At 50.3% G+C, this 230,686-nt stretch carries 195 protein-coding genes and 1 other RNA gene (2 of these 196 cut by a window edge); 108 read left to right on the top strand and 88 right to left on the bottom strand.

Annotated elements, in window-relative coordinates:
* A protein-coding gene (locus GJJ30_RS17405; protein ID WP_154176429.1) for an ABC transporter ATP-binding protein crosses the window boundary here: on the top strand, nt 1–648 show its 3' portion. Its footprint begins 18 nt before the window's first position; 648 of the gene's 666 nt are visible here — the last part of the coding sequence; the start codon falls outside the window, past its left edge; the stop codon is at nt 646–648.
* Between the two features lie 298 nt (nt 649–946).
* Here the strand turns inward: GJJ30_RS17405 and GJJ30_RS17400 are convergent, their stop codons facing one another.
* Complete coding sequence (locus GJJ30_RS17400) at nt 947–1,645, bottom strand: hypothetical protein (RefSeq protein ID WP_154176428.1); 699 nt, start codon at nt 1,643–1,645, stop codon at nt 947–949.
* 176 nt (nt 1,646–1,821) lie between these two features.
* Here GJJ30_RS17400 and GJJ30_RS17395 point away from each other — a divergent pair, with 176 nt between their 5' ends.
* Nucleotides 1,822–2,883, top strand: a complete 1,062-nt coding sequence (locus tag GJJ30_RS17395; protein WP_154176427.1) for a PA0069 family radical SAM protein — start codon at nt 1,822–1,824, stop codon at nt 2,881–2,883.
* A gap of 212 nt (nt 2,884–3,095) precedes the next feature.
* On the top strand, nt 3,096–3,953 hold the full coding sequence (locus tag GJJ30_RS17390) for an alpha/beta fold hydrolase (RefSeq protein WP_154176426.1): 858 nt from the start codon (nt 3,096–3,098) through the stop codon (nt 3,951–3,953).
* A gap of 79 nt (nt 3,954–4,032) precedes the next feature.
* Here GJJ30_RS17390 and GJJ30_RS17385 read toward each other — a convergent pair whose 3' ends face one another.
* Together GJJ30_RS17385 and GJJ30_RS17380 are read right to left on the bottom strand one after the other, a co-directional pair.
* On the bottom strand, nt 4,033–5,370 hold the full coding sequence (locus tag GJJ30_RS17385; protein ID WP_154176425.1) for a sigma-54-dependent transcriptional regulator: 1,338 nt from the start codon (nt 5,368–5,370) through the stop codon (nt 4,033–4,035).
* A gap of 33 nt (nt 5,371–5,403) precedes the next feature.
* Nucleotides 5,404–6,276, bottom strand: coding sequence for an AraC family transcriptional regulator (locus GJJ30_RS17380; protein ID WP_154176424.1), 873 nt, complete (start codon nt 6,274–6,276; stop codon nt 5,404–5,406).
* Nucleotides 6,277–6,571: 295 nt separating this feature from the next.
* Between GJJ30_RS17380 and GJJ30_RS17375 the strand changes: the two genes are divergently transcribed.
* Together GJJ30_RS17375 and GJJ30_RS17370 are read left to right on the top strand one after the other, a co-directional pair.
* Complete coding sequence (locus tag GJJ30_RS17375; RefSeq protein WP_154176423.1) at nt 6,572–7,690, top strand: Gfo/Idh/MocA family protein; 1,119 nt, start codon at nt 6,572–6,574, stop codon at nt 7,688–7,690.
* Nucleotides 7,691–7,723: 33 nt separating this feature from the next.
* Nucleotides 7,724–11,509: a PVC-type heme-binding CxxCH protein gene (locus GJJ30_RS17370; protein WP_154176422.1), complete on the top strand. Its 3,786-nt coding sequence runs from the start codon at nt 7,724–7,726 to the stop codon at nt 11,507–11,509.
* Between the two features lie 78 nt (nt 11,510–11,587).
* Here GJJ30_RS17370 and GJJ30_RS17365 read toward each other — a convergent pair whose 3' ends face one another.
* The 4 genes from GJJ30_RS17365 to GJJ30_RS17350 form a co-directional block, all read right to left on the bottom strand.
* Nucleotides 11,588–12,874 (bottom strand): sensor histidine kinase, encoded by a 1,287-nt coding sequence (locus tag GJJ30_RS17365; RefSeq protein ID WP_170299215.1) that lies wholly within the window; start codon nt 12,872–12,874, stop codon nt 11,588–11,590.
* A 455-nt stretch (nt 12,875–13,329) separates the two neighbouring features.
* Nucleotides 13,330–13,785 carry a hypothetical protein gene (locus GJJ30_RS17360; protein ID WP_154176420.1) on the bottom strand — a complete coding sequence of 152 codons (456 nt, stop codon included), beginning with the start codon at nt 13,783–13,785 and terminating at the stop codon, nt 13,330–13,332.
* Nucleotides 13,786–13,863: 78 nt separating this feature from the next.
* Nucleotides 13,864–14,409, bottom strand: coding sequence for an RNA methyltransferase (locus GJJ30_RS17355; RefSeq protein ID WP_154176419.1), 546 nt, complete (start codon nt 14,407–14,409; stop codon nt 13,864–13,866).
* 30 nt (nt 14,410–14,439) lie between these two features.
* On the bottom strand, nt 14,440–15,390 hold the full coding sequence (locus GJJ30_RS17350) for a hypothetical protein (protein WP_205880575.1): 951 nt from the start codon (nt 15,388–15,390) through the stop codon (nt 14,440–14,442).
* A gap of 233 nt (nt 15,391–15,623) precedes the next feature.
* Here GJJ30_RS17350 and mutS point away from each other — a divergent pair, with 233 nt between their 5' ends.
* Entirely contained in the window at nt 15,624–18,308 is a 2,685-nt protein-coding gene (gene mutS / locus GJJ30_RS17345) for a DNA mismatch repair protein MutS (protein ID WP_310588322.1), read from the top strand.
* A gap of 44 nt (nt 18,309–18,352) precedes the next feature.
* Here the strand turns inward: mutS and GJJ30_RS17340 are convergent, their stop codons facing one another.
* On the bottom strand, nt 18,353–19,477 hold the full coding sequence (locus GJJ30_RS17340) for a hypothetical protein (RefSeq protein WP_229313185.1): 1,125 nt from the start codon (nt 19,475–19,477) through the stop codon (nt 18,353–18,355).
* A gap of 198 nt (nt 19,478–19,675) precedes the next feature.
* Here GJJ30_RS17340 and GJJ30_RS17335 point away from each other — a divergent pair, with 198 nt between their 5' ends.
* The 4 genes from GJJ30_RS17335 (at nt 19,676) to GJJ30_RS17320 (ending at nt 24,548) form a co-directional block, all read left to right on the top strand.
* On the top strand, nt 19,676–20,896 hold the full coding sequence (locus tag GJJ30_RS17335) for a nucleoside permease (RefSeq protein ID WP_154176417.1): 1,221 nt from the start codon (nt 19,676–19,678) through the stop codon (nt 20,894–20,896).
* Between the two features lie 85 nt (nt 20,897–20,981).
* On the top strand, nt 20,982–21,179 hold the full coding sequence (locus GJJ30_RS17330; RefSeq protein ID WP_154176416.1) for a hypothetical protein: 198 nt from the start codon (nt 20,982–20,984) through the stop codon (nt 21,177–21,179).
* On the top strand, nt 21,170–21,913 hold the full coding sequence (locus tag GJJ30_RS17325; protein ID WP_154176415.1) for a class I SAM-dependent methyltransferase: 744 nt from the start codon (nt 21,170–21,172) through the stop codon (nt 21,911–21,913). Before GJJ30_RS17330 ends, GJJ30_RS17325 begins: the two co-directional genes overlap by 10 nt.
* A 322-nt stretch (nt 21,914–22,235) precedes the next feature.
* Nucleotides 22,236–24,548: a DUF7133 domain-containing protein gene (locus GJJ30_RS17320; RefSeq protein ID WP_154176414.1), complete on the top strand. Its 2,313-nt coding sequence runs from the start codon at nt 22,236–22,238 to the stop codon at nt 24,546–24,548.
* Between the two features lie 88 nt (nt 24,549–24,636).
* On the opposite strand, the gene GJJ30_RS17315 is transcribed toward GJJ30_RS17320, so the two are convergent.
* Nucleotides 24,637–25,026 carry an iron chaperone gene (locus GJJ30_RS17315; RefSeq protein WP_154176413.1) on the bottom strand — a complete coding sequence of 130 codons (390 nt, stop codon included), beginning with the start codon at nt 25,024–25,026 and terminating at the stop codon, nt 24,637–24,639.
* 366 nt (nt 25,027–25,392) lie between these two features.
* Between GJJ30_RS17315 and GJJ30_RS17310 the strand changes: the two genes are divergently transcribed.
* Nucleotides 25,393–26,175, top strand: coding sequence for a DUF2490 domain-containing protein (locus GJJ30_RS17310; protein ID WP_154176412.1), 783 nt, complete (start codon nt 25,393–25,395; stop codon nt 26,173–26,175).
* Nucleotides 26,176–26,292: 117 nt separating this feature from the next.
* On the top strand, nt 26,293–26,919 hold the full coding sequence (locus tag GJJ30_RS17305; RefSeq protein ID WP_154176411.1) for a hypothetical protein: 627 nt from the start codon (nt 26,293–26,295) through the stop codon (nt 26,917–26,919).
* On the opposite strand, the gene GJJ30_RS17300 is transcribed toward GJJ30_RS17305, so the two are convergent.
* The 8 genes from GJJ30_RS17300 to GJJ30_RS17265 form a co-directional block, all read right to left on the bottom strand.
* Nucleotides 26,916–28,358 (bottom strand): DUF1501 domain-containing protein, encoded by a 1,443-nt coding sequence (locus GJJ30_RS17300; protein ID WP_154176410.1) that lies wholly within the window; start codon nt 28,356–28,358, stop codon nt 26,916–26,918. The genes GJJ30_RS17305 and GJJ30_RS17300 overlap by 4 nt on opposite strands.
* A gap of 109 nt (nt 28,359–28,467) precedes the next feature.
* Complete coding sequence (locus GJJ30_RS17295; RefSeq protein ID WP_154176409.1) at nt 28,468–31,812, bottom strand: DUF1553 domain-containing protein; 3,345 nt, start codon at nt 31,810–31,812, stop codon at nt 28,468–28,470.
* A gap of 284 nt (nt 31,813–32,096) precedes the next feature.
* The gene (locus GJJ30_RS17290; RefSeq protein WP_154176408.1) at nt 32,097–33,725 is read right to left on the bottom strand and encodes a RagB/SusD family nutrient uptake outer membrane protein; all 1,629 of its coding nucleotides are present in this window, start codon (nt 33,723–33,725) and stop codon (nt 32,097–32,099) included.
* A gap of 11 nt (nt 33,726–33,736) precedes the next feature.
* The gene (locus GJJ30_RS17285; protein ID WP_170299212.1) at nt 33,737–37,087 is read right to left on the bottom strand and encodes a SusC/RagA family TonB-linked outer membrane protein; all 3,351 of its coding nucleotides are present in this window, start codon (nt 37,085–37,087) and stop codon (nt 33,737–33,739) included.
* 43 nt (nt 37,088–37,130) lie between these two features.
* Nucleotides 37,131–38,156, bottom strand: coding sequence for a FecR family protein (locus tag GJJ30_RS17280; RefSeq protein WP_170299211.1), 1,026 nt, complete (start codon nt 38,154–38,156; stop codon nt 37,131–37,133).
* Between the two features lie 225 nt (nt 38,157–38,381).
* Nucleotides 38,382–38,993, bottom strand: coding sequence for an RNA polymerase sigma factor (locus GJJ30_RS17275; RefSeq protein WP_154176405.1), 612 nt, complete (start codon nt 38,991–38,993; stop codon nt 38,382–38,384).
* A 183-nt stretch (nt 38,994–39,176) separates the two neighbouring features.
* Nucleotides 39,177–42,035, bottom strand: coding sequence for an outer membrane beta-barrel protein (locus tag GJJ30_RS17270; protein WP_154176404.1), 2,859 nt, complete (start codon nt 42,033–42,035; stop codon nt 39,177–39,179).
* Nucleotides 42,036–42,190: 155 nt separating this feature from the next.
* Complete coding sequence (locus GJJ30_RS17265) at nt 42,191–43,060, bottom strand: GLPGLI family protein (RefSeq protein WP_154176403.1); 870 nt, start codon at nt 43,058–43,060, stop codon at nt 42,191–42,193.
* Nucleotides 43,061–43,198: 138 nt separating this feature from the next.
* Here GJJ30_RS17265 and GJJ30_RS17260 point away from each other — a divergent pair, with 138 nt between their 5' ends.
* Nucleotides 43,199–44,671, top strand: a complete 1,473-nt coding sequence (locus GJJ30_RS17260) for a sensor histidine kinase (RefSeq protein WP_154176402.1) — start codon at nt 43,199–43,201, stop codon at nt 44,669–44,671.
* A gap of 113 nt (nt 44,672–44,784) precedes the next feature.
* Complete coding sequence (locus GJJ30_RS17255) at nt 44,785–45,462, top strand: response regulator transcription factor (RefSeq protein WP_154176401.1); 678 nt, start codon at nt 44,785–44,787, stop codon at nt 45,460–45,462.
* 114 nt (nt 45,463–45,576) lie between these two features.
* Here the strand turns inward: GJJ30_RS17255 and GJJ30_RS17250 are convergent, their stop codons facing one another.
* From GJJ30_RS17250 to GJJ30_RS17240, 3 genes are all read right to left on the bottom strand, one after another.
* Nucleotides 45,577–45,864 (bottom strand): PIN domain-containing protein, encoded by a 288-nt coding sequence (locus tag GJJ30_RS17250; RefSeq protein WP_154176400.1) that lies wholly within the window; start codon nt 45,862–45,864, stop codon nt 45,577–45,579.
* Nucleotides 45,846–46,067 (bottom strand): hypothetical protein, encoded by a 222-nt coding sequence (locus GJJ30_RS17245; RefSeq protein WP_154176399.1) that lies wholly within the window; start codon nt 46,065–46,067, stop codon nt 45,846–45,848. The genes GJJ30_RS17250 and GJJ30_RS17245 overlap by 19 nt, the downstream gene beginning before the upstream one ends.
* A gap of 94 nt (nt 46,068–46,161) precedes the next feature.
* Nucleotides 46,162–46,935, bottom strand: a complete 774-nt coding sequence (locus GJJ30_RS17240; RefSeq protein ID WP_154176398.1) for a recombination directionality factor — start codon at nt 46,933–46,935, stop codon at nt 46,162–46,164.
* Between the two features lie 258 nt (nt 46,936–47,193).
* Between GJJ30_RS17240 and GJJ30_RS17235 the strand changes: the two genes are divergently transcribed.
* The 3 genes from GJJ30_RS17235 to GJJ30_RS17225 all read left to right on the top strand — a co-directional run bounded on the left by GJJ30_RS17235 (nt 47,194) and on the right by GJJ30_RS17225 (nt 51,630).
* On the top strand, nt 47,194–49,251 hold the full coding sequence (locus GJJ30_RS17235; protein WP_170299210.1) for a caspase family protein: 2,058 nt from the start codon (nt 47,194–47,196) through the stop codon (nt 49,249–49,251).
* A 168-nt stretch (nt 49,252–49,419) separates the two neighbouring features.
* Complete coding sequence (locus tag GJJ30_RS17230; RefSeq protein WP_170299209.1) at nt 49,420–50,331, top strand: helix-turn-helix domain-containing protein; 912 nt, start codon at nt 49,420–49,422, stop codon at nt 50,329–50,331.
* 180 nt (nt 50,332–50,511) lie between these two features.
* Nucleotides 50,512–51,630, top strand: a complete 1,119-nt coding sequence (locus GJJ30_RS17225; RefSeq protein WP_154176395.1) for an epoxide hydrolase family protein — start codon at nt 50,512–50,514, stop codon at nt 51,628–51,630.
* Between the two features lie 7 nt (nt 51,631–51,637).
* Here the strand turns inward: GJJ30_RS17225 and GJJ30_RS17220 are convergent, their stop codons facing one another.
* On the bottom strand, nt 51,638–51,907 hold the full coding sequence (locus GJJ30_RS17220; RefSeq protein ID WP_154176394.1) for a hypothetical protein: 270 nt from the start codon (nt 51,905–51,907) through the stop codon (nt 51,638–51,640).
* 85 nt (nt 51,908–51,992) lie between these two features.
* On the opposite strand from GJJ30_RS17220, the gene GJJ30_RS32700 reads away from it, so the two are divergent.
* The 7 genes from GJJ30_RS32700 to GJJ30_RS17185 all read left to right on the top strand — a co-directional run bounded on the left by GJJ30_RS32700 (nt 51,993) and on the right by GJJ30_RS17185 (nt 57,415).
* Entirely contained in the window at nt 51,993–52,196 is a 204-nt protein-coding gene (locus tag GJJ30_RS32700; RefSeq protein ID WP_154176393.1) for a DUF6597 domain-containing transcriptional factor, read from the top strand.
* Nucleotides 52,197–52,426: 230 nt separating this feature from the next.
* Nucleotides 52,427–52,570: an AraC family transcriptional regulator gene (locus GJJ30_RS32670; RefSeq protein WP_369008983.1), complete on the top strand. Its 144-nt coding sequence runs from the start codon at nt 52,427–52,429 to the stop codon at nt 52,568–52,570.
* Nucleotides 52,571–52,695: 125 nt separating this feature from the next.
* A complete protein-coding gene (locus GJJ30_RS17205; RefSeq protein WP_154176392.1) occupies nt 52,696–53,490 on the top strand; it encodes an SDR family NAD(P)-dependent oxidoreductase in 795 nt (264 codons plus the stop codon).
* Between the two features lie 11 nt (nt 53,491–53,501).
* Nucleotides 53,502–54,416 (top strand): helix-turn-helix domain-containing protein, encoded by a 915-nt coding sequence (locus tag GJJ30_RS17200; protein WP_154176391.1) that lies wholly within the window; start codon nt 53,502–53,504, stop codon nt 54,414–54,416.
* Nucleotides 54,417–54,574: 158 nt separating this feature from the next.
* A complete protein-coding gene (locus GJJ30_RS17195; protein ID WP_154176390.1) occupies nt 54,575–55,255 on the top strand; it encodes an OmpA family protein in 681 nt (226 codons plus the stop codon).
* A 128-nt stretch (nt 55,256–55,383) separates the two neighbouring features.
* Nucleotides 55,384–56,640 carry a putative DNA modification/repair radical SAM protein gene (locus GJJ30_RS17190; protein WP_310588325.1) on the top strand — a complete coding sequence of 419 codons (1,257 nt, stop codon included), beginning with the start codon at nt 55,384–55,386 and terminating at the stop codon, nt 56,638–56,640.
* A 4-nt stretch (nt 56,641–56,644) separates the two neighbouring features.
* Entirely contained in the window at nt 56,645–57,415 is a 771-nt protein-coding gene (locus GJJ30_RS17185) for a TIGR03915 family putative DNA repair protein (RefSeq protein WP_154176388.1), read from the top strand.
* Between the two features lie 214 nt (nt 57,416–57,629).
* Here the strand turns inward: GJJ30_RS17185 and GJJ30_RS17180 are convergent, their stop codons facing one another.
* Nucleotides 57,630–58,460, bottom strand: a complete 831-nt coding sequence (locus GJJ30_RS17180; RefSeq protein WP_154176387.1) for an NAD-dependent epimerase/dehydratase family protein — start codon at nt 58,458–58,460, stop codon at nt 57,630–57,632.
* Between the two features lie 72 nt (nt 58,461–58,532).
* The gene (locus GJJ30_RS17175) at nt 58,533–59,387 is read right to left on the bottom strand and encodes an AraC family transcriptional regulator (RefSeq protein WP_154176386.1); all 855 of its coding nucleotides are present in this window, start codon (nt 59,385–59,387) and stop codon (nt 58,533–58,535) included.
* Between the two features lie 757 nt (nt 59,388–60,144).
* On the opposite strand from GJJ30_RS17175, the gene GJJ30_RS17170 reads away from it, so the two are divergent.
* Nucleotides 60,145–60,408, top strand: coding sequence for a hypothetical protein (locus GJJ30_RS17170; RefSeq protein ID WP_154176385.1), 264 nt, complete (start codon nt 60,145–60,147; stop codon nt 60,406–60,408).
* Nucleotides 60,409–60,751: 343 nt separating this feature from the next.
* On the opposite strand, the gene GJJ30_RS17165 is transcribed toward GJJ30_RS17170, so the two are convergent.
* The 4 genes from GJJ30_RS17165 to GJJ30_RS17150 all read right to left on the bottom strand — a co-directional run bounded on the left by GJJ30_RS17165 (nt 60,752) and on the right by GJJ30_RS17150 (nt 67,027).
* Nucleotides 60,752–60,895, bottom strand: coding sequence for a hypothetical protein (locus tag GJJ30_RS17165; RefSeq protein ID WP_154176384.1), 144 nt, complete (start codon nt 60,893–60,895; stop codon nt 60,752–60,754).
* 114 nt (nt 60,896–61,009) lie between these two features.
* A complete protein-coding gene (locus GJJ30_RS17160) occupies nt 61,010–62,539 on the bottom strand; it encodes a RagB/SusD family nutrient uptake outer membrane protein (RefSeq protein ID WP_154176383.1) in 1,530 nt (509 codons plus the stop codon).
* 42 nt (nt 62,540–62,581) lie between these two features.
* Nucleotides 62,582–65,602, bottom strand: a complete 3,021-nt coding sequence (locus GJJ30_RS17155; RefSeq protein ID WP_229313181.1) for a SusC/RagA family TonB-linked outer membrane protein — start codon at nt 65,600–65,602, stop codon at nt 62,582–62,584.
* A gap of 990 nt (nt 65,603–66,592) precedes the next feature.
* Nucleotides 66,593–67,027 (bottom strand): winged helix-turn-helix transcriptional regulator, encoded by a 435-nt coding sequence (locus GJJ30_RS17150; protein ID WP_154176381.1) that lies wholly within the window; start codon nt 67,025–67,027, stop codon nt 66,593–66,595.
* Nucleotides 67,028–67,126: 99 nt separating this feature from the next.
* Here GJJ30_RS17150 and GJJ30_RS17145 point away from each other — a divergent pair, with 99 nt between their 5' ends.
* Nucleotides 67,127–67,990, top strand: a complete 864-nt coding sequence (locus GJJ30_RS17145; protein ID WP_154176380.1) for an SDR family oxidoreductase — start codon at nt 67,127–67,129, stop codon at nt 67,988–67,990.
* Nucleotides 67,991–68,384: 394 nt separating this feature from the next.
* Here GJJ30_RS17145 and GJJ30_RS17140 read toward each other — a convergent pair whose 3' ends face one another.
* Entirely contained in the window at nt 68,385–71,087 is a 2,703-nt protein-coding gene (locus tag GJJ30_RS17140) for a glucosidase family protein (protein WP_205880574.1), read from the bottom strand.
* Nucleotides 71,088–71,493: 406 nt separating this feature from the next.
* Between GJJ30_RS17140 and GJJ30_RS17135 the strand changes: the two genes are divergently transcribed.
* Genes GJJ30_RS17135 through GJJ30_RS17110 form a run of 6 tightly spaced genes read left to right on the top strand, consistent with a single transcriptional unit; the run spans nt 71,494 to nt 80,973 of the window.
* Nucleotides 71,494–74,778: a family 78 glycoside hydrolase catalytic domain gene (locus GJJ30_RS17135; protein ID WP_154176379.1), complete on the top strand. Its 3,285-nt coding sequence runs from the start codon at nt 71,494–71,496 to the stop codon at nt 74,776–74,778.
* 13 nt (nt 74,779–74,791) lie between these two features.
* Complete coding sequence (locus tag GJJ30_RS17130) at nt 74,792–77,521, top strand: family 78 glycoside hydrolase catalytic domain (protein WP_154176378.1); 2,730 nt, start codon at nt 74,792–74,794, stop codon at nt 77,519–77,521.
* A 30-nt stretch (nt 77,522–77,551) separates the two neighbouring features.
* The gene (locus GJJ30_RS17125) at nt 77,552–78,298 is read left to right on the top strand and encodes an SDR family NAD(P)-dependent oxidoreductase (protein ID WP_154176377.1); all 747 of its coding nucleotides are present in this window, start codon (nt 77,552–77,554) and stop codon (nt 78,296–78,298) included.
* Nucleotides 78,299–78,302: 4 nt separating this feature from the next.
* Entirely contained in the window at nt 78,303–78,926 is a 624-nt protein-coding gene (locus GJJ30_RS17120; RefSeq protein ID WP_154176376.1) for a cyclase family protein, read from the top strand.
* Between the two features lie 13 nt (nt 78,927–78,939).
* On the top strand, nt 78,940–79,956 hold the full coding sequence (locus GJJ30_RS17115; RefSeq protein ID WP_154176375.1) for a zinc-dependent alcohol dehydrogenase: 1,017 nt from the start codon (nt 78,940–78,942) through the stop codon (nt 79,954–79,956).
* A 54-nt stretch (nt 79,957–80,010) separates the two neighbouring features.
* Nucleotides 80,011–80,973, top strand: coding sequence for a C-terminal binding protein (locus tag GJJ30_RS17110; protein ID WP_154176374.1), 963 nt, complete (start codon nt 80,011–80,013; stop codon nt 80,971–80,973).
* A 79-nt stretch (nt 80,974–81,052) separates the two neighbouring features.
* Here GJJ30_RS17110 and GJJ30_RS17105 read toward each other — a convergent pair whose 3' ends face one another.
* On the bottom strand, nt 81,053–81,976 hold the full coding sequence (locus tag GJJ30_RS17105) for an AraC family transcriptional regulator (RefSeq protein WP_154176373.1): 924 nt from the start codon (nt 81,974–81,976) through the stop codon (nt 81,053–81,055).
* 257 nt (nt 81,977–82,233) lie between these two features.
* On the opposite strand from GJJ30_RS17105, the gene GJJ30_RS17100 reads away from it, so the two are divergent.
* A complete protein-coding gene (locus GJJ30_RS17100) occupies nt 82,234–85,764 on the top strand; it encodes a SusC/RagA family TonB-linked outer membrane protein (protein ID WP_154176372.1) in 3,531 nt (1,176 codons plus the stop codon).
* Nucleotides 85,765–85,777: 13 nt separating this feature from the next.
* On the top strand, nt 85,778–87,397 hold the full coding sequence (locus GJJ30_RS17095) for a RagB/SusD family nutrient uptake outer membrane protein (RefSeq protein WP_154176371.1): 1,620 nt from the start codon (nt 85,778–85,780) through the stop codon (nt 87,395–87,397).
* Nucleotides 87,398–87,606: 209 nt separating this feature from the next.
* Here GJJ30_RS17095 and GJJ30_RS17090 read toward each other — a convergent pair whose 3' ends face one another.
* Nucleotides 87,607–89,187: an alpha-L-rhamnosidase-related protein gene (locus GJJ30_RS17090; RefSeq protein ID WP_154176370.1), complete on the bottom strand. Its 1,581-nt coding sequence runs from the start codon at nt 89,185–89,187 to the stop codon at nt 87,607–87,609.
* 445 nt (nt 89,188–89,632) lie between these two features.
* On the opposite strand from GJJ30_RS17090, the gene GJJ30_RS17085 reads away from it, so the two are divergent.
* The gene (locus tag GJJ30_RS17085; RefSeq protein WP_154176369.1) at nt 89,633–90,997 is read left to right on the top strand and encodes a M14 family metallopeptidase; all 1,365 of its coding nucleotides are present in this window, start codon (nt 89,633–89,635) and stop codon (nt 90,995–90,997) included.
* Nucleotides 90,998–91,028: 31 nt separating this feature from the next.
* Here GJJ30_RS17085 and GJJ30_RS17080 read toward each other — a convergent pair whose 3' ends face one another.
* Entirely contained in the window at nt 91,029–92,801 is a 1,773-nt protein-coding gene (locus GJJ30_RS17080; protein ID WP_154176368.1) for an FAD/NAD(P)-binding protein, read from the bottom strand.
* A 187-nt stretch (nt 92,802–92,988) separates the two neighbouring features.
* The gene (locus GJJ30_RS17075) at nt 92,989–94,809 is read right to left on the bottom strand and encodes an alpha-amylase family glycosyl hydrolase (protein ID WP_154176367.1); all 1,821 of its coding nucleotides are present in this window, start codon (nt 94,807–94,809) and stop codon (nt 92,989–92,991) included.
* A gap of 331 nt (nt 94,810–95,140) precedes the next feature.
* Between GJJ30_RS17075 and GJJ30_RS17070 the strand changes: the two genes are divergently transcribed.
* On the top strand, nt 95,141–95,905 hold the full coding sequence (locus GJJ30_RS17070) for an ABC transporter substrate-binding protein (protein ID WP_310588321.1): 765 nt from the start codon (nt 95,141–95,143) through the stop codon (nt 95,903–95,905).
* Here GJJ30_RS17070 and GJJ30_RS17065 read toward each other — a convergent pair.
* A complete protein-coding gene (locus tag GJJ30_RS17065; protein WP_154176366.1) occupies nt 95,897–97,165 on the bottom strand; it encodes a hypothetical protein in 1,269 nt (422 codons plus the stop codon). The genes GJJ30_RS17070 and GJJ30_RS17065 overlap by 9 nt on opposite strands.
* Before the next feature lie 120 nt (nt 97,166–97,285).
* Here GJJ30_RS17065 and GJJ30_RS17060 point away from each other — a divergent pair, with 120 nt between their 5' ends.
* Nucleotides 97,286–97,801 (top strand): DUF2911 domain-containing protein, encoded by a 516-nt coding sequence (locus tag GJJ30_RS17060; RefSeq protein WP_154176365.1) that lies wholly within the window; start codon nt 97,286–97,288, stop codon nt 97,799–97,801.
* 176 nt (nt 97,802–97,977) lie between these two features.
* Here GJJ30_RS17060 and GJJ30_RS17055 read toward each other — a convergent pair whose 3' ends face one another.
* Nucleotides 97,978–98,157, bottom strand: a complete 180-nt coding sequence (locus GJJ30_RS17055) for a hypothetical protein (protein ID WP_154176364.1) — start codon at nt 98,155–98,157, stop codon at nt 97,978–97,980.
* Nucleotides 98,158–98,265: 108 nt separating this feature from the next.
* Here GJJ30_RS17055 and GJJ30_RS17050 point away from each other — a divergent pair, with 108 nt between their 5' ends.
* On the top strand, nt 98,266–98,946 hold the full coding sequence (locus GJJ30_RS17050; RefSeq protein WP_154176363.1) for a 3-keto-alpha-glucoside-1,2-lyase-like domain-containing protein: 681 nt from the start codon (nt 98,266–98,268) through the stop codon (nt 98,944–98,946).
* Between the two features lie 30 nt (nt 98,947–98,976).
* A complete protein-coding gene (locus GJJ30_RS17045; protein WP_154176362.1) occupies nt 98,977–100,005 on the top strand; it encodes an AraC family transcriptional regulator in 1,029 nt (342 codons plus the stop codon).
* Here the strand turns inward: GJJ30_RS17045 and GJJ30_RS17040 are convergent.
* The 11 genes from GJJ30_RS17040 to GJJ30_RS16990 form a co-directional block, all read right to left on the bottom strand.
* Nucleotides 99,938–100,357 (bottom strand): DUF4260 domain-containing protein, encoded by a 420-nt coding sequence (locus tag GJJ30_RS17040; protein WP_154176361.1) that lies wholly within the window; start codon nt 100,355–100,357, stop codon nt 99,938–99,940. The genes GJJ30_RS17045 and GJJ30_RS17040 overlap by 68 nt on opposite strands.
* Nucleotides 100,358–100,489: 132 nt before the next feature.
* On the bottom strand, nt 100,490–100,888 hold the full coding sequence (locus tag GJJ30_RS17035) for an OsmC family protein (protein ID WP_154176360.1): 399 nt from the start codon (nt 100,886–100,888) through the stop codon (nt 100,490–100,492).
* Nucleotides 100,885–101,607, bottom strand: coding sequence for a carbon-nitrogen hydrolase family protein (locus GJJ30_RS17030; RefSeq protein ID WP_154176359.1), 723 nt, complete (start codon nt 101,605–101,607; stop codon nt 100,885–100,887). Before GJJ30_RS17030 ends, GJJ30_RS17035 begins: the two co-directional genes overlap by 4 nt.
* Before the next feature lie 7 nt (nt 101,608–101,614).
* Nucleotides 101,615–102,031 carry a DUF6157 family protein gene (locus tag GJJ30_RS17025; RefSeq protein WP_154176358.1) on the bottom strand — a complete coding sequence of 139 codons (417 nt, stop codon included), beginning with the start codon at nt 102,029–102,031 and terminating at the stop codon, nt 101,615–101,617.
* Nucleotides 102,032–102,099: 68 nt separating this feature from the next.
* A complete protein-coding gene (locus tag GJJ30_RS17020) occupies nt 102,100–103,020 on the bottom strand; it encodes an NAD-dependent epimerase/dehydratase family protein (RefSeq protein WP_154176357.1) in 921 nt (306 codons plus the stop codon).
* A gap of 113 nt (nt 103,021–103,133) precedes the next feature.
* The gene (locus tag GJJ30_RS17015) at nt 103,134–103,655 is read right to left on the bottom strand and encodes a hypothetical protein (protein ID WP_154176356.1); all 522 of its coding nucleotides are present in this window, start codon (nt 103,653–103,655) and stop codon (nt 103,134–103,136) included.
* 38 nt (nt 103,656–103,693) lie between these two features.
* Nucleotides 103,694–105,259, bottom strand: a complete 1,566-nt coding sequence (locus GJJ30_RS17010) for an FMN-binding glutamate synthase family protein (protein ID WP_154176355.1) — start codon at nt 105,257–105,259, stop codon at nt 103,694–103,696.
* Between the two features lie 104 nt (nt 105,260–105,363).
* Nucleotides 105,364–106,602: a 3-phosphoshikimate 1-carboxyvinyltransferase gene (locus GJJ30_RS17005; protein WP_154176354.1), complete on the bottom strand. Its 1,239-nt coding sequence runs from the start codon at nt 106,600–106,602 to the stop codon at nt 105,364–105,366.
* A 184-nt stretch (nt 106,603–106,786) separates the two neighbouring features.
* The gene (locus tag GJJ30_RS17000; RefSeq protein ID WP_154176353.1) at nt 106,787–107,380 is read right to left on the bottom strand and encodes a hypothetical protein; all 594 of its coding nucleotides are present in this window, start codon (nt 107,378–107,380) and stop codon (nt 106,787–106,789) included.
* A 267-nt stretch (nt 107,381–107,647) separates the two neighbouring features.
* Nucleotides 107,648–108,361, bottom strand: coding sequence for a DUF4139 domain-containing protein (locus tag GJJ30_RS16995; RefSeq protein WP_154176352.1), 714 nt, complete (start codon nt 108,359–108,361; stop codon nt 107,648–107,650).
* Nucleotides 108,282–108,818 carry a DUF4140 domain-containing protein gene (locus tag GJJ30_RS16990; RefSeq protein WP_154176351.1) on the bottom strand — a complete coding sequence of 179 codons (537 nt, stop codon included), beginning with the start codon at nt 108,816–108,818 and terminating at the stop codon, nt 108,282–108,284. The genes GJJ30_RS16995 and GJJ30_RS16990 overlap by 80 nt, the downstream gene beginning before the upstream one ends.
* Before the next feature lie 175 nt (nt 108,819–108,993).
* Between GJJ30_RS16990 and GJJ30_RS16985 the strand changes: the two genes are divergently transcribed.
* The 8 genes from GJJ30_RS16985 to GJJ30_RS16950 all read left to right on the top strand — a co-directional run bounded on the left by GJJ30_RS16985 (nt 108,994) and on the right by GJJ30_RS16950 (nt 116,976).
* Nucleotides 108,994–110,064, top strand: a complete 1,071-nt coding sequence (locus GJJ30_RS16985; protein ID WP_154176350.1) for an Ldh family oxidoreductase — start codon at nt 108,994–108,996, stop codon at nt 110,062–110,064.
* A gap of 19 nt (nt 110,065–110,083) precedes the next feature.
* A complete protein-coding gene (locus GJJ30_RS16980; RefSeq protein WP_154176349.1) occupies nt 110,084–111,025 on the top strand; it encodes an EamA family transporter in 942 nt (313 codons plus the stop codon).
* Nucleotides 111,026–111,139: 114 nt separating this feature from the next.
* Nucleotides 111,140–112,177 (top strand): endolytic transglycosylase MltG, encoded by a 1,038-nt coding sequence (gene mltG, locus GJJ30_RS16975; protein ID WP_154176348.1) that lies wholly within the window; start codon nt 111,140–111,142, stop codon nt 112,175–112,177.
* 92 nt (nt 112,178–112,269) lie between these two features.
* Nucleotides 112,270–112,689 (top strand): acyl-CoA thioesterase, encoded by a 420-nt coding sequence (locus tag GJJ30_RS16970; protein WP_154176347.1) that lies wholly within the window; start codon nt 112,270–112,272, stop codon nt 112,687–112,689.
* Between the two features lie 27 nt (nt 112,690–112,716).
* Nucleotides 112,717–113,646: a YihY/virulence factor BrkB family protein gene (locus tag GJJ30_RS16965; protein ID WP_154176346.1), complete on the top strand. Its 930-nt coding sequence runs from the start codon at nt 112,717–112,719 to the stop codon at nt 113,644–113,646.
* 284 nt (nt 113,647–113,930) lie between these two features.
* A complete protein-coding gene (locus GJJ30_RS16960) occupies nt 113,931–114,977 on the top strand; it encodes a glycosyltransferase family 2 protein (RefSeq protein WP_154176345.1) in 1,047 nt (348 codons plus the stop codon).
* Nucleotides 114,978–115,089: 112 nt separating this feature from the next.
* The gene (locus tag GJJ30_RS16955) at nt 115,090–115,713 is read left to right on the top strand and encodes an L-threonylcarbamoyladenylate synthase (protein WP_154176344.1); all 624 of its coding nucleotides are present in this window, start codon (nt 115,090–115,092) and stop codon (nt 115,711–115,713) included.
* 273 nt (nt 115,714–115,986) lie between these two features.
* Nucleotides 115,987–116,976, top strand: a complete 990-nt coding sequence (locus tag GJJ30_RS16950) for a hypothetical protein (RefSeq protein WP_229313179.1) — start codon at nt 115,987–115,989, stop codon at nt 116,974–116,976.
* A gap of 112 nt (nt 116,977–117,088) precedes the next feature.
* Here GJJ30_RS16950 and GJJ30_RS16945 read toward each other — a convergent pair whose 3' ends face one another.
* A complete protein-coding gene (locus GJJ30_RS16945; RefSeq protein WP_154176343.1) occupies nt 117,089–117,964 on the bottom strand; it encodes a lysophospholipid acyltransferase family protein in 876 nt (291 codons plus the stop codon).
* Here GJJ30_RS16945 and GJJ30_RS16940 point away from each other — a divergent pair.
* The 3 genes from GJJ30_RS16940 (at nt 117,906) to GJJ30_RS16930 (ending at nt 122,624) form a co-directional block, all read left to right on the top strand.
* Nucleotides 117,906–118,733, top strand: a complete 828-nt coding sequence (locus GJJ30_RS16940) for a WbqC family protein (protein WP_154176342.1) — start codon at nt 117,906–117,908, stop codon at nt 118,731–118,733. The two genes, GJJ30_RS16945 and GJJ30_RS16940, sit on opposite strands and share 59 nt — an antisense overlap.
* Before the next feature lie 60 nt (nt 118,734–118,793).
* Entirely contained in the window at nt 118,794–121,322 is a 2,529-nt protein-coding gene (locus GJJ30_RS16935; protein WP_154176341.1) for an ATP-dependent Clp protease ATP-binding subunit, read from the top strand.
* Nucleotides 121,323–121,475: 153 nt separating this feature from the next.
* Nucleotides 121,476–122,624, top strand: coding sequence for a hypothetical protein (locus GJJ30_RS16930; RefSeq protein WP_154176340.1), 1,149 nt, complete (start codon nt 121,476–121,478; stop codon nt 122,622–122,624).
* Here GJJ30_RS16930 and GJJ30_RS16925 read toward each other — a convergent pair.
* The 3 genes from GJJ30_RS16925 to GJJ30_RS16915 all read right to left on the bottom strand — a co-directional run bounded on the left by GJJ30_RS16925 (nt 122,621) and on the right by GJJ30_RS16915 (nt 125,180).
* On the bottom strand, nt 122,621–124,024 hold the full coding sequence (locus tag GJJ30_RS16925) for a glycoside hydrolase family 140 protein (protein ID WP_154176339.1): 1,404 nt from the start codon (nt 124,022–124,024) through the stop codon (nt 122,621–122,623). The genes GJJ30_RS16930 and GJJ30_RS16925 overlap by 4 nt on opposite strands.
* A gap of 73 nt (nt 124,025–124,097) precedes the next feature.
* Complete coding sequence (locus GJJ30_RS16920; RefSeq protein ID WP_154176338.1) at nt 124,098–124,538, bottom strand: SRPBCC family protein; 441 nt, start codon at nt 124,536–124,538, stop codon at nt 124,098–124,100.
* A 273-nt stretch (nt 124,539–124,811) separates the two neighbouring features.
* Nucleotides 124,812–125,180: a winged helix-turn-helix transcriptional regulator gene (locus GJJ30_RS16915; RefSeq protein ID WP_154176337.1), complete on the bottom strand. Its 369-nt coding sequence runs from the start codon at nt 125,178–125,180 to the stop codon at nt 124,812–124,814.
* Between the two features lie 92 nt (nt 125,181–125,272).
* On the opposite strand from GJJ30_RS16915, the gene GJJ30_RS16910 reads away from it, so the two are divergent.
* Complete coding sequence (locus tag GJJ30_RS16910; protein WP_154176336.1) at nt 125,273–125,842, top strand: hypothetical protein; 570 nt, start codon at nt 125,273–125,275, stop codon at nt 125,840–125,842.
* Between the two features lie 199 nt (nt 125,843–126,041).
* On the opposite strand, the gene GJJ30_RS16905 is transcribed toward GJJ30_RS16910, so the two are convergent.
* Entirely contained in the window at nt 126,042–126,959 is a 918-nt protein-coding gene (locus GJJ30_RS16905; RefSeq protein ID WP_205880573.1) for a haloalkane dehalogenase, read from the bottom strand.
* A gap of 76 nt (nt 126,960–127,035) precedes the next feature.
* Complete coding sequence (locus GJJ30_RS16900) at nt 127,036–127,806, bottom strand: helix-turn-helix domain-containing protein (protein WP_154176335.1); 771 nt, start codon at nt 127,804–127,806, stop codon at nt 127,036–127,038.
* A 125-nt stretch (nt 127,807–127,931) separates the two neighbouring features.
* Between GJJ30_RS16900 and GJJ30_RS16895 the strand changes: the two genes are divergently transcribed.
* The 10 genes from GJJ30_RS16895 (at nt 127,932) to GJJ30_RS16850 (ending at nt 138,481) form a co-directional block, all read left to right on the top strand.
* Nucleotides 127,932–128,369, top strand: a complete 438-nt coding sequence (locus GJJ30_RS16895) for an EVE domain-containing protein (protein WP_154176334.1) — start codon at nt 127,932–127,934, stop codon at nt 128,367–128,369.
* A gap of 13 nt (nt 128,370–128,382) precedes the next feature.
* Nucleotides 128,383–129,249 (top strand): alpha/beta hydrolase, encoded by an 867-nt coding sequence (locus GJJ30_RS16890; RefSeq protein WP_170299208.1) that lies wholly within the window; start codon nt 128,383–128,385, stop codon nt 129,247–129,249.
* Between the two features lie 404 nt (nt 129,250–129,653).
* Nucleotides 129,654–130,412 (top strand): FHA domain-containing protein, encoded by a 759-nt coding sequence (locus GJJ30_RS16885; protein WP_310588320.1) that lies wholly within the window; start codon nt 129,654–129,656, stop codon nt 130,410–130,412.
* A 78-nt stretch (nt 130,413–130,490) separates the two neighbouring features.
* A complete protein-coding gene (locus GJJ30_RS16880; protein WP_154176332.1) occupies nt 130,491–131,441 on the top strand; it encodes a hypothetical protein in 951 nt (316 codons plus the stop codon).
* A 5-nt stretch (nt 131,442–131,446) separates the two neighbouring features.
* Nucleotides 131,447–132,049 carry an FHA domain-containing protein gene (locus GJJ30_RS16875; protein ID WP_154176331.1) on the top strand — a complete coding sequence of 201 codons (603 nt, stop codon included), beginning with the start codon at nt 131,447–131,449 and terminating at the stop codon, nt 132,047–132,049.
* Between the two features lie 3 nt (nt 132,050–132,052).
* Nucleotides 132,053–132,862, top strand: coding sequence for a PP2C family protein-serine/threonine phosphatase (locus GJJ30_RS16870; RefSeq protein WP_154176330.1), 810 nt, complete (start codon nt 132,053–132,055; stop codon nt 132,860–132,862).
* Entirely contained in the window at nt 132,856–133,635 is a 780-nt protein-coding gene (locus GJJ30_RS16865; protein WP_154176329.1) for a caspase family protein, read from the top strand. Before GJJ30_RS16870 ends, GJJ30_RS16865 begins: the two co-directional genes overlap by 7 nt.
* A gap of 49 nt (nt 133,636–133,684) precedes the next feature.
* Nucleotides 133,685–135,862 (top strand): serine/threonine-protein kinase, encoded by a 2,178-nt coding sequence (locus GJJ30_RS16860; RefSeq protein ID WP_154176328.1) that lies wholly within the window; start codon nt 133,685–133,687, stop codon nt 135,860–135,862.
* A gap of 12 nt (nt 135,863–135,874) precedes the next feature.
* Nucleotides 135,875–136,786, top strand: a complete 912-nt coding sequence (locus GJJ30_RS16855) for a hypothetical protein (RefSeq protein WP_154176327.1) — start codon at nt 135,875–135,877, stop codon at nt 136,784–136,786.
* Between the two features lie 66 nt (nt 136,787–136,852).
* On the top strand, nt 136,853–138,481 hold the full coding sequence (locus GJJ30_RS16850; protein ID WP_229313177.1) for a LamG-like jellyroll fold domain-containing protein: 1,629 nt from the start codon (nt 136,853–136,855) through the stop codon (nt 138,479–138,481).
* Nucleotides 138,482–138,489: 8 nt separating this feature from the next.
* On the opposite strand, the gene GJJ30_RS16845 is transcribed toward GJJ30_RS16850, so the two are convergent.
* Nucleotides 138,490–139,281: a tetratricopeptide repeat protein gene (locus GJJ30_RS16845; RefSeq protein ID WP_154176326.1), complete on the bottom strand. Its 792-nt coding sequence runs from the start codon at nt 139,279–139,281 to the stop codon at nt 138,490–138,492.
* Nucleotides 139,278–139,865, bottom strand: a complete 588-nt coding sequence (locus GJJ30_RS16840) for an RNA polymerase sigma factor (protein ID WP_154176325.1) — start codon at nt 139,863–139,865, stop codon at nt 139,278–139,280. Before GJJ30_RS16840 ends, GJJ30_RS16845 begins: the two co-directional genes overlap by 4 nt.
* A gap of 267 nt (nt 139,866–140,132) precedes the next feature.
* On the opposite strand from GJJ30_RS16840, the gene GJJ30_RS16835 reads away from it, so the two are divergent.
* Nucleotides 140,133–141,041, top strand: a complete 909-nt coding sequence (locus tag GJJ30_RS16835; RefSeq protein ID WP_154176324.1) for a class I SAM-dependent methyltransferase — start codon at nt 140,133–140,135, stop codon at nt 141,039–141,041.
* A gap of 119 nt (nt 141,042–141,160) precedes the next feature.
* Here GJJ30_RS16835 and GJJ30_RS16830 read toward each other — a convergent pair whose 3' ends face one another.
* Nucleotides 141,161–142,084 (bottom strand): alpha/beta fold hydrolase, encoded by a 924-nt coding sequence (locus tag GJJ30_RS16830; RefSeq protein WP_154176323.1) that lies wholly within the window; start codon nt 142,082–142,084, stop codon nt 141,161–141,163.
* A gap of 208 nt (nt 142,085–142,292) precedes the next feature.
* Here GJJ30_RS16830 and GJJ30_RS16825 point away from each other — a divergent pair, with 208 nt between their 5' ends.
* Nucleotides 142,293–142,778 (top strand): hypothetical protein, encoded by a 486-nt coding sequence (locus GJJ30_RS16825; RefSeq protein WP_154176322.1) that lies wholly within the window; start codon nt 142,293–142,295, stop codon nt 142,776–142,778.
* A gap of 416 nt (nt 142,779–143,194) precedes the next feature.
* Nucleotides 143,195–143,431 (top strand): hypothetical protein, encoded by a 237-nt coding sequence (locus GJJ30_RS16820; protein ID WP_154176321.1) that lies wholly within the window; start codon nt 143,195–143,197, stop codon nt 143,429–143,431.
* Nucleotides 143,432–143,570: 139 nt separating this feature from the next.
* On the opposite strand, the gene GJJ30_RS16815 is transcribed toward GJJ30_RS16820, so the two are convergent.
* Nucleotides 143,571–144,344, bottom strand: coding sequence for a phosphatidylinositol-specific phospholipase C/glycerophosphodiester phosphodiesterase family protein (locus tag GJJ30_RS16815; RefSeq protein ID WP_154176320.1), 774 nt, complete (start codon nt 144,342–144,344; stop codon nt 143,571–143,573).
* 134 nt (nt 144,345–144,478) lie between these two features.
* Between GJJ30_RS16815 and fabG the strand changes: the two genes are divergently transcribed.
* The 10 genes from fabG to trmD all read left to right on the top strand — a co-directional run bounded on the left by fabG (nt 144,479) and on the right by trmD (nt 155,332).
* Nucleotides 144,479–145,225, top strand: coding sequence for a 3-oxoacyl-[acyl-carrier-protein] reductase (gene fabG, locus GJJ30_RS16810; protein WP_154176319.1), 747 nt, complete (start codon nt 144,479–144,481; stop codon nt 145,223–145,225).
* Between the two features lie 97 nt (nt 145,226–145,322).
* Entirely contained in the window at nt 145,323–147,407 is a 2,085-nt protein-coding gene (locus tag GJJ30_RS16805; RefSeq protein ID WP_154176318.1) for a vWA domain-containing protein, read from the top strand.
* 169 nt (nt 147,408–147,576) lie between these two features.
* Nucleotides 147,577–148,338, top strand: a complete 762-nt coding sequence (locus GJJ30_RS16800; protein WP_310588319.1) for a DUF2279 domain-containing protein — start codon at nt 147,577–147,579, stop codon at nt 148,336–148,338.
* A gap of 114 nt (nt 148,339–148,452) precedes the next feature.
* Nucleotides 148,453–149,457: a Smr/MutS family protein gene (locus tag GJJ30_RS16795; protein WP_154176316.1), complete on the top strand. Its 1,005-nt coding sequence runs from the start codon at nt 148,453–148,455 to the stop codon at nt 149,455–149,457.
* A gap of 16 nt (nt 149,458–149,473) precedes the next feature.
* Nucleotides 149,474–150,874, top strand: coding sequence for a DUF4403 family protein (locus GJJ30_RS16790; RefSeq protein ID WP_229313176.1), 1,401 nt, complete (start codon nt 149,474–149,476; stop codon nt 150,872–150,874).
* A gap of 125 nt (nt 150,875–150,999) precedes the next feature.
* Nucleotides 151,000–151,454: RNase P RNA component class A (rnpB, locus tag GJJ30_RS16785), an RNA gene on the top strand.
* A gap of 108 nt (nt 151,455–151,562) precedes the next feature.
* Entirely contained in the window at nt 151,563–153,110 is a 1,548-nt protein-coding gene (locus GJJ30_RS16780) for an OmpA family protein (protein WP_229313174.1), read from the top strand.
* Nucleotides 153,111–153,371: 261 nt separating this feature from the next.
* Nucleotides 153,372–153,929, top strand: coding sequence for a 30S ribosomal protein S16 (locus tag GJJ30_RS16775; RefSeq protein WP_154176314.1), 558 nt, complete (start codon nt 153,372–153,374; stop codon nt 153,927–153,929).
* 148 nt (nt 153,930–154,077) lie between these two features.
* Nucleotides 154,078–154,668, top strand: coding sequence for a ribosome maturation factor RimM (gene rimM / locus GJJ30_RS16770; protein WP_310588318.1), 591 nt, complete (start codon nt 154,078–154,080; stop codon nt 154,666–154,668).
* Nucleotides 154,658–155,332: a tRNA (guanosine(37)-N1)-methyltransferase TrmD gene (gene trmD, locus GJJ30_RS16765; protein ID WP_154176313.1), complete on the top strand. Its 675-nt coding sequence runs from the start codon at nt 154,658–154,660 to the stop codon at nt 155,330–155,332. The genes rimM and trmD overlap by 11 nt, the downstream gene beginning before the upstream one ends.
* 135 nt (nt 155,333–155,467) lie before the next feature.
* Here the strand turns inward: trmD and GJJ30_RS16760 are convergent, their stop codons facing one another.
* The 3 genes from GJJ30_RS16760 to GJJ30_RS16750 all read right to left on the bottom strand — a co-directional run bounded on the left by GJJ30_RS16760 (nt 155,468) and on the right by GJJ30_RS16750 (nt 159,503).
* The gene (locus tag GJJ30_RS16760) at nt 155,468–157,651 is read right to left on the bottom strand and encodes a transglycosylase domain-containing protein (protein WP_154176312.1); all 2,184 of its coding nucleotides are present in this window, start codon (nt 157,649–157,651) and stop codon (nt 155,468–155,470) included.
* A gap of 65 nt (nt 157,652–157,716) precedes the next feature.
* Nucleotides 157,717–158,166, bottom strand: a complete 450-nt coding sequence (locus GJJ30_RS16755; RefSeq protein ID WP_154176311.1) for a GNAT family N-acetyltransferase — start codon at nt 158,164–158,166, stop codon at nt 157,717–157,719.
* Between the two features lie 278 nt (nt 158,167–158,444).
* Nucleotides 158,445–159,503 (bottom strand): RluA family pseudouridine synthase, encoded by a 1,059-nt coding sequence (locus tag GJJ30_RS16750; protein ID WP_438821601.1) that lies wholly within the window; start codon nt 159,501–159,503, stop codon nt 158,445–158,447.
* Between the two features lie 110 nt (nt 159,504–159,613).
* On the opposite strand from GJJ30_RS16750, the gene GJJ30_RS16745 reads away from it, so the two are divergent.
* Together GJJ30_RS16745 and GJJ30_RS16740 are read left to right on the top strand one after the other, a co-directional pair.
* A complete protein-coding gene (locus tag GJJ30_RS16745; RefSeq protein ID WP_154176310.1) occupies nt 159,614–160,066 on the top strand; it encodes a hypothetical protein in 453 nt (150 codons plus the stop codon).
* A 15-nt stretch (nt 160,067–160,081) separates the two neighbouring features.
* Complete coding sequence (locus GJJ30_RS16740; protein WP_154176309.1) at nt 160,082–160,954, top strand: 1-aminocyclopropane-1-carboxylate deaminase/D-cysteine desulfhydrase; 873 nt, start codon at nt 160,082–160,084, stop codon at nt 160,952–160,954.
* A gap of 218 nt (nt 160,955–161,172) precedes the next feature.
* Here GJJ30_RS16740 and GJJ30_RS16735 read toward each other — a convergent pair whose 3' ends face one another.
* From GJJ30_RS16735 to GJJ30_RS16720, 4 genes are all read right to left on the bottom strand, one after another.
* Complete coding sequence (locus GJJ30_RS16735) at nt 161,173–161,724, bottom strand: cupin domain-containing protein (protein WP_154176308.1); 552 nt, start codon at nt 161,722–161,724, stop codon at nt 161,173–161,175.
* 82 nt (nt 161,725–161,806) lie between these two features.
* Nucleotides 161,807–162,634: a ThuA domain-containing protein gene (locus GJJ30_RS16730; RefSeq protein WP_154176307.1), complete on the bottom strand. Its 828-nt coding sequence runs from the start codon at nt 162,632–162,634 to the stop codon at nt 161,807–161,809.
* 106 nt (nt 162,635–162,740) lie between these two features.
* The gene (locus GJJ30_RS16725) at nt 162,741–164,918 is read right to left on the bottom strand and encodes a PAS domain-containing protein (RefSeq protein WP_154176306.1); all 2,178 of its coding nucleotides are present in this window, start codon (nt 164,916–164,918) and stop codon (nt 162,741–162,743) included.
* Between the two features lie 238 nt (nt 164,919–165,156).
* The gene (locus GJJ30_RS16720) at nt 165,157–166,725 is read right to left on the bottom strand and encodes a serine hydrolase domain-containing protein (RefSeq protein ID WP_154176305.1); all 1,569 of its coding nucleotides are present in this window, start codon (nt 166,723–166,725) and stop codon (nt 165,157–165,159) included.
* A gap of 98 nt (nt 166,726–166,823) precedes the next feature.
* Between GJJ30_RS16720 and GJJ30_RS16715 the strand changes: the two genes are divergently transcribed.
* The 4 genes from GJJ30_RS16715 to GJJ30_RS16700 all read left to right on the top strand — a co-directional run bounded on the left by GJJ30_RS16715 (nt 166,824) and on the right by GJJ30_RS16700 (nt 171,558).
* Complete coding sequence (locus GJJ30_RS16715; protein ID WP_154176304.1) at nt 166,824–169,022, top strand: B12-binding domain-containing radical SAM protein; 2,199 nt, start codon at nt 166,824–166,826, stop codon at nt 169,020–169,022.
* Between the two features lie 333 nt (nt 169,023–169,355).
* Nucleotides 169,356–169,577, top strand: coding sequence for a VF530 family protein (locus tag GJJ30_RS16710; RefSeq protein WP_154176303.1), 222 nt, complete (start codon nt 169,356–169,358; stop codon nt 169,575–169,577).
* 23 nt (nt 169,578–169,600) lie between these two features.
* Nucleotides 169,601–170,524: a glycoside hydrolase family protein gene (locus GJJ30_RS16705; RefSeq protein ID WP_154176302.1), complete on the top strand. Its 924-nt coding sequence runs from the start codon at nt 169,601–169,603 to the stop codon at nt 170,522–170,524.
* An 80-nt stretch (nt 170,525–170,604) separates the two neighbouring features.
* Nucleotides 170,605–171,558: a glycoside hydrolase family 43 protein gene (locus GJJ30_RS16700; RefSeq protein WP_229313195.1), complete on the top strand. Its 954-nt coding sequence runs from the start codon at nt 170,605–170,607 to the stop codon at nt 171,556–171,558.
* Nucleotides 171,559–171,560: 2 nt separating this feature from the next.
* Here the strand turns inward: GJJ30_RS16700 and GJJ30_RS16695 are convergent, their stop codons facing one another.
* The 4 genes from GJJ30_RS16695 to GJJ30_RS32525 all read right to left on the bottom strand — a co-directional run bounded on the left by GJJ30_RS16695 (nt 171,561) and on the right by GJJ30_RS32525 (nt 174,220).
* Nucleotides 171,561–172,727, bottom strand: a complete 1,167-nt coding sequence (locus GJJ30_RS16695; RefSeq protein ID WP_154176300.1) for an MFS transporter — start codon at nt 172,725–172,727, stop codon at nt 171,561–171,563.
* Nucleotides 172,728–172,840: 113 nt separating this feature from the next.
* Nucleotides 172,841–173,227, bottom strand: coding sequence for a hypothetical protein (locus tag GJJ30_RS16690; RefSeq protein WP_154176299.1), 387 nt, complete (start codon nt 173,225–173,227; stop codon nt 172,841–172,843).
* A 20-nt stretch (nt 173,228–173,247) separates the two neighbouring features.
* Entirely contained in the window at nt 173,248–173,955 is a 708-nt protein-coding gene (locus GJJ30_RS16685) for a DsbA family oxidoreductase (protein ID WP_154176298.1), read from the bottom strand.
* A gap of 130 nt (nt 173,956–174,085) precedes the next feature.
* Entirely contained in the window at nt 174,086–174,220 is a 135-nt protein-coding gene (locus GJJ30_RS32525) for a hypothetical protein (protein ID WP_262885376.1), read from the bottom strand.
* Between the two features lie 108 nt (nt 174,221–174,328).
* Between GJJ30_RS32525 and GJJ30_RS16680 the strand changes: the two genes are divergently transcribed.
* The 6 genes from GJJ30_RS16680 to GJJ30_RS16655 all read left to right on the top strand — a co-directional run bounded on the left by GJJ30_RS16680 (nt 174,329) and on the right by GJJ30_RS16655 (nt 178,873).
* Nucleotides 174,329–175,687 (top strand): sensor histidine kinase, encoded by a 1,359-nt coding sequence (locus GJJ30_RS16680; protein ID WP_154176297.1) that lies wholly within the window; start codon nt 174,329–174,331, stop codon nt 175,685–175,687.
* Nucleotides 175,674–176,273 carry a Crp/Fnr family transcriptional regulator gene (locus GJJ30_RS16675; RefSeq protein WP_154176296.1) on the top strand — a complete coding sequence of 200 codons (600 nt, stop codon included), beginning with the start codon at nt 175,674–175,676 and terminating at the stop codon, nt 176,271–176,273. Before GJJ30_RS16680 ends, GJJ30_RS16675 begins: the two co-directional genes overlap by 14 nt.
* 79 nt (nt 176,274–176,352) lie before the next feature.
* The gene (locus tag GJJ30_RS16670) at nt 176,353–176,955 is read left to right on the top strand and encodes a DinB family protein (protein WP_154176295.1); all 603 of its coding nucleotides are present in this window, start codon (nt 176,353–176,355) and stop codon (nt 176,953–176,955) included.
* 18 nt (nt 176,956–176,973) lie between these two features.
* Nucleotides 176,974–178,290, top strand: coding sequence for a gluconate:H+ symporter (locus GJJ30_RS16665; RefSeq protein ID WP_154176294.1), 1,317 nt, complete (start codon nt 176,974–176,976; stop codon nt 178,288–178,290).
* 62 nt (nt 178,291–178,352) lie between these two features.
* Nucleotides 178,353–178,673 carry a DUF4258 domain-containing protein gene (locus GJJ30_RS16660; protein WP_154176293.1) on the top strand — a complete coding sequence of 107 codons (321 nt, stop codon included), beginning with the start codon at nt 178,353–178,355 and terminating at the stop codon, nt 178,671–178,673.
* A complete protein-coding gene (locus GJJ30_RS16655; protein ID WP_154176292.1) occupies nt 178,661–178,873 on the top strand; it encodes a DUF2283 domain-containing protein in 213 nt (70 codons plus the stop codon). The genes GJJ30_RS16660 and GJJ30_RS16655 overlap by 13 nt, the downstream gene beginning before the upstream one ends.
* Before the next feature lie 41 nt (nt 178,874–178,914).
* Here the strand turns inward: GJJ30_RS16655 and GJJ30_RS16650 are convergent, their stop codons facing one another.
* Nucleotides 178,915–179,352 carry a GNAT family N-acetyltransferase gene (locus tag GJJ30_RS16650; RefSeq protein WP_154176291.1) on the bottom strand — a complete coding sequence of 146 codons (438 nt, stop codon included), beginning with the start codon at nt 179,350–179,352 and terminating at the stop codon, nt 178,915–178,917.
* 123 nt (nt 179,353–179,475) lie between these two features.
* Here GJJ30_RS16650 and GJJ30_RS16645 point away from each other — a divergent pair, with 123 nt between their 5' ends.
* The 8 genes from GJJ30_RS16645 to GJJ30_RS16610 all read left to right on the top strand — a co-directional run bounded on the left by GJJ30_RS16645 (nt 179,476) and on the right by GJJ30_RS16610 (nt 191,190).
* Nucleotides 179,476–181,521 carry an alpha-amylase family protein gene (locus tag GJJ30_RS16645; RefSeq protein ID WP_205880572.1) on the top strand — a complete coding sequence of 682 codons (2,046 nt, stop codon included), beginning with the start codon at nt 179,476–179,478 and terminating at the stop codon, nt 181,519–181,521.
* Nucleotides 181,522–182,070: 549 nt separating this feature from the next.
* A complete protein-coding gene (locus GJJ30_RS16640) occupies nt 182,071–182,502 on the top strand; it encodes a MarR family winged helix-turn-helix transcriptional regulator (RefSeq protein WP_154176290.1) in 432 nt (143 codons plus the stop codon).
* A gap of 1 nt (nt 182,503) precedes the next feature.
* The gene (locus GJJ30_RS16635; RefSeq protein WP_154176289.1) at nt 182,504–183,838 is read left to right on the top strand and encodes a TolC family protein; all 1,335 of its coding nucleotides are present in this window, start codon (nt 182,504–182,506) and stop codon (nt 183,836–183,838) included.
* Between the two features lie 20 nt (nt 183,839–183,858).
* On the top strand, nt 183,859–184,971 hold the full coding sequence (locus GJJ30_RS16630) for an HlyD family secretion protein (protein ID WP_154176288.1): 1,113 nt from the start codon (nt 183,859–183,861) through the stop codon (nt 184,969–184,971).
* Between the two features lie 13 nt (nt 184,972–184,984).
* Nucleotides 184,985–186,541, top strand: coding sequence for a DHA2 family efflux MFS transporter permease subunit (locus GJJ30_RS16625; protein WP_154176287.1), 1,557 nt, complete (start codon nt 184,985–184,987; stop codon nt 186,539–186,541).
* A 211-nt stretch (nt 186,542–186,752) separates the two neighbouring features.
* Nucleotides 186,753–188,177, top strand: coding sequence for a tetratricopeptide repeat protein (locus GJJ30_RS16620; RefSeq protein ID WP_154176286.1), 1,425 nt, complete (start codon nt 186,753–186,755; stop codon nt 188,175–188,177).
* Nucleotides 188,178–188,280: 103 nt separating this feature from the next.
* Nucleotides 188,281–189,741, top strand: coding sequence for a Gfo/Idh/MocA family protein (locus GJJ30_RS16615; RefSeq protein WP_154176285.1), 1,461 nt, complete (start codon nt 188,281–188,283; stop codon nt 189,739–189,741).
* 162 nt (nt 189,742–189,903) lie between these two features.
* The gene (locus tag GJJ30_RS16610; protein ID WP_154176284.1) at nt 189,904–191,190 is read left to right on the top strand and encodes a Na+/H+ antiporter; all 1,287 of its coding nucleotides are present in this window, start codon (nt 189,904–189,906) and stop codon (nt 191,188–191,190) included.
* A 9-nt stretch (nt 191,191–191,199) separates the two neighbouring features.
* On the opposite strand, the gene GJJ30_RS16605 is transcribed toward GJJ30_RS16610, so the two are convergent.
* Nucleotides 191,200–192,429 (bottom strand): DUF2264 domain-containing protein, encoded by a 1,230-nt coding sequence (locus tag GJJ30_RS16605; protein WP_154176283.1) that lies wholly within the window; start codon nt 192,427–192,429, stop codon nt 191,200–191,202.
* A gap of 362 nt (nt 192,430–192,791) precedes the next feature.
* A complete protein-coding gene (locus GJJ30_RS16600) occupies nt 192,792–195,362 on the bottom strand; it encodes a phosphocholine-specific phospholipase C (RefSeq protein ID WP_154176282.1) in 2,571 nt (856 codons plus the stop codon).
* Nucleotides 195,363–195,629: 267 nt separating this feature from the next.
* Here GJJ30_RS16600 and GJJ30_RS16595 point away from each other — a divergent pair, with 267 nt between their 5' ends.
* From GJJ30_RS16595 to GJJ30_RS16585, 3 genes are all read left to right on the top strand, one after another.
* A complete protein-coding gene (locus GJJ30_RS16595) occupies nt 195,630–199,715 on the top strand; it encodes a hybrid sensor histidine kinase/response regulator transcription factor (protein WP_154176281.1) in 4,086 nt (1,361 codons plus the stop codon).
* 245 nt (nt 199,716–199,960) lie between these two features.
* Nucleotides 199,961–200,290 (top strand): hypothetical protein, encoded by a 330-nt coding sequence (locus GJJ30_RS16590; protein WP_154176280.1) that lies wholly within the window; start codon nt 199,961–199,963, stop codon nt 200,288–200,290.
* Nucleotides 200,291–200,525: 235 nt separating this feature from the next.
* Nucleotides 200,526–201,281, top strand: a complete 756-nt coding sequence (locus GJJ30_RS16585; RefSeq protein WP_154176279.1) for a DUF5602 domain-containing protein — start codon at nt 200,526–200,528, stop codon at nt 201,279–201,281.
* A gap of 90 nt (nt 201,282–201,371) precedes the next feature.
* Here the strand turns inward: GJJ30_RS16585 and GJJ30_RS16580 are convergent, their stop codons facing one another.
* Nucleotides 201,372–201,764 carry a hypothetical protein gene (locus GJJ30_RS16580; RefSeq protein WP_154176278.1) on the bottom strand — a complete coding sequence of 131 codons (393 nt, stop codon included), beginning with the start codon at nt 201,762–201,764 and terminating at the stop codon, nt 201,372–201,374.
* Between the two features lie 99 nt (nt 201,765–201,863).
* Nucleotides 201,864–202,181 carry a hypothetical protein gene (locus tag GJJ30_RS16575; protein ID WP_154176277.1) on the bottom strand — a complete coding sequence of 106 codons (318 nt, stop codon included), beginning with the start codon at nt 202,179–202,181 and terminating at the stop codon, nt 201,864–201,866.
* Between the two features lie 239 nt (nt 202,182–202,420).
* On the opposite strand from GJJ30_RS16575, the gene GJJ30_RS16570 reads away from it, so the two are divergent.
* From GJJ30_RS16570 to GJJ30_RS16555, 4 genes are all read left to right on the top strand, one after another.
* Nucleotides 202,421–202,630 (top strand): hypervirulence associated TUDOR domain-containing protein, encoded by a 210-nt coding sequence (locus GJJ30_RS16570; protein ID WP_154176276.1) that lies wholly within the window; start codon nt 202,421–202,423, stop codon nt 202,628–202,630.
* 13 nt (nt 202,631–202,643) lie between these two features.
* The gene (locus GJJ30_RS16565; protein WP_154176275.1) at nt 202,644–202,973 is read left to right on the top strand and encodes a DUF3140 domain-containing protein; all 330 of its coding nucleotides are present in this window, start codon (nt 202,644–202,646) and stop codon (nt 202,971–202,973) included.
* 69 nt (nt 202,974–203,042) lie between these two features.
* The gene (locus tag GJJ30_RS16560) at nt 203,043–204,188 is read left to right on the top strand and encodes a glycoside hydrolase family 5 protein (RefSeq protein WP_154176274.1); all 1,146 of its coding nucleotides are present in this window, start codon (nt 203,043–203,045) and stop codon (nt 204,186–204,188) included.
* Nucleotides 204,188–204,937 carry a pseudouridine synthase gene (locus tag GJJ30_RS16555; RefSeq protein WP_154176273.1) on the top strand — a complete coding sequence of 250 codons (750 nt, stop codon included), beginning with the start codon at nt 204,188–204,190 and terminating at the stop codon, nt 204,935–204,937. The genes GJJ30_RS16560 and GJJ30_RS16555 overlap by 1 nt, the downstream gene beginning before the upstream one ends.
* Here GJJ30_RS16555 and GJJ30_RS16550 read toward each other — a convergent pair.
* The 5 genes from GJJ30_RS16550 to GJJ30_RS16530 form a co-directional block, all read right to left on the bottom strand.
* On the bottom strand, nt 204,921–206,210 hold the full coding sequence (locus GJJ30_RS16550; RefSeq protein ID WP_154176272.1) for an acetyl-CoA hydrolase/transferase family protein: 1,290 nt from the start codon (nt 206,208–206,210) through the stop codon (nt 204,921–204,923). The two genes, GJJ30_RS16555 and GJJ30_RS16550, sit on opposite strands and share 17 nt — an antisense overlap.
* A 162-nt stretch (nt 206,211–206,372) precedes the next feature.
* On the bottom strand, nt 206,373–206,963 hold the full coding sequence (locus tag GJJ30_RS16545; protein WP_154176271.1) for a hypothetical protein: 591 nt from the start codon (nt 206,961–206,963) through the stop codon (nt 206,373–206,375).
* Nucleotides 206,964–207,131: 168 nt separating this feature from the next.
* Nucleotides 207,132–207,530: a type II toxin-antitoxin system VapC family toxin gene (locus GJJ30_RS16540; protein ID WP_154176270.1), complete on the bottom strand. Its 399-nt coding sequence runs from the start codon at nt 207,528–207,530 to the stop codon at nt 207,132–207,134.
* Nucleotides 207,520–207,744: a hypothetical protein gene (locus GJJ30_RS16535; RefSeq protein WP_154176269.1), complete on the bottom strand. Its 225-nt coding sequence runs from the start codon at nt 207,742–207,744 to the stop codon at nt 207,520–207,522. The genes GJJ30_RS16540 and GJJ30_RS16535 overlap by 11 nt, the downstream gene beginning before the upstream one ends.
* A 98-nt stretch (nt 207,745–207,842) precedes the next feature.
* Nucleotides 207,843–210,221, bottom strand: coding sequence for a TonB-dependent receptor (locus GJJ30_RS16530; protein ID WP_154176268.1), 2,379 nt, complete (start codon nt 210,219–210,221; stop codon nt 207,843–207,845).
* A gap of 95 nt (nt 210,222–210,316) precedes the next feature.
* Here GJJ30_RS16530 and GJJ30_RS16525 point away from each other — a divergent pair, with 95 nt between their 5' ends.
* The 6 genes from GJJ30_RS16525 to GJJ30_RS16500 all read left to right on the top strand — a co-directional run bounded on the left by GJJ30_RS16525 (nt 210,317) and on the right by GJJ30_RS16500 (nt 220,760).
* Entirely contained in the window at nt 210,317–210,994 is a 678-nt protein-coding gene (locus GJJ30_RS16525; protein WP_154176267.1) for an endonuclease III domain-containing protein, read from the top strand.
* Nucleotides 210,995–211,049: 55 nt separating this feature from the next.
* Nucleotides 211,050–212,123: an endonuclease/exonuclease/phosphatase family protein gene (locus GJJ30_RS16520; RefSeq protein WP_154176266.1), complete on the top strand. Its 1,074-nt coding sequence runs from the start codon at nt 211,050–211,052 to the stop codon at nt 212,121–212,123.
* Nucleotides 212,124–212,219: 96 nt separating this feature from the next.
* A complete protein-coding gene (locus GJJ30_RS16515) occupies nt 212,220–213,248 on the top strand; it encodes a sensor histidine kinase (RefSeq protein WP_154176265.1) in 1,029 nt (342 codons plus the stop codon).
* Entirely contained in the window at nt 213,248–214,015 is a 768-nt protein-coding gene (locus GJJ30_RS16510; RefSeq protein WP_154176264.1) for a LytR/AlgR family response regulator transcription factor, read from the top strand. Before GJJ30_RS16515 ends, GJJ30_RS16510 begins: the two co-directional genes overlap by 1 nt.
* Before the next feature lie 133 nt (nt 214,016–214,148).
* Entirely contained in the window at nt 214,149–214,526 is a 378-nt protein-coding gene (locus GJJ30_RS16505) for a DUF4890 domain-containing protein (protein WP_154176263.1), read from the top strand.
* Between the two features lie 249 nt (nt 214,527–214,775).
* Complete coding sequence (locus GJJ30_RS16500; RefSeq protein ID WP_154176262.1) at nt 214,776–220,760, top strand: non-ribosomal peptide synthetase; 5,985 nt, start codon at nt 214,776–214,778, stop codon at nt 220,758–220,760.
* A gap of 256 nt (nt 220,761–221,016) precedes the next feature.
* On the opposite strand, the gene GJJ30_RS16495 is transcribed toward GJJ30_RS16500, so the two are convergent.
* Nucleotides 221,017–221,826, bottom strand: a complete 810-nt coding sequence (locus GJJ30_RS16495) for a peptidase associated/transthyretin-like domain-containing protein (protein WP_154176261.1) — start codon at nt 221,824–221,826, stop codon at nt 221,017–221,019.
* 252 nt (nt 221,827–222,078) lie between these two features.
* Here GJJ30_RS16495 and GJJ30_RS16490 point away from each other — a divergent pair, with 252 nt between their 5' ends.
* Complete coding sequence (locus GJJ30_RS16490; RefSeq protein WP_154176260.1) at nt 222,079–223,308, top strand: DUF4374 domain-containing protein; 1,230 nt, start codon at nt 222,079–222,081, stop codon at nt 223,306–223,308.
* Between the two features lie 121 nt (nt 223,309–223,429).
* Here the strand turns inward: GJJ30_RS16490 and GJJ30_RS16485 are convergent, their stop codons facing one another.
* From GJJ30_RS16485 to GJJ30_RS16435, 11 genes are all read right to left on the bottom strand, one after another.
* Entirely contained in the window at nt 223,430–224,221 is a 792-nt protein-coding gene (locus tag GJJ30_RS16485) for a hypothetical protein (RefSeq protein WP_154176259.1), read from the bottom strand.
* Nucleotides 224,222–224,236: 15 nt separating this feature from the next.
* Complete coding sequence (locus GJJ30_RS16480; protein WP_154176258.1) at nt 224,237–224,752, bottom strand: hypothetical protein; 516 nt, start codon at nt 224,750–224,752, stop codon at nt 224,237–224,239.
* Entirely contained in the window at nt 224,739–226,136 is a 1,398-nt protein-coding gene (locus tag GJJ30_RS16475) for a hypothetical protein (RefSeq protein ID WP_154176257.1), read from the bottom strand. The genes GJJ30_RS16480 and GJJ30_RS16475 overlap by 14 nt, the downstream gene beginning before the upstream one ends.
* A gap of 77 nt (nt 226,137–226,213) precedes the next feature.
* A complete protein-coding gene (locus GJJ30_RS16470) occupies nt 226,214–226,720 on the bottom strand; it encodes a thioredoxin family protein (protein ID WP_154176256.1) in 507 nt (168 codons plus the stop codon).
* Between the two features lie 56 nt (nt 226,721–226,776).
* Nucleotides 226,777–227,859 carry a Gfo/Idh/MocA family protein gene (locus GJJ30_RS16465; protein ID WP_154176255.1) on the bottom strand — a complete coding sequence of 361 codons (1,083 nt, stop codon included), beginning with the start codon at nt 227,857–227,859 and terminating at the stop codon, nt 226,777–226,779.
* Nucleotides 227,860–227,923: 64 nt separating this feature from the next.
* On the bottom strand, nt 227,924–228,343 hold the full coding sequence (vapC, locus tag GJJ30_RS16460; protein ID WP_154176254.1) for a type II toxin-antitoxin system VapC family toxin: 420 nt from the start codon (nt 228,341–228,343) through the stop codon (nt 227,924–227,926).
* Nucleotides 228,336–228,536 carry a type II toxin-antitoxin system VapB family antitoxin gene (locus GJJ30_RS16455; RefSeq protein WP_154176253.1) on the bottom strand — a complete coding sequence of 67 codons (201 nt, stop codon included), beginning with the start codon at nt 228,534–228,536 and terminating at the stop codon, nt 228,336–228,338. Before GJJ30_RS16455 ends, vapC begins: the two co-directional genes overlap by 8 nt.
* A gap of 60 nt (nt 228,537–228,596) precedes the next feature.
* On the bottom strand, nt 228,597–229,253 hold the full coding sequence (locus tag GJJ30_RS16450; protein ID WP_154176252.1) for a DUF3575 domain-containing protein: 657 nt from the start codon (nt 229,251–229,253) through the stop codon (nt 228,597–228,599).
* 9 nt (nt 229,254–229,262) lie between these two features.
* The gene (locus GJJ30_RS16445; RefSeq protein WP_154176251.1) at nt 229,263–229,592 is read right to left on the bottom strand and encodes a DUF4377 domain-containing protein; all 330 of its coding nucleotides are present in this window, start codon (nt 229,590–229,592) and stop codon (nt 229,263–229,265) included.
* Between the two features lie 154 nt (nt 229,593–229,746).
* Nucleotides 229,747–230,466 (bottom strand): LytR/AlgR family response regulator transcription factor, encoded by a 720-nt coding sequence (locus tag GJJ30_RS16440; protein ID WP_154176250.1) that lies wholly within the window; start codon nt 230,464–230,466, stop codon nt 229,747–229,749.
* Nucleotides 230,444–230,686, bottom strand: the end of a protein-coding gene (locus GJJ30_RS16435; protein WP_154176249.1) for a sensor histidine kinase. It continues 810 nt past the right edge of the window; the window shows 243 of its 1,053 coding nt (coding positions 811–1,053); the start codon falls outside the window, past its right edge; it ends in the stop codon at nt 230,444–230,446. Before GJJ30_RS16435 ends, GJJ30_RS16440 begins: the two co-directional genes overlap by 23 nt.

Below are 230,686 nucleotides of genomic sequence, written 5' to 3'. Positions count from 1 at the left end.
GCAGTTGACCTGATCCGTTCGCACGGCGATCTGCCCGTTTTGAAGGGAATTAATTTAAGTATACAAGCCGGCGAAATCGTTTCGATCGTTGGTGCTTCCGGCGCCGGAAAAAGTACACTTTTGCACATTCTGGGCACGCTCGACCGGCCCGATTCCGGCCAGGTGACACTGGCTGGGCAAAATGTTTTCGGTTTGAACGAAAAGGAACTGGCCCGGTTTCGAAACGAACGGATCGGCTTTGTGTTCCAGTTTCACAACCTGCTCGCCGAATTTACGGCCCTCGAAAATGTTTGTTTGCCGGGCTATATTGCTGGAAATGAGGACCGGAAGGTGCAAGCCAGAGCAGAAGAATTATTAAATATTTTAGGATTAAGTGACCGAAAGGACCATTTACCGTCTCAATTATCAGGAGGGGAGCAACAACGAACCGCCGTTGCCAGGGCACTGATTAACTCGCCGGCCATTATTTTTGCCGATGAACCCAGTGGAAACCTGGATTCGCACAATGCCGAAGAATTGCATCAGCTTTTCTTCCGGTTGCGGGACGAATTCAAGCAAACATTCGTTATCGTAACCCATAACGATTTGTTAGCGAACATGGCAGATCGCAGACTGACAATTCGGGATGGAGCGATATTGGATGAGTAATACTAAGTAATAGTACTTACTTTGTTGCTTAGTTGTCGGATTTAGTAACTTGTGTAATTAGTTGATAGTGAGTGTCTAAGAAGGTAAATATTGATCGTGTAAAATTTTTTTGACCTTTTTGGATTTTATATCTTAACTAATATTATATATTTGCATCGAAAAGAAAAGTTTTTCATAACGTTGAGTAAATCAGAAAGCCATGAGGGAAATCCCGCATGGCTTTTTTGTTTTAGCAGAGTAAAACCACTTACTACTTAGGTGCGCCCATGGCGAGCATATAATCGATCTGGGATCACGATTAACGATTATACTCTTTCAGGCTTTGTAAAATCGCGTAGGTTAATTCGTATTCGGAGGCTTGCAGAATAAACATGTCTTCGAAGCGGCAAAATTCTTTGAATTTGGTCAGGTTATCACCCGTCAGATCGGTAGCTCGGCTGGCCACTAGGTCAAACCGGTAAGATGCCAGCTTGTGGCGACGGTCTTCCTGCATCAAAACCAGGGCTTTACGGTCCGATTTGGCCCGTTTGCTAAATGCTTCGTAGAGTAACGTGATCACGGAACCCGAAGCCGCCCGATCCAGCACCTGCTCGCCCGTTAGTCCGCGTTTGGCTTCCGGTTCGCTGAGCAGTTGTTCCAATTCCCGTTTGAGTTCTGCTTCCTGTTTCCCCCGAACCGTTACTTCATCCAGTTGGATTACATTATCCGCCAGTTGCCGCTTCATTCGCATGACGGGTTGCTGGGTAGTGCCATCCCACAAAAACGCATAACGGCCGTGCGTAGGACTGGTTACCACTACCGAATCGCCCGGTTTTACCTGTAAGTAATAATTACCGATCTGATTGGTGCGCCCGACCGCCAGCGTGCGTTTGTTGATGACACTGGCGTTACCGACTCCCCGGCCCGTTTCCTGATCCAGCACTTTGCCAATAATATATTTCGGCGTTTGCGCCAGTGACGCGAAAGAAACAAATAATAAAAGGAATAGAAGCTTCATAATCGACGGCAAGTTCGATATAAACAAAAAGGTTGGCAAAGTACGGCGGTTATTTAAGAAAATTTAACAGGTAAAGGCGGACTGATTCACCATCTAATAGAAAAGATTGTGATTTAGTTGTGTGTTATATATTTTTCTTATATTATTATGTATCAACACCTGAATCGCTTTTTGTTATGACAAACGATTATCTGAAGGGGCGCGGGGCTCAATTCAATGTACCGAATCGATTCCAGGCCCTTCGAATAGAACCGGATTCGGAGCAGGATGTTCCGGATGATGATTTTCCGGAACCCGCCGTAAAAACGCAGTTTTATGAGGACAATCCGAAGCAGATTGTCAGTCGACCGAATAGCCCGGATATCGGTTTTGTCGCTTCAGTAAATCCGTATATGGGTTGCGAACATGGGTGCATATACTGCTACGCCCGGAATTCGCACGAGTATTGGGGCTTTTCGGCCGGACTCGATTTCGAGAGTAAAATTATGGTTAAGAAAAATGCCCCGGCTTTATTGGAAAAAGAGTTTCTGTCGAAAAATTACCAGCCTGAAGTCATACATTTATCGGGGAACACCGATTGTTACCAGCCTGCCGAACGGAGGTTTAAGTTAACCCGCCAACTGCTGGAACGATGCCTGATGTATCGAAATCCGGTTAGCATCCTCACCAAAAATGCCCTGGTTCTGCGCGATAAAGACATTTTGCAGCAACTGGCCGCTCAGAATCTCGTGATGGTTTTGATTTCTATAACCACTCTGGACGACAGACTGCGGCAGGCGATGGAACCGCGCACGGTAACGGCTCAGCGTCGTTTGCAGGTTATGGCTGAATTGACAAAAGCTGGTATTCCCGTAGGCGTGATGACCGCGCCGATCATTCCGGGCTTGAACGATCAGGAAATTCCGAAACTGATTGAAGCGGCCGGGAAACACGGGGCTCGCTGGGCGGGTTACACCATTGTACGATTAAATGGTGCAATCGAACCATTGTTTGAAGACTGGATTCGGAAAAATTACCCCGACCGGGCCGACAAGGTGCTGAGCCAGATTCGGGAATGCCACGGTGGACAGCTTCACGACTCACGGTTTGGGACCCGCATGTCGGGAGAAGGACGATTCGCCGAACAAATCCGGCAGCTTCATCACCTTGCGCTCAAAAAATACATTCCGGACCACGCGTTACCCAAACTGGACACCAGCCGTTTTCTCCGTAAACGGCAGTTTAATCTGTTTGATTAAGACGCAGTTTGAAATAACAGAATGGCCGGTTTCTAAGCAGAATAAAAAGCGCATCAGGTTGTATTTCAAACGGACGAGAAACGAGTATCTCATGAACCGAACGACAGCAAGTAGTGAACTACCAAATCGGAATCGAATGAAAATAATAACATAACTGCCAGCGGATTAGTTAGAATTACGATGCACGTGATGTATCTGACTTAATCAACGTTATGAGTTACATTCAAGCTGGAACCGGTCGCAACGGCGAGCCGGTCAATCTGTTCTATCAGGATTGGGGTACGGGAAATCCCGTCGTATTGATTCACGGCTGGCCGTTGAGTCATGAAATGTGGGAATATCAATTAACGGAGCTGCCAAAACACGGTTTGCGTTGCATTGCCTACGATCGTCGGGGCTTTGGTAAATCGTCGAAACCGTGGGATGGCTACGATTATGATACATTGGCGGATGATTTGAAAGCCATTCTGGATGAACTGGATTTGAGAGATGTTACGCTGGTTGGTTTCTCGATGGGTGGGGGAGAAGTGGTTCGGTATCTGAGCCGTCACGGTTCGGAGCGCGTATCGAAGATTGTTCTGGTAAGTGCGGTAACGCCCTATTTACTAAAAACCGATGATAATCCGGATGGCGTTGATCAGTCCGTATTTGACGAAATGCTGGAAAAAATACAGGCCGACCGCGCCGATTTTCTGGCATCATTTGGCAAGCAATTTTATGGTGTGAATATGCTTAACCATCCCGTCAGCGATTCGCATTTGAAATGGGACCAAACGCTGGCATTGCTGGGTTCACCCCGGGCAACAATCGAATGTGCGAAAGCCTTCTCCAGCACCGATTTCCGGGCCGATGTGGCGGCAATTACGGTTCCAACCCTGATTATTCATGGTGATGCCGATCAAACCGTACCTTTTGAATCGTCCGGACAAAAAACGCACGAGCTGATTCCGCAGTCGCAACTGCTTGTTTATGAAGGAGAACCACACGGTTTATTCTTCACGCAAAAAGATGAATTAAACGAAGACCTGTTGACGTTCATTTCATCAAACGTACCGATAAACGCTTATTGAGGTAAGAGTCCGGGAATTATGAGTTAAGAGTTGGCTGACGCAAGCTGAAAAACTCTTAACTCATAACTCTAAACTTCAACTAAATCCGGTATTCGGTAATTTTTCGGTATAAGGTGGTCAGGCCGATGTTGAGGAGACGGGCGGCTTCGGCTTTGTTGCCATTGGTGTGTTTCAGAACCTGGCGAATGTGGTTTTCTTCCACCTGTGCCAGATCAAAAACCGGTCCGGTCGGTGTTGGTTTACCCGCATATAAAAGATCATAGGGGAGCAGATCCGGTTCCAGTTTGGGGCCATCGGCCAGAATAACCGCCCGTTCGATTACGTTTTTAAGCTCGCGAATGTTGCCTTTCCAGTCGTGCTGACGCAGCTTCTGCTGGAATTCTTCACTCAATTGGACATCCCGTTTGCCAATTTTCAACGCACTCTGCCGGGCGAACTGCAAAGCCAGATCCGGAATATCATCCCGCCGATCACGGAGGGAAGGGAGTTCGATTCGAAAAACCGATAACCGATAATATAGATCCAGTCGGAAATTTCCAGCCGCCGATTCCCGTTCGAGATCGCGGTTGGTTGCGGCCACGACCCGAACATCCACTTTCGTCGGTTTCGTGTCACCAACCCGGATGAATTCGTGCATTTCCAGTACCCGAAGCAATTTTGCCTGCAGATCAAGCGCCATTTCGCCGATTTCATCCAGAAACAGCGTCCCTTTATTCGCTTCTTCAAAAAGCCCCTTTTTATCACGGGCGGCTCCGGTAAACGCTCCCGCGCGGTGCCCGAACAGTTCACTTTCCAGAATTTCTTTGCCCAACGCACTGCAGTTCACGGCCACAAAGGCGCCGGTTCGCCGGGGGCTGGCCTGGTGAATGGCCTGTGCAAACACTTCTTTCCCCGTACCGGTTTCGCCGGTCAGAAGCACGGTGGTATCGGTGACGGCGACTTTTCGGGCGAGATCAACGGCTTTTTTGATGGCTTTCGATTCGCCGTTAATGCTCTCAAAACCAAAACGTTTACTGACTTTGTCTTCCAGTTGCCGGATGCGGAATTGCAGTTGGGCTTTTTCAATCGCCCGACTGACGAGCGGAATGATGCGGTCGTTGTCGTCGCCCTTCGTGATGTAGTCAAAGGCGCCGTTCTTGATGGCCGCAACACCGTCGGAAATGGTGCCAAAAGCCGTCAGTACAATGATTTCGGTGTTTGGGTGCTGCTGTTTGATCAGAGCCGACAGTTCAATGCCATTTTTGTCAGGCAGTTTAACGTCGCTGATAACCAGTTGAATATCTTCCTGTTCCAGAATCCGCAAACCGTTGCGGGCGTTGTTTGCCTCCAGAACCTGGTACCCTTCAAGGCTTAAAAGTCGCGCTAAAAGCTGGCGAAGCCGGTCTTCGTCGTCGATAATGAGGATGGTGCCTTGCATGAACGCAAAGATAGCAAAACAAGGCAGTTGGCGTCATACCGCCCGTACGGTTTTGACGTATTCCGACGGGGTTTGTCCGGTAATTCCCTTAAACTGGCGGTTGAAGTTGGAAAGAGTTCGGTAACCGCTCTCGTAGCTTACCTGCGTAACGCTCAACTTTCCTTCCATCAGGAGTTTGCAGGAGTGCCCGATCCGGATTTCCGACACAAATTCCGAAAAAGTTTTGTTGGCCCGCGCCTTAAAATAGCGGCAAAAAGCCGGGGGTGTCATGCCCGCCAGATCGGCGACGGAATCCAGGCTAATATCGTCGTGGAAATGCCCCAATACGTAATTATGAACCTGTTGCATTCGGTCGGTTTCCGACGGTTTGACGGTATTGGTGTAGCCCAGACTGGTAATGAAACGGTAATCGGTGGCGTGGGAGAGGTCGTCGAGCAGGCTCAGGAGCGTCATTAACCGGTTGAAACTCACCGGTTGGGCAGCTAGTTTCTGCAAAGCCTTGTGGACAATTTTCTGCGTTGGCCCGGTCCATTCCAGCCCGCGTCGGGCGTGTTCGAGTAATTGCTGCATGAGATTCATTTCCGGTTTATCAAAGAAATGATCGCCCAGAAAATCCTCCGAAAAATACACGACGATGCCTTTGGTGATTCGCCCCGAATCCCGCTGAAAAAAGGCCTGATCGCTGCGCCAGAGGTGGGGCAGGTTGGGACCTAAAAAGACGAGGTCGCCCTCGGCAAACGGCTTAATCGAGTCACCGATAAACCGGGTTCCCGTACCCTCCTCCACCAGAAATAACTGGTAGTGTGGGTGGAAATGCCAGTTGGCGTCGAAATGAGGTTCGACGAGTTCTTTCACAATGAACGAAGAAGCAACGGGTTCCAGGTCTTTTCGAAGGGCATTTCGCATGACTTTTGCTTTCTTTTGCTGTCTTTGACAAATTTATCAAACTTTTTTAGTTAAAATACAACCGGTATTTGACAAGAAAAGCCGAGAAGAATCCTGATTTCTTCGTTACTTTTGTAGTAATAGATTGAGAATAAATAGGAATAAGTCGGAATGAGTCATTTTCTCACCGAAATCTTACGTTGAATTAGCTGGTATTTTTTAATCTATTTTATCACCCCACGCCTATCACGCTTCAGAGAAGCAATAGTCGGCCTTACATTCAAAAAGAGACGGGTTAACAGCCCGATCGGTCAGTATGAAAATCAATATTGCCATCGTTGGACTTGGCTTCGGTGCCGAGTTTATTCCCATTTATCAGCGCCATCCGCATACGAACATGTATGCGATCTGCCAGCGGAATACCGAAAAACTGAATGAAATCGGTGATGCGTTTGGTATCGAAAAGCGGTACAACAACATCGACGACCTGCTGGCTGATCCCAACGTCGACGCGGTGCACATCAATTCGCCCATTCACAACCATGCCGAACAAACCCTGAAAGCGCTGCGGGCGGGCAAGCATGTGGCCTGCACGGTTCCAATGGCGACCTCGGTGGAAGAATGCATGGAAATCGTGAAGGCGTGTCAGGAATCCGGTAAGAAGTATATGATGATGGAAACCGTGGTGTATAGCCGCGAGTTCCTGTTTGTCAAGGAGTTATACGAGAAAGGTGAGCTGGGGAAAATCCAGTTTCTGAAAGCCAGCCACCAACAGGATATGGACGGATGGCCCGGCTACTGGCCCGGTTTGCCTCCCATGCACTACGCGACCCACTGCGTTGGTCCGGTGGCCGGTTTGCTGAAACTGGAAGCCGAATATGTGTCGTGTTTCGGTTCGGGAACGATTCGGGAAGAACTGATTCCGCACTACAATTCTCCCTTTGCCATTGAGTCGGCGCATATCAAATTCAAAGACAGTGATTTATCGGCTTATGTGTACCGATCGCTGTTCGATACGGCCCGGCAGTACCGCGAAAGTTTTGAGGTCTATGGTTCGTTAAAGTCATTCGAGTGGCCATTGATTGAAGGCGAAGACCCGGTGATTCACACGGCTAAAAAACCGGAACCGGAGATTCCGGAAAAAGTGAAAGTGCCGGATTATGCGCATTATTTGCCCGCCGAAATTCAATCATTTACGACGCACGGCGTTTATAATGAGGAAGATAACGCACACTTATCCTTCATTCAGGGCAGCGGTCACGGCGGCTCGCACCCGCACATGGTGCACGAATTTGTTTCGGCCATCGTGGAAGATCGCGATCCATTCCCCAACGCGGTGCAGTCGGCCAACTGGACGAGTGTCGGGATTCTGGCGCACGACTCGGCGATGGAAGGTGGGAAACTGAAAAATCTGCCGGATTTTGGGAGTTTGTAATCGTAAGAGTGCTACCTGCTTAAACCAATCCCTATGAAAAAACTGAACCTTTTTTTAACCCTTGGCCTGCTGGTTCTGCTCACCGATTGTGCTCGTCAGCAATCGGGCAGTAGTTCGCGCGAATCGGGTGGGCGGTCGACGGTTTCGGCGGCTAATTCCGAAAAACCGCGTCGGACCGAAATCCTGTTTCTAGGTGACAACGGACACCACCGACCCGCCGAACGCGTTCCGGAGTTGATGGCTGCGCTGGGTGATAAAGGCATTAACCTGACGTACACGGATCGGCTGACCGATTTGAATGCCGAAAATCTGGCGAAATACGACGGGTTGTTGATCTACGCCAACTGGGACAGTATCGCTCCGCAGCAGGAAAAAGCACTGCTCGATTTTGTCGCGGGTGGAAAAGGGTTGATTCCCGTTCACTGTGCTTCGTATTGCTTCCGGAATTCGCCGGAATACGTGAAAATGGTGGGCGGGCAGTTCTGGCGGCACCGGATGGACACCATTCAGACGCAGACGGTCCAGCCGAACCATCCGGCTATCATGGGCTTGAAACCGTTCAAAGCGTACGATGAGACCTATCTGCACGAAAAATTGCAGCCCGACAACAATGTGCTGGCTATTCGGGACATCAAAGCGGATCAGGAAAAGGACAAGCCCGGTCAGAAAACCGAACCGTATACCTGGACGCGCTCGTACGGTAAAGGCCGCGTTTTCTACACGGCGTACGGCCACGATCAGCGCACCTGGAATGTACCCGGTTTTCAGGCTTTACTGGAACAGGGCATTCTCTGGGCCGTTGGCGACAAGGTGAAAAAGCTGCACGATGATCTGAAACCGCAGCCGTTTCAGTACGTAGAGGCTGACCTGCCCAACTACGAAAAACGCTCAGGACCGCAGCTGCGGCAGTTGCCGCTGTCGCCCGAAGAATCCATGAAGCACATTCAGGTGCCGGTGGACTTTACGCTGGAACAGTTTGCACACGAACCGGACGTCATGCACCCCATTGCGATGTCGTGGGATGAGCGCGGACGGCTTTTTGTGCTGATCACCCGTGATTACCCAAACGAGCGCAAGGATTCGGGCGGAACCGATTACATCCTGATTTGCGAGGATACCAACAAAGATGGCAAGGCCGACAAGTTTACCAAATTTGCCGACGGCCTGAGCATTCCGACCGGTTTAACCTTCTATAACGGTGGCGTTATTGTGTCGCAGGCTCCGCACATGCTTTTCCTGAAAGATACCAATGGTGACGATAAGGCGGACGAGAAGAAGATTCTGTTCACCGGTTTTGGAACGGGCGATACCCACGCCGGGCCGTCCAATCTGCATGTTGGTTTCGACAACTGGATTTGGGGCTGCCTCGGCTATTCCGGTTTTGCCGGGAAAGTCGGCGCCGACAGCCTGAAATTTGGGCAGGGCTTTTTCCGGTTCAAACCCGATGGTTCGAAGCTGGAATACGTGACCAGTACGTCCAACAACACCTGGGGCTTGTCGTTCAACGAAACCGGCGATGTTTTTGGCTCGACCGCAAACAACTCCCACGGTTGGTACCTGGCCATTCCGCACCGGTATTTTCCGGGAAACAACGGAAGTGGTAGCCGGAGCACGGACACCCACAAGGACATGAAACCGATTACCGGAAAGGTCCGGCAGGTCGATGTGTTCGGCGGTTTTACGGCGGCAGCCGGGCATAATTTCTACACCGCCCGCGCTTTCCCGAAAAGCTACTGGAACAAAGTGGCGTTTGTCTCGGAACCCACCGGGCATATTCTCCACCAGAATATCATGGTGAAAAATGGTACCGACTTTGAAGATACCGAGGGTTTGGGTTTCAACCTGCTGGCGGGTGCCGACGAATGGGTGGCACCGGTTTTTGCGGAAGTTGGTCCCGACGGAGCAGTTTGGGTAGTGGATTGGTACAGCTACATCATTCAGCACAACCCAACGCCAAAAGGAGCGCAAAACGGTCCCGGAAACGCCTATCAGACCAGTTTGCGGGATTTCACCCACGGCCGGATTTACCGGATTGCCTACAAAAAGGCTCCGGCCTACACGCCCTTGTCGTTGAGTAAAGATCGTCCGCAGGAACTGGTGGCAGCTTTGAAAAATAACAATATGTTCTGGCGCCAAACCGCTCAGCGCCTGCTGGTTGAGCGGAACCAGAAAGATGTGGTGCCGCAATTACTGGAACTGGTGAAAGATCAGAGTCTGGACGAAATCGGGATTAATCCCGCTGCGATTCATGCGCTCTGGACCCTGAAGGGGCTGGGTGTGCTTGAAGGCTCGGATGCAACTGCCTTGCAGGTGGCAACGGCGGCTCTGAAACATGCGTGTCCGGGCGTTCGTAAAACCGCGGTTCAGGTTTTACCGCGAAACGAAGCTTCGGCCAGTGCGCTGCTGCAGGCTAATTCGTTGAATGACAAAGAACCGCTGGTTACTTTAAACACCTTGCTGGCGCTGTCGGAAATGCCGACCAGCCCGACGGTCGAAACCGCTATTCTGACGCGGTTGAACGATGCCAAAGAAGTGAACGACCGCTGGTTGCCGGATGCCTTTGCCTGCGCACTGACGAGCCACGATGGTAAACTGATGCAAACGTTTTTAAAGCAGCTGGTGCAGAATAGCAAATCCGCTCCCAAAATGCAGGAGTCGATGAGTGGCCACCACGATCACGCGGCTATGGCGGCACAAACCACGGCCCAGTCAGGCCAGGAATCCGCATCGTCGGGTAGTCAACCCGATCTGGTGGTTACGAAAATCCGTACGGAACCCGCTTCTCCGTTCGTTCGTGAATCGGCCCGCATTTTTGTCGAAGTGACCAACAAAGGCGGAACTGCTATCCCGGAAGGAACGCCGATTCCGCTGGCGATTCGGGTGGAAGGCCAGGGACGGAAGGTGGAATACGTCAGCCAGAAACATACCGCAGGAATAAAACCGGGTGAAACCGTAACGATTCAGGAAGGGAACAATGGCCCCTGGAATACTACGTTTAACGTGTCGTTCGAGAAAGCGGGTGACTATTCGGTGATTGCGACGGTCGATGCCAATAATGTGCTGGCCGAAGGAAACGAGCGGAACAATGCGTTAACGTACAAACTAACCTATCGTCCACCGCAAAACATGAGCGCGTTTGTGCTGGAACGGACCATTCGGAACTATGCTGCGGCCGCTCCGGCCGACTCGGTGATTGCTTTGTTGCGGCTTTCCCAGCAGTTGGACCAAACCGGTAGTGCAGCCATTGTAAAAGGAATTTCTGAGGGCTGGAACGCTCGCCGGAAAGCTACCTTGAATGACGCTGACAAATCGTTTGTTGCGAGTCTGGTCAATACCATTCCGTCCGACAGCCGGGATCGACTGGGCCGGGTTTTACAAGCCTGGGGTGTTTCGACTGAACAGGCTGCCGATCCGAATGTCGAAACCGTTCGCATCAAGCCGATCAAGGAAGCGTTGCAGTTTGACAAGAAGGAGTTTACCGTAACGGCGGGCAAACAGGTCGAGATCGTTTTCGAGAATGTCGATGCCATGCAGCACAACATTGTGGTGGGTAAACCGAAGTCGCTGGAGATTATCGGGGCGGCTGCGGATAAGCTGATCACGGCCAAAGATGGCGCCGAACGGAATTACGTACCTTCTATTCCGCAGGTTGTTGCTTCGTCACCGCTGGTCAATCCCGATCAAACGTACCGATTGAAATTCACCGCTCCAAGTCAGCCGGGTGACTATCCCTTCGTTTGTACGTTCCCGGGCCACTGGCGGATTATGAACGGAATTATGCGGGTAAAAACCGCTGCAGTCGAGAAAGCGGCAAAATAAAATGATGGATGATGAATGATGAACGATGAATCGGCTAACGCAGCACAAAACCATTCATCGTTCATCATTCATCATCCATTACAACTCCTCACTTTTGAGTGATCGTTTGCGGATGGGTTCCACAATGGGTTGCGGAATCCGGATGCTAAAGACGCTGCCCCGACCGGGTGCACTGCTGACCGAAAGTTTCCAGCGGTGCGCTTTGGCAATCTTCTGAACGTAGCTCAATCCGAGTCCGAAGCCTTTGACGCTGTGTGCATTGGCGCCCGGTGCGCGGTAATAGGCATTAAAAATATGCGGTTGGTGTTCCGGGGCAATACCGATGCCGTTATCCTGCACCACAATAACCAGCTGACCGTTTTCATTTCGGGTCATCAATTGGATAATCGGATTCACCGGTGTGTATTTCACCGCATTGTCAACCAGGTTCCCCAGCACGTTTACGAGATGGAGCCGGTCGGCCTGAACTACCGAGTAATGGGCTTCCAGATCCAGGTGAAGGTAATCTCCATGCCGCTCGGCAAGGTGGAATAACAATTCGTGCAAATCGATTGCTACCGAATGAATTTTGAAAGCTCCTTTGTTTTCCGAGCGCGCTACCGTTAAAACCGTTTCGACCTGCTGCTGCAACCGCAGGGTTTCCTCCTGTACCATCCGAACGTATTTAAGCATCCGCTCGGGCTGTTCCATTATTTTGGGCGACGACAGAACGTCGGCCGCTATTTTGATGGATGAAATGGGCGTTTGCAACTCGTGGGTCATGTTGTTGATGAATTCACGCTGATCTTCATTCCGGTTTTTCTGCGTAAGCATCCGGTAAAAAAGGTAGATGAAGAAGCAGGTCAGCAACAGCACAATTAATGAAGCCAGAATCCAGTTGTCCAGTTGTTGCGTCAGGTAGTGAACCTGATTGGGAAACCGAACGACGAAATAATACGGCGAAGAAAAGGAGGAGAGGGCTGCGCCATCGGACGCTGGCGTTTCAATGCGCTGCCGGGACGAATTCTCGTAGATGATCTGACCGGCGGTGTTGTCATACACGCCGTATTCAAATGTGGTCAGGATCTGATGAATTTCCAGTTCAACGCCCAGGTAAAATTCCAGCTTACGCGGATCGATCGGCGCATCCAGATTTACCAGATAGTAAGCCGGTGATAAAGTTACAACCTGTACGCCCACAGGGACGCCGGTTTCGGGCCGGGCCACGCGCCGGGCCACTTCAGAAAGTGCTTTGGTAACTGTTTGGAGAAACTGCCTTTCACGCAATTCATACGCTTTCCTGACCCAGTATACCTGAGTTGACACAACGCCAACAATCGCCAGGGTCGAAAGCACAATAAGGACACGGGTAGTCAGTCGTGACATATGCAATGCCATAATAAAGTGGACTTGATAGACTTACTCCGTTTAGACGGACGAATCTTTTGAAAGTCAGCTATTCAAGAATATTTTAAATAAAAAAGTAACAAAAGGTAACAATGAGATTCTGCGTCAAGCGGTGTGGAACGCTTAGGCTGGAGGAATTTGTAAGAAGGATAGAGAACTTAACTTTAAGTATTTATCAGACGTTATGTTCGTTACGGCAACTTTGCTAAGTAATTGGTTAATAAGCAATAATTCAAATATTGTGCCATAAAAAAATGCAATTAATGCGCAGGGAAAAGTGATTTAACGAACATAATGAGTTAATAGATTGTGTAACTGCCAGATTAGGAGGAGTTTATGAAAAAAATAAAAAATGCGTAGAGCGATTGCTCTACGCATAAATATTTTCCAATTATGTATAAGTAGAATAGCGCAGTCAACTCAAAAACCGCCTGTCAGGATTCCGACGGGGTAGCTTCCGGTTCCGGTTTGGGGGCCGGGGCTTTCCGGGTTGCGGCTGGCTTGGGAGTAGCCGCTGGTTTGGCGGCAGCGGCTGGCTTTGCGGCCGGTGCTGACTTTGGTTTGGGGGCGGGTGTGGCTTTGGCCTGCGGAACTTCTTTCTCCACTTTAGCAACGGTAGCCTGCCCGTTTTCCCCCGCTTTCACGGCGGTTTTTTTGACTTTTTTGGCCGCTTTTTTACTTTTCACATCAGCTTTCTTCTTGGCTTTAGCCAATTGCTTTTTCTTCTTTTCTTCCTCTTTCTTGAACAGCTTGCTAATTCGGTCGGCCAGCTTCGTTGCGGATTTTTCGATGGCCTTTTTTACTTTTTTGGACTGATCGCCGATCTCAGTTAATTTGGTTTCAATGGAACTGGCAATGTCAGTTGCCAGCGATTTCTTTTTAGCTTTCATATGGAACTTTTGTTAAGGTGTACTTCATAAAGAGAAAAAAATCTACAAACAACTACGAAAGAAATAGGAAAAACAAAATCACTCTGTTAAGTTTTTGTTAAGTTTTGTCAGAAAATCCCAGCAAACGATTCCGGCACTGACGGCGATGTTGAGTGAATGTTTGGTGCCATACTGCGGAATTTCCAGAATAAGATCGGCTTTTTCGACCACTGTATTATTGACGCCAGCAACCTCATTACCAAACACAAATGCGGTTTTTTTGTTGGAATCCGGCTGAAAATCCTGCAAGCCAAGGCTCCCCTCCGCCTGCTCAACGGCCGCAACGATCCAACCCGCCAGCTTCAACTCCTCGATCAAACCCACGACATCGGCCCTATACTCCCAGTCGACCGACTCCGTTGCGCCGAGGGCGGTTTTGGTAATATCGCGGTGGGGGGGAGTGCCGGTAATGCCACACAGATAGATTTTTTCGGCCCGGAATGCATCAGCTGTTCGAAAAACCGAACCGACGTTGTTCAGGCTGCGGACATTATCTAAAATCAGAATGTAGGGGTACTTATCAGCAGTTTTAAAATCTTCAACGGAGAGCCGATTGAGTTCATCGAGACTTACTTTTCTGGGCATTTTTGTACTCATCAAATCGAAAAATGGAAATTACTGAAGCGTTAAGGAAAAGAGTTTTTGAGTACTGGCGATAAGCAGATCTCCCTGCTTATTGGTAAAAACTGTACTGGCAAATAGTGTGTTTTCGAGGGAATCAAATTGAGGTATAAACCACTTGCCAGCTTGCGTATAGATGTAATTAATGCCGTCAATTTGTACCCACAGATTACCGCCTTTATCGAGATTGTAGTGAGAAACCGAGCGATTTGAGTCGAAACTTCCCACCGGAATGGTCGATAGTTTCTTTAGCGTTTTACCGTCAAATTTGAACAGAATGCCATCCCAAAGCGCGTCTTTTACAACAAACCACAAATGCCGGTTTTGGTCTTCAAAGGCACCCCAGATGTCATTGGAAATTCCTTTTTGAACAGATACATAGGTCGGTACTGAAAACCGCTGAACTGGAGTTTCCAAGGCCTGATTTTGGTAGATGAGTAGTTCGTTATTTGCCGATTCAATGGAAAAATTTTCTGTAAAAACCCGCGAGAGATTTATACCAATTATCTTACTGATCTTTTTTTGTTTAATGTCCCAAATGGTAATACCCTTATTGGTGGTGAACCAGATTTCCTGTTCAGTAGCCCGAATCGTCTGGTAATAATTCATTTCCGCAATGGCTCCTGCTTCTATCCAACTACCATTCACTAGTTGTTGGAGGGAAAAACCGCTGGGTTGCGACTTGACTCCCCAAACCGCTCCGGTTTCTGTTGTGAAAAGTTTGATGAGATTATTTTTCGGCAGCTCTACTACATTTGGTAGATTGACCAAGGCCAGCCGACCAGCGGCTTCGTTATAACCCTGAAACGTCAGGAATTGATTGAATTGACTTGTGCCGCCGTAGAAGGGAAAATGGACCAATTCGGATAAGTGAAACGGTTTGGTTTCCAGTGTTTTGGCCGAAGGACCTTTGAGTCCGGAGCGATCGTTGGGCGGATAATCCATCGTACCAATTACTGTGAATTGGCAACTTTGGATCAGGCAGATCAGGGCCAGAATTAAGATGGATGGCGGTTGATGGAAGCGAGTGTTCATGGGGTGGATCGTAAGATGGACGAAATTTAAAGTCTTTTCAGGAAAGGGCAAACAAATGGGCATTTATCGGCAACTAGAAGGCTGAAAAGACCACTCTGTCCTTAAAATTTCGTATTTTTGTTTAAATTAAGCATACAGAATTTGTGAAAGTTACTAACACCAAGACTGTCAAGAAAACGTCCGAAACTCCCCTAAACCGGCAATACAATCAGATCAAACTAAAATACCCCGGAGCCATTCTACTCTTTCGTGTGGGGGATTTTTACGAAACGTTCGGCGAAGACGCCGTAAAAGCCAGCCGGATTCTTGGTATCACGCTGACCAAACGGAACAACGGCGGAGCCAATGAAGACCTGGCCGGTTTTCCGCACCATTCCCTCGATACGTATTTACCCAAACTGGTTCGGGCGGGCGAGCGCGTGGCCATTTGCGATCAGCTGGAAGATCCGGCGATGGCCAAAGGAATTGTCAAGCGGGGTGTAACCGAGCTCGTTACGCCCGGCGTTTCGTTCAACGACAATGTTCTGGATACCCGCCGGAACAATTATCTGGCTGCGGTTCATTTTGCGAAAAACGCGGGTCCGGAAGGCCAGTTTGGCGTTGCGTTTTTGGATATCTCAACGGGCGAGTTTTTAACGGCGCAGGGCAATGCGGCCTACGCCGATAAGTTGCTGCAAAGCTTCAATCCGTCGGAAATTCTGTTTTGCAAGCGGTTTCGGAAGGATTTTGTCGAACTGTTTGGCGATAAATTCAACACCTACACGCTCGAAGACTGGGCGTTTACCTACGATTTTGCCTATCCGCTTCTGACCCAGCATTTTCATACGTCGTCGCTGAAAGGCTTCGGAGTTGAGGGACTGACCGACGGAATTGTGGCGGCTGGCGTCATTCTGCATTACCTGAACGAAACCGAGCACAAGGATATGGGTCACATTGTGCGGCTGACCCGACTGGAGGAAGACAAATACGTCTGGCTCGACCGGTTTACGATTCGGAATCTGGAGCTGGTCATGGCGCAACAGGATGGCGGTATTCCGTTGATTCAGATTCTGGATCAGACCGTTACGCCGATGGGTGCGCGGCTTTTGCGGAAATGGCTGTTGCTGCCGTTGAAAGATAAGCCGCTGATCGAGGAACGACTCAACACCGTTGAACTGCTCAAAAATGGAAACCCGGACGAGGCCGGTTCGGACCAGCCGAGTCTGCGCGAATCGCTGGGAACGCACCTGAAACAAATCGGGGATCTGGAACGGCTGATTTCGAAGGTGGCCGTCCGCCGGATTTCGCCCCGCGAAATGGTGCAGCTGAAGCGTTCATTGTCGCACATTTTACCAATCAAGGAACTGCTGATCACGGCGCTGGCGAATCAGCCCATGACGTCGTCGATTAAAAAATACGCCGACCAGCTCAACGCCTGTACGTTTCTGGTCGATAAAATCGAAGCGGAACTCCGGGACGAAGCGCCGGTGGTGAGCAATCAGGGCGGCATGATCAAAAGTGGCGTCAATGCTGACCTGGACGGTTTGCACGCCATTGCTTTTTCCGGGAAAGATTACCTGGTGCAACTGCAAAACCGGGAGGTCCAGCGAACCGGTATTTCGTCGCTGAAAGTAGCTTATAATAAGGTTTTTGGTTATTACCTGGAGGTGTCGAATGCGCACAAATCCCGGGTGCCGGACGACTGGATTCGGAAGCAGACCCTGGTGAATGCGGAACGGTATATTACACCGGAACTCAAGGAATACGAAGACAAAATCCTGAATGCGGAAGACCAGATTTTCAGCATCGAGCAGCGGATGTTCAACGATCTGGTGCTGGCGGCCGGGGAATATGTAAGCCACATCCAGCAAAATGCCCGGGTGATTTCGGTGCTTGACGTACTGGCGTCATTTGCCCGTGTCGCTGAGAAAAACCGCTACGTCAAACCGACGATTACGAACGACAAAGCCTTGCAGATCAAGGACGGGCGGCATCCGGTGATTGAGCAGCAACTACCGCCCGGCGAACCGTACGTTCCGAATGATTTGTATCTCGACGACGAAACCCAGCAGATTATCATCATCACCGGGCCGAACATGGCCGGAAAATCGGCTTTGCTCCGGCAAACCGCGCTGATTGTGTTGATGGCGCAAACCGGCAGTTTTGTGCCGGCCTCCGAAGCAGAGATTGGCATTATCGATAAGATTTTCACGCGCGTCGGAGCGTCCGACAACCTGTCGCGGGGCGAATCGACGTTCATGGTCGAAATGACCGAAACCGCCAGCATTCTGAACAACCTGAGTGAGCGGAGTCTGGTGATCATGGATGAAATCGGGCGCGGAACCAGCACCTACGACGGGGTTTCAATTGCCTGGTCCATTGCCGAATACCTGCACAACCACCCGACTTACCGCGCCAAAACGCTGTTTGCCACGCACTACCACGAGCTGAACGAGCTGGCGACGAATTTGCCGCGCATCCGGAATTTCAATGTTTCCGTGAAGGAAATGGGCAATAAAGTGATCTTTCTGAGGAAATTGAAGGAGGGAGGGAGTGAGCACAGTTTCGGGATTCACGTGGCGCAAATGGCCGGTATGCCGACGAAGATTGTCAGCCGGGCCGGTGAAATTCTGCAACAGCTGGAAAGCCAGCGCGAAGGTTCCAGCGACGGGCAGCGCGTCGCCTTGCGGGAACTGCCACAACCCAACGACATTACGCTCAAAATTTTCGAAGCCGGTGATCCGAAAGCCGAAGCAGTGAAAGAAAAATTGCGGAAACTCGACATCAATACCCTGACGCCGATCGAAGCCCTGCTGAAACTAAATGAGTTGTTGAAAATGATTGAATAACGGACCCACGAACTGGGCCATGGAGGCTTTAGTCTGTAAGTACGTTACTGAACGTGCCGCGATTCCATGTTGTGTTTGGCTAGCATGGTCTTCAATTCTTCCGCCCAACCAACATACCGTTCGCCATCTTTCGTATCGTACCCATTCTTGATCAGGCCGTCGGCTTCGGCAATGGCCTGGTCAGGCCGGTCGAGTAAGTAGTTCAGAACCATCAGGTTGTAATACGCCGAATACCGCATTTTCTGATTCCGCTTGTCGGAACCGGGATATTTATTTTTCAATTCCTGAAAATAGTCCAGAACCGGCTGGAGATCGCGGGCTAACTGGGTGATCGGCTGGGTGGCCGTCATGCGTTTCGATAACTCCTTGACGGCTTTAATGGCTTCCTGCTGAATCGGAAATTCGGGGTGGCTTTTTGAATCCAGAATCCAGAGAAATTCCCGAGTTTGGGTCGGCACGTACCCGTACCAGCGGTTGGCATCTTCGTTTACCCGCGCAATGGCGTCCGTAACGTATTTGGTAATCAGGTCCGTACGGATCGTTTGCTGGTTTTGCTCGATGTACCGCCGGGCATCCGCCAGATTCCGGTATTCAATAGTTGTATAGGACAGTTCATACGGAAAAGAACCGCTCGTCGTCACGCTTTTGACCGGATCGGACTGCGAGGCCGATTGCAGAAACCGGTTGTTCTGCAAATCCTTTGCCTTTTCTTTTTCCTTCCGGCTCAGCGATTTTTCATCGGTTCGGGTACCAAGCACTTTATAATTTCCGCTGAAACTGTAGCGGACAATCATGGAGTAATAGGTAATCTGCTCGGTCACCTTGCCGTCTTTATCCTTCTTTTCTTCGGTCCGGGTTTTGGTTTCGCTTCGCTCAAACCGCACGTTGCCAAATTCGACCGTAATGCCAACCGCCGGGTTGTTTTCAACCCGTTGAAAGCCCGACAAACCGATCTTTTCGTAAATCGACGACTCCGGATACGCCGATGCGACCGAAGGGGAGCAAAGCACCCGCACTCCGAACGTGCGGTTGTCGGCCGGCGTGTATTCTTTGGGCAGAATCAGGTAACCGGCGTCGAAATAGAAGCGGTCGAGGTCGACTTTCTGGGCGTTTCCCCGCGAACCGACCACCACCAGTGCGGTCGTTAAAAGAGCGTAGATCAGTTTCATAGAACAAAGTTATCGAATGAAACACCAGATTAAAGCGAACTTTTTACCAAGTGGAAGAGAAGGCGTTTGAACTGTAAAAAATCGGGATTTGATTGAAACTTCTCTCCGTGCGGTTTGACGCTTGACGCATTTCGGTTATCTTCAAACCCGCAATCGCGCTCCATTTTGTGCGAACCCATCAAATCCAGCGATAACCCAATGAACCTCAAAACCCGCATTCAACTCTCTGTCATGATGTTTCTCCTGTTTTCGACATGGGGAGCCTGGTACGGACAGATGAGCAAGTATCTTTTTACCCAATTAAACGCCACTGGCGATCAGGTCGGTAATGCGTATACGGCTTTTTCACTGGCAATGCTGGTGGCGCCATTTTTTATCGGTTTGATTGCCGACCGGTATTTTGCGGCCCAGAAGGTGCTGGGCGTTCTGAATCTGCTGGGTGCGGCCATTCTGTTTTTTCTGATTCGCGAAAATGATCCGGACGCGTTTTTCTGGCAGATTTTGGCCTATTGCCTCACGTTTGCCCCGGCCATGTCGCTGACCAGCTCCATTGCCCTGCAGCACATGAAGAATCCGGAGAAGGAATTTCCGGGCATTCGCGTGTTGGGAACCGTCGCCTGGATTGTGATTACCAATATTGTCGGATATTATAAAGTGGGCGATCAGGTGACAATTTTTCAGATTGCTATGTACGTTGCCCTGTTTTTTGGAGTGTTTTCCTTCACTCTTCCGAACACCCCGCCCAAAGCGAATGCCTCCGCCACAGTGGCTCAGATTTTGGGCGTCGATGCGTTTAAATTGCTGAAGGATCGCTCGTTTGCCATTTTCTTTCTTTCTTCCATTCTGATCTGCATTCCGCTGTCTTTTTATTACGCGATGGCGAACCCGGCTCTGACGGATTCGGGCATGACCAACGTGGAAAATAAAATGTCGCTGGGCCAAGCGTCCGAGTTTTTCTTTATGCTGCTGATTCCGCTGGCATTCGCCCGTCTGGGTGTCAAATACATGCTCGTCGTTGGGCTGGTGGCCTGGATTGCCCGCTTTCTGTTGTTCGGTTATGGCGACGCGGGTTCGGGCGAGTGGATGTTTTACATTGCCATCGTGCTGCACGGCGTTTGTTACGATTTCTTCTTCGTGACGGGGCAGATTTATACCGACAACAAAGCCGGAGAGCGCATCAAATCCTCGGCGCAGGGCTTGATTACCCTGGCGACTTACGGAATCGGAATGGGGATCGGCTCCAAATTATCCGGTATCGTAGCCGATATGTACACGACCAACGGGAAAGTAGACTGGACCTCCGTGTGGCTGGTTCCGGCGGGAATTGCTGCCGTCGTGCTGGTGCTTTTCGTCCTGATGTTCAACGACCGGAAGAAAACCGTACCGGCTGAAGATGAACTGGTAACCGGGCCGCTGTAAACCGGTTAAGCTAAAAATTTTCGGAAGGACGTCAGGTAATTGGCGTCCTTTTTGCGTTTTAGAGGAAATTGATGTTGTTTGGATTATGGAAAAGAAAAAGCGGATTACGGTTTATAATGATTTGAACGATCCTCATTTGGAGCAGGTACAAAAGTATGCCCGAATGACTCCGGAAGAAAGATGGGAAGAGTATTTGAAAATGCGAAAATTGTTTTTTGAATTGGGAGGAACTCCGCAAAAAGTAACACCACGGATTAGTGTAATCAGACCCTCATGGATGTAGAGAATAGTGATTTTCTTCAATTTGTTATTACTGCTGAAAACTCTTCAAACTCAGCTAGGTTGCAGATGTTGCATCTATTTTTATTTGTCTGTTTTGTATTGATTCGCCAACCGTCCAAGGCTCAATTTGATGTTAATGGATGTTTGGACAAGCATTTTACAAAACGCGATAATATTGAATGGTTACTAACTGGTTATAAGCGAATCTACGACTTTCACAAACAGGAGAAATTAGCCAGTGTCGGGGCGGGCTCAGGTGTAAGGGAGATTATTTATTCAATGATGGATGATAGTATCAGCTTTTATCTACAGGACATCAATCCGGTTTGTCTTCAACCGGAAGATTTGGCTCTAACAATCCGGCAAGTGTATCAAATTGCAGGTCGAGTAAGTACCGCCACTTTTATCCCAATTCGCGGAAAAGAAAAAGAAACCCGATTACCGGAGCGGTTTTTTGACAAAATAATTATTGAAAATAGTTTGCATGAATTTACATATCCGAATGAAATGCTGACTAGTATTCGGGGTAACTTGAAAAAAGAGGGGTATCTGTTTATCTGGGAACTCATCGCCCGACGACCGGGACAGAAACACAAGGGATGCCGAAAGCCGCTATTTACTGAAGAAAGTTTGCTTAAATTGTTAGATGAAAACGGGTTTAGTCTGACGGAAAAAACCGTAGTAGATCCTCATTATCAGGCTGATCGGGTATATAAGTTCGCTTTAAAATACTGATTTTTATAAACCGGTTTGCAGATCATCTCTCCGGCCCCGGTTTCGGAAATACCTGGCGCGTCGTTGCCCATTGCCGCCACATACAATCCAGCTCGCGCACTTTGTCAGGAAATTGGCCCGCTACATCCTGGGTTTCGCTTTTATCGGTTGCCAAGGTAATTTCTCATCAATTTCGCGCCTAGTGAATGGTTAGAAGATCGAAACAGTTGCCTTATGCCAATGTTTTTAAACGTGAATCCGCTTGTGGATCGTTATAGGATTAAACATTAAATTTGTCTGGCAGTCCTACTGTCACCATACAACCCTGATCGTAATCAACCGAATGAAAAGGCTTCGTTATCCGCTGCTGCTCATCTTCGTATCGTTAACGTTACTCTATTGCAAAACGAATAAACAGGCGCGGTCAACCTCCGTTTCGACCGCACCTGCTCAAACCGCTCCGAACGAACCGATCGATTTCACCCAATCGCCCTTCCTGACGCCCGAAGCTTCGATGAAACGGGTACAGCTTGAGGACGGCTTTGAGCTGAAGCTCGTTGCTGCGGAGCCGCTGGTGAGCACGCCCGTTGCCATGCTGTTCGACGAAAAAGCCCGGATGTGGGTGGTGGAAATGCCGGGATACATGCCCGACACCATCGGAACCGGTGAAGATCAGCCGAACGGGAAAGTGGTTTTGCTGGAAGATAAAAACCGGGACGGGGTGTACGACAACCGGAAAGTCATTATCGATTCGCTGGTCCTGCCCAGGGCTATTTGTCTGATCGATAACGGTATACTGGTCGCCGAACCGACGAATCTCTGGTTTTATACTTTGCAGAACGGCAAAGCCGTCGGGCGGGAACTGGTCGATGCGAAATATGCCGTCGGCGGAAACGTCGAACACCAGCCCAATGGCTTGCTTCGTGGTTTGGACAACTGGATTTATAATGCCAAATCGGATAAACGCTACCGGAAAAAAGGCGGAAAATGGCTGATCGAGCATACCCATTTTCGCGGGCAATGGGGCATAAGCCAGGATGATTACGGGCGGTTGTATTACAACAACAATTCGCAAAACCTGCTCGGTGATTATTTCTCACCCGGTTTTGGTGCCTGGAATAAAAATCAGCGGGGCGTTGCGGGATTTAACGAAAAGGCGGTGGCCGACAACAAGGTTTACCCCATCCGCCCCACGCCCGGAGTAAACCGGGGTTACATGAAAGGCGTTTTGAACGACAGCCTGAAACTCAATGAGTTTACGGCGGCTTCCGGACCCGTGATCTACCGGGGGGCACTTTTCGGGAGCGGTTTTGAGTGGAATGCATTCGTTCCGGAGCCTTCGGCCAACCTCATCAAGCGAAACATCCTCACGGAAAAAGGCTATGTCGTTACAGGTGGGCAGGCGTATCGGGGCAAAGAATTTCTGGCGAGTATGGACGAGCGTTTCCGCCCGGTGAGTCTCTATAACGCGCCCGACGGAGCACTGTATATTGTGGATATGTACCGCGGAATTATTCAGCACAAGACTTACGCAACGCCATATTTGAAGAACGAAATCCGGAAAAGGGAACTCACGCAACCGTTGTCGGCAGGCCGGATTTACAAAGTCGTCCCCAAAAATAAAGCGGTTTCGGCGGTTGTTCTGCCGGATGTTCCCGAACAACTTCTCCAGCTGCTGGGAAATCCGAACGGCTGGATTCGGGACAAAGCCCAGCAAACGATCATCGACCGCAATTACCTCCAACTGGTTCCGGGCTTACAAAAAGCCGCGCAATCTGGTAACACCTTGTTGGCGATCCACGCGCTTTGGACACTTGAAGGGCTGGGCAAACTGACCACGGAAGCGGTTCTGGCGACATTGGAAAAACCGGTCTGGCCCATTCGAATGCAGGGCCTCACCGCCATTCCGTCGGTGATAACGTCGGCCAGCGAGCCAAAAATAACGGCTTCGTTAACCAAACTTCTGGACGCAAACGATACGCTGGCGGCTCCCTACATCGGTTTTCTAGCCCATTCGATTGCGGAATTCAATCCTTCTGCCGCGCACCAGCTACTGACCCGGCTTTCGAAAGCTTATCCGCAAAACCGCTACGTGGCTGACGCCGTAACGAGCAATTTGCAGGATCAGGAAACCCAGTTTGAACAAGAGTTGGTGGCGTCGGTAAGTGACCAGAATGCGACCATTTATAAACAACTGCGAAGAGCCACCGCTACCGCGAAAAATGCGCTGGCGAATCGCAATCCCGAAGTGCTGAAGAAACAGTTTCCCAAGGGTGAAGCTTTGTTTACATCGGTTTGCCAGACCTGTCACGGCATTGACGGCAACGGGATCAAATCGCTGGGGCCGCCGTTGAATCAATCGGAATGGGTGACGGGAAACAAAGACAAGCTCATTTCCATTGTTCTGTTCGGTCTGACGGGGCCGGTAAAAGTAAATGGCCACGTCTACCAAACGCCGGAGGTAAGTGGTGACATGCCCGGAATTGGATACGATAAAGACTTGCCGAACGAAGACATTGCCCAGTTACTCAGTTACATCCGAAAGTCATGGCGGAACAACGCCGAGACGATTACGACGGAAGAAGTGGCCCAGAAACGGGCTAAATTATCCGGTCGTCAGAAGGCTTTCACCGAAGCCGAACTGAGTGGTCTCTAAGTTAAGTGCTCATTTTTCGAAAAAAAAACCGGCAGTTTTCAACCTTTGTGCAGGTTGAAAACTGCAATATCTAACTGAACGGAGCACTTCATTCCGTCGGCTGGACTTTCTTTCTGGCCTTTGGAGCCGGTTTTTTCAGGTTTTCCGCTACCCGGAATTCAACAATTCGCGTGATCAGATCCAGCGGCATGGGTTGATCGAGCGGAAATTGAACCGAGCCTTTTGCCCCTTTAAATTTTGAAAGTTCCTCCTTAAAAGCCTCAATTCCGGAAGGGACCGGATAAAATCCGATGTGATTTTTAAATGCAGCAAAATGGACTAGATTGCCATTTAAGGTGAACGTTGGCATCCCGTAACTGATGGTTTCACTTGCATTGGGGGCCGCTTTCCGAATGGTTTCCCGAATCTGAATCAAAAGCTCCTGCGTTTCCGGCGAAAAATCGGCTATGTAATTACTGAAGTCGGTTGGTTTGTTCATTCGTTTAAAGGTTTCGGTTATTGGGATTTACGAAGGTGATAAGGCCCGGCAATGTAAGCGAAATTGCCATTCCGTTCAATCCTTTTGCCTTTATTTCAGATAATTACAGTTTTCATAAAAAGTGTTTCAGCCACTCTTTTGCTGCCTTTTCGTCCGTAAATTCTTCATCTGAATGGGCGGTTTTCGGGATTTGAAGAGTAGACCCAAGATGAACGTGGCCAGTCTCGGTTGTCTACAGTGGATAACCAAGCATTTTGGTGATACTGAAAACGTTAAGGTAGTATTATCAAATTGTTAAGAATGTATGAAGTCTGACGTCGATTCATTAAGCCATTGTAATTTCGTACAATTTTAAATGGTTTCTTTATGAAGCGGCTCCGCGTCGTTGCCGGACTAACGATTAGTCTGTTAATCTCTTCACTTGTAAGCTCGTACGCCCAAACTTCCATTACACCATCGACACCCTGGGGAACCTGGTTCATCGGCACGGTTCAGCTTCCGGGTGGTGATAAAAAATGGGGCGGTTTTGCCGAAGTTCAGGCCCGTGGCAATGCGGTTTTCCACCAGTTTTTTTACCGGGAATTGAAAGGCGGAGTCAGCTATGACCTGAACGATCATTTTACATTTTCGCTGGCTGGTGGGCATTACGCAACGTATGATTACCAGGCACTGAAAGACGGTCCTCTGAATACCGAAACACGATTCTGGCAGCAACTCATTGTCAATCAATACCTTTCTCGGCTAAAATTTGAACACCGTTACCGCGTCGAACAGCGCTGGTTTACCTACCGGGACGGAACAACGCCCTACCGGAACCGGATTCGCTACCGGCTTAACTTGTTCGTTCCCCTGAACAAGCCGACCATTACGGCAAAAACGGCATTCCTGTCGTTCTACGACGAACTTTTTCTCAATCCCAAAGGACCGACTTTCGAGCGAAACCGGGTTTATGGGGGCGTTGGCTACCAGCTTGATAACCATTGGATTATGCAGGTCGGCTGGGTCAACCAAACCAACTACAATCCGGCCACGTTTGAATCCGGCATTTTTACGCCCCAATCGGCCTCCGGAAAGAATAACGTCGTTCTTGCGTTGACTTATCGGCTGGGCCGAAATAAGAACGAAAAACTGCCTTCGCAAACCGATTAATTGCCATTGGCACCTTCGGATTTTAAACCCTCCGGTTTGACGAAAACCGGAAGCGGTTTATATTGGGCAATCATTTGGTAATCATGTGATTTAATTGGTTTAAATGCGTCAGCTTATATGTATGAAATGACGTCGAAAGACCTGTATTTCGCCAATGGCGGGCAAACGCACTATATTTACAGAGACGGTTTTGGTGACCAATATAAAGCCAGTCCGGCTGAAGAAGCAGCGTGGCGGAAGGAACTCATCGAGCGCGAATGGAAACGACTGCATACCGAGACAAATGCGGTACTTATAAAGGCGTTAATCGGTAATTTAATGTATCATAATGCCGATAAACTGGTTCCTAAACTGACCAAAAAACTGGCTGAAGTTTCTCCGGAAACACGGGTAGTTATTGCGGGAAGTTTGTGGAGAATAAACGGATATAAAAAGAGCTTTTCGATTATTCAGGAAACCTTTCGTTCCCATCGGGAAGCCGTTTTATCGACAGTTTTTGCCACTTTTCAGGAAATGGTTGGCAATCAGGAAGTAGCTGTGTTTCTGATTAATTGCCTGGAAAATAACGATGCCGTTTTGTGCCAGAAAGCGCACGTAACCTTAACCATGTGGAGTTACATGGGACTTCCTCAATTGCGCGATGGTGATCTAATAAACAGGTTAAGTCCGGAAGATAAAAGATCGAATCCGGATACTTTTCAGGCTGCTCTAAAAACCGCTAAATGTATTTTAAAAATCCGCTAAGCGAGAATTGGCTTGACGACTTTCCCGGCTACATCCGTCAGCCGATACCGACGTCCCTGAAACTTATAAACCAGCTTTTCGTGATCGATCCCCAGCAGGTGCAGAATCGTGGCCTGCAAGTCATGAACGTGAACGGGTTCTTTAACGATGTTGTAGCTAAAATCATCGGTTTGCCCGTAGGTCATTCCTTTTTTGATGCCGCCCCCGGTCAGCCAAACCGTAAAACAGCGCGGGTGGTGATCGCGGCCGTAATTGTCTTTGGTCAGTTTGCCCTGCGAGTAGTTCGTGCGGCCAAATTCTCCGCCAAAAATCACCAGCGTATCGTCCAGCAGCCCCCTTTGTTTCAGGTCTTTCACCAGCGCGGTGGTCGGCTGATCAACCGAATCGGCCATAATTTTGATGTCTTTCGGTAAGTTTCCGTGCTGGTCCCAACCCTGGTGGTACAACTGAATAAACCGTACATCTTTCTCGGCTAACTTGCGGGCTAACAGGCAGTTGGCGGCATACGTCCCCGGTTTTCGACTTTCGGGGCCGTACATGTCAAAAATGTAATCCGGCTCTTTGGAAAGGTCGAGCGTTTCGGGAACGGAGGTTTGCATGCGGTACGCCATTTCGTACTGCTGCATCCGGCTGTTGATTTCGGGATCGAGCACGTGCTTGTACTGATCTTCACTCATTTTCGCCAGGTAATTCAGCATCGTCCGGCGCGACGTTTTATCGACACCTTCCGGGTTGTTGAGGTAAAAAATCGGATCCGGCCCCGACCGGAACACCACGCCCTGGTGCGTCGAGGGAATAAAACCGTTGCTCCACAATTTGGCGTACAGCGGCTGGTCACCACTCCGCGCCCGCGACAGCAGCACAACAAACGCTGGCATGTTTTTGTTTTCCGAGCCTAATCCGTAACTCACCCACGAGCCCATCGACGGGCGTCCGCCGATCTGATTTCCCGTCTGAATGAAGGTAACCGCCGGGTCGTGATTGATGTGTTCGGTGTACATGGATTTGATGAAGCACAGGTCGTCCACCATTGTCGTGTGATGCGGCAACAGTTCACTGACCCACGACCGGCTTTTGCCGTATTGCGCAAATTTATAGACCGAAGCCGCCAGCGGGAACGAACTCTGGCTTGCCGACATGCCCGTCAGCCGTTGCCCTTGACGCACCGATTCGGGGAGGTTTTGCCCCCACATCTGCTCCAGTTTGGGTTTGTAATCAAAGGTTTCCAACTGCGAGGGCGCTCCGCTTTGCAACAAATAAATGACCCGTTTGATTTTGGCCGGAAAATGCGGCAACCCCATTCCCGGATCGGTTCCGGCGGCTGTCGACTGGTGGGGCAGGAGGGAAGAAAGAGCCGCTGCGCCCAGCCCCAAACCGCTGCTTTGCAGGAACGTCCGGCGGCTCATTTGATCGTGTATTTCGTCTTTAAGATTGCTCATGGCACACACCCAGTCAGCGGTTGAAAACCCTGACTGCGGTTTAAAAGTTTTACAAAATCAAGAAAACCGCAGTCAGGGTCTTCGACCGCTGACTGGGTGTTGACTGGGTTTATCGTTTGATGGTCGCTTCGTCGTAATTCAAAATGGTGTTGGCAACTATCGTGTAAGCCGCGAGTTCGACGCTTTTCAGGCCAGGGTCGCGGGCGTACTCACCGGTTTTTAGCAACGATTCCGCCCGTTCCGGCGATTTTACAAACCCCTGATAAGCAACACCGTAGAGTTCGTTCATCAGCGTCAGCTCCCGCGGGCGCGGGTTTCGGGAAACAACGGCCTGGAAAAAATACCGGATGCGCTCGTTTGGATTCACTTTCGACCGCATGGTACGCTGAGCCAGCACGCGGGCGGCCTCCACAAACTGCGGATCGTTGAGCGTCACCAGCGCCTGCAAGGGCGTAGCGGTTTTCTGCCGTCGGACGGTGCACAAACTCCGGTCGGGCGAGTCGAAATTCAGCATCATGGGTGGGGGGCTCGTCCGTTTCCAGATCGTGTACATGCTGCGCCGGTACAGGCTGTCGCCGTGCTGCTGGCGGTAGCTGATCGTGTTGCGGGTGGCCAGAGCTTCCCAGATTCCGGCGGGTTGGTAGGGGTAAACGCTCGGTCCGCCAATTTTCTGAACCAATAAGCCGCTGGCTGCCAGCGCATTGTCGCGAACCTGTTCGGCAGAAAACCGGTAGCTGCTGCCCCGTGCCAGCCATTTGTTATCCGGGTCGCGCTCAATTTCTTCGGGTGTCGCTTTGGACGACTGCTGGTAGGTGGCCGACATCACCATCCGTTTGATAAACCGCTTCGTGTCCCAGTTTTCTTCCCGAAACCGAACGGCCAGCCAATCCAGCAATTCGGGATGCGACGGCAGGTCACCCTGACTCCCGAAATCTTCCTGGGTTTTGACAATGCCGTTGCCGAAGTAGTTCTGCCACAGCCGGTTGACCATCACGCGGGCGAACAGCGGGTTTTCTTCGGCGAGCAGCCACTGCGCCAGACCCAGGCGGTTTTGTGGATAATCGGCGGGCAATTTTCCTAACCGGAGCGGGGTTTGGGAATGCACTTCGGCACCAGGAGCGTCGTACACACCCCGGTTCAAAATAAAGCTTTTCCGGCGCTGATCGGCGGGAAGTTCCTGCATTGCCATTACTTCGGGAATGTCGGACAAGACCGCCACTTCCTGCCCCCGAACGGCGGATAACTGGCGGTTGATCTTCGCAAAGGTGGAATCTGAAGTAAGCAAATAATATTCAAAAAGATTCTGTCGCTGCTGACCGGTTCGTTGGGCGACTGGCAGTTGCAAAATCGGAGTAATCTGATCAGTGTTTTCAGCCAGTGACTGCACTTCCAACACCGAAAGCCGACGGTTGTAAATCCGCAGTTCGTCCAGGCTGACATCCTTGAGCGTTTTTTCCCGCGCATCGTATCCCAGCTCAAAACCGTAAAATTTACCCTGTTTGTTGGAATTGAATTCACCGTGCAGCAGGCCCTTCGTCAGGTTGTCCGTGATGATTTTCATTCGCGCCGGTTTTCCATCCACGAAAAACCGCACCCCGGCGGCTTTGGCTCCGCCGTCGTAGGTCAGGGTGAGGTGCTGCCAGCGGTTCAGACGCAGTTTATCCGTTGTCCGCAGTTCGATGCAGTTGGCGGGCCAGACGTAACTCAGCAAAACCGTCAGCGTCTGGTCAGGATTCAATTTCACCGAATACCCACGATAACCTTCGTTTTCGTAGTTGGTCCGCCGAAAAATGGCACCTTCTTCGCCGGTTTTAGCCGGATTCACCCACACACTGACCGAGAATTCCTGATTGCGCTCAAAATTCAGCCCTTTTCCAAACCGCTTCGGCGATTCCTGCATCTTCCCGTCGACCCGATCAACCGTTTCCGACAAAATCCCGATGCCACATTCGCCATTGAGCTGGATGCCATTTCCCACTTTTCCTGCGGTTGGCCCCGGTTTTCGTTCTTTGTCACCCGTTACAAAGGCCGTAAAGGATTTGTCGCCCCGGTTTTCGTAGCCGTCATTTACCTCAGCTTCCAGCGGCAAATGCACCAGCAAACCGCGATTTAAAGTCAAAACTGGCGCCGGTTGGCTGACCCACTGCGCAAAGGAGTTTTTGTAACGTTCTGGCTGTAAGCGGTTTTCGAGCTGCTGAATGTTGGACCGAATATATTTCAGGGTTTGCTCGGTTTGGGTGGTCGGCAGCATCACGGTCGGGCAGGCTTCGCCATTGTGGGTAATCTGTCCCGTTTCCTTGTTCTGGTTGAAAAACGCAAAGAGCGAATAATAGTCTTTCTGGCTAATGGGGTCATACTTGTGGTCGTGGCAGCGGGCGCACTCCATCGTCAGTCCCAGAAACGCTTTCCCGAACGTATTGGCGCGGTCGGCCACGTATTCAATGCGGTATTCTTCGGGAATAATGCCGTTTTCGCCACTTTGCGAATGTAACCGGTTGAAGGCCGTTGCGAGCAGCTTTTCCCGCTGGACTTGCGGATTGGGTGAAACCGGTAACAAATCACCGGCCAACTGATTCATCACAAACTGGTCGAACGGCAGATTTTGATTGAAAGATTTAATGACCCAGTCGCGGTACGGAAAGGCGTTGCGCATCGGATCGTCCTGATAGCCTTGCGAATCGGCAAAACGGGCCAGGTCGAGCCAGCTAATGGCCTGTTGTTCACCATAATGTGGAGATGCCAATAGTTTGTCAACTACTTGCTCGTAAGCATTCGGGGAGGTATTTTTCTCAAACGCTTCCACCTCGGCGGGCGTGGGAGGGAGGCCCGTCAGGTCCATGTAAATGCGCCGGAGTAAAGTCGATTTTTCGGCTTTGGGCGATGGTTTTAGCCCCAACTCCTTCATTTTCGCCAGCGTAAACCGGTCAATTTCGTTTCGGGCCCAGTTGGTTTCTTCGTCGGACGTGATGCCCCAGCGCGACAGAAAACTTTGCCCCACTTTCGGTACGTCCGGTTTTTCGATTTTTGTCAGCGACCAGTGTTCCTTGTATTCCGCGCCCTGCTCAATCCATTTGATGAGAATGGCTTTTTCGTCGGCAGTCAACGTCAGGTTCGATTTGGGCGTAGGCATCACCTCGTCAGGGTCGTGACTCAGAATCCGCTTGACCAGCTCGCTTTTTCCGATGTCGCCCGGCACAATCGCCCGCCGGCCTTCCTTGTTTTTCAAGGTTGCGCCTTCAAAGTTTGCCAGTTGCAAACCGGCTTCGATTTTGGCCCTGTCGGGGCCGTGGCATTTAAAACAGCGGTCCGAAATGATCGGCTTGACGTGCAGGTTGTAATCCACCGTTTCGGGGGTTTTCTCCATCGCCAACTGCACCTCCTGCGGAAGCTGATCGGGCTGACAACCCGTTAGAGCAACTACCGCCAGAACAACCCAAAAGCCAATCGTTTTCATACGTAAGAATTGCAACACACCTTAAAGATACTGAAAAACCGGGTTCCCGGTGTAATTTCGCCTATTATAATAAGTTGGTAAAAGACTGTCTAAATTTTATGATTTTCCTTTTCCCTTTGCCCCAACCCCTAAAGGGGCTTTGAGAAGCCGAGTAAAGCCCCTTTAGGGGGTTGGGGGCAGACTGAAGTGATGGAAAATCAGACTTTTAGACAATTTCTAAGTGTAACGAAAATTTTTCAGCCCAGGGTTTGGACCGTTGGCTGATTTTTACACACTATATACAATCAATACCCTTTATTCTGCGGAAAAGCCTGAATTCCTCCTTCCGTCCGGTCAATCTGGGTTTGCGGAATCGGGCGCAGGACGTGGAAATCGCGGATCTGGTTGGCGCCATCGGGGTTGTATTTTTTCACCCGTTCGAGCAGTTTGCCGGTTCTGACCAGATCGAACCAGCGGACGTACTCGCCCAATAGTTCGCGCGCCCGTTCGTCCAGAACAAAGTCGATAGTCAACTGATCTTCCGTTACTTTCATCGCGGCTTCCGATCCTTTTTTGGCTGCTCGCGTGCGGACCGCATTGATGTACGTCAGTGCTTCGCTCTTTTTACCGCTCATCATCAACCCTTCGGCGGCAATCAGATAGGCTTCAGCCAGCCGGAAAACCAGGAAATCCCGCGAACCCCGCATTTCCTGCACACTGACGCGGGTCGGGTCCAGAAATTTAGTAAGGGTCGGGTAAATCCGGTCGTTGTAGGCGCTGGGCGGATACACGCTGTAATTTTTCTTCGCCAGTTCGGCGGCTGTCAGCTCGCGGTCCGCCACCCAGATGGCCGTATCGCCCTGCGCAAATGTCACCTGTTTCTGGCCGATGGTGTAGGTGCCCGGTTTGTTGCTGTAAAAGACGAACTTGAACGAAGCTTCGTACCGACTATCGTTTTTCCGGTCGAAGAGGTTCATGACGGTGAACATCGTCGGCTTAAACCGCACCCACGGGCGGCCGTTGGCGATGTCGCGCTGCATGCCGGGCAGCCGGTCGTACTCCGCCAGGTAATACAGATGCGCCGAATTACCGAGTCCGGTGGTCAGCAAATCCGTGCTGTATTGAATGGCCCAAACCACTTCGCTGTTTTTCTCGCCCGCGCCCTGCTCGAAGATTTTGGCGTAGCTGGGGAGCAGGCTCAGGTTGGTGTTGGCAATGACTTTCTTCGCCAGATCGGCGGCTTTTGCGTGGTCATCGGTTCCGGCTGCTTCGGTTCCGGCGCGCGTCAGATAGACTTTCGAAAGTAGAAATTCGGCAGCCGATTTATACACCCGTCCGTAAATCGCAGCCGTGGCTGGCAGGTTGGCAACGGCAAAATCCAGGTCATCGGTGATGACTTTGTAAACGTCCTTGATGGGCGAGCGCGTGGCCGTAACCACCACACCTTCAGATTCTTTGAGCGAAATGTGAACCGGTCCGAACGTCTGGACGAGCAGGAAATAATAGTAGGCACGCAAAAACCGCACCTCGGCAATCCGGGTGGTTTTGAGCTTTTCGTCGAGCCCCGGCACCTTGTCGGCCCGGCCAATGACGGCGTTGCAATTGTTGATCCCGATGTACATGTTGTCCCACAGCGTATTGAGAACGGGTGCCCGGGGGTTGAGACCGCTGTCGTAGAAATTAAGATTCATGAACGTACCGCCGTACCCGTTGGTAAATTCGTCGGTGCCAAAAACCGACAGCGCTCCGCCTTCTTCCTGCCCGTAGAATGTTCGGATGTGGCTGTACGAGGCATTGACGGCAGTTTCAAAACCCTCCGGCGTGTTCAGGTAATTGTCCGTAATCTGCGAACGCACATCTTCTACGAGCAGACTGTTGCAGGATGTGGTAAAAAGACTCAGCCCGATCAGGGCGTAAAAGACTATTTTTTTCATCGGTTTGCTCGTTAAAAAGTGATGTTGACACCGGCCAGAAATTGACGCGAAAGGGGAGTATCGGAGGTCGGAATTTCCGGGTCGATACCGTTATGCTTCTGAACATAAGGTGCGTACATGAGCGGATTCTGAATGCTGCCGTACACCCGGATGGCATTGGTTCTCAGTTTTTTAGCCAGGTCAGAAGCCAGGTTGTAGCCCAGATTGATGTTCCGAACCTTGATAAAGGAGCCGTCAAAATAGGTCAGCGTGGAGTTGAACAACGGGCGCTCCTGCGACAGATTCGGCTGCGGATAAGCGTTGGTCGGATTGTCCTTGGTCCAGTAATCGACCTTGAAATTGTTGAACCGGCCCGCCAGTGCGAAAATCGAGCCGTCGTGAAAACCGCTCTGGATCATATTCCCAAACCGGGCGAAGAGGAAAATCGACAGGTCAAAACCTTTGTACGAAAACCGGTTGGTCAAACCGCCCGTGAATTTCGGAACGGAAGTGCCGAGAATCATGCGGTCGTCGGGATCGATCACACCGTTGCCGTTGCGGTCGTTGATCTTGTTCTGACCCACTTTGGAGCTGAACTGTGCCGCCTGTTTGTCTTCGCCCAATTGCCAGATTCCGATGCGCTCGTAGTCATAGAAAACCGAAATCGGCTGACCGATAAAGCGCGCATTTCCAACGTCATCGGCCTTACCCTGAGAGAGTTCCAGGATTTTTTCCTTGTTCGTAAAGAAGTTAAAATCTGTCGACCAGGTAAAACCGTTGTTCTGCGCGACAATGTTGCGCGTCGATAACGTAAACTCAAAACCGGTGTTGCGGGTCGAACCGACGTTTTCGAGAATGGACGTAAAACCGCTGGTCGTGGGCAGCACGCGGGGCAACAGCAGATCGCGGGTTGTTGACCGGTAAAATTCCACCGAACCGGTAATTCGTTCGTTCAATAGGCCGAAGTCGATACCTACGTTGGCCGAACCGGTGGTTTCCCACTTCAGGCTGCTGTTTCGGATCGTTCCCGGCCGGTAACCGTAAGCCGCCGTGCCGTCGAAATCATACGTGGTGCGGGTTAGCAAGCCCTGCGTCTGGTACGGATCGATGCCGGTATTTCCGGTTTCGCCGTAGCTCATCCGCAGTTTCAGGTTGCTGAAAACCTTGCTGGTTTTGAGGAAATCTTCGTTGATCAGGTTCCAGCCGAGTGCCACGGAAGGGAAGAAACCCCACTGATTGCCCGGCGCAAATCGCGACGAACCGTCGAACCGGCCCGTAAAGGTCAGCAAAAACCGGTCGTCGAAAGCGTAGTTGATCCGCCCCATGTACGACAGGATGGCCCATTTGGAATAAGCACTTCCCACGCTGTTGATGGTGCTGCCCTGACCCAGATTGAAGAACTGCAACGACTCTACCGGCAGGCCCTGCACGTTTGCCGACAGATTTTCCTGCGTCCGCGCCTGAATACTGTATAAACCGGTCAAATCCAGGGTGTGCAGACGGGCCAGCGTTTTCTTGTACGTCAGGATGTTTTCCCAGGTGTAATTGAAGACAAATTCTTCGGTCACGTTCGCCGACGGAACCCCGCCCTGGCTGGCATTGGTGAATTTTCCGCGAAAATTGCCGAGGTTACTTTTCGTCAAATCCGGGCCAAAATTCATCCGGAACTTCAAACCGTCGATGATTTCCGCTTCGCCGTACAAACTTGTAAACAGCCGAAACCGCTTGTTGACGTTGATGGATGCGCCTTTCACCAGATCCGACATCGGGTTGGTAATCAGGGCATCGTTGGTCGGTCGGAAAATCAGATTGCCGGTTGGGCCGTACGGAACCCCCAGCGGATTGGCCTGTAAAGCTAACTGATAGACGTTGAGATCGGCGCCGTTCTGAACGCTGTACGATCCCAGCATGGACGTTCCGACGCTGAACCGCTGGCCAATTTTCTGGTCGATGTTGATGCGGCTCGTAAACCGGGTAAAATCCTGACCCGGAATGATGCCTTTGTCGCGAAAATAGCCGAGCGAAATATTGAACCGCGTCTTGTCGGTGCCGCCCGAAACGCTCACATCGTGGTTGTTGGTAAAACCGTTCCGGACCACCATGCGCTGGTAATCCGTCGAGCGGCCTTCGGCAATGGATGCCAGCTCGACGGGTTCGAAAAGTAACTTGTCCGATTCAGCCGGTTTTTCGATATCGTAGCGTCCGGCGGTGCGCGCGGCTTCCCGGCGATAGGCGGCAAATTCGGCGCCGTTCATCATGTTGGCGTAGCGCGAAATGGTCGAAACGCCCAGATAATTGGTGTAATTGACACTGATGCGGCCCGGCGTGCCTCGTTTGGTGGAGATAATCACAACGCCGTTGGCCCCGCGCGAACCGTAAATGGCAGTGGCCGACGCGTCTTTCAGCACTTCCATCGACACGATATCGCTCGGATTGATGTCGTTGAAACCGCCCGAAATCGGAATGCCGTCCACGACGTACAGAGGATCATTTCCCGCGCTGAACGACCGCCGACCCCGAATTTGAACGGTTGCGCCCGAACCCGGTTTGTAACTGCTTTGAACCACGTAAACCCCGGCGGCCCGGCCCTGCAACATCTGCTGGGCGTTGGTAACGGGCACTTCCCGCAGCGATTTTTCCGAGATCGAGGTGATGGCTCCGGTGATGTCGGCCCGTTTTTGCGTTCCGTAACCCACCACCACGATTTCTTCGAGTGCTTTGGTGTCGGCTTTCAAAACCACGTCGATGACCTTTCTAGTGCCAACGACTATTTCTTCAGGCAAATAGCCGACGAACGAAAAAATCAGGACGGAGGTTTCGTCGGCAGCCTCCAGCCGAAACTTTCCCTCGGCGTCGGTAGTCGTGCCTTTGGTGGTTCCTTTTAGAATGACGCTGACGCCAGGCAACGGTTCTTTGTTGTCGCCCGCCGTAACGCGACCGGTAACTTCGATGGCCGCCGGTTCGATGGCAAGCAGCTTCGGAATGGAAATCGGGGCGGTTTCAACCCGACTGGTGGTCGGGTCAGCGGGTTTGGTATTTTTCGGGGTTACCTGGAAAATCAGATACCGGCGTCCGGCCTGTTTTTCGAACTGGAGTCCCAGTGGCTGGAGCAGATCGTTGAGCTGTTTATCCAGGTTGTCGCTCGTAATTTCGTCCAGATTAACCACCACCGTTTTATTCTGGATGAGCCGATTGCTGTAATTGAAAAATACCTTCTGCCGGGCCTGAATCGTCTGCAAAACCTGCTCCAGTGCCTGCGGACTTTCCGCTTTATTCGCGGCAGGTTTGGTTTCCTGATCAGGAGTAAGCCGCGCAAAACTTTGCCCCGGCGACGGCAAAGAAAATCCCAGCAGGGCCAGTGCGAATGCGGTCCTTCGTAACATGTACATAGATGGAGGGTTTAGGAATAAGGGTTAATCCATGAAATTAACGGGATTGGATGGTCACTTGCTGTTCATCGGTACGCGTAATCTGTAAGTCAAAAGCCTTCGCTAAAGTCCTTAAAATGGTGTTGGGATCACTGGCTGGCAAATTGCCGGTGAAGGTTAGATGGCTCAGCGAATCGTCCGCAAACGTCACTTTTAATTGATACGTATCTTCCAGCGTCCGGGCGATTTCCTGCAAGGGCGTATTGTCAAAAATCAGCACCTTCTGCGTCCAGGACGAATAGATTTCGGGTTGCTTCACCTGTTGCTGCCGGAACGTTTTCTGCACCTTGGAAAACTCAACGACATCGCCCGGTTTCATGACCATACTGGATTGGCTGTTCAGACTGGCTAGCTGACTGATTTGGATTTTTCCTTCGTTCAGAACGACATTGACCAGCCCCCGGCGGTTTTTGACGTTAAACCGGGTACCCAAAACCTCGATATTTACATCCGCCGAATGCACGACGAACTTCACAGGTTGTTGCTGAAACCGTTGCTTCGTTACCTTGAAGTAAGCTTCGCCTTCCAGCCACACCTGCCGCTGCTCCTGATTGGACCAGTTGGCTGGGTAGGAAAGGGTTGAGTTGCCGTTGAGCGTGATCTGCGAACCGTCGGGGAGGTTGAACTGCCGGATTTGCCCGAAAGTGGTTTGGATGGCAATTGTGCGATGAGTGTAGGTACGCCAGCCGAGCCATCCCGCCAGAAAAACGACCGCCAGAACGGCGGCAATGCGATACCAGCGCGCTACACGGAGCCGCCCGGAATCCGGCATCGGCTGAACTGAAGAAGGAGACTGACTATGGTCCAGAATGGATTGCCAGAGCGTTGCGGTTTCATTGTCGGCAAGTTCAGGCTCGGTCGGCAGACTCAGCAAAACCGTACGCGCCTGCTGCACAAATTGTTGCTGCTCATCCGTCGCGTTGGCAAGGAGGGCTTCCCACTTTTGATTAAGTTCGTCCGTTGGTTTTAGCACCCATCGGCGAAACTCATCGTTCTGTAACAGCATTTCGGGCAACCAGTTCATGGGGAGCAACATTTATTCGAAAACCAATTGAGGAACCTTCTACCCATGAATAGAGAGGTGCGGTTTTAAACTCACCATTTTTTTGGAGATAATTTTTAAAAAATGGTAATGTTGCCAGAAAATTCGCTGGGAAGTGCAAGCTGATCCGGGAAATTTGCAAGAAAAAAAATGGTTTCTGTGTAAAACCCAAGCCTGAACGCGCAACCAGGATTGTGGAAAAAAAACTTAAAACCGGTCGATTGTGAGGAGGAAAAGCAGGAAAAGGGAGTTTGCCAGAATGGCTCGGATGGATTTCAAGGACTTGGAAATGAGGTTGCAAACCGCCGGATAGGTCAGCGTCATAACTTCAGCAATGGACTGATTATCAAGGTCGTGGTAAAATTTCAGGTAAATAATTTCCTGTTGCCGGTTGGTCAGTTGGGTAATCGCTTTCCGGACCTGGCTGGCTGCTTCCTGATTCATCTGAGTTTCAATCAATTGCTCTTCTATGCTGGGAATCAGTTCGAAGGCGTAATCGGCGGAAAGCGGCCACATAACCCGCTTATGGCTTTCGGCCAGGAGCTTCCGGCGGAGGGATTTCATCAGGTAATTCTTAACGCTGGCGGTTTCGGAAACGGAGGTTGATTTTTGCATCAGCTCACTGAATAAATCCTGAATGCAATCCTTGACCACATCGCCGTCCGCATTGAATTTTCGCCCGTAAGCGTAGAGTGGTTTGACGTGCCGACTGTAAATGATCGACAACGCTTGCTGGTTTCCCGTGCGGTAAATAGACCACAACTTCTCATCGGAATGACGCGAATGTTCAGTCTGTACGGCGGTAAGGGAGTCGGCCATTTCCTCAGGATCAGCTTTTCAAATACAAAGCTTATTATAATAAGATTATACTATTTTTTAACCGAATAGTCCGGATTATTTTCGGGCAGGCGAATAAAAATACAGCTTCCCGATTTGATGAGAAGCTGATATTCAATGAGTTAAATAACGTGAGGTGATGGTTTTCTTTCCGAACCGATCTGTTTAGTTTCGTCCTCCCGAACGCTGCATGCCTCGCGGCTGGTAAAACGGATCGCGGTCCTGGCGTCCGTTGCGTTGTGCCTGTTGCCCGCTGCCGAATCTCCGCAGATTGTACGTAAAACTGAGCATGAAATACCGGTTCAGAATGCGGCTGTTCGTTTCTTCAGTGTACGTTTCCGTTACATTTCGGACAACACTCCGGTTTTGATTCAGCAGGTCGTAAACCTGGAACCGCAGTTCACCCTGTTTATTTTTGAAAAATTGACGCATCAAAGCCACGTTCCAAAGAGCGAAATTCTGCACCGATCCTGCCGATTTACCCGAATAATTATTGTACGTGATGTCGGTGGTTACAACCAGGCGGAAGGGTAATTGATAGTACAAATCCCCACTCAGTGATTTGTTGAAAAACTCCGTGTTTTGTGAAGTCTGGAGGGAATATAAAGCTGTCTGATAACTGATATTTCCGCTGATGCCAAATTCCAGTTTCTCGTCAAAATTGGAGTTGATTCGAGCGCCCTGGCTGAACGTCCAGTTTTGGGAACGGTTGGTCTGCTGGTTGACCAGGCTAACCCCGCGATTGAGGTTAACATTACTGGTAAAATTGACATTGGCTTTGAGGGGCTGGATGCGCCGACCGATCGCCAGAAAACCGCTCAGGGTGTAATACCCGTTGGTGTTCACGGGTTGCGTGGTTTGGGCGCCCTGATTCGTAAATGCGGTGGAATTCACGATCTTATTGTTGGTTTGGGTCGCGTTCAGCATCGCAAAAAAGCTCCGGAAAGTGGTCTGCTGGAAATTGTTATAGTTCATCGAAACCGTATTTGTAAACTCCTGCTTCAGATTTGGATTCCCCAATCGGATATTTAGCGGATTGGTATTGTCGGGAACCGGTTGCAGCTGGGAAACCGACGGCGCATTGGTCCGGCTTCGGTAATTGAACCGCAGCGAGCGGTTTTTGCTGAAGGTGTACGTAAACATGGCGTTTGGGAGCAGGTTCGTAAAACTCTTCCGTAGTTCTGAATCCGTTGTCCGGTTATCGCTCTGGAGATCGGCCTGCTGGACGTCGAAGCCCAGTGCATAGGTGTATTTCAAACGCTTGTTTTGAAATGTTGATCCCACGCGATTGGTCATGTAGTTATTTACAAAGTTATTGCTCAGCGTGGGGTTGAATATGGAATATTCCTTCGTCAATTCATCAAAGTTGTTTACCGTTCGGTTCGAGGTGTTGCGGTTATTCGAATAATTGTAATGGAATTCCAGCGTTTTGCTGAGCGACAGCGGCTCGGTATACGTCAGGTTAATTGAATTGGTCAAGGATTTACTGGTTTGCTCATTCCGCTGATTGATGTTCTGATTTTTTCGCCCGTTTGTCTGCCCAAAAAACTCGTTGATCGACTGGTTAATCCCGTCGGTATTCTGGTTGTTGACAGCAATGTTCCAGTTAAGCGACAACGTTCGGCCCTTGCGTTTGAATTTCCGCATCAACAGCGCGTTGTTGTTACCCGAAATCCCGTTTCCGGTCGAATTGTAATTCGTGTTACTGGTGTTGATCAGGTTGGTTGAATCCAGTTGCTGAACGCTGGCAATGGCATCATTCGTCAGGGTTTGTGATCGGTTAACGCTTTGGTATGCTGAATTTTGCATTGTAAAACCGGGCGTAATCCGAAGCGTCGTCATCGAATCGAGCTGGAGATTAAGCCGCATATTAAACCGGTGGCTGGTGACCTGATTTCGCGATGTGCTATTCTGGTTGACCTGGTAAGACGTGTCGGGCAGCGCATACTGCCGACGGCTCTGCTGATCCGTCAGAGTATTGAGGTCGTTCAGGAAATAGCTGGCGGCAATATCGGCTTTTTTGCTCCACTGATCGCGGTAATTCAAACCGCCCGCCAGTGTTCGGGTGATGGCGTTTGAGTTGCCGCCGTTCATACCGCCACCTCCTCCGCGTCCACCGCCGTCAAAACTGGCACCCAGACCGGCTCCCCCGCCGAACATATTTTGTCCCGTAAAGCCCTGCTGATTGACATTATTGGCCTGACCAATGAGCGAAATCTGCTGGTTTCCGTTGAACCGATTCAGGTTCAGACGGGCCGCATACCGTACGTCATCGTTCGTTTCGTTCGGTCCGGCACCGATCGATTGCTGGCCGAAATAGCCTTTTCTTTTTTCTTTCTTGGTGACCAGATTGATGGTTTTGTTCCGGTCGCCGTCGTCGATGCCCGAAAACTGGGACTGATCGGACTGCTGATCATACAACTGAACTTTGTCGATAATGTCGGCGGGCAGGTTGCGGGTGGCCATCTTCGGATCATCACCGAAGAACGGTTTTCCGTCGACCAGCACCTTTTTGACTTCCAGGCCCTGCGCCTTGATTGTTCCGTCGCGGTCGACCTCCACGCCCGGCAGTTTCTTTAGCATATTCTCCACCATCGCATTCGGCTGCGTTTTGAAGGAATTAGCGTTGAACTCGACCGTATCCTGCTTGATCACAATCGGTGGGCCTTCCTGCTTTACCACTACCTCGTTCAGGTTGACGGCCTGCGTGGTCATCTCAAACGTTCCGGCCTCATTGACCGGTTTTTCGGTAGCAATGGTAATGCGCTTCGATTTGTTGCGATACCCGACATACGTGATCAAAATCCGATACGTTCCGGCCGCAACCTTGTTGAACGTAAACGCGCCGTCGCCATTGGTAATCATGAATGTAACCACCGACGAATCGCGGATCGACAGGAGCGAAACCGTCGCTTCCATGAGCGGTTTTCGGGTCGTGGAATCGACCACACTGCCCCGCAGCGATTGCGAAACCGCGGCCGTATAACTCATCAGAAGCAGGCAAAAGGGGAGAAGTAAGCGCATTGGATTGAGTATTTCAGGTTGTTTACTGTTATTCGGTTTACGGTTTTTGCCGGGCCGACGTATCGTCGGCTGGTGCATTTTCTTTCAAATCGAATATTGAATACCGAATTTCGAATTCGTCAGCCGGTGAAAACCGTAAACCAAAACCATAAACTCTATCTCGGCTGTAAATTATTCATCATCTGCTGGCGGAAATCGGCCATGGCTTTCTGGCGAATCGTATTCATTTCGTCGGGCGTAACGACCTGGGCGGTTTTCGGGGGCATCACGTCGCTTTCGCTGACGCTCTGTTCGGCCACTTTCGTCGCTTTATAGGCCTCATTATCGCTCTCGATTTGGAGAACAACCCCTTTTTCGGGTGTTAGACTGGGAATGGGTGAATAGGTGAACGGCAATTCGGTGGTGTACCACACGGTATAAGACAGGTTCCGGAAGGGCACCGTTGCTTTTTTACAGAGATAGCCCGCAATTTTCTTCGTTTTGTCAGTTTCCTGCCAGCCAGTAGCTTTAGTCATTGGTAAATCCATCTGGTACGATTTAGTTACGGAATCTTTTTTGACTGTCACCACCTCAACGGCTTTTTGCGCGGCCAGGTCGAAAAACAGGTTTCGTTCGAATGGCCGACCGCTGAAATTCCGGTTCCCGCGCCCGTCGGGAATCGTTGCTCCAGCGGGTCCGCCAGGGCCAGGGCCCCCGGGTCCGGGTCCCCGATCATCCTGGCGAACATCCATGCTCACCTGGCGGATCGAAATGCCACCCCCGACGTTGCGGTCCTGTTCTTCCTTGCCGTGGTTTCCCGAAAAAATGAATTGCTGGGAAAACGAACGGGTTTCCGGTAAATCGGTGGGCGCATCGGCGCTGCCGGGTCGGACTTCCTGCCCATTGATGACGATTTTCATTTGGGAGAAATCGACCTTTTGCATGACTTCGTACGAAATTTTGCCGGATTTGGGCTGGGCGGAAGCCGCCAGCGAAACGAACACCAAACCGGCTAGAGCAGCGGCTGCGAATCGGAATGTTTGCATACGGAAATGAAGATTGAGAAAAGGCTTGAAAAATGTTGGGACAAAGATGGGGTAGCTGGATGTAAAGCACTGTTATTTAGTGTTAAACAGTGTTAAGATGCTTTGCCAGACCGCCGGATGTGGGATACATTTGTGTCTATGAAGCAGCGCATTCGGTCGATATTTGTCTTGATGACGGTTTGTATTCTGGGCGTCCTGGCGTTTCAGGCTTACTGGCTGTATACCAGCTACCAACTGCACGAGCAGCAGTTTCGGCGGACGGTGCGGGGTGCGTTTATTTCGGCCGTTGAAAAACAGCAACTCAGCGATGCCCGGGTACTGTTTGGGAGCGATGGGCCTGACAGGCGGCAACACTTCCGGTCTCGTCTGCGTGACCCGGAATTAGATGAGGAGCCTCAGGAGCGGATTACCGTTAATAGGCGGAAAGACAGTGTTTTTGTTCAGGTCGACAACCCGGACTCCAGCAGCCGGGAACGAATGAAGGTCAGGGTGGTTCGGGGTAATCGGCAGCCGAAATACAACGTTCTTGTTGACACCATGACCCGTAAAATCTCTAAGATGCTGATTCTGAACTGGTCGGGTAATCACAAATTCAACCTGAAAACGTTCGATTCAACCTACCGGGCCGAGCTGCATTTGCGCGATGTCGATGCCGATTATCAATTGGATACGATTCAGCTAAAGCCGGAGATGTTCGAAAAAAAGATGGATAGTCAGGCGATGGCCCGATTGGGCGAGCCCATTAAAACTCCACCAATGCCGATCAACCCCGTTAAAAACCAGTTTCTGCAAGCGACATTTGAAACACCAACGGGATACATCCTGCGAAAGATGGACTGGTTGCTGGCCGGTTCGGCACTGCTGATGGCGCTGACAATCTGGTGTTTTCTGTACATGTTATCGACGATTCTGAAACAGAAAAAACTGTCGGAAATCAAGAACGATTTCATCAATAACATGACCCACGAGCTGAAAACGCCCATTGCGACGGTTTCGGCGGCTGTGGAAGCCATGCAACATTTCGGCGCGCTGAACGATCCGTTGAAAACGAAAACGTACCTGACTATTTCCAAAAATGAGTTGCAGCGCCTGTCTGATCTGGTCGAGAAGGTGTTGAACATGGCAGTCGATGAGAAAAAGGAACTGGAACTGAACCGCGAATGGCTCAAACCCGCCGAACTGATTCAGGAAGTGGTGGGCAATCACCAGCTCAAAGCCGTAAAACCGGTCGACATCGCGGTGGAAACCGTGCCGGAAAACGCCCGCGTGCAGGCCGACCGGTTTCACTTGGGTAATGCTATTAACAACCTGATTGACAACGCAATAAACTATTCGAAGGAGTCGGTCGAAATTCGGATCAACAGCCAAACCGACGAGAACGGCTGGCAACTGACGGTGCAGGACAACGGCAACGGCATTCCGAAAATGTACCACGAAGCGATATTCGACCGGTTTTTCCGGGTGCCAACCGGAAACCTGCATCCGGTAAAGGGCTTCGGGATGGGGCTTTCGTACGTCCGACAGGTAGTCGAAAAACACGGCGGCCGCATCGAAGTCTCCAGCGAACCGGGGCATGGGAGTGTGTTTGTTATCTGGATTCCGAATTTTTAGAGTTTAGAAGTTATATAGCAGAGTTTAGCGGAGTAAAAAGAGTTAAGCGAAGAAAAGTAGACTCTGCTTAACTCTTTTTACTCCGCTAATCTCTGCGAAACATTCAATTACTTATGCCAACTGTACTTTTGATTGAGGACGAACTTTCGCTGGGGATGATTGTCAGGGACAGCCTGGAAGTGCGCGGGTTTACGGTTTTGTATGCGGCTGATGGCGAGGAGGGGTTCGGATTGTTTAAACAACATAAACCAGACATTCTGGTGGCTGATATTATGATGCCCAGGCTCGACGGTTTTTCGCTGGCCGAACGCATCCGGCAGATCGACGCCGAGGTGCCGATTATCTTTCTGACCGCCCGGTCGCAGACCGCCGATGTGGTCCGTGGTTTTGAGTTGGGCGGGAATGATTACCTGAAAAAACCGTTCAGCATCGATGAATTGATTGTCCGGATCAAGTCATTGCTCAACCGAAACCGCTCCCTTCGTCCACCGACACCGGATCGATTGCCTATCGGCAGTTACCAGTTCGATTACCCCAAGCAAAAGCTGGCCTGGAACGGCAAGGAAACGGCCATTTCGCACCGGGAAGCCGAATTGCTGAAACGGCTCTATGAGCAGCGAAATCAGGTGTTGGAGCGCTCCGCCGTGCTGGTCGATCTATGGGGAGACGACAGTTTTTTCAACGGACGGAGCCTGGACGTATTCATTACTCGCTTGCGTCGGTATCTGAAAGACGATCCGCAGGTGCAGATTGTGAATGTGCGCGGAGTGGGATATAAGCTTATCGTGTGAGACGTAGCTTTTTGTCAACCCTGGGATTGTAAAATTGAATTCCTTTTATAAAACGGAAATCCTTTTTGTTACGGGTGTAAAGCGGCAGATTCAGGTCGAGGGCAGTAGCTGCAATTACGCATCGCCAATAAATAGTCGGCCACCATTGTGCTCAAAAAGCAGCTGTGTAAATCGCTGGGAAATGTATTTGTCGATATGAATAATTGTAAACTTATTGATCAATTCTTTCGTTGCCCGAATTTCCTTTTTAAACATTCCCTGGTACAATTCGGCCTCAGTAACGGCACTGATGGAAAGTCGCCCAAAACCAATCTGATCAAGTTCCTGACGAACAGTTTGATCTTCACGAAAGTAATCGACAATTATGTTGGTGTCACACAGAATCAGCGCTTTCTTGTCCATGATTTGCGCCGAATCTCCTGAAAATCCCGTTTGTCTTTTTTCCAGGGACCGGCGTAGTCTGACGGTTTCTCCCCAGGTTGCGCATTGGATGGAATAATGGATCGCACATTATCATCCGTCACTTCAATGGAAGGAATCGTTTTTAGTAAGTCACTAACGACTTTATGCTGGTTGTCTGGTACGTTAATCTGAATAGTCCGCATCGGCTTTGAGTTGATAAAAGGCGATTCATTGGGTAACGCTCCTTTCGTTTGATCAGTTTATTTTGGTCTCAAATATCAACAAAATCGTTCAAATTTATTCTCCCAATGGCAACTGCTCCGGTTTTTCGCCCTGCTCGCTCAGCCAGCGGCTCGCGTCGGCGTTGGGGTTTTCGCGGAGGAAGCGGGCCAGGCGGTGAGCGGTTTCGAACGAAAACTGCGGCACCAGATCGACAATCGGATATTGATACACCATGCCCGGTTTGTTCGTCTTCACCTTTTTTACCTTCAATAAAAACGGTAAATACTGCACACTGCCGAACAACTTCTTATACTCGTCAAACTTGTTGCGCAGGTTCGGAATCGTGGTCTGTACGGCGCGCGTGCTGAACTGCCAGTAGCCCAGCAGCGGAATGTCACGAATCACGAACCGCAGGGTCAAAACCGGTAGCCACCGGATCAGTTTGGCTTTGGAAGGGTGGAGGCTTTTCTGCAAAAATGCCACAGTTTCATCCATAATCTGTGGGCGCCGTTCGGTGGTCGTCACAGCGTACTTTTTCAGTTCATCGTTCCAGATGTGGAAGGTATGGTTGTCACCGTAACCAAAGAGCTTGCCGTCGGCGGTCCGGATTTCGAGTCGTTCGTTGCAGACAAGCTCTTCCTGATCGGAATAGAACAAAATGGGCAATTCGGTGATGGTTTCTCCGTAGATTTTATGGACGGTTTCGGCGTGATCCCCGCGAATGCGAAAACTGTCGATGCTGCTGGGAACTACCTGTCCCGACCGCTCCACTTTCTCTCCCACGGCAATCCGCCCCAGTTCCGTCAGCGCCGACTGCGGGGGCTGCGGTTTGTCCGATTGAATACGCATGTTGTTGTTTACCTTCGATTCGACTGACAAATATAGGCAATCGGACCCAGCAATTGCTTATGATTCGGACGAACGCAATCACCCGCCCAACTTTTGCAAATGCCTTATAATGGAGAACACGGCGGGCTTACCGTTTCCATTGTGGTGCTAATTGTAGCTAAGGAAAAATGTTCGACCTTGAGAGCCTGTCAAACTCCAAAAATTCGGAATGACTGCTGGTTCCTATTATATTGCTCCGGAACGATCCTTCCTCCGTTTATGCGGCTATTTATCCTTATTCTGGGCGTACTGTATCTTCGGAGCAGCGTTGTGGCTGGCCAACCGCAACCACCTGCCAAACGTGCACTAATAATCGCCATCGGTAATTATCCGCGCAGCAGCGGCTGGTTAACGATCAACGCCCAGAATGATGTAATGCTGGTTCAAACGGCGCTAAGGAAGCAGGGATTCCAGGACATTAAGCTCCTGCAGGATCAGGACGCAGACCGAGTGGGAATTGTCAACGCTCTGAGAGACTTGATTCTACGTTCGCAAAAAGGCGATAAGATCGTCATTCATTTTTCAAGCCACGGCCAGCAAATTTCCGATAACAACAACGATGAAGCGGATTCCTTTGACGAAGCGATTGTGTGCTACGGGGCACCGCAGCAGGCCGAAGGGAGATTTGCGACCTACAACGGTGACCAGCACCTGCGGGATGAAGACCTGGGCCGAATGATGGATGAACTTCGTAAAAAACTCGGTTCGGATGGCGATGTCCTGTTGCTTGTTGATGCCTGTCATTCGGGAACCATTACGAGGGGAAGTACGGCCAAAATTCGCGGACATGCTCGTCCGTTGCATCTCACAGGGAGTCGACCGAACCGGCATCCGAACCCGTCCCATGCGTTTCTGTACCGCAAACCGGTCAGTCAGGAAGGAATGGCTCCTTACGTAGCTATTTCGGCCGCCAGTGCACGCGAGAGCAATTCGGAATGCTGGGCTGGAAAAATGCCGGTAGGTTCGTTGTCCTATGCCTTCAACCAGGCCCTGAACCGCCCGCGTCCGGCTGAAAGTTACCGGGGCTTATTTGCCCGAATCCAGTCGACAATGAAGCAGAAAGTACCGGGACAGACCCCACAGATCGAAGGAGACTACGATCGAAGGTTGTTTGGGGGGCAGGTGGTGGAACAGAAAGAGTATCTGACCGTCAAGGAGGTAGGTGACAATCGACTGGAGCTGGAAATAAACAGTGGACAACTCAGCGGTACCTTCGACTCCACGAAAGTAGTTATTTGTCAGGCCGGAACCGCCGATCCGAAAACCGCAGCGGTTTTGGCTACCGGCACCGTGGTACGGAGTGACCTCTATTCGGCTACTATAAAACTCAATAAACCGGTTATTGGAGCAAACCCCGCTAATTACTGGGTATTTGTAACTGAACATTCACTAGGCGACGTCGCGGTAACCATAATGCTCGATAGCCTGAAAAGTCCTGCCTTGCGCCAGCAGGTCCAGACCGAACTGCAACTTAATCGACTGGTGCGGTTTTCCGGACCGGTCGATCTTTACGCCCGGTCCGACGATGAGGGCCGCCAGGTCCGGTTTTACCACGCCGATGGCACACAACTCGACGCGGCCGTTTCCGTCTCGCAGTTGTCTGGCCTTTCCACCCAGGTTCAGCGATATGCTCAGAGTCAGTTTCTCCAACGTTTCAATTTCAACGGCAACCCGAGTGTGCAGTTCGATGCCCGGTTGATTCCACTGCGGTCCGACGCCAAAACGTCAGCCGATACCGCCAGTAGTTCCGCCCGTTGGCTGGTTGGGTCCTTGCTGGGTTTCGTGGCTGAAAAAACGCCCGCTGAGGCTAATAAAAAAGACCGGGCGGCATTACTGTTTAGTAACAAAGGAGCCGTAACTCTGTATTACAATGTAATCGATATCATGCCAAACGGCAGCGTTGGAGTCATTTTTCCCGACCCCAATGACCCCAACGACCAACCCGAAAACTACCGGGTAAATCCGGGTGAGACAAAATTGGCTTTCCCCTATATCCGGTTTGCACCCCCTTACGGCAAAGAAACGTTCAAAATTTTTGCAACCACCGAACCGGTCGACCTGCGGCAGGTGGTTGGTCGCCCGAGGGGGACTTCGGCTTCGCGTGGTTCGATGAAACTACTGGAACGACTTTACGACAATACCAACAGCATGACCCGTCTGGGGATGGGCACTCGCGGCAGTTCAACGGGCACTTTCCCCGACGATGCCAACATTGCAACGCAGAACTACGAATTTCTGATTTTGCAGGACCGGTCGTCCAATTCACCCAATGAATGAAATCCTACCGCATGTCCCATCTTCCGTACATCACATCGGGGACAGATTGAAGTTGAAAGTGAGCCAGGAATGAATACTACATTCTGCCCTTCTGTAGATCAGACGAGGTTACACCACTTCTTTTTTTACCCGTATTTGCCCATTTTGCATCAACGACGTTCAACCATTATGCAGAAAAAATTCAATCTGACCTCCTTCAATCTGTACGAGTTTCTTAAACACCAGAATTCCCAGGGCTTCAATGTTCCGTTCTTTCTGGCCGACAGACATACGTATCAGAATGCCCACGTTAATTTCCCTTTCCGGACTTTTACTTTTGGTCTGGGCATTACCTATACGGGTGACGGAGATGTCTTCAAAATCGGCAGTACCGATTACCTGGTGACCGCGGGTTGCCTCACCACCGTCGGGCCGGGGATGGTTTGCCAGTGGACCGGTAACTACACGGCGGAACACGATACGGTTTATTTTACTGAAGAATTGTTCGAGGGAATCCGAAGCAATGCATTTTTACATTCGCTGCCGTTCTTTTTTCACGGTGGGAGGCACGTAATCAAACTCCTGGACGACCAGACCAGGAAAATGGCTTCCCTGTTCGGTTTACTGAAAGAATTGAAAGACGATAAGAGTGCAGTTCCGGGCATTGTGCATTCGCTGCTGATGCTGGCGGACTCGTTTCACGCCGATCGGGAGAAAATGGTGGTGGGTGCAAGCCCGAACAACCCCGACGACATTTCCAGCCGCATTTCCAACGGGATCTCCAACCGCGAAAAGATCGTGCAGGCATTCAGAAAACTGGTTGCGGAGCACTTTCCGGAGCATAAGGAAGTCGCTTATTACGCCACAGCCCTGCATATCACGCCGAAATACCTGAGTGAAGTCTTACAGGCTGAATTAGGTAAGCCTGCCAAGGCGTTTATCGATGAATATGTGATGATGGAAGCTAAAAGCCTGCTGAAACAGACCTCGTTGACGATTCAGGAAATCTGTTACTGGCTTGGCTTTGAGGATGCTTCGCATTTTAACAAATCGTTTAAAAAGCAGACGAAAACGACACCGACCGAATACCGGAAAAGCTGAGCTGTTTAGCAGAGGTTTTTACTATCTTTCCCGCAATCCTTCCTACCTGCTCACCGCCTTCTCGCGATACCTTTGTTTTATTCAAACAACAGGACGCCTTGAAAAACGTCGCATTCATTTATTCACATTGCTCATTCTGAGGTGGGTGCCTGCTTTTTCACAAACAAAAAAAACACAATTATGAAAGGTATGGAGGTATTCAATGTAGCGGTTTCACAGCAGGTCCTGGATGATTTAAAAAGTCGTTTGCAAAACACCCGCTGGCCGGGAGAAGCGGAGGGTTCGGGCTGGCATTTTGGTACCAGCGAGGCCTATTTGAAAGAACTGGTACAGTACTGGCTCACCGGTTATGACTGGCGGGAACAGGAAACCGAACTTAACAAATACCCGCAGTACCTGGCCGATGTAAACGGTGTGAAAATCCATTTTCAATATATCCAGGGCAAGGGTGAAAATTCCAAACCGCTCATCCTGACGCATGGCTGGCCCGACAGCTATTACCGGTTTCATAAACTCATTCCTATCCTCACCGAAGGCGAGCAAAGTTTCGACCTTGTGATCCCTTCCATTCCCGGCTTTGGCTTTTCCGGAAAAACGTCCATGACCAGCGAGGCCGTTGCTGATTTGTGGAAAGAGCTAATGACCGAACAACTGGGTTATGGCAAATTCTACGCAGCTGGCGGGGATGTGGGCATGGGCGTAACCAAGGCTTTGGCTTCTAAATACCCTGACGTCGTGGCGGGCGTACACTTTACAGATATAGGTTACCCGATGGGTCAAGAGGATCCTGCCACCATGACCGAAGCCGAAAAGCAGTTTGCGCAGTTTGTACAGCAATGGTGGTATAGCGAAGGCGCCTATGCAATGGTACACGCTACCAAGCCGCAGTCGCTCGCTTATGGGCTGAACGACTCGCCTTCCGGGCTTGCAGCCTGGATACTGAGCTTCGGGAATGCGGGCGCTACTCCCGAAATCCTCGAAGCGGCCTTTGGCGGCAGGGACGCCTTGCTTACCAATATCATGATTTACTGGACCACACAAACCATTGCTACGTCGATGAGAATGTACAAGGCGGATGCCATTGCCCAGTGGAGCGGGGCGCAGCCTCTACAAAAATCGAACGTGCCGGCCGGTGTTGCGCTGTTCCCGCGGGAAGCCCAGTTTCCGAAAGAATGGGCCGAGCGTTTTGTCAATGTGGTCAGCTTCCGCCAAATGAAGGAAGGCGGGCACTTTGCAGCGCTGGAAGTGCCGGAGGTGTTCGCTACGGAGCTACGAACTTTCTTTTACAGCATCGATTAGGCACCAATCATGTGAGCCGGTGATGGCTTTCCGGCAAATCCTCCAGATTCAATCGCTGCCATGCCCAGTTGGTTCGCTTCGTTTCGCTGTACAGGATGTCGTTCCGCTTCGTTTCCAGCTGTAGCTTCCAGCGAAGTCCATGACGACTACCAATCAATAATTTTAGCAGTAAGCGGTTTTTGGCTGGATATAGAAAGACTTGAAAGTCGGGTTCGTTGGACAGTTGTACGGGGAGCGTATTGGGAGCATAGCGTCTGGGTTTTAATGGGTAGACCATCGAATACGGGCAGAATCGGAATCATCCGGCAGTTGCCCTTTCCCCGGCGTGGAAAGGGCAATTGACCTACCTAACGAATTGGTTTATGAAGTACCAGGAATTTACTCCCACCGGGAAACTGAGTGCATATATAGAATGCATCTACCTGTTCGAGTCGGATCAGTTGACTGGCGTGGATGATTTCGTCTTTCCTGGCGGAAGTATGGAAGTAATCTTTAATTTAGGCTCAGGTGTCTGGAAGACGGCTTCACCTGGCTTTTACCGACGAACCCCTGCCATCGAATTGTGAGGCCAGCTGACGAAACCGCTGCCGATCCGCTCGGAAGGAAAAAACCAAATGCTGAGCGTACGCTTCTACACCCATGCCATTGCGTCTTTTTTCAGGGAAGAAATTTGGGAGCTGACGGATCAGGTCTGTAATGCCGGTGACTACTTTGGTCCTTCCATTTACCACCTGCATGAGCGGTTGTTAGGCACGCCTTTGCTGACCCAGCGCATTGATCTGGTGGAGCAGTATTTATTAACCCGGTTGGGCCAATCGAAAGGGCCGGGTATTTCGACCAGTCTCATTTTATTCGCGAGTTTAGATCGTTTACGGGACTTACGCCATCCGATTTTCTGTTCGAGTCGTTTCCGGTTTCAGTAGCATTAAGCAACGGGTAGCCATTTCCTTATCCGCACGTCAAACTATCCCAGGATCATCTATGATTTGAACACAACGAACCGAAATTTGAACACGGTTTTCAGGACGACCTTTCTCATTTTTGCCTTACAAATAACAATAAGAAATGGACGTAACCTTAATAACTGGAGCTTCAGGCGGTATCGGTGAAGCCCTGGCCACTCAACTGGCCGCTCGAAAACATAATTTGCTGCTGGTAGCCCGCAGTGCCGATAAACTCGACCGGCTTTGTACACAACTCGCTGAATCGTATGGCGTTCAGGCTAATTGTATCCCGGCAGACTTGAGTAAGCCGGAGGCTGCCGGGCAGATTTATGAAGAATGTCGAAAAAAAAAGCTGACCGTCACCTTGTTGATAAACAATGCAGGTATTGGCTCCAGTGGCGAGTTTGTAAAAAATGATCGGCAAGCCGAGTTGGAAATGCTGCAACTAAACAATGCTTCTCTGGTGGCTCTCTGTCACCTTTTTCTACCCAATATGATTGCCAGCCGAAAAGGCGGTATTATCAATGTAGCCTCACTGGCTGCGTTTTTCCCAAGCCCGTATATGGCGGTTTATGCGGCTTCCAAAGTGTTTGTTCGCTCGTTTACCGAAGCCCTGACTCAGGAATGCAAACCTTACGGCATTCGGGTACTTTTGTTTAGCCCCGGTTTTACCAGTACCAATTTTATGAATACGCCCGCCAACGATAATGCCTGGGGTAAAGCACTGACCGATGGCGCGTATACGCAGACGGCCCAACAGGTTGCCATAGAAATGATTCAGGCGTGGGAAAAAAATGAAACCTTTCACGTATCAGGCCGCTTAAATGCCTGGAGCGTGCGGCTGGGAGCGTTGATTCCCAATGCCACCATCGCCCGCCTGTTTGCCAGTCGAAAACGAAAGCAAATGAGTCGCTAAGCCCAGGTGCCATGCAGAAAGAGATCCTACCAACCCTCAAAATAGATTCCATCGCCCAAAGCCATAAAGCCCTGGGTATTGCCAAGCCGAAGCATCCGTTGTTTAGCATTCTGCGATTTGAGGACTTGCCAAGAGTAAACAACGACAGGCGGGTGCGGTTAATTTTTGACTTTTACCAGATCGTCCTGAAAAAAGACTGTCCCGGCAAAATCCAGTATGGACAAACCCCCTATGATTTTGACGAAGGGGTCATGTCTTTTTTTGCCCCCAGGCAGGTCAGTATTCTGGATCCGGGCGAGGTATTGGCCAGATCCGGGTGGTTATTGAATATCCACGCTGATTTTTTCAGGACATTTCCATTCGGGAAAAAAATAAAGGACTACGCCTTTTTTGATTACGCCGTGAATGAAGCCCTGATCCTGTCAGAAGAGGAGGAACAATCGATTGATACGATCTTTCAACAAATTGAAAAAGAGTATCATCTGCCCATTGACCGGTATAGTCAGGACGTGGTCTTGTCGAATGTGGATTTGTTACTTACCTACTGCAATCGATATTATAACCGGCAATTTATTACCCGTGAGCCCAGACACAGCGAGTTGTTGAGCAGGGTTGACCATGTGATCCAGGAGTCATTGCGAAACGCAGCCGAGCACGGCCTGCCCACAGTCAATGACCTGGCCTCCCGGATGAACCTGTCGCCCAGCTACCTAAGCGATTGTCTGAAGCAACTGACGGGTCAAACGGCCCTGCAGTATATTCACGAAAAGTTGATCGAGCACGCGAAAGAAATCCTGGTTACCACTGACTTGTCAGTCAGCGAAATAGCATACCAATTGGGATTTGAATACCCGCAGTCTTTCAGTAAGCTTTTCAAAAGCAAGACCAACCAATCGCCGTTGGAGTTCAGGGCAACCTTTCATTGACCCGTTAACAGTAAAGATGGCCTCGCACGAACCCTGAGTGATACTTTGAACGCAATTGTTTAGAGCCAGAAAGACAGGAAGTTAATGCCGCCAACAAAGTCGCCTTTGCGAGAGTTTATACAATACGTATTCGAGAAATTCCTATCCGCCAAATTCCCATGAAAATAGTGCTCATCTTTTCAGCTTTGAAAGTGCTACTTTCTTCCCTGAACTATTTCCATACCAACAGGGCTCAGAATAAATCCTTAAACAACTCCATAGTATCAACAATCACAACGACGGAAAAATCGATTTCTCTGGAGGCAACTGCTTCCGTGGATAAAATTCCGTTAATGATGTCAACCGATCGAGCCCAGGTTGTTCCACCAAAGCAGAACCCCGCCAGTTCATCAAGCAACGGTAAACTAAAAATTATAGGTTCTGAAAATCAATACGATATACTTTTGCCAACTGACATCCTGTTCGATTTTGACAAGGCAACTCTGCGTCCAGAAGGGTTAACCCTTCTGGAAAGTGTTAAACAGCACTTCGCCACGCATGGAGTGGATCAGCTTCATGTGTGGGGACACACAGACTCAAAAGGCAATGATCAATATAATTTTAAGCTCAGTCAACGCCGTGCGATTGCGGTGGCTGACTGGCTAAAGAAAAACATTAAAACAAAAGGCCTGATCATGTCGGTTGGTCGGGGAGAGCAGGAGCTATTGGTTCCGAATACGAATCCGGATGGTAGTGATAATCCGGAAAACCGGCAAAAAAACCGGCGGGTAACCCTGTCAGTAGTCAAATACCCCAATGTCAATAAAATGCTGAACAAACCAAAAAATGCAACCCGATAACTTTTACTCCTTTCACTTCTTCAAAATCTGATTTAATCGGGATTTTTGCGGGAAAATGTGTCGGGTAAGTCGTGCTTGGTACTTCAAAAAATTGTATTTTTATCGACAATCATTGAAGGGATGAAATGGTGAATGAGCGAGTGCTGGAGAAATTGGAAATCCTGTCCGATGCCGCAAAATACGATGTATCCTGTGCCTCTGGCCAGAGTAAACGGGCCAATAAAGACAAAGGCTTGGGCGATTCCAAAGGTTATGGCATTTGCCATGCGTTCACCGAGGATGGGCGGTGCGTTTCGCTGCTTAAAATCCTACTGACCAATCACTGTATTTTCGATTGTGCCTACTGTGTAAGTCGAAAGAGCAACGACGTGAAACGGGCCGCTTTCACCATTGAGGAAGTCGTGGATCTGACCATTAACTTCTACCGCCGGAACTACATTGAAGGGCTGTTTCTGAGTTCGGGGATCTTCGACAGTCCCGACTACACCATGGAACGGCTGGTCAAAATTGCCCGGAAGTTGCGCACCGAGCAAAACTTTAACGGTTACATCCATTTGAAAGCGATTCCGGGCGCTAGTGAAGAGTTGATGAAAGAAGCGGGTTTGTATGCGGACCGACTGAGCGTCAATGTGGAAATGCCTACGGAAAAAAGTCTGAAACTGCTGGCGCCCGAAAAAAAACACCAGGATGTACTACGCCCAATGACGTATTTGAAAACCGAGATTGCCGGTTACAAAGAAGAAAAAAGTCGAAACCGTAAAGCACCGCTCTTTGCCCCCGCTGGCCAAAGTACCCAAATGGTGATCGGAGCCACACCCGAAAGCGATCTGGACATTCTGGGGATGTCTCATCATTTCTATAGTCAAATGAACCTGAAGCGGGTTTACTATTCGGGCTATGTTCCCATTAGTGACGACAATCGCCTGCCCTCCCTGGGCACCCCCGTACCGATCATCCGGGAAAACCGCTTATACCAGGCGGACTGGCTGCTTCGTTTCTATGGCTTTGAGTTCAATGAACTCGTGGGAATTGATCAGCCCAACCTGGAACTGGATGTAGACCCAAAGCTGAGCTGGGCTTTGCGGAACCTGGATCAGTTTCCGGTGGACATCAACTCGGCCGACCTGGAAATGATTATACGCATTCCGGGTATTGGGGTTCAAAGTGCCCGGAAAATCGTGGCAGCCCGTCGTTTTCGAAGGCTGCAACCCGAGCATCTCAAAACTATGGGCATCGCCTATAACCGGGCTCGTTACTTTCTGGCGTTCAGCCGTCCTTTTTCCCGGCAACCCGATTTTACCTCCAATCAACTCAAGCAATTGATTCTCACGGCGCAAAAAAGCAAGTACACGTCTGCTTTTTCGACCCAGTTAAGTTTATTTTGATCGAATGACAACCCTGCAGTATGACGGAACGTATGAAGGATGGCTAACGGCTGTCTTTGACATTTACGCCTACAAACTGGAGGATGTGGTTTTTAATAAACCGGGTGCCTCATCCGGTTTGATGTTCGGGTCCACGCACCGGGTCATTACGGATGAAACGAAAGGGGAGCGGGTCTGGCTGGGCTTGCAAAAGCGTCTGTCTGCCGATGGCTTGAAACGGCTTTACAAAACCTTCCTGGCGGATTTCGAAAAACCCGAAGAAACCATGTGGCATTTTGTCCGGCATGTATTTAACAACTCCCACAATGTGGAGGAAGATTACAGTCATCCGGCGGTTTGGGAAATCCGAAAAACCGCCAAGCGCGTAGACCGGGAAGTGCATCGCATGGAGGCCTTTGTTCGTTTCAAGCTCACCAGGGATCACTTGTATTATGCCATCATCGAACCCGATTGCGATGTGTTATCCCTGATTTCCAATCACTTTGAAAGCCGATTTGCTGATCAGCGATGGTTGATCTATGACGCCCGACGCAGGTATGGCATTTATTATAATTTAGAAAACGTGACGACGGTAGCGATTGATTTTCACCAGGGTCGGGCAACGTCTAACCTGATTGCAGAAATTAGTGATGAGCGGGAAGAGTTTTACCAGGATCTGTGGCGTAGCTACTTCAAGAGTGTAACGATTGCGGCCCGTAAAAATTTGCGTCTCCAACTTCAACACATGCCGAAACGTTATTGGAAGCATCTGACGGAGAAAATGAGTAAAGGCTGATGCGATTGCAGGTGAACAACTGCAAGCCATTATCAAAGCGATGAAGGAAGGAAGTATGCTTTATTAAAACCGCAATCATGGTTCAAATATTTTTTTCTTCCTGAATAAGACATTTCTTCGATTTTAATAGGAGAGTTTTGAGAAGTAAGCACCTTAAAATCAGTAGTTTATTGTAACGATATACTTGCTCTCAAAACTCTCCTCCAATGCTGCATTACAGAATTTGCTCCTGCATGGCCTGGTAGATCGTCCTGACTGTTGGCTGGAAGCCGAGACTGCGAGCCAGCGAACGATCACTGTGGAGATACCAGGGATTTACAAGCGGCTCACAGGATGATTCCAGCGGCTCGCCGACCAGTTGGGCTAATTCGTAAACCGAAGTCGGTGCTTCATCGGAAATATTGACGATACGTCCGTCCAGTGCACCGGTCAACGCCAGGTTCATTGCGGTGGCGATGTCGCGGTGATGGATCGTACTGATTTTCATGGCAGGGTGCCACTTTGCCGCTTTAACATGCTTTGGAAGATCCTCCAGATGTCCGTCCCCGTCACCGTATACGAAGGGAAAACGTAAAATCGACCAATTGAGTCCACTCGCACGGAGTTCCTTCTCTGCCGCAACCTTACTGGCCGGATAAGCATGTTGCGGTTCAACCGGGTCATCCTCGCGGCCGGGATGCGGATTGTTTGTATTGTAGACGTGGGTAGTGCTGGCCAGGATGAAACGCGTGTGTGGGGCATGGGCTGATGCCGCAGCAATAAGGTTGCGGGTGCCTTCCAGATTGCTTTTCCAGATCAATTCATTGTCCTTACTGCGAAACACGGCGGCCAGGTGAATAATCGCAGACACATCACTGACAGCCTGGGTGAGTGAAGCCGCATCAAACAGGTCGCCCGCTACGGTCTCCGCATTAGCGGGAACCTCTTTTCCCCCGCGCACCAGCGCACGACAATCAAAACCCGCTTCCACAAGACGCGGTAAAAGACGGGCTCCCACAAGCCCGGTTACTCCAGTTACCAGAATTTTTTCCATTTTTCTGCTCATGACTTTACTCGTTAAGTGATGAGCAAAGTTCGGTGGAGCCAGGTAAACAGGGCCGGATGAAAACCGACGAATTCAGGACAAATCCCGAAAAAAACCGGCGACGGTTTTACCCGTTACTTTTTTAAACAGGCGGGAAAAGTAGTCAGGGTCATTGAAACCCAGCTCAAAAGCCAGTTCTTTGACCGAAGACCGCTCTCCATAGTGAATTCGGCGTCTGGCTTCCAGCATTAAGCGGTTTATCACAAACTCTTTTGGTGAGAGTCCCGAATAGTGTTTAACAATCTGGTACAGGCTATCCGTACTCAGGGCAAGCTCCTCCGCAATGTCCTTAATGGCCGGGTGATCGGTCAGGTTGTTTTCGACAAATACTTTGAAGCCAATGAATTTTGTAAGTCTTTCGTCGGCTGGCATTCTTTCACCGGCAAAATAGGCCGCGTTAATTTCAGTCAGGAGACTATTCAGATGGGCCAGAATGAGTTCCGGATCCGTATTCGAAGTGGTTAATAAACCTTGAAGGAGTTCAAAGATTGCCTGAAGCCTGGCTGATGCAGCCGGAGAAAAGCCTATTTTTTGCTGATTGAGCGGATTTAGCAGAAAAGGATATTGTCTGGGTAATCGGGAAAGGCATTCTTCATCAAAGCCCAATTTATAATAATTGTTCCCGTGCAAGGCTAAATCCAACTCCTGAATCTGGTGGGGCAAGGAAAAAAGCAACTCCTGCTTGCCAACCACGAATGTTTCGCCATCAACGCCATATCGGGTAGAGCCATCCAGAATAAATAGAAAGAAATAATAAGGTAACCGGTGGGTAAATCCGTAGTTGTCAATGGCCTGTTGGGATAAATGGCCAAAATTCGGAGAAACAATCCGAATGGGCAGTTGGCTATTTTGGCTGAGGTTTTCCGGTAACGAACGGGTCTTTGGCATACCTAATTACTACCTGACATTCATGTATCAAAATTACATTTTTGAGGTTTAAATGGATAAACTTTTTGTAGGAATGGTGGACCTCAAACTGGATTTGTCGACGCGACCGAATTCCTCTTTTTATCTTACGAAACCGTCTTTCAACGAATTAGTTTAGCCGCCCGAAAGCATCAGAAACAGGCCGGTATTTTAATTAGTAACCCCGACGACTTACCCTTGCTAAAAGAATCGGGTTATTCCTGTCTGGCGATTGGGTCTGATCTGGGAATCGTGCGGGACGGATTTCTGGCAGCAACTTCCTGCTAAGAAAAATGAGATCGGTTTTAGGGTCGTACCAAGTTGCTCAGCCGTAGCCCTCAACACCTTATGAATTTTCCCTTCCCTGGTCACCGGTTGTAGGTTATATATCATCAGTCCCATAAGACCCAGTTTGCCAATGGAGAGCGATTAAAAGCTGGTAAATGAGATGTTGTCGGCTTTGGTGGCTAAATAGTCATCCTATCTCTGGTACAATTAGCTCATAAATAAAAATATATTACCATATAAACTATTTTTATAGTTTATATGGTAATTATTGATTTAATTTCGAACAATACTAAGAAATAGGAGCGGGATTCTGGTCCCGGTAGTAACCAGCGCCTACTCAAGATTATTATTTTTATATCAATCATGTCTTTTTTTATGGAATTAACTCCGTAAATACATCTATACAGTAATTAGTGTCGTTCCCTTCCAAATCGATGGTTTTAATAAACCTATGACAGCTAAAAAGAATAGGGTAGATTTTGATGATAATCAGTCTATTCCACCTCATATCACATATGAACTACTTACTAAATACCTGGAAAATGAATGCACAAAGGACGAAAAAGAAGTGATCGATCAATGGTATGATTCCTATGATGCCAATCCTAACGTTGTACCTGCCCCAGATGAAAAAGAAGAAGATATTAATTTGAAAATGTTTCTAAACATTCGGAAAAGATTAGGTAAAAACTCCCCCGAAAATACTATTGAATGAACGTGTTATTTTCTTATATTTTGTCAATCAATTATTTAAGCTAACTAATGCTGGTTAATTGTGTCCTAAGTTGAGAGTCAATAAAACGCATGTATCTGGTGGTTTTCTGAATCATTAATTTTCTTAAATAATTTTAATTTCTGTAGCATGTTATAAACTAAGTAATCCCGGCTCTGTCCAAAATTCGTTTTATACTGAGCGGATTATTTAACGATAAAACCTTGCCACGGAATCCGTATCAGCCTTGCTCGATGCGGCCGCTCCCTTGCGGTTTCCGTTTACCGCCTGGGACTTCCACTTTAGTAATGGAGATTTTCATCCCATTGTCAACCAACAACCGGGTTTAGTCATTAGCCCACTTGTGAAAGGACCAGTACACAGTTTGCAAAGCGGAAACTGTGTCGGCAAATCCCGCCAGATAATACCGTTTTTGCCGGGATTTCGATGCGGTCAGGTAGAAAATGGTCGCTTTGGAGGTCCAGTTCACGGTTTTCTCGTTTAAAAAATAGCTGACTCAAACAGCTTATAAGGTGAATTCAAGTAAACCAGATGTGTCTTCGCTTTGCAACGAAGACACATCATTTGTTTTACGCAATTTCTATCAATAGCCTGGATTCTGGATCAATGCACTGTTCTTGTCTATTTCACCTTGAGGATAAGGAAGTACATTGTTTTTTTCTCCAAAAACCAGTGAAACGCCGGCCGGGTTTTTAACTGCTGCAAATTTTGCTGCGGCAACACCCCAACGCTTCAGGTCAAAATAGCGGTGTCCTTCCATCGCCAGTTCAATCCGCCGTTCGTGACGAATAAACTCCCGCAGCGTTTCTTTCGTGCCATACTGCGTTTGGTCAACCTTGGGCATGGCGACACCCGTTCGGGTGCGAATCTTGTCAAGTGCTTCATAGATTGACGCATCAGGCCCGGACAGTTCGTTTTTGGCTTCTGCATAAGCCAACAAAACTTCTGCATACCGCATGTGGACAATGTTCATGTCGGTAACTGGAATTTTGGACCGGTCGAATGGCAGCTTGGAGAGGTCCATGTATTTCCGCTGTGCAAATCCCGTCAGAATCGGGTCGGTCGTTACAAACGTTGAACCATCCGGATTGATATAAGGATCACCGGGCACCTGAATCGTCATTTTCAGCCTTGGATCCCTTTTCGCGTACGGATTCGCCGGGTCATAGCCCGAAGCGGGATCGGTAATGGCTTTACCCGTGACGGTTTCATAGTCATCCACCAGATTTTTATAGGGCTGATTACCCCCGTACCAGCCGATTTCCACCAGCATGCCTTCATTTCCCTGCGGGTTGTTAGGGGCAAGGTATTTGGTGCTGAAAATGATTTCCGGATTTCCCTGCTGGGTGGGTTGTAAAAAGAGATTCGAATAACCGCCCTGAAAGATTGAAAACGTATTGGTGGCCATTATGGCACTGGTCAGCGCCACGGCATCAGCCCAGTTTTGCTGGTAAAGTCGTACCCTTGCTTTCAACAGTTGAGCACTTGCCCGAACGGCATGCCCGGCGTACGCCGTTGCGGGCAGTTTCGCGATCGCGTTGTCCAGATCTTCAACAATAAAAGCGATTACGTCAGCTTTCGGACTTTTCGCTATTTTGGCTTCTTCGGCCGTCTTGGGAGCGGTTTTATAAAGAATCACATCGCCAAAATATTGCACCAGCTCGAAATAGAAGAGGGCCCGGAGAAACCGGGCTTCGGCGATGTAAACATCCTTGGCTGCCTGAGAAACCGCTGCAAGGGCCCCCACGTTCTCCAGAAAATAATTTGCCGAGGCTATTCCCGCATAAGGCTCATTGTATAAGGCGGTTGGCACATTGGATGCATTAATTATACCAATACTGGGGTTCTGAAATCCTATTTGGTTGTGCCGGTCGTAGGAATTGTCTGAATACCCATCCAGAATGGTCCGGCGGTGCCCGAAAACGGCGGTCTGCAGCCTGCGGTAAACCCCCACCAGCGCCATGTCGACGTCAGCCTGGGTTTTCCAGAACGTAGCGCCGGAGATGGCGTTTAGCGGATTTTTGTCCAGATAGCTCTCATTGCAGGAACTGGTACCACCCAGCACCAAAGTCGCCAGCAAGGCAGAAGAAATAAATTTATGTCTGAAGTTCATTTGTTTTCCAGTTAAAATCAGCGTGAATCAGGTCCCCAATTCTTAGAACTTAAAGCTTAAGCCAGCCGTGTAAATCCGCAATTGCGGGAACTGGGCAAACCGGCCGGAACCGGCCCGCTCGGGATCGTTCCCTTCATACTTCGTCCAGGTCAACAGGTTATCCCCGGAAAGGTAAACCGTCAATCCTTTCAATCTGATCTTCTTCAAAATCTTGTCGTTAAGCGCGTAAGACAGGTAGAGGTTCTTTAGGCGCAGGTACGAAGCATCCTGAATGAAGTAGGTTGAAGAATACCCGGCTACGCCCGCATAACCCGTCAAATAGGTCGCTGGAACGGTGTTGCTTGGGTTGGTTGGAGACCAGGCGTTCAGGAATCGAATCGGGGGGGCTGAGCCTTGTTGAAAGGGTTCGTAACCCCAGCCGGTTGTCTGGGTATTCACCCCCTGAACACCCTGGAAAAAAGCAGTCAGGCTAAATCCTTTCCAACCTGCATTCAGGTTGAACGAATAGTTGTATTTGGGAAACCGGCTGATTCGAATCCGGTCTTCCGGTCCCACCGTACCGTTGCCATCTACATCCCGGATTTTCAGATCACCGGGCTTTAACGTACCCGAGGAGGGTTGTTTGGGGGAGTTATCGATTTCGGCCTGACTTTGGAATACCCCAATCCAGTCGTAGACAAAGAAGTTATTATAAGGCTGACCCACCTCGATCGTACCCAGCGTTGGAGCTAACAGCTTGGTAACCTTGTTGTTGTATTTGTGAAACAGCACGCTAACCCCATAATTGAAATCGCCAATACTCTTCCGGTGCCGTAGTTCCAGTTCAATGCCCTGGTTTTGCATGGCTCCGGCATTGACAATCGGTGGCGTCAAACCAACACTGCTTGGCAAATCCGCCCGCGTGGAAAGAATATCGGAGGTATTACGCCGATACCAGTCGATGGTTGCGCCGAAAAGCCCTCTGAAAAGATCGATATCCAGACCGAAATCCAGCATGGAAGTTTTTTCCCACCTCAGATCTTTGGTCACCAAACGGGTCAGCTGAGCGCCGGAAGCCAGCGTTGAGTACGGGTAAGCCGTCAGACTGAGTACATCCTGGTACGGATAGGTTCCATTGATGCTGGTCCCGTTTACCAGGGAATTTCCCAGTTCCTGATTGCCCAAAACACCGTACGAAGCTCTGAGTTTCAGGTTATTCACCCAGGATAATGTGTTTCTGATGAATCCTTCTTCGGAGAGTCTCCAGCCGGCCGAACCTCCGCCAAATGTACCAAACCGATAGTCCGGGCCAAACCGCGAACTTCCGTCCCGGCGAATATTGCCTTCCACGAAATATTTGCCTTTGTAGTCGTAGGTAGCGCGACCAAAAGTTGATCGCAAGGCCCATTCCGATGCCGTACCACCCGTCACCTGATTGTTGGCGCCACTACCATCCAGCACCATGATGGTTGTGTTTGGAAAGTCGTACCGCTGACCGATGATGTTCTCCGTTAAGTTGTTCTGTTGTTCAAACCCTGCCAGAAGCCCCAGATTGTGATCCTGTCCAAATTGCCGGGTGTAGTTCAGCGTACTGAAAAAAGTTTTCGTGATGCTGCGGCCTTCCTCCTGGCGAAGTCCTGAAAACGTGGGATTCCCGTTGGCAACCTGAACATAAGCACCTGACGCGTCGGGTTGATACGCATAGGATGGAGAGGAAAATTGCCGGTTTTTATATTGACTGTTCAAAAAAGTCAATCCGGCTTTGCTAATCCATTTCAACCCTTTCAGGATATCAATTTCTGCAAAAGCCTGGGCATTGATGTTGTAGGTTTTCGTAAACTGACCTCCGGTGGCGTATACTTCCTCCACACTCCGGTTGCCTGCTCCGTTCCCGATGAAATCGCGGTTGGTTGCTCTTCCGCTGCCATCCGGCAGGAAAGGCATGAATGTGGGGGCCGAAGCGTAGGCCAGCAGCAGCAAATCGTCATTGACCAGCCAGGGTGCCTTCGCATCCTGAAACGATAGATTCAAATTTGTACCGATCCGTACCCTTTTATGGATCTGGCTGGAAAAATCGATCAGACCATTGTAACGTTTGTATAAATACCCTTTCGTGATGCTGTTCTGATCCAGGTAATTGAACGAAACATTATAAAGCGTTTTCTCATTACCCCCGCTGAAGCCCAGGTGGTGATTGACAATCGGACCTTTCCCCAGGACATAATCCAGCCAGTTAAAGTTAGGATATTGAGGGTTGTTGGAATTGTTTCTGTACAGATCAATTTGCGCCTGCGTGTAAAGCGGGGTTTGTCCGCTTCGTGCCCGCGCTGCGTTGTACATTTCCATGTATTGCACCGAGTTCGTAATGAGTTCCGGCGTTCGGGTAGCTTCGCTAATTCCATAGCTTCCCGAATATTCGATTTCTGACGAGCCGGCCTTGCCCTTTTTGGTGGTGATCAAAATGACCCCGTTGCCCGCACGAGCCCCATAAATAGACGACGAAGCCGCATCTTTCAAAACGGTAACACTTTCGATATCCTGCGGAGAAAGATTCTTGATCGTACCGATAATTCCATCCACAAGGATCAGGGGGCCATTGGATGCTCCGAAAGAACCAAATCCCCTCAATTGGTACGCAGCATCATCACGTCCCGGTTCCCCCGTAGACTGGATGACATCCAAACCGGTCACCCGGCCCTGCAAAAGATTCTGCACATTGGGTACAGGCCGCTCAGTCAGTTCTTTGCCCGAAACCGTCGTGACCGAACCGGTCAAATTGGCTTTCGTCCTGGTTCCGTAGCCGACAACGACCACCTCGGAAAGCGATGACTCGGCAGACTTCAGGGTAATAGTTAGTGTTGTTTGCGTACCGACAGGCACCTCCTGCGTGATATAGCCAATATAACTAACCACCAAAACCGCACCTTCCTGTGCCTGGATGCTGAACTTTCCATCGGCATCGGTAACCGTGCCGGTGCTGGTTCCTTTTAACTGAACATTTGCTCCGGGCAGGGGGGCATCACCATTATCCAGGACCGTTCCTGATACCCTGCGGCCCTGCGCAAACAGCAGTTGACCGGACATGAACAAAATCAGGATTACAAGAAGCGATTTGGGAACCAATCCCTTAAAATGGGCTGCTCGGGTTAGAGATCCTTCTTGTTCAGCAAAGCGACGTCGGGCCGGGAGCCAGTCGCGATGCCCTTTCGTTTGAAATGGATAGTTTTGTTTCATAAATCGGGAAGAATTTGATGGAATTGTAAGGGTGAATAGGAAAGCTGTTTGCTGGTTAGATTTAATTTTTGTTGCTCACAGAATGCGACTGGTAAATTCCAAAATGGCGATCCACCAGTCAGAAATCATTTTAATTATTTATACTGATAAGTTGGATAAAAAATGCTAGTTTTTATAGTTTTTGTCTAAATGTTTTGAATAACCTGTCCATTTCCATAGGATTTATAACCAGGATAGGCATTTTGTTCCAACTTCTTACAAGTTCCTTTCATTTGAAGAAGGCAAAGTAGGATTGATAAAGTAGCAACTTAGGGGGCAACGGATTTCAGGACGAGACAAAGGCGGAGAAATGGATACTTGACGATGATATTCGCACCCACCTGCACTGGTTCCCCGATTTGAAAAGGAAGATTATTCACCACCTTTTGCTCAATCAGACCGTGGAGTGCAGGTGGAACCAGAAATGTTCCAGTTCGGTGGTTTCAAATACGGACCGGTTTAATCTGCATTCATAAGCTTATTGAAACCGCTCCCAAACCTGGCAAACAGGTAGCCTGGCTGGAGTCAAAAGGCAGTTCAGAAATAAGAGTAAACCTATTGGTACTTTAATTACCATTCGGTTTCTGGTTTTCAAGCAATTATTAGGTTGATTGGTAAACTGAAAGGAAGGCTGAAACGGTCATCGGCCCATGACAGGGAGTACTTTCGTGAAAGAAGCACAATAGGCCACCACCTGAAACCCTATCGCAGGTATCAAATTTACCTTTCCTAAACGCAGAAATTCAAGACTACCCCGATCAAGCCCGTAGATAGAAAAACTATTATCCCGGCTCGCAGCAATCAAGCATCATGCAACAGGCTTGCCAGGGACTTTTCGCGGGCAAGCCGTTGGTACTTCTCAATAGCCGAGTCTTTTCCGGCCTGAAGTTCGTTCAGTAAACCAGGGTCGATGTCGGTGATGTAATGCTTGGATCCCCACAGAATGAGCGCCACAATAATGGGGATAGTCTCAACCCCTTTTTCCGTCAGACTGTATGTAAACTTCGATTTCTTATCAACGGCCACAGCCTTGGTTAAGATGCCTTGCGACTCCAGGACCGACAGGCGATCGGCCAGGATGTTAGTCGCTATTTTTTCCGCTGACTGCAGGAATTGACCATATGTTGACTTCCCCGCGAATACCATATCCCGCAGAATGAGTAGAGTCCATTTGTCACCCAACACATCGAGCGATGTGCTGACGGGGCAGGCAGAACGTTGATTAAGCTCTTTCATACTACCACTTTATTTTTTACTTGCATTTTGCAAGTATTTTAATCTATCTTTGACTTGCGATTTGCAAGTAAATATACACCGGTTTTTATTTCTTTTAATATGATTCTAGTAACTGGAGCCACCGGTGGGTTAGGCCACCAAACCATCGACTTTTTGCTCACCACTACCCCGGCCGCAGAAATCGGCGCCCTGGTGCGCGATATCAGTAAAGCCACGGACATCATGAAGCGGGGCGTAGACGTCCGGCAAGCCAACTACTTTGACTACCCCGCGTTGGTGCGAGCCTTTCGAGGCTTCGATCAGGTGCTGCTGGTTTCCGCCGTGGCGTTTACCGACCGGTTTCACCAGCACCGGAACGTCATCGATGCCGCCAGGGAAGCCGGGGTGAAGCACCTTTTTTATACCAGCATCCAGCGCAGCACAAATTTTGTGATGCAGGAGGTCACCGAAAGCGACCTGGCCACGGAAGCCTACCTTAAAGCGTCCGGGCTGGTATACACCATTCTCAAAAACGGCTACTACTTCGAAGGCCTTGGGTACCTGATTGGGAGCGAGGTGCCAGACACCGAAATACTTTACCCGGCGGGAGAAGGCAAGATAGCTTTTGTTAAGCGGACCGAACTGGCAGCTGCCACTGCCGCCCTGCTGACCAGCGGAGGGCACGACAACCAGGAGTATACCCTGTCTGGGAGCGAAGCCTATTCGTTTCAAGATATCGCCCGCGAACTCTCCGCCTTAGCGGGTCGGCCCATCACTTATAAAAGCAGCGAGCTGGCACCCTACATCGCGCAGAAAGTTGCCGCTGGCTTCCCCGAAGTCGTTGCCAACTTCCTTGCCCAGTGGGGTGCCGCCACCCAACACGGCATGCTGGCCGGGACACACGATACAGTAGAGCGTCTGCTGGGCCGAAAGCCAACTTCGCTGCGGGAGTACCTGAAAACGACTTATTTTCCGGGTACCTGAACGCTTGTAGCAGCGGCCAATATCCCCTGCATCAGTCAACCAGTCCATCGATTTTCCACCGGACTTGGCTTGCTGGATTCCAGCCTGGGCATCTAAAAACTGGCCCGACTACAGGCTACGTTGCCGTGCTGGAACCATTGGTTTCGGCGGGCACCGTAGCCGAGTCAGGATGTAACATTCATAGGGCATATTGGTGCTTCAAACACTCGTCCAGGCTGCTGGCGAACCTGACCCCGTAAATTTTGCTGCCGGACCAGGAAATTGTGTAGCCGCAACCGCAATTCGTCGGGGTGAAATGGTTTGCTGATGTACTCATTGGCTCCGTTCGGTTGCAACCAACTTTTCCAGAGTGATGGGCTTTGTATCTGTTCCCAATTCCGCAGGTAAAAGATCATCAGTAGTCAAGCCGGATTTCGGCCTGGCCCGAGAAAGGTTTTATGGAGACGGTTTCCGTTTGTTCGTTATAGATCCCTCCGGTTACCTTGACCGGTTTTTTACCGGCGGGATGCGGGATCCGGATCAACACTTCTTTCGGTTTACGAGGATCCGGACAGCTCACGGTAGCGGTGATGTATCCCTTCTCAACTTCCGAAGTTACATTTGTCGAAATCGGACCGAAATAGCTCCTGACATTATTCAACGTTAGTTGATTGCCCTGCTCCAGCCATTGGCGTGGGACCGTATTGAACAATCGGAGGTTGGGATCCTCTTCCAGATAGAGCATCCAGCGGGTTTCCATCAAAAACCAGGCTTCCTCATGCGTCTTATGCGGACTTACCTTGAATAAATGCTCCCAGAAGGTGTAGGTTTCCCGATCGGCATGGGCCGCAAACGTGTTGTAGTAAGTGCTTAAAAAAGGTTTGGTCATACCCAGCTTCGCCTGCATCCAGTTATGGCGGCTGTAATAGGGTTGACTAAACGCTGAATTTTCCTGGTAGAAAAGCTCGCTGTGGTAGTTCAGTAGCGTTTTAGCTGCGGGTTCATTGGGGGCCAGTACTTCGCAGAATACCAGATACATGGGCCCAAGCATTCCATCCGGTGCCGTAAACGTACCATGCGACCAGAAGGTTTCGCGTTTCTGGTACATCCCTCGCAAACCGGTCCCTTCCGTCCAGGGCGGAGCCGTTGGACACCAGGTGCCATCGCCCAAGGGAACAACCGGCGATAACGCCACCGAATTAAAAAACGACTGGCGGATGTCTTCTTTCCAGGCATCCGCTTCCTTTCTGAGCCTTTCGGATTGGGCAGGGTCAATACTGGCCAGCATTTCGGCGCTCCGACTCATGCCAAGGTAGGCATATCCATTGAGCATGAATTGATGAAAATGATCTTCGGGATCCGCTACTTTCCCTTCGATCATTCCATACCCCCGGCCGCGCAGTTCTTCCTTTTTGTTCCGGTTGCGCCACGCGATCAGGTAATCACAGGATTTAATCAGTTTTGCCTTTATTTCCCCGACCCATTCCCGGTCGTTGGTATACCGGAAGTATTCGCCCATGTTCCACAGGGCAGCCCCGGTTTCGACCATATACCCATTGAAATTCTGGATAAAACCGTCCTCGTGCTGTTTGTCCAAAAAATAAGCCAATGATCTCTTTGCCACCTCGTTCCAGCCCATGGAGGCATAAAACTGAATGATTGGCGCGCTTTCGGTTCCGATGGGTGAATAGACGCCAATGGTCGGTGCAAGTGTGGCGTTGGGTTCACTGCCATAGGTAATCAGATCGAGGTGTAACAATCCGGCCCGAATCATTTCGTTGATCCGCTTTTCGGGGACGTGTATTTGTGCGGCCTTGTTTAGCTTGGCAAGCCAGAAATTCTTGCTTTCAGCGTAACGCTGTTCAAACGGCTGCATCGCCAGTTGCACAGCGCGTTCCTGAGAAACAGGACTATGAGGAATAAAAAAATCAAACAGCGCTTTTTCACCGGGTTGCAGTAAAATAGACATTTCTTCACCGGGCAGCGGTTTTCCGTTCAGTTTGGAAATACAGAAAACCCGGTTTTCCGAATAAGCTGAAAAACCGGTTTTTGGATCGAAACGATACGGAAATTTCTGCCACCACATAGTGCCCGGACGTGGCGTCTTAAACCACGCGTAACGGGGCACGGATCCGGTGTTGACCACTTCCGATCGGAAATATAAAACGGTTTCTTCGTCCGGATTAAGTGCTTTTTCTGATCTCGTTTTCACCTGGTCCTGCTGTTCTTTGGTAAACATGTGACCACCACTGAAACTGTCGGCCACCCAAAAATCGGTCCCTTTCAGCTCCGAAAGAGGTGATTTTTCCAGGGATACAAACGTAGTTGATTGATACACGACCTCATCATCGGTCAACGTTGAGTGTAAAATCGGGAGCGTACCCTGTTCCAGACGGCGCGAAACATTTTCCTTTACGCCAACGCCCCGACCATAGGTGTACAGATAATGAACCGGTTCATTTTTGGTCTCCGCCAGTCGTAACGCGGTCGACGATCGTTTGGGTGAAATAATGGACGCTTCGCCCTGAGATGCATCCGATAGGTTTTCGACAAGCTCGAAAATTCTAAAATCCCGGCTGGTCCCCAGCCAGGTGGGTACGGTCATATTTCGGACCTGCTTTTCAACCGAGGAAAAGGAAACTTCTTTCTCGGTTTCAATCCGTTGCAGTTTGGTCATCGTTTTTCGGGAACGTACAGTGGCCTCGACCTCCTGGTATGAACGTTTATCCGTCGCATTCAATACAACGGCGCCATAATCCGGCAGATAAATGGGGGAGGTGGCTGTAACATCCCGAAGAAAAAATGAAAAAGGATTTTTAGCCGTTTTAATTGACACGACGGTGGCTCCGGTCCCGTATTCGTTCCGGACGCTATCAATCGTGATCAGGATGCCTGGTCGGCTGGCTGATCCTACCTGAAAAGCGTGGGCTTTTATTTTGCCTTTTCCGGCTGACCCTTCGATTCTACGCAGAACCCCGTGCTGCAACTGAACCGTACCGGATGGCAACGTACCTTCTTTCCATTCGATCCTGACCTGGGCTGTTTGTTGAGAAAAGGCCTCTACACTCAAAACCGTCATCAAACACAGGAAGGCATTCGAAATCCATTTGTAATCCATAAACTCAATGTATCGGCTAAAATTAAGAGGTAATAGGATCAGAAGTTGATTGACACAATCGCCGGTACGGCTCCTGCTGTATTCCTGGATCCGGCTACTCCACGTTCATACTTACCTGGAAAAAAGTGGGATAACAATCACGACTTCAGGAGGTATTTCGCTAATAAAACTACTTATCGTTGTCTAAAAGTGGTAATTCTAATCGAATAAATGGTATAAAAGTACCATTTTTGGCTATTAAACTGGAATTCTTGAATTCGCCAAACCATTAAGTTTACATCTCTATCTCTATAAGTTTTTGTAGAAATTTTAATACATATTAAATACACAAAATTAATTGATTAGCCCCAACCGGTTTACGACTTATAACCCGAGTTGGCTAGTCACTACTTTTCAAGCTTTACCAATGAAGATTCTTTGGTTTACTTTTCTGGCGCTGTTATCTTCCTTAGTAACCTACGGTGGCAATCAAAATACGGCGCTGAAAATCAATAATCTGCGAACCGAGTACTTAGTGAATCCGGTTGGGATTGACATCGAAAAGCCCCGTTTGAGCTGGGAACTGGTTTCTGCACAGCGGGCACAGTCTCAGTCTGCCTATCAGATTTTGGTGAGCACGGATTCGCTGTCTCTGGTGAAAGATGTTGCTACCGTTTGGGATTCAAAAAAGGTGGAATCCGACCGGGCCAGCCAGGTGAATTATGCGGGCAGTAAGCTGGTTTCCCGGACAAAATACTTCTGGAAAGTCCGCGTTTGGGATGCCGGGAAGACCGTAAGTTCGTGGAGCGCCATCGCCAGCTGGTCAATGGGTCTGCTAACGAAAAGCGACTGGCAGGCCCACTGGATTGGAGCGCCGGAAGAAAACGTACCAGACAGTGCAAAATTTAACATTTGGCACAGTTTTCAGTCGGGGTCTGTTGCCACGGAGAATGCCGTGAATCAATGGGTTACGGTTGATTTGGGTTCGCAACAGGAAATTCGTCAAATTAAACTGTATCCCGTACCTTATAAACTTCACGCCAACGGATATTTATTCCCCAGGCGTTTCAAAATTTTGGTTTCGGCTAGCGCAGATTTCAAAAAGTCAGCGGTCCTTGCGGATGAAAGCGCCCAGGATTATGATCAGAAAGGGATGGAACCGTACCAAAAACAGATTTCGACTGCCACCGGCAGGTATCTCCGGGTCGTCGTCAGCAAGCTCCGAAAAACGGGCGAGGGGAAGTACGCTTTCGCTATCGCTGAGTTGGAAGCCATCAATGCCAATTCAGAAAATGTTGCCCTGAAAAAACCGGTCGTCGCATCCATTCCGTACGCGACCCATCCTGCTTTTTCAGCGGCAAACTGGAGCCCGGCCAAACTGACGGACGGTGCTTACGTCGGCAGTTCAGCCAATCGCAAGCCCTTTAAAACGTCCATACCCGCATCGCCCTTGTTGCGCAAGACCTTCACGGTAACGAAAAAAATTAAGCAGGCCACCCTCTACGCGAGTGCTTTGGGCCTATATGAAATAACCATCAACGGGAAAAAAGCCGGGAATCAGGTATTGGCACCCGAGTGGACCGATTACCACGAACGCGTTCAATATCAAACGTATGATGTCACGAAATCCCTGAAAAATGGCGTCAACGTGATGGGGGCGATGCTGGCCGATGGTTGGTACGCGGGCGGCCTTTTTTCCCATCCGGATCGGGGGGCGTATGGATTCGACCGGCGATTGATCGGGCAACTGGAGCTGCTGTTTGACGATGGTACCCGAACGCAGATTGTAACCGATGCCAGCTGGAAACTCCTGGAAAACGGACCCATCCAAATGGCATCCATCTTCGACGGCGAAAATTTTAACGCGAAACTATTGCCCGCCAGGTGGATGGAACCGGATTTTGATGACGCTGGGTGTAAATCAGCTGTCATCGATAAAACCGTCTCAAAAATCCTCAACGCCCAACTTAACGAGCCGATCAAAGTTATTCAGGAAATTACACCCGTGAAGTTGGTCAAGGTGAAGGAAGGTACGTACATCTTTGACCTGGGGCAGAACATCGCGGGGTGGGTAAACCTTAGAATTCCTTATAATCCAGCCCAGAGCATCACGTTCAGGCACGGCGAAGTACTGGATGAACAGGGACAACTCTACGTCAGCAATTTGCGGGCAGCCAAACAAGTGGACGTATATACACCAGGGTTAGAAAAATCCATTGACTATGAACCGCGCTTTACGTATCACGGATTTCGATACGTTGAGATTTCCGGACTTACTCAGGAACCCCAACCAAGCCAGGTTACGGGCAAGGTGGTGGCGTCTGCTGCGCCAATAGCCGGAACGTTTGAAAGTTCGTCGCCCGACCTTAATAAGTTGTGGACCAATATCTTATGGACCCAGCGAGGTAACATGCATTCGGTCCCGACCGACTGCCCCCAACGGGATGAACGGGCGGGCTGGATGGGAGATGCCCAGGTCTTTTCCCAGACATCAATTTTCAATCTGGATATGAGTGCATTTTTCACCAAGTGGGTGAGGGATATGGCCGATTGCCAACGAGCCGACGGACGGTATCCGGATTATACCCCGCAGGTGGATAAGTGGAATCGCTATTGCAATGCCCCCGGCTGGAGCGATGCGGGGGTTCTGGTCCCCTGGCGAATGTATGAGAACTATGGCGATACGGCCATCCTGGCCCGCCAGTATACCTCGATGAAAGCCTACATCCAGCACATTCTGGACACCAATCCGAATTTGTTGTGGAAAAATGAGCGGGGGAATATGTACGGCGATTGGCTGAACGGAAATACCATTATTGCGGACGACTATCCGAAAGAGGGGGGGAAAGTGGATAATGATATCTACTCGACGGCCTTTTTTGGAAACTCAACCCGAACCGTCGCCAAGGTCGCCCAGCTACTGGGGCATCAACAGGATTACGTGTTCTATGACTCCCTGGCCAACGCGATAAAAGCCCGGTTTATCAAAGAATACGTGACCGATGACGGCACCATTGCCGGCAATACGCAGGCGGCATACGCCCTCGCGCTGGAGTTTGACCTCGTGCCCGAAAAGCTGAAGAAACAGGCCGCAGTCCACATGGTACAGGCCATCAAAGCCTATGATTACCGGATCTCGACCGGTATTCAATCGACGATCCGGTTGATGAATCAGTTGTCGGAATACGGGTACGCCGACGTGGCGTATAAATTACTGGAAAGCCGCCGGTTTCCATCCTGGATCTACTCGATTGATCAGGGGGCAACCACCATTTGGGAACGCTGGGACGGCTACGTCAAGGGACGCGGTTTTCAGAACGTAGGCATGAATTCATTCAACCATTACGCCATTGGCGCCGTGGGCGAATGGATGTACCGAAGCATCCTGGGCATTAATGCCGATTCGGCTGGCTACAAGCATTTTACCATTAAACCGCGTTTGGGAGGCAGCCTGACCTGGGCCAAAGGATCGTATCACTCTATGGCCGGAAAAATTGCCGTTGACTGGAAAGTCGATAACGGCACCTTCCGGTTATCTGTTCAGATTCCGGCGAATACCACGGCGACCGTTTACCTGCCAGCCGGGAAAAGCATGAGCGAAAACGGGCAACGAATCACCGGATCATCAGACATCCGAATTGTGGAGACCACCGACTCCGGGACGGCTTTACGCGTGCCATCCGGTAGTTATACATTTAGCGTTGCTTTGTGAAGTAAGATAACCGATGAAGGGTAGAACAATAACGTTACTGGTCGTCTTCCTGCTTTGCGTAGCTTTTACCGTAAAAGCGCAAATTCGGGTGGTTGCTGCTTTGTGCGACAATCGGGCGAATCCGGTCGGTATCAACCCCCGTGATCTGTTTTTCTCCTGGGAAATGCAATCGCCAAAGGAATCGGTCAGGCAGTCTGCCTATCAATTGGTTATTTCATCGTCGAAAGCGAAGTTAACGGCTGGCCAGTTTGATGTATTCAATTCCGATGTGGTGAAAAGTGATCAGAGCATTCAGGTTCATTATTCGGGGAAAGCGCTTCAGTCGGCGCAGACGTATTGCTGGAAAGTTCGGGTATGGGACACGGATAAAAAACCGTCTGCGTGGAGTGGCCCGCAGCAGTTCACGACCGGAATCTTTACCCCGGCGGATTGGAAAAACGCCCGCTGGATCGGTTACGAAGATTTGCCCGATTCCGGGCGGGTCGTGCCCTTCTTTCACCTTCAACTGAAACCGGGTGATTCCCGAATTTTTAAAAACGCCCGGTCGCCGTTGCTCCGTAAAGAATTTACGACGGCTAAAAAAGTGGCAAAAGCGCTCCTGTTTATCAGCGGTTTAGGCCATTATGAGGCCAGTATCAATGGCAGCCGGATTGGGGACGCTTTTTTGTCGCCCGGCTGGACTAGCTATGATAAAACCATTCTCTATAATACCTACGATATTACCGGGCAACTCCGTCCCGGAAGCAATGCGATCGGCGTCGTGCTGGGCAACGGTTTCTACTCCATTTCGCAGGAGCGGTACGTGAAAGGAACGGGCACCTTTGGTAATCCCAAACTGATTGCCTTGCTGAAAATTACGTACACCGATGGCAGCACGGATCATCTAATTTCGGACCAAAGCTGGAAAGCAAGCCCGTCGCCCATCACGTTTAATACCATCTACGGCGGAGAGGATTATGACGCCCGTCTGGAGCAAAAAGGCTGGAATACGGCCGGTTTCGCCGATCAGACCTGGAAGAATGCGGTTTTAGTGACGTTGCCAAAAGGTAAGCTACTGCCCGAAATCGATTACCCCGTTCGGTTTCTGGATTCCTTAACCGCCAGGAATATGAAGGTGGTCGGACCGAATATTGTCGTGTATGATTTTGGCCAGAACTGTTCGGGGGTTCCCCGCATAACCGTAAAAGGGAAGGCTGGACAGATCCTGAAGATAACGCCAGCCGAGTTGCTTCATGCGGACGGAACTGTCCATCAGGCGGATGGCGTTACACCCCATTCGTATGCGTATACGCTGAAAGGAGATGGCGAAGAAACCTGGCAGCCCCGGTTTTCCTATTTTGCCGTTCGGTACGTTCAGGTGGAGGGCGTACGGGTTAAGGGAGAAGAGGCTGATCTGTCGGAGGTTACGGAACTGAAAGTTCTCCACAACCGCAATGCCACTTCGGCCAATGGTACGTTTGCCTGTTCGAATGAGTTGTTCAATCGGATCTATACGATGACGGATTGGGCGATCAAAAGCAATCTGCAAAGTTACATCACCGACAACCCCCAGCGGGAAAAACTAAGTTGGCAGGGTGAGCAGAATTTTATGCGCACGGCGATCAATTATACGTACAATGTGTACAATCTGTATCGCAGTCTGATTCAGAACATGGCCGACGCGCAGCACGAAAATGGCCTCGTTCCCGACATTGCCCCGGAGTATATTCAATTCGAAGGACCTTTTGTTGATTCGCCCGAATGGGGCACCACGGCGATCCTGGATTCCTGGTTTTTGTATCAGTTTTACGGGGATACGTCGGTAGTCCGCAAAACTTACCGGATGATGACCCGGTACGCGGATTTTCTGCAAAGCCGGGCGACCAACAACCTGCTCCTGTACGGTCTGGGCGACTGGCTGGATATCGGAAAAGTGACACCCGTCGGCGTTACGGCTACGGCTTATTACTACCATTCCATCAGTGCCTTAAGTGCCATGGCGGCTCTGATTGGAAAACCGGATGATGCCGCCCGCTACCGCAATCGGGCTGAAACGATTAAAACCGCCTTCAATACAAAGTTCTTTAATCCGGAGAAAAAACTGTATGCGACCGGTAGCCAAACCGCGATGGCGATACCGATCAGCATGGGCCTGGTAGAGGAAAAATACCAAAAAGACGTGCTCCATAACCTGGTGACGAACATTCAGGCGATCGACGCCAATCGGCTGACGGCTGGCGACGTTGGAAACCGGTATCTGATCAAAGCACTCTACGAAAATAATCACCCGGAAACGCTGTTTACCATGACCAATCGCGACGACGTGCCGGGCTATGGGTTTCTGCTGAAACACGGGGCGACGGCCCTGGTCGAAACCTGGGATGGCAAATCATCGCAGAATCAACTGGCCATGGGACATATTCTGGAGTGGTTTTATGAGGGCATTGCCGGAATTGCCCAGAAGGAAAATTCCGTCGCATTTAAGCACCTGAAACTTCGTCCCCAGCCAGTGGGTGATCTGACCTGGGCAAGGGGCAGTTTCCATTCGCCCTACGGCTGGATCAAATCCGGCTGGACCAAAGCCGGCAACCGGTTTACCTATCAGGTCGAAATCCCCGTAAACACCGTAGCCACCGTTTATCTGCCCGCGAAGGCCCGTTCAAAAATTACTAAAAATGGGAAAATCGTCCGGGATTATAAAATGGAAACGGATGCGGTTTTGCTGGAATTGGGTTCGGGTAAATACGAACTAAACGTGGAATGACCAAGGCAGTATAATGAATGTAATGGATCAATGAGAGGACTAAAAAATAAAACTGTAGTGATTACCGGCGGCCTTGGAGACCTGGGTTATGCCACCGCCACCCGAATGACCGAAGAGGGGTGTGTGGTTGTTCTGGTTGATCTTCAACCCGATACGAATCATAAAGCCTCAGCTCTGGATGCCTATTTCTGGCAACTCGATATCAGCGATGAAGCTGCGGTGGCGGAAACCTGTGCGGCCATTGAAAGTGAGGTTGGCCCCGCTCACGTGCTCATCAATACCGCAGCCCGGTTTATCTTCAAAGGGGTAGACGCTACGGCCGACGAATGGCAGCAGATCAATGCGGTCAACATTGGCGGTACGTCGCTGATGGCTAAATACATCGTTCCGCAGATGAAAAAGAACGGCGGTGGAAGTATCATCAATTTTTCATCGGTGAGCGGCTTTGTCGGACAAGCCACCTTCGCTACGTACAACGCCACCAAATTCGCCATTCGGGGACTAACCAAATGCTGGGCGCAGGATCTGGCGCCTTTTGGGATCCGGGTGAACACCTTGTGCCCGGGCTACATCTACACCAGCGCTTTCATCAATTCATGCGAAAAATTAGGCTTGAACATCGACGAAGAAGATCGTCGGGCATCAGCCATGCACTTATTAAACCGGCAGGGACGTCCCGAAGAAGTAGCTGCTGCTGCTGCCTTTCTGGCCAGTGACGATTCTTCCTTCATTACCGGCAGCGACTTATTGGTTGATGGCGGCTATTTAGCTAAATAAAACGATGAAACTGGTCGATCTATCCCATCCCCTGGTCCACGGACAGCAAACGTTTCCGTCTGACCCCAAGCTGAGCATCGTTCCGCACGGAAACACCCGCACCTTGAAATACAACATTACGCAAATCGTGATGGGGTCGCATCAGGGAACGCACCTGGACGCGATGTACCATTTTCTGGATGATGGCAAAACACTGGACCAGATGCCTTTGGAGTGGTTTTATGGGAAGGTGCATGTGCTGAGAATTCCCAAAGAAGCCCGGGAAGAAATTACCGTCGATGATTTTTTACCCTATGAACCGCTGCTGGTTCCCGAGGCAAAAATCATCTACGACACGGGTTGGTACAAAAACTTCGGGAAGGATGATTTCTTCGAAAATTTTCCGTCGCTGACCCAGGAAGCCAGCGCGTTCCTGGCCGACCGGAATATCCGGATGCTGGGCATGGACACGCCAACGCCAAGCCGCGACTGGTATGAAGTGCACCACATTTTGCTGAAAAAAGAAATCGTCATTGTGGAAAGCCTGACGAATCTGGATCAGGTTCCCAACGAATTTACATTCATGGGATTTCCGCTCAACTTACAGGGCCGTGACGGCTCTCCAATACGAGCAATCGCTCAATTCTGAAAGTCAGCTACCGATGAAAGCACTTTTTTATCCCGAGTTTAACAAACTCACGATTGCAGAAAGACCATTACCTCCTTTTTCCGAGCAGGAAGTCTTGCTGAAAGTACTGGCTTGTGGTATCTGCGGGAGTGAGCTGGAAACTTTTAAAAACCAAAGCCCGCGCCGTGTCCCGCCGTTAATTATGGGCCATGAATTTTGTGGAACGGTTGAAGATATGGGTTCCGATGTCATAGGTTTTACGAAAGGCGATCGGGTGGCCAGTAATAGCGTCGTGTCCTGCGGCACCTGCGGTCCCTGCAAACGGGGATTAACGAACCTATGCAAAAACCGGCAGATTTTCGGGATGCATCGGGGGGGGGCCTTTGGGGAATACGTGAGTGTACCGGCCCATTGCCTGGTGCCGATGCCGGAGAATACTACGCCACAAGCCGCCTGTATGGCCGAACCACTGGCCAATGGGATTCATATTGTTAACCTGACCCGGCACTTAAATCCTAAAAAAGTGCTGGTGATCGGTGCCGGACCCATCGGACTGGTTACGCAGCAGGCCTTTCAATCCCTGCTGGGCGTAGCCGTGTACGTAGCCGATCTGCGGAATGAACGGCTCGCCATTGCGCGGAAATTAGGCGCTGCGGCCACCATCAATTCCTCGGAAGAGGACCTGGTTTCCGCTATTTATGAAGTTACCGAGCAGGAAGGAATCGACCTGGTTGTTGATGCCGTAGGGAATTCCCGAACGAACCAGCAGGCTTTAAAAGCCGTACGGCCGGGTGGGGCAATTGTCCTCATCGGACTGTATGAAAACGCTCAGTCCTTTTTTACCTACGATATTATTTTATCCGAAAAGCAAATCATTGGCACGTACGCGGCCACGCAGCAGGAAATCAACGAATCGCTGCATTTAATCGCTTCCGGAAAAGTAGATGTGACGTCGTGGGTTCACTATTACCCGCTGGATGACGGGGTGACGGCCTTTACCGACATGCTGACGGCCAAGGCAGCTCACGTCAAATCGGTAATCCTTTTTTAACCAACTTTTATCACCCGATTTTTGCCATTGCGTATCTTTTGACGCTACCATTTTATGAATACCAGCACGAAGAAAATTGTCATTACGGACCACGGCTTTTCCAATATTAACCCGGAAAGGGCGGTACTGGAACAATCGGGATATGAGCTTATTGACGCACAATGTAAAAGCGAAGCCGATCTACTGGCGGCAACCCGGGATGCTTTTGCCCTAATCGTCCAATGGGCACCCATCACGGAAACCATCATCCGAAATCTGGATCATTGCCGACTCATTGTACGCTACGGTATTGGTGTTGATAATCTCAATCTGGCGGCCGCCCGGGAAAGGCAAATTCCGGTTTGTAACGTACCGGATTATTGCATCGATGAAGTGTCTGATCACGCGCTGGGCCTAGCGATGGCGCTCTACCGGCAATTACCGGCGACGGATCGGCGGGTTCGGGAGGGTGTTTGGAAAATAATTCCTCCCGGCACGGTTCCTGCCTGTAAAGATGCTATATTTACAACACTGGGATTTGGGCGGATTGCTCGGGTTGTCCTCAAAAAAGCCGCAGCGTTCCATTTTAAACTGGCTGCATTTGATCCATTTGTGAGCGAAGAAGAAATGCAGGCATTGGGTGTTCAAAAAATAACCTTTGAGGAAGCCCTGGCTAATTCGGATATCCTTTCCCTGCATTTGCCCCTCAACGACACAACCCATCATCTCATTAACCGGGAAACATTGGTGAAAATGAAGTCGAATGCGGTTTTAATCAATACATCCCGGGGTGGGTTAATTAATACCGTTGACCTGGCGCAGGCATTGATTTCAAACGAAATCGGTGGTGCCGGTATCGATGTCTTTGAACAGGAACCACTTCCTGATTCTCATCCGATCCTTCAGGCACCCAATACGATACTGACCTCGCATACGGCCTGGTATAGTCAGCGCAGCATTCCGATCCTTCAGCAATTTGCCGCCGAAGAAGTATTGAGGATGATAAATGGAGAACCGCTGAAGAACCAGGTAGCTTAATAGTCATACTGACTCTGCTTCTGGGAAATTTATCCGGAATGGTTTTCGCAAAGGTTCAGAGAGCTATTTATGATTTTGGTTAAGTCGGATCCTTATCGGCCAGGTTATTTTCCTGAAGCTGGTATTGTGATGCCTGAAAGTACATCGATCGATGCTTGAGCTGGAATTGTTTAGGCGACAGCTCGGTAAAGCTTTTAAATTGCTTGTTAAAGTTTGAGACGTTGTGAAAACCGCATTCAAAGCAAATCTGCTGTATACTGAATTTATGCAGCATTAATAGTTTACAGGCATAGCCAACTTTCAGTTCATTCACAAATTGTGAAAATGGCTTCTGCATTCGTTGTTTAAAATACCTGGAGAAAGCCGTTGGACTCATATTGGCAATATCAGCAGCATCGATTAACCGGATAGATGATTTAAAATTATTCCTGATGTAGGCATGGACCTTATTTAATCGATCATTCGTGTTTTCATTGATAGATACGTTGTATCCCTCGCTGGACAACAAGGTTAACTCTTTAGAATCAGCCAATAAGGAAAGAATTTGCAATAATTTGATTAATTTATCAACACCGCTTAACGTCTGAATATGATACATTTGATCAATAACTGCGGTCTGGGTTTTACCCATTATTTTGATCCCTCGCTGGGATAGTTGCAGAAATTGTTCAATCGCATATAATTCGGGGGTTGCAAAAAAAGATTTTCCCAGAAAATCTTTTTTGAAATGGATTACAAGCGCTTCTGACGACTGATTCTTTTCTTTGGAACTATCGGATTTCCAGGTATGCGCTAAATTCTTTCCAATAAAAATTAGATCGTTTTCATTGTATCGATCAATATGGTCTCCGACGAATCGGGTTCCAGAACTTTTAACGATAAGCGTTAATTCGTATTCGGAATGGTAGTGCCACAAGCCCGGAAACGAGCCACTATATTTAAAATAATTGACACTGAAAGAGTCAGTTTCTGTTTTTTTTACCTTCAAAAGAAGAGGATCCATAGAATGTATTTTCGACAGCTAATCAATTTGAGAAATGTGACCACGCTCCAATTACCGGATCGTTCGAAGATTAAGACAGGGAGGTTGTCGAGGTCCAAGGTCCTTCCTGAAAGGGGGCCGGTCAAAGATTGATGAACATAAATTTATATTGAAATAATATTATTTTTAACATAAGATCTGTATTTTTAATTTTTTTTCCATTTTTCTAAAACCAATTTTTTTACCATTTTATTATTCACCCTTAGTCCTGTTCAAGTATGCTCAAAATCATTACGATCAAAAGAAGTGGATCCTTATTCCTTCTGTGCAACTTACTTTTTAGCCTGAGTATTTATGCGCAGGTGCAGGTTTCCGGAAAGGTAACCGATGCCACAGGGGCCACGTTGCCCGGTGTGAGTGTGATCGTTAAAGAGACAACGATTGGCACTGTCACCAATTCCGATGGAATTTTTTCCATCCCAAATGTTCCTAATGTAAATTCTACCCTGGTATTCTCTTTTATCGGATACACCACCCAGGAAACTGTTGTGGGCAACAGGAAAAGTATTAACATTAGTCTGGCTGCGGCAGACAATCAGCTTAGCGAAGTAGTCGTTATCGGGTACGGTACCGCTAAGCGAAGTACGCTTACCGGGGCGGTATCACAGGTTGATTCGAAAGTCATTTCTGTCCAGGCAAACTCTACCGTTACCAGAGCCCTTGAAGGGGTGGTCCCCGGGATTCAGGTCTCTTCCATTGATGGACAGCCCGGTCTGGACATGGGTATTCGTTTACGCGGAGCGGGCTCTACGAGCCAGAACAGCTCCAATGCCCTGATCGTGATCGATGGGGTGCCCACTGAATACCCCAATGCCCTGTCCTCCATCAATCCAAAGGACATTGAAAGCATCAACGTGCTGAAGGATGCTGCTTCCACTGCCGTTTACGGTTCGCGTGGAGCCAATGGGGTTTTGCTTGTGACGACCAAGAGAGGAACAAAGGGCAAACCGAATATTTCGGTACAAACCCGGGCTGGATTCAATTACCTGGGTGGATTGCGGTATGATATCATTGATGATGCCAAAGACATTTATGAACATGCCTGGCTGTCTATCTACAACTCTGCTCGCTACGGTGTGAACGGCGGATCATCTACCGACGGTAAATTCACGACGAATGTAGCTAATCCAAACATGTCTCATGAAGCGGCCGCTATGTTTGCCAGTGCCCATTTATTCGATTACACGGGATCAAAGACAAACTTTGCCATGAACCTACTGGGAAACTACATGGCTTATGACGTGCCGGGTGCCGTGTATACCACCACCGGTAGCGGAGCCAATGCCAGTGCGACCATGTCGGGTGCGTACCTGATTGACCCGGCTACGGGCAAGTTGAATCCGAATGCAAGACCCCTTTGGGAAGCCGGATCGTACAAGGATTACTTCTTCGAAAAAATGTTCCGTCAGGAGCATACGGTTTCGGCAAGCGGTGGCTCCGACAAAATGGATTACTTTGTTTCTGTGGGCATGCTGGAGGATCCTTCGTATATCAGAGGGTCGACATTCAAGCGTTACAACGCACGTACAAATGTGAATGCACAGCTCACCAGCTGGCTGAAAGTAGGAACCAATCTGGGTTACAGTATGCGGAATACCCTGTCTCCGGCTACCCGTTTCGGACGGAACCCCGGAACCGTGCAGCAAAACGTGTTCAGATGGGTGAATGGGCAGAATCAACTCGTACCGTTGTTCGCCAGAGACCTTCAGGGAAATATCCGTAAAAATCCGAACGGCACCGACATGGTGTCTGATAATGCGAATGATACCTATTCGCCACTTGGCGTTCAGCCCGGTACCTTCCCGAACGGAACCACCAGTCAACCGCTCTATACGACCAACCTGATCGACCTGTTGGATAAAGACATCGATCTCAGGGAATCGCACGATTTGAACCTTAAAGGGTATTTCACGGTGAGTTTCCTCAAGAATTTCACCTTTACAAACAACATTTCGTATGACCGCTTTACGGAAGTGCGGACGCGTTACGGTACACCCGAGACGGGGGCTGTTGTGGGTATTGGCGCGATTGGAAAGTATTATACGAACACCGGCGTTTTCAACACCCAACAACTGCTGAACTGGGGTAAAGAATTTGGTCGCCACTCCGTTACGGGGCTGGCTGCCCATGAATTCTACCAGTATAAAAGTGATCTGCTGAACTACGCTTCTGCGTATTCGCTGATCAATGGGTTTACCGGTGCAGGTAACTTCACCAGTCGTTACAATACAGCGGGCGCACCGTTCGGTACGCCGGGTTATGGTGGTGACATCACCGCCATGGATAGCTATTTTGGCCGGGCGGTGTACAACTATGACGACAAGTATTTTATGGAAGGCTCGCTGCGCCGAGACGGTTCGTCTAAATTCCGCTTCAAAGAGAACCGCTGGGGCACCTTCTGGTCTGTTGGTGGTGGATGGCGTATTTCTCAGGAAAAATTCATGCAGCGATTCAGTGACGTCGTCAACGAATTGAAAGTACGGGCCAGCTATGGGGTTATTGGTAACCAGAGCGGTATCAGCAACTATTCGGGTTATCAAACCTGGAGCTACGGGGCGGTTTATACAAACTCAACGGCCGGAACCGGTGTTCCTGCCACGTACACACTCCAGCAAGGTGCTGCCGTCAATGATAAGTTAACCTGGGAAAACACGCATACCTTTGATGCCGGTATCGATTTCACCCTCTTAAACAGGAGATTGAGTGGAACCATTGATGTTTACAACAAGAATACGGTCAACTCCGTATTTGCGCAGCCTCTTGCTGCTTCAATGGGACAAGCTTCACTTACCCTGAACAGCGCTCAAATTGTGAACCGCGGTGTGGAAATTGCCCTGGACATCAAACTTATCCAAAACAAGAATATCAACTGGAGCATCGGCTTGAACGGTACCCACTACCGCACCATTCTGACTAAATTTCCCAAAAGTGTAGGCTCGCCAGCACTGGGCGGAAACTTTACCGGCTTCATCGATGGATGGGGAATTGCCAATGGTGGTGCGAACACCGCTGGCCAGATCATGTACCTGCGTGGTGAAAATAAGGATTACTACAATCTTTATCTCTACAAATACGCGGGAGTGGATCAGAATACCGGTTTGCCCTTGTTCCACCATACCGTTACGCCGGAAGATCAGGCTGCAGGACGCTTTAAGGATAGCAATGTGGGATCCATCGTTAGCACACCTGACTACACGCTGGCCACCCGTTATGAAATGGGTAGTGCAATTCCAAAAATTATTGGTGGCTTTTCGACAAGCTTTCAATACAAAGGTTTCGATTTCACCGCTATCCTGGCCTACCAGCTGGGGGGGAAATTCCTGAGTGTGGAATATGCCAACAACCTGTACCGATCGGGAAACATAGGGAACGCACTATCGAAAGAAGTATTGGGAAATACCTGGACACCTGAGAACAAAGGCGCCAAATTCCCGATGGCATTTTATGGCGATACGTTCTATACGAGTGGGGCTACCTTTGGGCCATGGCAGTATACCGATCAGGCTTTATTCAGCGCTTCTTACCTGAATGTCAAAAACCTCACATTGGGGTATACGCTCAGTGGCCCCTTCCTGGACAGATTGAAAACAAAAAGTGTACGGGTGTACGCTTCCGGCGACAACTTGACCATGTTGACGTCTCATTCAGGTATTGATCCGCGCATGTCGCTGGTCGGTGGAATGGAAGTAGGGGCAGCCGTGTATCTGCCAATGAGCACCTTTTCGGTGGGTCTTAATTTAAACTTTTAATTAGTCGCAAAAGATGCGTATTCTCAATAAATATATTACGAGTTTGGCAGTTTCGGGTATGCTGCTGGTTTCTGGGTGTGCCGATAAGCTGGAAGTGGAGCCACCACACAGCATTAGCGACAAGCAAATAGCCGAACTTCTGGCGTCGGGTGACGAGGCCAAAATCCGAATCGTCATGGGGGGAATGGCCAACGGCCTGCCCCTGCTGTTCAACAACGCGGGTGCCACTGGTGCGGGCGTTGCGGACATGTATTATTCCACGCAGGGATTGGATGTCAATCGCTCTATTGAAGGAAATGATATCATTCTGGGCGATCAGGAAGGGCTGAACGTCCTCTCCGGGTCAATCGAATATCAGCTCGGTGACTTCATTAGCTCTGCCAACGCAAAGAATGGAAATTACTGGAGGTATGGCTGGTTTTGTATTACGACGGCTAACCAGATGCTCAATTATCTTCCGGATGAAACCGTGGCCAACAACAATTTTCTGAAGGAATGTAAAGCCAGAGGATTGTTTGCCAGAGCCTATGGGTACAACTACCTGATGGAAAATTATCAGGCCGCCTTCCTGCAGGGTGGAAAGGACAAGCTTGGCCTTCCGTTGTATGACCGGTTTCAACCTACTCAGGACAACAAGCCTCGTTCATCGGCGGTAGAAACGTATGCCTTTATTAAAAACGACCTGAACCGGGCCATTGCCTTGTTCAAAGAGGCTGGGATTGGCTATACGGCGGATGTAACGGATATCGATCTGGCGGTGGCCAATTTCCTGCTGGCCCGTGTATCGGTTTGGACCGGGGACTGGGCTACTGCGATCAGTGCGTGCAATGAGATTCTGGCAAAGTATCCAACGCTTCTGAGTCAAGCCCAGTACGGAGGGAAGAACATTGGCACCGCAGCCGCTCCCGAAATACGGCCGGAATCCAACGGTTTTCTCAATAATGCGCAAAATCCGGAGGTCATTTTAGGTTTCCCGCTTGGAGCTGCCAACACGTACTTTACTGCTTACATGAATCCTTACGGTAGAGGTAACGGAGGTGTGGAAAGAGCTTACAAACGCATTGATAACCGACTGTATGAAAAAATAGCACCCAATGATTTCCGAAAAGATGCTTTTTCGCTGGAACCACTTGGCAACTACACTTACCCACCAAACAACACGGTTGCCTTTATTCCTTCTTACACGAACCTAAAATTCGCAGCTACCCACGGATTGAACAGCAACAACAAAATTGATGTGGGCGCTTCAACGGCGTTTTACATGCGTACATCGGAAGTGCTGCTGATGAAAGCGGAAGCCGAAGCGATGACGCCAGCAACAGAAGCTGCTGCTAAAGCAACGCTCGATAAGCTGTTGGCTGCCCGTACCAAAACAGGAGCGACACCGCTAACCACGGCTACTTATCCGGCGATGCAGGGGCTCACCACGTTACAAATGGTGCAGCTACAAACCCGCATCGAACTCTGGGGTGAAGGCGGCCGCGAGTTCTACAACAACAAGCGCTGGAATATCCCCGTGGACAGAGCCAGCTCGGCTAACCATGTAACCAAGTCCAGTCTGCCGGTAGCCAAGATGACCCTTCAGATTCCCGAAGATGAAATGTTGTACAACCCGTTAGCTGTGCAGAATTAATCAATTTTTGAAGTTAAAAAAGAGAGGTGTTCCGCAAGGTTCACCTCTCTTTTTTTGGGCTTTGCAAAACCGGACACTTTTCAGAGTCAAGAAGCCGGTTCAAAAATGCATTGAGAAATTAACCCATCAGACGATTTAAAATCGGTACAGCTTGCTTATCCGTCGTCAGCCGAAAGTGGATAGTTACGACCGGACTGACGACGGACTAGCTAGTGTTCAAAGCGCATACTGAACGTTGATGGGCGGCCTGCTTTTGAAGGGGGTAATACGAATGTTATCCACTGGTCTTTACTACGCTGAGTAACCGGCGTTCCATTAATGACCAGTCGGACATTTTTAACCGGGTACGGAAATTTGATAGACAGGGTTTGTGACGTGTCGCCGGAATACTGGCCATCCGTTTTCCCATCCTTCATCATATAATAAATTGCACCGTTGCGTAGTGATAAACGTTGGCCAAAACCAGAACGCCAAAAGGCCTCAGGGGCTACCGGTGAAAGTAGGAGCGATCCGTCAAGACCATGTTCGACGCCCAATAAAAACCGCTGAACAATCCGGATCAGATTCGCCGGATACTCATTGTACTTTTTAGCGCCGTATCCACCTTTGGCATTGTACCGCTCACGCCAGTAGTAGCCACTATCGCGACCCGCCTGGCTCACTGCCCGGATACTGCCGATCAGTCCTTCTGCATCCCCCATGTTTGCCCTCGCCCAGGCTTCCAGATACCACACCCGGCCCATGGCGGCCAGGTCCTGGTTGTCAGCATAGGTGGTTTCCCAGCTTTCATACGTTTCCGGTTTCGTTGCAATTCCGGTTGGCATACCATTGTAATAGAAGCCTTTTGCAGTTTTCAGTTGTGGCCATACTACCTTTTTTTGCTCTTCTGATGCAACCCCCGTGGCCAGGGCTGTCCAGTCGACATCGGTGAGGCCATGCCCCCTGACAACTCCTTTTTCGGGATGAATGTATTCGGCATACTGGGTTCCCTGCCAGAATTTTTTTTGAAAGAACGACGCCACACGATCAGCCAGTACCCTGTATTTTTGGGAAGCCACCTGGTTGCCCGCAACCTGGTTTAGAGACGCCAAGCGCTGGAGCGCGTCTGCCACATGCCCTTGTGAAACCCCGTCGAATTCCACCCGCGTCGGTCGCTCGACGTAATACCCGGCGCCACCCACCGCGCCTTCAGCAGAGATTAGGGAAGCCAGGTAATCGGCCGTTAAGTTTATGGAAGGCAATTGTTCTTTAAGCCATTGCTTATCAGACGTGAATCGAAAGATAACATCGGCATTCTGAATGTAGGTAGTCCCCGCCAGGGCTCTCAACGGATCCTTCGGTACCCAGTGTTGATACAAACCTCCATTGGGGTCCACTTCAGCCTGGTAATTTTTGGGCCCGATCTTTTTCCCGGCTTCAGCTGGAAGGATAGCCAGGGGGAGCCTCCCATCCGGCTTTTGAAAAGACTTCACATAGTCCCAATTGGCTTTTACCGTATTGATCTGTCCCAGCCACAGCAGCGCGTCACTCATCTGATGTCCGTCCAGCGAAGGGTAGCTATTGCCGTAACCAAAACCTATTCCGTCGGCACAAACCGAAAAATAGCCATTGAAAACAGCGGGATTAACTGCTGCCAGAATATTCTGATAAGCGGCTTTATCGTAGGCTTCGGCGATGAGCGGGTCTGGTAGATAAAGGGTATCTTTCGATTGTGCCCTCACCCTTGATGAAACTGAAAAGACAAACAGAATGATTAGTAGGCCCCATCGTGTGTATCTTACTGTGCGCATCTGCGTTTTGTTTTAATCCGGCAACAAATCTCCCCTTTTTTAGATAAGGATTGCTAAAATTTGAACAGCCTCTTGTAGAAGTTAAAAAAACACCCAAAGAAGATTATCGTGTCGGATGCCCAATCCGGCGTTCACAGAGTTTATGTTTTTTCTTTGGGTGGAAAAGGGAAAAAAGGGACTTCAATCAGCAAAATATGGCTTTTTGAACAATACACACCTCGATGTAAATAAAGAGTCTAACCTAGGTTAATAAGTCAGTTCCCAAGTACCTTTAATTTTGACTAAAAATATACATGACCAGAACAAAAAATAACAAAAAATATACATAATATACGGCATTGGGTCTGAGCAGAGAAAGGAAATTTCCTGACGTCTCTTTTCAGACCGGCGCATTTTGAGTTACAATACAGACGTTTTTCAATTCCTCTACCAGGTTAAACGGGTTATGGCAAAATCAATCAAGCAATTGTTCAATCGACGGAGCTTTCTTGGGCTGGCCGGTTTATCGACGTCTTCGTTCGTGATGCCGACTTTCCTGAACGGAAAAAAAGGCGATAGTTCCCTCCCCATCGCGCAGGAACCCACCCCGGAATACCAGACGCTGCGGGAAGGTGAGGCTTTTTTCGATACGAATAAAATTGTGATCTCCGCGTACAAATCCATGCGGTATTATAAAAAGAAAGAGCTTAGCTATCATTATGATCAGATCCGCATCTACCGCATGGAATGCCCTGATTTTAAATTTGGAATTGATTATAGTGAATATTTTCGAACCCTTGACTACAAAAAAGCAGCCTTGATTTTTCAGGGGAAAATGGAGCCTTCGCTGGATAACAAGTTTCGTTATGAAGACGAGGAAATCAAATTGGGCACGGTTTACTGCTATTGGATTGGCTCCGCTCAGGGCGTACCGGAAGGCCCCTTACCGGTGAAGGCGCGGGACCCGGAAATCTGGTGGCCGTACGAAACGGTTCAGAAACGGGCCAGCGAACTCCAAAAGAAGTTTCCCGCGCTCGTTCAGGTCAATCAAATTGGCGTAACGACCAATAAAAGACCCCTGGTTAGTCTGAAAGTGGGGCAGGGCAAGCGCTGCATTGCCTTGGTTGGGGCCGTCCATGCGGGCGAAGCCGGTCCCGAAATCATTCTCTACGTGCTGGAAAAGCTCCTGGAAAATCACCCCGACTTGCTGAAAAAAGTGTCGGTGGTCGCGATTCCATCGGCGAATCCGGATATGCGGGAACGGCAGGTGAAAGGGAATCCCTGGTACCTTCGCCGGAATGCGAATCTGGTGGATATCAATCGGAATTTTCCGGCGAATTGGGGGGACGTGGAGACAACCTACGGGTATTCAACCGACGATCCTCAGTCGAATACCTACCGCGGGGCCTTTGCGGAGAGCGAAAACGAAACCGTCGCCATCATGCAGTTTATGAAAAGTCACAAACCGGAAGTGATCTTTTCGTACCACTGTTTAGCCAGCATTGCGGGACAAACCTTAGCGGCTTCCAAGGATGGTCTGCAAAGCAAATCCTTTGTCGATCGGAGCAATGCCTATGCCAACACGCTCTGGCAGGGCATGGCGAACCGGGATGCGGCTCAGGAAAAGGTGCTTTACCTCTGTACGGCGGGTAGTATGCCGACCTGGAGTTACAAAGAATTAAATACGCCCGCTTTTGATATTGAAGCACCGTTTGAAGCCGCTGATTTAGCCCAGTGTAAAACCGATCAGACCAATCGGGCGCTCTTAAAAAAATACCAGGAAATGCATTTGCGCGGCATTTTGGCCGTTCTCAAAAGCATAGCTTTGTAACTCCAACAGGAGCCCGCCTGGACATATTCTGTCAGGTTGTTTCGGGAATATCAAATTTATGATCCATCAACTCCGCACAGTCCTGCAATTCAAGCAAACGATTTAGGATGCGCTCAGAGGCTGTATCACAAAAATCCAGGCCCGAATAATCAGGATTGTAGCCGCCCATATACGGAACAGCCATCATATAAATGCGGGGGTTAGCGACTTGATTCGCGTCTACTACCTGGAAATGATCATTAATGGCAAGTCCTGGTACTTTCAGGTAGAAGTCTCCGGTTAAACCTTGCTCAACCCGGTTAGTGTCTGCAATTCTTTCCATTTCCCCTTCCTGGGCTGACCTGAATCGTAACCGGGCGGGACTAACGGACCGGGCGTCGATCAAACTCTTAAAGGGAAAGTCTTCAAAGGGCAAATGGGGCTGCCCGATGCAGTCGACAAAAGTTTGATAATACATTACTTGCAATTGGTTGTCTTCGCTTGTGTACCGAACGGTAGCACCCCCGTTTTTTTCAGGCTCCACCTCACTGTCTGATCCAACTGAAATGATGCTAAGACGGTCCGCCTGATGCAACGCCAGCAATTCCTGGGCGGAGCGCTGGGGAACAAACGCAATAACAATCGCAATCAACGGCATGAGGACCTTTTGGAGTCGCAGCATGTCTTCCGCCGAAAAATATTTGGCCGGATAATTCATGGTATAGCTTAACTCGGCCAGCAGCTCCTTCCAGGAAATGGATTCCTGCCGCTGGATGGATTGCTGGGCTTCCCGGTATTCAATTTTAAACAGCTCAAACGCCTCCAGGCGTTCGCGTGGGTCCATCATCATGTCCACAAACTCTTCCAGCCTCATTGCTTTTATCTGCTCATACAAGCCTGGGTCTTTGGAGCGTAAAACCTCCTTAAAGTTTTTTTCAAACACATAATCCAGCGGCAGAAATCCATCATTCCGGGCCCGTTCAGCGGCAATTTCCTCAGTGGTCAGCAGCGCATCTTTCGACAGAAGGGATTCTTCCAGATGAAACCGGATGGTTGGCAAAAAACCTCCGCGCGAATGGATCACCAATTTAAAATCGGGCGAACTGGTGTCGGCCTGAAATGAAAGCTTGCCATCCGGCTGGGTGATAAAAGTTCCATTGTTGCGGGCCAGCGTCCGAATGGCGTCGATAGCCGTAAGGGAGGAACCCCGAATGGCCACCGTATGATTCAACGGCAGAATGAGTTTTGCGGGCGGGTAGGGGGAATCAAAGTAATTCCGGACTGTACCCTCGTGCTTTTTGGGCCAGTGGTGGCCTGTACAGAGGATTACCTGATCAAACGCAAAGACGTCCCTACCATTCACCGTCACTACCACCTGTTGGTGATCCGGTTGATCAGTTATATCTGTAATAGCACTGGAAAAATGCACTCGGGTACTGATGCCCAATTTGTTGGCTTGCTCCAATAACAAATCGAATTGGGCCGCCAGGTAATTGCCAAACAGCAAGCGGGGAACTACCTTGTATTCAGTAAACTTCTGGGGATCAATGCCATAGCGGTCGAGCATGGCCTGCGGAAGTGTTTGAAGCCATTCCTCCAGCGAGGTGACCAAGTCTGGCACTTCATTACTGGATACGTTGGTAACATGCTCCTCATTGGCACCCTCCTGGCTGTAGGGCATCCCCGCCCCAAGTTGACTATTTTTATCAAAAATATCGATTTCCCAATCGGAGCGATTGGCCTCCACCAATCGCTTATACATGAACAAGCCACTCGGACCTGCTCCCAGGATTGCAATGCGTTTACGGGCTTTCTCTTCGTTCATTGAGCTATAAAAAACCGCCCGATACCGGGAAGTTCTATCTTACTTTAAATGGTTTGTATCTGAATGATATGCCACTAAACCAGGACTGGGATTGAAGTGTTTTAGAGAGTCAACGAGCATTAAAATAGTTTATTTATTACCCAGGTGAGTGGGTTTAAAGAAAGTTGAGGAACCTGTTTTTGCTTGCCTACTCCTGGGAAAAAATCTTGACTGAATAGGCCGGAATCAGAAAAGTGGCATGGACGGCGCACTGATCCATCTCACCCTCCGACGTATGGGCGTCGTCCATCCCCTGTCCGGCAAAACTAGCATCGTATTGTTCGTTGTCGCTATTCAGGCGGAGCACCCAATGGCCCTCAGCAGGCATCCCGATCTTGTAATCGTAATAGGTTTCATGGGAAAGGTTCATGACCACGACGACACTATCTTTTGGCCCGCCCTGCTCAAAACGGTGATAGGCCAACACCTTTTTTTCCTGATCGCAACGCAGAATTTGTATGTTTTGCCCTTGAAGTCCCCCGGTGACGCCAAACCAGTTCCGTCGAAGGTGAATCAAGTCGCGGTGAAGGTTGACAAATCCTCTGAATTTCTCCAGTCGCGACCAGTCAATCGGATCGGTGTCTGAAAACCACTTGTCTTCCAGAAGCGGTTGCCCCTGAAATAGCATCGGAATACCCGGCGCAGTCATCACCAGCGCAACCCCCAGGGCGGCCCGTTTTTTGGAATACCAGTTGTTGACATCACCGTCCGCAATTTCTTCTGCCACGCGGGCCTGCCCATTGGCAACCTCATCATGTGATTCGGTATAAACAATTCGTTGAAAAGCATCACCGTTGTATGTGTGCTGGAGCGCAGCTACGACTTGCTCCATGTCCCGATCCTGATCGTTGGCGGTAATGATTGCCTCCCGAACCGTATGGACAAATTTGGCATCCCACTGCGAACCATACCCTAATCCACCCTGTGGGACTGATTCGGTGATGAATTCCAGCGAATGCATATCTTCCGCAATGGTGATGCAGTTGGGATACTGCTGGCGAATATCGGCGTTGATCCACTGCATCAACGTCATGCCTTCTTCAATGTCGTTGCCGGGATTACCATCGGCGTTTACATTCCGGATGTAGGGCACCATGTCCATCCGCAAGCCGTCAATGCGGTATTCCCGGAGCCACATCAAGGCGTTGTCGTAAATGTACTGCCGGACTTCGGAGCGTCCGTAATCGGGTCGGGTGTCTCCCCAGGGAGTTTTGGCCTTCCAGTCATTGTAAAAATAAATACCTCCACCATCGTTTTCACTCCAGCCATCAAACTGCCAGAGGTCTAGATCCGACGGGCCAAAATGGTTGTAGACTACATCCAGAATAACGGCGATTCCCGCCTGATGGGCCGCCTTGATGAACGATTTCAATCCGTCAGGTCCTCCGTAGTCTGACTCAATGGCGAAGGGGTTGGAAGGGTTATAACCCCAGGAGCGGGAACCCGGAAATTCACTGCAGGGCATCAATTCAACCGCATTGAAGCCCATTTCCTTTAAATAAGGAATTTTTTCGATGGCGGTGTAAAACGTTCCAACCTGATCTTTTTTGGTAACATGGAACGTTCCCACGTGCATCTCATAGATAACCAATTGCTGCCAGGTCGGGATTGCGAAGGAAGTAGTATCTTCCCAGTCGAAGGCGTCGTGGTTATAAACGACGCTGTTGCCCGAAGAGTTAGTCACTTTCAACGCGTAGGGGTCATTGCGGGAAAACGTTCCGTAGGGCGTAGTCAATACAAATTTGTATTCATCGCCTTCCTGGGAATCAGCTACCAAACCGGACCATTTTCCATTATCCTCACTAGTCAATTCAATCCCGGGGCTCTCCCAATTATTGAAACTTCCCTGAACAAAAACCTGCTCGGCATGTGGTGCCCAAACGCGATAAAACACTCCATCGGGGCCGCAGATAGCACCCATTCCTTCATATTCTCTTGCATCCAAATCCTGATTTGGTACAGCTTCCATTCCGTTAAACCGTGATGATTAAGTTTGGTACTATTTTCTTCATGTAAAGTCCGGTTGAACTTATTTTGTTTAAGAAATCTTCAACAATATTGTTCGGCTAATTAGCCTGCTTTTGCAATCCTTCGACAAAGCTTCCTACAATCTTGTTCAAAGCTAAAGTCAAACCTGGTTTTTTGTAGGCAAAATCGAAGCGTCAGTCAGCTGCCCAGATCCATTATAATAAATGAGAAATCCTTGAAATCAGGGTTCGTCGGACTACTCATTCCAGCGTACGGGTCATCCTTATGAACCGACTTTCGCTAGATATGGTTACTTCACAGAATGAAATCGAATGGACTACATTATGCCGACGAAACGCATTATTTCTGTCGTTCCCTCGCAGACTGAATTGCTTTTTGATCTGGGACTGGACAACGAAATTGTGGGCATCACGAAGTTCTGCATTCATCCGGCGGAGAAAGTAATAGGAAAAACCGTTGTTGGCGGAACGAAGACGCTGCACCTTGACCGGATTCACGACCTGAAACCGGATTTTATTCTGGCCAACAAAGAAGAGAATACGAGGGAGCAGATCGAAGAACTTCAGCGGCATTATCCCGTTCACGTGACCGATGTCAATACCGTTGCCGAATCGCTGGCGATGATTCGGGAAGTAGGCGAATCAGTAGGGCGAAAAGCAGAAGCGGAGCAACTCGCAAAGCGGATTAATGCTTCATTCCAGACTATAAAATCGCCTGGTTATTCGAGCGATTTGTCGGTCGCGTATTTCATCTGGCGAAAACCGTATAGGGTGGCGGCTGGTCAGACGTTTATCCATTCGATGCTGGAACTGGCCGGTTTTCAGAATGCCTTCGGCGATCAATCGCGTTATCCCGAAGTGAATGGAACCGATCTCAAAACCGCCCGGCCCGATCTGGTTTTCCTCTCTTCAGAACCGTATCCGTTTTCAAAAAAACAGGTTGCTGAACTGCAGGAAATTTGCCCGGATACCCGCGTTATGCTAGTCGATGGTGAGATTTTTAGCTGGTACGGCAGTCGTTTGCTGAAAGCAGCGGAATACATCCGGCACCTGCGTCACACCATAGGGTTATTGTAAAACCGTCTGGCTGGAGCCGTTGGAAAACCGGGCGGATTTCACCGCGCCGGGGCCCTGGAAATAATACCGAAGTCCGACAATTTTGCCCGCATCGTCCTGGAAACGACCTTCATAAGCCAGCTTATCGTTCACGAAGACCTTCGCCAGTTTATCCTTCACTTCGCAACGAACCTTGGCCCACTTCGTAAAATCGACGCCAAAACCGGAAAGGTCGCTGGTTTTTCCGGAAACTCCCTGGCCCGCAAAGGAAAGGTTCAGTTCACTCACACAGCCTTTTGCCGACAACTGGATCAAGTGCATACCTTTAGAACACAGCAACATAATACCCGTCCGCTGACAGACGGCGTTGAACCGATTGTAGGTGCTTTTCACCTCCGTTTCAAATCCGAAATCATTGCTCGATAATCCTCCCAGCGGTTGAACATAGTGTAGACTCGTTGACGGCACCTCTTTCTGAAAATCGATGCCCTGCTTCGTTAAGTCGGATTCGGTGATCGCAACGGTTCCGTCTCGGTGAAGTTGGTTGTCTGGAAAATAAACCGGAATCGAATCGCGATTGATCGTGCCCAGCCAGCCATCGGAGTTGATGTACAGATCGTGTTCCTTCACAATCGAATCGTTCAGTACGAGTTTGGCGCGGAAATAACCGGGATAGAAATAAATCCCTGCGTATTGATGCTCGTCTTTATCCACCCGGTACCGGCGTCGCGGGTCCCAGCTTTGCTGGATAAAAACGCTGTCGGCGTTGGAGTCGGTGGCGTCGTAATCGAACAAAACCGTATTGGGCAAACCTTTGGTAACTGGTCGGCTGGTAAAGGTCAGCTCCCCGTACTTCAACGGCTTAACCCGGTTCTGGAAGGCCCAGATGCCGATCAAACCCAGTAAAACCAGGGCACCAATGACCCACGGCCAGCGCGAGTTGGACGGACGGGAAACCGGTGCGGGAACGGGCTGGGGAGGGAGCGACTGAAGAGGTTCCGGATGGACCAGAACCGGTTGTTTCCGAAACTCCCGCCAGTTTTCGAACCCCACAAACTGGGCAAGCGTATTGAGCGTCGTGGCGGTGGGCGCACTGTCGTAGCGAACTTTTCCCCAGATTCGCTTGAGGGTGCTTACACTGAGGGTGACGTTGGTCTCGGCAAAAATACGTTCGCTCAGGGTCTCAAAATCCTGATTTTGCCACTGGCTGCTGTCGCCCCAATTCACTTTCTCTTCGATCAGCATCCGGCAATGCTGCAAGTTTTCGTCTTCCGTATGCATTGACAATCAATGTGAATCAATTTGAACAGTCTTGAACAGGAGCAGGATTACCATCTTTCGCCAGATTTTTACACCTTTGCTTTAATCAATAATCCTTCAACCAAAGTTACGTAAACCATCATGAAAAAATTGCTCATTTTCACAACATTGCTTTTGATCGCTCAAATTATGTATGCACAGGAAGACAAGTCGAAACGGCCCAGCCCTCCGGCCCAGGCGAAACAAACTGTCGGCAGCAAAACCATCACGATTGACTACAGCCAGCCGTCGGTAAAAGGCCGCAGCGTCTGGGATCCGGCGGGTAAAGTAGCGCCGATCGGTAAAGTTTGGCGGACGGGAGCGAACGAAACCACCACGATCGAATTCTCGGACGACGTGAAACTGGAAGGTAAATCCGTACCGAAAGGAAAATACGCCCTTTTTACGATTCCCGGCGAAAAAGACTGGACTGTGATCATCAACAAAGGCATCAAGTGGGGCGCGTTTACCTATAAGGAAGAAGAAGATGTAGTGCGGGTGACGGTTCCTTCAAAAAAGGCAAAAAGCTTTCAGGAAAAATTCAAGATCGACATTTCCAAGAAGGGTGACGTGGCCATGGTTTGGGCGGATACCGAAGTTGATTTTAACGTAAAATAACCCGCCACCTTGGTTATGGGCCGAGCAAACCCGTGCTTCTGTACGGCAGTTTGCTCGGTCAAATAGACGAACCCAGCAATCTGATTTCGCGATTAGGTAAAGATTAGCAGGTGACTGCAGCTACAACCCGCGGTCATGGAAAATCGGAACCAGGTACTAAACCGTATTCGTACCGGTCATTTGCAAAAAAAATCAGGTTCCCCACCCTGATTGTCGCCGGAGTTCACGATGGTTCGACGGAACGGTTTGTGTTTCTTTCCCAGACAATCCCCAACGCCCAACTCGCCATTATTTCGGGTTCCGGCCGCGTGGTTTTGATTCAGCAACCGAAGCTGGCTTCCGATAGTATTTATCATTTTATAGCCGATACTCGTTTTTAGCCCTATTTATTGCCTGCGGTTTTTGCCGAAGGACGGAATTCTATTGAGATGATTCTCAATCCTCATTCATTCTTTTTTCAGACAATGAACAGCCAGAACAACAAATTCTATTTTCTTTTTCTCATCGCCGGATTATTAGTCAACGCAGCGGCCAACGGCCAGAAAACCGCCGGGGCAATTGATCTGGTCGGTTTGGCGAAGAAAAACGGTTTTACCGTCATCAATCGCTCACTGACGGTTCTTCCTAATGGCGGCCGTCCGGGCGTTCGGCTGGAGCAGCAGGACGCCGACGCGGGTTTTGCCTGGTTGGCCAATTCAACGTTTAGTCGGGGAACCATCGAGTTCGACGCACGTGGCAAAGACGTTTTTCAGCGCAGTTTTTTGGGCATTGCGTTTCATGCCACAGACGAAAAACAGTACGACGCGATTTATTTCCGCCCGTTTAATTTTCGGGCCGAAGATCCGGTTCGTCACCGGCACGCCGTTCAGTACATTTCGATTCCGGGGTATGACTGGCCGACCTTGCGGAAAGACCATCCCGATCAGTACGAAAATGCCATCAATCCGGCACCGGAACCGAACGACTGGTTTCACGCCCGGATTGTGGTAGACAACGAAATCATCAGCGTTTTTGTGAATGACAATGTGAACCCCAGCCTGAGCGTGAAAAAGCTGAACGATCGCAAAGAAGGCAAAATCGGACTGTGGGTGGGGTCCGGTTCGGGCGGTGATTTTGCGAACCTGAAAATTACGCCGGTACGGTAGGAATTACGGCGGAGGTCGTATCTTCGGGTGATGGGAACCACTGATGATACGCTTTCTTCCGGCTCTTTTAACCTCATTCTGCATGCGGCCCGCCAGCATGGCGCGGATTCGCTGGAACTTTGCAAAACCGTTGGGGTGGACCCGGCAGTTTTGCAAGATCCCGACGGGCGGGTGCCCATCCGGGCGGTTCAGGCGCTTTGGCACGAAGCCATTCGGCAGACGGGCGAGCCGGATCTGCCGCTGCAACTGGGCGAACTGATCAATACGCTGTCGTTGGGTGTGCTGGCGTACGTGATGATGCACTGCCCGAATCTGGGTAAAGCCATTGAGAAACTCTGTCAGTATCAGGATATTGCGTGCGAGGGTGTGCTGACAACCGGACAGGTGGTGGGCGAGCGGTTTTTCATTTCGCTAAAACTGACCAGTAGCGCCATCGTCTATCCTGATTATACCCTGACTTCCGAATTTTCGGTTTACCAATCGGCTTTCCGGGCTTTAATCGGGCTGCCGGTCGCTGCCGAAGAGATCCGGTTTGGCTTTCCGGAACCTTCAAACCGGGCGGCTTACGAACGCGTTTTCGGGGCAACGAAACTGGTTTTTGATGCCGCCGAAACCGTGATGATTCTGGATGCCGAATGGCTCGGAAAACCGGTTATGAATGCCAATCCGGGACTTTTTCCGCTTTTTGAACAACACGCCCGGGAACTGCTTCTGAAACTTCGGCAACCCGATCTGTCGTTTCGGGTGAAACAGGAAATCATTGCGTTGCTGAAAGGCGAGGAGCCCACGTTGGCGCTCGTGGCCGACCGGCTGGCGATGGGCGTCCGAACGCTGCAGCTTCATCTGAAAGAAACCGGCGTAACGTATCAGCAACTGCTGGACGACGTTCGGCGAAATCTGGCGATTCAACACTTGCGCGAACCGTATTTCAGTACGACCGATATTGCCTATCTGCTCGGTTTTTCGGAGCCCAGTGTTTTCTATCGGACGTTTAAAAAATGGACAGGTTCGACTCCCGGAGCGTATCGCCAGCAGACGATTGCGGCTGGTCGGGCTTAGCCGCTTTCCCGACCATTCCTAAGCTGGTGTGGCTGAAGCTGTCTTCAAATTTCAAACCGTAGCCCATCATGCGATCCATCGCCGAATGCCCAAAGAGCATCACGCCAGTCAACATCAAAACCGGGTTAGCCAGCAAAAAACCGGTGGCGCCGATGGCAATGGCGACGGCCTTGTGGTGCGCCAGATTGTACGCGTAAGCCCCGATTTTCGGATTGATCAGGTAGCCCACCATGCTTAGGTCGGGAACCAGAATCAGGGCCGGAAACCACCACCAGGCAAATGGTAACTGGCTGAACAAGACGATGGAAAGTAGAAATTGTGCGACTTCTTCGAGTTTCAAAAGCGTTTTCATGACTGTCCTTGTGTTTTTGTGTACGACAAAGGTCAGTTAAAAAAGCCGGGTCGGAGGTGACCAAAAATGCAAATGGTAGTGACGAATTACGAAGAAAACCGCCTGGTCTTAAAGCCGGTAACCACGGATTGGCTAATTAACCAGCGTAACGGCCAGACCTTTCCGCAGCGTATTGTGGATTTCGGCAATCTGGTCGGTATACCGAATCAGTTCTTCGATCTCGGCGGCCGGCGCGTCGGCGGTAACGTGGGCTTTGTAAGTAAAGTTGGAACCCGCTTCGCCCTCGGCGCCGAATTCACTCGTAAATTCGACTTCGACGCCTGAAACCGGGATGCTTCGTTTGGCTGCTTCGCGGTAAATGTCGTTGCAGAAGCAGGTCGCCAGGGCCAGCATTAGGAGTTCTCCGCCGTTGATCGACGATCCAAAACCGCTTGATTTGGGCGAAATCTGCATCTCTTTGGCCGATTCATTGGTCGTTACGACGATTTCGTGCTGATTAAAACCGCTTTTAAGATGGGCTGAAATTCTCATAACGTTTCTTGCTTAACTTCCTGACTTTCCGTGTCGATCAGCAAAATCCCCTCGTCGCTCTCGTTCAGTTGACCGACCAATTCGCCTGCGGTGTTCCAAATGGACGATTTTCCGCCGGAGATGAAATTATCACTTGGCCCTACGCTGTTGGCCATCAAAACCGTCATGGCGTATTTTTGGGCAATTTCGGACAGGCTTTTAACCGCATTCTCGACGCCGATAGCGGTTTTGGCCACACTGACTAGATAGACTTTTGCTCCGTGCTTAAAAGCGGTTTCGGAATGCGCGGGTACCGATAACTCGTAGCAGATTGCCAGCGCAACGTCGGTCCCGATAAAACCGTATGGCCGATCACCGCTGACAAAAAACGGTTCTTCGTCCGCGTGTAAATAGTGTTTCGAGTAGGTTTGCCGGGCCAGATTGGGTTGAAAGATGATCAGAGTGATCAAATTACCGGAGGGACTTCGGGTCGGCATGCCAACCACAATAGTAAGCTGATTGGCATCGCTGATTTCCTGAAACTCATCAAACCGGTCATCGTCGGGTGTCGTGGCCAACTCGCCAGCGAGTTCCGGTTCATAGCCCGTCAGCGACAATTCCGGAAAAATAATTGTGTCAACTCCCAACGAAACCGCCCGGTCGATGAACGCTTTGTGATTTTCGATATTCTGTGGAATATCACCTTTAACCGGCCGGGTTTGGGCGACGCAAAGTTTCATATGGATTTCAGGCTTTTTTGGAACGCATGGCTTTCACTTTGGTCAGATTTTTATCCAGAGAAAGAGCTTTGTACTCGTCGGAATCAACCGCGTAAACCGCAACCTTTCCTTCAGCATTGTTATGAACACCCCAGCCATACCGTTTCGTCAATGGGGAAGCGCGTAAACAAGGTTGACCTTTAGAAAAGAAGCGTTCTCGCTCGGCCGGTAATTCGCTGGCAGCCAGATCTTTCTTAGTCGCGTAACATTGAAAAACTACGTCGTCAGAAGTGTATTGATACGGATGCTTTTTGATCATGTCAAACTGAATGTTCGCAACCGACCGGGCCTCTCCTTTGACCGGTGGCGTTTCGCCAAAACTGGCCGGTGAATCGGCGGCAACTTCGATAAGGGTGTTGGTATAGTTGGTAGTATGGGTTTTCATTTGCCGGGCTTTCAGTTAATCGTCTAATCCAAATATAAGTAGAATATCGAACGAAACGATACGGAAAGCTAACTCGTTTCGACCGTCCGTTTGACGCCTTCTGCCGGTTTTGTCGGCTGGAAATGAAACGCCTTTTCGAATTTGCTGCTGTCGAAAACGTAGTCCTGCTCGTACTGGTACATCATTTCCGGCAGTTCGCGCATGAAGGGGACAAAAATACCGATCAGGCGAATCATCCAGACGGGCAGGACAGAGGATCGGGGTTTTACCTTCATCTCGTTCGCAAACAGTTCGATCCATTGCCGACCGGTCAGGCGGGTTTGGTCGGTCGGCAGATGCCAGACCTGGTTGTAAGCGCTGGCGGTATTGCCCAGAATCGCCGTCGCTTTGGCGGCATCCGGCGTGTAGGTAAATGTGTGCACCTTATCGGTTCGAACGAACCAGTTGGCGGCTTTTCCTTTTTGGAAATTTTTGACGACAGTTTCCACCAACAGGCTTTTGTCGTTGTTCGGCCCGTAGAAATCGGCAGCCCGGGCAATCAAAGCCGTAATGGTGCCCTGCCGGGCCTCGTTCATCAGCGTGGCGGCAATCTCGGCCCGAATCTGGCCTTTTTTACTGCTCGGTCGAACCGCGGTTTCCTCAGTCATGTGTCCGACGGAATCCGGGCCGTAGAGATACAGGTTATCGAAAAACACCAGTTTGGCGTTCCACTTTTTACAGGCATCGATGGCGTTTCGCATCATCGCAGGCCATTTTTCGCGCCAGACCTTGATGTTATAGTCGAAGCCGACGGTCAGGTAAACGACATCGGAGCCTTCGACGGCTTTAAACACCTGATCGCGGTCAGACAGGTCGGCCGGAAACAGTTCGTCGGTTGGATTGACTTTTTTCGGGTTACGACTTACCAGCCGAATGCGGTCGGTATAGTTAGTCAGTTCTTTTGCTAGTTCTACGCCAATTGCCCCGCTGGAACCTAAGATCGTTTGCATGTTTTTCTGATTTGGATACCACGCAAAGGTCAGGCTAATAAATCGGGCGGGAGATGATCAAAAGCGAAAAAAGACTATGATTTTAGTGATTTATTGTGAAAAAAATGATTGGATTAAGGAATAATTGCGTCTCCATACACCACACCCCAGGAAGTACGGTGAAGCAATAACACAAACTTATCACTAACTTTGCTCTTTTGGTTTGCGAAAAAATCGAATTTGCCTTCAGTCGTATGCAGCGTCATAAAATAGGCATCGGGGCTAGATTTGGGAGATTGTTCGATATTGATCACATATCCAGTCAGTTTGTAGTCTTCCGTTGGAGCTATCAAACAATAAAGCCGAATGATTGTAAATCGCAGAAAAAAGCCAAATAGTAAGGCACTTAGAAGAAATAAAATAATTTCTCCGATGCGGACTGCCCACAAATCGTCTTGGTTAAACTTCGATTTTATGTAACGCCAAACAAATAACATCCAAATAATAATTCCCGATATAATGCTAACTTTTATGTCAAAATCACCCAAGCTACAAAAATTGCCGGGGCAAGGTCTGACAGTAAAAAGCATGAGCGAACCAATCAGGGAAAGCCAGGTAACTTGCCTGAATGTCAACTTCTTTAATTGGAAGATCATTACTTTTTATTTATATTAATTTCTTAATATTAAGGTAGTTATGGCTTTTTGTTTTCGTGTTTATCGATGTAAGGACTATTTAATAAATCAGCAATCGACGTAAAGGGTACTTCATCTTTCCGATAGCCGTAGGCTTCGGCCAGCGTCTGAATCTTGTTGTTGTCGCCCATGGCCAGATCGACGTCTTTCATTGTAAACTGACAGGGATGTTCGTAGCCGGCAGCGTGGGAAATTTCCAGAATTTCTTTCGTTAGCGTTTTGATGTAATTGTAAAACCGCTCACTTTTCAGGGTCGGATCAATGCCGTTCTGTAACCACTTGTTCTGCGTGGCAACCCCCGACGGACAGCGGTTGGTGTGGCAGATTTGGGCCTGAATGCAGCCGATCGACAGCATGGCTTCGCGCCCCACGTTGATGAGGTCGGCACCCATGGCAAACGCCATCACCGCGGATTCGGGCAGGCCGAGTTTACCGGAAGCAATGAACGTGATGCGGTGAACCAGACCGCGCTTCTGGAAAATCCGGTAGATTTTCGAAAAACCGTATACGAACGGCAGCGAAACGTGATCGGCAAAGGAGGGAGGGGCCGCGCCGGTGCCGCCCTCGCCACCATCGATCGTGATAAAATCCGGGCCTTTACCGGTCTCCAGCATGTAATCGGCCAATTCTTTCCATAATTCCAGTTTCCCGACCGCCGACTTGATCCCCACCGGAAGACCGGTTTTTTCGGCCATCGCTTCAATGAAAGCCACCATTGAAGGAATATCGGAAAAAGCCGAGTGCGACGCCGGAGAAATGACATCTTTGCCCATCGGAACGTGCCGGATTTCGGAAATTTCGGCGGTAATTTTAGCCGCCGGAAGCACCCCGCCTTTGCCCGGTTTGGCACCCTGCGATAGCTTCAGTTCCAGCATCCGGACAAACGGATTGGTTTCAACGAGCTTCACCAGTTTTTCCATCACAAAATTGCCCTCATCGTCGCGAACGCCAAAATAGGAGGTGCCGATATTCACCACCACATCCGCGCCGAATTTGTGGTAGGATGACAAACCGCCTTCGCCGGTGTTGTGGTAACATCCGAATTTCAACGCGCCCTTGTTCATCGACTCGATGGCTTTCGCCGACAGCGACCCGAAGCTCATCCCGCTGATGTTGACAATCGAACGCGGGTGATAAGGCCGTCGACGTTTGTGAAATACGCCGATAACTTTGGCTGCCGGAGCAGTATATGGTTGACCGTAATTTGGATTGTCGGGCGAAAGTTTGAGCGGGAGCAGGGCAGGATTGATGAAAATATACCCGGCGCTCGTAATATCCTGATCGGTGCCAAAGCCCTGAAAATTGTTTTCCTGTTTCGACGACGAATAAATCCAGGCGCGTTGCTGGCGGTTGAACGGCAATTCTTCTCGGTTATTGGCCACGATGTACTGACGCAGTTCGGGCCCAAAACTTTCCAGAAAATACCGGAGGTTGCCGACAATGGGAAAGTTGTGTCGAATGGCGTGCTTTTTTTGGTTGATATCGTAAAGGGCTACCAGAGCCAGGCCAATTAAAATCCATCCCCACCAGGGGATGCTGCCAAGAGATGTCAGGACAAGTTCCAAAATAGGTATGGTTCAGTGAGTGGTGTAAATGTAAGTAATGATGCAAAAAAAACCGGTAGGTCCCGAAAGTCCTGCCGGTTTAAATCGAATTTTAATCAGGTCGGTTAGTCAATAAAATGAACACCGGCCACCCGCGCCATGTCGTCCCAGAACGACGGATATGACTTGGCCACGACGCCCGGTTCTTCAATAACCACTTCCCGGCGCATCGCTACGGGCGCAAACGCCATCGCCATGCGGTGATCGTCGTACGTTTCAAAAGTCGGTACAGAGTCAGAAACGCCGGTTTTCCGAACTTCGTATCGGGTATTTTTTTCTACTTCCACGAGTTCGGCTCCGATTTTCTGTAGTTCGGTCTGGAGTGCGAAAACGCGGTCGGTTTCTTTGATTTTCAGGCTTTCGATGCCGGTTAGGGTCAGCAGAATGCCTTTTAAGGCGCAGCAAACCGCGACGGTTTGGGCCAGATCGGGGCAGTTGGTAAAATCCCAGGCCAGCGACGATTCGGCCGGTTTTTTCGTCAAAATAACCCCTTTATCCGTAAACTTACTTTCGACGCCCAACGGTCGCATGATGTCCACTATGGCACTGTCGCCCTGCAGTGAGTCATCTTTTAAGCCCAGCAAGTCAATTTCCACCGATTCATCTTCCGCCAGTGCCACCATGCTAAACCAGTAACTTGCCCCTGACCAATCGGATTCGATCGCATAATCAGCGGGCGAATAGGGGGTTGCCGGAACAGTCAGAGTTTTGTTTTCCCAGTTGGCAACGGTCTGAACCCCAAAGTGTTCCATTTGCCGAAGGGTCATTTCAATGTACGGGCGCGAACCCACGTCGCCGGTCAGTTCGAGCGTCAGGCCGTCGGGCAGGAGGGGAGCCACCATCAGCAGGGCCGAGATGTATTGACTGCTCACATCCCCGCGAATCGCCAACCGGTTGGTTCCGTTCCGAAAAAAACCTTTGGTGGAAATGGGCGGAAAACCTTCGTTTTGCAAGTACTCAATGTCGGCACCCAACGCGCGCAGGGCATCGACCAGAATACCGATTGGTCGTTCGCACATGCGGGGCGTTCCTGTCAGCGTTTTGTATTGACCCGTTACCGCGAAATAGGCCGTCAAAAACCGCATGGTCGTTCCGGCATCCAGAACGTCGGCAATCGGATCTTCCGATTTCAGCAGCCGAATCATGGTTTGCGAATCACGAGCCGCCGAAACATTGTGCAACGTTCCGCGAAAACCGCTTAGGGCGTTGATAATCAGGGCGCGATTGCTCTCACTTTTTGAAGATGCCAAAGGTATGGTTGCCCGGACAGATCCGGCAGGTGGGGTCAAACGTACAGCGTTCAAATCAGAAAAGGATTGGTTAATTTTTCTGCAAAACTAATTAATTGAATGATGAATGATGGAGGATGAACGATGAAGATTGACAGAATATCGAACATTGAATAACGAATATCGAATATCAAATAAAACAATTGGAAGCCTTCGTTATTCGATATTCGTTATTCAATGTTCGATATTGTTTTGACTATCAATACGTTTCCAATACTTTCAATCGGTGGTTTTTGTTGATTTTGTATCGGGGAAAACTCACTTTGTAGCAAATGGCGCCCAGGGCAAGCAGGACGGCGGGGGCTTTCAGGGCGCGGGGATCGGCGGTGAGTTGCTTCTCCTGGCGCGATACGTTGACGACATCGGCTACAAAAAAGAGCACTCCGGCGATGGGAAACAGATACGTGCCTTCGGTGATGAACGGAATGTGGCGGTTGACGTACACTTTCTCAATCCGGTCGAGCCGGAAATGGACGGTTTCGGGTAGAAACGTATTCGGATCTTCGAGAATTAGTATTAGCGTCGAGTCGGTTACGCCGTAAACCGGTTCCTTGTATTTTTTGCCTTTGTACCGAAACTTAATTTCTTCATTCGGGAAATACCGGTAGCGTCGAAAACCGCCCAAACCCCCCATGATATCCAGCGCAATGTATTTCTGTCCCGGTTTGATCATCCCGAGATACGGCGATTTCTGCTTGATCATCAGCGAGTCCACAGTTAGCGTATCGCTCTGTGCCTGAACGGAGTGGATAAAAAGCAGGAAAATGACCGTAGTAAGCAGACGCTGAATCATATGCTATAAACAACAAAGCTGAAAAAATATACCCCGCGCAGGTTCTTAATTTTTTTACCGTAAAAAACGGGCCAACCGGTTGTAAAGACCAAAATAGGAACGCTTCGCAGGGTAAATCCGTACTTTTTTGCCGGAAATTGGTTGCAAAATCAGTTGAAGTTTTTTCTATTCCAGCTACAGTCCTTTGCAAAAGTCGATTCCAAAATAACCTGAAACCGGCAAGGTATCGAGGCTCGACGACCCTGCCGGTTTCAGAATTGCGGCTAGTTACTCGGCATTGACGAGTTGTTTTCCTTTTGGGTATTTGATGGTGTACCTAAACACCAACTCCCGGTTTTCACCCGGTTTCAAGGACAGATTCCAGGTCAGGCGACCGGTTTCGTTATTTCGCTCAGCACCGGCGCTGTCGTTCAGTTCTACTTCAATCCGATTGTCGGTCGAAACCGGGATCTGGTCGAACAGCGTCAGGTTCACTACTTCCGATTTGGTATTCCGAACGGTAATCTTGTAGGTATACGAATCGCGAATGGACGAACTCAGGCCCTTGCGGCTGCTGAAATCCTGCGTTTTTTCGCGTTTTATGATGATTTTTTTGTCACGACCCAAACCGACCGTCAGCGTATCTCCCGCCTGTTTCAAATCCACCCGCGATTCGCCGACGTAAGTGCCTTCAAAATAAGTTCGGGCGTCACCCGTCAGCAGATTCAATTTTTCCCAGCCGGAAAGCGTCGCAATCAGAAATGCATCCTGGTCGACTTTGGGCGTGGCCGTGTAGCGGTAGGTGGCAGGTACTTCGCCGGTTTGAATATCGACCACCTGCGGACGGTTATTCGACAGAATGGTGTACGGAATGGAAATCTCAAAATTGACGCCCGTCGGCTGTTCCGAAGCCTGCGTAAAATTAGCCGTGGTGGCCAGATCGGCGGCTGGCGCGGCAGCGGATTCGTTGGCGGCTGCCCCCGCGTCCGCTTTTTTCATCATCGCCGACCGGGGTTGGGCGGGCGCCAGTCCCCACTTTCTGGTTGGCCAGCACCATTTTTTTCTCGTTATCGAGCACTTCTTTCTGCAGGTTCAAAACATCAAAGGTATCGCGGGCAATCCGGAGCGAATCCTCCAGCCTTTGCAGGGAAACCGGTTTCGGCACTTTCGTCAGAAAATTGGTGCGGAACTGAACACCCTGAATCACGGCCTCGCCCCGGTCTGAACTGACTTTGCCGCTCACCTGAATACTCTGCGGATCAGTTTGTGCCGAGGCATTGTCGATAATCACCCGCGTAACGCCCGGATTGATCGTCGCCCGCGCCTGAGCGTTGATTTGGGCGCGGTTCAGAAAAACCGTTACGTGCTGGATTTTCGAGCTGATCCGCTGTTCGTCGTCCTGCGCCCGGGCAGTCATCATCAACAACAAAGCGGCAATAAATATGGGAACTGTTTTCATGGTACGGCGTATAAAAAAGCGTTTTCGAGAATATAGATTCCGGTTGTGACGGTTTCGTTTAGTCTGTCGGCTATTTTTGCGAAAAAAACAGTCCACTATTCGGCTTCGATTTAGTGAATTGTCCGTTAAAACCGTTCGGCCGCGTGCAAATATTCGGCCTGATTCCACCAAACAAATGATTCCAGTTCTCCAAGTTAAAGACTTTACCCGGCAGATTTTTCTGAAAATTGGCTTTTCCGAAGCAGACGCTGACCTGGCCACCACGGTTTTGGTTCAGGCCGACCTGCGGGGTGTCGATTCCCACGGCGTGGCGCGTCTGGCGGGCTACGTCCGGCTGTTCGATCACGGTCGGCTGAATCCGACGCCCAACATTCAGGTAGTTCACGAAACACCGTCGACGGCGGTGGTCGATGGTGACCGGGGCGTGGGCCTGGTTGTCGGCCCGAAAGCTATGCAGATTGCCATTGAAAAAGCGCGGATTGCCGGAACCGGCTGGGTGGCCGTCCGAAATTCCAACCACTTCGGCATTGCCGGTTACCACGCCATGCTGGCCCTCGAAAACGATATGATCGGCCTGACGATGACCAACGCGGCTCCGCTCGTAGCACCGACGTTTTCGCTCGATAAGTTGCTGGGAACCAATCCCATTGCCGTGGCGGTTCCAGCCCTGACGCAGCCGCCCTTTGTGGCCGATTTTGCCTCGACGGCGGTGGCTTACGGCAAGATGGAAATTTTGCAGCGCAAGGGTCAGGACGCGCCCCTGGGCTGGGCGCAGGACGCAATGGGTCAACCATCAACGGATTCCAATCCCATCAAAAACGGCGGAGCTTTACTGCCGTTGGGTTCCGATCGTGAACATGGCAGCCACAAAGGGTACGGTTTGGGCGCAATTGTCGATATTTTCTCCGGCGTTTTGTCGGGAGCCAATTACGGACCGTGGGTGCCGCCCTTCGCCACAGCCGGTTTTATGGCCGCTAAAGAAGGCGTTGGGGCCGGGACCGGTCACTTCTTCGGTGCAATGCGCGTAGACGCCTTCCGGCCCGCCGATGAGTTCAAGCAACACATGGACAACTGGATTGGGGCCTTCCGCACCGCCCGGGCGGTGGAGGGCAAGCAGGTGCTGATTCCCGGCGATCCCGAACGCGAAATGGAAGCAGAGCGTGAAGCAAACGGATTGCCGCTGATCGAACCGGTTATTCAGAGTTTGCGGGACCTCGCGGAACGGTTTGGGCTAAAATGGGTTTAGAGTAGGAAACGACCGCTCTATGAAGGAACAACCCAAACCCATACTGGTTTTCCTGGCATTTGCCGCCATTTACATCATTTGGGGATCGACGTACCTGGCCGCGCTGTTTGGACTGGCGACAATCCCGCCGTTTCTGATGTCGGGCATGCGGTTTTTTACCGCTGGCGTATTATTGTTTGGCTGGAACCTGACGCAGGGCAAAATCAACCTGACCGCGCAGGTATTAGGCCGAAACGCCTTGAGCGGAATTCTGATGTTGTTTGGCGGAACGGTTTCGGTCATTTGGGCCGAGCAGCACATTCCGTCCGGGCTGGCAGCTATTTTGGTAACCTCGCTGCCGTTCTGGTTTGTCCTGCTGGACCGTCGCCAGTGGCCGACTTATTTTTCAAACTGGATGATTCCCTTGGGCCTGGTCATCGGTTTTGCGGGAGTGGTTTTGCTGGTGATTCAGCCGGGAAAAACCGCTTCGGCGCTGCCATCGACCGGGAAATTCTGGATCAGTGTGGCGGTTTTACTGGTCGGCGGCATTTTTTGGACCCTCGGTTCACTCTACGCAAAATACAAACCGTCGTCCTCATCAACCCTGCTGAACGGTAGCTTGCAGCTCATTTCGGCGGGCTTGTTCTGTGGTTTGGTTAGCCTGATTGCCGGTGAACTGAGCGGTTTTGAGCTGGCGCGGGTTACGACGAAATCCTGGCTGGGGCTGATTTACATGATCGTCATGGGGTCCATCATTACCTACCTGGCGTATTTGTGGTTGCTGAAAGTCCGGCCACCGGCGATTGTCAGCACGTATGCCTACGTGAATCCGGTGATTGCGGTTTTGCTGGGCTGGCTGTTTGCCAACGAGTCGATTTCGGGGCGTCAATTGGTGGCGCTGGCGGTTATTCTGATGGGCGTTCTGCTGGTCAATCTGCCCAATTACAAAGGCATTCAAAAACCGGTGCGGGCAAAACCCTGAAACGCTATTATAGAACCGCCTTCCTTGCTACATTTGCAGTCAAAAAATTATTGACCATAGACGATTGACCATCGTCCGTTGTCAATCGTCTATGGTCAATCGTCCAACTCATTTATGTCCCGTACGTTTGTAATTGCGATTCTGATTATCGTATCGGTTTTATTATCCACGCTTTCGTTTTATGCGTGGCAGATATTTAAAACGCCCAATCTGCAGGTCGGAGAAAACGACAAGGATTTCGAGTTATTCATTCCGCGCGGAGCTACCTTCGAAACCGTCATGGATTCACTTAACGCTCACCAGGTGGTGAATGATAAGATGTCGTTCCGATTTCTGGCCCGCTTCATGAAATACACCGAAAACGTTAAAAATGGCCGGTATGTCATCACAAAGAAGATGAGCAACCAGGAAGCTATCCGGAAACTCCGCTCGGGCGCCCAGGACCCCATGAAGCTGACTTTCAACAATATCCGGCTGAAAGATGAGCTGATTTCCAAACTGGGCGCCAAATTTGAATTCGGACCAAAGGCCCTGGACAGTTTGTTGAAAGATCCGCAGGTATGTGCGCATTACGGTTTTGATACAACCACCATCATGTGCATGTTTTTGCCCAACACCTACGAGTTTTTCTGGACCACCAGCGCCACCAATTTTCTGGACCGGATGGGCAAGGAATACAAGAAATTCTGGACGCCGGAGCGGCAGCAAAAAGCGAAAGACATGGGACTGACCCAGACGCAGGTACAGACGCTGGCATCCATTGTGGAGTCGGAAAGCAAGGCGAACGACGAAAAACCGCGCGTGGCCGGTGTATACCTGAATCGATTGAATAAGGGCATGCTGCTCGAAGCCGATCCGACGCTGGTTTTTGCCCTTCGTGATTTCACGATCCGGCGCGTCCTGAACGTCCACAAGCAGATCGATTCGCCTTATAACACCTACCGGTTTAAAGGCTTGCCGCCCGGCCCGATCAACCTGCCGACGCTGAGTTCGATCGATGCGGTTTTGAACCACGAAAATCACGAGTACCTGTATTTTGTGGCGCGTCCCGATTTTTCCGGCCATCACACCTTCGCCAAAACCTACGAAGAACACATCAACAACGCCCGGATCTACCACGCGGAGTTGAACAAGCGAGGGATTATGAAATAAAGTAGAATAAAGAGGTGAGACAAGAGAGTAAAGACTTTTCAGTTACAGTTATTCTTTTCTCTCTTATCTCACCTCTCTTGTCTTACAGAAAAATGTTTCAATACGAAGTTCCGCCCATTCGCGTTCGTTATGCCGACACCGATCAGATGGGGTATGTTTATTACGGCAATTATGCCCGCTACTACGAAATCGGGCGGGTGGAGGCCCTGCGGAGTCTGGGGTTTCATTACAAGGAAATGGAAGCGTCGGGGGTGATGATGCCCGTTTACGAAAACCGCTCGCGGTATTTGCGTCCGGCCCGCTACGACGACATGCTGACGATTCGGGTTACGATTCCGGAACGCCCCGGTGTTCGCATCATTTTTCACTACGACATTTACAACCAGCATGGCGAACACCTGAATACCGGCGAAACCACGCTGGTTTTCATGCAGGCAGCCACGGGGCGACTGACCAAATCGCCCGCTGAACTCAACGAAAAACTGAAACCTTTTTTTGAAACAGCGGTTTAAATTTTCGTCTAGTAACGCTACGTCATTATGTTGGAAAAATTGATGCGGTACAATGCCGTTCAGCGCGCAATCATCTTCCTGCAAAAACACCGGGCCTTCGATTCCCCGCAAAACTGGTTCGACTTTTTACGACAATTTATTCCCCGGGTCACCGACAATGACACCAGCGAACGGGCGGCTTCGGCGGCCTATAGCCTCATTCTGGCGGTTTTTCCGGCAGTAATCTTTCTGTTCACGCTGATACCGCTGATTCCAATTCCGGACCTCGAAGATCAGGTGATGGATTTTTTCTCCCAGGTGTTGCCCGCATCGACCTACGAAACCGTTAAAACGACGATTTACGACATCATCAGCCGACCGCGCGGCAACGTGCTGTCGTTCGGTTTTATTCTGGCTTTGTATGCGGCAACAAACGGAATTCTTTCGCTGATGATGGCCTTCAATTCGTCGCACACCATTGGCCGACGCGGTTTTTTCAAAACCCGTCTGATTGCCTTCGGCTTGACAATCATGCTGGCGATTGCCCTGTTTCTGGCCATTGCGGTGCTGGTGATCGGGGGTCTGATCACCGATTATTTGCAGCATATCCGGATTCTGGACAACATCGTGGTGACAACGATGCTGAGTGCGGGACGTTATCTCGTCGTTTTTGCGGTATTTGTTGCGGCTATTTCGGTCATTTACAAATTTGGCCCCGACATCGACAAACAGTGGAAATTTTTCAATCCGGGGAGCATTCTGGCTTCCGTACTGATTGTGCTGACCACCTACGGTTTTTCGTTTTACGTCTCCAACTTCGGGTCTTACAATAAACTTTACGGTTCCATCGGAACACTGATCGTACTCATGATCTGGATCAACCTGGTCTGTTTATTATTGATCGTCGGTTTCGATATGAACGTGGTGCTATACAAAAGGCAGGGCGATAAAAATGCGCTGAAGGCCGTAAAACAATAAATGCTCCCCAAACCGTTTAGAGAGCATTTACAATAACCCTAACCCAAAAATCAGAGGCCAAGCTCTCGGCAAAGGCCCTGACTGTTTCTTGCTGGTAATTAGAATAAAAACCGTGCCAGAACTGACTTTATTTACTTTTCGGTTTTATCAGTTACATACTTCCGGGTTCGTCCCAACTACGCCGTTCGCTAAAAAACGTTGTATTTTTCGATTGGATAATCCATACTATTGTCCTATAAAGGGTCATCGCTCTTTGTCTGATTAATCCTATCTTCATCATCAGTATGGCTGAAATTCCATTCGTGGCACCACCTGGTTTGCTGGCTGATTATCTGTCGTCCATCCGACCACTGGTAACCGTTATTTGCATTAGCTACAACCATGAACGGTTTATTACCGCATCCATTCAATCCGTTCTGAACCAGACTTATCCCATGATCGAGCTGATCGTTATTGACAACAATAGCAGCGATCAGTCGGCGGCCCGGGTGGAAGAATTGAAGCAACTGCATCCGAAAATTCAGTTCATCCGAAATACCGAAAATATTGGAAATTGCCGGGCTTTTAATCAGGGACTGAAACTGGCAAAGGGGCGCTACGTTATTGATCTATCGGCCGATGATTTATTACATCCCGAACGGATTGCGAGGCAGGTCGCCGGTTTTGACCGACTGGCGGGCGATTATGCAGTTATCTTCAGCAATGCGGCCTTTATTGACGAAACCGGGAAGCTGACCGGCTACCATTTTCCCGTCGGTGCAGCGGGCCAGGCGACGGTCGATGTGCCGTCGGGCTGGGTTTTCAAGGAAATTCTCGCGTCGTATTTTGTCTCGACTCCCACCATGATGATGCGGAAAGATGTACTGGAAAGTCTGGGCGGCTACGACGAGTCACTGAGCTACGAGGACTTTGATTTCTGGGTGCGGACGGCCCGGAATTACCGGTATCATTACCAGGATGAAGTGTTGACGAGCAAGCGGATTGTTCGAAAGTCGCTTTCCAGTCAGTTTCAGGACCGGAACAGTTCATTACTTAGTTCAACGCTGAAAGTCTGTTACAAAGCGTTCGACCAGTGCCAGTCTTCCGACGAATACCACGCCCTGGCCAGCCGGATCCGGTGGTTTATCCGGCAGTGCTTTTACGCCGAGCAGTTCGAGCTCGCGTTCCGGTTTAAGGAGTTACTCGAATTCATGGAAAAACCGGATTTTCAGACGGTTTTTATCCTCCGCCTTTGCAAATGGCACGTTCCAATAAACGGTTTATACCGGCGCTATGCCCAATGGCAGCAAAACCGCCAGATGAGCCAGGGCGATGTTCGAATGATGGTCTGACAAACAACTGATTCCCGATTCTCCTGATTTTCTTCTTTCAATCGGCCGAAGAAAGCGGTTATTTGCAACCAAATTGCCACAGGTTAGTTTAGCAGATAACTAATTGAATTGTATGTCAGCCGAGTTTCTACGGATTCACCCCGATACCCCCGAAGAGCGCAAAATCCGCCACGTTGTCGATGTTCTGCGCGACGGCGGAGTCATCATTTATCCAACCGATACGATTTACGGGCTGGGTTGCGACATTCACAACACCCGCGCCATTGAGCGAATTGCCCGCATCAAAGGCATCAAACCGCAGAAGAATGATTTCTCATTCATTTGCCACGATTTAAGTCATATTTCCGATTACGCCCGCGTTGGCAATCAGGCGTTTAAGTTAATGAAGCGGCTGTTGCCGGGGCCTTACACCTTTATTCTGGATGTGAGTCACCGGGTTCCGAAAATTTTGCACACCAACAAACGAACGGTCGGCATCCGGGTTCCGGATCACAACATTCCCCGCGGGATCGTGAAAGAACTCGGTAATCCCATCATTACCACCACAATCAAAGACATCGAGGACGATATTGTGCCGTACATCACCGATCCGGAAATTATCTTCGAGCGGTTTCAGCATCTGGTCGATATCGTAATCGACGGCGGCATCGGCGGCAATGTTCCTTCGACAATTATTGATGCTACCACCGACGACTTCGACGTGGTTCGGCAGGGATTGGGTATACTGGAAGAATAGGCGGTTTTTTCCGGACTATCCAAAATTGCTCACTCATTTTTTTGCAATTACTGTTCCGTTTTACGGCAGAGTTTCTATTTTTGGGAAAACGTATCTACGGACGAAAGTCCGTTTTTTATGAAAAATGTAAGAGAAATTAACGGACTTTAGTCCGTAGGTACGTCGAACTATTCACATTCTAATCAAAAAACGGTGGTAAACGGAGGGTGTATGTCATGCCGAGCGGCATGGAAAATGGTTGCAATTACGTCTTTAGTTATTCAATTTAACGCAATGTCCGGCTGCACGTCCGGCACTGGCAGCGGAGAAAAAACCAAAACCGATAGTGTTGCTGCGGCAACACCAGCCAAAGATTCGGTTCAGAAAGAAACCCCGGTTCAAACCGCTTCGGCCGACACCCTGAATGAAACCGATCCGCTGAAAGCTGATACGCTGAAATTCGCCGGAACCCTGCCCGACACGCTATTGCCCAAACACCGGATTCTGGCTTACTACGGCAATCCGCACTCCAAGAAAATGGGGGCTTTGGGCGAATACCCCCGCAAAGAAATGTTGCGCCGACTGGATGAAGAGGCTGCCCGCTGGCAGAAAGCTGATCCGTCGAAACCCATCCAGAAGGCCCTTCACCTCGTCGCGATTTCGGCCCAGGGCACTCCTCAGAAAGATGGAAACTACCGGCTACGGATGAGCGACAAAACCATTCGCAAGGTCATCAGCTGGGGAGCGCAGGATGGCGCCATTGTTTTTCTGGATGTTCAGGTGGGGCTGGCCGATCTGAAAGGCGAGCTGGCATTCCTCGAAAAATACCTGAAACTTCCCTACGTTCACCTCGGTATTGATCCGGAGTTTTCGATGAAATCCGGTGCCCGGCCGGGTACAAAAATCGGGACGTATGATGCCGCCGACGTGAATGATGCCGTGCAGTTCCTGAGCCGGATTGTCAAAGAAAATAACATTCCGCCGAAAGTGCTGGTGGTCCACCGTTTTACACAACGGATGGTGACGAACTACCAAAATATTAAACGCGATCCGCGCGTGGCAATCGTGATGGACATGGACGGTTGGGGACCGCCTTCCCTGAAAATCGATTCGTACCGGGATTATATTGTCAAAGAACCGGTGCAATACACGGGCTTTAAGCTGTTCTACAAAAACGATTTGAAGAAAGTCGACCTTCGTTCCAACCACAAGGTTCCGCACCTGATGGAGCCCGCCGAAGTGCTGTCGCTGGAGCCAAAACCGCTTTATATTCAATATCAGTAAGAAGTTAAAAACAGGTTGTTTCGCGGAGTTGGGCGGAGAAAAAACGAGTTCAGCAGGGAAAAATTACTCTTCGCTGAGCTCATTTTTTCTCCGCTCAACTCCGCGAAACTTTTTAAAACTTCACCTGCGTCTTAGCATACTTCTCTTTTTGGTGTTTCCAGCGTTTGTGCGACCAGAGCCAGTCGGAGGGGGCTTCCTGGATGGTTTGTTCCAGCCGGTCGCGGTAGCGGTTCAGGATGTCGCCATCGGTCAGATTGGCATAGGGCGGTTCGGCGATGGGGTAGAAGGTCAGTGAATAATGGCCGCGTCGGATTCGCTGCATTTCGATGTAAAAAACCGGCAGGTTGAAACTCCGGGCCAGCCGCTCCGGTCCCGGATAGAACGGCGTTTCCTGGTGCATGAATGTTGTCCAGTAGCCGAACTCGGGTTGGTCGGGAATCTGGTCGGCGACGAGGGCAATCAGTCGGGCTTCGTTTCGCCGGGTGACCATCTCGCGCAGCAGCTGTTTCATCGGGACCGGTTTTGCTCCGAAGTTAGACCGGATGTAATAAACGAGACGCTCCGAAAGCTCATTCGTCAGTTTTTTATAAACCGCATCGGCGGGCATGCCATTGACGACCGATGCGGAGGGCGCCCATTCCCAGTTGCACTGGTGCGACGCCATGATCAAAACCGCCTGCCCCTGTGCCAGTTTGTCCTGAACAACTTCCGGGTTGATAAATGTCACCCGGTTTTTCAACTCCGTGGGCGAAAAGCCCGGCAGTTTGAATGTTTCCACGAGAACATCCGCGAAGTTGCGGTAAAATTTTTTTGCGATCAGCAAGCGTTCAGTATCTGATTTCTCAGGAAATGAGCGTTTTAGATTTAAATCAATGACCTTTTTTCGGTACCGAATAATGTAAGCCATTAAAAAAAACAAAACGTCGGAAATGGCGTATAAGAAGGAAATTGGCAGTTTGGAAAAGAATCGAAAAAAAGCGAGCGTCATTGGAAATTTGGTGGTCCGATCGGCAAAACTACACCGGCAAATTAAAATTTTGCAAAACCGTTTGCTTGTTCAACGCGAAATTCATTTATTTGGTACTAATAATGCGTCGCGTATATTGGAAAAGTACCACGTTGGTCAACAAAGTCAGGGCATCCGGATCGAATTACACTATTTGCCCAGCCTGACCTATTTCACCGCACTCTTACCCTTCGATACCGTTTGGCTGGAAGCAGCCGAGCATTATGGAAAGCAAAGTTACAGAAATCGGTGTTATGTCCTGACGGCAAATGGCATCGACCGACTGACGGTTCCGGTACTCAATGGCACGCACAAACAGTTGATCCGTGATGTGCGGATCGACTACCGGCAAGCCTGGCCCGATCGTCACTGGCGATGTTTGGTATCGGCTTACAGCAAAGCTCCTTTTTTTGAGTATTATGCTGACGAACTCGAAGCGGTTCTTCGCAGGAAATGGGTCTTCCTGTTTGATCTGAATTTCGAACTGCTGACATTATGTCTGAAATGGCTGGGTTGGAAAAAGAAAATTCTCCTGACCGAAGTCTTTGAAAGACAACTAGATGGTGACCTTCTGGATGCCCACGGGCAGATTAACGCGAGGGGAAATACACAAAATGGCAGGTTTTATCACCCCGTTTCGTACCCGCAGAACTTTGGCAGCGTATTTGCACCTGACTTAAGCATTCTGGACTTGATTTTCTGCCAGGGAACGCTTGCCACCGACGTTTTAAAGCAGTCCACACGACAGTGAACAATACCGAAAATTTTTTCGTTAGTACGAGTAAGACGCAATACATACAACCCTAAGCGAATGGAAGCTAAATTTTCGAACCGAGTTAAAGAAGTTATCTCGCTCAGCAGAGAGGAAGCCCTGCGTCTGGGTCATGATTACATAGGTACAGAGCACCTGCTGCTGGGTATGATTCGGGAAGGCGAAGGGGTAGCCGTTGGGTTATTGAAAAAATTGGGCATTTCTTTGGACGAGCTGCGCGTAACGATCGAACAGGCGACCAAAGGAACCGCAACCAACAACGTCAAAAATCTGGCCAATATACCACTCACCCGCCAGTCTGAAAAAGTACTCAAGATTACGTACCTGGAGGCCAAGATTTTCAAAAGTCCGTTGATTGGTACGGAGCATCTGCTCCTGTCGATTCTCCGCGATGAAGACAATGTGGCGACCCAGATTTTGAACAAATTTAATGTCAACTACGAGGTGATAAAGGAAATGCTGGAATATCAATCCTCCGGTACACGTCCGCACATGGGCCCCGAAACTGACGACGACGACAACGACCGCGGCATGTTCGGTAGCAGCAGCTCCGGTTCGGGAAAAGATCCGAAAGGCTCTGAGAAGTCGAGAACGCCGGTTTTGGATAACTTTGGCCGTGACCTAACCAAACTGGCTGAATTGGGTAAACTGGACCCAATCGTTGGCCGTGAAAAAGAAATCGAACGCGTCGCTCAGATCCTGAGCCGCCGGAAAAAGAACAACCCCATCCTGATCGGTGAACCCGGCGTTGGTAAAACCGCCATCGCCGAAGGTTTGGCACTCCGTATCGTTCAGAAAAAAGTGTCGCGGGTGCTGTTTGGCAAACGCGTGGTTACGCTGGATCTGGCTTCGTTAGTGGCTGGGACCAAATACCGCGGTCAGTTTGAAGAGCGCATGAAGGCCGTGATGAACGAGCTGGAAAAATCGCCGGAAGTGATTCTGTTCATCGACGAATTACACACCATTGTCGGTGCCGGTGGCGCTTCGGGTTCGCTCGATGCTTCCAACATGTTCAAACCCGCTCTGGCCCGTGGAGACATCCAATGTATTGGTGCCACGACGCTGGACGAATACCGCCAGTACATCGAAAAAGACGGCGCTTTGGCCCGCCGGTTCCAGGTTGTTATGGTAGATGCTACCTCGGTAGAAGAAACCATCGAAATCCTGAACAACATCAAAGATAAGTACGAAGATCACCACCACGTTAACTACACGCAGGAAGCGGTTGAAGCGGCTGTTAAACTGTCAGAACGGTACATTTCTGACCGGTTTTTACCCGACAAAGCTATCGACGTGCTGGACGAAGTAGGTGCCCGCGTACACATCTCCAACATCTCGGTTCCTGAAGATATTCTACGGCTGGAAGACAGCATCGAGAACATCAAGAAGGAGAAAAACCAGGTGGTGAAAAGCCAGAAATACGAAGAAGCCGCCCAGCTACGCGATAAGGAAAAACGCCTGATCGATCAACTGGACCGCGCTAAACTGGCCTGGGAAGAAGAAACCAAGAAAAAACGGTATACGGTTTCGGAAGAAAACGTCGCCGAGGTTGTCGCCATGATGACCGGTATTCCAACCAGCCGCGTAGCCACCAACGAAGGGGCCAAACTGCTGAACATGTCCGACCAATTGACCGGTCGCGTGATTGGTCAGGACAAGGCGGTTCAGAAACTGGTGAAAGCCATTCAGCGGACGCGCGTTGGTTTGAAAGATCCCAAGAAGCCGATCGGTTCGTTCATTTTCCTCGGGCCGACCGGGGTCGGTAAAACCGAGTTGGCGAAAGTGCTGGCTTCTTACCTCTTCGACAAAGACGACGCCCTAGTGCGCATCGACATGTCGGAATACATGGAGAAATTCAGCGTAAGCCGTTTGGTCGGAGCTCCTCCGGGTTACGTAGGTTACGAAGAAGGTGGTCAATTGACGGAGAAAATCCGCCGGAAACCGTACTCCGTCGTGCTGCTGGATGAAATCGAAAAAGCCCACCCGGATGTGTTCAACATCCTGTTGCAGGTGCTCGACGATGGTATTCTGACGGACGGTCTGGGTCGCCGGGTTGATTTCCGGAACACCATCATCATCATGACGTCGAACATCGGGGTCCGTGACCTTAAAGATTTCGGCTCCGGTATCGGTTTTGCCACCCGTGGTAAAGCGGAGAATCAGGATGAAATCATGAAAAGTACGATTCAAAATGCCCTGCGGAAAGCGTTCTCGCCGGAATTCCTGAACCGTCTGGATGATGTGATTGTGTTTAACTCGCTGCAACGCGAAGACATCCACAAGATCATCGACCTGATGCTGGGTAAACTCCTCGGTCGGGTAACGAGTCTGGGATATAAAGTCGAACTGACCGAAAAAGCCAAAGACTTCCTCTCCGAAAAAGGATACGATCCCCAATACGGTGCGCGTCCGCTGAGCCGGGCCATTCAGAAATACCTCGAAGATCCCGTCGCGGAAGAAATTCTGAAAGGTGACCTGAAAGAAGGCGATGTGATTCTGGCTGACTACGACGACAACGGTGAAAACCTGATCATCACGGTCAAGAAGCAGGAACCGGTAACCGAATAAGGTTGATCCTGATACAATTAAGATACGATTTCAAGTAGGCTGGACGAAAGTTCAGCCTATTTTTTTTGAAGTTCGTAGGAAAAGCAACGGATTGCCATTGGAAAAATGAACCGGTATTATTATTGCTACAGGTAATTCATAACTCGACCTGTTATGAAAAAAGCTGCCGCCTTGGCTATCTGTCTGTATCTCACTCACGCATCACTGGCCCAAACCGAAGTTGGGCGCGCCTTATGGAGCGGAAATCTCCAGGTTAATACAACCCAACTTGCAGGTGACTACCCGAATGGCTATACCCGCCGAAGCCCGCAGGTAAATTTTTCGGTCAACCACGGAGTCTTTCTGGCTAACAACTGGCTCATGGGGATTTCCGCTAACGGATCGTATTACAAGCAGGTCAATTTCAATGAAATCCCGCTGAATCAGAATTACGTTCGGGGAGGACTATCGGCCTATGTTCGCAAATACTGGGGGGCTACTAACTGGCGCATTTACGCCGGTGGCGGTATTGGTGGTAGCCTCGATCAGTATCGGCTGGAAGTCTACGATTCGGGTACGAGCATGAGAAGCGAAAACAAAACCAATACATTTCAGATTGCGCCATTTACGCAAATCGGCGGGGTGTATTTTCTGGATAGCCATTGGGGACTCGAACTCTCGACCAACAGTACGGTTTTTCCGTTTACCTTCAGCAGCCTGACCGCCGGACTGGTTTACATGACGGGCCGCACGCGTCCGGAGCGGGAAATTCAGGCGGGCACTCCGCCAACAGTTGGTTCGCAGGCCCGGGCGGGGCGGTTTACGGTCGGCGCGAGCGTGGTTTTTACGGGGAGAACCGAAGAAATAAGTCACCGAAGCTCCGGAGCGCAAAGTCTGATGGCGGCCCCGGCAGTCGGTTTTTTCGTTGCCAATAACTTCCTGGTTGGGATTTCGGTGCCCATTACCTGGATCAATAATTCCGGAGTAAGTAAAACGACCGAAACCACGCTGGGCTTTGCTCCGTACGTTCGCGCCTACCTTTCCAATACGCGCCTGCGGCCTTACGTTGGAGCCACGTTCACGTACACTTCCTATTCATTTCGGCAATCGCCCTATCCGAGTGAGCAAGTCAACCACACGGCCGGGGGAACCCTGAACGGCGGATTGGCTTATCTGCTCGGTAAAAATTTTATTGCCGAAGCCAACCTGCTTAATTTAAACGTCAGCAAGCAGACCCAGAACAATCTCTGGAAGAACGGTTTATGGTTGCAGGGCTTGCAAGTTACTACCTCACCGGCTTTTACAGTTCAGTACGTTTTCTAGTTTGCTGCCGACGGCGAAGCGTACTTTTTGGAAGCATCGTCAAGAATCAGCACCCAGTCGTGGCCGTAGCCCGACGATGGGGGCGTAAATTTCTGCTGCCCCTGATTAGCGAATGATCCAATTGATTTTACCTGGCCCTTGCGGGGATCAAACCAGTAAGCGGCTACTTCTTTGCCGGTTATTTTTCCCATCTGAACCGAAAACGGTTTTCCGGCGGCTGTATAGACAAAGGCGTAATCTTTCCCCCGCGTGGCCTGAATCCGTTCAGCCGCAGCATTGTTGGCCTCCGTAACCAGAGATTGATCGGGAACGCGATCCAGCAACGGGCGCGCTTCCATCAGTCGCCGGACAAACCGCATCTGATTTGCTGCGGGTAGATTCATTGCATCCGACCAGGCGATGTGGGCACCATTAACCGGTTGGCGACCGGGCGCAAACATCTGCCAGATGTCGTGGCAACCGTACGTATGACCGTGTGCTCCCGCAAAAAGGTCGAGGTACGCGTATTTCCGCACATCGTACGCGTTCGAGAGTCCCAGATCGGTCGGATTGAAACAAACCGGGTGGTCTTCGTAAATCGGTTCGGCATCAATCACGGGCTTTGCCGGGCTGCGGTTATACACAAACGCAATTTTGTCGTAAGTCGGCGTATCGCGGCAATGACCGTTTTGAAGCATATTGAAGTCCAGCCACTTGTCGTTGTGGAACCAATGCGACGAACCGCCCATTTCGAGCGAATTCGGTTGCGGGTGAAAACTCATCAGCGCTTTATCGGGTCCGCCAACGCCGTCCTGCACACCCGCAGCCATGGATTGCCAGACGGCGACGTCCTGAGAACCCTCGCGCGGAACGCGGTCGCCACCCATAATCCAGACAATGTTTTCGCGATCTTTGTAGCGGTTTCCAATCCAGCGACCGTACTGGCGGGCATTTTCCACCGTGAAAATTTCAGGTCCGGCACCCCAGGTCGACTTAAACAATTTATCGCCCCAGGTTGGGAGCAGGGCAATGACCAGGCCATTGGCAGCCGCTCGTTCAATCAAATAATCGACATGTTTGAAATAGGCTTCGTTTGGTTTGGTTGGATCGTTGTTGAGTAACGGTTTGTCACCCAGTGCGTTGGGCGTGTTCAAACCATCGATTTCGGCCAGCGCCACAGCCTGTATAACCGTAAATCCCTGCTCCGCCCGTCGTTTGAAATACCGCTCGGCTTCTTCGCGATTCAGTCGGTGAAACAATTCCCAGGCCGTATCGCCCAGCCAGAAAAACGGGGTGCCGTCCTGATGTACGAGATACCGCTGATTGTCGGAAACCCGCAGCCGACCGTGCGAAAAGGGCGTTTGCGCCCGAATAGAAGTAACAATTAGAACGACAGCGAGTAGAGCGATCCAGCGTTTCATAGAGAAAAAAAACCAATATAGAGCGTTTTAGAAGTACGCACCCATCCTAAACATTTGATTCGGGATTTTTTACCTATCCCTTTTCCGCAAGTTCTTTAATTTTTTCCATTGCCGACGGCCATGTTTTCTGAAAATAATCTTTGTCCTGTTCTGTCACATCCAGATCAACTTGAAGCACGGTTTTTCCGTCCACCGTTTTCAGTGAATAATTTTCCGTAGAACCGGCCCATTGTTTCGTATACTCACTGTTGTAGTCTTCCACGCCATTTTTAATAGCGCCCAGGTGTTTAAACGACATGTATTCGTTGGGTACTTTAGCGGCAATGGAAGAAATCAGCCCTTCATTTTCGCCACCCAGAAAAAGTACTTTGCTGCCTTCCTGCCAGTCGGTTTCTACCCGTGAATTTTCGCTGAAAACGCCGGTCCAGACCGGATAAGTGGTATCATTCCAGAGAATATCCCACACTTTTTCCCGTGGCGCATCGATTGTGATTGTGTATTCTAGCTTTTCCATAAATGTGAACAGGTTTGTTTTCAGCAAATATGGACTGTTTTTCAGAGAATGATGAGGGGTAAAAATGACAAATTGTAGGGCCAATTCCGTACTTATTCTTTGTCGAGTTCAACCGGATAAACGGCGGAATGAAAACCGGTCTTTTTGACCGTACTTCGCCTTTCTATCAGTTTAAAAAAAGGAGAAATTAACTCGCATAAAAAGGTATTTTGAATACTCTTGAGAAGGTGTATCAGTGGTTTTTAAAACAGCGAGGCTACACGTTTAAAACCATTAACGAATTGCTTCGGTATTCGAAACCTGCACCATTCGTTTCAGATCATTTAATCCCCAATCCTGCAGGACATAAATGACTGGCAGTAACGTTAGTCCATATTCGGTTATTTTGTATTCAACTCGGGGTGGTATTTCGGCGTAAATAACGCGTTCGAGAATTTGATCTTCTTCCAGTTCCCGCAACTGATTGACCAGCATCTGCTTACTGATCACCGGAATGGCTTTCTGCAGCTTGCTGAACCGGTTGCAATTCTTACTGACGGCATAAATAATCAGCGGTTTCCATTTTCCGCCAATCCGGTTCAGGCAGTGGGTAACCGGACAATTGTTGGGATTGAAATCTTTGTTTTTGCGGGAACTGGCCATTGGTCTATAAAAATGTACTAGTAAACCCATAATGGACTAGCTATAAATTTCAGACGAAGATAATAGCTTTGGCGGAGTAAAAACACATCACCATGACGCTCGAACAAACGAAACAATTTATTCAGGGTGGCGAATGGGTCAGCATCGCGACTGAACTCCGGCCCAGCATTACGAAATCGGCTTCCGGTGAGATCCAGCCTTTTTACTGTTCCCGGGTTTTCAGGTATTCTCCCAATGACAGGTTTGAATGTGAGGTAACCAATTTCGCGGATCCTAACGGGAAAGTGCCTTTGGTGAAAATTGTCATCAGAGGCCACAACGTTTGGCAGGGCGAGCACCCGCTGGCCTCGGGCGCTTTTAAGGTCGATTATGTGGCCGATGAAGCTTATGAAGTAACGCCCTTGCACCCCGGTTTTGCCGATGCCGTAAACCGGTTTCCCACCAGTGATTTAAATCGCTGGGAAGTAGGTGTTACACAGGATGTAAAAGAAAAAGGCTTCCCGGCTTTTGGCCTGACCGAAGGCGAAATATACGTAGATTATGACCTGATTTACATTTATAATGACCTGTTTTTCAATGGCAGCAAAAACGTAGACGGTCGCGCATTTGACAAACCGGAAAACCGCCCCACCAATTTGCAGGTTCCGCTGATTAGAAAATGAAAAAGAAATGATGAATGTAAGCGACTGTCTAAAACTCAGATTTTTCTTTTCTTCGGTTTGCCCCCACCCCTCTGAAGGCCGGGCGGCCGGTGCCGGGCTTTTGAATTCGGTTTTAAGAGCCCGGCACCGGCCGCCCGGCCTTCAGGGGGGTGGGGGCAGGCAGATTTATAAATTTTAGAAGTCGCTTACATTCATCATTTTATTTTTCCAATGCTGTAAACCAGGCAGAAATTGCCCGGCCAATCTCTTCCGGCGAATCTTCCTGCAAGTGATGATGGCCCGGCACCGTCACCACGGTTTGCATTGGCCAGCTCAGGCAGAATTGAAGCGCATCGGTTGACAGAGTACCCGGATTGGCCTGAATGAACAATTTTGGAATGGAATTCCGGGCCATCCAGGTACCAAATGTCGTTACGATCTGCGTGACATCAGCGGGCTCGCCGTCAATTGGTAACTGCCAGGCCCAGGTCAGCATCGGTCGCCGGGATTCGCCGGGCTCGGTGAACGGACGGCGGTATTCGGCCAATTCTTCCTCCGATAAACGACGCAGAACGGTGGCGGGTAAGTTGACTTCAATAAACGAGTTTTCCTGTAACACCAGTTGCTCCCCGGCGGGCGATCGCAGCGCCTGAAAAATGCTTCGGGCAACTTCCGACATTTCACTCCAACTGCGGGGAGTAACCACGGCTTCCATGTAAGCAATGCCTTTTATGGCTTCCGGATGGCGGTAAGCCCAGTCGAAGGCCAGAGCCGAGCCCCAGTCGTGGGCGACGAACGTAATCCGTTCCTTCAAATTCATCGAATCCAGAAACTGGTCGAGATACCGGCGGTGATCGGCAAATGAATAGGTTTCCGGCCCTTCATTGCGTAATTTATCGGAATCGCCCATGCCCATCAGATCCGGCGCAATGCATCTTCCCAACGGCTGAAGGTGGGGAATGATGTTTCGCCAGATGTAGGACGAGGTGGGATTTCCGTGCAGAAAAACAATGGGATCTCCGCTGCCGGATTCTACGTACGCCATTTCATACCCTAAAACCGGTTGTCGTTTTTTGGGAGGAAGAGAAGCGGTTTTGGCCAGAACCGGGTTGTTTTGCTGGTTTAACGTTTTCATCATTTTTACAAGTTTCTTTCGATTGACGGAGGCAAAAGTAGGCCGGCGAAAAAGGGCAGAATTGTAAAAAATCAGTGATTTACCAGAACAGAGCGGATTTGAAAAAATCCTGCGGAGCCTGGCCAGTGAAGGTTCGGAAGTCTTTGATGAAATGCGCCTGGTCGAAATAACCGGCTTCGTAAGCCAGATCCGTTAAACTTCGGTCGGCGGATTGGGCCGTGATCAAATACCGAAACCGCACCAATTCGGCGAATTGTTTGGGCGATGTGCCCACGGCTTTGCGGAACCGTTTTTCAAACGCATCCTGACTAATCGACAGCGACTCGGCCAGCGATTTGATACCGGTTTTTCCGTGAGCGATTTTGATGCTCATTACCGCCTGGGCAAGCAGCGGTTCCGGGCCGGAGCGTAGTCGTTTCGAGATCAGAAATTGCTCTATGATCGCGATTCGCTGCGGATTGGTTTTGGCTCCGGCCAGCCGGTCTTCCACTTCCTCCAATTTTTGCGGCTGAATCAACTCATCGAGCGGGCGACTTTGACTGAATAACTCGTGCAGGGGTTCCCGGAAAAAAGCGGCTGCTCCGCCTTCCCGGAACAAGACAAGCAGGGTAGAGGAGTTTGCGGAATAGTTCAGCACGCGGGACGATTTTCGCAAACCGGTGATCACCGAAACCGGTAGGTTGCTATTTGTTTCGCCACTTTCGACCACCGTTCCCTTGAAGCGGAAAGCCAGCACAATGGAAGTGTCGGGCAATACGCGGTTTCCGGTTTCGGCGATGCTTTCCACGATCAGAAACTCCTTCACGAAAGGCTTCAGGCAATCGGTTGGAAGGTAGCGCGCCAGATTCATTACCAGAGGGAAAGATTGAGTATTTTGATGATTAAATTTTGAAATGCCGGAAAAAGTTCAGCGTTTCGTTATTCAATTCAAGCAAAACCGGCTTAACATATTGAATCAAAAACCGTTTTTACGATATGGGTGAACTACAAAAATATTGGATCGCCGTTGCTTCAAAGGATCACGTTATGCGGGGCGTTACCGGCGGATTTATGCAGGTTAATCACGGCAAGGAAGCACCATTAAAACGCACGAAACCTGATGATTGGGTCATTTTCTATTCGCCTAAACAGGCTCTGGAACTTGATGAAAAATGCCAGGCATTTACGGCAATCGGTCAGGTAACCAACGACCCCATTTATCAATTTTCCGTAACAGACGATTTCGTTCCTTTTCGGCGAAACGTTCGGTTTTATGACAGCAAAGAAGCCTCCATACTTCCGCTGATTAACAACCTTGATTTTATCCCAAACAAGAAATCCTGGGGCTATTCGTTTCGCTTTGGTTTTTTTGAAATTGGTAAAAAAGATTTTGAATTGATTCGCCAATCCATGCTCATTGATCGCCATGAATAGTTCTGATAACACAATGAATCCAGCTGTTTTCCTGCACCGACAACTAACCGTTGATGGTGTTTTCCTGCACGTGATTTCAGCTGGTCGGCCGGACAAACCCGCGCTGTTTTTCCTGCACGGTTTTCCGGAAAACTGGCAGGCGTTTGAAGCTGTCATGAGCGGTCTTTGCAATGATTTCCACGTGATTGCGATGGATTTGCCCGGCATTGGAAAATCCGGAAAGATAGCGTCCAGCGACAAACGCACCATCGCTGGTTATGTGAAAGGCGTCATAAATGCTTTGGAAATAACAGATGTGACGCTGGTTGGGCAGGACGTCGGCGGCATGATTACCTACGCGTATTTAAAATCATTTCCAAACGAACTTTCAAAAGCCGTCATTATGAATGTCGGGATTCCGGGGGTTGATCCCTGGCCGCAAATCAAGCAAAATCCGCGGATCTGGCACTTTCAGTTTCACAACATTCCGGATTTGCCGGAAGCGTTGGTGAGCGGAAAACAGCGGACTTATTTTGATTATTTTTACAATACCATTGCCGCAAAACCGGATCGGATCAGCGATAATGCCCGAGACGCGTTTGCCGAAGCGTATACCAGTGCGGATGCGCTCCACACCGGTTTTGAATGGTACCGCACGTTTGAGCAGGACGAAAAAGACAATGTCATCACCCGCGAAAATCAGATTCAGACGCCGGTGCTTTATTTGCGGGGAGAAAAAGAATACGGAAAACTCGACCTTTACCTCGACGGTTTTCGGGCCAGTGGACTGGTCAATGTGCAGGGGCAGATAATTCCGGGCAGCGGTCATTATGCACCGGAAGAAGCAACTGACGAAGTGGTAACCTTTCTGAAAGAATTTATGACTGAAACAAAAAAATAAAAAGGAACAAACCGTTCCACAACCAGCATTTGGGGAAATGAATTTTGCTAAGAGATTGTCTAAAAATCTTATCTTCTACCGTAAAGGTCCGCCCCCAACCCCCTAAAGGGGGCTTTAATCGGTGTGCTAAAGCTCGGCACCGGTCGCCCGGCCTTTAGGGGGTTGGGGGCAAAGCGAAAGAAGGAAAATTGTAATTTTAGACAGTCTCTAACAAATGGAAAATAATTTAGCGTTAGAAGCTCACTCTTTTGCGCTTAAATGACTGAATAATAGCGCAGTTTTTCCTTTTTATTGGACCGTGGTTTAAGAAATTGAAACTGGATTAATAGTTTAAAATAGCGTAAATAAGTTTATATTGCTCTGCTATTGAAAAACGCATAGAATTATCCATACCACCGATCCCCGTGTCACTTCAGGTAAATCAAATTGAAGAATTGATTGACGGTTTAAGCCAGCTTCCAACCTACACGATTGGCCGGAAAACCGATAACGCAATCATCGTATTAAATGGGAAAATCAGTAGCCAGCACGCCCGTTTAATTCAATGCACGGACACCAGCTTCGTGCTGGAAGATCTGGCCAGTAAGAATGGCACCTTCGTTAACGACTTACGAATCACCCGAAAAATTGTCGATAAAAAGGATAAGATTCGGTTAGCCGACATTGATTATACGCTGGACCAACTGCTTGATCAGCTGCCGGTTGATTCGACCGAACTCCAACCACTTCCTGCCATTTCGCCGAAAACCGCTTTGCCGATCGAAAAACCGCTGCTGGATTTTACGCAGGAGTTTGCTGAATTGCGGCAGGTGTTTGAGCAGTATCCGAAGCTCCGGCGGGATTGCCGGAACCGGGAGAAAATGATCCGGACGGGAAGCATCATTGTGTCTTCGCTGGTGGGCATTAGCGCCGTTGTGACCACGGGCGGAGGAGCGCTGCCTTTCCTCCAGATTATGTCGGGCGCCGGGTTGAGTATGCTCATCCCGACTTTGTGTTCGACCCTGCTGTCGACGGATGAAAAACTGGAACTCATTGATAAAGAGTACCGGGAGCGGTATCGCTGCCCCAACCCATCCTGCCGGGACCCCTTTGGACTGCGGGAATGGGAACAGCTAGCGCAACAGAAAACGTGTCGGCGCTGTCAGGCGATCTGGATTAAGTAAAAAAAGAATTTTTGCCGTTCACCTTTTCCGGGTAATCCCGATATACGGTCAAATTCCAATTTTAAGTTTGTTAACAGCATGGCACATTTTTCCGAACAGGCTGACCAACAGCAGGATCTATTTCCGCTGGTTCAATCAAAAAGAACAGGCAATGGCGGTTTGAACACCAACCAGCGGAAATTGCTGGGGATTTCAGCTGCGGCTATGCTGTTGGGTGGTGCGGCCTGGTCCCTCGCGCAAAAAATTGAAAACCGAAAAACCGGGGACAGCAAAACCCCTGACGATATATCCACACCATTTTCTCCTTCCGAAGAGTGGCCTGACGACATCGACGTTGCAGGCAAAGTGACCGATGAAATGTCTTTTGACGAGGCATTTGGAGCCGCCCGTTCCGAAGTGGGAATGGGCGGGGTATTCGGCTGGCACGGCCGCTGGTACAATACCTTTGAGAAAGAGGAATGGGAAAGCCTGTCGCTGGAACAACGGAAGGAATACACCGAAATGATTGTGGGCGAAAAATTGCCGGTTATCGCCTACCGACCGGCTCCCACGCTGCTCCCTGCTACCCAAATCGTAACCTCCGGTGCGGAGCCAACCGCCATTGAAGGCTACCTGAGTGGGGAGCGAACGATCGGCCTGGATTTTGATCAGGATGGCATCATCGATACACTGGTGCTGCACGGGGCCGACGGGCTGACGTACCGGGTTGTGGATACGACCGGTGATGAGGGATTGGATACGGTTTATCGCTACAATTCTGTAGATGGAGCCCTGGTGGGAATTGTCCGGCTGAACGAGCCGGTTGTGCTTTCCAACGACGATTTCAGCCAGTATCTGGAAAACGCGATGTCGAAAGAAGTCATGGATTCGATTCTGGAACCGGATGATTTAGCGTCGGAAACACCTTCTGAACTGGCCGAGGTCCCGGATGACGACGCCGATGAGGAGGGCGGTTTTGTAGCGGATGCGTATCTGCCGGATGACGACACCTATATTAACGACGGCGATGTCCATGAAATGAACGAGTAATCGGTATGAGCGGGTTTAAAATGACGCTTATCGCCTGCCAGCAATGTGGCCGGCGCATCATGGTTCGGATGGCCGATGCCGAACGGGGAACCATTACCTGCTCACACGTGGGATGCGGAGCGGTTAATATTCTGCAGACGGCGTTTCACTACGACGAAGCCATTGTGCAGGGCTTGCCGGAATTCGGGCATTTGACGTACATCGGCAAACCCGGGCGGATATACCCGCTGCAATTCGGACAGAACAGTATCGGCACCGCTGATTCATGTACGGTTCAGATCGAGCGGTTTCAACACAATGGCCGCTGTTTCATCAGCCGCCGGCACTGCACCCTTACCGTTTCGTTCGACAAATGGCGCGGCCGGTTGCGTTACCAGCTTCAGGACGGCGTTCTGGATGGCGAACTGCGGCAGTTGCATTCCAGTCTGAATGGAACCCTGCTTAACGAGACGCCTTTGCAAAAAATGGAGCTGATTGATGTGGATCACGAGAGTGTCATTACCCTGGGCGGAGTCGATCGTTTTCGGTTGACTCATTATTTTATTCCGTCGACGATGCTCGATACCTATAAAGTTGACTTGTCGTTTAACCCCGATCGTACCGAGTAGTCCATGCAGATTCAGCCCAATTTACCCTTTGCTTTTTCCCACATCGGCCAGCGGACCATCAATCAGGATACGCTCTATCCGGGTGAAAATGCCGCCGACGAACAAACCGAGTTGTTCATGGTGTGCGACGGAATGGGCGGAGCCGACAAAGGCGAGGTCGCCAGTCAGCTGTTGTGTCATGGCGTGGCTGATTATGCCAGGTCGATGGGTTATCCGGTTTTTGACATCGTGCACCTGCAGGCTGCGCTCGAACAGGTGTATGAAACGTATTACGACTATCTGAATCAGCATCCGCTCGTCAATCGCATGGGGTCGACACTCACCTTATTGCAATTTCATCAGCATGGCGTAACCGTTGCGCATTTGGGCGATAGCCGGATTTATCAGCTCCGGGAAGGAAAAATCATTTTCCGAACGAAAGATCACAAGCAGGTAAATGACATGGTCGAAGCCGGAATTATCACTGCAACCCAGGCGCTGACCCATCCCTGGAGAAACCGGCTCAGCCGGGCCGTCGTTTTAAACTCGCAGGAGAGCCCGGAAACGGCCGCCCGTGCAGTTCCGGATTTGCATTTTCTGACGGACGTTCGGGCGGGAGATTATTTCTTTATGTGTACGGATGGCGTGCTGGAACAAATCGATGATTACGTACTGGAAACCATCCTTTTCGGCAACATGCCCGATCAGGCCAAGGTAGCTTCGCTGGTTGCGGTTTGTAATGAACAGACCAAAGACAATTACTCCGGTTATCTGATTGGCGTAAAGAATGTTACCGAATCAACGGCGGTTTCTGAATCCCGAACAGGATGGTAACGTACTGGCTGCTTAGTTTGTGGGTTTGGTACATGGATACCTCATCTAAAACCGGTCAAACGTACGCCGTTATTGTGGGAATTTCTGATTACCAGGCACTTTCGTACGCAACGGGAGATTTGCGGTTTGCGGATCGCGACGCCCGGCAGGTCGTTCAGTTTCTGAAAAGCAAGCCGGGAGGAGAGGTTCCGGGTTCGAATATTCGGCTTTTGATAAACCGGCAGGCTACCTGCGCAACCATTCAGCAGGCGCTGGCGGTTTTTCGGAGGGCGAGGCCGAGCGATCGGGTCATTCTGTATTTTTCGGGTCACGGCTTACCGGATAGTTTTGTGCCCTACGATGTTGTTCCGGGAAACCGGAGCCGGTTGTTGACGCACCGGACCATCAAAGCCGCTTTTCATGAATCAAAGGCATTGACAAAACTGTGCATTGCGGATGCCTGCCTGTCGGGCAGCATGACCCAACCCGCCAGCCAGCGTACGGCCGCGGAATCCATTACGAAGAACGCCGGGAAGGGGAGTAATGTGGCAATGTTACTGGCGAGTCGGTCAACTCAGGATGCGGTGGAATCGAGCCGGTTGGCGGGCGGAACGTTTACGCATTATTTGCTGAAAGGACTCAACGGACGCGCTGATTTGGATCATGACCATATTGTAACCATCCGTGAACTGCACCGGTATGTGTCGCCCAAAGTTCGGTTGACCACAAAGGGAAAACAGGCACCGGTTTTTTATGGACGTTTTTCAGATAATCTGGCTTTATCTTATCTTTGAAGAAGCAATATGCTGAGTAATATATACTGAGTAGTGTAAGTGTGACCTTATGACCGCGACGTTTACTACGTTCCAGGAATTTAAACGACGCTACCCCATTCGCCCCAATGACAAAGGGGCCCAATTGGGCAGTGGTTCATACGGTCGTGTCATAAAAGTCGAGGACCAGCTTGAAACGGAATGGGTTGCCATTAAAGTCAGTGAATTTAAGGGCAACGATGCCAAATCCCTGCAAGCCGAAGTGAGTCTGGCCCAGCGCGTGCCCCGACAGGCCAATATTGCCCGCTACGACGCCTGTTACCGCCTGGAAACCGATACCAGCATCAGCGATTTTGCCATCATGAAGTATTACCCGGACGGCAATCTGGCGGATTTGCTGAAACGGGAAACCTTAACGCCGGTTCAGCTTTACGAAATAACCCAGGGAATTTTGCTGGGGTTGCAGCACCTGCACCGGAACCGGATCGTTCACCGCGACTTTAAGCCATCCAATATCCTCATTTCCCGCGACCATACCGGCCGGTTTATTCCCAAAATTGCCGATTTTGGCTTAAGTAAATTAGTCAGTGACGACGAACTCGACAGCTCGGATTTTGACCTGAGCGATGGCCGGGGGACGCCTTCGTACAAAGCCCCGGAGCAGATTGAAGGCAGCAAGGTCAGCTTTAACCTCGATCTGTGGGCGTTTGGAATCATTTTGTACGAAATGCTGACGGGGGAAAAACCGTTCCGGGCGGATCTCAGGAATGCGACCGAACAGTCGGCCCGGCGCGAGATTGAAAAGAAAATCGTGACGGTGGATTTGCCCGCTCAACTCAGCCAGCTGAGCGATCCGTATCGCAGCATGATTCAGCGCTGTCTGGTCCGGGATATTCATGAGCGGGTTCGCAAAGCGGAGGAGCTACTGGATTTGCTGGACCGAATTCCTCAATTGGTCAGTGAAGCCCGGAAAAAGATTGATCAGCGGGATTTCAAGCAGGCCATTTCGCTGTACGAGGAAGTGCTTACGCTTCGTGAGAATCATGCGGAAGCCGAAAAAGGGCTGGCGGAATGCCGGGCGATTCTTGAGGAACAGGACGTTTATAACCTACTGTGCGAAGCCGGTGATTTGTTCGAACAGTTTCAGTTTGAACAGGCCAAAAAACGCTACGAGCAGGTATTGCAGCTCAACCCGACGCTGGAAACCGCCATTCATGGGTTGGCATCCTGCGTGGAACAACTTCGACCCAAACCGGTGCTGGCTGAGGCTGAATTAACGGATGCTTATCTGGAAGACAAAACGGATGTTTACGATGTGCCGTCAGAGGTAACAACTCCCCAGAGCGCGACGCAACCGGTTTTATTTGTTGAAACCGGAACAACTCCGCAGGTAGGAAGACCGGGTTTACAACTTGACGACTCGTCTTCAACTGCGGTTTTGCAACCCGGAGTTCAATTGGTGCATCGGGCTTTTCCGTGGCGTCTGGTGGGTCCGGTGGCGGCTGGTTTCAGCGCTATCGTATTGTTTTTTTACCTGAAAAGTCCGGCTGAATCAGCTAAGCCGACCCCAACGAAAGGGGATTTTCCAACGGTTTTGGCGAAACCGGAATCAGGGTTAAATGCGGAGCCAGCGGTTCTGAAATCGCAACCCGGTGAGACGAAAGACGCCCTGACGAAGCGAATCAATGTGGCTCTCAATAAGGCCCGACTGGCTTTCCGGCGAAAAGAGTTTGATGGCGCCATTGTGTTGACCAGAAGTGCTTTGCTGCTCGATCCAACGCGCCGGGATGTCCGGTTTTTGTACGACGCGTCCCTGAAAAAAGCGCAAACGATTAAGCCCGCCGAATCAAAAACCGACTCGATCGGGCAGGCTGCCGGAACCACTGCCAGAACCTTGGCTGCGTCGACCGAAGTGAAACCGGATGAAGCAAAACCTGAATCGAAAGAAGCCCTATTGAAAGAAAAACAGGAACAATACGATCAACTGGTGGAAGAGGGGGTGAACGCCATCAAAACCGGGAATGATAAAGTTAAAGCCATTGCCTCCTTCAACAGGGCGCAGGTACTTGCGAAAGAACATGGCCTGATGACGGCTAAAGCCGAAATTGCCTACCTGACCTACCTGAACAAAGCCAACAAGATCTTTGCTACGGATGAATTTGAAGGGGCAAAACGCTGGTATCAGGTCGCACAGGCGCTGAAAGACACCGAGGAGGTTCGACGAAAAATTAAGCAGTGTGCCAATTAGTTTTCAAACGATATGCGTAACGTCCTACACCACATCATCTTAATTCTTCTTCTCGTTATGGTTTGGCCGCCAACAGTCTCCGCGCTGGCCCGAACCGCAACTCCAGCGCCGGTCATCGACGAAGAGTATGACCGTTACAAAAAAAAGGGCGACGACTTTTTCAGGGAAGGCAAGTATCTGGAAGCCCGTTGGCAATATGAAAACTGCCTTGAGGTACCCGGTTTTGAAAATGATCCCTATGCCCTGAAGCAGATTGAAACCAGTGCCGCCGGGCTGGCCCTGCGCCAGCAGGTTGACGAAGCGATGAGCCAGGGCAAAAGTCAGCAGGTTGTGGATCTGTTGTATCAGTTGTTGAATCTAAATCCGGAGGATGCCATTACTAAAAACCAGTTTTCCGATCATTACGAGCGGGAGGGAAACCGGCTTTTTAATCAGGGAAAGTTGCGGGATGCCCGGAATAATTATACCACAGCTATTGAGTTTGCCAGTGCAAACAAAGCTGAGCTTTTGCGGGAGCAGGTTCGGAACATCGACCAACTATTGCTGCCCGTTTATCCAAAACAAACCGGCCTGAAGGCGGCTGCCGGGAGTGTTGCCATTGGGTCAATGGTAACGGCACTGGTTTTACACGCTAATTATCGATCAAAATTAAGGGCACTGAACCAAATCGGTCAATCGCTCGATCCGAACGGAACGGGCATAATCGACAGCCCGATTGAGTATCGGGAGTATGATAACGCCTACGCGGCCGCCAATGCTGCTAAAAAGAAGCAGGGCCTGTTTACGGTTTTTCTGGGAGTTGCGGCAGTGGCCACAGCTGCGGAAGTGTACTTGTTTCTTCACAAACCCAAACCCCGCCCGCCTGCTTTGAGCTGGCAGCCATCTTCGGACTCGTGGGGCCTGGCGATTCGGTATTCATTCTGATTTCGAATTCCCACACGTCGATCTTTCAGAGTAATGATGAAGTCCCTATCCACGTCTACTATAATTTTGATCTTTGTTTGCCTGCTTGGCGTATCCCTGCTGGGATGCGAATGGGAATTGCCCGCCAGTAAAACCCTGCGCGATTGTGGAAAACCGGCCGGAAGCCTTGATGCTCAGATTCAACAGAAGGATGTCAATTTTTCGGTCACCGGAAGTACCGGGAAGATCGACAAGGTAACCTGGGATTTCGGGAACGGCAGCTCTACGGTTACAAGCGGTTTAACCGTCAGTTACAGCTATCCGTCGCCCGGCGAATTTTCGGTCCGGGCTATCTTGTCCAATTCCTGCCTTGACGAAACCATTCTGTCGCGTACGGTTATGGTCCAGGATGCGGCTTATCCTTCCGTTAGTTTACAGCCCGCTTTTGACATTACAATCAACACCGCAACCATTGGAATGACCATCACGTCGGCGGGCAACGCGGAAATTCTCAGTTATGGAATTTGCTATTCTTCGACAAACCAGGTGCCTGAAAGGGGAAAAAGCGACGTTTTGGTTCTTCAGAATATAAAGGTACTGCCGCTCAATACACCGGTATCGTTTACGCCGACCAACCTTACACCAAATACCCTTTATTACGTTCGCAGTTTTGCGACCAATCAGGAGGGGATTGGCTACAGCTCGACCGTCCAGACGTTTCGAACCGGTTCAAAACCGGCGGTCAGCAGCATGGGGGCCGTCAATGTGGGTGTTTCAACGGCAGGCGCCCGCTTTATGGTTACCAACGCCGGTATGCCAGCCGCAATTGAATACGGAATTTGCTATTCATCGACAAACACCCTACCGGATATTAACAATTCGCCGTACTTAAAAGTAGCCAATCCGATTGTCGGGACCAATGTGACCGTTTCGTTAACGGATCTCACCTCAAACACCCGGTATTATTACCGGTCTTATGCCAAACTCGCGTCCGGCGAGGTGATTTACAGCCCCACAACGGAATCATTTACGACGCAGGTCGATGCGCTGGCGCAGGATCTGGTGGCCAGCGTTTCCTTTACTGATGGCTCACGATTGGATGTTAGTGGTAACAACAACGATGTGAAACTGGTCGATAACCCCACTTTTGTGGCCGATCGGAAAGGTCGGGTAAACTCTGCTATTCAACTGGATGGCCAGAATGATTATTTCTATATGGACGAGAACGCTACCCTCCGCCCGGCCGAACTTTCCATCAGCCTCTGGATCAGGCCGGTAACAGTCGACCGATGGATGCAAATTTACAACAAGTCACGTTTTAGCGACGGGGCGAATGAGATGTATAGTTCGGCGATTCACCCAAGTGCAGCAGACCCGGGCCTTGTCGTTAGTGCCGATATTAAACAGAATAGTACTTGCCAGCGCGGGGCTGGCTGGCAAACGATTGCGTTCACCGGTAACATTCAGCAGAACGCCTGGCATCACCTGGTGATGACCTACAGCGGTCGGTTAGCCCGGATGTATTTTGATAACGTGTTGGTCGTTACCAGCGAAATTTTGCCGAGAAGTGCAATCGATGAGTGTCTGGGCGGAGATTTAAAATTCGGAGCGCAATCCCAGAGCGTTCCCAATTACTTTGATGGCGCCATGGACGACATTCGCGTTTACAAACGGGCGTTGACCGCCAGTGATATTCAGGCGCTTTATACTCAATAAACCGGTTTTCACTGAATCTTCCGGAGTACCTTCTGGGCCAGCGATTGAAAAGGATTCATTTTATCCGCGCTGATTTGCTTCAGAATGGGGATAGCCTGCTCTTTTTCATTCATCTTTACGTAGGCCAGTGCTAAAAACCAGACGGCTTTCTGGCGGAGCTCGGGCGACGGCGTTTGCTGTGCTTTCGTCAAGAGCGGAACGGCTTCGACGGGTTGGTCGTTGGAGAGGTAACTCAACCCCAGAAGAAAGTCTTTGTAGTGAACCGTTTGTTTATCAAGGGGTAAATTTTTCAGTCGTTCAATAACCGCATCGTAGTTACCCGCCTTGTAGTTTTTAAAAGCATCCAAAAAGGTAACCTTGGTTTCGGAAGAAACGTTTTCGGCCGGGAAGCCTTTCAGTAAATCGGCATTGGCATCCGATCGGAACGTTTCGTAATACGCCAGATCCGCCTGCCAACTGGCATTTCCCTGATAAACAAGGTAACCAAAACCAACGACAACCGCGATGGAAGCGGCCGCAGCCCAATACGTCCACGCCGGAAAGGACTGAAAAATCGTTGATCGCTTGGGGGAAGATTTGGCCGCCAGCAGCGATGTTTTGTACTGAATCCGGGCCTGATCGAGTGCATGAGTAATGCCAATGGCGCGCAATCCCAAGCGGAGATTCCGCTGACGCTCGATCTCAGTCCGAAGTTGAGCATCGGCCTGAATATCAGCTTCGAAGGTAGACCGATCCGTTGCCGACAGTTCATTTTTTAAATAGGCCTCAATTAATTCATACTGATCTTCAGTAAGTCTCATATTCTTTTTTGGTTAGTCGTCTGCCGGTAATAGGCTTTTAATTTTTCGGCGCACTGATACCGTTTTGATTTAACGGATTCTTCTTTCATATCCAGCCGTTCGGCAATTTCCCGCAAAGGAAGCTCATCCACGTAAAACCACTCGAGCAGGTTTCGGCAGACTTCCTTCAGTTGGTGCATCGATTGCTGAACGGCATACACGACATCCATTCGCTCCAGATCTTTTTCCACATCAACGGTATCAGCCAGGTCAAGATGGTCGGGCATGTTGCCGCGATACCGAAACCGGGCCGATTTCAATTCCGTAAGCCAGACACGTTTGCAGTATTCAAAAGCCACCGTTGTGATGCGCGCGCCCGACTGCAACTGGTACTTTCCGATTTCGATGTTCAGCAGAAAATTCATTAATCCTTTTTGAAAAGCATCTTCCGCATCCATTTCGGAGCCGTTGTTACTGAGTACCCAGCGCTGAAATGAAGGAAATACCGTTGCGTACAAATTATGGTACGCTCGTTCGTCGCGACGACTGAGCGCGTCGTAAAAATCCAGGTCGGTTGCGTAACCAGGTAGTGGACGGGTGGCCATAAGACAGAAAAAAAACGAAGATAAACCAGTTAACCTTCCAAGTCACGTACCGGGTAATTGTTCATTCATCGGGGAGCCAGCCAAAAGGTGAATAGTCAATCCGTGCAGACCGGTTTTTTTCTTCGGGCAACAGATTTTATCCAAAATTCGGCAAACGCCGTTCACCTTTTTGAAGAGAAGCGGATTTAGCTTTGAATCCGGTTAGCTACGTCATTCCCTGTCACCAGCCTGACCGGTTTTTATCCCCACTATCCACACCATTTTTTTATGAAAACACTGGCAAAGTATCTGTTAGACCACATTCCTTACATCAGGAACCTGCGTCAGCAACTGGAACAATACCAGACAATGTATCCACCGGGTCATTTTTATAGTCCGATTGTGAATACGGAGGAGTTACAATCGTTTCGTGCGACCTTATTCTCACGAAAACCAGATCAGTTGAAGGGGATAGAACTGCGCAAGTACGCTCAATTTCGGTTGCTTCAGCAATTTGCGGATTATTACAAAACAATTCCTTTTCCGGCGCGGAAAGATTCGTCGTTTCGCTATTATTTTGAGAATGATTTGTATAGTTACGGCGATGCGATTGTGTTGCATTCCATGCTTCGGCACTTTCAGCCGAAGCGTATTATTGAAGCAGGTTCCGGTTTTAGTTCGGCGGCAATGCTGGATACGAATGAATATTTTTTTGACAATTCGCTGCAGTTTACGTTTATCGATCCCAATCCCGAACGGCTCTACAGTTTGCTTCGGGATGAAGATAGCTCCAGCGCGACGGTTTTAGCATCCAGGTTGCAATCCGTTCCCTTGCAGGAGTTCGAGAAACTTGAAAAAAACGATATTTTCTTCGTGGATTCCACGCACGTTTCCAAAACCGGAAGTGACGTTAATTATATTTTTTTTGAGATCCTTCCCCGACTGAAAAGTGGCGTTTTAATTCACTTTCATGATATATTTTATCCCTTCGAATACCCGGAAGAATGGGTGTTGGGCTGGAAAGGTTTCGGCTGGAACGAAAGTTATATGCTACGCAATTTTATGATGTATAATCGGGATTTTGAAATTCTGTTTTTCAACTCATTTATGCACCAGAACTACCCGTCGTGGCTGGCCAAAAACATGCCCCGATTCCTTCATAATCCGGGCGGAAGTATCTGGCTTCGGAAAAAATAAGCAGTTGGTGAATGACGTTTTTTCCGAATTCTTTATTTAGAAATGGTTGAGCAATCATTCTGGAGAACCAATTTTAATCGTGCCGTCTTTCAAAAGAAAGACACCTATTTTAGGTAGAATCAGTATGAAAAACACGCCGATTTATTTACAATTTCCCATAAAATAGCCAATGCTTCTTTGGAGGTTTCTATGCCGTGGCCAGTGCTGGGTATTATCTGGCTGCCCTGTAAGGTCAGGATGTGTTCCTCCGCTAAACGAATGGTTTCGTTGGGCGGGAAAAGTGGATCGTTTTCTCCCAGAATCAGGTAGATTTCCGTCGTCAATCGGTGCAGCTCTTCTTTTTCCAGCGGAGCCGGGTAATCGCCCCGAAATTTGTGATTAGTCAGCGCGTACAGCAGGTATTCACTGATGAGGCTCCGATACAAATCCGGTACCGCATGGCGGGGTGGACAGAAGATTGCTTTATCGAGAAATTTATTCAGGTTTCCCATCGTGGGCCATAGGATCGGCAGCAGGTTATTATACAGATTCTGCACCGAAGTTGAGAACGCCTGAATGCCCGCCGGATTCATCAGAATGGCTTTTTTGACCCGCCGGGGCGATTCCAGGCAGAGCTTCAGGCAGATCAGGCCACCGAGCGAGGCTCCGACAATCGTCGTTTTTTTCAAGCCCAGGCCGTCCAGCAGTTCCGTGGCCCATACGCCGTAGTCGGTGCTTTTCAAATTGGGGCACATTCCGTCACTCAGGCTGGGCTGGCCGTTCACGTCCACAATGTAAAACCGGTGGTTTTCTCGGAAAGGCTTCAGCGCGTTGTCCATGTCCCAGAATAAACCACAGGTCCGGGCACCGGGAAAAAAGACCACGGGTTTGGCGTCCGTCAGGTGGGTGTTTGCCGCCCAGATCCGGGTATTACCAAAAGAGGTCGAAATCGTTATTCGCTCGTAGGAAAAACCGTTCAGGGCTTCCACCTCCTGATTCCATTTTTCCAGAAACAACGCGGCCTCTGCCGGTTTTTTGAACGATGATACACGGTGTGGTTTCATGGCGGATTAGTGTCATTATATTCGATGATCAAAAATAAGAAGGCAAGCAGGGTCGGGAAATTATAAATTGATAACGAGTCGGTAGAAGTTAATAGAAGGTAGGCCAAATCGAATAAATGGTATTTCCGGTTTACTATTTTTAACACCACCGCTTAATACATATGTCGGTAATTTGGTTTATCTTTTCGCGTACAACAATTCCAACACCATGAAAAAGCTTTTACTTTTTACCGCTATCAGCGCATTGCCCGCCCTGGTAGTTGCACAAACCGAAAAAGGACAGGGAATCTGGACAGGCTCGGCCGCATTTAATTTCGTGTCAACAAAGACGGATCAAGGTCAGGCAAATAGTTTTTATCGAATGCCACAAAGTAGACTTTCGTTCAGTCGGGGCGTCTTTTTTAAAGATAACTGGTTGGCGGGTGGCGGAGTCAGTTTGGGATGGCAAGCCGCCAAATATGGTGTGACAATACAGAATCAATCATCCGACAATCATTTATCGAATTTAAATGCCGGCCTGGATGGCTTCGTCAGGCGGTATTGGGGGAAAGACAAGTGGCGGGTTTTTCTGGGGGGCGGTTTGACGTTGGGATATGAGTCAGCCCGGTATACTGGCGAATCGGTAAATTCGAATCCGGATCAAGATCATTTCACGATTGCCCCGGTTTTTCAGGCGGAGCCAATTATTACCTGACCAACCGAATCGGGCTGGAAGCCACGGCAACTTCAAGTACTTTTCCGCTATCGTTCAACAGCTTCGGAGTCGGTATCGTCGTTCTGACGGGTGGAAATAGCATCGTAGGTCCCGAACCCTACGACGCGCCCCAAACATCAAAAGGGCGCTGGGTTCTTGGCGGCAGTTTTGGTTTTAGCTCGGAAAGTTCAAAAGGTAACCTTCCCGGCGCGACGGAAAACCGGACGAATACATTTGCCGTTAGCCCGTCCGTCGGCTGGTTTGTTAAAAAGAACCTGTTGCTTGGAGTTTCAATTCCGATTCAGATTAATACCGGTAAATCGTCTTCGAGTACGGGATTTGGAATCAGTCCGTATGTGAAAAAATATATTTCTACGAATCGGTTGCGGCCTTTTATTGCTGGAGACCTTACTTACATGACACTTCGAAACAAGCTGGAAGGCGTCGGTACGATCAACAATCACAGCGCGACTTTTACGGCTAGTGCCGGATTAGCCTATCTATTGGGCGACCGGTTTATTGTTGAAGCCACCTTGGGGGAGGTGCACGCTGGCCGAAACTTTTCTTCCTCCGAAGTCAATCTCAGTTCCTGGAACAGTGGACTGTCGGCAACCCTACAGCCCGCATTCACGATCAATTACGTTTTTAACTGACCGACCAGCGTTTGGGTATCATCCGCCGAACTGCCGTATTGTACGCAAATTTTCATGAGGCAGGGAAGAGGATGATAGTGTGTTTTACAAAACCGCTCGAAGAAATCCAAAACTACCTGTCCATCAATTCAATGCAGCTTTATTTCAGCTCACTGGCGCATTCCTCTACCTTATCGGTATTGATAAAATCGACGCCCAATTTGGCAAGTTGTTTCCAGGTGTTCGGATTGTCGGGGGCGGCCCAAAACCGGATCGGTTTATTGTCGTTGTGCGCGCGTTTGATAAACCGTTTCAAGGTTTCCCGATCTTTGTCCGGCATGACGCCTTCGCCGTTCCAGCGCGAATAATTCTGAAACGTGTCACTGATCAGGGCGACGTGTTTAATGGTTTCGTCATCGTAGAGTTCACTCGGTCGGCCGTCGAAAAGAATATAGGCCGGATAATCGACCCAGTTGGCAACGGGCGGGCGGTTTCCGCTGATCACCAGCTGAACGGCAGCCGGATTCATCGCGCGGTCGAAACAGGTCCGGTAGGGCGCTACGGCTTTTTCCAGTTCCTTGATCGCTTCCACGCCGTTGTCCTTCATGTCGATCATCAGCTGGAAGGAATATTTCCGGTCTTTGCTAACGGTACCACTGGTCGACTGGCGGTTTTTATTTTCGCCGAACAGCATCGCAATCGGTTTCAAATACAAAGAATCCAGCGTGCGCCCGGGTTTTAGTTGGGATTTATCGTGGGCAACTAGTAACTTACCATCAACGAGGTAAACGTCGGCTTCAATCGAACCCGCCTGGTTGCGAATGGCCGCCGTCAGCGGCTCCGGTTTTTCGTAATCGTTGTGGGCGTGAATTTTCTGGGCGAAACTCTGCTGACTGAGACCGACAATCAAACAGATAAATGCAAATCTTGTCATGAGTGATCAAAGGTGGGTTCGGAAAAAAGTCAGGCTACTCTTGCAACGTTTCGGGCAAAAGTAGTCGGATGATCGAATATATACTACTATTTTTGCGGCCAATCTTACAAACCCTCGTTACTCCCATTTACTCCATGAGTTTACTTCAAGGAAAAGTTGCGTTGATTACCGGAGCTTCCCGTGGCATCGGCCGGGCCATTGCCACTCGTTTTGCCCAGGAGGGCGCAAGTATTGCTTTTACGTATCTTTCGAGCGTCGAAAAAGGACAGGCGCTGGAGACGGAACTGTCGGCGTTTGGCGTAAAAGTGAAAGGCTACCGGTCGGATGCGTCGGACTTCAAAGCCGCCGAAGAGTTGGTTAACCAGATTGTGGCCGATTTTGGCACTATAGATGCGGTTATCAACAACGCCGGAATCACGCGCGACGGCCTGCTGATGCGGATGAGCGAAGAACAATGGGACGTCGTTATCAACGTTAATCTAAAGTCGGTTTTTAACCTGACCAAAGCCGTGATCAAACCGATGATGAAAGCTAAGAAAGGCTCGATCATCAACCTGACCTCGGTTGTCGGTATTCGCGGCAACGCGGGTCAGGCCAATTATGCCGCTTCCAAAGCCGGTATTATTGGGTTCACCAAATCGGTCGCACTGGAACTGGGTTCGCGGAACATTCGTTCGAATGCGATTGCGCCCGGTTTTATCGAAACCGAAATGACCGGTGAAATCAACGATAAAGCCGTTGAAGAATGGAAGCAGTCGATCCCGCTCAAACGCGGTGGTCAACCGGAAGAGGTCGCCGACTGTGCCCTGTTCCTGGCTTCCGACCTGTCCCGCTACATCACCGGCCAGGTGCTGCAGGTGGACGGGGGAATGCTAACTTAATGATGAATGATGGATTATGAAGGATGTCCAGGTCGTCTGCTGACCGTTTTCATCTCAATTCATCGTTCATCATTCATAATTCATCATTCAAAGAAACATGCGCTCCGAACTTTATTTTCAGTCTTCTCCCTGGTGGTTGCTGCTTTGTCTGGCGGTGGGAGCAGGTTACGCGTTTGCCCTGTACCAACGGAATTCCGGGTGGAGCCAGCGGATGAATCTGGCATTGGCCGCATTCCGGTTTCTGGTGGTCAGTGTCGTGTGCTTCCTGCTGCTTAATCCCCTGATTCGCAGCACGCAAACCATTACCGAAAAGCCAAAAGTAGTGCTGGCGATTGATAATTCGGAGTCGATGACGGTGGGCGGACGGGCGCAACTTAACCGGGCGCTGGAAGCGGCCGACCAATTGCGCGAACGACTGACCAGCGACGATATTGAGGTTTCGGTGCAAACACTGGGCGACAGTCTGGTGACCGGCGATCTGAAGACGATTCCATTCAACCAGCGTACCACGGATCTGTCGAATCTGCTGGGCGGCATCCGGAATTCGTACGAAGGGCGCAACCTGACCGACATAGTTTTGATTTCGGATGGGATTGCCAACCAGGGACTCTCACCGACCTTTGGCCGCTATAATTTTGCCCTGCACACCGTTGGCGTGGGCGATACAATTCCAAAGCGGGATGTGCAATTGAAAGATGCGGTCGCTAACAAAATCGCGTACCTCGGCAACCAGTTTCCCATTCAGGCCGACGTGGTCAGCTACGGTTTTCAGGGGAAAAACGGCACGGTGGTTTTGCGGCAGAACGGCAAAGAGCTGAGTCGGCAAACCGTCAACTTCAATCGTCCGGAAACATTCCAGCAACTGACGTTTCAGACGTTTTCCAACCAGAAGGGAATGCAGCACTACGTGATCGAAGTGTTGCCCCAAAGCGGAGAATTTACCCCGCGAAATAACCGCCGGGATGTGTACATCGACATCATCGACGGAAAAGAAAAAATACTCCTGCTGGCGCTGACTCCGCACCCGGATGTGAAGGCCTTACGCAGCATTATCGAAAAAAATCAGAACTACGAACTGGACATCCGGATTCTGAATGGCGGAACCGCCGAGATTCCCGATAAAGTTTACGATCTGGTCATTTTGCACCAATTGCCGGATAATCTAAACGCCGGAGCTGCCGCTGTGCAGAAGGCGCTGCAAAAAAATACCCCGGTTTTGTTTATTCTGGGAAATCAGTCGGGGCTTCAATCGTTCAACGGCCTGAATCCGGTGATGCAGATTACCGCCGGTGGGGGCCAGACCGATAAAGTGACCGGCCGGTTTAATCCCGATTTTCGGCAGCTCAATCTGGATGCGCAAAAGCTGACGCTGCTGGATCGGCTGCCACCGGTTTTGGTACCGTTTGGCGATTTTAAACTGTCACCGGGCAGTGAGGTGGTATTGTGGCAGCAAGTCGGCAGTGTTCGGACGAGCAAACCGCTCCTGGCGATCAACAGTACGGCCCAGCGCAAAGCCGCCGTGCTGGCGGGTGAGGGCTTGTGGGAATGGCGGCTGGAAGAGTTTGCTATCACCGACAATCAGGCAGTGGTTGATGAGCTGTTCCAGAAGGTCATGCAGTTGATTTCGATTAAGGAAGACCGCCGGAAACTGCGGGTGTATCCGATTCGGAACGAGTTTCTGGCGGGCGAAAAAGTGACGTTCGAAACGGAGATGTACAACGATATTTACGAGAAGTTATTCGATCGGCCGGTGCGTCTTGAAATTACCAACGAGCGGGATGTTCCGCGCAGTTTCAACTACACGCCGACTTCCAATAATTCGCGTTTTGAAGTCAGCAGCCTGCCCGAAGGCGTTTACCGCTTCCGGGCCACGGCTTCCCTGAACGGCCGGACCGAATCCGCCACGGGAGAGTTCATTGTGCGGGAACAACAGTTTGAAGCCATCAATACGACGGCAGACCACCTGATGCTGAGGCAATTGGCTCAGCAAACCGGCGGGCGTTTTTACAATGCCGCCACGCTGTCGTCGCTGGCCGACGACCTGGTGAAAAAGAAACCACCCGGGCGCTTGAGCAGCAATGAAGAGTTGAACGAACTGATTAATTTACGCTGGCTATTTTTCCTGATCGTGGTATTGATCAGCGTTGAGTGGGGATTACGGAAGTATCATGGTGCATATTAAAACCGCTAATAGTAGAAGTAAAAGTTCGGTAAAACGGGGCATATTGATCGGTTTTCTGGTGATAACGCTGGTGTTCTCACTAACCGGTTTTGCTCAGGATACCACCAGTCGAACGACTGAGCCTTGTTACCGATGTCGCCTTCGCGGACTTCTTATTGGTGAAACCGTTGTGTATAGCGCCACCATTTACGGCCTGAGCAAAGCCTGGTACAACAATCCGCTGACAAACTTCCATTTTTTCAACGATAACCACGAGTGGCTGCAAATTGATAAAGTCGGCCACATGCTGACGGCGTACCAGATTGCCCGGATTTCGGCGCAGGCGTATCGCTGGACGGGCCTAACGGATAAAAAAGCCGCCATTTACGCCGGATTAACGGGTCTGATTTTTCAAACGCCGATCGAGATTCTGGACGGTTTTTCGCCGGAATACGGTTTTTCGGTGGGGGATATGGCCGCCAATATTGCAGGTCCTGCTTTATACACCAGTCAATACCTGGCCTGGGGTGAACTGCGGATTCAGCCAAAATTTTCGTTTCACAACACGCCTTTGTATCAGGTTCGGAAAGAATTGCTGGGGAGTACGTGGCACGACCGCTGGCTGAAGGACTACAACGGGCAGACGTACTGGCTTTCCGTCAATCCATCGGCGTTCGGCAGTCGGGATTCAAAGTTTCCGAAGTGGCTGAATGTGGCAGCTGGCTACGGAATTCAGAACATGGTGGCGGCTGAAGTTCCGAAAAGTATCGAGATCGGCTACCGGCCTTACCGCCAGTATTACCTCTCCCTCGATATTGATTTTACGCGCATCAAGACCCGGAGCAAAACCTTAAAGACAGTTTTCTTCTTATTAAATACGCTGAAAATGCCTGCGCCGACGCTGGAATACAACGGGCGGAACGGTTTTCGTTTTCATGCGTTATACTTTTAATTTACCCCCGGTCGGACGGCCGCTGCCGGTTTAGATAGTGGATTAGAACCGGATTGGTAAAATCAGCTTATTATTTCAAGAATCTCACGGACAAAAGTTCGTAGGTACTCAGATATGAACATTGGTGATAAAGTAAGAATGGTAAGGGCGAAGGAGCAGGGCATCGTAACGCGCTTCTTACCCGGTAATCAGGTCGAAATTGAAATTGAGGATGGTTTCCGCATTCCGGTCCTGCGGTCGGAAATTGTGGTGGTGTCCGCGATGGAAGCCAAACGGTTTCAGGCGGAACCGGGATTGGAGCCGCAAAAACCGGCCAGGCCCGAAATCATTGCGAATTCGGGCATTTATCTGGCTTTTATTCCACAGAACGACCGGAATGGTGCCAGAGAAGTCGACGTATACCTGGTCAACAATACGGATTGGGAATTACCGTTTACCATCGGTGAAGAACGGGAAAACCGCTACCTGGGCCTGCATTCGGACGTTTTAAAAGCGCGGTCTTTTCACAAACTCGTGCAGCAGTATTCACTGGCGACTCTGGAAAACTGGCCGACTTTCCTGTTGCAGGGGCTCTGGCACCGGCGGGGGGCGTCGGCTTTGCGGGAACCGTTGATCAAACGACTGAAATGCCGGACGCAGACCTTTCAGGATCATACCGGTACGATTCCGGTTCTGAACCAAACTGGGACGGTTTTTCAACTCGATCTGGAAGAAACTGCTCAGAAAGAACCGCCGAAGGAGAAGAAAACCGGTGAAAAACCGATCGATGTTGCCGCCCTGCGCGATAGCCTTCTGGGATTGACCGATAAAAAGGAACCGGCAACGCTGGTGCGGCCCTCGTCGATTATCGACCTGCATATCGGTAAGTTACTGCCCAACGGTTTTGGCAGTCGGACAAACGTGGAATTGCTGGAGGTGCAACTTCAGGCGTTTGAGAAAAATCTGGAGAATGCCATTGCCAGCGGAATGGACCACATTACGTTTATTCACGGGGTCGGCAACGGCGTTCTGCGGAATGAATTGCACCGGCGGCTAGGCTCGTACCCCGGTGTTGCCTATTTCGAAGATGCCCAAAAGGAAAAATTTGGCTATGGTGCCACGAAGGTTAAGATTAAATAAAATAATTTTTACTACATTGACCCGATTCCTGAGCCTGGCACTGGTTTTTCTGGTGATACAGGCTTGCCAACACACCGCGACGACAAATCCGAAGGCGCCCAAAGCCGCTTATTCGGTAACCAAAATGGAGGTACAGAACGACAAGTTTTTATCGACTGTAAACATTCCGGTATCCATTGCGCTGACTGACGTCGAGCGGCAGATCAATAGTCAGGTTAATGGCCTGATTTACGAAGACAACAGCCTGACTGACAACGACGATGATCAGTTTATGACCAAAGTCTGGAAGCGTTCTCCCATTCAGGTTACTGCCCAGGATAGTTTATTTCACTTCACGGTTCCGCTGAAAATCTGGGCCAAAGCCGGTATGTCCGTGCTGGGTTTTACGAAATACCAGGAGACGGAATTCGAGCTGAACATCAAATTTGCCACCCGGTTTTCCATCGATAAAGACTGGACCGCCAACACCCAAACCACGTCGGAAGGCTACGATTGGGTGAAAAAACCGGCCGTCAAAATTGCTGGTTTCGATGTGCCGGTTACGAGCATTGTGGGAAGGCTCATCGATAAAAATCTGGGTAAAATTACGAAAGCGCTTGACGATCAGGTCCGTAAGGAAATCGATTTGCGGACTCCGGTTCTGAATGCCTGGAATACCATCCGTCAGCCGTACCTGGTTTCCGAAAAATACCGCACCTGGTTACTGGTCGTTCCCAAGCGGATTCTGATTGAACCCTTTCAGTTCGAAAAAGGCGCAATCCGGTCGACGATCGGCATCGAAGGCTACGCGCTGACCCAAACCGGTGCCAAACCCGAAGTCAAACCAGCCGTTACTATTCCGGAATTGATCGTCTCAAAGGAAATCCCCGACCAGTTTCGCATCGGGTTGCTGAGTGAAGCCAGTTATTCGGAAGCAACTAAAGTGGTTTCCGACGAATTTGTTGGTCAGTCGTACGAGTTTCGCGACGGTCGGTATAAAATAACGATCAAGGAGATTGATTTATACGGGCAGAATAACAACCTGATCATCAAAGCAACTTTGGCGGGCAGCATTAACGGAGCCATTTATTTACGGGGGCAGCCCTATTACGACGGCCAGACCCGGACGATTTCGCTGCGCGATCTGCATTATGACCTGGACACAAAAAATATTCTGTATAAAACCGCCAGTTGGTTATTACAGGGTAGTTTTGCGCGGACCCTGGAAAAACAGCTGACCATTCCGGTGGGAAATCAGATTGATGAGGCCAGAAAATCGCTTCAGGCCCGATTAACGAACAATCAAATCACTAAGGGAGTTATTATCAACGGTAAACTTGAACAAGTTACGCCGGATCAGGTTTACTTGACACAAGAATCGATGCTGGCGGTCGTATATGCGTCCGGTAAAATCAATTTGAAGGTCGAAGGATTATAGTTAAACGCGATTTCGTGCCTTTTTTTTGGCAATAGGCTCGAAAAATTTGCAGTTTTTCGATACCAGGTTTTTAAAGAACCTAAGTATTTATAGATTTGCGGTATTCACGGAATGGCAACCAACGCGGAGTAAATTGTCTTATCGCTCCGGAACGGTTTAACGAACCGGGGAGGAAAGTCCGGACAGCACAGAGTACCATACTTCCTAACGGGAAGGCAGGTGGAGGGAAGCGCTCAGCGTTTCTGACCATTTGACAGAAAGTGCCACAGAAAAAATACCGCCGTCGCTGGATTTAGTTTCTAAATTCGGTGCGGTAAGGGTGAAAAGGTGGGGTAAGAGCCTACCGCCCGGCTGGTGACAGGCGGGGCACGGTAAACCTTATGGGCTGAAAGATCAAATAAGCATTGGAATAGGGGCGACTCGTTCCTGTAATTCCGGAGTGATCCGGAATGATGCCGATGCGGGTAGATCGATAGAGTTCCGGAGTGATCCGGAATCGAGATAAATGATAAGAACCTGAAAGGGTTGTTTCGGCAATCTGATTCGGAGACAGAATCCGGCTTATAGATTTACTTCGCGGAAAGTTGCTGAAATAGTGAAAAAGAGTAGTTTTAGACGGTCCGCCGTAGCGCCGGTTTGCCGTGCGATTGTTCTACGTTAAAGGCTTATGAATTAAACCTGAGTTCTCATGAAGAAAATTTCCATTTTCGCTTCTCTGACGCTTCTGTTGTTAACGCAGGCTGTCGGGTATGCCCAAACTGACACCACCAACCGTTCCTCCGCCGGAGCATCCTCCCGTAATCGATCCTACGAAGGCGATTACAAAATGAATACCTGGTCAGTGACCGTCACACCCGCGATCACCCGTTTCTTTGGCGACCTGGATAATTACGGTTTTTACAAAGCATTTCCCGAAAAAGGCCCCAGCACCAAAATGACCGGGGCACTTGGCATTTCCATCAACAAACAGTTGACTCACCTGTTCGGCGCGTCAGCCGACTTTCACGTGGGTTCGCTGCGGGGTTCCAAACAGGCGCTCTACAACGCTTCGTTCCGTTCCAATTTCCTTCAGGGAACGCTTAATGCCAACGCTAACCTGAAATCACTCCTGTTTGGCACCAAAAAGCTGAAACGCTGGAAATGGGATGTTCACGCGGGTGCAGGGCTGATGTGGTTCGATACCCGGGTGTATGACCTGACCACGGGCCAAATGATCCGGTATAGCAACGACCGTCGCGATTACAGCTCGGTTACGCAGGGAAAATGGGAAGGAGACGGTTCGGTTTATACCCGTGAATTCGTTTTCCCGCTTGGATCAACGCTGCATTATGAACTGACTTCCCGGCTGGACATTGGTCTCGATGCAACCCTTTATATGGTTAACACCGAAAAACTGGACATGACTGTGGGTGGCGTTGACAACTCGAAAGCCGGTAATGTTTATGGCTGGCGTCGGGGTGACTCGGGTCTGGACAAATGGGCTGGCCTGGGATTGGCCATGACCTACAAAATTGGAAAAGATGCCGTTCGGGTTGGTAAAGATGGTGTTTATGATCCGGCAAAAGGTCGCTACCACCTGCGCTGGGCCGATCCGAAAGATTTGATCAAAGAACCGTATAACCCGACGATGAACGATGCGGATTCGATTGCCAAGGCGAACATGCCAAAACCGGTCGATCCCCGTTTGTATACCGATACGGATAATGACGGTGTGGCCGATTTGTTTGACAAAGAGCCCGCAACTCCGGCCGGCAGCATTGTTTCCGGAGCCGGTGTAGCGATGAACCTCGACAGTATCATCAGCTCGATTCTTCGCGGTAAATTTGCTCCGGAATGCGAAGCGTTGTTTGGAAACATCGAATTTGATACCGACAAAGCCACGATCCGCCCCGCGTCGCAGGACATCCTGAAGAAAGTGATTGAACTGCTGAATGTAAAAACCAACTGCGGTATCATCCTGGTGGGACACACCGATTACCGCGCTTCTTATGGCTATAACGTTCAGCTGTCAAAACGCCGGGTTGACGCGGCCAAGCGGTATTTGACCCGTGCGGGTCTTTCTGATCCAAGCCGGGTTACGGTTGAATACTACGGGGAGTATCGACCGATTGCGCCGAACACCTCCGGAGACAATCTCCAGCGAAACCGGCGCGTCGAGATCAAGATCGTTCCGATGAACATGCTGCGTTCGAACTACCAGTCTGGTCAACGGTTTGATCCGAGAGAACCACGCTAAGAAATAGTGACTTCTAAAACGCCAAAACCCCGACCTGATCGGGGTTTTGGCGTTTTAGACTGAATGATAAATGTAAAATGATGAATGCCGAATGTAAGAGTGTAATGCCACCCGGAAACATTTACATTCGGCATTCATCATTTCCAAAAATACATTCTGTATTTCCGGATAAAAATTTCTACCTTTGCCCCCTGATTCAATCGAAGGGCGGCCTCACTTTTGTGAACAAGTCGTTTCCTTCAACAAACACAATCCAATAAAATGGCAGTTAAAATCCGTTTATCGCGTCGGGGACGCAAAAAACTGGCTATTTACGACATCGTTATAGCCGATGCCAGAGCACCACGTGATGGTAGCTTTATTGAAAAAATCGGTTCGTACAACCCGAATACCGATCCCACTACCGTAGTTCTGAAAAGCGATCGTGCGGTAGATTGGCTGTTGAAAGGTGCCCAGCCAACTGATACAGCCCGTTCGATTCTGTCGCACGAAGGCGTTATGTTGAAAAAACACCTGCAAGTGGGTGTCATCAAAGGTGCCATTTCGCAGGAACAGGCTGATGCCAAATTCGAAGACTGGAAACAGGGCAAAGAAGGCCGCAAACAGGGCAGCGCAGATACCAAATCGCAGGCTAAAGCCGATGCTAAACAGGCTCGTCTGGAAGCAGAGCGGAAAGTGAACGAAACCCGCGCACAGGCAATTGCCAAGAAAAACGTGGTTGAAGAACCCGTTGCTGAGGCACCAACCGATGAGGCCGCTGCTGAAGACGCTCCGGTTGCTGAAGCACCAGCCGCTGAAGAGGGCGAAACTCAGGCATAGTATTTTGTCATTTAGTGCCGATGGACATTGGTCTGCCGGTACGTTTTAACAACTGATGGAAGTCTGTTTCTCGGAATGGATTTCCGTCAGTTGTTATTTTATAGCTACCCGTTCAGGCTACTTTACCGGAACACAAAAATTGTGAATCGTGACCAAAGACGATTGTTTTCAACTCGGAAAAATAACGAAAACGCATGGCGTGCGGGGCGAACTGGTGTTCTTCCTGGATGTGGACATGCCGGAACTGTATGCCGAAATGGATTCCGTTCTGATCGAGATAAGGGGGGATCTGGTTCCGTATTTTATTGAGTCGATTTCCATAAACCGTAACCGGGGGATTGTGGCGCTGGAAAGTGTTGAAACGATTGAAGAGGCCCAGAAACTGGTAAACTGTGAACTATATCTGCCCCTTGACAACCTGGACGAACTGGACGAAGGCCAGTTTTATTTCCACGAGATTGTCGGTTATCTGGTCCATGACGAAAAGCTGGGCGATCTCGGAACGGTTCGCACGGTTTACAATGTGGCCCCCCAGAACCTGATTTCGATGGATTATAAGGGGAAAGAAGTTTTAATTCCGGTCAATGACGAACTGACGCCCTCGGCGGATAAAGCCCGGAAGATTCTGCACGTCCGACTTCCGGACGGCCTGGTCGATATCTACCTGGAAGAACCCTCGGCTACGATCGGGAAGAAAACCGATGAGACCGACGAAGAGGAATTACCCGATGAGGATTGATATTTTAACCTGCCTGCCCCGTTTGCTGGACAGTTTTTTTGCCCATTCCATTCTGCAACGGGCCCAACAGGGCGGTTTTGTGGAAGTCAACATTCACGACCTGCGCGATTACACACTCGACAAACACCGCCGGGTGGATGACTATGCGTTCGGTGGGGGAGCCGGGATGGTGATGTCTATCGAACCCATTGCGCGCTGCATTCGGGCTTTGCAGGCCGAACGCACGTACGATGAAATTATCTACGTAACTCCCGATGGCGAACGGTTTAACCAGCGGACGGCCAACCGGCTGTCGCTCACTCAAAACCTGATCATCCTGTGCGGGCATTACAAGGGCGTTGACGAGCGGGCTCGCGAACTGTTTATTACGAAAGAAATCAGCGTTGGTGATTACGTGTTGTCGGGGGGAGAACTCCCGGCTGCGGTTATTTCCGATGCTATCATTCGGTTGCTGCCCGGCGTCCTGAACGACGAAACTTCCGCGCTGACGGATTCTTTTCAGGATGATTTGCTGGCGCCCCCGGTTTATACCCGCCCGGCGGATTTTGAAGGACATGCCGTGCCTGATATCCTGCTGTCGGGTCACGAAGCCAAAATCAACGAATGGCGATTTGAGAAGGCGCTGGAACGAACCAAACAGCGTCGCCCGGACTTGCTACTATGAGGGACTATAATTTCGGTGATTGGTAATGATTGCGGTGATAAAAGTGGAATAAATGATTTTAGATTGAATCAAGCATCATTAATCATCGCAACCATAACCAATCACCGAAATCATAATCTATCACTGTAATCATAGTCAGTTTTCCTGCTTTTCCTGTTCCTCTTTTTCCCGGCGTCGCTGCTCCCGGCGTTCTTTTCGGAGTTGACGGCGCGATTTGGGAACCGAGTCCGTCGGAGCAACTTCGCCTTTAGCAGATTCCTGCTGGGGCGTAATGACTTCCGGTTCTTCCCGGTCGCGCCCTAACACCCGGCGGAAAAAATCGTTGATTCCGTTGGTACTTTCCTCCGTTTCTTCATCCGGCATCATCAGCGAATCGATCTCGATGGAATCGGCGGGGGCGATTTCCTGCCGCAATCCTTCCCGCAATCGCACTCCATAAAAACCGTAGGCGGTTGTGTCATAAGGAGTTAAGCCCCGAGACGCCATAATTCGGCCAATCAATTTGAAATACCCCCTGAGATACGTTTTTACGGAACCATCCGGATAAAACCGGCTCAGCGTTGCTTTAGGCGAAGGAACGACATACGACAGGAGAATGCTTTCACCAATGTCCAGATTCGACGGACTTTTCGCAAAATAATACCGGGATGCTTCGCCGATTCCGTAGATGTTACGGCCCCATTCGATGAAGTTGAGGTAAATCTCGTACATCCGCTCCTTGCTGATAATGTGCTGGTTTTCAATAAGCCACACAATCAGAATTTCCTCGGCTTTGCGGGAGAGCGTTTTATTGCGGTTCAGAAAAGCATTTTTGACGAATTGCATCGAAATCGTACTTCCTCCGCGCTTGAATTTTTTGGTTTTGAAATTGGTCGCCAGCGAAACCCGAAACGCTTTTTCGTTAAAACCGTTGTGGGTGAAGAAATTGTAATCTTCGGCCGTCAGAATGGCGTTGCGCAGATTGGGCGAAATGGCGTTCAGCGGGGTGAAATCGGGGTTGGCGGGACCGACAATGAACTTCCGAACTAGTTTGTCTTTTTCGTAAACCTCGTGCTCGAACGGTTTATTGACGCGGCTGAAATCCTCCTTTCCGAATTGGAGAATCTTGAACTGATCCGGCGTGAGACCCGACGAGAACTGCACGGAATCGGGAATTGAACTATCCAGATGCAAAACCGCATCGTACTTCAGCTTCCCGGAAACTTTCATGCCTTCCAGCGACTCAAAAAGCCCCTGCGGAAATGAATCAAATATATCCTGCGCTTCCTGCGAATCCGTGTGAACCTGAACGTCGTAGATTTTAACCGGCGACACCGTGTATTTGATAAACGGCCGGGCTTTGGCTTTTCCCAGATAGATGGTCGACGTACTGTCGATACCAATGTAATTCTCACCCACAAAGACGTTGGCGTCCATCGCGGCATTTTCAACCAGCACGTCGCCCAACGCCACCGCCGGATGATTGATCCGCAGATTTCGCACCGCTCCGGCACCTTCAATCTTGAATTCTCCGCCCGAACTGGCCACATCGCGTAGTTCCGCCCGCAATGTATCGACTTGCAACTTAAGCTTAAACCGATGTTCCAGATACGGTAATTCAAGCGGTTTTCCGTCGGCATAAAGCGCTACATTGGCTTCCTGATCCGAAGGTGCCACGGTACCCACCAGGTGCCAGACCGATTCGCCATTGTTGACCCGGATGGTCGACGTCAGTTCGTCGTCGTCGATCGTGGCGGTTTGGGTCAGGAAACTCAGCTGCCGTTCGTTGTCGGTTAACCGCAATTCCAGGTTACGAACGTCCATGTTGTCCGGAATTTTGGCCAGCAGATTATCGACCAGGTTTTCGGCCACCACTGAGAGGTCAACCCGGCGTCCAGTGTCGGCCGTTTCGGCGGTCGCGCTTGAGTCTTTTTTCTGCGATTTTAACAGGAAATCGACGTTGCTGGTACTATCCCGGCGGACAATGTGCGCCAAACCATTTTGAAGCGTCAGGGAAGAAACCGCCACTTTTCCGAAAATAAGCGGCCAGATGCTGACGCCCACTTCGGTTTTCTCGAGCCGCAGCAGGCTATCGCGACCTTCCGGTACGACCGCAACGTTGGAAAAAGCCACCGTCGACAAGCCGGTGAATTGGGCCTTTCCGATGGTGACATTCAGATCGTAGTCGCGTTTTGCTTTCCGAATGGCTCTGGAAAGTCCTTCCTTGAGAAGAGCTTCGCGTTTGTTGTAGGCAATACCGGCTCCAATTGCACCCAGAATCAAAAATCCCAGCAGCACCCAGCCCGCGATGATCAGTATTCGTTTTTTATTGAATTGCATTGTAAACAAGTAAAGTGATCCGAAATAGGGTTCCGGCACTTTCATGGTGTGGCGCGAAGTTACGGCTATTTATCAAAATCCAGGTGGCAATTCCACCATCCCGTATCGAAGCGGGTACTAAACTGCTTGTAAAAATTGATGGCCGGTTCGTTCCAGTCCAGCACCTGCCACATCATTCCGGTACATTCGGTGTGCTGGGCCTCCTCGATGGTGGCATCGAAAAGGGCTTTTCCCAAACCCCGACCGCGAAAAGCCTCGTTGACAATAATGTCTTCCAGGTACAACCGCTTGCCTTTCCAGGTCGAATACCGATAATAGTATAACGACATGGCCACAATCTTGTTTTCGATTTCGGCCACCAGCACACCAAAAAGCGGGTTTTCGCCAAAACCGTCTTTCAACATCTGCTCCGGGGTGTTGGTTACTTCGTGCGGGGCTTTTTCATACAAGGCCAGTTCCTGAACCAGTTCAAAGAGAGAGGGAACATCGGCGGGCGTTCCTTTTCGGATTGTCATTCGTGATCGGTTTATTCGTTTAGTCTTTTAAATTCTGTCTTCTATAGTTCGCTATTCGTTATTCAGTGTTCGCTATTCGATATTAATAATCGCAACTAATTAAAAACTATCTAAAATTCAGAATTCATCTTACTGCGGTCTGCCCCCAACCCCTAAAGGGGGCTTTTGCAAGTCGACTAAAGCCCCCTTTAGGGGGTTGGGGGCAGACAGTCTCTTAAAGGTTAGTAATATCGAATACTGAATATCGAAAAGTAAAATAGCGAATTGCGAAATAGTGCTTATCGGTTTTCGAGGTAATTCTCCCATTTTTCCAGAACCGCCCGGAAATCGTCCGGCAATTCGGAGTTAAACTGAAGCCACTCGTGGGTTTTCGGATGTTCGAAACCCAGCGACCGGGCATGGAGCGCCTGACGGGGCATTAGCGCAAAACAGTTCTGGACAAATGCTTTGTAAGCGCCGGTGGCATTGCCGCGCAGAATCCGGTCACCGCCATAGGTGGCATCACTAAAAAGCGGATGGCCGAGGTACTGCATGTGCGCCCGAATCTGGTGCGTCCGACCGGTTTCCAGCTTGCATTCGATCAGTGAAACATAATGCAGGGATTTCAACACTTTGTAGTGAGTAACGGCGTGTTTGCCCTGGCTGCCATCGGGAAAAACCGCCTGCACTTTCCGGTCGCGGAGGCTGCGGCCGATGTTTCCGGTAATCGTGCCCGCTTCCTCCTTCAGTTCTCCCCAGGCAATGGCGTTATAAGTTCGCTCGATGGTGTGTTCAAAAAACTGCCGCCCGAGGTGGGCCATCGCATACTCAGTTTTGGCAATGACCATCAAACCCGAAGTATCCTTGTCGATTCGGTGGATCAAACCGGGGCGGATGCTGCCGTTGCGCGAGGTCGGCAGATTCTGAAAATGATAGACCAGCGCGTTCACCAGCGTACCGGTCCAGTTGCTGTAGGCCGGATGCACCACCATTCCTGCCGGTTTATTCAATACCAGCACGTCGTCGTCTTCGTAAACGATGTTAAGCGGAATATTTTCCGGTAAAATATCGGTATCGCGGGGTGGATGGGGCAGCGATACCGTAATGATATCCTGCGGTTTTATTTTGTAACTCGCCTTGATCGCCTTGCCGTTAACTTTGACGGATTCGCTGTCGATGGCGTTCTGGACTTTGGTTCGGGTGGCATTGGGTAATCGCTCGGTCAAAAACCGGTCGATCCGCATCAAATTCTGGCCGGGATCGACCACGATGCGGTAATGTTCGTAAAGCTCGTCTTCATCCGGATCAGCAAGCACCGGCTCTTCGTCCTGCTGAGCCATAATTTCAGGTTGTAACATCTTACAAAAGTACCAAGAATCGGACGTTTTAGCGAACGGTCACTGGTTTTTGTTAAAATATCGCGCGACCTTCTTATTTTTGTGGTCTGTAGTTGTACAACCTGAAAATAATGAACCGATCAGCCCTACTAAAAATGTGGCCGTTACAGGCTGCGTGTCTAAAATTTGCCATTTTATTACCTGTCGCATTTCTCCTGCTGAGTAGTTGTGATACGCCCGAACCCGTCGTGGTTCCTCCAACCGAGTTTGACGGCGTATTTACCGTACAGGAAGTCAATCCTAAAGACAATTACCTGTTAACGGTGCGGAAAAGCACCGAAAAACCCAACACGTTTCTGATCGAAAATCTGGCCAATCTGGTCAAGAACCCGATCGAAGCCACGGCTTCGGGTGTCTACCTGGTGATTGGAGATCAGGCTTTTATCAACTACCTGGGTGATCAGTACACTATTTCCGGCGAGGGTGAAATGGTCAACGAAACCCTGATTCTCCGCTACACCATCAAAGGCTACAACGGATACGCGGGCTCGGTCTTTGCGAAAAAACAGGTAAACGGTAAATAATCGAGCGGGACGGATTTGCTGACGGTTTCTGACTTTTCCCGACTCCAATACCTGCCAGATCCGTTTCCGGAACCGATCTCTTTTCGGCTTTATCTGAAGAGGGATGACGAGCTCCATCCGTCCATATCCGGGAATAAATGGCGAAAACTGAAATACAACCTCACCGAGGCCCATCAATCCGGCCACGACACCCTTTTAACGTACGGAGGGGCTTATTCCAACCACATTTACGCCGTAGCGGCCGCCGGGCGTGAGTACGGTTTTTCAACAATTGGCGTGATTCGGGGCGAAGACCACCGGGAGCGCGACACTCCGACCCTGACTTTTGCCCGGGAGCAGGGCATGTACCTCCATTTCATTTCGCGTGCGCAGTTCAGAAACCGGGCGGATGCGGTTTTTCGAGAGCAGCTTCGGCACCATTTTGGCTCGTTTTACGAATTACCGGAAGGGGGCACGAATGATCTGGCGGTGCTCGGTACGGCGGAAATAATTCCGGAAATTATACAACAATTGGGAGGAATTCCGGACTACGTCTGTTGCCCCGTCGGAACGGGCGGGACGCTGGCGGGTCTTGAAAAGTCGGCACCAGCCGGAACGAACGTGCTGGGATTTTCGGCCCTAAAAGGGTTTGTACCTACAAACCATTCAACGGCGCAGATTCTAACGGATTATCACTTTGGCGGTTATGCCAAAACCACGCCCGACTTGCTGAGCTTTATCCAACACTTTGAACGCAAAACCGGGGTGCGGATCGAGCAGGTATACACCGGTAAAATGCTGTACGGTATTTACGATCTGGCCAGAAATGGTTTCTTTTTACCGGACGCGACGGTGGTTGCTATTCACACCGGTGGTTTGCAGGGCCGCAGCCCGGTTTTAGACCTGTAACCAATCGGAAATTGGGCGAGTCGGATGTAACGGTTTCGGCCATTGCTAGCCAAACGCCGACCACGATCACACCCAGTCAGCGGTCGAAGACCCTGACTGCGGTTGAAATTTTATTTTCAATAGAAATCTCCTTTTAAATTTAGAAGAAATATATACCAAAGCCACCGCAGTCAGGGTCTTTGACCGCTGACTGGGTGTGGTCGCTGATGGGGTGCGACCTAATCAATGTATTTTTGATAATACGATTTGTAGCCAAGCAGCCTGGCGAACGGCGTCAGAATCCCAAAAATTACTTTTTGAACGAAAAAGGGCGGTTTGGCTACCCGGAAAACGTGGTCATAATGATTCATCATCAGCGCCACCTGCAGCAAATCGGGAACGCCATCCGCATTGGTTTTGTCATCATTGGCCAGCCCGGTGTTTAGTTCCAGCAAATATTCCGTGTCCATTGCCGGCACGGTCTTCCAGGAAATGACGGTTTTTTCGGCGGTGCCGTTCCACATCGAGTGAACCGTATTTCGCTCAATATGAATTGTATCGCCGGGTTGAAGCGTTGTTAACTTTCCCTTTAAACGAACACTTAATTCACCCTGTAATACCTCAAAATACTCGTCCTGCCTGGGGTGATAATGCGGAATGGGCTCTTTGGAATGGGATTCGTAGGTAGAAATTAATTCCAGATACCGGCCATTGGTATCGGCCCGGGTTTTAACAAACTGGATCGTTTGACCAGTTTTCGGATTGCGAATTTCTTTTCCTTTATGTGCCATTAGCGGACCTGTTGTTATACGAATGTAAAAAAGTTCGTATGCCGGTACTAGCACATTTTAGGAAACGGTTTACTCGTACACCTCATTTCCGGCCACTTCCCAACCACAACAACCCGTTGATCAGCAGCTGATTCTGGTCGTCACTGGAAAACGACGACGAGAGCTCTTTGTGGGTTTTATGCTCGTAATCGATGTCGTTATGCCCCATGTTTAAATAAAGCATGCGGTATTTTTTATTCGTCCAAACCACGGGATAATAACCGCTGTGCCAGATTTCGTGCGGTTTTGGACCGGTTCCCAACGGAAAGCTGGTGGAGTCGATGGAAACGAGAATGTTAATATCCGGATTGCTTTTCAAATCATTGGTCCAGCGGTACCACTCATTCGGCGCGGATTTAAACGTTACCGGTAACTTTTTAGTCGCCGGGTGTTTGCGGTTCGCAACCCGAAGAATCGCCGGGGTTGGTCGCCAGGTGTTGCTTTTATACGAGCCAGCCCCAATAAATTCATTATGATACCAGTCCCAATTCTGGGGATAGGCGGAAGGGGTTAGGGCAAAGGCGGCAAAATGGAACCCCATCCAGGCTCCGCCATTTTCCATGTATTTCTGAAAAGCCGCCCGTTGTTCCGGTGCTTCGGGGCGGGTATCAAAAAAGACAACAACCTGATAATTAGCGAGGAAATCGGCATTAAGATGACTCCAGTTGGACGTGGAATCGTAACTGAAATGGTATTTGGCGGCCATTTTGGGAAACCATTCATTGGCTTCGCGCACAAAACTAATGTGCGCTTTGTCATTCTTCGCCGTAAAAAAAGCAATCACTTTGAATTTAGGTGACCGGTTTTGCGCCTGCGCTCCGGAAACAAAACAAAGCAGAATCAGAACGATGAATTTAAAGGATTGGGGCATAGGATTTATCAGTTACGGTGGACGGTTTACGGATTTGCAGTAGAAACGCTCCCCGCGCAGTCGTAATCATTCAATAATGAATGCGTCAGGCACCGTAAACCGAAATTTAAACCGGCAAGTAAATGGTGAAGGAAGCACCCTGATCCAGAGCACTTTCCGCAAAGATAAACCCTTTGTGATTTTCAACAATTTTTTTGCACAAAGCCAGGCCAATGCCCGTTCCGGAATACGATTTTCGCCCGTTCAACCGGTGGAAAATGGTGAAAATCTGCTCAGCATAGTGTTGTTCAAAACCGATCCCGTTGTCTTTAAACAGAAGTTTTAAATAGGAGCTATTCCGATCCAGATGGGAGAGATGTTGCAGTGTCCCCGGGGGTAAAACCTCAGATGTAATCCGAATTTCCGGATTTTTCTCGGTGAATTTGAGTGAGTTACCAATTAGGTTTGAAAAAAGCTGATTCAACTGCAGCGGAATGGCTCTGATCGTCGGCAAGGGATCGTTGAAAATAACCGCGCCCTTCTGGTCGATTAATAGCTCAAAATCCGTGATCACATTCGTCAGAATCAAGTTAAGGTCGGTAGCCGTAAATTCGTCATCGGTTTTCGAAAGCCGGGAGTAGTTCAGCACATCCTTGATCAGCGCCGACATTCGCTGGGCCGACGAACTGATTTTGGCAAACAGCGCCTGCGCGGTTGCCGGATCGTGACTATCTTCCTGAAGCAATTCGATAAACGTCTGAATTTTTCGCAGCGGTTCCTGTAAATCGTGGCTGGCAATGTAGGCGAACTGCTCCAGTTCGTGATTGGTTCGTACCAACTCCTGGTTGATATTCTGAAGCTGCAGCGTCCGTTCAGCAACCCGCTTTTCCAGCTCCTCGGCAATTTCCTCCAGATTTTTCCGGGCTACAACCTGCTGGGTAATGTCGAGAGCCGTTCCTAACAACCGCCGACTTTTTTGATTCTGATCAAAAATGATTTTTCCCGCAAAACGCACCCACTGAACCGCGTGGTCGGGCCGCGCCAGCCGGGATTCGTAAAAAAGCCGCCCTGTTTGGGTAGCTTCCTCAAACGCCCGGGCCCGAACCTGAATAAAATCCGGGTGAATGGCATTGCTGAATTCTTTTTGGGGGTGAAAGCGATCCGTTGAAAACCCGAAAATTTCCGCCAGCCGGTCCGAATACTGGAAATCATCGGTTTCCATGTCCCAGTCATACGTTCCCATTTCGGCGGCTTCGATGGCCAGACGAGAACGCTGTTCGGCTTCAAAAATAGACATCCGGGCCTCCACCTTTTCCGTTACATCGTTCACCGTCACCATGATACCGGAAACGCTATTCTCGGTATCAAACAAAGGAGCGTACTCAAAATCGAGGTAGTATTTGCCCATGCCTTCCGGCGAATTAACGTAGGCCAATGCTTCTTTTTCGGTATACGATATCCCGGTTTTAAGGACATTTTCCAACAGCTTAGGGAACTGCTGGTTGTTCAGTTCGGGAAATAAATCCAATAATTTCTTCCCCTGAACTTCGGAAAGGGACCGTTTCCAGATGTTGTTCAGCAGGCTTTCGTTGGCGATTTCGATAATGTGATCCGGTCCCCGAAAAATCGTCATTGGAATGGGCGACTGAATGACCATATTCCGAAACTGGCGTTCGCTCTCCTGCAACGCATGTTTGGATTTTACCAGGGTCGTTACGTCATTGGCAACCACCACTACACCGATGATTGTATCATCTTCCTGCAGGGGCTGGTAAACAAAGTTAAAATAAACCAGTTCGTCTTTCCCGTGACGTTTCAGGGTAACCGGATATTCGTTGCCGAAATAAGGCTCAACGGTTTCGACTACCCGCGTCAGCAATTCGAAAATACCCTGATTTTTTAGCTCCGGTAATGCATCCAGAATGGGTTTTTCAAGAATCTCGTTCGGAGCTTTGTCGATCAGATTCAGGTAATTGTTGTTGGCCGCTTCAAAAATGAACTCCCTGCCCCGCAAAACCGCAATGCCCATCGGTGCCTGATTGATGACATTTTGCAGCTTCCGTTCCCCCTCGTTTCGAGTCTGGGAAATCGCAAGTTGAATGCGCACCCGCGTGACCAGCTCCCGGGCCGGAAAGGGGGTCGCAAGGTGATCATCCGCCGGATGCTCAGTGGCATCATGGCTCCGGTCGGCCTCTTTATCGATCAGTTGGATAATCGGTATGAATGCCGTTTTTGCATCATTTTTCAGCAGGTGAATCAGCGATAACTCACCAAAAACCGGACGCTGATCAGCACAAATGATCACATCAGGGCGGTTTTGGCTAATGTTTCGAAGCGCCGAAACCGCGTCGGGAACTGTTTCGAAAAAGTAGGTTTTAGCCAGAAGGCGCTGGATTCGCGAATCGACGGTGTCACCTATCCACAGTATATGTAGTTGGGGGACGTGTCCGGGGCGTGTCCGCTCCACTGTGCTTATACTTACCACCTCGATAGTAGAGAAATATTGGATACAACTGAAAGAAACCTGAAGGTAGCAAGAATGTTTATTTCTTCACTTCTTTAAAGTCCAACTGCTGAATTAAAGCCGGATTTTCGGGTGTAAGCGTAAAAAATACCTCAATATTGGCCTTCTCGCCCTCGATCAAAAACCGCCCCCGCAACTGGTTATCCGCCAATAGTTCACCGATCCGAATGGTTTTTCCGGCTTTGGCGTACAAATCCTGAACCGCTTTCCGACGAAATTCCACGGATTGATCCGGGAAGAAGTTTTCTGCAAAAATCGTGCTACTGGCCGCATTCGTCCAGTCGGGCAACAGTTTGACAATCTCGGCTTTCCGCTGTGCCAGAATTTTAGAAACCGGTATCATCCTCGGTTTCAGCCCCGCCGTCGCAATCAGCGTATCCAGAACCGCCCAGTTGACCGTTGCCATACCGGCATAAGTCAGGTTACCGTAAGCCACAACCCCGATTCCGTATTCCGGCATAATCCACCACTGACTGCCAAAACCGGGCAAACCACCCGTGTGCCCAACGTACACGCGGCCTTCGCAATCGCGGCTCCAGCGCAAACCGTATCCGTAACTACTCACCATAGGGCAGGCACGGCCGTTTGGGTATTTAAAACTGGCATTCAGGTTGTTAAACGTCCAGGGCTGCTGCATTTCGCGCAATGAGCTCCTTTTTACCGGACCGGTTTCGGCGCTACTTTGGGGTGGCCAGGCCGATTCATGGAACGCCAGGTATTTGCTGAAATCTTCAACGGAAGTTATCAAACCGCCCATCGCACCGTAAGAACCGTCGTGCAGCAGCGGTTCTTCCAGCCAGTCGTTGTTCTGCCAGCGGTAGCCGTGAGCCAACTGGCCGGGAGGCACTTTGTTGTACTCCCAAACCGTGTGGGTCATGCCCAGCGGTTTAAAAATTGCGTCATCGATGAATTGCTGGTACGGTTTTCCGGAAACTTTACTGATAATGGCACCCAACATCGCAAACGCCAGATTGCTGTACTCATAGGTAACCCCCGGAACGTTTGACAGCGAAAATCCGCCTTCGATCAGCCTGATCAGATCCGCCGGGCTGTCGTCCAGTTGCCGGTCACCCCACGGATTGTCTTCGGGAAATCCCGCCGAATGCGTCATCAGATGCCGGATGGTGATCAGGGGCGAATCAGACGTGAGATACGACAATCTTTTCAACTCCGGGATGTACAGATACGCCGGATCATCGAGCCGGAGTTTGCCTTCGTCGCGTAGTTTCAGAATGGCCATTGTGGTTACACTCTTGCTCATCGACGCAATCCGGAACAGTGATTGGGGCGTTGCCGCCGTTTTTTTAGCAACATCCGTAAACCCAAAACCGCCCGCGTGCACCAGCTTGCCATCGACCACAATGCCGAAGGCCAGACCCGGAAAGTGGTTTTTCGTGGCATAATCTCGGAAAAGATTGTCGATGGCCGGGAAAACCGCTTTGATCTTTTCATTACGCTGCGGATCGGTAAAAACCGGGGGCTGGTAGCTGGTCGAATAGGAGGCCGGTACACGATCCCCCGCAACGGGTTTGGGCTGGCTTTGGGCCGTCGAAGCAACCAAAAGCGCAAAAAGGAGATGTTTTTTCATGGATGTATTCAGTTACGCTAAAATAGGACGCATTTCTCAGAAGAGCTATTTCTGAAGAACAAGAACTACCTTTGTGGGAAACGAAGCGCCGTTACTCCTTGGAACCGAAGATCCTTTTTATTACCCCGCCTTTCACGCAGCTTAACACGCCGTATCCGGCGACGGCTTACCTCAAAGGGTTCCTGAACACGAAAGGCTTTCAGTCGTACCAGGCTGATCTGGGTATCGAGGTAATTCTAAACTTATTTTCGGCGAAAGGGCTGAAAACGCTTTTCGACGAACTGGAGGCTTCGGACGCGGAATTGTCCGAAAACAGCTATCGGATTTTTTCGCTGAAAGAGGATTACATCAGCACCATCGATCCGGTTATCCGGTTTTTGCAGAACAAAAATCCAACCCTGGCCCACGGCATTTGCGACCGCTCGTACCTGCCCGAAGCCGCGCGGTTTGAGCTGCTCGACGAACTGGACTGGGCCTTCGGCACGATGGGAATTCACGACAAAGCCCGCCATCTGGCCACTTTATACCTCGAAGATCTGGCCGATCTGATTACCGAAGCGGTGGACCCGCACTTTGGTTTCAGCCGCTACGCCGAACGTTTGGGCCGTTCAGCAACGCATTTCGACGAAATCAACTCGGCTTTATTAGCTCCCGAAACCCTGATTTCGGTTACTCTAACGAACTTGCTCGAAAAGCGGATTCAGGCGTGGAACCCTAACGTGGTTTGTCTGACGGTTCCGTTTCCGGGAAATCTTTACGGAGCGTTAAAATGCGGCCAGTATCTGAAGAAAAACCATCCGCAGATTGCCGTCATCATGGGCGGGGGCTACGCCAACACCGAACTTCGGTCGCTGAAAGAACCCCGCGTTTTTGATTACGTCGATTACATCTGCCTCGACGATGGCGAAGCTCCACTGCTTTCGCTGCTGGATTACCTAGCGGGAAACCGCGAACGGGAAGGTTTGAAACGGGTTTATTCCCGGACGGACGGGCTTGTAACGTACCACAACCAGAACCGGGAGCGGGATATTCCGCAGCGCGATACCGGCACACCTGACTACCGCGATTTGCCGCTGAACGACTATTTATCAGTCATCGAAATCGTCAATCCGATGCACCGACTCTGGAGCGACGGACGCTGGAACAAGCTGACGCTGGCGCACGGCTGCTACTGGGGAAAGTGTTCGTTTTGCGACGTAACGCTCGACTACATCAAACGCTACGAACCGCTGACGGCGGCTTTACTCTGCGACCGGATCGAAGAAATTATCAAACAAACCGGTCAGAATGGGTTTCACTTCGTCGACGAAGCCGCCCCGCCCGCCTTGATGCGTGATCTGGCCCTGGAAATCATTCGCCGGAAGCTGACCGTGGTCTGGTGGACAAACATTCGGTTTGAAAAAAACTTTACACCCGATCTGTGCCGTTTGTTGAAAGCGTCGGGCTGCATTGCAGTTTCGGGTGGGCTGGAAGTTGCCTCGGACCGGCTGCTCGAACGCATGAAAAAGGGCGTAACCGTTGCGCAGGTGGCCCGTGTGGCCGATGGATTCACTCAGGCGGGTATTATGGTGCACGCCTATTTAATGTACGGGTTTCCGACGCAAACCGCCCAGGAGACGATCGATTCACTGGAGATGGTGCGGCAATTATTTGAAATCGGAATTGTCCAGTCGGGGTTCTGGCACCGGTTTGCGATGACTGCCCACAGCCCGGTGGGATTGCATCCGGCGGGTTTCGACGTGATGCGAATCGGCCCCGAAACCGGTTTATTTGCCGACAACGATCTGGACCACGACGACCCGCTCGGCTGCGATCACGGCCAGTTCTCGGAAGGCTTACGAAAGTCACTGTTCAATTACATGCACGGCGTGTGTTTCGAGTTTCCGCTCAAAAGCTGGTTTGACTTTAAAACGCCACCGACCACCATTCCGGCGAACTATATCGAAAAGAGTATTCGTCAGTTATCAGACAGTGATTTTCGGCCCAATGCGCTCGTGGTCTGGCTGGGGAGCGTGCCGAATCTTTCGGTGCTGGAAGTCAAAAAGGGTAAAAAGGTAGTTGAACTGGCCGAACTGGTTTTTTATTCGAAGAAAAACGAATGGGCTCTGGAAACGAGTGTGCCGGTGGGTGAGTGGCTGGCGAAAATCATGCCCCAACTGGTGATTGCAAAGCACGAACCCTGGTCCCTCGACGGCTTAAAAGCGGACTTTGAAACCGCCGGGTTAGGGCGCTTTGGGAACTTCATGCAGTCGGAAATCGGTCGAAGTTTGCGGCAGAATGGCCTGTTGGTGGTGTGATTAATAATCCTTTTTGCTGTCGCGCTTCGCCTGTTTGTCGGCACGTTTTTCCTTTAGTGTTTTCTCGGACGGTTTTTTAGCGCTTCCTTTTGAGGGTGCTTTTTGCTGGGCCATGATGCTTGAAATTTGAGTTTGGCAGGAATAGATGGAAGAAAGTGGGATAAACTATAAGTCACCAATCTCTTGTTTCCGGCTCTATTCGCTAATGTCGTATAAGGTAGCCTTAAAAACGGAATAAGTACGTCAATCGAACATAAAAAAGAAGATTACTTCAAAAAACGCCCGTCTCACAACTTGAGCTATCTTTGCGCCTGATCGCAACCATTTCCTGAGATGACTCCTTCCCAGCCAAACAACCCGCTTCACGGCAAAACCCTCGAACTGATTCTAACGGAACTGGTCGACCATTTTGGTTGGGAGCGCCTGGGCCAGCGGATCAATATCCGGTGTTTTACCGACAACCCGAGCATCAAATCCAGCCTGACTTTTTTGCGAAAAACGGCCTGGGCACGTCAGAAGGTGGAGGAATTGTATCTGAGAATAAAAACCAAGTAACTGCCATTGACTAACCCGATTTTATGAAAAAAGCCTACCTTTTACTCCTGGTTTCTGTATTATTTATTGGCTGGATTTCGTCCGAAAAACCGGCTCCGAATTCGGAATTTCCGGCTGAAATCATTCATTTTAAAGCATACCCACAAAACCCGGTTTTTACCGGAACCGGCTCGGATACCTGGGATAATAAAATCCGGGAACGGGGTTTTATTCTGCGGGAAGGAAACGAATGGTACCTGTGGTATACGGGTTACGAAGCTGGAAAAGACAAGACTAAATTTCTCGGGTATGCCACTTCGACGGATGGTTTTACCTGGAAACGATATGCCGACAATCCAATTCATAAAACCGACTGGGTGGAAGATATATCGGTTTGGAAGTCTGGTAAAACGTATTACATGTTCGCGGAAGGGAAAGATGATATTGCTCACATCCTGACTTCAACCGACCGGATTCACTGGCAGGAGCAGGGGCCGATCAATATTTATTATACCGACGGAAAACCGCTCACCAAAGGTCCGTACGGAACCCCGGCGGTTTGGAAAGATGGAAATACCTGGTATTTGTTTTACGAGCGCAACGATGCCGCGGTCTGGCTGGCAACTTCCAGTGATATGAAGCGCTGGACGAACGTTCAGGATGAACCGGTTTTGAAAATGGGTCCCGAGAAATACGATCAGTTTGCGGTAGCTGCCAATCAGATCATCAAGTATAAAGGACTCTATTACATGTATTACCACGCTTCGGCGTTCAAAGACTGGCGGGAATGGTCGACCAACGTAGCGGTTTCGAAAGACCTGATTCACTGGAAAAAATACGCTGGCAATCCCATTCTTGGCGACAACAAGTCGAGCGGTATTTTAGTGAACGATGGGAAGCAATACCGCCTGTATACCATGCATCCGGAAGTGAATGTCTATCTGCCAGCTGAAAAACCGGCCAACTAAAAATACCAACGCATCGATCTCAATTTATGAAAAAACGGAGTTTAATCCCTGCTCTTTTTTGTTTACTCCTGGCGGTTTTAATGCAGCTTTCGGCAACCGCTCAAAATTCCAAAGGCAAAAAATCGACGTCTGGTAATCCGGTATTCCCGGGCTGGTATGCCGATCCGGAAGGCGTTATATTCGGTAATAAATACTGGATCTATCCGACGTTTTCAGCACCCTATAAACAACAGGTTTTTATGGATGCATTTTCGTCGCCGGATCTGGTGAACTGGACTAAGCACAGCCGGATTGTTGACACCACTGCTATCAAATGGGCCTGGCGGGCGATGTGGGCACCCGCGATTGTGGAGAAAGGTGGAAAGTATTACCTCTTTTTTGGTGCGAACGACATTCAGAATGACCAAAGCCCGGGAGGAATTGGCGTGGCCGTGGCCGACAATCCGGCCGGGCCTTTCAAGGATTACCTCGGAAAACCGCTGGTCGACAAGTTTATCAACGGCGCGCAACCGATCGACCAGTTTGTTTTTAAGGATAAAGACGGTCAGTATTACCTAATTTATGGCGGCTGGCGGCATTGCAACATCGCCAGACTGAAAGACGATTTTACTGGTTTTTTGCCATTTCCCGATGGGACGACGTTCAGGGAAATTACGCCCAAAGGATACGTGGAAGGGCCATTCATGTTCATCCGGAACGGCAAATACTACTTCATGTGGTCGGAGGGCGGCTGGACTGGCCCGGATTATTCCGTGGCTTACGCCATGTCCGATTCGCCGTTTGGGCCGTTTGAGCGCATCGATAAAATTCTGAAGCAAGACCCGAAAGTTGCGACCGGAGCGGGCCACCATTCCGTGATTCAGGTGCCGGGCAAAGACCAGTGGTATATCGTGTACCACCGCCGTCCGCTCACCGAAACCGATGGAAACCACCGCGAAACTTGTATCGATGTCATGTCATTCGATGCCAACGGCCTCATTAAACCGGTGCAGATTACCGTGGAGGGCGTGAAACCGCAGCGGTTGCGGAAATAATCTTAGGATTTGTAATGATCTGGTAATCTGCGAACTATCCAGACCATCATTACACCTAACAGTGATAGAAATCCAAATGACCAGCGGAGATTGAGGGCTTCGGCCAGAAAACCCACCACCGGCGGAACGATCAGGAAACCAAAATAGGCGATGGTGGAAACGGCGGCAATCACCGGGCCTGTTCCCGCCAGTTTGGATTGCGTGGCCAGGCTCAGCACCAACGGAACGACGCAGGACGTGCCGAATCCGACCATGATGAAACCCGATCCGGCAACTACAACGTTCGGAAAAACGGCAGCCAGTAACAAACCGCTCGCCATGAGAAGTCCGCTGCAGGTCAGCACGGTTTTCTTGTTGAACCGATTTACGAGCCAGTCCCCGGAAAACCGCCCGATGGTCATGGCGCTCATGTAGGCGACAAATCCGAGTGCGATCATTTCTTTGGGTGCGCGAACGATTTTCTGAAAATAGATGCCGCTCCAGTCGTACATGATGCCTTCAAAAGCCATCGACGCGAACGACATCAGCCCGAATTTCAGCAATGCCCGATCCGGTAACACAAAACCGGTCCGGGCGTTCGACTTTCCGGCCGGTTCCGGAATCGTGCTGGGAAACAAGGAGAGGGCGATCAGCGTCAGAAAAATGCTGACGAGAATGAAATGCCCGGCTGGTAGGACGTGAATCGAAATCATAAAGGAGCCCAATGCGGCACCGGCAAAACCGGCAATGCTCCAGATTCCGTGGAAAGACGTCAGAATGGAACGTTCGTAAAGTGCCTGTACACCAATGGATTGTGCGTTTACGGAAATGCTAAGCTGATTGCGGGCAGCGCCAAAGCAGAAAAGGACGAGTGCCAATTGCCACGTCTGTTCAACCTGACCCAGCAGTACCAGAATCAGGTTCAGAAAAACCGCTCCCACCAGCATCATGACCCGGCTGCTAAACCGGCCAATCAGCATACCCGTGATCGGAAGCGTCAGAATCAGGCCCAGCGGCAGCGCAAATAAAACTGCTCCCAGTTCGGCTTCGTTCAACTGAAGTTGCTGTTGCAGCGACGGAATCCGCGATGCCCAGGTGGCAAATCCAAAACCGGAAATGAAGAAAAAACCGGCAATCGAAAACCGGATTCGGCGGGGTGAATGAAGCGTATTTGACGGGCTGATGTTCAAGTTTTATCAAGAGAGTAAAAAGAAAAGACAAGAGAATAAAGACTTAAAAATAACCAAGGGCAATTTTTTGTCTCTACTCTCTTGTCTCACTTCTCATGTCTTATTTCTTTACTTTATTTACCGGATGCTCGTTTCACAATACCACCTACGAAACTGCCCAGAAAAGTCAGGAAAATGGAACCGTAAAGGCAAAAAAGTTCCAGTTCCAGTTTGCTGCCGTTAGCGGGTGCCGAGGTGAAAAATGTATACCCAATCCAGAGAATAACCACTTGTACGATCGCCAGAATCCAGCCTTTTCGGGGTTCCAGGAAACCGATGACAGCTGCCGAAGCTGCCGCCAGTAAATACGGCCAGTGAACCACGTTTGTCCATTTAATCATCATCAGCAGCAGAATACTGTTAGCCAGAACCAGCAGAAAATTGATGCCTAAACGAACATTGAAAAAGGGTTCATGGACGACTGAATCGCCGGAAGCGGATGAATGGGAGGGATGCGTCATGGTGGATATTTTTCGCAAAATTACGCACAATTCCCATCCGGCGTACATACCGCTCCCTCAATAGTAACCGGTTCAGCAACTGGATTTACTTCTTGCCATTCGCCAAACGATTTTTTCAGGGCACCCAGAAACGTTTCGGGAGCCTGCGCACCGGAAACCGCGTACTTCTGGTTAAAGACGAAGAATGGAACGCCGGTAACGCCTACCTGACGAGCTTCGTTGATATCAGCTTTCACTTCTTTGCGATACTGATCGGACGCCAGAACCTGTCTGACTTCATCCGATTCGAGACCAATTTCCGCGCCCAAACGAAGCAGTGTTTCGTGGTCGGCAGTGTTTAGCCCTTCGGTGAAATACGCCTTGAAAAGCCGCTCTTCCATGGCATCGCCCTTACCGTGTTTTTTGGCTAACTGAACGACCCGGTGGGCGTCGAATGAGTTGGCTATTATGGCTTTATCAAAGTCATACTGAAGTCCTACTTCACGCGCCATGTTCGTGACATAGTCGTTCATTTGCCGGGCGTAACCGATGGTCCAGCCTTTGACTTCGGCCAGGTATTCCGTCACATTTTTGGTGGGATCGGTTTCCTGAGCCGGGTTGAGCTGAAAGCTCTTCCACTCAATTTCAATTGCGTCCTTATTTTCGAATTGGGCCAGCGCGGATTCAAATTTCCGCTTTCCAATGTAGCAAAACGGACACATCACGTCCGACCAGATTTCTACTTTCATGATTCTTAAGGTATGAATTCAACGAAAACTTAGTTCAATACGATACTTTCCAACGATATGAATTCGTGTTGGTACATTATGAATTCGTGTTGGTACATTAATAAGGTTTTGGCGTCGAATTTGGTTCAGTTCAGACCACGGTTGGGCCGCTGATAAAAGCCAGAAGCGGCAATTTGGCGGTAAACTGCCCATCGTTTACGTGAATGGTGGGCGTTGGCTGACCCAGCAAGCTGTATTTCGCCAGAATGGGCCAGATCCGGCCCATTCATTGTTTCCATTGCCTCATTCGCCTATTAAATCTGGTCTGGCTTTTTTGTACATTTACGTTTTATACTGCTATCGCGAACGTATAAATGATTTCTTTTTCGCCGAAATGACGTACGAAGCCTGGTCTCCGCTCTTTCTGGGAATGGTGCTTGCCATCTTTCTGGTGACTTCCATCCAATGGCTGATGTACCGGGAGCGTATTTATGGGTTGTATACGATCTACACGCTGGTTTGGGCGGTTTATTTCGTCGTCAATCACTTCCATTTACCCCTCAACATCGGCAATTTTTACAAACTGATCCTGTCGTACTCCGGCTATATTCTTTATCTGGAACTCGCCAAACTCTTTCTGAATCTGAAAGAAAGGCCCCGGTTTGTTCGCTGGGTGGTGGTCGTACAGTGGATGCTGGTTTTTTACGTCGTGGTCAAAACTTACATCTATCTGTTTACGGATTTCTGGCAAACCAAACTTCATAATATTCTGCTTCAACCCGTTCGGCTGGCGCTGCTGTCGGTTGGCGCTTACATGGTATACACTTTTTTTCGGTCGAAGGATACCGTAGCCCGGTTCTTTGTGGCCGGAACCGCTTCGCTGCTCATCAACCATTCAATTACGACCATTCTCCTGATCCGTTCGCCAAATTTGAGTCAAAGCCTGCCATTCTGGCAGCATCCCGATTTATTTGTGCAAACCGGTGTGGTGCTGGATCTGATCTTTTTTTCGCTCGGGATTTCGTTCCGGCACCGGCGCGAAGCCATTCGGAAAGCCGTGGTGGAAAAAGATCTGGAGCGCGAACGCGAACAGCGTCACCGCGAAAATCTGGAGGCCGATCTGGCCATTCAACGGATGCAGCAGGAAAAAACCGAGGTGCAGATGCGCGCGCTGCAGAGCCAGGTCAATCCGCATTTTCTGTTCAACGGGCTCAATACCTTGTCCTCGCTGATCGACGAAGCGCCCCGGCAGGCCAGCGAATTTGTCGATGAACTGTCGAACGTCTACCGCTATTTGCTGCGGAGTAACGAAAACGAACTGGTGACGCTCAGCGACGAACTGCGGTTTATCCGGTCGTATTTCCATCTGCTGCAAACCCGTTTTGGCCGGAGTGTTCAGTTACATGTTTCAGTTAATGAACCATTAAAAGCGGCCCTAGTACCGCCGTTGACGTTGCAGTTGCTGGTCGAAAATGCGGTAAAACACAACGTAATTTTGCCCGACCAACCGCTCACGATTCGGATACGGACGACCAGCAACGACCTGTTGATCGTTGAAAATAACCTGCAACGCAAGAACCTGCGCATCGAATCGAACGGTGTTGGGTTGTCCAACATCGATCATAAATACCGGTTGTTAAATCAGCCGGTGCCGCTCGTTGGCGAAGCCGATGGCTGGTTTCAGGTCATTCTAACACTGTTAACCATTCCGCAGAATTCGGTTACAAATCCCGTAGCGCATGGGACAGCCTGAACTGGCAGCGGCTCTGGACCGGCTGAAGAAAGTGGTTTTTCCGGTAGTATCGCTCACCGACGACGAATGGAAGGATTTCGCGAACTGCTGGCATCCAGTCGATTATAAACGAAAAACCGTGCTGACGGCGGCTGGCGAAGTTGAGCGGTTTTTGTACTTTGTGGTCGATGGCGTGCAGCGGGCTTATTTTGTGGGCGACAGCAAACGGGATGCGACGCTGATTTTTTCGTATTCCGGTTCAATGTCGGGCATTATCGACTCGTTCCAGCTCCAGCGACCGTCGCTGTATTACCTTGAAACACTGACCGCCAGCCGACTGCTGCGGCTTTCGTTCGCCGATTTCAACCGCTTGCTGGCGACCTACCCGAACCTGGAACGTTGGGGACGCATCGGCACGGCAGCCGCCATGTCGGGACTGATGGAGCGGTATATCGAATTGATGACGTACACGGCCGAGGAGAAATTCCGCGTGTTGCTGACGCGCAGCCCGCACGTGCTGCAACTGATTCCACACAAATACCTGGCTTCGTACCTGGCTCTTGACCCCACTACTTTCAGTAAGTTACTGGCGACGGTCAAATTGTAGCGGTTTCGAAAATCTTGGTCTTCACCAACAATTTTCGGAAAAAACCGTCTTAGGTTTGTGCCTGTAAACACCAACAGCCATGCGCACTTTTCAGACTGATGAATTGCTCGAACAACTGACGAAGGACACCCAAACGCTCATTCAGACCGTTACAGATGCGTTCCGGCCGATGACGGACGCGGATCTAAACCGCCAGCCCGCGCCCGACCGCTGGAGCATTGCCCAGTGCCTGGAGCACCTGAACAGTTACGGACATTACTACATTCCGATGCTCGAAGCCGCGATCGCCAAAGGAGAGGAAAACCGGCTTCCGCCCGCGCCGACCTTCCAAAGTGGCTGGCTGGGAAATTACTTCGCCAATTCGATGCAACCCCAGGCCAATGGTTCGATTGCGCTGAAAATGAAAGCCGTCAAAGCGCATACGCCAGGGCCGAAACAGGACGCTTCGGCGGTTTTGAACCTGTTTCTTGAACAGCAGGAAGCCATTCTGGAACTGCTCGATCGGGCCAGCCGGGTCAACATTCAAAAACTCCGGGTGCCGATTTCCATTGCCAGATTTATCCGGCTTTCGACGGGCGACACCTTCCGGTTTTTAATCGCGCACGAGCAACGCCATGTGTTACAGGCACTTCGGGTAGCAACGGAATTGAATCTTCACCCAAAAATTTCGGTGGAATCGTAATATTTCCTATGTTTGGTTATGCTCCTAACCATAACCATCCTCGGCATTCTGGTCCTGATTGCCCTCATTTCGTTTGTCCGTCTTCACACCTTTCTGGCTTTTCTGGCGGTTTCGCTCGGCGTTGGACTGGCCCTGGGGCAAAAACCGCTCGACATTCTCGACTCCATTCAGAAAGGCATCGGCGGAACGCTCGGTTCCATCACCGCAATTATTGCCCTGGGCGCGATGCTGGGCAAGTTGGTCGCCCAAAGCGGAGCCGCTCAGCGCATCGCGGTCAAGCTCATGGATCTGGTCGGCACGCGACACGCCCGCTGGGCTTTTCTGGTAACCGGTTTTATTGTCGGCCTGCCGCTTTTCTATTCCGTCGGTTTCCTGTTGCTGGCGCCCCTGGTGATCACGGTTGCGCATCGCTATAAACTCCCCGCACTCTACATCGGCCTCCCGATGCTGGCGTCGCTTTCCGTAACCCAGGGCTATTTGCCGCCCCACCCGGCTCCGCTGGCGATTTTGAAGCAGTTCAACGCCGACATGGGCCTGACGCTTTTTTACGGAATTATCGTCGCCATTCCTGCCATTCTGATTTCCGGTGCACTGTTTGGCTCGACGGTGAAACGGTATACGACGCTTGGCAATCCAACATTCATTGCGCCCGAACTGAGCGATGAGCAGATGCCGTCGGCCACCACCAGTTTTCTAACGGTTTTGTTTCCGATTTTGCTCATTGGCCTCAGTACCTTCCTGAGCCCGTTTTTGCCGAACAATTCGCTGGCTCAGCAAATTATCGCTTTTGTGGGAGAGCCTGTCGTTAGCATGTTTCTCTCGGTGCTGGTGGCGACCTACACGCTCGGAACCCGGCGCGGGAAAACCATTCCGGAAGTGACCGGACTGTTTGGGGATGCGATCAAGGATGTCGCCATGCTTTTTCTGATTTTCGGCGGAGCGGGAGCCTTAAAACAAGTGCTGACGGACGGCGGGGTGAGTCAGTCCATCGCCGAAATGATGGAACATTCCACGCTGCACCCGTACGTGCTGGCCTGGGGTATGGCCGCCCTGATCCGCGTCTGCACCGGTTCGTCGACGGTTTCAGGGATTACGACCGCCGGTTTTGTAACCCCCATGCTGGCGGCCACCGGCGTGGAGCCGAACCTGATGGTGTTGAGCATCGGCGCCGGGAGCATGATGTTTTCGCACGTAAACGATACCGGTTTCTGGCTTTTCCGCGAATACTTTCAGTTGTCGATGGCCGACACCCTCAAAACCTGGTCGGTGATGGAAACGCTGGTTTCTGTAACGGGTCTGGCAGGTGTGATGGCGTTGAGCTGGGTAATTGGCTGATGTGAAGTGTTTATGATATATTGTGTATTTCCAAAAAAGTTAAATGTAAAAGAATCTCCGTTTTGGAAAACGAAACCTTATTTGTAGCTCAAACGCCTTTGGGTTTTACTGTCTCTGTAGAGAAGCAACGTTGGGAACTGATTGTTACTCAAAAGCATCCGGTTTTGTTAGAACAGGAAGAGTTGGTTAAAGCCACTTTAGAAAACCCTGATGAAATACGAAGAAGTAGAGCGGACGAATCGGGATATTTGCTTTACAAAACCATCCGAACAAAACGATGGATTTGTGCCTTCATCAAAAAGCCGGATAATAGACCCAATTTTTTAATAACAGCATATCCGACTGATGCTATTAAAGAAGGAGAAATAATATGGAAAAAGTAAGCGTTTTTTATGATACTGAAGGCAACACATTGACCGTCTGGTTTGGTAACCGCGAAGATGAGGTCATTAGTGAGGAAACTGGAGAAGAAATGGTTTTAATGAAAAACAGTCGTGGTGAAGTGATTGGTTTTGAAAAACTAAATTTTCGAACCAATGAACAGAAAGGAATGCCTATTGGATTTGAGGCCATTACGGTATGAAAGGAAAATAAACTATACGACTTCACTTCCGGCCCAAAGATTTAGGCACGATATTCCCATTCCCAGACGGCGCCGTCTTCTTCATCCCAAACCGTTCCCAGGCCCACAAAACCGTTCCGTTGAAGAACGCGGCTCGATTCATCGCCCGGCTCAAAGGTTCGGGCGCTGATGGTAACTGCGGGATCGGTTTGCTGGGCCAGCAGCACTAGTTTTCGGCACATTTCGGAGGCAATTCCCTGCCTTTGAAATTGCGGAAACGTTCCGTATGCGATTTCTACCCGCCCGTTTTTGGGCGCTCCTTTAAAAGCTGCACTGCCGACCAATTCGCCATTTTCCCGGGCGTAATAGCCAATCCACGGCGGTTGGTATCCAATTCGATTGAAAAAATCCACCGTCATGGCAAGGGAAGTTTCGCACTCGGGGTGTTCCTGAAAACCGGCATTTTCATCCAGCGTTGCTTTGATGGGTAGTAATTCCATAATGAATAGAGATAGGTTGCAAACGGGGTTGGCAGGACTGAAAACCGCAGGCTGAAAAACCGCTTCCGTGTTGGCTTGAGTCTAATTTAGTGCTATACTTGCTCAATTCCTAAACGACCCGACATGTCGCTGCGTATCAGACTCATCGCTCTGGGCTGGATTTTTTGCCAGACAGCTTTTGCCGTAAAACCGCCTAAACTCAAAGACCTGATTTCGATTCCATACGGCAAAAACGGTCGGATCGAATACCATCTCCAATCCGGCGAATTTGATCTGATTGCAGATTCTGGAACAATTATTTCGGGGGCGTACGCGGTCGTAAAAAACCGGGATGCGATTCTGAACAGCAAAGAGTACCCGACTCGCAAACATTCGCAAACCGCCATCAAAGACGGTTTTGGCGTTGGACAAAAGCATTCGATCGTCCTGACCCGCAAGGGTTCGCCGACGCTGCAGCAGATTTTTTATGTTTATCCGGATCGGGAATTTTTCTTTACGGAAGTGGTGGTGAGTGGCAATAGCCTGAAAAGCAATTACATGGCACCGATCGTTGCCGAAAAAGCTGATATCGGTGTTCGGGGTGACAATCGGAGTCTGTTCGTTCCGTTTGACAACGACGCGTTTGTGAGTTACGACTCCAGACCGGTACAGGTCGGGCAGTCGCTGACCAGTTCGGAAGTGGCAGCGGTTTATGAAAACTACACTCGCAAAGGATTGATCATTGGCTCGGTCGAACACCTGGAGTGGAAAACCGGAATCACGACTGCGGGCGTTGGTCAGCAGTTGACCGAACTGAAAGCCTGGGGTGGTTTGTCGGACGAAAAGATCACCCGCGACAAAATACCACACGGTTCGCTTTCCGGTAAGTCCATTAAGTCACCCAGGCTGTTCGTCGGTTTTTTCGACGACTGGCGCGATGGTCTGGAAGCGTACGGCAAAGCAAACCGCATCACCGAAAAGCCGTATGTATTCAACTGGGACAAACCGACGCCGTTTGGCTGGAATAGCTGGGGAGCCATCAAAAGCAAGATTTCGTTCGATAAAGCGGTGAAAGTGGCTGATTTTTTTGCCGATAGCCTGACCGGTTTTCGGAATGACAATACGGCTTACATCGATCTCGATTCGTTCTGGGACAATTTCTTTTCGGGCGGACTGAACGGTGATTTCAGCAAGCTGAAGGAGTTTGCCGATTACTGCCAAAAGAAAGGGTTGCAGCCCGGCGTCTACTGGGCGCCCTTCACCGATTGGGGCTGGAAATCCCGGAAAGTTCGCAAAGCGGAGGGCGGGGATTATCTGTTTTCGGACTTGTGGACCAAAGCAAACGGGACTTACCACGATTTTGACGGCGGCCGCGCCCTCGATCCGACGCATCCGGGGACAAAACAGCGGTTGACTTTTGCGATCAAAAAGCTGAAGGAATGCGGTTTTAAAATGATCAAGATCGATTTTCTGGGCCATGCTGCCATTGAATCGGACGGTTTTTACGACAGGTCTGTAACGACCGGGATGCAGGCGTTTCGGCAGGGAATGGAACATTTGATCGATCAACTGGACGGGCAAATGTTGATCTATGCCGCCATCTCGCCCAATCTGGCGATGGGGCGGTATGCCCACACCCGCCGAATTGCCTGCGACGCCTGGAAAACCATCAAAGACACGAAATACACGCTGAATGGCCTGACCTACGGCTGGTGGCAGACGTACGTCTATAATTATATCGACGCCGATCACATTGTTTTTGGTGAAGAGTCGGAGGGGGCAAACCGCGCCCGGCTGACCTCCGGTGTCATTACCGGTACGTTCATTACCGGCGACGATTATTCCGTCCACGGCCCGTGGAGCGTGCGCGCCCGGCAGCTGCTGCAAAACCGCTCGATTCTGGACCTGGCAAAGAATGGCGTTGCCTTCAAACCGGTGGAGGGCAATTCGGGAAAATCGGCGGGAGAATTGTTTGTTCGGGAAATCAAAGGGGAATGGTTTCTGGCCGTGTTAAATTACGATGACCATCCCAAAGAGTACATCATCGACCTGACCCGCATCGGGCTGGACGGATCGTCGGAATACCTGACCAGCGAATTGTTCCAGCATTCGACTTTCACAACCACCGGCACTCTACGCACCTCGCTGCCCGCCGGTGATGCCGCTATTTTTAAGTTGGTTCGGAAGTGAATCAGAATCAGAAAACCGCATTTTTGTGACTATTTCCTACCGAATACCTTCTGGCTTCTATTCAGATTCTTTGCTCTAAGCTACTCCAAATGGCTGAATACTGGCTGGCGGGTGCCAATTCAGTCGCTTAGCGACCTGATGTTTGTAGAAAGCAAGTCAGCGTAATTTCATGGGGGGCGCGTGGCGACCGAACAAGCAATCTGTTTGATCGCTACGCGACCAGGAGAAAATAGGATTTCAGATTTTTCTACAAACATCGGGTCGCGATGCGACCTGGTAAATCCCTATTTGAAATTGCCTACCAAAAAAATGGGTCAAACGGTCAATGCGCGTTATGTCAAAAATGTGATTTTTCTTCGAACAGCTTCAACGGTATACGCCATTAAACCATTAGCAATGGTTAGGATGCTAGATATTCTTCAAAACATCCTAATATCGATTTGTACAAATTAAACTTCGATTAAAAACGATGGTTTGCGCAAACCATCGTTTAAACAATATTTGTTTAAACGAATATAGGGTCTACCTTTGGTCAGGACTGAACAGAAAATGAACAAGCAATTTCGAAACGAATACCACCGACTGATCGCCAATCTGCACCAGACCAACAGTTTCATCTTCAACTATTTTGGTCAGAAACTGGCTCCGTTTGATCTCTCGGTTCAGCAATACATCGTCTTACGGCATCTTTCCGAAGGCTATCCGAACAGTTTGACAGCCGGGGAGTTGAAGGAAAAAATGAACGATCTGAATCCGGATATGACCCGGCTGGTCGACCGACTGGTAGCGAAAAATCTGATCGTGCGCGAAATAGACCCGCAAAACCGTCGACGGGTGAATTTACGACTGACCGAAGAATCGAAACAGTTTGTCGAAACCGCAGCGGCCCATTTTGCAGATTTTGAGTCGATTGTGAGTCACCTGACCGACGAGGAAGTAAGCACATTGAATACACTCTTGAATAAAATTAGAAACCGCTAATATGAAAACGTACGTACTAGGAGCGAGCCTATGGCTGATGAGCGCGGCCTGGGGATTTGCCCAACCGACGCCCCCGGTAATGCCGCTGGACCGGGCCGTTGAACTCGCTCTGCAAAATAATAAGAGTATAAAACTGGCCGACGCGCGGACGCTGGCGGCCGAAGCCCGCTCGCAGGAGGCCAAAGATCGCAGCCTGCCGCAGGCCAACGCGTCGCTGGCGTATTCGCGCTACAGCCTGCTCGGACCCTTTTCGCTGGGTGCCCCCGATGCAGACGGCAAATCGGCGCTGACCATTCCGGCGGGCGCTTTCAACGCAACAATTGGTGGCCTTACGGTGACCAAGGAAGTGTTTGGCGGTTTTGCCGAAAAATCGGCGGAGAAGTCGGCGGAATTGTTGACCAAAGCCAGTCGGCTGGATGCAAAGCGAAACCGCTCGGAACTGGTTTACACGGTGAAAGATGCGTATTACAACATCGTTAAACTGGTCCGTTCCACTTCTGTCATCGACCAAAGTATCAAGCAGTTTGATGAAAAAGAACGCGAAGCGCGCAATCTGGAAAAAGAAGGAATCGTGACGGCCAACGAAGTGCTGAAGATTCAACTGCAGAAGAATAACCTGCAACTGAGCCGCTTACAGGTCGATAAGGCCCGGCAAACCGCCTTGTACAACTTCAATCTGCTCGTCGGATTGCCGGAAGACCAAACCATTTCCGTTGATACGACGCTGGCTAATCCCGTGACGACGGCGGAACCGCTGAGCAATTTTGTCACGCAGGCCGTGCAGTCGCGCCCGGAAGTGGAAGCCAACAACCTGCGGTTGCAATCCGCACAGGAGCTGTTGCGGAACACCCGAAGCAGCCTTTATCCCCATCTGGGCGTTTCGGCGGGTTTCAATTACATCAACCCCACGGCGCACCTGATTCCGGAAGCCAAGTCGTTTGTGAGCGCCTGGAACGTGGGAGCGGGGCTGACGTATAATGTGGGTTCGCTGTTCAACATGAAAGGCAAACTAAACAGCGCCAAACTCGCCATCAATCAGGCTTCGTTGCAGGGCCAACAGCAAACCGATCAGATTCGGTCGGAAGTGGTGACGGCCTATAATAACTACCAACTGGCGCTGGAACAGCAAACTGTGATCCGGACGGCGGTTGGACAGGCGCAGGAAAATTACCGCCTAACGGAGTCGCGGTTTCGCAACGGGCTGGTTGGCTCGACGGATTTGCTCGAAGCCAACAGCTTTTTACTCCAGGCTCAACTTAATGTCATCAATGCCACCGTGGATGCCCAACTGGCTTACCAGCATCTGTTAAAAGCTACCGGCAACAACCTTAATTAATCTCGTTTGACGATACGATCATGAATAAGAAAACTCTGTTTCGCGTAGGTGGCCTTCTGGTTCTGGCCCTTGCTCTCTTTTTTGGTTACAGCGAATTTCGGTACCTGCAACGCCACGAAACCACGGACGATGCGCAGGTCGACGGTGACGTGAACCCGGTTATTCCCAAGGCGGGCGGGTACGTGAAAGCCATTAAGTTTCAGGACAATCAGTACGTAAAAGCCGGTGATACGCTCGTGGTTCTTGACGATGCCGACTACCGCATTCGGGTGGCGCAGGCCGAAGCCGCTTTGCAAAGCGCGATGGCGAGCGCGGGCGTGACTCGATCTAACGTTAGCGTGGCATCGGCCACGGTGGAAAGTTCGCAGGTGAGTGTCCAAACCGCCCGGAATCAGGTGGTTACAGCGCAGGCCAATGTGGCAGCCGCGCAGGCCCGGAGCCGGAAAGCCACCCAGGATTTTGAACGCTATGGACGATTGCTGGCCGAAAAAACCGTACCCCAGCAACAGTATGATGCCGTTCAGGCGGAATACGAAGCCGCTAAAGCACAACTTCAGGCCGCCGAAGCCCAACTGCAAACCGCTCAGTCACAGGTGAATGCGGCTGGTTCGCAAACCGGCGTAACCAATTCGCAGCGCCGGGCGACGCAGGGACAAATCTCGGTAGCGCAGGCTGCGGTGAAGCAACGGCAGACGGAACTGGATATGGCAAATCTGCAACTGTCGTATACGGTTATTCTGGCGCCCATTTCGGGCGTCGTGTCGAAACGCGCCGTGCAAATCGGTCAACTGGTGCAGCCAGGTCAGGCGCTGTGTTCGGTGGTTGGTAACTCAACGCTCTGGGTAACGGCCAACTTTAAGGAAACGCAATTGAAACAGATGCAGCCCGGCCAGTCGGTCGACATCGACGTGGACGCCTTTGGGGGCGAAAAACTCACCGGTAAAGTGGGATCGTTTGCGGGTGCAACGGGTGCGAAATTTTCCCTGCTGCCTCCTGACAACGCCACCGGGAACTATGTGAAGGTTGTTCAGCGGATTCCGGTTCGCATCGACCTGGATTCGAAAAGTCCACTGTTTGCCAAACTCCGTCCCGGTATGAGTGTGACGGTGGCCGTGGATTTACAGAAACAATAAACCATTCACCATTATGAAGTTAGGATTTGATAAATGGATCGTCGTCCTCACGGTAACGGTGGCGGCCCTGCTGCAAACCATCGATTCGTCCATCGTCAACGTGACGCTGAACCAGATGATGGGCAACCTCGGCGCGTCGTTGGGCGACATTAGCTGGGTTGTAACGGGGTATGCAGCCGCCAGCGCCGTGATGATTACGATGTCGGGCTGGCTGACGGCCAAACTGGGTCGGCGGAATTATTTCGCGGCTTCGATCATTTTGTTTACGATTGCCTCCATCTTCTGCGGAACGTCGACCAACGTCTGGGAACTGGTTTTCTTCCGGGTCGTTCAGGGCATTGGCGGGGGCGGTTTGCTCACAACGGCGCAATCCATTCTAATTCAGACTTTTCCGAAAGAGGATTTGGGGATTGCCAACGCTATTTTCGGGATGGGTGTCATCATTGGGCCGTCGATTGGCCCCACGCTGGGCGGTTACATTACGGATAACCTGTCGTGGAGCTGGGTGTTTTACATCAACATTCCCTTCGGAATTTTAGCCACTTTCCTGACCTACACCTACATCAAAGAACCGGCGGAAAAAGTGACGGCGGGCGGGATGGACTGGCTGGCGCTGATATTGCTCACGATGGGCATCGGCGGGTTGCAGATTATTCTGGAAAAAGGTCAGGAAAACGACTGGTTCGATTCGGGCTTCATTGTAGGCATGTCGATTGCGGCCGGAATCGGAATCCTTGGTTTTATCTGGCGACAGCTGACCGTTAAATTACCCATTCTGGATTTGAAATTACTGCTGCAGCGACGGTTTGCGGTAGGCACTTTGTTCAACTTCATTCTGGGTTTCGGGCTGTTTGCGTCGGTTTTCATCATCCCGGTTTTTTGTCAGACCATCCTCGGTTTCACGGCCAGCCAGACCGGTTTGCTGCTGATGCCGGGTTCGCTGGCCACCGGTTTCATGATGCCCGTGGTGGGCGGTTTGATGAGTAAAAACTATATCTCGCCCATCTGGTATGCCGCCATCGGTTTTGTGCTCTTTTTCGGATTCTGTTTCGATTTGTCGGCCATCAGTCTGGCGGCTGGTCCGGATTATTTCTTCTGGCCGCTTATCGTTCGGGGGGTCGGGATGGGGCTGATTTTTATCCCATTGACAACCATTACGTTAGCTGATTTGAAGAACGTCGAGATTCCGCAGGGCTCGGCCTTGACCGGGATGATTCGTCAGCTGGGCGGTACGTTCGGAACGGCCATTATGACTACCTACATTTCGACCCGCACGGTTTTCCATTCCTCCCGGCTGGGCGATAATGTTTCCCTCTACAATCCCCTTTCGGCCGAACGGATTCGTCAGTATACGAACCTGTTTCTGTCCAAAGGCGATGCGCTGATGACGGCTACGAACAAGGCGTACGGCGTCATGCAGGGAGCGGTGATCAAACAGGCGCTGGTCATGACCTACGCTGATGCCTTCCTGATTATTGGCTCGTTTTTCCTGATTTGCGTTCCGCTGTTGCTGCTGTTCATTGGCCGGAAAATCCAGGCTCCGGCCCACGTCGAAATGGCGATGGATTAAAAGGAATGTCAAATTACAAATGATGAATGCCGAATGTAAAAGTGTCTGGCAATCCGCACTTCTACATTCGGCGGATATCATTTGTAATTTATCATTTTCCCAGACCATTTCCTCCAGCCTATCCCAAATCGTTTTCCAGTCTTCGTACGTATATATGTAGCCGATAATTCAACATCGGAAACATGGTGTAACCTTTTACGCTCACAAACGTATGAAACGAATCTTTTCCCTGTCCTGCCTCCTGCTTTTTCTGTTGAATTCGGCGTTTGCCCAAAAAGCCACCAGTGTGGTTCAGGCCATTCGCTACACGAAACTCGCCAACACACTCCGGGCGTTGGACAAACCGCAGGACGCGATCAACCTGCTGGAGCGGGCCTTGCCGGCAGTTCGCGGAGTCAATCCGTATTGGGAAGCCGTCGCCTGTGAGTCGCTGGGGCTGGCGTATTACGAAAATGGGGACAACACTCTTGCGGATCATTACCTGAAAATCGCCCGGACTCGCTACGAGAGACTGCGGTATGTGGCCAGCGCCTGGGGCGTCAATGAACTGATTCGCGATATTTCCGGTAAAAACCTCTACGCCGGAATTCAATTTGGGGCGTCGGACGTTAAGCTGGCGATATTCAAAACGCGGTACGAAAGCGATTTTTACGAGAAAGATATCAAAACCCGGATCGAGGTTCCCAACGTCAGTTTGGTCGCCGATGCCGGTAAATCGCTGAAAGCTGGACAGGACGCGCTGCGGGTTTGCCTGGATTCCATCAGTCGCTACAACATTCCGAACGAGCGGATTTTTATCGTGTTCAGCAACGAGATGAAGGAAGGACTGGCCAAAACCCCGGCAACCAAAAAGATGCTATACGACCAGTTGTCGCGCGCGTTACCGAACGGTAATCTCCGCATCGACACTACACTTTCGCTGAACCGCGAAGCCGAATTATTTACCGTCGGTTCCATTCCCCGCAAGGTCTGGCCAAGTACTTCCTCACTCAATATTGGCTCTGACGTAACGCTTGGCGGTTATTTTGACGCCGATAAGACGTTCCATCCGATTGAAATGCCGGTGGGGACCAACACGCTGGTGAACCAGATAGAAAACAAACGGTCCCTGAGCAGTGATGCTTTTCGAAAGGAAGCGCCACGGGTGGTTAAAATTATTGCCGATACGGAGCTGGCTTACCGATTTAAGAGCAGTAACGCCGGTTTGCAGAAGCGCCGGACGGTCGGTTTGGGGGGCGACGTGGCCTGGGCTTTGGTGACGTACCTGCATCCGGAAAAAACCGGTACCACGGCGGTGGCCATTTCGATGGACGATGTCGAGCGATTCCGGAAGCTGGTCATGGAAGATTACAACGCCCTGACGCACCCCAACGTGAAAGAGATAGCCGACGCGGGAATCCGGACCAAAGCCGAGCAGGAAATTGCTACGGTTCGCGATCAGGTCAGTGAAAAGCAGCTGATTGCCGGGGCATTATGGCTGGAATCCATCATGAAAACCTATTCGACTCCCACGGCCCCGAAGCGGTTTGTGTTTATCCGAAATTCAGACATCGGCTGGGTAACCGGTAAATTTCTGGAAACCATCAGTGGTGAATACGAATCGACCATTGCCAAAGGCGCCTTGTATACTCGGTAGGAGTTGCGGTTAATTGTGCGATTTTGTTAGGCCCTTTTCGGCACATTTGCGTATATTGAAACGTAAATGTGCTTTTTTTTGACATTGATAACCCAACTATTCCATGAATTCCAATCGTCGCGACTTTATCAGAGGGGTGACAGCGGCTTCGGCGCTGATTGCCACGCAGAGTGTCGCAAAACCTTTCAATATCATTCGTGATCTGAAAAAGATCAGCCCCAACGACAAAATCCGGATTGCCACCATCGGCATGGGGATTCAGGGCAATTACGATACACAGGCGGCTTTGCGAAACCCGGATGTGGAACTGGTGGCCGTTTGTGACCTGTACTCCGGTCGGCTCGAACACGCCCGGACGGCTTTTGGGCAGCAACTGTTTACGACCCGCGATTACCGCGAGATTCTGGCCCGGCCGGATGTTGACGCGGTTTTGATCGTTACACCCGACCACTGGCACGACCACATCACGATAGCGGCCCTGAAAGCCGGGAAGCACGTTTACTGCGAAAAACCGATGGTGCAGCACCTGAACGAGGGCAAGGCTGTGATCGATGCCTGGAAGAAATCGGGAAAAACCATGCAGGTAGGCAGCCAGCGCATCAGCAGTGCGTCGTTCAAGGAAGCCAAGCGGATGATTGCCGCCGGTGACATCGGGCAGATCAATTACATCGAATCCAACAACGACCGGTTTAACGCCATTGGGGCCTGGAACTACTCGGTTCCGCCGGATGCAACGCCCCAGACCGTCGATTGGGACCGGTTTCTGGGCGACGCGCCCAAACGCCCGTTCGACCCGATCCGGTTTTTCCGCTGGCGGAATTTCAGGGATTACGGTACGGGTGTCGCTGGTGACCTGTTCATTCACCTGATTACGGGCGTTCATTTTGTGACCAATACGCTGGGCCCGACCCGGGTTTATTCGTCCGGCAACCTGGCCTACTGGAAAGAGCACCGGGATGTACCGGATGTGATGACGAGCATCATGGATTATCCGAAAACCGATCAGCACGAAGCGTTCCAGATGGTGTTGCGCGTCAACTTCGCCAATGCCGGCAAAATCAGCAACGTGACGCGAATTATCGGCAACGAAGGCACGGTCGAATTCTCGGAAAACAACCTGATCCTGACCAAGAAAAAACTGCCTATTGCGCCCGGTTACGGCAACTACGACAGCTTTTTTACGTTCACGGAGGACGTCCAGAAGAAATTCGTGGAGGAATACGACGCCAAATATCCGCCCGAAACCCGCACCGCCGAACCCGTTAAGGAAATCAAGTTCGAAGCGCCGAAAGACGACGATGCCCACGCCAAACACTTCGGCGACTTTTTCGCGAACGTGCGGGTGGGCAGTCAGGGAACCGTCGAAGACCCGGTTTTCGGTTTCCGCGCAGCCGCCCCGGTTCTGGCCTGCAACGAAAGTTATTTCGAAAATAAAGTGGTGCACTGGGACCCGGTGACGATGACGCAGAAAAACCCTTCGGTTTCGTCCGGTAAAAAGCCCGGAACCGGTAAGAAAAGCCCCGGCACGCTTAAAAAAGGAAATACGGTGGCGACAAAATCCTGAAATTCCGTTTTATTTGCTCCCGAACGATGGCCCGTATGCAAATGCGGGCCATTTTTAGTTTTCAGTTTATGGTTTGTAGCTTACGGTTTTCGGTTTACAGTTTGACCAGGATAGATCGAACCACCGCAAACCATAAACCGTAAACTATGAACCGAAAACCGAATGGAAAACTACAGTATCGTTTTGTTCATCATGGCGATCATGATTGTGTTGTCGGCGGTCGCTACCCGAATTAAAATTCCGTATCCGATTTTGCTGGTGCTGGCGGGCATCGGTATCGGTTATCTGCCGGGCATCCCGGCCATTACATTAAATCCGGAAGTCGTTTTTCTGATTTTTCTGCCTCCGTTGCTGCACGATGCGGCTTTTAATATCTCGTTCAAGGAATTGCGCAATAACTGGCCCACCGTCAGTTCACTCGCGATTTCGCTGGTTTTTCTGACCACCACGGCCATCGCCGTTACGACACATTACCTCATTCCCGAACTGAACTGGCCGATGGCATTTGCGCTGGGCGCCATTCTTTCCCCGCCCGACGCCGTTGCCGCGACCAACGTTACCAAGGGCCTGGGCCTTTCGCACCGGACGCTGACGATTCTGGAAGGAGAAAGTCTGGTGAACGATGCCTCCGGCCTGATTGCCTACCGGTTTGCCGTGGCTGCCATTGCCGGAGCCGGTTTTCGCTTTTTTAACGCCTATTTCCAGTTTCTGATCGTTGTTATCGGCGGGGTTGGCGTGGGAATCCTGTTCGGACTGGTGCTTGCGTATTTTCTGCGCCGGGTCTACGGCAACAGCCTGATTGCGATCAGTGCGATGGCGGTTTCGCCGTTTATCGCGTACCTGCTGGCCGAGGAAGTCCACGTTTCGGGGGTGCTGGCGGTGGTGGTGCTGGGCATTACGCTCTCGCAATACACCAACCGGCTGTTTCCGACTTCGGTCAAAAATCAGAACAAGTCGTTTTGGGACGTCATCATTTTCCTGCTCAACGGCCTGGTTTTTATTCTGATCGGGCTGCAGTTTCCGCAGGTGGTCAAAAGCATTGATCACGACGAGATTTTACCCCTGATTGGTTTTAGCTTCCTGATTAGCATTATCATGCTGATCATCCGAATGTGGTGGGTGTTTGGTCACAACAATAACCTGGAAAAAGCCATCAACAAGCGCAAACTTTTTCCGCAGCGGCAGGGCAGGTTCCGGTTTTACACCGACGAAAAAATCGACTGGCGGGATGCGCTGGTCATCGGCTGGGCGGGCATGCGGGGCATCGTTTCCCTGGCGTCGGCGCTGGCATTGCCGCTGACGCTGGACGAAGGCAAGGCGTTCCCGGAGCGAAATACGCTGATTTTTCTCTCTGTCGTCGTGGTGTTAATTACCCTGGTGGTTCAGGGGTTGAGCCTGCCGTTTCTGGTGCGGTTTTTGAAAATGGGGGATTCAACCGAAAAGTCATAAACCGCCCGTTCAATCTTTCGCGTGTTTAACCGGAATATTTTCCCCCTTCCAGATTCGTTTTGACGTCCAGTCTTTGTCCGGCCCAGTCCAGAACGCATCGCTGGCGGGCAAGCCCAGCATCAGAAACGCTTCCGAACAGAGATACAGACTGCCGGTTGAAATATAGGTTTCCCCAACCTGCGGCTGGTGGCCGTACAGACCGATTTGCAGCCAGCCGTTGGCGTCGAAAGTTCCGGGCGCTTCCACCTGTTTTTTGATAAGCGTATACAAAGCCGCCCGTACCTGTTGCGGTTCCAGACCGTCGGGAAGCGCTTTCAGCAACGCGACCTGCGAAAGTACCTGGAACGCACCAAACCGGTAGGCCAGCGACCGGCCCAGGGGCGGATAGGTGCCTTCCGGCGAAATCAGGCTTTCCTGCACTTCGGCGTAGCGTTGCGCGCGGGACAATGCGGTTTCGTATTCCTTTTTAATCGACGGATTTGGCACGGCATCCACCAGCGTTTTCAGAACGTCCAGCAGCATCGGCTGAATGACAAAGCTGTTGTAATAATCCCAGTGAAAGGAGGGACCGTCACCATACGTCCCGTCGCCTTTGTACCACAATTGATGCGATTTCAGGGCGTAATCAATTCGCATCCGGTCGTAATTTCCGTCGAATTTCAGCAAAGCCGCTTCGACTTCGGCACTGAAAAGCAGCCAGTTATTGTAATAGGGTGTGACGGACCGGGACGACTTTAGCGCGGCAATAACGTTTGCTTTCGACGTTGCGTCGAGCCGGTTCCAGAGCTGGGTGGGTGCCCGCAGCAGGCCCTGCGCGAAAAAAGCCGCATCGACCACGGGTTGGCCGCCCTTGTTAAAATTCAGGAAATCCGGCGATTTCGGGTCCGTGGCATTCCGTAAAGCAACCAGTGTCAGGTCGATGTATTTTTTCCGCAGCTTGCCCTCGGCGGTTTCGTCCGGCCCGAGTTCGAGCCAGGGCGCCATTCCGGCCAGCAAACGGCCAAAGGCCTCCAGATGCGTGTATTTTTCCCGCTCCGTACCCGATGATTCGATCGGCATTTTGGCCCGCAACTGGTTCTGACTCAGCGAAACCAAAACCGGGTCGGCAATGCGCACCAGCGTTTGCACCAGGTATTCCCGCTCCGCCGTGGGCGAATTTCCCGGAGCGTTTTTCTGCGCGCGGACGGATTGCAAAATGATTAGTGAAAAAAGCAGAATGGTAAATACACGAAAATTCATTTTTAAGGGGATAGGGTGCTTTAATTAATGTAATAAGTCGTTTCTAATCCGACTCCAAATCTCCCAAAATAGTCAGGAAAATCCAGATTTTACGGTCGCATTGCGACCAAATGTTTGTAGAAATGCGAATATCCCAAGCACTTCACAGCGGTCGCGTAGCGATCGAACCTCCCACGCGTTCGATCGCTACGCGACCAAAAAAGAATGCGTTTGGCGGGTTTCCTGCTACAAACATTCAGGCGATACGCGACCAAAAGTCGATTTGAAAGGAGATATACTAGCTGGATTCACAGTTGGAAGAATAAAAGGCGCAAAAAAAGTGGACGGTTTTCTCCGCCCACTCTCAGTTGCCAGGTAATACACTAAACGATCGTCCCGCCCATCACCGGGTCCGTAAAACTCGGTTTCCCGGTTTCGACGTGGCCCGCAAACCGCTTTTCAAAAACCGTACTTCCGGAAACTTTCACGCTGAAATCGTACCAGCCAAAACTCTTGCCCAAATCCAGCACCAGACTCGCCTGACTGCCTTTGGCAATCGCTTTCGTCTTCGTACCGGTTTTGTAAGCATTGTCCTTGACCTCGATAGTAACCGGCTTTGATTTATCCAGATTGCTGATTTTCAGTTCAATCGAACCGGTCAATTGCTTGCTCTGTGGCGTGGTCCGCTGGTAGTCACACAGAATGTCCAGCGCCGGGTCGTTGACGTCACCAATGTATTCGCGGAAAAAACCGTTCGGGCCATTGACCCGGAAGTGGTAAGTTTCCTTTTCAAAGTCGGCAAGCGGCCAGCTATCGGTCAGGCTGTCGCCTGCAGTGACCGCGTAATCCCGGACTTTGAAATCGCGTTCCGGTTTTTCACTGGCAGTCAGGAACGAATCCAGCGCGTAAACCGTAAACGGCGAGCCCGCCGATTTGGCCCCAAAAATGTCTTTTTTGGCCTGAAACGTAATCCCGAATGCTTTTTTATCGGCGCTCAACTTGCCATCGGCGTAAAGTTGATACGGCAAGGCACAAGCCGCCCGAACGCCTTTTTCCTGATTCGGAACGAGTGGCGACGCCATCGGCGACTGTCGGATTTGCGAAATTTCTTCCTTCGTAAGTTCTTTAAAACCAGCCGGTAATTGCTTGAACTGGGCTTTGTGGATGCTTTCGACAAATTCGTTTTTAGCCACGAACGTAGGCAATGGAATTTTCTCGCCTTTGTAGGGCCGGAATACAGATGTCAAATCCCCGCAAACCGTTCTCCGCCAGGCGCTGATGTTGGATTCCTCGATCTTTTTACCGGTTTTCTTGTTGAGGAAAACTTCCAGAAACTGGAGAATCGACGTATGATCGAACACCTCCGACGAAACCATGCCGCCCCGGCTCCAGGGCGACGCGATCACGAGCGGAACGCGGTAACCGAGCCCGATGGAACTGGCCCGCGCTTCGCGTTTGGCGTTGATGCCCTTGCGTTTCAGCTCCTGTTCCATAAATACGTGTTCGATTCCCGTGTCGATGCCTTTGGACGTGGTGCCGGTCTCGGGCTGGTCGGGGTGGGGGGCAACGAAAGGCGGAACGTGGTCAAAATACCCGTCGTTTTCGTCGTAGCAAAGAATAAAAACCGTCTTCTTCCAGACGTCCGGGTTCTGCGTCAGAATGTCGAGCATTTCGGAAATGTACCAAGCACCATACCAGGCCGCGCCCGGGTGGTCGGAGAAGTTTTCGGGTGCGACGACCCAAGAAACCGTCGGCAGGGTACGGTTTTTGACGTCGGCCCGGAACTGGTGCAGTACGTCACCTTTCGGGATTTCCACCTCGCGCTCCGTGCTGCCATCGTGGTATTTCAGCGACGTCAGTGAATGGTAATCGGGGTCGTTTTTGTTGGTGGTAAACGCTTTGTTGTGCAGGTTTTTCAACCGCTGCGAAAGCTTTTCGTAGTTTTCCCGGCTGAAGGTTTCGCGGTGCAGCAGACCGGTTTTTAACTCTTCTTCCTTCCGGGTCAGTTCTTTTTTCAGTTTGTCGGTTTCGCTGTCAGCTTCGGGAAGAGATTTGATTTTAGCGGTAAGGGCTTGAATTTCAGTTGGTAATTCAGCAACCCGTTTTTCTAGGTATTTTTGATAAGCCGCCGAATAACCGACGTTGTATTGCTCGAACCATTCAATCGGGTTGTCGGTAAAATTGGCCAGCCAGCCTTCCTGTTCGCCTTCAAAACCGACCGGCAAACTCAGTTCGTTCTGGTAAATTTTCCAGGAAATTCCGTTGTCTTCCAGCCGTTCGGGGAAGGTCGTCCAGCGGGCCGCGTCGCCGTAATCGACGTCTTCGTTGCGCACATTGGCTTTGGATTCCCGTTCCGGTTTTTCGCGAATCGTGCCGGTCCAGAGGTAAAGCCGGTTGGGCGTTGTGCCCGTTAGCGACGAGCAGAAATTCTGGTCGCAAACCGTAAAGGCGTCGGCCAGGGCGTAATAAAACGGAATGTCTTCGCGGTTGTAGTAGCCCATCGTCAGGGGCATTTTGGCGTATTCCTTGTGGCCGGAGCGCTTGGAATCCAGCCACTTATCGTATTTTCCGTTGTTGCGGGCATCCACCTGATTTGTCCACGAGTGCGGCAGCGAACTCATCCAGGTGGCTTTGGTATCTTTCAGATTCAGCCGAAACGGGGCGTAGGTTTCCCCGGCGCCGTTGGTTTGGAGCCAGACCGGATTTTTATTGGGCAGCGTAATCGCCCGCGGATCATTGAACCCCCGAACGCCCTGCAGCGTACCGTAGCAATGGTCGAACGAGCGGTTTTCCTGCATTAGAATGACAACGTGCTTGGCATCCAGAAAGGTGCTGCCCGGCTGGGGATCGATGGCGAGGGCTTTTTGAATCGAATCGGGTAAAACCTCGAAAAGGCTGGTGCCACCGGCTAGCAGGGCGGCTTTTTTCAGAAATTCTCTACGGCTGTCTGTCATTTCAGGCTGGATAGTGAGTGGTAAGTAAAGGTACTTTTTTTCAGGCGTGATTGGAAAAATTGGGGCCTATTTAACAGTATGATAACTTTTTGATTCATTTTTAATTCCGGCTTCAGTCGGAATTTTTCGAATGATATACCCGTTTTTCGGAAACATGTACCAGTAGGAAACACCGTACCGAAATGGATCAGGGCAGTAAAAAGGAGCGTGCTGGGTCTTCCTCAATTTGGCAAGATTTTGCATAGTTTCCGGTAAAACTCAGCGTGAATGCGATTCCTGTTACTATTTCTGTTGTTCCTTCCTGTTTCCCTTATCGCACAGCTGAAAGGCTGGCAGGAAATTACTATTTCCGACGGCCTTTCGCAGGGAATGGTCTACGACCTGAAGCAGGACCAGAAAGGCTTCATCTGGATTGCGACGAAAGATGGTCTGAATCGCTACGACGGCTTGAATTTTAAGATCTTCACGCACGATCCGTACAACAGTTACAGCATTTCCGAGAATAACTGTTCGGCCTTATTGATCGATCGTCACCAGCGACTCTGGATTGGTACCGGCAACCAGGGACTGAACCTGTTCGATGATCGAACCCGGCGATTTTATCACCTGACCATCAGCGACCAGGCGGCCCCCAACGCGGGGAATTACGAGATCCGGCTGCTGTCCGAAGATCCTGAAGGCAATATCTGGGTGGGTACGGATACCCATAAACTATTTCGGATCAAATTACCCGCTTCACTCAAAAGCGGTTTTCCAGATCAGACCGATTTTACAAAATCGGTTCAGATTAAAACGATCGACCTCCGTCAGCGATTTCCGTATACGCAAGCGCATTATTTTAGTTTCAGACCGGATGGAAAGGGATACATCGGAACGGCTTATGGCATGTATGAATTCGGCTGGAAGCAACCGGACAGGGCCACCCAACTGCCGCTGTTTCATTCCAAAACCGGTGATTATCATGCCATGTACGGCGATTATCAGCAGGATTACTGGTTTGCCAGCAACAGTAACCAGATCGAAGGCTGGCACCAGGGTGTGCATAAAACCATTGCCTTACCCCAAAAAAATTATTTCGGCGTTAAACTGAAAGCGATTGATAAGCATACTCTTGCGATTGCCACACCGGATCATTTGTGGCTGATGTCTCCGGCGGAGCTTTTCCGGCAGGACAGTTTAACGATTCGCAGGGCGTACGAGAAATTACCGCCGAACCTGGCAACAATTACGAGTTTGCTGAAAGACCGGACGGGTTCGATCTGGGCCGGAACCAGCGGTTACGGTCTGCGGAAATTCAATCCCCGCATCAAACAGTTTCAGGTTTACCTGCCCAATACCTCGCTTTCCAGAATTTATGTCGACCGGCAGGGTCAAACCTATGTGCGGTTTCAATATGCTTACGAACAACTTGACCGCAAGGCAAATCGACTCGTGCCTTTTCTGGACCCGAATTTGCCCGAAGCCGATCGGCGACAACGCAATCTGATGCAGGACCGCCGGGGCAACTTCTGGGTTTCCAATACGCATTTCCAAACGCATCAGCAGCATATTTTCAAATTTTCGCCGGACTGGAAGCTACTTAAGAAATACCCGTTGCCGTCTAACACAAACTTCGGATTTGTGGGGAATCAAACCCTCGAAGATCCACGAGGGCGTCTCTGGATCGGGGTAAACAATGGTAAATTGCTACGCTTCGATCCTGTTACTGAAGCCTTCGAAGTATTCTCGTATCAGAATCTTTTGCCCCAGAGCGGAGCAGAAATTGAAACCTATGCACTTCACCTGGAACCGGATGGCACGCTGTGGATCGGGACGCAAAAGGGACTGATTCGGGTGAAAAACAGCCAGACCAATCCAACGTTTTCGGTGTACAAAAACAAAGTTGCCAATCGCCGGAGCCTGAGCAACGATTTTGTGCTGAGTCTGGCGGCCGATCCTAACCAGGCCGACCGGTTTTTGTGGATCGGTACCAAAGGTGGAGGACTTGAACGACTGGATAAGCAAACCGGCCAATTCGAACATTTTACCGAAGCACAGGGCTTACCTAACAGTGTCATTTATGGCATTTTGCCGGATGAATTTAAAAACCTCTGGCTGAGTACCAACCGCGGGCTGAGCCGGTTCAATCCGGCAAAGCGGGAATTTCGGAACTACACCAAAGCCGACGGTTTGCAGGACGATGAGTTCAATAGTGAGGCTTCCTTTAAAACCGCATCGGGCGAATTGCTGTTTGCGGGTGTAAACGGCCTGACCGGTTTTCAACCAAAAGAAGTTTCGGAAACGCGCCATCAACGACCACTCGCCAATATTAAACGACCACTCGCCAATATTATTGGCTTGAAAATCAACAATGAAGCGGTTACGGTGGGCGGAGAAAATTCGTTACTGACCCAGGGAATCGAATATACTCCGCGACTCGATCTGGCTCATGACCAAAACCTGGTGACGCTGGAATTCGGCGTCATGGATTATACCAATTCGGGCAAAAACCGCTATCGGTACCGCCTTTCCGGTATCGACCGCGATTGGGTGGAGGCCGGAACCAACCGGTTCGCCAATTACGCTCACCTGCCCGATGGCAATTACCAGTTTGAAATGATGGGTTCAGCCGATGGCGAGGTCTGGAGTTTGCCGGTTCCGTTACAGATTCGGGTTCATCCACCGTTTTACCGGACCTGGTGGGCGTACATCATCTACCTGCTTGCACTGGTTTTGCTGGGCTGGCAGCTCTACCGGTTTCAGCGGCAACGGCTGATTTTGCAGCAACAGGTCGTTTTTGAGCAAAAAGAAGCCAGCCGTCTGGCGGAGCTGGACGCCCTCAAAACCCGGCTTTTTGCGAATATTTCCCACGAATTCCGAACTCCGCTGACCCTGATTCTGGGGCCCATCGAACAACTGGTGGAGGAATATTCGCAGGATTCGCGCTTTCCATTGCTGCAACGAAACGCGCGTCGTTTACTGAGTCTGATCAACCAACTACTCGATCTGAGTAAACTGGAAGCAGGTCAGCTGCAGCCGGAATTCCAGTCAGGGGATCTGGTCGCGTTTTTTCGGACCCTTGCCGGTTCGTTCGAATCACTGGCCGAGGACCGAAACATCCGGTTTTCGTATAAACTGGACGAAACGGAATACTGGGCGGAGTTTGATCCCGATAAACTGGAAAAAATCGTTACCAATCTGCTTTCAAATGCGCTAAAATTTACCCCGGCGGGTCAGGAGGTTCACCTGGAGGTGATGTTTCCGAACGAAGGCAAATCGCTGGTATTTACCATTCGGGATACGGGAATCGGCATTGCCCCAGCCCAGCAGGGCCATATTTTCGAACGCTTTTATCAGGTTGACGGCAATCTCAACCGGGTGTACGAAGGAAGCGGTATTGGTCTGGCACTGGTGCGTGAACTGGTCCGGGTATTGAAGGGCAGCATCGGTCTGGTCAGTTCGGAAGGCGTGGGAACGACGTTTACGGTTCAGTTGCCGGTGCGAAAAACCGCCAAACCGCCAGGTTTAGATTGGCCGTATTTGACAGACGTCGACCCGGGTCTGGTGTCAGCAGAACGTGTTGAAAACCCACAACCGGTTTCAGAAAGTCAGACCGCTGCCGAAAATATCCTGCTGATTATTGACGACAATGCCGATATCCGGGCGTTTGTGCGAAGTATTTTCGAAACCGACTACCAGATTCTGGAAGCCGTTGACGGGCAGGACGGCCTGGAAAAAGCGACGACTCTTTTGCCGAATCTGGTGATCTGCGACCTGATGATGCCCCGACTGGACGGTTTTGCGTTTTGCCGGATGCTGAAAAGCCAGGAAGCCACCAGTCACATTCCGGTGGTGATGCTGACGGCCAAAGCCGAAGTGGAAAACCGCATTGAAGGGTTTGAGCAGGGGGCTGATGATTACCTGACGAAACCCTTTTACCAGTCGGAAATCCGGGCGCGGGTGCGAAACCTGCTTCAGAAACAAATCCGCTTGCAGCAATATTTTAGTGCTCAGACTTCGCAGGAGTTACCGGCGAACGCAGCGGGAAAACCGCACGAGGAAGAGTTCCTGCAAAAAGTACGGGCGGTCATCGACCATCACCTTTCCAGCAGTGCGTTCAATGTGGACCAACTCAGCCAGGAACTGAACCTAAGCCAGCGGCAACTGGTCCGTAAAATCAAAGCTCTGACCGATCAGACCGCCGTAGAATTTATCCGCAATCAGCGGCTGGAACGGGCTGCAACCTATTTGCAGCAAAATGCCCTGACTGTGTCGGAGGTCGCCTATCAGGTGGGCTTCGAAAGCCTGTCCTACTTCACCAAAGTCTTCCAGGAGCGATTTGGCGTCTTGCCATCGGCGTACGCCCAGATTTGAATAATCTCCTCCCGGCATACTGAATGTGTCGAATTGAGCGCACCGGTTTTTGCTCCAGTTCTGCCTAAATCCCCATCTACCGGCCCGAAATGGGCTTTTTTTATGCCTAAAAATCGGCGATGGCGAAAATGGGCAAAAGAATGTCGGATTTGAGTTAACGCATTTTGGCCGGGCCGAAGCAGTTTTGTGCAGGAAACGTCACGGAAAAATACTGGTCATTCATTCTTTAACCCGACCCGCCTGTCATGCGAATGCGTTCCCTGTTTCTACCCCCGAATCGGTTTCTGCCCAACCTCAGAATGGCTCTGCCGCTGCTGGGCAATCTGATTCTTTTTCTTGCTGGAAACCGGTTGAATTATCCGGTGATATGGCTCGAAGGACTGATCCGCCAGCCAGTCGCCAATCGTTTTCTGTGTGATGTTTACCTGAGCAATCCATTCTACATACGGTCGGATTCTCCCGCCAATTCCTCCCTGAAACCTCCCAGGCTAAATCGAAGGGGAGAGGTTGAAAACCGGTCGTCGGAAAAGGAACAGCGGTCTTCATCGATCTACCGAATTCTCAAAATAGCCTAAACATCTTCCGCAGAATTATGAAAGCACTATTCCTATCCCTTCTGGCTCGGGCTGTATTTGGTCAGCGCAACTTTAATTTTCTCGACTGCTCCGAACCGGGTGAGGAGCCGGTAAAAGCATTCCCCTCCCCAAATGGGTAAAATGGTGTGTAGCTCGATGTTACCGATACATCCACGCACAATAATATTTTTGTGCTACTTTTAGGGTTAAATTTTTCTACCTATAACCAAACTTTATGAAAAAACTTTTTATCTGTTTAATTGCAGCCACGGTCTTTTTGGGCTGTTCAAAAGACGACGACAAAACGAGCGAACCGCAGCGAATCTACGGCCCCTCGGTTCCGATGGGAAATGGCAATGTCAAAACCTGGATTTTGCTGGATGCGCAGGGCAATCCGTCCTCCATCGGGTTTACACGCAGTAAAGAAGCATTCGATAACCTGCCAACGACACTGCCCGAAACCGCTTATATGCTGGCACTGCCCGACGAAGCCACTTCTAAAACGCCTTTTCAGCACGTGATGATCAACTGGAATCCGCAAGGCCATGAACCGGCCAATATCTACACCGTGCCCCACTTCGACTTCCACTTTTACATTCAGCCGATGGTGGAAACGATGGCAATTCCGACGTACGATAAAGCAATAGCCAAGTTTGATAATTTACCGGCGAGCGGGTTCATCCACACGGATTTTGCCAAAGGTCCGGGCGGGGTTCCGATGATGGGCGCACACTGGTCGGATACCACCAGCCCGGAGTTCAAAGGGCAACCATTTACCGAAACCTTCGTATTCGGCTCTTATGATGGTAAGGTGACCTTTTGGGAGCAAATGGTAACCATGAGCTACCTGAAAACCGCTCCCACCTTGGACAAAGCGATCAAGCTTCCGACTAAATACGAAAAACCGGGTTACTACCCAACCCGCTATACCATTCGGACCAATACTGACGGCAGCCAGGATGTGGCGCTGGAGGGATTCACCAAACGGTAAATTCCCAAATAAGCCGTGCTAATTCCGGCAGAAATGCTTGAAAGGGAAGGCCCAAATAAGGGATTGGCACCGGATGTCTGCCAGTTCTCCTTATTTGGGCTTTTCTTCTTTCGGTTTGAGCGTTCCCCGGGCGATCGGTTCCGGTTTGGCTTTGGGGTCGGTAAAACGCAGTAACATGGCCGTAGAGTACACCGCTTTGGGTGATTTGGTAATGAGCAACTGGTAGGAGCGGGTTCCGATGACCAGATTGTAATACGTCATTCCGCCGGATTCCTGCGGCAGTCCCCAATTCGCCACGGGCTGTTTCGCCAGGATGGTTTCGTCTTCTTCCGACAGGGCCGCGTAAGTCGTATCGGGCTGAAAATGCTTGTCGGTGATACCTTCAATGGCCGAGACAATGACCGGTGGCGTGGTCGATGCAGACTTGTTTTGAGCTGCTGCCGACAGGCCTGCCAGCAACAGAATAATGATCAATACTTTCATAACGTTGTGTCAAATATCCCGGAGGGATGATGTATTCGAAATACTGTACGTCGACAAAAAAGAGAACAGAAAAACGATAAGCCGAAACCGGCCGCTTTGTTAATCGTGTTTTTTCGCTTTTTTCTTGCGTTTTATGGGTGTATTGACGTGGATAATCGCGTCGTCTACAGCTTCGGACTCGAAAACCGGTTTGGTGGATCGGATTAGGAGCCGATCTACTTCGAGTTCGCCAATGCGCAGTTTGCGGACGTAACCCCGTCCGATGCGTACCTGACCAACAAACAGCGCTCCAACCGCCAGCGCCCCTACGGCCGTGGCTCCAAGCGCTAAAGCCCCCAGCGCCAGGCGTCCGACGGCGGCCTGCCCAATGCTCCGGCTGCCGATTCGGAGCGGAAAAGAAAACGATTTCGTTGACATGACGATTTTGAATGTTAGAATGTCTAAATTTTAGAATTTTCGTTTTTCGTATCGCCCCCCACCCCCTGAAGGGGGCTTTAAACCGTACTACCTGAATAAGTAACTGGTAAGCCAGGAGAGAGGTTTATTTGTTTTAGGCTACGGATGAATCCGGCAAGGCAAAATTCGATTCCAATACCTGCCGAAACATTTTTTTTGCACACCCGGTTATGGGCAGTAATCTTTAACAAAGCAATGTCATGATTAAAAAAGGGGATGTGGTGCGGTGGAAATACGCCGGTGGCCACGCGGAAGGGAAGGTTGTGGAAATTCACAAAGAAGAGATTGAAAAAACCATCAAAGGGACGAAGGTGAAACGCAACGGATCGGTCGATAACCCGGCGCTGGTAATTGAACAGGACGACAAAGATCATGTATTGAAACTGCAAAGCGAAGTCGAAAAAGTGTAAACGGGACAGCAGTATGGAGGATAATAAGAAAAAAGAAGTGTTTGAGGAATTTGGTGATCTGGTCAACATGTCACCCTCGGAACTGGAAAAATGGCTGGAGACGGACGAATCCAAATCCGTCGGCTGGGATAGTGGCGATGGCGAATCCGTTGGCCATAAATCGGGCGAAAAAATCATCCGAATCAAACGGAAAAAACGGTCGGATCTGGACGAGCGGGACTATGAACACATGCAGAAGGTCGTTGGCTACATCAAGCGCCACTCGGCCCAGCGCCCCGAAGAAGTAAAAGGCAGCAATTGGGCATATTCGCTCAAAAACTGGGGACATAATCCGGAGAAGTGAGCGGTTTTCGGAAATTGATTTTTAGTGTACGGTTTTCAGTAAGTTTGCTGCAAAACTATTCCGACTCCCATGCAACGTCGCACGTTTCTTCAACATTCCGGTTTACTGGCTGCGGCTGTCAGCGCATCCGGGACTGCGGTTTTGGCGTCGTCTTCCGCAGCGAAGGCGAAAAACAAACTGCCCAAATGGAAAGGCTTTAATCTGCTGGATTTCTTTTCGCCGAATCCCGCGCAGGGTCGAAAAGCCACCGAGGAGGAACAATTCAAGTGGATGCGCGACTGGGGTTTTGATTTTGTCCGGTTACCGATGGCGTACCCGGCCTACCTCAAATTTGACCGGAGCCGGAACATTACGCCCGACGAAGTCTACCAGATTGACGAACAGGCGGTTGATCGAATTGATCGGTTGGTGGAGATGGCCCATAAACACAACATTCACGTCAGTCTGAACCTGCACCGCGCACCGGGCTATTGCGTCAATGCCGGTTTTCACGAACCGTATAATCTCTGGACCGATCAACCTGCGCTTGACGCATTTTGCTTCCACTGGAATATGTGGGCAAAGCGGTATAAGAACGTGTCTTCGAAGAAAATCAGCTTCGATCTGCTCAACGAACCGAGCATGCGCGAAGACATGAACGACCAGCTTTCGAAGCATGGTCCCGTGCCGGGGGCGGTTTATCGGAAAGTTGCGCTGGCGGCTTCGGAAGCCATTCGCAAGGAGAATCCGAAGCATCTGATTATTGCGGACGGCAACAATACGGGCTCGACGGTCATTCCCGAAATCACGGATCTCGACATTGCCCAAAGCTGCCGGGGGTATAATCCGGGCATCATTTCGCATTTCAAGGCGCCCTGGGCCAATAAGGACCCGGAGAATATGCCGACACCAAAATGGCCGGGGCAAGTGGGTGAACGCTACCTGAGTCGTGAGATGCTGGAGACCTTTTATAAACCGTGGATTGAACTGGTCAACAAAGGGGTGGGCGTGCATTGTGGCGAATGTGGTGCCTGGAACAAAACGCCCCACGACGTTTTTCTGGCCTGGTTTGGTGATGTGCTGGATATTCTGACGAGCAACGGCATTGGCTTCTCCCTCTGGGAATTCATCGGCGATTTTGGCATTCTCGATTCCCGACGCGCCGATGTGGCATACGAAGACTGGCACGGCCACAAACTGGATCGCAAATTATTGAACCTGCTGCAGAAGTATTGATGGGAGAGGAGCAACCGGTTTTGGAAGTAATTCAGGAGCGAAAACCGCTCGAAATCCGTTACCAATCTCCTGATCTGGTGGCAATTAATAAACCGCACGGTTTACTCGTTCACCGGTCGATGATTGCCAGCGATGCCAGCGCGTTTGCCGTTCAGTTGCTCCGCGATCAATTAGGGCAACGCGTGTATCCCGTTCACCGGCTGGACCGTAAAACCGGCGGAATTCTGCTTTTCGCCTTGAGTGAAGCTATGAATTCGATTATGCAGCAGCGGTTTGCCGAGGGAGATATTCAGAAAACGTATCTGGCGATTGTGCGGGGCTATACCGCCGACGAACTGGAAATCGATTACCCGCTCCGGCGCGACGACGGGCTGGTTCAGGAAGCGTTTACCAAACTAAAAACACTTCGGCGCACGGAAGTGCCGGTTCCGTTCGGAAAACACCCGACATCCCGCTATTCGCTCGTCGAGCTGACGCCGACTACCGGTCGGTTTCACCAGCTCCGGAAGCATCTGGCGCACATTTTTCACCCGATCATTGGCGACCGACCCCACGGCTGCAACAAGCAAAACCGGCTGTTTCTGGAACAGTACGCGATGAATACGATGCTTTTACACGCCAATCGGATTCGGTTTCACCACCCGGTTTCGGCAAAGGAAATCGTGATTTCGGCCCCGGTTCAATCGGAATTTAAACGGATGCTGGCGGTTTTGTTCGGGGAAAAACCTGAACTTACCCAAACACTTTAAACCGTTCGTACGCCTGACGTGCCAGGAACTCGCGGTGGTCGGGGTGGGCGATGTTGATCAGCGCCTGAGCCCGCTGGCGCAGGTTTTTTCCGTAGAGATACGCAACACCATATTCAGTCACAATGTAGTGAACGTGGGCGCGGGTGGTCGTTACGCCAGCGCCTTCTTTCAGGAACGAGACAATTTTGCTTTCCCCGTTTTTAGTCACGGAGGGAAGGGCAATGATCGGTTTTCCGCCTTCCGAAAGCGATGCGCCCCGCACAAAATCCATCTGGCCGCCCACGCCCGAATACTGGTACGTTCCGATGGTGTCGGCGCAGACCTGCCCCGTCAGATCCACCTCGATGGCACTGTTGATGGCCGTCACTTTTGGATTCCGTCGAATGATGGCCGTGTCATTGGTGTAGGTCACTTCCTTCATCACAACGCCGGGATTATCGTCGATAAAATCGTATAATCGGCGGGTTCCCATTGCAAAACAGGAAACCAGTTTATACGGAATTGCTTTTTTGCGCTCGTTGGTGATCACGCCCCGCTCTACCAGGTCAATCACGCCGTCGGAAAACATCTCGGTATGAATGCCCAGTTGCCGGTGATGGCGCAATTCGGCCAGAACCGCATTCGGAATGCCGCCAATGCCCATTTGTAGCGTGGCACCGTCTTCGACCAGTTCGGCCACGAAACGGCCAATTTTCTGCTCCGTGGGCGTGGCGGGTTTCAATGGCATTTCGTACAGCGGATCGTCGCATTCAATGGCCGCGTAGAGGGTGTTGACGTGAATGATACCGTCGCCGTGGGTGCGGGGCACGTTCGGGTTGATCTGGGCAATAACGTATTTAGCGGTTTTGACCGCGCTCAACGAAATATCCACCGACGGACCGAGGGAGCAAAAACCGTGCTGGTCGGGCGGTGAAACCTGCACCAGTGCAACATCGAGCGGTAAGATGTTGCGCTGGAACAGCAACGGAATTTCGCTCAGAAAAATCGGGACGTAATCGGCAATCCCCACGTTGACCTGTTTCCGCATATTCGCTCCGATAAAGAACGAATTGGGCTTGAAAATGCCCGCATACTGCTCTTCGCAATAGGGCAGGTGCCCTTCCGTGTGCATATGGCAGACTTCAATATCTCGCAATTGGGAAGACGTGGCCCTTTCCACCATGGCCGCAATGAGTCGATGGGGCGTTTGAGCGACACTGTGAATAAAGACCCGGTTACCGGATTGGATTACCGCTACGGCCTGTTCCGGACTGACGATGGGAACCTGATGCATACGATGGAAACGGATTGACGAATGGTCTGTTTGAAATAACGAACAAACCTACCGCCGGAATGGATCTGATTTTATGAGGAAAATCAGCGGTTTGCCCAACCGTTATCGTATTCTTTCCCGATTTTCTCCAATAGCCAGCTTTTAAACTGGCTATTGGCGCTTTTACGGATTCGTGACTACGGCAGGCTCTTTGGGATCGATCATCGACTCGCTTCCGGTTAGGACCACGATGGCCAGCAGCGTCCAGGTGATGGCGCTGTATCCATTGGCGATATGGAAACCGGCGTCTTTTAACGTAATCGATAACAAGGCCGTAACCGGGAGCCACAGGCCGCAGGCCAGCGGAACGTAGCGTTTCCAGCCGCTGAGTCTTCCGGCGCGGACAACGGCAATGCCAACGCCGATCATGACAAGGTTGCTGATGGGCCAGAACGCGTCCAACAGGCGGTAGAGGATCGAATTATGTTCGGGCAGTACCATCTCGTAGACGTTCCAGATGTTGGCGAGCGTCAGCGTACTCAAAATAATGGGCGAAATAATCCGGCCGAAACGATCCGCTCCCGTAGCGCCGAGCCGACGCAGGCCGATGATGCTGCACAGCCAGCCCGAAATGTACAAAATACCCAAAAAACCGCTGAGCGGAGTGGTGTGGTAAACCAACTGTCCGCCGTGATTCTGGACGTGGATGTACGTGTTGATGCACAAAAAGGGCGCGCCAACGAGCGCCATGATGCCGAGTGATTTGGTATTCATCAGTAAGTGTTGTTTGAAGGGTTGTGGTGTTCGCTGATCGAACACCACAAATTAACTGCGTTGGCAAAGTCCTTAAAACAAAAGAGTTAACCTATTGAGGAAAAACCGGGTTGAAGTGTTGGAAGAGTTGTTTAAACGTCTGAAAATGTTCGAAGTGTATTATTAAAATCAAGACTTAACCAATCGGAGACCGAGTGGGGGCAAATGATTAAAATCGTTGTCTGTGGTATGAAGCTCTAAATCCAAATAAAGGGCAGAAGCTGCAATCCATATATCATTTTTGCCCATATTTCTCGCTGATAAGCCGGGCGGTAAAGGTTGCCCCTGCAGATTGCCCTGGCTATACGCATCAATTCGGGCATAAAAAGTTGTTATTTCCCTACTCACCTCAATGATTGGGAAACGCTCGAAAAGTCTCTGCATGAACGAAACTTTTTGATAACCCCAATCGGCTTTTAAAGCAAAAGCTTCTAATTCACCCACTACAATAACCGGAATGACGGCGCGAGAAGGTAGTGCTTCCTGCCGACGAATGTGTTCGATGAGTAAATTGGTATCAAAAACCATTCGCTGAAGCTTCCTTTTCCTGTTTCAATATTCGATCCATGCGTTGTTGTTCTTCCTCGGTAAAACCTAAATCTGGAATCTGAATGGGCTCTTTTTCACAAACTTCATCCAGAAAACGTTGAACTCCCCACCGCTTGATGTCGGCCGGTGAGTAACTATTCCATTGCCCTCGTTTAAGCGGAGGAATGGATTCAGGCTGCTTTTTTGTTTCCATATACTTCTACTGCGAATTGCGAACCAAAGAATATAGTTTTAACAGCAATTTACGAAAAAATAAAACATTCTTGGAGGTGGTTTTGGCGACCATCACCCTCAAAACTCCCAGCGGTAATTAATCACCGGAATCAGGCCCAATTGGTATTTCTGAACCACTTTCCCCTGAAACGCGTCAAAATAACTGTAAAACGCATTCTGGGCACTCGTCAGGTTTTGCAGATCGACGGAGAGCGTGCGGCTGTAGCGGGCTTTGCTCTTTTTCCAGTACACCCGCAAATCGGCGCGGAAATAATTGGGGAACCGGACGCTGAAAACGTCGCTGCCGTAAACCGTCGTGCTGGCCTGCTTCGACAAAACCGGGTCGATAGGCCGGTCGCGCAAACCGCCCAGGTACGAAAGCCGCCCGTTGACGCCCCAGATCCGGCTGCGGGTTTCCCGGCTTTTGGTCCATTCTTTTCCGGCCGTTACGCCACTCGTAAAACCGCCGTCGAAGCGCGTGCTGCGCCAGATGTTGTCAGCCGCTTTGTATTTTGACTCATAAACCGACCCCGACACCAGCACGTAATAATTCTTCGATAGATACTTCTGGTACGTCAGCTCCACGCCCCGGTTCCGGCCTTTTCCGGCGTTAATCAGCGGCTGATCGACGTACGCTTCAATCAGATTCAAAGCCGAAAAGTTGCTCCCCGGCAGGCTGCTGACGGGAACATCGAATAGCATTTGTGAATACCCCTCCATCTTCCAGTAGCTATCCGGCGAAAGCTGGTGGGTGTAGCCCGCAACGAGGTGGTGCGCTTTGGTAAACCCGAGCGATTCGTTGTTGTAAATTGGCGGAGTTGGCAAGCGGCTTTTCGACAAGTAGACTTGCGGGAGCTGCTGCTGGCTGTGCAAACCATAAGCCACTGACAAGGCTTTCCCGGGCAGGACTTCCCAGCGGATCGAAGCCCGAGGTTCCAGCGACTGGCTTTTGTTGAAGGTAAAGGTATTGTAGAATAAACCGGCGTTAACCGTCACTTTATCAACGGGTAACCATTGGTAATTGATGTAAGGCTGAACCATCCAGCCGTGGAGCGAACCCGCAAACAGGGTGTTATTGGCCGAACTGGTAACGAGCGGAGCCGAGCCACGCAGAATGTCGACCGAATTGTCAGCGTAGGTCAGAAACAGACCCGCCTTAACACTGTTACGCTCGTTAATCCGGTAATTCAGTGAAGAGGTTAAGGTCGACCGGGAACCCGTTTGGTCGTCCATCTGGTAATCGGCCTGAAAGCGCGGACTGCCCGGAAATTCCTGGTTCCGGCTGCTGCTGTTGGCCGAAACCACCAGGGCGGTTTTCCACAGCAGCCGCGACCCGATGGGTTGGGAGTAGGTCAGACCACCGGCGGCCATGCGTGTTTTGTAGGTAATGTAGTTCCGGTCTTTATCCTGTTCCTGTACGGCTTCGGCCAGCGGATTGAATACGTTGCTGCTCGTACCACCCAGGCCAAATACCGTAAACCGTCCGCCTTTTTTGGTCGGGAAATTCAGGTTAAAAGACAAATCGTGAAACCGGATGTCTTCTCCGCCGAAGGTAACGCCCAGCGCACCGAGCAAGCCCGTAAACGAATACCGGTAATTGACCAGATACGATGATCCTTTCTGCTTCGAAATCGGCCCCTCGGCCGCCAGATCCACGCCAATCAAACCGGCCTGGGCGATGAATTCATGGCGTTCGTTATTTCCTGGGCGCAGGCTCATGTCCATGACGCTCCCGACCGTATTGCCGTATTCCGGCGAAAAAGCACCGGTCAGAAACCGGGTTGTGCCCAGCAATTGGGCGCTCAGAATATTGACCCCACCGCCCGAAGCCGTGGGCCGGTCGCCGATGGTTCCGGCGTTGCTCTGGTGGTTAGGATTAACAATTTCAACGCCTTCCAGTCGCCAGATCAGGCTGTTGGGCGAATTTCCCCGTACGGAATTGATATTCGTGCCGTCGTTGGTCGTGACCACGCCCGCATAAGCCGTTGCCAGTCGCGCCGGATCGAGGTAGCTCGCCGGAAACCGCAATACCTGTTCAATCGTGATGTGTTCGGCGCTGATGGTGCGGTCGGTTCGGGTTCCGACGGCCGTGGCTTCCCCCAGTTGCGTCACGCCCGGTTGCAGGTTCACTTCCAGCACCTGTTCCTTGCCCGACTCGACCAGCACTTCGTTAATGATACTGGTTTCGTAGCCCACAAACGACACCGTGAGCTGATGGCGGCCAATCGGAACGTTTGCAAAACGAAACCGGCCCTGATCGTCGGTAATGGTGCCCGAACTGGTGTTCCCCGTTTGCAAATTCTTCAGGGTTACCGACGCCCCCACCAGCGGACGACTCTGGCTGGCATCGTACACAATCCCCCGGATGGTTTGGGTGGGCGTTTGGGAAAAACCGGTCAAGGCCAGGAAAGCCAATAAAAACAGGAAAAAAGAAGTGCGAAAGGACGTGTTCTTCATTTGTGATTCAGGAATTGATCCGCAAAAGTAACACGACAAATAACCAAGTCGATAAACATTGAGTTGTTCTTGAAAAAACAACTTAACATTTTTTGATGACAGCCATTGATGTCGCCCAAAAAACCTGGCTGGTGCACGAAATCCTGAACCAGCACTACGGCATTCAGGCCATTTATGGTCGGCTGGATCCGATGCATGAACTGATTGCCACGGTTTTGTCGCACCGGACGACGCACGCCAACGAGATGACGGCTTACCGCACGATGCTGGAGCGGTTTGGTTCCTGGGAAGCGATTCGGGATGCACCGGTGGCCGAACTAACCGAAGCCATTCAGACGTCGAATTATCCCGAAGTAAAAGCGCCCTGGATCAAGCAGATTCTGGCCCGGATCATTGCCGAACGTGGAGAAGCGAACGTCGATTTTTTACGCGAGATGACCACCGAAGACGCGATGGCCTGGCTAACGGCCCTGCCGGGAGTCGGGCTGAAAACCGCAACCCTTCTGCTGCTTTTCAATTTTCAAAAACCGGTTTTACCGGTCGATACCCACGTTCACCGCGTAACGCAACGGTTGGGAATCATTGGCCCGAAAGTGAGCGCAGAGAAGGCGCACGGCCTTTTGCTGGCCTATCTACCGCAGGACGCAACAGTCTTGTTCAATTTCCACAAGCACTTTTACTGGCACGGTCAGCGGGTTTGCACCTGGAGTTATCCCAGATGCGGGCAGTGCGTCCTGAACCCGCATTGTGATTATTTTAAAAAACAATCCTGAAAACATTAACTTGCCTTGTTTTGAGTTCCAATGTAACCGCAGTTCTGAACCCTGAATGAACCCTGTAGACTATTTCCTGATTGGTTACGCCCTGTTGATTACTACAATTTCCTTTATCCACCTCATTCGGGTTGACGCCTGGTGGATTCGCATTTGGGATTTCCCTCACCTTCAGCTGACGGTGCTGGCGGCCATTGGGCTGCTCGGTTGGGTCGCCCTCAGTCGGAATACGGAATGGCCGATGGTGCTGTCGATGACGGGGCTGGTGGCTGCCATGCTGTACGAAGCCTGGCTGATTTACCGGTTTACGCCCCTGCATCGGAAGGAGGTAAAATACGTTCGGAAATCGTCGGCGGATGGCCATCCTGACCTCAACACGATCCGGATTCTGAACGCCAATGTGTTCATGGAAAACACGAAATGCCCAGACGTATTAAAGCTGGTTGAAAAGCACAAGCCGGATGTGGTGATGATTCTGGAAGCAAATGAGCGGTGGCAGAAAGCGATGGAACCGATTGAAAGTCAGTTTCCGTACCGGATTTTGCACCCGCTCGAAAATACCTACGGCCTGTTGTTCTATTCGCGACTGCCGATTCGCCACCGGGAATTGCGGTTTTTGATTCAGGACGATATACCCTCGATTTACGCTCAGCTTGAACTGAAATCCGGGCAACTGATTCATTTTTACGGTATTCACCCCATGCCGCCCAGCCCAACGGAACATTACCGGTCGACGGAGCGGGATGCGGAATTGCTGGTGGTCGGCAAAGAGGTTCGCCAACTGAAAGATCCGGTGATTGTCGCCGGTGATCTCAACGACGTGGCCTGGTCGCATTCCACGCGGCTTTTTCAGCGAATCAGCGGCCTTTTTGACCCGCGCGTGGGTCGAGGCTTGTATAACACGTTTCATGCGAAGTATTTCTTTCTGCGCTGGCCGCTCGATCACATCTTCGTGTCTCATCACTTCCGCCTGCGATCCATCCGCCGGTTGCCCAATTGCGGTTCTGACCATTTCCCGATCCTGGTTTCGCTCGCGTTTGCTCCCGAAGCGGTGGTCCGCGACATTCCGGAACCTGAAAAAGATGATCTGGAAGAAACTGCCGATATTCTGGAGCGTGCGGGCGAGTAGCGGTTTTACCTGCCCAACCGGACGGTTGACCGTTGATTTTTCCAGTTTGACTTTAATTCCCACCGCTTTGCTCACCAAAGGCTGCATATTTGCAGCATGAACGCCCGTTTTTCCTATCGTCAGATTGCCGGAATTGCGTCAGTCATCATTGCATTGCTGGTGAACCTGCCTTTAATCCGGCTGGCGAACCGATCTCAACTAGCAATTTTTCCCGGTTTGCCGGATGCGGTTTTCCTGCTGTCCCGACTGGTTTTTCACGTTGCCTTTACCTTTTTTTTCATCGAGCTAAACCGGTACGCGCTGCTCCATAAACGCTACCAGTCCCGGTTAAATCTGCTGGGTTGGTACGGCGTCAATTTCCTGTTGTTTCTGATCACGACCGCCCTTTTCGTTGCAATCATGTTGCTCTGGTATCCCGAACGGCCCATTCTGCTGTTGGTTACAACCTACTTCCGGACATTTTTCGTCTGGGGAACAGCCTTGCTCGTCGCGAATTTCCTGACGGTTTTGCATCAAAACCGGTTGATTCAGGCCGAAAACGAATGGCTGAAACAGGAGAGTCTGCAAGCGCAGCTCGACGGTCTTCGCGCCCAGTTGAACCCTCATTTTCTTTTCAATTCGCTCAATACACTCAGCTCGCTGATTCGGGAGGGAAGTGCCAATACGCAGCCTTATCTCGTGAAATTGTCGCAGGTATTACGGTATTCGTTGCAGGTTCAAAACCGGGAACTGGTGCCTTTTTCGGAAGAAATGCAGTTTACAAACGCCTATTCGTTTTTGCTGACCATGCGGTTCGGGAATAATTTACAGATTGTGAATGACTTGCCGCCCCAGGCGTCCTGGCTGATTCCGCCCATGTCGTTGCAAATGCTCATCGAAAATGCCGTTAAACACAACATTGTTTCCGGCGCAAAACCGCTCCGTATTAACCTGACGATTGATCCGCTCCGCAACTCGATTCGCGTCAGCAACGGAAATCAACCCAAACCGGAACCCGCCGACGGCACCGGAACGGGGCTCCCAAATCTGGAAAACCGTTTCCGACTGCTGACCGGAAAACCCATTGAGATAGTGCGTTCGGAAAGCGAATTCAGCGTTCATTTACCCATCATTTCTGCCATCTGATGCGTGTTCTGATTATTGAAGATGAAGTTACGGCGGCTTCGCACTTATCCGCCCTGCTGCGCGAAATCGAGCCGTCGCTGACGGTTTTGGGCGTTATCGACAGCGTATCCGAAGGCCTGGAGCGGTGGGCGGACTTCCCTGAGCCTGACCTGATTTTTTCGGACATTCAACTGGCGGATGGCCTGTCGTTTACACTGCTGGAACAGGTGGCAGTTCCCTGCCCGATCATTTTCACCACGGCCTACGATGAATATGCCATTCGGGCATTTCGGCACAACAGCATCGACTACCTGCTGAAGCCCATCGAACCAGAATCCCTCAACACCGCCCTGCAAAAATACCGCTCCCTGAACCGCCCGGTTGGGAATGATCTGGTGCGCCAGATGCAGGAAATGCTGAGCAGCCGAATCTTTCAGCCGCGAACCTTTCGGACTAATTTCCTGATTCAGTTTCGGGATAAACTGCTGCCGATCAAGGCGAGTGACATTGCCTATTTCGAGATTGAAGGCGGGGTAGTTTCAGCCACACTTTTTACGAAAATCCGTTATCCGATCGATCTGAAGCTGGATGAACTGGAAAATCAGTTAAATCCACGGGACTTTTTTCGGGCCAACCGGCAGTTTATCATTGCCCGGAAAAGCATTCTGGAAGCGGAGCTGTATTTTAACGGTCGGTTGCAGCTTCAACTCAATCCCATGCCCGGCGGAGCGGTGGTGATCAGCAAAGACCGCGCTCCGCAGTTTAAAAAATGGCTGGAGGAGTTTTGAGACTTCACCCGCTTTTCCGGCGTTTTCACTGCCGAATCTGGCTCGTTCGGTGCGGTTTTTGGGCGACAGATTTTGGGATTCAGTAGGTTTGGAGCGTAAATCAACCCGTTAATTCCATTACCGATTTGTTCGTATGAAAACCAACCTGTTAAAAACCGCTTTGTTCCTTATCGTTTTGTTAGCCGCTTCTGCCTCCTTTGCCCAGCGCGCTCCCCTCGGTACACCCGAAGAACGGGCTGCCAAACTAACGGCCCGCATGAAGGAAAAACTGAATCTGACCGCCGATCAGGAAACCCCCGTGGCCGAAATCAACCTGAAATACGCGCGGCAAAACCAGTCGCTGATGGAAACCGGCGGACGTAACCTGCGCACCGCCCGTCAGGTTCAGAGCTCTATGAAAGAGAAAGATAAAGAATTGAAAAAAGTGCTGACCGCCGATCAATACAAGCAATATCAGACGGTTAAGGAAGAAATGAAAGCCGAACTGAAGGAGCGTCGAAAGCAGAAGTAAAACCGCATTGCACCCGATAATTAGTCCGCATCAACGGGGGAGAGGGTTGCCACATTCCACTAAGCCGCTAGAATGCCTGATCCTGCTTTGAAAGGGAGAAGGAATACGGAGGAGGAGCGAAGTCGAATGAACACCGGGTAGATTTGGGTAAACGTTGCGCTTGCCGATGACTGTATTTTGTAACCGATTGGCTAACTTCAGTTAGTTAGGGTATATTGCAGTTGTCTTTTCAGCAGCTTTCGTCAACGTATGCCTTACTCGTGCTTTATAATTGGCAAGGATTCCTTACTGATTGAATGCGCAAAAATTCTCCAACAGAATGGTTTTATTATTAAAGGCATAATTGCTGACGATCGTCTGGTAAACCGGTTTTGCAACGAAACCGGTTTACGGTTTTTGGATGCTCAACAACCATTCGACGCGGTTTTGGCGGTAGAACCCTTTGATTATCTGTTCAGTATCTCCAACGACTATATTCTACCTGAGTCGATCCTTGACCTGCCCCGGCGCTGCACGATTAATTACCACGACGGCCCGCTGCCTGCTTACGCCGGGGTGCATGCCACTTTCTGGGCGCTGATCAATCAGGAAAAAGAACACGCCATTACCTGGCATATCGTGGATGCGGGCATTGATACCGGCCCGATTTTGAAACAACACTGGTTTCCAGTTGAGCCCGACGAAACCTCGATTGGGCTGAATATCAAGTGTTACTCGGCAGCGCTGGCTGCTTTTCGGGAACTGGCCGACGAACTGGCATCGGATCAACTGGTAGCCCAGCCGCAGGACCTTTCCCGGCGGACGTATTTTGGTCGGAAAAACCGCCCCGACACCCTATTTGATTTTCGCAAACCGGCCGCCGAGACCGCCCGCTTGGTTCGGGCGCTGAATTTTGGATTTCATACCAGTCCGTTTGGCTTCCTGAAAATCAGGTTAGGTAACGACTTTTTTCAGGTTAAAGAACTGATAATGATCGATGAAGCGGGTGATTTTTCAGCCAATCCGCCTGGAACGATAACCGCCATCGAACCCAACGAGTTAAGGGTCGCCACCGGCAGCGGTTTACTGTGTATTCGATCGCTGACCACCCTGAGCGGAAAACCGGTTTCCTTCTCCGAACTCACTAACCAGTTCAATCTGAAAACCGGTCTGGTGCTGACTCAGCCGGACGATTCGTTTCGGCGGGAATACCTTCGGGCGGATAGTCAATTGAATCGGCATCAGGCATACTGGCTGGAGAAATACCGTACTTTTTCACCGAGCACGGTTTCCATATCGCCTTCTCAACAGCTTGAAAATAAGGCCAAAAGAGAAACGGAGTGGGTCCATGTTTGTTTGCATACCGCTATTGAAACGCTGCTGGATTCGCTTCCGACGGTTTCGGATAAAACCGATCGGCTGCTGACCGCTTTTCTGCTAACGGTTGGTCGTCTGGCCAGTCAGCAAACGATTGCAGTGGGCTATGCCGGACCGGAAAGCCGTGAGATCGCCCGAAAAACCGGTAGTCTTTTTGCCGATTGCGTTCCGTTCGTCCTGACTGTTGATTGGGAAACCGGTTTTGAGCACGCCCTTGCGGTTTTTCGACGGGAACAATCGACCGTTGAAAACCGGCAAACCGTTTCCTCCGATCGGCCTTGGAATGAATCGGTTTTGTCAGTCGGAATGCAGGATGATGCCGAATCGCTATTTCCTATCATTATTTGCCGTTCAACGGATAAAGAGGTCTTAGTCTTTGAAAATCAGCCGCTTGTTCTAGTCGTTTCCGACGATGCTACCTGCCGGATCGCTTACAGCCCGGCAAGCTGGCAGGCCGATCAGGTTGCGGAACTCATCAACCGCTGGTTGATTTTGCTGGAAAAGTTGCTCCAGGTTCCAACACAACCGCTGAAAACCGTCGATCTGCTGACGTCGGAGGAACGGAACCGCATGCTGGTTGACTGGAATGCCAAGGATGTTCCCTATCCCCGTCACCAGCCGGTGCATTACCTGGTGGAAGAACAGGCGCAGGAGCGACCACAGGCCGTTGCGTTGCGTTGTGGCCCCAACACGCTGACCTACGGGGAGTTAAATCAACGTGCTAATCAGTTGGCGCGGTATCTGCAAAAACAGGGCGTTGAGCCGGGTACGCTGGTCGGACTTTGTGCCGAGCGTTCTCCGGCAATGATTATCAGCCTGTTAGCTATTCTGAAAACCGGTGGCGCCTACGTTCCGCTCGATCCTTCGTATCCGCCCGCTCGTCTCGCGGAGCTGTGCAGGCAGACCCACATCTCGTTCATTTTGACGCAGCAAAAGTGGCTGGACCACCTGCCAACAACAGGTGTCACGTACCTGATTTTGGACAATGAAGAGGCTCCCTGGGAGAGCGAAAGTGTCGGCAATCCGGCGGTTTTGGTCGGCGCGGGCCATCTGGCTTACGTCCTGTTTACGTCCGGGTCAACGGGAAAACCTAAAAACGTGGCCATTCCGCACCGGGGTATTGTGCGCCTGGTGAAAGGAGCTAATTATGCTCAACTGGATGAAAATACGGTTATGCTGGGACTGGCTCCCCTTTCGTTCGATGCGTCGACGCTGGAAATTTGGGGAAGTCTGACGAATGGTGGAGAACTGGTCCTGATCACCGAAAATCGTCCGACTTTCGAATTAATTAAACATACCGTTCAGAATCATCAGGTTAACAGTGCTTTTTTTACAACTGCCCTCTTTAATGTCCTGATCGATACGGGAATTGAGGAACTGACTACCCTTTCCCAAATCATCATGGGCGGGGAAGCGGCCTCGGCCGAGCACGTCCGTCGGGCCCAACGCCAGATGCCGTTCTGTACCTTCATCAACGGCTATGGCCCAACCGAAAGCACCACGTTTGCCAGCTATTTTAATTTATCGGCATCGACCTGGGAAAACCGCTCGGTTCCGATTGGAAAACCGCTCAGTAACACCCGGTTATACGTTGTCGATTCGTTTTTCAATCCGGTTCCGCCGGGTGTTCCCGGCGAGTTACTCATCGGCGGAGACGGATTGGCGAGGGAGTATCTGTTTCAACCGGAATTGACGCGCGAAAAGTTTGTCCTTCATTCGTTCAGTAACGAGCCCGAACAGCGGCTTTATCGAACGGGTGATCAGGCGCGGTTTCAATCCGATGGCACCATCGAGTTTCTGGGACGTCTGGATGATCAGCTCAAAATGCGCGGTTTTCGGATCGAGCCGGGGGAAATCGAGCATGCGCTTCTTCAACATCCGGGACTTGCGGAAGCGGTTGTGCTGGCAATTGAACCGGCACCGGGGCAAAAGATGCTGGCCGCTTATGTTGTGCCCCGGCCCGGTGCCAATCCTGACGCAGAAGTGCTGCGGACATTTTTGCGAAACCGCCTGCCCAACTATCTGATTCCGACGGCTTTCTGCTTGCTGAAAGAGCTGCCGTTAACCGACAATGGCAAGCTGGACAAAAAACGTCTGCCCCCGGTTTTGCTGCGGAAAGCCCATCCGGACGCTGAACTGAGCCCGACCGAAACCGCCCTGCTGCCTTTGTGGAGCGCCGTGCTGAACCAGCCGGACAGCAGCCGGGAAGATAACTTTTTCGAACTCGGCGGCAGTTCGATTCTGGCGATGCAGTTGATTGCCCGGATTCACCAGCAATTCGGCCGATTGCTGAGTTTGAAAGATCTTTTTGAATTTCCGACGATTCAGCGGCTGAGCGCGTTTCTGGACCAGAATTCACAGCCCGGTTTTCCGCACCTGATGGAGTTAAAAACCGCCGATTTTGGCAATTCAGAATCGGCGATTCCGTTGTCGTTTGCCCAGACCCGACTTTGGATTATTCACCAGCTCCACGAGCTGCGGGGAACGTATAACGTGCCGATTATTCTGAAAATCAACGGCTTGCTGGACCTTCCGGTTTTGCAGCAGAGCCTCGAAGAAGTGGTTCGTCGGCACCAGATTTTGCGGACCACTTTCAGTCATTCGGATGGCGTGCCTTTTCAGCGCATTTCGGCTTCGGATTCCGTACCGGTTTTGGTCAGTGAGTGGAACGGACGGGAAGCTGATTGGCTAGATCAATGGCTCAATACGGAAGCTTACCAGCCTTTCGATCTGGAAACCGGTCCACTGCTGCGGGTTCGGGTGGCCAGTCTGGGCGACGATTCCTGGTTTTTGCTGCTGGTTTTTCACCATATTATTTACGACGGCTGGTCGACGCGCGTTCTGGCGAATGAACTGAGCCGGATTTATTCGTCGCTCAGGCAGGGTCAACCCGTTGCTTTGCTACAACTCCCGCTGCAATACGCCGATTTTGCCCGCTGGCAGCTGGCGCATTTTACACCTTCGATGCTGCAACGGGAACTGGTTTACTGGAAAAATCGCCTGGCGGGAGCGCCGTATCTGCTGGATTTACCCATCGACAAACCGCGTCCGGCGGTTCAGTCGTTCGAAGGCGCCGATTATTCATTTCACATTCCGGCCGACCGTTGGCCGCTGATTCGGCAGGGCTTACAGGAGCCGGGAACGACGGTTTTTCTGCGGCTGTTGACGGTTTTTTCGGTCTGGCTGTACCGGGTTACCCGAAATCCGGACGTCGTGGTGGGTATTCCGGTAGCAGGTCGGAATCGGTCAGAGTTGGTGAATAACATCGGTTTTTTTGTAAACACGCTGGCTCTGCGCATCGAAATTCAGGCCGAGGATTCATTTCGGACACTTCTGCGAAAAGTACGCGATTGGATGCTGGAAGCGTTCGATCACCAGGATTTGCCGTTTGAACAGGTCGTGGAAGCCCTGAAGCTGCCCCGAACGCTGGCACATACGCCCCTCGTTCAGGCCATTTTTGACTTTCAGGATGAGCATTCAAAAGACTGGCAACTGGACGATTTGCAGGTTGAACCGCTGCCTTTTGTGCAGCATACAGCAAAATTTGATCTCCATCTTTCGTTTCGGGAACTGGCCGGTGGCGTTGAAGGAACGTTCAATTACCGAACCGATCTGTTTAATTCTGTGACGATTGAGAAGTTTTCTCTTGACTTTACTGCCTTGCTGGAGACGCTGGCTTTGTACGCGGATGTGCCGTTTAGTAAGCTGGAAGGAAAATCCGGAGCGGTTTTCGAAACGCTGGCGGAATCGCCAAATTCCGAAAACCTTGTCTCTGAGGAAAAACCGCCCCTCCCGACCGCGACGGAAGCATTGGTCGAATGGCTCCGAACCACTTGGTCCGCTTTGCTGAAAGTGCCGGACGTGGGTCTGGACGATGATTTTTTCGAAATTGGTGGTCATTCACTGCTGGCTTTTCAATTGACCACCGAACTCCAGCGGCAGTTGGGCCATGCCGTTTCGGTCGGAGCAGTTTTTGCTAATCCGACGATTCGGAAACTGGTCATTCATTTAGAAACTGCTCATCCCGAACGGATCTGGCAATCGCTGGTGGCCGTCCAGCCAAAGGGCCGACGCCCTCCGCTTTATTGCGTACATCCCATTTCCGGCGACATTGGTTATGCTTACCAGCTTGTGCCGTACCTTTCTGACGATCAACCAGTTTACGGTTTGCAAGCCGTTGGTCTCGATGGCCGCACGGAGCCTTTTACATCACTGGAAGACATGGCTGCTTATTATGTCAAGTTGATTCTGGAGCAGCAGCCCAATGGCCCATACCGGCTGTGCGGGTATTCGATGGGCGGAATTGTCGCCTTTGAAATGGCCCATCAGTTGAAAAAAATCGGGAAAGATGTCGATCTGCTCGCGCTGATCGATAGTTATCCGGTTAACCCTCATGCCGACAATCCGAATCAGATTCCGATGGGACAGTTGCTGACGTATTATTACCATTACTGGCGTTCGTTGCCAAAACATCCCGGTTTACTCTGGCGGTTTTTTCAAAAAAAAGCCCCCCTGGCAACCCGTTATTTTCTGAATCGGTTGAAAAATTCGCTACCGGTTGGGGCTTCAATTTCCTCAATTGATGCCTCAAAAATTAAATCGATTCAATTAGGTAACCGTTTGGTAGCCAGTAGTTTATTAGCGTATAGTAAGTATCTGTTTAAGCCATATGATGGGAAAGTTGTGCTGCTGCGGGCTGCCGGAAATGACAACCTGGTCAACCACCGTCACACCGTCAAATTTGGCTGGGACCGATACGCCCGGCAAGGCGTCGATGTCCACTTCATCCCCGGATTGCATGAAACACTCTTCGCGGACGAAGGCACGATTGCAAAAATGGGCGCGGTTTTGACAGCTTATTTGAAAAGCGCGGTTTAAGGAATGGTAATATATAAGAGCCTGTTTAAAAAAGAAATTACAACTGTTCTCAGATCGCCCCCAACCCCCTAAAGGGGGCTTTGGTACACCGGTTAAAGCCCCCTTTAGGGGGTTGGGGGCAAAGCGAAGTAAGGAAAATTCTGAATTTTAGAAAGCCACTCAAACGCCGAATGTAAAAGTAAAACCGGGGGCGGAGCAATCACTTTTACATTCGGCGTTCATCATTTTACATTTTTCATTATCTACCCATCATTCCTTATTTTTTCCGGTTCGTGAACCCAATTCCCATGCTGTTGGAGCGTACGGCGGACTCGGTGCCCAGAAAATCCATCGTGACGGACGGTTTATAATTGACAAAATCATCGCCCCAGGCGTCGGACACCAGCAGTTGCTCGCCTGTTGGTTTGTAAATGGCCGTCACCGTATAACGCCCGATGGGAATGTCCTTGATGATCGTGTTGTACCGCTTTTTGGCCTGAATTTTCAGCGTTTTCCCGGTCGACCCGTCAATCAGTTTTCCCTCCGGCTTGAAAGTGAATTCAACATTTTCGTTATCGTACAGCTCGTTGGCATTGAGGTCGCGAAACATTTCCATTGTCCCGCCATAGTACAAATCCAGGCTCAGATCCGGAATGTGGCCGGTGAGTTTCCACTGGAAATTTCGGACCGGTTTTTCGGCTTCCGTAAAGCTATCGGGATTCTCGGGATCCAACTGGATTTTATATACTTTGCCGTTGTATTGTTTGAGAATATATCCCCGCACATTCCATTGGCCGAGGTCTTTTACCAATTGGATTTTGTACGTTCCGTCCGCGCCGGAGGAAACTTCCACACCCCGGCCCTTAAAGACATCGTTTTCGGTATAAACCGTGGCGCGGGGCAACGGATTGCCTTGTGGATCAGTCACTTTTCCGAGTAAATAGCCTGATTTGCCCGCCGTTGGTCCGCCCGGATTTTCCGTATCGGGTCCCGGCGAATTTGATTTACAGGACGTCATGGAAGTCAAGCTGCCCATGAGAATGAGCGCTGCGCAGCTGATGCGGGAAATGGTAGTTAAAATGTTCATCGTCGTGTTTGTCGTTTGTTTTTAGATGAACAAAACTAGCTCTTTCGGCGTCTATCATTCAACCAGGTGTGGTATGGGCAGCGGGAAGCCATGCCTGAATTGTACAAATGCCTGCCTGATTTGAGGAAACGCGTAAATCTGGTGACAACGAAGCGTGAAGGACCGTTTACCCAATATTGGGCATCTTACCCATGCCAAATTCATGCATTCTTCCGTTAAATCGGTAACTTAGAACCTGTAAATCGTATCAATATGTACAACAAATCACTACTGGTTATTGCAGCTTTCGGTTGCTGGGCATCGCTAAGTTCGTGCAGCAAGGATAAGGACCCCGGTACCACTGATCCACCGGTTACTGTTGGCGGTTATGTCGTCGCCATTCGGGATGTGGGTGCCACAAAATCAACGGATTACCTCCTGCAAACCACCGCGGTTTCGAGCGGTACGCTTTCCGTTGCGGGAAAAGGAATCGAACAAACGGGCAACCGCTCGTATATTCAGGCGGGAAAAACAATTTTTAGTATCGGTGGGAGTGGGACAAACCAGGGCTCGCCGTCGGCGGTTGCGTACGGTCTGGATGCGTCTAACAAGCTGGTTCAGAAGGGAAACTTTACCTTCGACAAATACTTTGACGTTCTGACGGCCATCGACGACAATACGATCGGCGGTGTTCAGATTCCGCGAACGGCGGCCGAAAACCGGGGTGCCATTTTTTACACCGCTACCGCCAGCGCGCTGACTGCTCAGGTTAAAAATTCCCTGGCTCCGCTCTACAAGGATGATCAGGTCTGGCCTTCGGGTATGCGGGTTCGCGACGGCAAAGCCTACGTTTCCTATTACCTCCAGAACCGCACCGACCTGCTGACACCCAACACGGATACGGCCTATGTAGCCATTTACACCTATCCGGCATTTGCGTTGGAAAAGGTGATCAAGGATGTTCGGACCGGTCCGGCGGGGTCGTCGAACAGCAGCAGCGGACTTATAAAAACCGAAAATGGCGATATTTATACGGTTTCATCCTCAGGATATACCTTTTCGCAGCGGACCAAACCAGCCGGTATTTTACGGATCAAAAATGGTGAAACGGTTTTCGATCCTTCGTATTTCTTCAACCTCGACGAGATTTCGAATAACCGGAAAATCTACTTCAGCCAATACCTCGGCAACGGCTTGGTGCTGGCCGAAATGGGGCGGTTTCCGACGGTAGGAGGGCAGTGGGCTTTCGAAGACGTTAATCTGAGCGCGGTTATTATCGACCTGAACGCCAAGACCATTAAAGATGTCACGGGTGGAATCCCGGCCCACGCGGGTCAGGGCGGTATAATGCTTTCGGTCCTGGTCGAAAACGGGAAAGCCTATTTGCCCGTCACCAGCTACACCGATGGCACCTACATCTGGGAAATCGACATCGCCACCGCCACCGCCAAACAAGCCGCCAAAGTGGATGCGAAGTATGTAACCGGGATATTTAAGTTGTAAGGATTGATGAATAACGAATACTGAATATCGAATTTCGAAATAAAATTTAGTAAACCTTCGAAATTCGATATTCAGTGTTCAATATTCGATATTTTATTTCCATTCCTATTTCATTTCCTGCTTACTTGATTTCTGACACAATTACAAAATTATCATTCCGGGTAATTCCGTAAAGGATCACTTTGTCTTTCACACTCCGGTCGATGGCAAACGCCTGGCCTTCGCTGACGGTCGGAATCGTTTTCAGGTATTTCAGCGTAGACCCGCGATCGGGCAATTGCAGGACATACAGTTCCGGTTTGTCGTGGCCGGTGCAGTAGATCGAGCCGTCTTTTCCCCAGGTGCCGCCCGAGGTGCTTTTGGGCGCGAAGGCCTGTAAAATATTCGCCGGAAACTGCCAGGATTCCAGCCGCTCCCAGCTTTTCGTAAACTTCACCAGCATCGTCCAGCGGTTATCGCGACCTTCGGCCGAGGCTTTGTCGGAATAATTGGCGAATGCAACCCACCAGTAGCCCTGGAAAAAATCCGCCCAGGTGGCCGAACCGGGATATAACCCAAAGCTGTGAGTGCCAATGTGCTGGAGCGTTGCGGTATCGAAAATTTCGATGGAGCTCACCATCGGCACCTCCGGGTAATTGGAATGCACGCAGTAAAGTTTCCGGTCGAGCACCACGCCACTGTTCATGTGTTTTAACAAACCGGTGGTGTCGTTCCAGGCCGCAACCTGTTTCCCGTCGGCTTTGGTGTGTTTCGTCAGCGAGTGGTTATTGATGACGTAAAAATGAGTCGCATCAACCGCGACGCCCTGTTTCACTTCCTTTAGCTGAAACCGCCGGATTTCCTGAGCCCGCTGGGCAAAAACCGTGTGAAGAGGCAGCCAGAATGTTACCAATGCCAGAAAAGAAAACCGCATGAGCCGGGCTGGAATTTAGAGTTTTTCAATTTTTATATTTCCCAGATACACCTTGATCTCATCCGATTTATCGGTTGTGCCTTTCCAGCTAATGGACTGGATGCGGGTATTTTCGGGAAAACCGCAGGTAACACAGGGTGCGCCGTACTTGAGCTTCCAGTCGGTGCTGGTGGATTTTTGCTGGCCGTTGATGAATACGGAAATGGTATTGTTGAGGACTTTTACTCCTACGTGAATTTTGGTCTTGTTGTTGGTAAATTCCTTCAGTGGAATATCACTCACCGCGCCTTCGTTGAAGTTTTGCACGTTCTGCGAAGGGCTGGTATTGAGGTCAATATCGATGAGGCCCCGGTAATTGCTCGCATAATTCGCTTCATTGCCCGATATCAGATTGATCGTGACAACGGCACCGGGACCACTGGTGTTTTCGGCGCCCCGCGTCAGCATTTTCCGAGAGTTGAGCGTCAGCATGGCTGAACCGCCGGTCATGTGGGTGAAATTCCCGTCCGTCGCCAGGTCAAATTCCAGCATAAAGTTGGGCGGCAGCGGGTAGGGCATCAGGGGTCGGCCAGATGGGGTTGAAATACCCCAGTTGCAACCAATTCCCCGACTGTCCGGGGATTTTGGTGAGAACGGCGTGGGCCGACTGCTTGCGGAAAAACCAGTTGACCGGATCTCCGCCCGCGGCCCCGGCCGAAAAATCATCGAAGAAGACCTGATTTCCAGTTAGTTTGGATGCGTTAGAAACCGGTTGAATGGCGGCTTTGCCCCGTTCCCGGAATGCGTTCAGTCGGGCTTTCAGCTGTTCTTCATTGGCCGGAACATACGGTTTCCCCTTTACTTTCTCGGGATCGAAGAAATAGTTGTAGACGTATTCGTAATTGAAATTTTGCGACAGTGCGGTGTACATTTCGTAGAGCTGGTTGCCATCTTCTTTGGTCTCGGGCGGAAAGGCAATGGCTACCCAGAGCGGTTTTTCGTCGCCCAACCTGCTTTCGAGGGTGGGGTCAATTTTATAAACCGGGTAGTAGTGCTTCTGTTCTAACTGGAGTTTATCGGGCGTAAAAATATCCGGGTCCGTTCCGAAGCTGTACATACTCACCTGCATGTCCCGGACCACGGCGGGTTCGTTCAGCGTCGCCCGGTGTTTATCGCGCAATGCCTGAATTTTGACCCGGTAGCTGTCAATGTTTTTTTTGCGCGATTCAAAAGCCTCTTCCTGCGCTTTCAGATTATTGGGCCACTGGCTTGCGATCGTCTTTTTTTCTTCGGCGGCTACGCTTTCAAGCGCATCCTCAGCCGCCTGTAGCAATTCGCCTTTGGTGACGGCCACGAGAGGCATTTTGTTACCGGGGGCCAGGTAAACCGTATTCCATTCGTTCAGCCAGGTAATGTAATTATGCGCGTTCGGATGAATGCGTGGGTCGGTACCCTTGCGTTTTTTCACCACCCAGTCGCCTTTGGCGTAACCATCGGGCTGCATGGTAAACATGTTTTTGCCGCTTTTCTGGATGAATTCGATGGTAAAAGCGCCAAATACCATATTGGTTGCTACCCAAAACGGTGTGTTTTCTTCCGGAATCGGGCGAAAGTGTCCCTTTTCGTCCAGCCACCGTTTGTCATGGCTGACGTTCCAGACCAGAAAACTGACTCCGTAACCGTTTTTACCGATGTATCGACTCGATGTTCCCAGTCCGGCAACGGGCGTGTAACTTTTTTTCATCCACTCGACAAACCGGTTGAGATTTTCGGTTTTCCGTTTCCCCAGCGCATCGGTAGCGGGCTTTAATTTATCGTACCGGGGATTGCTCCACCAGCCAACAACACTGTCCTGCATGCGTTGTTCCGCCGATAGCTGGGCCAGGGATGGAAGGACCGGAAGCAGCATCAGGGCAAGAAAAACGGTGGTTTTCATAACAATCCGGCTTTCGTTGATTTCGAATCGGGAGCGGTTTCTGGGAAATTTAACTGCCAGACAAAAATATCGATTATTTACTTTTTTTTCGGAGCATACGAAGCCGGATCGAGCGCTTTGGGCGACCAGTCGTTCAGAAAACCGGCTACTACTTTCGGGCTGTGACCTTTGCCTTCCTCCAGATAACCAGAGTTCTGGGTGTGCAGCCGTTTTCCTTTTCCGTCCAGAACTACGAAAACCGGAAATCCAAACCGCTGCGGATAATCCAGTTGGGCCAGCACCGCTTCGTTTTTGTTTTCGGGGCTGTAATTCACCCGCAGGACCACATAATTTTCGGCGAGCAACCGGCGCAACGTCGTGTCACTCTGGGTCAGATTGTGAAACCGAATGCACCAGACGCACCAGTTACCACCAATTTGCAGCAAAACATGTTTGCCTTCCTTTGCGGCTGTGGCAACGGCATTTTTGATGTCCTGCTGTGCATCCGCTTTCGGGTCGTAAAGGTGCGGTTTGGCGGTTTCCTGAGCTTTCGCGCTGGTTACCAGAAAGATAAATAGCAGGTTGATGAAAAGAAGCTTTTTCATGACAATGGAATTTAGCTGGTCGTGATTCAATCCATTGGAACCACGACCAGCGAATTTTAGAGCATCACGGGCTGCCCGGTTCGCACGGATTCGTCGCAGGCAAAAGCGATGCGTAGGCTGTTGACCGCGTCCTGCAAATGGTCGCTCAGGTCGATGTTCTCCCGAATGGCTTTCAGGAAATACCGCTGTTCGCGATTACAAAGTTCCTGGTGATCCGGTTCGTCCTGCATATCGATCCAGGTGTCCTCCCTCACAAACTGATCGTTCTGGTCGAGGGGTGCGTAGTGGACGCGCAGCGATTCGGTCTTGGTGTGCGAATCCACGTTATCGGATTTTCCGGCAGCTCCGGCGTTTTTGGCCACGATGGAAACGCAGCCCTTTGGACCGATCACATCTTTGACAAAAAAGGCGGTTTCGCTCATCATCGGTCCCCAACCGGCTTCGTACCAACCCACCGACCCGTCTTCAAACCGGATCTGGAGCTGGCCATAATTGTAGTTCCCGGTCGGAATTTCCTCCGTCAGCCGGGCGCCAATGGCGTTGACCTGCAGCGGTTTTGAGCGGGTCATCTGGCACATGACGTCGATGTAATGCACTCCGCAATCCACGATCGGACTCAGGCTTTTCATCAGATTCCGGTGAACGGTCCACATCCCGCCGTGGCTTTGCTGGTTGAGATTCATGCGCATCACGAGCGGTTTTCCCATTTCCTGAGCTACTTCGATAAACTTCTCCCAGGAAGGGTGCTGGCGCAGAATATACCCGACAACAACTTTTTTACCGGCTTTTTCAGCCGCAGCCACTACGCGCTCGGAACCTTCGACGGTGTCGGCGAGCGGTTTTTCGATGAATACATGGCAGCCGTGTTCGAGGGCCAGAATAGCGAAGGCTTCGTGCGTGTCGGGGTAGGTGGAGATACAAACCGCGTCGGGTTTCGTTTCAGCCAATGCCTGAGCGACGTCGGAGAACAGGGGATAACCACCGCCGAGCCGCTCGTTTAGCACTTCCTTGCTTTTCCCGGTCGAAACAATGCCGCAGATTTCAAAACCGTCGAGGGTTGAATACGCTATCGCGTGCGATGCGCCCATGTTGCCGCAGCCGATCACAAGCACCCGCACCGTTGAATTTGAAGTTGACATGAATAAATGGAATTAAGGGCGGCAAGTTGGGACAGGATGACGAAATAAAAAAACGGGGTGGTAACTATTCAGACCAGATCTGCAAAATCCCATCCTGATCCAACGAATACTGCGCTATCCGGTCAAAATCGACGTCGCTATGAACTACTTTGAGATTGAATTGAATGGCGTAGGCAGCAATCAGGCAATCATTTGGTTTACGAATGGTTACGCCTTGTTTGCGGAGAAACCGATATATTCGGGCAGCTTTATCGGCCATTAAATAAGGATCAACTTCCAATCGTTCCAAAAAATCGAAATTATCCTGAACACGGGATAATTCTTCAGGAAGCTTTACACCTTGCAAAACTTCTTGCCGAATGGTTGGACAATGCCAAACCGTCCAATCCGAAAGGAGGGCGGTATGCAGCAGGTCCGTTTGCGGACTTTCGATTTTTCTGAAATAATCAATCCACACCGAACTATCGAACAGCAAATCATTCATCAACGGAGGTGCGCATCTGATCTAAATTGCCTTCCCATTGTATGGCTCCGCGCATGCCCGCTAATTCGCGTTTTTTTAATTTTCGCAGGAATTCATACAAAGCTGTACGGATCAAATCTTCGGGGGTATGAATGTGGCTGAGTTGCATAGTTTCCTGCACCAGCTTGTCGTTTAACTCAATAGTCGTTTTCATACCGAATGGCTGATTTTAAACAAAGATAGCTTAACAACACAGAAAACCAGTCATTTGTCTCTACAACCGCCCCAGCCGGTAATTCAGCCCGACAATTCCCTGCAAACCGGGCCAGGAATTTTTCGAGTTTAGCAAACCGACACCTGGTTGGTGCGACCTGAAGGATTTGAAAAGAAAATAATCGGTTCGATTCCGAAAAGCGAAGAATTTCTGGATGCCCAGATCGAGGTTCCAGCGGTCCGAAAACCGGATATTCATGGCGGCAGTCAGCCCGAGGCCCATCAGAAAACCGCTAACCGATTCGGATCGATAAATCGAAGTGCCACTCGGAAACGACTCGATGGTTCCTTCCTGCCGATACTGCGAGCCGATGAGGTTGACGCCAATCGGGAAACCAACCTTGGTGGCTCGCCCGGACTGGCGAATCGGGTCAAACCGGTAACCGGCTTTGAAAAACGCCCCCGATGTCTTCAGGTCTTCTATTCCGCAGTCGCACATTAAACCGGAAGGCATGGCACTCCAGGCGTTTTTGTAGGAATAACCCGCGTGGAAGGTCAGCGCCCAGCGATTCAAATTGGGGCTCCAGGCACTCGTGAGTTCCAGCGAGCGGCCTGGCCATGTCGCCAGGTTGGTGCCGACCTGCCCCTGCCAGCGTTGGGCGTTCGCGACCAGTGTGCCGAAAAGCAAAAGAGCTACAACGGTAGCGGTTTTCATCATAAAAGCTGTTTAGGTTTTGATCTTTTCAATGACCCTCACCAGCGTGTAACGAAGGCTGGACCCGTCCTGGGGCGGATTTTTGATCTGCTCGCGTTTGACACTGAGTTTGTATTCAAAACCGCTTTTGTACGTAAATCCCTCAATTCCGGAGTAAAAATAGGTCCAGTTCGCTTCCCCGTCAATTTTTACCAATAAACATTTTTGAGGGCCAACGCCAACGCAATCCTGCTGATGGTCAGCCACCTGCATGGTAATAAAATCCGGTTTCAGACTGTCTTTGGAACAAGCTGAAAAAAGCGTAATCAGAACGAGCGAATAGAGACGAACCATGTTTTTCATCAGTGGGAGGTAGCTTGCTTTTTCTGACGACCCCAAACTAACGCAATTCGTTGGCAAAACCGGTTTAAATAAGTTAATTAATCTAAAACGGGAAGCCACTACCGATTTCGCCAATTCGGCAGTTCATCGACCAGCAAACGGAATGCAGAAAGTGCTAAGACAGACGTATATGGCCACTCTGGATCTTTCGGAAAAATGCACCTTTGTATAAGCGGCCCAGCGGAAGAGTTTGGTTAACGAGATTTACCTGATCCGCGTTGTAACTGATGAGTTTATCCCAGGCAATGATAAATGATTTATGCACCCGAATGAACTTGTCCTCAGGCAGTTTCTCCTCCATATACCCTAATTTTTCGGACGCTATGTACGCCTTGTCTTTCGTATGCACCTTGATGTAATCGGCAAACCCTTCCATAAAAATGATGTCCTTCAGGAAAATTTTTGTTTGATCGCGGCCAACCTTAAAAAACATATATGTCTCCTCATAACGGCTGGCAATCTGGACAGGAATATCCGGGATATTTTGAAGCTGCATATACTTGGAAACGGCCCGCATGAATCGTTCCTGGGTGATCGGTTTCACCAGGTAATCTAAAACATCCAGGTCAAAGGCGGTGGCCGCGTACTCGCGGTAGGCCGTCGTTAGAATGATTTTCGGGCGGGTCTTCAAGGAACGTATCAAATCAAGCCCGGACAGTTTGGGTAGCTGAATATCCAGGAAAGCCAGGTCAACCGGGTGTGTCTGCAAAAAGGTGAACGCGTCGACCGCGTTGTCCAGGGCGGCTAAAACTGTAAAACCGCTCAGCGTTGAAAGGTGCTGGATGAGGAGCGCCCTGGCCGGGGCTTCATCATCAACGATTAAGCAGTTCGTCATTTTTCAACGTTTTTATCGTTAAACTAATCAGATACGAATGGCACTCGTCAATAATCGCGAGATCATGTCCATCGGGATAAATCAATGACAACCGCTTTTTTACATTCGCCAGGCCAATGCCTCCGTTAGCGGATGCCGGAATCGGGCCCTGTTCGTCCTTGCTGTTGGCGATCTTAACCGAAAACTGGCCGGGCCGTCTGGAAATATCGACCCGAACCCA

The sequence above is a fragment of the Larkinella terrae genome, assembly GCF_009668025.1.
In the GTDB taxonomy this organism is placed as follows: domain Bacteria; phylum Bacteroidota; class Bacteroidia; order Cytophagales; family Spirosomataceae; genus Larkinella; species Larkinella terrae.
Note: the sequence above shows the minus strand (reverse complement) of the source record. Positions and strands in the feature narration are given on the sequence as shown.

Excerpts from the sequence above, each read along its gene's own strand:
- GJJ30_RS16455 (WP_154176253.1), bottom strand. The coding sequence starts at position 228,536 with ATGAAAACGACTATTGAGTTAAACGACAAGCTGGTGCAGGAAACTATG.
- GJJ30_RS16600 (WP_154176282.1), bottom strand. The coding sequence starts at position 195,362 with ATGACAGACAGCCGTAGAGAATTTCTGAAAAAAGCCGCCCTGCTAGCC.
- GJJ30_RS16465 (WP_154176255.1), bottom strand. The coding sequence starts at position 227,859 with ATGTCAACTTCAAATTCAACGGTGCGGGTGCTTGTGATCGGCTGCGGC.
- GJJ30_RS17040 (WP_154176361.1), bottom strand. The coding sequence starts at position 100,357 with ATGAAAACGCTTTTGAAACTCGAAGAAGTCGCACAATTTCTACTTTCC.
- GJJ30_RS16570 (WP_154176276.1), top strand. The coding sequence starts at position 202,421 with ATGATTAAAAAAGGGGATGTGGTGCGGTGGAAATACGCCGGTGGCCAC.
- GJJ30_RS16955 (WP_154176344.1), top strand. The coding sequence starts at position 115,090 with ATGTCAGCCGAGTTTCTACGGATTCACCCCGATACCCCCGAAGAGCGC.
- GJJ30_RS16925 (WP_154176339.1), bottom strand. The coding sequence starts at position 124,024 with ATGAAACGCTGGATCGCTCTACTCGCTGTCGTTCTAATTGTTACTTCT.
- GJJ30_RS17080 (WP_154176368.1), bottom strand. The coding sequence starts at position 92,801 with ATGAACGAAGAGAAAGCCCGTAAACGCATTGCAATCCTGGGAGCAGGT.
- GJJ30_RS16475 (WP_154176257.1), bottom strand. The coding sequence starts at position 226,136 with ATGAAAACCACCGTTTTTCTTGCCCTGATGCTGCTTCCGGTCCTTCCA.
- GJJ30_RS16950 (WP_229313179.1), top strand. The coding sequence starts at position 115,987 with ATGTCCGGCTGCACGTCCGGCACTGGCAGCGGAGAAAAAACCAAAACC.
- GJJ30_RS17160 (WP_154176383.1), bottom strand. The coding sequence starts at position 62,539 with ATGAACTTCAGACATAAATTTATTTCTTCTGCCTTGCTGGCGACTTTG.
- GJJ30_RS16805 (WP_154176318.1), top strand. The coding sequence starts at position 145,323 with ATGCGCTCCGAACTTTATTTTCAGTCTTCTCCCTGGTGGTTGCTGCTT.
- GJJ30_RS17295 (WP_154176409.1), bottom strand. The coding sequence starts at position 31,812 with ATGAAAACGATTGGCTTTTGGGTTGTTCTGGCGGTAGTTGCTCTAACG.
- GJJ30_RS17145 (WP_154176380.1), top strand. The coding sequence starts at position 67,127 with ATGATTCTAGTAACTGGAGCCACCGGTGGGTTAGGCCACCAAACCATC.
- GJJ30_RS17375 (WP_154176423.1), top strand. The coding sequence starts at position 6,572 with ATGAAAATCAATATTGCCATCGTTGGACTTGGCTTCGGTGCCGAGTTT.
- GJJ30_RS17025 (WP_154176358.1), bottom strand. The coding sequence starts at position 102,031 with ATGAAAACCCATACTACCAACTATACCAACACCCTTATCGAAGTTGCC.
- GJJ30_RS16515 (WP_154176265.1), top strand. The coding sequence starts at position 212,220 with ATGAACGCCCGTTTTTCCTATCGTCAGATTGCCGGAATTGCGTCAGTC.
- fabG (WP_154176319.1), top strand. The coding sequence starts at position 144,479 with ATGAGTTTACTTCAAGGAAAAGTTGCGTTGATTACCGGAGCTTCCCGT.
- GJJ30_RS16665 (WP_154176294.1), top strand. The coding sequence starts at position 176,974 with ATGCTCCTAACCATAACCATCCTCGGCATTCTGGTCCTGATTGCCCTC.
- GJJ30_RS17365 (WP_170299215.1), bottom strand. The coding sequence starts at position 12,874 with ATGTCACGACTGACTACCCGTGTCCTTATTGTGCTTTCGACCCTGGCG.
- GJJ30_RS16555 (WP_154176273.1), top strand. The coding sequence starts at position 204,188 with ATGGGAGAGGAGCAACCGGTTTTGGAAGTAATTCAGGAGCGAAAACCG.
- GJJ30_RS16905 (WP_205880573.1), bottom strand. The coding sequence starts at position 126,959 with ATGATGAAAACGTTAAACCAGCAAAACAACCCGGTTCTGGCCAAAACC.
- GJJ30_RS16815 (WP_154176320.1), bottom strand. The coding sequence starts at position 144,344 with ATGACAAGATTTGCATTTATCTGTTTGATTGTCGGTCTCAGTCAGCAG.
- GJJ30_RS17290 (WP_154176408.1), bottom strand. The coding sequence starts at position 33,725 with ATGAAAAAAATAGTCTTTTACGCCCTGATCGGGCTGAGTCTTTTTACC.
- GJJ30_RS17335 (WP_154176417.1), top strand. The coding sequence starts at position 19,676 with ATGAACCTCAAAACCCGCATTCAACTCTCTGTCATGATGTTTCTCCTG.
- GJJ30_RS17305 (WP_154176411.1), top strand. The coding sequence starts at position 26,293 with ATGTATGAAATGACGTCGAAAGACCTGTATTTCGCCAATGGCGGGCAA.
- GJJ30_RS17090 (WP_154176370.1), bottom strand. The coding sequence starts at position 89,187 with ATGCGCACAGTAAGATACACACGATGGGGCCTACTAATCATTCTGTTT.
- GJJ30_RS16875 (WP_154176331.1), top strand. The coding sequence starts at position 131,447 with ATGAGCGGGTTTAAAATGACGCTTATCGCCTGCCAGCAATGTGGCCGG.
- GJJ30_RS16595 (WP_154176281.1), top strand. The coding sequence starts at position 195,630 with ATGCGATTCCTGTTACTATTTCTGTTGTTCCTTCCTGTTTCCCTTATC.
- GJJ30_RS17150 (WP_154176381.1), bottom strand. The coding sequence starts at position 67,027 with ATGAAAGAGCTTAATCAACGTTCTGCCTGCCCCGTCAGCACATCGCTC.
- GJJ30_RS16675 (WP_154176296.1), top strand. The coding sequence starts at position 175,674 with ATGGGACAGCCTGAACTGGCAGCGGCTCTGGACCGGCTGAAGAAAGTG.
- trmD (WP_154176313.1), top strand. The coding sequence starts at position 154,658 with ATGAGGATTGATATTTTAACCTGCCTGCCCCGTTTGCTGGACAGTTTT.
- GJJ30_RS16995 (WP_154176352.1), bottom strand. The coding sequence starts at position 108,361 with ATGATGAAAAAAGCGGACGCGGGGGCAGCCGCCAACGAATCCGCTGCC.
- GJJ30_RS16545 (WP_154176271.1), bottom strand. The coding sequence starts at position 206,963 with ATGAATACCAAATCACTCGGCATCATGGCGCTCGTTGGCGCGCCCTTT.
- GJJ30_RS16520 (WP_154176266.1), top strand. The coding sequence starts at position 211,050 with ATGAACCCTGTAGACTATTTCCTGATTGGTTACGCCCTGTTGATTACT.
- GJJ30_RS17065 (WP_154176366.1), bottom strand. The coding sequence starts at position 97,165 with ATGCATACGGAAGACGAAAACTTGCAGCATTGCCGGATGCTGATCGAA.
- GJJ30_RS16720 (WP_154176305.1), bottom strand. The coding sequence starts at position 166,725 with ATGAAAAAACATCTCCTTTTTGCGCTTTTGGTTGCTTCGACGGCCCAA.
- GJJ30_RS17180 (WP_154176387.1), bottom strand. The coding sequence starts at position 58,460 with ATGAGCAGAAAAATGGAAAAAATTCTGGTAACTGGAGTAACCGGGCTT.
- GJJ30_RS17400 (WP_154176428.1), bottom strand. The coding sequence starts at position 1,645 with ATGAAGCTTCTATTCCTTTTATTATTTGTTTCTTTCGCGTCACTGGCG.
- GJJ30_RS32525 (WP_262885376.1), bottom strand. The coding sequence starts at position 174,220 with ATGGGCCGGATCTGGCCCATTCTGGCGAAATACAGCTTGCTGGGTCAG.
- GJJ30_RS16915 (WP_154176337.1), bottom strand. The coding sequence starts at position 125,180 with ATGGCCAGTTCCCGCAAAAACAAAGATTTCAATCCCAACAATTGTCCG.
- GJJ30_RS16450 (WP_154176252.1), bottom strand. The coding sequence starts at position 229,253 with ATGATGAAAACCGCTACCGTTGTAGCTCTTTTGCTTTTCGGCACACTG.
- GJJ30_RS16930 (WP_154176340.1), top strand. The coding sequence starts at position 121,476 with ATGAAAAAAGCTGCCGCCTTGGCTATCTGTCTGTATCTCACTCACGCA.
- GJJ30_RS17220 (WP_154176394.1), bottom strand. The coding sequence starts at position 51,907 with ATGGTCTACCCATTAAAACCCAGACGCTATGCTCCCAATACGCTCCCC.
- GJJ30_RS16910 (WP_154176336.1), top strand. The coding sequence starts at position 125,273 with ATGACGCTCGAACAAACGAAACAATTTATTCAGGGTGGCGAATGGGTC.
- GJJ30_RS16980 (WP_154176349.1), top strand. The coding sequence starts at position 110,084 with ATGAAGGAACAACCCAAACCCATACTGGTTTTCCTGGCATTTGCCGCC.
- GJJ30_RS17205 (WP_154176392.1), top strand. The coding sequence starts at position 52,696 with ATGGACGTAACCTTAATAACTGGAGCTTCAGGCGGTATCGGTGAAGCC.
- GJJ30_RS16445 (WP_154176251.1), bottom strand. The coding sequence starts at position 229,592 with ATGAAAAACATGGTTCGTCTCTATTCGCTCGTTCTGATTACGCTTTTT.
- GJJ30_RS16635 (WP_154176289.1), top strand. The coding sequence starts at position 182,504 with ATGAAAACGTACGTACTAGGAGCGAGCCTATGGCTGATGAGCGCGGCC.
- GJJ30_RS17315 (WP_154176413.1), bottom strand. The coding sequence starts at position 25,026 with ATGAACAAACCAACCGACTTCAGTAATTACATAGCCGATTTTTCGCCG.
- GJJ30_RS16575 (WP_154176277.1), bottom strand. The coding sequence starts at position 202,181 with ATGTCAACGAAATCGTTTTCTTTTCCGCTCCGAATCGGCAGCCGGAGC.
- GJJ30_RS16865 (WP_154176329.1), top strand. The coding sequence starts at position 132,856 with ATGGTAACGTACTGGCTGCTTAGTTTGTGGGTTTGGTACATGGATACC.
- GJJ30_RS16900 (WP_154176335.1), bottom strand. The coding sequence starts at position 127,806 with ATGAATCTGGCGCGCTACCTTCCAACCGATTGCCTGAAGCCTTTCGTG.
- GJJ30_RS17070 (WP_310588321.1), top strand. The coding sequence starts at position 95,141 with ATGGACTACATTATGCCGACGAAACGCATTATTTCTGTCGTTCCCTCG.
- GJJ30_RS16755 (WP_154176311.1), bottom strand. The coding sequence starts at position 158,166 with ATGACAATCCGAAAAGGAACGCCCGCCGATGTTCCCTCTCTCTTTGAA.
- GJJ30_RS16880 (WP_154176332.1), top strand. The coding sequence starts at position 130,491 with ATGGCACATTTTTCCGAACAGGCTGACCAACAGCAGGATCTATTTCCG.
- GJJ30_RS17055 (WP_154176364.1), bottom strand. The coding sequence starts at position 98,157 with ATGATAAATACTATCGGAAGCCAGCTTCGGTTGCTGAATCAAAACCAC.
- GJJ30_RS17370 (WP_154176422.1), top strand. The coding sequence starts at position 7,724 with ATGAAAAAACTGAACCTTTTTTTAACCCTTGGCCTGCTGGTTCTGCTC.
- GJJ30_RS17185 (WP_154176388.1), top strand. The coding sequence starts at position 56,645 with ATGACAACCCTGCAGTATGACGGAACGTATGAAGGATGGCTAACGGCT.
- GJJ30_RS16860 (WP_154176328.1), top strand. The coding sequence starts at position 133,685 with ATGACCGCGACGTTTACTACGTTCCAGGAATTTAAACGACGCTACCCC.
- GJJ30_RS17340 (WP_229313185.1), bottom strand. The coding sequence starts at position 19,477 with ATGAAACTGATCTACGCTCTTTTAACGACCGCACTGGTGGTGGTCGGT.
- GJJ30_RS16730 (WP_154176307.1), bottom strand. The coding sequence starts at position 162,634 with ATGCCCCAATCCTTTAAATTCATCGTTCTGATTCTGCTTTGTTTTGTT.
- GJJ30_RS16960 (WP_154176345.1), top strand. The coding sequence starts at position 113,931 with ATGGCTGAAATTCCATTCGTGGCACCACCTGGTTTGCTGGCTGATTAT.
- GJJ30_RS16530 (WP_154176268.1), bottom strand. The coding sequence starts at position 210,221 with ATGAAGAACACGTCCTTTCGCACTTCTTTTTTCCTGTTTTTATTGGCT.
- GJJ30_RS16500 (WP_154176262.1), top strand. The coding sequence starts at position 214,776 with ATGCCTTACTCGTGCTTTATAATTGGCAAGGATTCCTTACTGATTGAA.
- GJJ30_RS17130 (WP_154176378.1), top strand. The coding sequence starts at position 74,792 with ATGAAGGGTAGAACAATAACGTTACTGGTCGTCTTCCTGCTTTGCGTA.
- GJJ30_RS17045 (WP_154176362.1), top strand. The coding sequence starts at position 98,977 with ATGGGAACCACTGATGATACGCTTTCTTCCGGCTCTTTTAACCTCATT.
- GJJ30_RS16650 (WP_154176291.1), bottom strand. The coding sequence starts at position 179,352 with ATGGAATTACTACCCATCAAAGCAACGCTGGATGAAAATGCCGGTTTT.
- GJJ30_RS16750 (WP_438821601.1), bottom strand. The coding sequence starts at position 159,503 with ATGTTACAACCTGAAATTATGGCTCAGCAGGACGAAGAGCCGGTGCTT.
- GJJ30_RS17325 (WP_154176415.1), top strand. The coding sequence starts at position 21,170 with ATGGATGTAGAGAATAGTGATTTTCTTCAATTTGTTATTACTGCTGAA.
- GJJ30_RS17230 (WP_170299209.1), top strand. The coding sequence starts at position 49,420 with ATGCAGAAAAAATTCAATCTGACCTCCTTCAATCTGTACGAGTTTCTT.
- GJJ30_RS17050 (WP_154176363.1), top strand. The coding sequence starts at position 98,266 with ATGAACAGCCAGAACAACAAATTCTATTTTCTTTTTCTCATCGCCGGA.
- GJJ30_RS17030 (WP_154176359.1), bottom strand. The coding sequence starts at position 101,607 with ATGAAACTTTGCGTCGCCCAAACCCGGCCGGTTAAAGGTGATATTCCA.
- GJJ30_RS16745 (WP_154176310.1), top strand. The coding sequence starts at position 159,614 with ATGAACCGATCAGCCCTACTAAAAATGTGGCCGTTACAGGCTGCGTGT.
- GJJ30_RS17260 (WP_154176402.1), top strand. The coding sequence starts at position 43,199 with ATGAAGCAGCGCATTCGGTCGATATTTGTCTTGATGACGGTTTGTATT.
- GJJ30_RS16685 (WP_154176298.1), bottom strand. The coding sequence starts at position 173,955 with ATGAAAGTAGAAATCTGGTCGGACGTGATGTGTCCGTTTTGCTACATT.
- GJJ30_RS17245 (WP_154176399.1), bottom strand. The coding sequence starts at position 46,067 with ATGCGGACTATTCAGATTAACGTACCAGACAACCAGCATAAAGTCGTT.
- GJJ30_RS16935 (WP_154176341.1), top strand. The coding sequence starts at position 118,794 with ATGGAAGCTAAATTTTCGAACCGAGTTAAAGAAGTTATCTCGCTCAGC.
- GJJ30_RS17235 (WP_170299210.1), top strand. The coding sequence starts at position 47,194 with ATGCGGCTATTTATCCTTATTCTGGGCGTACTGTATCTTCGGAGCAGC.
- GJJ30_RS17300 (WP_154176410.1), bottom strand. The coding sequence starts at position 28,358 with ATGAGCAATCTTAAAGACGAAATACACGATCAAATGAGCCGCCGGACG.
- mltG (WP_154176348.1), top strand. The coding sequence starts at position 111,140 with ATGTCCCGTACGTTTGTAATTGCGATTCTGATTATCGTATCGGTTTTA.
- GJJ30_RS16485 (WP_154176259.1), bottom strand. The coding sequence starts at position 224,221 with ATGCGGTTTTCTTTTCTGGCATTGGTAACATTCTGGCTGCCTCTTCAC.
- GJJ30_RS17265 (WP_154176403.1), bottom strand. The coding sequence starts at position 43,060 with ATGCAAACATTCCGATTCGCAGCCGCTGCTCTAGCCGGTTTGGTGTTC.
- GJJ30_RS16690 (WP_154176299.1), bottom strand. The coding sequence starts at position 173,227 with ATGACGCATCCCTCCCATTCATCCGCTTCCGGCGATTCAGTCGTCCAT.
- GJJ30_RS17330 (WP_154176416.1), top strand. The coding sequence starts at position 20,982 with ATGGAAAAGAAAAAGCGGATTACGGTTTATAATGATTTGAACGATCCT.
- GJJ30_RS16760 (WP_154176312.1), bottom strand. The coding sequence starts at position 157,651 with ATGCAATTCAATAAAAAACGAATACTGATCATCGCGGGCTGGGTGCTG.
- GJJ30_RS16705 (WP_154176302.1), top strand. The coding sequence starts at position 169,601 with ATGAAAAAAGCCTACCTTTTACTCCTGGTTTCTGTATTATTTATTGGC.
- GJJ30_RS17115 (WP_154176375.1), top strand. The coding sequence starts at position 78,940 with ATGAAAGCACTTTTTTATCCCGAGTTTAACAAACTCACGATTGCAGAA.
- GJJ30_RS17285 (WP_170299212.1), bottom strand. The coding sequence starts at position 37,087 with ATGTTACGAAGGACCGCATTCGCACTGGCCCTGCTGGGATTTTCTTTG.
- GJJ30_RS16495 (WP_154176261.1), bottom strand. The coding sequence starts at position 221,826 with ATGAACATTTTAACTACCATTTCCCGCATCAGCTGCGCAGCGCTCATT.
- GJJ30_RS17250 (WP_154176400.1), bottom strand. The coding sequence starts at position 45,864 with ATGGACAAGAAAGCGCTGATTCTGTGTGACACCAACATAATTGTCGAT.
- GJJ30_RS16840 (WP_154176325.1), bottom strand. The coding sequence starts at position 139,865 with ATGGCCACCCGTCCACTACCTGGTTACGCAACCGACCTGGATTTTTAC.
- GJJ30_RS17135 (WP_154176379.1), top strand. The coding sequence starts at position 71,494 with ATGAAGATTCTTTGGTTTACTTTTCTGGCGCTGTTATCTTCCTTAGTA.
- GJJ30_RS16940 (WP_154176342.1), top strand. The coding sequence starts at position 117,906 with ATGGCGTATAAGAAGGAAATTGGCAGTTTGGAAAAGAATCGAAAAAAA.
- GJJ30_RS16560 (WP_154176274.1), top strand. The coding sequence starts at position 203,043 with ATGCAACGTCGCACGTTTCTTCAACATTCCGGTTTACTGGCTGCGGCT.
- GJJ30_RS17120 (WP_154176376.1), top strand. The coding sequence starts at position 78,303 with ATGAAACTGGTCGATCTATCCCATCCCCTGGTCCACGGACAGCAAACG.
- GJJ30_RS16585 (WP_154176279.1), top strand. The coding sequence starts at position 200,526 with ATGAAAAAACTTTTTATCTGTTTAATTGCAGCCACGGTCTTTTTGGGC.
- GJJ30_RS16640 (WP_154176290.1), top strand. The coding sequence starts at position 182,071 with ATGAACAAGCAATTTCGAAACGAATACCACCGACTGATCGCCAATCTG.
- GJJ30_RS16825 (WP_154176322.1), top strand. The coding sequence starts at position 142,293 with ATGAAAAAGCTTTTACTTTTTACCGCTATCAGCGCATTGCCCGCCCTG.
- GJJ30_RS17320 (WP_154176414.1), top strand. The coding sequence starts at position 22,236 with ATGAAAAGGCTTCGTTATCCGCTGCTGCTCATCTTCGTATCGTTAACG.
- GJJ30_RS17000 (WP_154176353.1), bottom strand. The coding sequence starts at position 107,380 with ATGATTCAGCGTCTGCTTACTACGGTCATTTTCCTGCTTTTTATCCAC.
- GJJ30_RS16820 (WP_154176321.1), top strand. The coding sequence starts at position 143,195 with ATGACACTTCGAAACAAGCTGGAAGGCGTCGGTACGATCAACAATCAC.
- GJJ30_RS17140 (WP_205880574.1), bottom strand. The coding sequence starts at position 71,087 with ATGGATTACAAATGGATTTCGAATGCCTTCCTGTGTTTGATGACGGTT.
- GJJ30_RS16525 (WP_154176267.1), top strand. The coding sequence starts at position 210,317 with ATGACAGCCATTGATGTCGCCCAAAAAACCTGGCTGGTGCACGAAATC.
- GJJ30_RS17015 (WP_154176356.1), bottom strand. The coding sequence starts at position 103,655 with ATGATCTTCCAATTAAAGAAGTTGACATTCAGGCAAGTTACCTGGCTT.
- GJJ30_RS16680 (WP_154176297.1), top strand. The coding sequence starts at position 174,329 with ATGACGTACGAAGCCTGGTCTCCGCTCTTTCTGGGAATGGTGCTTGCC.
- GJJ30_RS16700 (WP_229313195.1), top strand. The coding sequence starts at position 170,605 with ATGCAGCTTTCGGCAACCGCTCAAAATTCCAAAGGCAAAAAATCGACG.
- GJJ30_RS16540 (WP_154176270.1), bottom strand. The coding sequence starts at position 207,530 with ATGGTTTTTGATACCAATTTACTCATCGAACACATTCGTCGGCAGGAA.
- GJJ30_RS16710 (WP_154176303.1), top strand. The coding sequence starts at position 169,356 with ATGACTCCTTCCCAGCCAAACAACCCGCTTCACGGCAAAACCCTCGAA.
- GJJ30_RS16510 (WP_154176264.1), top strand. The coding sequence starts at position 213,248 with ATGCGTGTTCTGATTATTGAAGATGAAGTTACGGCGGCTTCGCACTTA.
- GJJ30_RS16920 (WP_154176338.1), bottom strand. The coding sequence starts at position 124,538 with ATGGAAAAGCTAGAATACACAATCACAATCGATGCGCCACGGGAAAAA.
- GJJ30_RS17125 (WP_154176377.1), top strand. The coding sequence starts at position 77,552 with ATGAGAGGACTAAAAAATAAAACTGTAGTGATTACCGGCGGCCTTGGA.
- GJJ30_RS16890 (WP_170299208.1), top strand. The coding sequence starts at position 128,383 with ATGAATCCAGCTGTTTTCCTGCACCGACAACTAACCGTTGATGGTGTT.
- GJJ30_RS17390 (WP_154176426.1), top strand. The coding sequence starts at position 3,096 with ATGAGTTACATTCAAGCTGGAACCGGTCGCAACGGCGAGCCGGTCAAT.
- GJJ30_RS16620 (WP_154176286.1), top strand. The coding sequence starts at position 186,753 with ATGAAACGAATCTTTTCCCTGTCCTGCCTCCTGCTTTTTCTGTTGAAT.
- GJJ30_RS17075 (WP_154176367.1), bottom strand. The coding sequence starts at position 94,809 with ATGGAAGCTGTACCAAATCAGGATTTGGATGCAAGAGAATATGAAGGA.
- GJJ30_RS32700 (WP_154176393.1), top strand. The coding sequence starts at position 51,993 with ATGAAGTACCAGGAATTTACTCCCACCGGGAAACTGAGTGCATATATA.
- GJJ30_RS16550 (WP_154176272.1), bottom strand. The coding sequence starts at position 206,210 with ATGCATCAGGTTCCCATCGTCAGTCCGGAACAGGCCGTAGCGGTAATC.
- GJJ30_RS16835 (WP_154176324.1), top strand. The coding sequence starts at position 140,133 with ATGAAAACACTGGCAAAGTATCTGTTAGACCACATTCCTTACATCAGG.
- GJJ30_RS16775 (WP_154176314.1), top strand. The coding sequence starts at position 153,372 with ATGGCAGTTAAAATCCGTTTATCGCGTCGGGGACGCAAAAAACTGGCT.
- GJJ30_RS17380 (WP_154176424.1), bottom strand. The coding sequence starts at position 6,276 with ATGCGAAATGCCCTTCGAAAAGACCTGGAACCCGTTGCTTCTTCGTTC.
- GJJ30_RS16440 (WP_154176250.1), bottom strand. The coding sequence starts at position 230,466 with ATGACGAACTGCTTAATCGTTGATGATGAAGCCCCGGCCAGGGCGCTC.
- GJJ30_RS16630 (WP_154176288.1), top strand. The coding sequence starts at position 183,859 with ATGAATAAGAAAACTCTGTTTCGCGTAGGTGGCCTTCTGGTTCTGGCC.
- GJJ30_RS16795 (WP_154176316.1), top strand. The coding sequence starts at position 148,453 with ATGAACATTGGTGATAAAGTAAGAATGGTAAGGGCGAAGGAGCAGGGC.
- GJJ30_RS16615 (WP_154176285.1), top strand. The coding sequence starts at position 188,281 with ATGAATTCCAATCGTCGCGACTTTATCAGAGGGGTGACAGCGGCTTCG.
- GJJ30_RS17385 (WP_154176425.1), bottom strand. The coding sequence starts at position 5,370 with ATGCAAGGCACCATCCTCATTATCGACGACGAAGACCGGCTTCGCCAG.
- GJJ30_RS16470 (WP_154176256.1), bottom strand. The coding sequence starts at position 226,720 with ATGAAAAAGCTTCTTTTCATCAACCTGCTATTTATCTTTCTGGTAACC.
- GJJ30_RS16735 (WP_154176308.1), bottom strand. The coding sequence starts at position 161,724 with ATGGCACATAAAGGAAAAGAAATTCGCAATCCGAAAACTGGTCAAACG.
- GJJ30_RS17100 (WP_154176372.1), top strand. The coding sequence starts at position 82,234 with ATGCTCAAAATCATTACGATCAAAAGAAGTGGATCCTTATTCCTTCTG.
- GJJ30_RS17155 (WP_229313181.1), bottom strand. The coding sequence starts at position 65,602 with ATGTCCGGTCAACTGCTGTTTGCGCAGGGCCGCAGGGTATCAGGAACG.
- GJJ30_RS16870 (WP_154176330.1), top strand. The coding sequence starts at position 132,053 with ATGCAGATTCAGCCCAATTTACCCTTTGCTTTTTCCCACATCGGCCAG.
- GJJ30_RS16780 (WP_229313174.1), top strand. The coding sequence starts at position 151,563 with ATGAAGAAAATTTCCATTTTCGCTTCTCTGACGCTTCTGTTGTTAACG.
- GJJ30_RS16655 (WP_154176292.1), top strand. The coding sequence starts at position 178,661 with ATGGAAAAAGTAAGCGTTTTTTATGATACTGAAGGCAACACATTGACC.
- GJJ30_RS17060 (WP_154176365.1), top strand. The coding sequence starts at position 97,286 with ATGAAAAAATTGCTCATTTTCACAACATTGCTTTTGATCGCTCAAATT.
- GJJ30_RS16580 (WP_154176278.1), bottom strand. The coding sequence starts at position 201,764 with ATGAAAGTATTGATCATTATTCTGTTGCTGGCAGGCCTGTCGGCAGCA.
- GJJ30_RS16505 (WP_154176263.1), top strand. The coding sequence starts at position 214,149 with ATGAAAACCAACCTGTTAAAAACCGCTTTGTTCCTTATCGTTTTGTTA.
- GJJ30_RS16490 (WP_154176260.1), top strand. The coding sequence starts at position 222,079 with ATGTACAACAAATCACTACTGGTTATTGCAGCTTTCGGTTGCTGGGCA.
- GJJ30_RS16845 (WP_154176326.1), bottom strand. The coding sequence starts at position 139,281 with ATGAGACTTACTGAAGATCAGTATGAATTAATTGAGGCCTATTTAAAA.
- GJJ30_RS17170 (WP_154176385.1), top strand. The coding sequence starts at position 60,145 with ATGACAGCTAAAAAGAATAGGGTAGATTTTGATGATAATCAGTCTATT.
- GJJ30_RS17110 (WP_154176374.1), top strand. The coding sequence starts at position 80,011 with ATGAATACCAGCACGAAGAAAATTGTCATTACGGACCACGGCTTTTCC.
- GJJ30_RS16590 (WP_154176280.1), top strand. The coding sequence starts at position 199,961 with ATGCGAATGCGTTCCCTGTTTCTACCCCCGAATCGGTTTCTGCCCAAC.
- GJJ30_RS17020 (WP_154176357.1), bottom strand. The coding sequence starts at position 103,020 with ATGCAAACGATCTTAGGTTCCAGCGGGGCAATTGGCGTAGAACTAGCA.
- GJJ30_RS17035 (WP_154176360.1), bottom strand. The coding sequence starts at position 100,888 with ATGAGAATTTCAGCCCATCTTAAAAGCGGTTTTAATCAGCACGAAATC.
- GJJ30_RS17095 (WP_154176371.1), top strand. The coding sequence starts at position 85,778 with ATGCGTATTCTCAATAAATATATTACGAGTTTGGCAGTTTCGGGTATG.
- GJJ30_RS17105 (WP_154176373.1), bottom strand. The coding sequence starts at position 81,976 with ATGGATCCTCTTCTTTTGAAGGTAAAAAAAACAGAAACTGACTCTTTC.
- GJJ30_RS17255 (WP_154176401.1), top strand. The coding sequence starts at position 44,785 with ATGCCAACTGTACTTTTGATTGAGGACGAACTTTCGCTGGGGATGATT.
- GJJ30_RS16970 (WP_154176347.1), top strand. The coding sequence starts at position 112,270 with ATGTTTCAATACGAAGTTCCGCCCATTCGCGTTCGTTATGCCGACACC.
- GJJ30_RS16565 (WP_154176275.1), top strand. The coding sequence starts at position 202,644 with ATGGAGGATAATAAGAAAAAAGAAGTGTTTGAGGAATTTGGTGATCTG.
- GJJ30_RS17200 (WP_154176391.1), top strand. The coding sequence starts at position 53,502 with ATGCAGAAAGAGATCCTACCAACCCTCAAAATAGATTCCATCGCCCAA.
- GJJ30_RS16480 (WP_154176258.1), bottom strand. The coding sequence starts at position 224,752 with ATGCTGGAATTTGACCTGGCGACGGACGGGAATTTCACCCACATGACC.
- GJJ30_RS16830 (WP_154176323.1), bottom strand. The coding sequence starts at position 142,084 with ATGAAACCACACCGTGTATCATCGTTCAAAAAACCGGCAGAGGCCGCG.
- GJJ30_RS16670 (WP_154176295.1), top strand. The coding sequence starts at position 176,353 with ATGCGCACTTTTCAGACTGATGAATTGCTCGAACAACTGACGAAGGAC.
- GJJ30_RS17350 (WP_205880575.1), bottom strand. The coding sequence starts at position 15,390 with ATGGATTATCCGCCCAACGATCGCTCCGGACTCAAAGGTCCTTCGGCC.
- GJJ30_RS17240 (WP_154176398.1), bottom strand. The coding sequence starts at position 46,935 with ATGCGTATTCAATCGGACAAACCGCAGCCCCCGCAGTCGGCGCTGACG.
- GJJ30_RS17085 (WP_154176369.1), top strand. The coding sequence starts at position 89,633 with ATGGCAAAATCAATCAAGCAATTGTTCAATCGACGGAGCTTTCTTGGG.
- GJJ30_RS16945 (WP_154176343.1), bottom strand. The coding sequence starts at position 117,964 with ATGACGCTCGCTTTTTTTCGATTCTTTTCCAAACTGCCAATTTCCTTC.
- GJJ30_RS16965 (WP_154176346.1), top strand. The coding sequence starts at position 112,717 with ATGTTGGAAAAATTGATGCGGTACAATGCCGTTCAGCGCGCAATCATC.
- GJJ30_RS17310 (WP_154176412.1), top strand. The coding sequence starts at position 25,393 with ATGAAGCGGCTCCGCGTCGTTGCCGGACTAACGATTAGTCTGTTAATC.
- GJJ30_RS17270 (WP_154176404.1), bottom strand. The coding sequence starts at position 42,035 with ATGCGCTTACTTCTCCCCTTTTGCCTGCTTCTGATGAGTTATACGGCC.
- GJJ30_RS16610 (WP_154176284.1), top strand. The coding sequence starts at position 189,904 with ATGGAAAACTACAGTATCGTTTTGTTCATCATGGCGATCATGATTGTG.
- GJJ30_RS16535 (WP_154176269.1), bottom strand. The coding sequence starts at position 207,744 with ATGGAAACAAAAAAGCAGCCTGAATCCATTCCTCCGCTTAAACGAGGG.
- GJJ30_RS17355 (WP_154176419.1), bottom strand. The coding sequence starts at position 14,409 with ATGCCCAGAAAAGTAAGTCTCGATGAACTCAATCGGCTCTCCGTTGAA.
- GJJ30_RS16605 (WP_154176283.1), bottom strand. The coding sequence starts at position 192,429 with ATGAATTTTCGTGTATTTACCATTCTGCTTTTTTCACTAATCATTTTG.
- GJJ30_RS17195 (WP_154176390.1), top strand. The coding sequence starts at position 54,575 with ATGAAAATAGTGCTCATCTTTTCAGCTTTGAAAGTGCTACTTTCTTCC.
- GJJ30_RS16895 (WP_154176334.1), top strand. The coding sequence starts at position 127,932 with ATGGGTGAACTACAAAAATATTGGATCGCCGTTGCTTCAAAGGATCAC.
- GJJ30_RS16990 (WP_154176351.1), bottom strand. The coding sequence starts at position 108,818 with ATGAAAACAGTTCCCATATTTATTGCCGCTTTGTTGTTGATGATGACT.
- GJJ30_RS16855 (WP_154176327.1), top strand. The coding sequence starts at position 135,875 with ATGCGTAACGTCCTACACCACATCATCTTAATTCTTCTTCTCGTTATG.
- GJJ30_RS17395 (WP_154176427.1), top strand. The coding sequence starts at position 1,822 with ATGACAAACGATTATCTGAAGGGGCGCGGGGCTCAATTCAATGTACCG.
- GJJ30_RS16645 (WP_205880572.1), top strand. The coding sequence starts at position 179,476 with ATGTCGCTGCGTATCAGACTCATCGCTCTGGGCTGGATTTTTTGCCAG.
- GJJ30_RS16625 (WP_154176287.1), top strand. The coding sequence starts at position 184,985 with ATGAAGTTAGGATTTGATAAATGGATCGTCGTCCTCACGGTAACGGTG.
- vapC (WP_154176254.1), bottom strand. The coding sequence starts at position 228,343 with ATGAATGATTTGCTGTTCGATAGTTCGGTGTGGATTGATTATTTCAGA.
- GJJ30_RS17275 (WP_154176405.1), bottom strand. The coding sequence starts at position 38,993 with ATGGCCGACTCCCTTACCGCCGTACAGACTGAACATTCGCGTCATTCC.
- GJJ30_RS17225 (WP_154176395.1), top strand. The coding sequence starts at position 50,512 with ATGAAAGGTATGGAGGTATTCAATGTAGCGGTTTCACAGCAGGTCCTG.
- GJJ30_RS16985 (WP_154176350.1), top strand. The coding sequence starts at position 108,994 with ATGATTCCAGTTCTCCAAGTTAAAGACTTTACCCGGCAGATTTTTCTG.
- GJJ30_RS17360 (WP_154176420.1), bottom strand. The coding sequence starts at position 13,785 with ATGAAAGCTAAAAAGAAATCGCTGGCAACTGACATTGCCAGTTCCATT.
- GJJ30_RS17280 (WP_170299211.1), bottom strand. The coding sequence starts at position 38,156 with ATGAACTGGTTGCCCGAAATGCTGTTACAGAACGATGAGTTTCGCCGA.
- GJJ30_RS17175 (WP_154176386.1), bottom strand. The coding sequence starts at position 59,387 with ATGCCAAAGACCCGTTCGTTACCGGAAAACCTCAGCCAAAATAGCCAA.